Annotated in this window: 176 protein-coding genes (1 of these 176 cut by a window edge); 89 read left to right on the top strand and 87 right to left on the bottom strand. The window is 61.1% G+C overall.

The genetic code is table 11. From position 1 onward, the window contains the following. The 15 genes from rsmH to lpxC form a co-directional block, all read left to right on the top strand. Positions 1-892, top strand: the 3' portion of a protein-coding gene (gene rsmH, locus LOY70_RS24505) for a 16S rRNA (cytosine(1402)-N(4))-methyltransferase RsmH (protein ID WP_404942605.1). 56 nt of this gene lie to the left of the window's left edge; the window shows 892 of its 948 coding nt (coding positions 57-948); its start codon lies off the left edge, out of view; the stop codon is at positions 890-892. Next, on the top strand, positions 889-1,182 hold the full coding sequence (gene ftsL / locus LOY70_RS24500; protein ID WP_025215403.1) for a cell division protein FtsL: 294 nt from the start codon (positions 889-891) through the stop codon (positions 1,180-1,182). The genes rsmH and ftsL overlap by 4 nt, the downstream gene beginning before the upstream one ends. After that, positions 1,182-2,921, top strand: a complete 1,740-nt coding sequence (locus tag LOY70_RS24495) for a peptidoglycan D,D-transpeptidase FtsI family protein (protein ID WP_185045939.1) — start codon at positions 1,182-1,184, stop codon at positions 2,919-2,921. Before ftsL ends, LOY70_RS24495 begins: the two co-directional genes overlap by 1 nt. Continuing rightward, positions 2,921-4,384 carry a UDP-N-acetylmuramoyl-L-alanyl-D-glutamate--2,6-diaminopimelate ligase gene (locus LOY70_RS24490; protein WP_265029617.1) on the top strand — a complete coding sequence of 488 codons (1,464 nt, stop codon included), beginning with the start codon at positions 2,921-2,923 and terminating at the stop codon, positions 4,382-4,384. Before LOY70_RS24495 ends, LOY70_RS24490 begins: the two co-directional genes overlap by 1 nt. Continuing rightward, positions 4,377-5,744, top strand: coding sequence for a UDP-N-acetylmuramoyl-tripeptide--D-alanyl-D-alanine ligase (locus LOY70_RS24485; RefSeq protein WP_265029616.1), 1,368 nt, complete (start codon positions 4,377-4,379; stop codon positions 5,742-5,744). The genes LOY70_RS24490 and LOY70_RS24485 overlap by 8 nt, the downstream gene beginning before the upstream one ends. Beyond that, a complete protein-coding gene (gene mraY / locus LOY70_RS24480; protein WP_003205349.1) occupies positions 5,744-6,826 on the top strand; it encodes a phospho-N-acetylmuramoyl-pentapeptide-transferase in 1,083 nt (360 codons plus the stop codon). Before LOY70_RS24485 ends, mraY begins: the two co-directional genes overlap by 1 nt. A gap of 5 nt (positions 6,827-6,831) precedes the next feature. Beyond that, positions 6,832-8,178, top strand: a complete 1,347-nt coding sequence (gene murD, locus LOY70_RS24475) for a UDP-N-acetylmuramoyl-L-alanine--D-glutamate ligase (protein WP_265029615.1) — start codon at positions 6,832-6,834, stop codon at positions 8,176-8,178. Further along, positions 8,175-9,392, top strand: a complete 1,218-nt coding sequence (gene ftsW, locus LOY70_RS24470; RefSeq protein WP_025215398.1) for a putative lipid II flippase FtsW — start codon at positions 8,175-8,177, stop codon at positions 9,390-9,392. The genes murD and ftsW overlap by 4 nt, the downstream gene beginning before the upstream one ends. Continuing rightward, positions 9,382-10,452 (top strand): undecaprenyldiphospho-muramoylpentapeptide beta-N-acetylglucosaminyltransferase, encoded by a 1,071-nt coding sequence (gene murG / locus LOY70_RS24465; RefSeq protein WP_265029614.1) that lies wholly within the window; start codon positions 9,382-9,384, stop codon positions 10,450-10,452. The genes ftsW and murG overlap by 11 nt, the downstream gene beginning before the upstream one ends. Further along, complete coding sequence (gene murC, locus LOY70_RS24460; RefSeq protein WP_265029613.1) at positions 10,445-11,905, top strand: UDP-N-acetylmuramate--L-alanine ligase; 1,461 nt, start codon at positions 10,445-10,447, stop codon at positions 11,903-11,905. The genes murG and murC overlap by 8 nt, the downstream gene beginning before the upstream one ends. Continuing rightward, positions 11,902-12,867 (top strand): D-alanine--D-alanine ligase, encoded by a 966-nt coding sequence (locus LOY70_RS24455; RefSeq protein ID WP_265029612.1) that lies wholly within the window; start codon positions 11,902-11,904, stop codon positions 12,865-12,867. The genes murC and LOY70_RS24455 overlap by 4 nt, the downstream gene beginning before the upstream one ends. A gap of 3 nt (positions 12,868-12,870) precedes the next feature. Next, positions 12,871-13,737, top strand: coding sequence for a cell division protein FtsQ/DivIB (locus tag LOY70_RS24450; RefSeq protein ID WP_025215394.1), 867 nt, complete (start codon positions 12,871-12,873; stop codon positions 13,735-13,737). 15 nt (positions 13,738-13,752) lie between these two features. Then, a complete protein-coding gene (gene ftsA, locus LOY70_RS24445) occupies positions 13,753-15,012 on the top strand; it encodes a cell division protein FtsA (protein ID WP_003178237.1) in 1,260 nt (419 codons plus the stop codon). A 101-nt stretch (positions 15,013-15,113) separates the two neighbouring features. Then, the gene (gene ftsZ, locus LOY70_RS24440; RefSeq protein WP_265029611.1) at positions 15,114-16,307 is read left to right on the top strand and encodes a cell division protein FtsZ; all 1,194 of its coding nucleotides are present in this window, start codon (positions 15,114-15,116) and stop codon (positions 16,305-16,307) included. A gap of 112 nt (positions 16,308-16,419) precedes the next feature. After that, entirely contained in the window at positions 16,420-17,331 is a 912-nt protein-coding gene (gene lpxC / locus LOY70_RS24435) for a UDP-3-O-acyl-N-acetylglucosamine deacetylase (RefSeq protein ID WP_025215392.1), read from the top strand. Positions 17,332-17,580: 249 nt separating this feature from the next. Here lpxC and LOY70_RS24430 read toward each other — a convergent pair whose 3' ends face one another. From LOY70_RS24430 to LOY70_RS24410, 5 genes are all read right to left on the bottom strand, one after another. After that, positions 17,581-19,077, bottom strand: coding sequence for a sensor domain-containing diguanylate cyclase (locus LOY70_RS24430; protein WP_265029610.1), 1,497 nt, complete (start codon positions 19,075-19,077; stop codon positions 17,581-17,583). Positions 19,078-19,338: 261 nt separating this feature from the next. Continuing rightward, a complete protein-coding gene (locus LOY70_RS24425) occupies positions 19,339-20,706 on the bottom strand; it encodes a heavy metal sensor histidine kinase (RefSeq protein ID WP_265029609.1) in 1,368 nt (455 codons plus the stop codon). Beyond that, complete coding sequence (locus tag LOY70_RS24420) at positions 20,693-21,376, bottom strand: heavy metal response regulator transcription factor (protein WP_025215389.1); 684 nt, start codon at positions 21,374-21,376, stop codon at positions 20,693-20,695. Before LOY70_RS24420 ends, LOY70_RS24425 begins: the two co-directional genes overlap by 14 nt. 9 nt (positions 21,377-21,385) lie before the next feature. Further along, entirely contained in the window at positions 21,386-24,499 is a 3,114-nt protein-coding gene (locus LOY70_RS24415) for a multidrug efflux RND transporter permease subunit (RefSeq protein ID WP_265029608.1), read from the bottom strand. After that, positions 24,496-25,653: an efflux RND transporter periplasmic adaptor subunit gene (locus LOY70_RS24410; protein WP_265029607.1), complete on the bottom strand. Its 1,158-nt coding sequence runs from the start codon at positions 25,651-25,653 to the stop codon at positions 24,496-24,498. The genes LOY70_RS24415 and LOY70_RS24410 overlap by 4 nt, the downstream gene beginning before the upstream one ends. A 237-nt stretch (positions 25,654-25,890) precedes the next feature. Between LOY70_RS24410 and LOY70_RS24405 the strand changes: the two genes are divergently transcribed. Beyond that, positions 25,891-26,148 (top strand): hypothetical protein, encoded by a 258-nt coding sequence (locus LOY70_RS24405; protein ID WP_265029606.1) that lies wholly within the window; start codon positions 25,891-25,893, stop codon positions 26,146-26,148. 28 nt (positions 26,149-26,176) lie between these two features. Here LOY70_RS24405 and LOY70_RS24400 read toward each other — a convergent pair whose 3' ends face one another. Further along, entirely contained in the window at positions 26,177-27,145 is a 969-nt protein-coding gene (locus LOY70_RS24400) for a LysR family transcriptional regulator (RefSeq protein WP_123344339.1), read from the bottom strand. Positions 27,146-27,469: 324 nt separating this feature from the next. On the opposite strand from LOY70_RS24400, the gene LOY70_RS24395 reads away from it, so the two are divergent. From LOY70_RS24395 to LOY70_RS24380, 4 genes are read left to right on the top strand one after another with little or no spacing between them, the layout of a single operon-like run. Next, entirely contained in the window at positions 27,470-28,945 is a 1,476-nt protein-coding gene (locus LOY70_RS24395) for an efflux transporter outer membrane subunit (protein ID WP_265029605.1), read from the top strand. Positions 28,946-28,952: 7 nt separating this feature from the next. Then, positions 28,953-31,157, top strand: coding sequence for an FUSC family protein (locus LOY70_RS24390; RefSeq protein ID WP_265029604.1), 2,205 nt, complete (start codon positions 28,953-28,955; stop codon positions 31,155-31,157). Then, positions 31,147-31,347, top strand: coding sequence for a DUF1656 domain-containing protein (locus LOY70_RS24385; RefSeq protein WP_025215382.1), 201 nt, complete (start codon positions 31,147-31,149; stop codon positions 31,345-31,347). The genes LOY70_RS24390 and LOY70_RS24385 overlap by 11 nt, the downstream gene beginning before the upstream one ends. Before the next feature lie 10 nt (positions 31,348-31,357). Then, positions 31,358-32,215: an HlyD family secretion protein gene (locus LOY70_RS24380; protein ID WP_265029603.1), complete on the top strand. Its 858-nt coding sequence runs from the start codon at positions 31,358-31,360 to the stop codon at positions 32,213-32,215. A 160-nt stretch (positions 32,216-32,375) separates the two neighbouring features. Here the strand turns inward: LOY70_RS24380 and LOY70_RS24375 are convergent, their stop codons facing one another. After that, positions 32,376-33,200, bottom strand: coding sequence for an SDR family oxidoreductase (locus LOY70_RS24375; RefSeq protein WP_265029602.1), 825 nt, complete (start codon positions 33,198-33,200; stop codon positions 32,376-32,378). 32 nt (positions 33,201-33,232) lie between these two features. Next, positions 33,233-33,697 (bottom strand): multidrug transporter, encoded by a 465-nt coding sequence (locus LOY70_RS24370; protein ID WP_265029601.1) that lies wholly within the window; start codon positions 33,695-33,697, stop codon positions 33,233-33,235. Between the two features lie 171 nt (positions 33,698-33,868). Here LOY70_RS24370 and LOY70_RS24365 point away from each other — a divergent pair, with 171 nt between their 5' ends. Beyond that, positions 33,869-36,700 carry an RHS repeat-associated core domain-containing protein gene (locus tag LOY70_RS24365; RefSeq protein WP_265029600.1) on the top strand — a complete coding sequence of 944 codons (2,832 nt, stop codon included), beginning with the start codon at positions 33,869-33,871 and terminating at the stop codon, positions 36,698-36,700. An 82-nt stretch (positions 36,701-36,782) separates the two neighbouring features. On the opposite strand, the gene LOY70_RS24360 is transcribed toward LOY70_RS24365, so the two are convergent. The 13 genes from LOY70_RS24360 to yaaA form a co-directional block, all read right to left on the bottom strand. Further along, a complete protein-coding gene (locus tag LOY70_RS24360) occupies positions 36,783-38,234 on the bottom strand; it encodes a mannose-1-phosphate guanylyltransferase/mannose-6-phosphate isomerase (RefSeq protein WP_123417084.1) in 1,452 nt (483 codons plus the stop codon). 216 nt (positions 38,235-38,450) lie between these two features. Continuing rightward, entirely contained in the window at positions 38,451-39,116 is a 666-nt protein-coding gene (locus tag LOY70_RS24355) for an alginate O-acetyltransferase AlgF (protein ID WP_265029599.1), read from the bottom strand. Between the two features lie 14 nt (positions 39,117-39,130). After that, complete coding sequence (locus tag LOY70_RS24350) at positions 39,131-40,306, bottom strand: alginate O-acetyltransferase (protein WP_265029598.1); 1,176 nt, start codon at positions 40,304-40,306, stop codon at positions 39,131-39,133. An 11-nt stretch (positions 40,307-40,317) separates the two neighbouring features. Continuing rightward, complete coding sequence (locus LOY70_RS24345) at positions 40,318-41,883, bottom strand: MBOAT family O-acyltransferase (protein WP_265029597.1); 1,566 nt, start codon at positions 41,881-41,883, stop codon at positions 40,318-40,320. Positions 41,884-42,105: 222 nt separating this feature from the next. Further along, entirely contained in the window at positions 42,106-43,242 is a 1,137-nt protein-coding gene (locus tag LOY70_RS24340) for a mannuronate-specific alginate lyase (protein ID WP_123344366.1), read from the bottom strand. 11 nt (positions 43,243-43,253) lie between these two features. Continuing rightward, a complete protein-coding gene (locus LOY70_RS24335; RefSeq protein WP_123417088.1) occupies positions 43,254-44,702 on the bottom strand; it encodes an alginate O-acetyltransferase in 1,449 nt (482 codons plus the stop codon). Positions 44,703-44,713: 11 nt separating this feature from the next. After that, positions 44,714-46,303, bottom strand: coding sequence for a mannuronan 5-epimerase AlgG (gene algG, locus LOY70_RS24330; RefSeq protein WP_265029596.1), 1,590 nt, complete (start codon positions 46,301-46,303; stop codon positions 44,714-44,716). 26 nt (positions 46,304-46,329) lie between these two features. After that, on the bottom strand, positions 46,330-47,814 hold the full coding sequence (locus LOY70_RS24325) for an alginate export family protein (RefSeq protein ID WP_320110206.1): 1,485 nt from the start codon (positions 47,812-47,814) through the stop codon (positions 46,330-46,332). A gap of 5 nt (positions 47,815-47,819) precedes the next feature. Next, the gene (algK, locus tag LOY70_RS24320; RefSeq protein ID WP_123344369.1) at positions 47,820-49,277 is read right to left on the bottom strand and encodes an alginate biosynthesis TPR repeat lipoprotein AlgK; all 1,458 of its coding nucleotides are present in this window, start codon (positions 49,275-49,277) and stop codon (positions 47,820-47,822) included. Between the two features lie 9 nt (positions 49,278-49,286). Beyond that, complete coding sequence (locus LOY70_RS24315) at positions 49,287-50,456, bottom strand: alginate biosynthesis protein Alg44 (RefSeq protein WP_123344370.1); 1,170 nt, start codon at positions 50,454-50,456, stop codon at positions 49,287-49,289. A gap of 35 nt (positions 50,457-50,491) precedes the next feature. After that, positions 50,492-51,973 carry a mannuronan synthase gene (gene alg8 / locus LOY70_RS24310; protein WP_413776616.1) on the bottom strand — a complete coding sequence of 494 codons (1,482 nt, stop codon included), beginning with the start codon at positions 51,971-51,973 and terminating at the stop codon, positions 50,492-50,494. Positions 51,974-52,073: 100 nt separating this feature from the next. Continuing rightward, positions 52,074-53,390, bottom strand: a complete 1,317-nt coding sequence (locus LOY70_RS24305; protein WP_265029594.1) for a nucleotide sugar dehydrogenase — start codon at positions 53,388-53,390, stop codon at positions 52,074-52,076. Between the two features lie 809 nt (positions 53,391-54,199). Next, positions 54,200-54,979, bottom strand: coding sequence for a peroxide stress protein YaaA (gene yaaA / locus LOY70_RS24300; protein WP_265029593.1), 780 nt, complete (start codon positions 54,977-54,979; stop codon positions 54,200-54,202). A 286-nt stretch (positions 54,980-55,265) separates the two neighbouring features. Here yaaA and LOY70_RS24295 point away from each other — a divergent pair, with 286 nt between their 5' ends. From LOY70_RS24295 to LOY70_RS24270, 6 genes are all read left to right on the top strand, one after another. Further along, a complete protein-coding gene (locus LOY70_RS24295; RefSeq protein WP_265029592.1) occupies positions 55,266-56,390 on the top strand; it encodes a polysaccharide deacetylase family protein in 1,125 nt (374 codons plus the stop codon). A gap of 335 nt (positions 56,391-56,725) precedes the next feature. Then, the gene (locus LOY70_RS24290) at positions 56,726-58,120 is read left to right on the top strand and encodes a PhoH family protein (RefSeq protein WP_025215363.1); all 1,395 of its coding nucleotides are present in this window, start codon (positions 56,726-56,728) and stop codon (positions 58,118-58,120) included. Positions 58,121-58,378: 258 nt separating this feature from the next. Beyond that, entirely contained in the window at positions 58,379-58,852 is a 474-nt protein-coding gene (moaC, locus tag LOY70_RS24285) for a cyclic pyranopterin monophosphate synthase MoaC (protein WP_265029591.1), read from the top strand. Next, positions 58,849-59,091, top strand: a complete 243-nt coding sequence (locus LOY70_RS24280) for a MoaD/ThiS family protein (protein ID WP_265029590.1) — start codon at positions 58,849-58,851, stop codon at positions 59,089-59,091. Before moaC ends, LOY70_RS24280 begins: the two co-directional genes overlap by 4 nt. A gap of 2 nt (positions 59,092-59,093) precedes the next feature. Then, on the top strand, positions 59,094-59,546 hold the full coding sequence (gene moaE / locus LOY70_RS24275) for a molybdopterin synthase catalytic subunit MoaE (protein WP_265029589.1): 453 nt from the start codon (positions 59,094-59,096) through the stop codon (positions 59,544-59,546). 254 nt (positions 59,547-59,800) lie between these two features. Next, entirely contained in the window at positions 59,801-60,577 is a 777-nt protein-coding gene (locus LOY70_RS24270) for an ABC transporter substrate-binding protein (RefSeq protein ID WP_265029588.1), read from the top strand. A gap of 114 nt (positions 60,578-60,691) precedes the next feature. On the opposite strand, the gene LOY70_RS24265 is transcribed toward LOY70_RS24270, so the two are convergent. The 5 genes from LOY70_RS24265 to LOY70_RS24245 all read right to left on the bottom strand — a co-directional run bounded on the left by LOY70_RS24265 (position 60,692) and on the right by LOY70_RS24245 (position 65,977). Further along, positions 60,692-61,318, bottom strand: a complete 627-nt coding sequence (locus LOY70_RS24265; RefSeq protein WP_265029587.1) for a transcriptional regulator — start codon at positions 61,316-61,318, stop codon at positions 60,692-60,694. 88 nt (positions 61,319-61,406) lie between these two features. Then, complete coding sequence (locus LOY70_RS24260) at positions 61,407-62,534, bottom strand: NAD(P)/FAD-dependent oxidoreductase (protein WP_265029586.1); 1,128 nt, start codon at positions 62,532-62,534, stop codon at positions 61,407-61,409. Positions 62,535-62,683: 149 nt separating this feature from the next. After that, positions 62,684-63,631, bottom strand: coding sequence for an ornithine cyclodeaminase family protein (locus tag LOY70_RS24255; protein ID WP_265029585.1), 948 nt, complete (start codon positions 63,629-63,631; stop codon positions 62,684-62,686). A 126-nt stretch (positions 63,632-63,757) separates the two neighbouring features. After that, the gene (rhlB, locus tag LOY70_RS24250; protein WP_025215356.1) at positions 63,758-65,221 is read right to left on the bottom strand and encodes an ATP-dependent RNA helicase RhlB; all 1,464 of its coding nucleotides are present in this window, start codon (positions 65,219-65,221) and stop codon (positions 63,758-63,760) included. 99 nt (positions 65,222-65,320) lie between these two features. After that, positions 65,321-65,977: an alpha/beta hydrolase gene (locus tag LOY70_RS24245; protein WP_265029584.1), complete on the bottom strand. Its 657-nt coding sequence runs from the start codon at positions 65,975-65,977 to the stop codon at positions 65,321-65,323. A gap of 472 nt (positions 65,978-66,449) precedes the next feature. On the opposite strand from LOY70_RS24245, the gene LOY70_RS24240 reads away from it, so the two are divergent. The 4 genes from LOY70_RS24240 to LOY70_RS24225 all read left to right on the top strand — a co-directional run bounded on the left by LOY70_RS24240 (position 66,450) and on the right by LOY70_RS24225 (position 70,612). Beyond that, positions 66,450-67,481 carry an amino acid ABC transporter substrate-binding protein gene (locus LOY70_RS24240; protein ID WP_265029583.1) on the top strand — a complete coding sequence of 344 codons (1,032 nt, stop codon included), beginning with the start codon at positions 66,450-66,452 and terminating at the stop codon, positions 67,479-67,481. A 65-nt stretch (positions 67,482-67,546) separates the two neighbouring features. Continuing rightward, positions 67,547-68,728, top strand: coding sequence for an amino acid ABC transporter permease (locus LOY70_RS24235; protein WP_265029582.1), 1,182 nt, complete (start codon positions 67,547-67,549; stop codon positions 68,726-68,728). Positions 68,729-68,738: 10 nt separating this feature from the next. Beyond that, positions 68,739-69,836, top strand: coding sequence for an amino acid ABC transporter permease (locus LOY70_RS24230; protein ID WP_230148600.1), 1,098 nt, complete (start codon positions 68,739-68,741; stop codon positions 69,834-69,836). A gap of 11 nt (positions 69,837-69,847) precedes the next feature. Beyond that, positions 69,848-70,612: an amino acid ABC transporter ATP-binding protein gene (locus LOY70_RS24225; protein ID WP_003178331.1), complete on the top strand. Its 765-nt coding sequence runs from the start codon at positions 69,848-69,850 to the stop codon at positions 70,610-70,612. 62 nt (positions 70,613-70,674) lie between these two features. Here the strand turns inward: LOY70_RS24225 and LOY70_RS24220 are convergent, their stop codons facing one another. Next, complete coding sequence (locus LOY70_RS24220) at positions 70,675-71,157, bottom strand: type II toxin-antitoxin system MqsA family antitoxin (protein ID WP_265029581.1); 483 nt, start codon at positions 71,155-71,157, stop codon at positions 70,675-70,677. After that, positions 71,154-71,465 carry a type II toxin-antitoxin system MqsR family toxin gene (locus LOY70_RS24215; RefSeq protein ID WP_265029580.1) on the bottom strand — a complete coding sequence of 104 codons (312 nt, stop codon included), beginning with the start codon at positions 71,463-71,465 and terminating at the stop codon, positions 71,154-71,156. Before LOY70_RS24215 ends, LOY70_RS24220 begins: the two co-directional genes overlap by 4 nt. Before the next feature lie 164 nt (positions 71,466-71,629). Between LOY70_RS24215 and LOY70_RS24210 the strand changes: the two genes are divergently transcribed. The 7 genes from LOY70_RS24210 (at position 71,630) to LOY70_RS24185 (ending at position 77,268) form a co-directional block, all read left to right on the top strand. Next, complete coding sequence (locus LOY70_RS24210) at positions 71,630-72,289, top strand: FadR/GntR family transcriptional regulator (protein WP_003178336.1); 660 nt, start codon at positions 71,630-71,632, stop codon at positions 72,287-72,289. Beyond that, the gene (locus tag LOY70_RS24205; protein WP_413776615.1) at positions 72,279-73,607 is read left to right on the top strand and encodes a CynX/NimT family MFS transporter; all 1,329 of its coding nucleotides are present in this window, start codon (positions 72,279-72,281) and stop codon (positions 73,605-73,607) included. The genes LOY70_RS24210 and LOY70_RS24205 overlap by 11 nt, the downstream gene beginning before the upstream one ends. Before the next feature lie 88 nt (positions 73,608-73,695). Further along, positions 73,696-74,166 (top strand): nuclear transport factor 2 family protein, encoded by a 471-nt coding sequence (locus tag LOY70_RS24200; protein WP_123344389.1) that lies wholly within the window; start codon positions 73,696-73,698, stop codon positions 74,164-74,166. A 39-nt stretch (positions 74,167-74,205) separates the two neighbouring features. Next, positions 74,206-74,529, top strand: a complete 324-nt coding sequence (locus LOY70_RS24195; RefSeq protein ID WP_123417106.1) for a GIY-YIG nuclease family protein — start codon at positions 74,206-74,208, stop codon at positions 74,527-74,529. A 79-nt stretch (positions 74,530-74,608) separates the two neighbouring features. Beyond that, positions 74,609-75,541: a glutathione S-transferase family protein gene (locus LOY70_RS24190; protein ID WP_265029578.1), complete on the top strand. Its 933-nt coding sequence runs from the start codon at positions 74,609-74,611 to the stop codon at positions 75,539-75,541. Positions 75,542-75,800: 259 nt separating this feature from the next. Further along, positions 75,801-75,968, top strand: a complete 168-nt coding sequence (locus tag LOY70_RS30260; RefSeq protein ID WP_413776614.1) for a DUF2599 domain-containing protein — start codon at positions 75,801-75,803, stop codon at positions 75,966-75,968. An 88-nt stretch (positions 75,969-76,056) separates the two neighbouring features. Continuing rightward, the gene (locus LOY70_RS24185; protein WP_265029577.1) at positions 76,057-77,268 is read left to right on the top strand and encodes a DUF2599 domain-containing protein; all 1,212 of its coding nucleotides are present in this window, start codon (positions 76,057-76,059) and stop codon (positions 77,266-77,268) included. 585 nt (positions 77,269-77,853) lie between these two features. Here the strand turns inward: LOY70_RS24185 and yejK are convergent. Continuing rightward, positions 77,854-78,858 carry a nucleoid-associated protein YejK gene (yejK, locus tag LOY70_RS24180; protein WP_025215345.1) on the bottom strand — a complete coding sequence of 335 codons (1,005 nt, stop codon included), beginning with the start codon at positions 78,856-78,858 and terminating at the stop codon, positions 77,854-77,856. A 396-nt stretch (positions 78,859-79,254) separates the two neighbouring features. Between yejK and LOY70_RS24175 the strand changes: the two genes are divergently transcribed. Beyond that, entirely contained in the window at positions 79,255-79,536 is a 282-nt protein-coding gene (locus tag LOY70_RS24175) for an HU family DNA-binding protein (protein ID WP_053149369.1), read from the top strand. A gap of 105 nt (positions 79,537-79,641) precedes the next feature. Here LOY70_RS24175 and rlmF read toward each other — a convergent pair whose 3' ends face one another. The 5 genes from rlmF to LOY70_RS24150 form a co-directional block, all read right to left on the bottom strand. After that, the gene (rlmF, locus tag LOY70_RS24170) at positions 79,642-80,667 is read right to left on the bottom strand and encodes a 23S rRNA (adenine(1618)-N(6))-methyltransferase RlmF (RefSeq protein ID WP_265029576.1); all 1,026 of its coding nucleotides are present in this window, start codon (positions 80,665-80,667) and stop codon (positions 79,642-79,644) included. 254 nt (positions 80,668-80,921) lie between these two features. Beyond that, positions 80,922-83,768: a valine--tRNA ligase gene (locus LOY70_RS24165; RefSeq protein WP_265029575.1), complete on the bottom strand. Its 2,847-nt coding sequence runs from the start codon at positions 83,766-83,768 to the stop codon at positions 80,922-80,924. A 242-nt stretch (positions 83,769-84,010) separates the two neighbouring features. Continuing rightward, positions 84,011-84,376 carry a DNA polymerase III subunit chi gene (locus tag LOY70_RS24160; RefSeq protein ID WP_265029574.1) on the bottom strand — a complete coding sequence of 122 codons (366 nt, stop codon included), beginning with the start codon at positions 84,374-84,376 and terminating at the stop codon, positions 84,011-84,013. A 7-nt stretch (positions 84,377-84,383) separates the two neighbouring features. Next, positions 84,384-84,812, bottom strand: coding sequence for a DNA polymerase III subunit chi (locus tag LOY70_RS24155; protein WP_265029573.1), 429 nt, complete (start codon positions 84,810-84,812; stop codon positions 84,384-84,386). A 60-nt stretch (positions 84,813-84,872) separates the two neighbouring features. Further along, a complete protein-coding gene (locus LOY70_RS24150) occupies positions 84,873-86,363 on the bottom strand; it encodes a leucyl aminopeptidase (protein WP_265029572.1) in 1,491 nt (496 codons plus the stop codon). A 311-nt stretch (positions 86,364-86,674) separates the two neighbouring features. Here LOY70_RS24150 and lptF point away from each other — a divergent pair, with 311 nt between their 5' ends. The 8 genes from lptF (at position 86,675) to pdxJ (ending at position 95,176) form a co-directional block, all read left to right on the top strand. After that, positions 86,675-87,796 (top strand): LPS export ABC transporter permease LptF, encoded by a 1,122-nt coding sequence (gene lptF, locus LOY70_RS24145; protein WP_123417113.1) that lies wholly within the window; start codon positions 86,675-86,677, stop codon positions 87,794-87,796. Next, a complete protein-coding gene (lptG, locus tag LOY70_RS24140; protein ID WP_123344398.1) occupies positions 87,789-88,850 on the top strand; it encodes an LPS export ABC transporter permease LptG in 1,062 nt (353 codons plus the stop codon). Before lptF ends, lptG begins: the two co-directional genes overlap by 8 nt. A 244-nt stretch (positions 88,851-89,094) precedes the next feature. After that, a complete protein-coding gene (gene lepA / locus LOY70_RS24135) occupies positions 89,095-90,894 on the top strand; it encodes a translation elongation factor 4 (RefSeq protein ID WP_025215337.1) in 1,800 nt (599 codons plus the stop codon). Positions 90,895-90,899: 5 nt separating this feature from the next. Continuing rightward, positions 90,900-91,754, top strand: a complete 855-nt coding sequence (gene lepB, locus LOY70_RS24130) for a signal peptidase I (protein WP_265029571.1) — start codon at positions 90,900-90,902, stop codon at positions 91,752-91,754. Positions 91,755-91,937: 183 nt separating this feature from the next. After that, on the top strand, positions 91,938-92,627 hold the full coding sequence (rnc, locus tag LOY70_RS24125; protein WP_123344400.1) for a ribonuclease III: 690 nt from the start codon (positions 91,938-91,940) through the stop codon (positions 92,625-92,627). Then, on the top strand, positions 92,620-93,522 hold the full coding sequence (era, locus tag LOY70_RS24120; RefSeq protein ID WP_025215334.1) for a GTPase Era: 903 nt from the start codon (positions 92,620-92,622) through the stop codon (positions 93,520-93,522). The genes rnc and era overlap by 8 nt, the downstream gene beginning before the upstream one ends. Positions 93,523-93,693: 171 nt before the next feature. Continuing rightward, the gene (recO, locus tag LOY70_RS24115) at positions 93,694-94,383 is read left to right on the top strand and encodes a DNA repair protein RecO (RefSeq protein ID WP_123417117.1); all 690 of its coding nucleotides are present in this window, start codon (positions 93,694-93,696) and stop codon (positions 94,381-94,383) included. A gap of 49 nt (positions 94,384-94,432) precedes the next feature. After that, positions 94,433-95,176: a pyridoxine 5'-phosphate synthase gene (gene pdxJ, locus LOY70_RS24110; RefSeq protein WP_265029570.1), complete on the top strand. Its 744-nt coding sequence runs from the start codon at positions 94,433-94,435 to the stop codon at positions 95,174-95,176. A gap of 218 nt (positions 95,177-95,394) precedes the next feature. On the opposite strand, the gene mltF is transcribed toward pdxJ, so the two are convergent. Further along, positions 95,395-96,855, bottom strand: a complete 1,461-nt coding sequence (gene mltF, locus LOY70_RS24105; RefSeq protein ID WP_265029569.1) for a membrane-bound lytic murein transglycosylase MltF — start codon at positions 96,853-96,855, stop codon at positions 95,395-95,397. Between the two features lie 288 nt (positions 96,856-97,143). On the opposite strand from mltF, the gene purL reads away from it, so the two are divergent. Then, entirely contained in the window at positions 97,144-101,040 is a 3,897-nt protein-coding gene (purL, locus tag LOY70_RS24100; protein WP_265029568.1) for a phosphoribosylformylglycinamidine synthase, read from the top strand. A gap of 4 nt (positions 101,041-101,044) precedes the next feature. Beyond that, a complete protein-coding gene (locus tag LOY70_RS24095; protein WP_265029567.1) occupies positions 101,045-101,356 on the top strand; it encodes a YqfO family protein in 312 nt (103 codons plus the stop codon). Positions 101,357-101,588: 232 nt separating this feature from the next. On the opposite strand, the gene nagE is transcribed toward LOY70_RS24095, so the two are convergent. Genes nagE through LOY70_RS24070 form a run of 5 tightly spaced genes read right to left on the bottom strand, consistent with a single transcriptional unit; the run spans position 101,589 to position 108,752 of the window. Beyond that, positions 101,589-103,304 (bottom strand): N-acetylglucosamine-specific PTS transporter subunit IIBC, encoded by a 1,716-nt coding sequence (gene nagE, locus LOY70_RS24090; RefSeq protein ID WP_265029566.1) that lies wholly within the window; start codon positions 103,302-103,304, stop codon positions 101,589-101,591. Between the two features lie 33 nt (positions 103,305-103,337). Next, complete coding sequence (gene ptsP, locus LOY70_RS24085) at positions 103,338-105,851, bottom strand: phosphoenolpyruvate--protein phosphotransferase (protein ID WP_265029565.1); 2,514 nt, start codon at positions 105,849-105,851, stop codon at positions 103,338-103,340. Between the two features lie 42 nt (positions 105,852-105,893). Continuing rightward, a complete protein-coding gene (locus tag LOY70_RS24080) occupies positions 105,894-106,916 on the bottom strand; it encodes an SIS domain-containing protein (protein ID WP_265029564.1) in 1,023 nt (340 codons plus the stop codon). Continuing rightward, the gene (gene nagA, locus LOY70_RS24075) at positions 106,897-108,003 is read right to left on the bottom strand and encodes an N-acetylglucosamine-6-phosphate deacetylase (RefSeq protein WP_265029563.1); all 1,107 of its coding nucleotides are present in this window, start codon (positions 108,001-108,003) and stop codon (positions 106,897-106,899) included. Before nagA ends, LOY70_RS24080 begins: the two co-directional genes overlap by 20 nt. A gap of 17 nt (positions 108,004-108,020) precedes the next feature. Beyond that, positions 108,021-108,752, bottom strand: coding sequence for a GntR family transcriptional regulator (locus LOY70_RS24070; protein ID WP_092393602.1), 732 nt, complete (start codon positions 108,750-108,752; stop codon positions 108,021-108,023). Between the two features lie 642 nt (positions 108,753-109,394). Here LOY70_RS24070 and LOY70_RS24065 point away from each other — a divergent pair. The 3 genes from LOY70_RS24065 to LOY70_RS24055 all read left to right on the top strand — a co-directional run bounded on the left by LOY70_RS24065 (position 109,395) and on the right by LOY70_RS24055 (position 111,070). Next, positions 109,395-110,033, top strand: coding sequence for a DUF6036 family nucleotidyltransferase (locus tag LOY70_RS24065; RefSeq protein ID WP_265029562.1), 639 nt, complete (start codon positions 109,395-109,397; stop codon positions 110,031-110,033). Beyond that, on the top strand, positions 110,017-110,469 hold the full coding sequence (locus tag LOY70_RS24060) for a hypothetical protein (RefSeq protein ID WP_265029561.1): 453 nt from the start codon (positions 110,017-110,019) through the stop codon (positions 110,467-110,469). The genes LOY70_RS24065 and LOY70_RS24060 overlap by 17 nt, the downstream gene beginning before the upstream one ends. 247 nt (positions 110,470-110,716) lie before the next feature. Continuing rightward, positions 110,717-111,070, top strand: coding sequence for a DUF6124 family protein (locus tag LOY70_RS24055; RefSeq protein ID WP_092146900.1), 354 nt, complete (start codon positions 110,717-110,719; stop codon positions 111,068-111,070). A gap of 261 nt (positions 111,071-111,331) precedes the next feature. On the opposite strand, the gene LOY70_RS24050 is transcribed toward LOY70_RS24055, so the two are convergent. The 3 genes from LOY70_RS24050 to LOY70_RS24040 form a co-directional block, all read right to left on the bottom strand. After that, positions 111,332-112,417, bottom strand: coding sequence for a hypothetical protein (locus LOY70_RS24050; protein WP_265029560.1), 1,086 nt, complete (start codon positions 112,415-112,417; stop codon positions 111,332-111,334). 349 nt (positions 112,418-112,766) lie between these two features. After that, on the bottom strand, positions 112,767-113,273 hold the full coding sequence (locus LOY70_RS24045; protein WP_265029559.1) for a L,D-transpeptidase family protein: 507 nt from the start codon (positions 113,271-113,273) through the stop codon (positions 112,767-112,769). Positions 113,274-113,313: 40 nt separating this feature from the next. Beyond that, positions 113,314-113,865, bottom strand: coding sequence for an NUDIX hydrolase (locus tag LOY70_RS24040; protein WP_123344413.1), 552 nt, complete (start codon positions 113,863-113,865; stop codon positions 113,314-113,316). A 145-nt stretch (positions 113,866-114,010) separates the two neighbouring features. On the opposite strand from LOY70_RS24040, the gene LOY70_RS24035 reads away from it, so the two are divergent. Genes LOY70_RS24035 through LOY70_RS24025 form a run of 3 tightly spaced genes read left to right on the top strand, consistent with a single transcriptional unit; the run spans position 114,011 to position 115,357 of the window. Beyond that, complete coding sequence (locus tag LOY70_RS24035; RefSeq protein WP_123417128.1) at positions 114,011-114,610, top strand: CoA pyrophosphatase; 600 nt, start codon at positions 114,011-114,013, stop codon at positions 114,608-114,610. A 16-nt stretch (positions 114,611-114,626) separates the two neighbouring features. Further along, positions 114,627-115,151, top strand: a complete 525-nt coding sequence (locus tag LOY70_RS24030; protein WP_265029558.1) for a gamma carbonic anhydrase family protein — start codon at positions 114,627-114,629, stop codon at positions 115,149-115,151. Continuing rightward, on the top strand, positions 115,148-115,357 hold the full coding sequence (locus LOY70_RS24025) for a DUF1289 domain-containing protein (RefSeq protein WP_265029557.1): 210 nt from the start codon (positions 115,148-115,150) through the stop codon (positions 115,355-115,357). The genes LOY70_RS24030 and LOY70_RS24025 overlap by 4 nt, the downstream gene beginning before the upstream one ends. A gap of 176 nt (positions 115,358-115,533) precedes the next feature. On the opposite strand, the gene LOY70_RS24020 is transcribed toward LOY70_RS24025, so the two are convergent. Further along, on the bottom strand, positions 115,534-116,193 hold the full coding sequence (locus LOY70_RS24020; protein ID WP_265029556.1) for a Pr6Pr family membrane protein: 660 nt from the start codon (positions 116,191-116,193) through the stop codon (positions 115,534-115,536). A gap of 6 nt (positions 116,194-116,199) precedes the next feature. Further along, positions 116,200-116,430, bottom strand: coding sequence for a VF530 family protein (locus LOY70_RS24015; protein WP_265029555.1), 231 nt, complete (start codon positions 116,428-116,430; stop codon positions 116,200-116,202). A gap of 532 nt (positions 116,431-116,962) precedes the next feature. Between LOY70_RS24015 and LOY70_RS24010 the strand changes: the two genes are divergently transcribed. Beyond that, a complete protein-coding gene (locus tag LOY70_RS24010; protein WP_265029554.1) occupies positions 116,963-119,377 on the top strand; it encodes a glucose/quinate/shikimate family membrane-bound PQQ-dependent dehydrogenase in 2,415 nt (804 codons plus the stop codon). Positions 119,378-119,644: 267 nt separating this feature from the next. Here the strand turns inward: LOY70_RS24010 and purT are convergent, their stop codons facing one another. From purT to LOY70_RS23990, 4 genes are all read right to left on the bottom strand, one after another. Beyond that, positions 119,645-120,826: a formate-dependent phosphoribosylglycinamide formyltransferase gene (gene purT, locus LOY70_RS24005; protein ID WP_265029553.1), complete on the bottom strand. Its 1,182-nt coding sequence runs from the start codon at positions 120,824-120,826 to the stop codon at positions 119,645-119,647. A gap of 102 nt (positions 120,827-120,928) precedes the next feature. Then, on the bottom strand, positions 120,929-121,396 hold the full coding sequence (locus LOY70_RS24000; protein ID WP_123344420.1) for a preQ0 transporter: 468 nt from the start codon (positions 121,394-121,396) through the stop codon (positions 120,929-120,931). A gap of 256 nt (positions 121,397-121,652) precedes the next feature. Then, positions 121,653-122,438 carry a siderophore-interacting protein gene (locus LOY70_RS23995; RefSeq protein ID WP_265029552.1) on the bottom strand — a complete coding sequence of 262 codons (786 nt, stop codon included), beginning with the start codon at positions 122,436-122,438 and terminating at the stop codon, positions 121,653-121,655. After that, on the bottom strand, positions 122,435-122,998 hold the full coding sequence (locus LOY70_RS23990; protein WP_265029551.1) for a PadR family transcriptional regulator: 564 nt from the start codon (positions 122,996-122,998) through the stop codon (positions 122,435-122,437). The genes LOY70_RS23995 and LOY70_RS23990 overlap by 4 nt, the downstream gene beginning before the upstream one ends. A gap of 428 nt (positions 122,999-123,426) precedes the next feature. Between LOY70_RS23990 and LOY70_RS23985 the strand changes: the two genes are divergently transcribed. The 6 genes from LOY70_RS23985 to LOY70_RS23960 all read left to right on the top strand — a co-directional run bounded on the left by LOY70_RS23985 (position 123,427) and on the right by LOY70_RS23960 (position 130,677). Continuing rightward, on the top strand, positions 123,427-123,921 hold the full coding sequence (locus LOY70_RS23985) for a fimbrial protein (RefSeq protein WP_265029550.1): 495 nt from the start codon (positions 123,427-123,429) through the stop codon (positions 123,919-123,921). A 128-nt stretch (positions 123,922-124,049) separates the two neighbouring features. After that, positions 124,050-126,572, top strand: a complete 2,523-nt coding sequence (locus LOY70_RS23980; RefSeq protein ID WP_265029549.1) for a TcfC E-set like domain-containing protein — start codon at positions 124,050-124,052, stop codon at positions 126,570-126,572. A gap of 73 nt (positions 126,573-126,645) precedes the next feature. Continuing rightward, positions 126,646-127,389: a molecular chaperone gene (locus tag LOY70_RS23975; RefSeq protein WP_265029548.1), complete on the top strand. Its 744-nt coding sequence runs from the start codon at positions 126,646-126,648 to the stop codon at positions 127,387-127,389. A gap of 45 nt (positions 127,390-127,434) precedes the next feature. Beyond that, the gene (locus tag LOY70_RS23970) at positions 127,435-127,917 is read left to right on the top strand and encodes a CS1 type fimbrial major subunit (protein ID WP_265029547.1); all 483 of its coding nucleotides are present in this window, start codon (positions 127,435-127,437) and stop codon (positions 127,915-127,917) included. Between the two features lie 19 nt (positions 127,918-127,936). After that, complete coding sequence (locus LOY70_RS23965; protein WP_413776613.1) at positions 127,937-129,211, top strand: hypothetical protein; 1,275 nt, start codon at positions 127,937-127,939, stop codon at positions 129,209-129,211. Between the two features lie 269 nt (positions 129,212-129,480). Beyond that, positions 129,481-130,677 carry a hypothetical protein gene (locus tag LOY70_RS23960; RefSeq protein ID WP_265038175.1) on the top strand — a complete coding sequence of 399 codons (1,197 nt, stop codon included), beginning with the start codon at positions 129,481-129,483 and terminating at the stop codon, positions 130,675-130,677. Between the two features lie 32 nt (positions 130,678-130,709). On the opposite strand, the gene LOY70_RS23955 is transcribed toward LOY70_RS23960, so the two are convergent. Next, complete coding sequence (locus LOY70_RS23955; protein ID WP_265029546.1) at positions 130,710-133,817, bottom strand: transglycosylase domain-containing protein; 3,108 nt, start codon at positions 133,815-133,817, stop codon at positions 130,710-130,712. A 400-nt stretch (positions 133,818-134,217) separates the two neighbouring features. On the opposite strand from LOY70_RS23955, the gene LOY70_RS23950 reads away from it, so the two are divergent. The 3 genes from LOY70_RS23950 to LOY70_RS23940 all read left to right on the top strand — a co-directional run bounded on the left by LOY70_RS23950 (position 134,218) and on the right by LOY70_RS23940 (position 137,709). Next, positions 134,218-134,676 (top strand): REP-associated tyrosine transposase, encoded by a 459-nt coding sequence (locus tag LOY70_RS23950; protein WP_265029545.1) that lies wholly within the window; start codon positions 134,218-134,220, stop codon positions 134,674-134,676. A gap of 478 nt (positions 134,677-135,154) precedes the next feature. Continuing rightward, positions 135,155-136,576: an amino acid permease gene (locus tag LOY70_RS23945; protein ID WP_265029544.1), complete on the top strand. Its 1,422-nt coding sequence runs from the start codon at positions 135,155-135,157 to the stop codon at positions 136,574-136,576. Between the two features lie 113 nt (positions 136,577-136,689). Then, on the top strand, positions 136,690-137,709 hold the full coding sequence (locus LOY70_RS23940; protein ID WP_265029543.1) for a hypothetical protein: 1,020 nt from the start codon (positions 136,690-136,692) through the stop codon (positions 137,707-137,709). 4 nt (positions 137,710-137,713) lie between these two features. Here the strand turns inward: LOY70_RS23940 and LOY70_RS23935 are convergent, their stop codons facing one another. The 8 genes from LOY70_RS23935 to LOY70_RS23900 form a co-directional block, all read right to left on the bottom strand. After that, a complete protein-coding gene (locus LOY70_RS23935; RefSeq protein ID WP_265029542.1) occupies positions 137,714-140,023 on the bottom strand; it encodes a glycoside hydrolase family 3 N-terminal domain-containing protein in 2,310 nt (769 codons plus the stop codon). Between the two features lie 55 nt (positions 140,024-140,078). Then, on the bottom strand, positions 140,079-141,671 hold the full coding sequence (locus tag LOY70_RS23930; RefSeq protein WP_265029541.1) for a glucan biosynthesis protein: 1,593 nt from the start codon (positions 141,669-141,671) through the stop codon (positions 140,079-140,081). A 130-nt stretch (positions 141,672-141,801) separates the two neighbouring features. Next, positions 141,802-143,421 carry an FMN-binding glutamate synthase family protein gene (locus LOY70_RS23925; RefSeq protein ID WP_265029540.1) on the bottom strand — a complete coding sequence of 540 codons (1,620 nt, stop codon included), beginning with the start codon at positions 143,419-143,421 and terminating at the stop codon, positions 141,802-141,804. Between the two features lie 302 nt (positions 143,422-143,723). Beyond that, positions 143,724-145,130 carry an ATP-binding protein gene (locus tag LOY70_RS23920; protein WP_265029539.1) on the bottom strand — a complete coding sequence of 469 codons (1,407 nt, stop codon included), beginning with the start codon at positions 145,128-145,130 and terminating at the stop codon, positions 143,724-143,726. Then, entirely contained in the window at positions 145,127-146,929 is a 1,803-nt protein-coding gene (locus LOY70_RS23915; protein WP_265029538.1) for a DAHL domain-containing protein, read from the bottom strand. Before LOY70_RS23915 ends, LOY70_RS23920 begins: the two co-directional genes overlap by 4 nt. Next, a complete protein-coding gene (locus LOY70_RS23910) occupies positions 146,926-147,885 on the bottom strand; it encodes a cytochrome-c peroxidase (RefSeq protein ID WP_265029537.1) in 960 nt (319 codons plus the stop codon). The genes LOY70_RS23915 and LOY70_RS23910 overlap by 4 nt, the downstream gene beginning before the upstream one ends. 40 nt (positions 147,886-147,925) lie before the next feature. After that, positions 147,926-149,800, bottom strand: coding sequence for a putative bifunctional diguanylate cyclase/phosphodiesterase (locus LOY70_RS23905; protein WP_265029536.1), 1,875 nt, complete (start codon positions 149,798-149,800; stop codon positions 147,926-147,928). Further along, positions 149,797-152,088: an EAL domain-containing protein gene (locus LOY70_RS23900; RefSeq protein WP_265029535.1), complete on the bottom strand. Its 2,292-nt coding sequence runs from the start codon at positions 152,086-152,088 to the stop codon at positions 149,797-149,799. Before LOY70_RS23900 ends, LOY70_RS23905 begins: the two co-directional genes overlap by 4 nt. Before the next feature lie 228 nt (positions 152,089-152,316). Here LOY70_RS23900 and LOY70_RS23895 point away from each other — a divergent pair, with 228 nt between their 5' ends. The 4 genes from LOY70_RS23895 (at position 152,317) to LOY70_RS23880 (ending at position 155,467) form a co-directional block, all read left to right on the top strand. Further along, positions 152,317-153,684, top strand: coding sequence for an HD domain-containing phosphohydrolase (locus LOY70_RS23895; protein WP_265029534.1), 1,368 nt, complete (start codon positions 152,317-152,319; stop codon positions 153,682-153,684). Positions 153,685-153,900: 216 nt separating this feature from the next. Continuing rightward, positions 153,901-154,317, top strand: a complete 417-nt coding sequence (locus LOY70_RS23890) for an NUDIX hydrolase (protein ID WP_265029533.1) — start codon at positions 153,901-153,903, stop codon at positions 154,315-154,317. 17 nt (positions 154,318-154,334) lie between these two features. Then, complete coding sequence (locus tag LOY70_RS23885) at positions 154,335-154,973, top strand: LysE family translocator (protein WP_123417158.1); 639 nt, start codon at positions 154,335-154,337, stop codon at positions 154,971-154,973. Then, a complete protein-coding gene (locus LOY70_RS23880; RefSeq protein ID WP_265029532.1) occupies positions 154,970-155,467 on the top strand; it encodes a GNAT family N-acetyltransferase in 498 nt (165 codons plus the stop codon). Before LOY70_RS23885 ends, LOY70_RS23880 begins: the two co-directional genes overlap by 4 nt. Positions 155,468-155,641: 174 nt before the next feature. On the opposite strand, the gene metR is transcribed toward LOY70_RS23880, so the two are convergent. Continuing rightward, positions 155,642-156,559, bottom strand: a complete 918-nt coding sequence (gene metR / locus LOY70_RS23875; protein WP_123344446.1) for a transcriptional regulator MetR — start codon at positions 156,557-156,559, stop codon at positions 155,642-155,644. Positions 156,560-156,776: 217 nt separating this feature from the next. On the opposite strand from metR, the gene LOY70_RS23870 reads away from it, so the two are divergent. Further along, positions 156,777-157,796, top strand: coding sequence for an alpha/beta fold hydrolase (locus tag LOY70_RS23870; RefSeq protein WP_123417160.1), 1,020 nt, complete (start codon positions 156,777-156,779; stop codon positions 157,794-157,796). Here LOY70_RS23870 and LOY70_RS23865 read toward each other — a convergent pair. Next, entirely contained in the window at positions 157,783-158,670 is an 888-nt protein-coding gene (locus LOY70_RS23865) for a LysR substrate-binding domain-containing protein (protein ID WP_265029531.1), read from the bottom strand. The two genes, LOY70_RS23870 and LOY70_RS23865, sit on opposite strands and share 14 nt — an antisense overlap. Before the next feature lie 159 nt (positions 158,671-158,829). Here LOY70_RS23865 and LOY70_RS23860 point away from each other — a divergent pair, with 159 nt between their 5' ends. Further along, positions 158,830-160,461 carry a 5-guanidino-2-oxopentanoate decarboxylase gene (locus LOY70_RS23860; RefSeq protein WP_265029530.1) on the top strand — a complete coding sequence of 544 codons (1,632 nt, stop codon included), beginning with the start codon at positions 158,830-158,832 and terminating at the stop codon, positions 160,459-160,461. A 141-nt stretch (positions 160,462-160,602) separates the two neighbouring features. Here the strand turns inward: LOY70_RS23860 and LOY70_RS23855 are convergent, their stop codons facing one another. After that, positions 160,603-161,532: an AraC family transcriptional regulator gene (locus LOY70_RS23855; RefSeq protein ID WP_123344450.1), complete on the bottom strand. Its 930-nt coding sequence runs from the start codon at positions 161,530-161,532 to the stop codon at positions 160,603-160,605. A gap of 328 nt (positions 161,533-161,860) precedes the next feature. On the opposite strand from LOY70_RS23855, the gene LOY70_RS23850 reads away from it, so the two are divergent. Then, entirely contained in the window at positions 161,861-162,214 is a 354-nt protein-coding gene (locus tag LOY70_RS23850) for a putative quinol monooxygenase (protein WP_265029529.1), read from the top strand. 42 nt (positions 162,215-162,256) lie between these two features. Continuing rightward, positions 162,257-162,490 carry a hypothetical protein gene (locus LOY70_RS23845; protein ID WP_265029528.1) on the top strand — a complete coding sequence of 78 codons (234 nt, stop codon included), beginning with the start codon at positions 162,257-162,259 and terminating at the stop codon, positions 162,488-162,490. Positions 162,491-162,577: 87 nt separating this feature from the next. Here the strand turns inward: LOY70_RS23845 and LOY70_RS23840 are convergent, their stop codons facing one another. The 7 genes from LOY70_RS23840 to LOY70_RS23810 all read right to left on the bottom strand — a co-directional run bounded on the left by LOY70_RS23840 (position 162,578) and on the right by LOY70_RS23810 (position 171,095). Further along, positions 162,578-163,198: a flavin reductase family protein gene (locus tag LOY70_RS23840; protein WP_265029527.1), complete on the bottom strand. Its 621-nt coding sequence runs from the start codon at positions 163,196-163,198 to the stop codon at positions 162,578-162,580. Positions 163,199-163,512: 314 nt separating this feature from the next. Next, on the bottom strand, positions 163,513-163,923 hold the full coding sequence (locus tag LOY70_RS23835) for a heme utilization protein (protein ID WP_265029526.1): 411 nt from the start codon (positions 163,921-163,923) through the stop codon (positions 163,513-163,515). 301 nt (positions 163,924-164,224) lie between these two features. Beyond that, positions 164,225-165,544, bottom strand: a complete 1,320-nt coding sequence (locus LOY70_RS23830) for an MFS transporter (RefSeq protein WP_060740863.1) — start codon at positions 165,542-165,544, stop codon at positions 164,225-164,227. Between the two features lie 346 nt (positions 165,545-165,890). Next, a complete protein-coding gene (locus tag LOY70_RS23825; protein WP_265029525.1) occupies positions 165,891-167,039 on the bottom strand; it encodes a CfaE/CblD family pilus tip adhesin in 1,149 nt (382 codons plus the stop codon). Further along, a complete protein-coding gene (locus LOY70_RS23820) occupies positions 167,036-169,723 on the bottom strand; it encodes a TcfC E-set like domain-containing protein (RefSeq protein ID WP_265029524.1) in 2,688 nt (895 codons plus the stop codon). Before LOY70_RS23820 ends, LOY70_RS23825 begins: the two co-directional genes overlap by 4 nt. 72 nt (positions 169,724-169,795) lie before the next feature. Beyond that, on the bottom strand, positions 169,796-170,293 hold the full coding sequence (locus tag LOY70_RS23815; protein ID WP_025215276.1) for a CS1 type fimbrial major subunit: 498 nt from the start codon (positions 170,291-170,293) through the stop codon (positions 169,796-169,798). A gap of 91 nt (positions 170,294-170,384) precedes the next feature. Next, entirely contained in the window at positions 170,385-171,095 is a 711-nt protein-coding gene (locus LOY70_RS23810; RefSeq protein ID WP_265029523.1) for a hypothetical protein, read from the bottom strand. 368 nt (positions 171,096-171,463) lie between these two features. Here LOY70_RS23810 and LOY70_RS23805 point away from each other — a divergent pair, with 368 nt between their 5' ends. After that, positions 171,464-171,793: a hypothetical protein gene (locus LOY70_RS23805; RefSeq protein WP_265029522.1), complete on the top strand. Its 330-nt coding sequence runs from the start codon at positions 171,464-171,466 to the stop codon at positions 171,791-171,793. 110 nt (positions 171,794-171,903) lie between these two features. On the opposite strand, the gene LOY70_RS23800 is transcribed toward LOY70_RS23805, so the two are convergent. Both LOY70_RS23800 and LOY70_RS23795 read right to left on the bottom strand, forming a co-directional pair. After that, a complete protein-coding gene (locus tag LOY70_RS23800; protein ID WP_265029521.1) occupies positions 171,904-173,253 on the bottom strand; it encodes a sigma-54-dependent transcriptional regulator in 1,350 nt (449 codons plus the stop codon). Then, positions 173,246-175,012 (bottom strand): sensor histidine kinase, encoded by a 1,767-nt coding sequence (locus tag LOY70_RS23795; protein ID WP_265029520.1) that lies wholly within the window; start codon positions 175,010-175,012, stop codon positions 173,246-173,248. The genes LOY70_RS23800 and LOY70_RS23795 overlap by 8 nt, the downstream gene beginning before the upstream one ends. Positions 175,013-175,245: 233 nt before the next feature. On the opposite strand from LOY70_RS23795, the gene LOY70_RS23790 reads away from it, so the two are divergent. Further along, positions 175,246-179,817 carry an NEL-type E3 ubiquitin ligase domain-containing protein gene (locus LOY70_RS23790; RefSeq protein ID WP_265029519.1) on the top strand — a complete coding sequence of 1,524 codons (4,572 nt, stop codon included), beginning with the start codon at positions 175,246-175,248 and terminating at the stop codon, positions 179,815-179,817. A 59-nt stretch (positions 179,818-179,876) separates the two neighbouring features. Here LOY70_RS23790 and LOY70_RS23785 read toward each other — a convergent pair whose 3' ends face one another. From LOY70_RS23785 to LOY70_RS23775, 3 genes are all read right to left on the bottom strand, one after another. After that, positions 179,877-182,675 carry an RHS repeat domain-containing protein gene (locus tag LOY70_RS23785; RefSeq protein WP_265029518.1) on the bottom strand — a complete coding sequence of 933 codons (2,799 nt, stop codon included), beginning with the start codon at positions 182,673-182,675 and terminating at the stop codon, positions 179,877-179,879. Next, positions 182,672-187,132 carry a SpvB/TcaC N-terminal domain-containing protein gene (locus LOY70_RS23780; protein ID WP_265029517.1) on the bottom strand — a complete coding sequence of 1,487 codons (4,461 nt, stop codon included), beginning with the start codon at positions 187,130-187,132 and terminating at the stop codon, positions 182,672-182,674. The genes LOY70_RS23785 and LOY70_RS23780 overlap by 4 nt, the downstream gene beginning before the upstream one ends. Positions 187,133-187,369: 237 nt before the next feature. Beyond that, the gene (locus tag LOY70_RS23775) at positions 187,370-188,893 is read right to left on the bottom strand and encodes a fumarate hydratase (protein ID WP_265029516.1); all 1,524 of its coding nucleotides are present in this window, start codon (positions 188,891-188,893) and stop codon (positions 187,370-187,372) included. Between the two features lie 527 nt (positions 188,894-189,420). Between LOY70_RS23775 and LOY70_RS23770 the strand changes: the two genes are divergently transcribed. After that, complete coding sequence (locus tag LOY70_RS23770; protein ID WP_123344491.1) at positions 189,421-190,527, top strand: sensor domain-containing diguanylate cyclase; 1,107 nt, start codon at positions 189,421-189,423, stop codon at positions 190,525-190,527. After that, positions 190,520-191,467: an iron-sulfur-binding ferredoxin reductase gene (locus LOY70_RS23765; protein WP_265029515.1), complete on the top strand. Its 948-nt coding sequence runs from the start codon at positions 190,520-190,522 to the stop codon at positions 191,465-191,467. Before LOY70_RS23770 ends, LOY70_RS23765 begins: the two co-directional genes overlap by 8 nt. A gap of 330 nt (positions 191,468-191,797) precedes the next feature. Here LOY70_RS23765 and pyk read toward each other — a convergent pair whose 3' ends face one another. Then, positions 191,798-193,249 carry a pyruvate kinase gene (gene pyk, locus LOY70_RS23760; protein ID WP_092393429.1) on the bottom strand — a complete coding sequence of 484 codons (1,452 nt, stop codon included), beginning with the start codon at positions 193,247-193,249 and terminating at the stop codon, positions 191,798-191,800. Between the two features lie 372 nt (positions 193,250-193,621). Between pyk and LOY70_RS23755 the strand changes: the two genes are divergently transcribed. Further along, the gene (locus LOY70_RS23755) at positions 193,622-193,996 is read left to right on the top strand and encodes a tetratricopeptide repeat protein (RefSeq protein WP_025215263.1); all 375 of its coding nucleotides are present in this window, start codon (positions 193,622-193,624) and stop codon (positions 193,994-193,996) included. Positions 193,997-194,289: 293 nt separating this feature from the next. Then, a complete protein-coding gene (locus LOY70_RS23750) occupies positions 194,290-194,649 on the top strand; it encodes a PilZ domain-containing protein (protein WP_265029514.1) in 360 nt (119 codons plus the stop codon). 193 nt (positions 194,650-194,842) lie between these two features. Here the strand turns inward: LOY70_RS23750 and LOY70_RS23745 are convergent, their stop codons facing one another. Further along, entirely contained in the window at positions 194,843-195,211 is a 369-nt protein-coding gene (locus LOY70_RS23745) for a DUF6124 family protein (protein ID WP_265029513.1), read from the bottom strand. Between the two features lie 498 nt (positions 195,212-195,709). On the opposite strand from LOY70_RS23745, the gene LOY70_RS23740 reads away from it, so the two are divergent. The 5 genes from LOY70_RS23740 (at position 195,710) to LOY70_RS23720 (ending at position 211,855) form a co-directional block, all read left to right on the top strand. Next, complete coding sequence (locus LOY70_RS23740; RefSeq protein WP_265029512.1) at positions 195,710-196,192, top strand: hypothetical protein; 483 nt, start codon at positions 195,710-195,712, stop codon at positions 196,190-196,192. 349 nt (positions 196,193-196,541) lie between these two features. Then, positions 196,542-199,313: a hypothetical protein gene (locus tag LOY70_RS23735; RefSeq protein WP_265029511.1), complete on the top strand. Its 2,772-nt coding sequence runs from the start codon at positions 196,542-196,544 to the stop codon at positions 199,311-199,313. Between the two features lie 131 nt (positions 199,314-199,444). Next, entirely contained in the window at positions 199,445-203,056 is a 3,612-nt protein-coding gene (locus LOY70_RS23730; protein ID WP_265029510.1) for a Tc toxin subunit A, read from the top strand. After that, complete coding sequence (locus LOY70_RS23725) at positions 203,053-207,165, top strand: neuraminidase-like domain-containing protein (protein ID WP_265029509.1); 4,113 nt, start codon at positions 203,053-203,055, stop codon at positions 207,163-207,165. The genes LOY70_RS23730 and LOY70_RS23725 overlap by 4 nt, the downstream gene beginning before the upstream one ends. Next, positions 207,158-211,855, top strand: a complete 4,698-nt coding sequence (locus LOY70_RS23720) for an Ig-like domain-containing protein (protein ID WP_265029508.1) — start codon at positions 207,158-207,160, stop codon at positions 211,853-211,855. Before LOY70_RS23725 ends, LOY70_RS23720 begins: the two co-directional genes overlap by 8 nt. A 53-nt stretch (positions 211,856-211,908) precedes the next feature. Here LOY70_RS23720 and LOY70_RS23715 read toward each other — a convergent pair whose 3' ends face one another. From LOY70_RS23715 to LOY70_RS23685, 7 genes are all read right to left on the bottom strand, one after another. Then, positions 211,909-213,240 carry a DUF58 domain-containing protein gene (locus LOY70_RS23715; RefSeq protein WP_265029507.1) on the bottom strand — a complete coding sequence of 444 codons (1,332 nt, stop codon included), beginning with the start codon at positions 213,238-213,240 and terminating at the stop codon, positions 211,909-211,911. Between the two features lie 175 nt (positions 213,241-213,415). Next, positions 213,416-214,420: an AAA family ATPase gene (locus tag LOY70_RS23710; RefSeq protein ID WP_265029506.1), complete on the bottom strand. Its 1,005-nt coding sequence runs from the start codon at positions 214,418-214,420 to the stop codon at positions 213,416-213,418. Positions 214,421-214,534: 114 nt separating this feature from the next. Further along, positions 214,535-215,722, bottom strand: a complete 1,188-nt coding sequence (locus tag LOY70_RS23705) for a Fic family protein (protein ID WP_265029505.1) — start codon at positions 215,720-215,722, stop codon at positions 214,535-214,537. Between the two features lie 158 nt (positions 215,723-215,880). Further along, positions 215,881-217,044: a DUF4350 domain-containing protein gene (locus LOY70_RS23700; RefSeq protein WP_265029504.1), complete on the bottom strand. Its 1,164-nt coding sequence runs from the start codon at positions 217,042-217,044 to the stop codon at positions 215,881-215,883. Next, positions 217,041-218,579, bottom strand: a complete 1,539-nt coding sequence (locus tag LOY70_RS23695; protein ID WP_265029503.1) for a DUF4129 domain-containing protein — start codon at positions 218,577-218,579, stop codon at positions 217,041-217,043. The genes LOY70_RS23700 and LOY70_RS23695 overlap by 4 nt, the downstream gene beginning before the upstream one ends. Beyond that, the gene (locus LOY70_RS23690) at positions 218,566-219,540 is read right to left on the bottom strand and encodes a stage II sporulation protein M (RefSeq protein ID WP_265029502.1); all 975 of its coding nucleotides are present in this window, start codon (positions 219,538-219,540) and stop codon (positions 218,566-218,568) included. Before LOY70_RS23690 ends, LOY70_RS23695 begins: the two co-directional genes overlap by 14 nt. Then, on the bottom strand, positions 219,537-220,262 hold the full coding sequence (locus LOY70_RS23685) for an RDD family protein (protein ID WP_265029501.1): 726 nt from the start codon (positions 220,260-220,262) through the stop codon (positions 219,537-219,539). The genes LOY70_RS23690 and LOY70_RS23685 overlap by 4 nt, the downstream gene beginning before the upstream one ends. 332 nt (positions 220,263-220,594) lie before the next feature. On the opposite strand from LOY70_RS23685, the gene sbcB reads away from it, so the two are divergent. Further along, entirely contained in the window at positions 220,595-222,022 is a 1,428-nt protein-coding gene (gene sbcB / locus LOY70_RS23680) for an exodeoxyribonuclease I (protein ID WP_265029500.1), read from the top strand. Positions 222,023-222,118: 96 nt separating this feature from the next. Here sbcB and mvaT read toward each other — a convergent pair whose 3' ends face one another. Continuing rightward, entirely contained in the window at positions 222,119-222,496 is a 378-nt protein-coding gene (gene mvaT / locus LOY70_RS23675) for a histone-like nucleoid-structuring protein MvaT (RefSeq protein WP_003205091.1), read from the bottom strand. A 304-nt stretch (positions 222,497-222,800) separates the two neighbouring features. Here mvaT and purU point away from each other — a divergent pair, with 304 nt between their 5' ends. Further along, positions 222,801-223,649 (top strand): formyltetrahydrofolate deformylase, encoded by an 849-nt coding sequence (purU, locus tag LOY70_RS23670; RefSeq protein ID WP_025215251.1) that lies wholly within the window; start codon positions 222,801-222,803, stop codon positions 223,647-223,649. Positions 223,650-223,706: 57 nt separating this feature from the next. Beyond that, positions 223,707-223,880 carry a hypothetical protein gene (locus tag LOY70_RS23665; protein WP_185045949.1) on the top strand — a complete coding sequence of 58 codons (174 nt, stop codon included), beginning with the start codon at positions 223,707-223,709 and terminating at the stop codon, positions 223,878-223,880. A 4-nt stretch (positions 223,881-223,884) separates the two neighbouring features. Here LOY70_RS23665 and LOY70_RS23660 read toward each other — a convergent pair whose 3' ends face one another. The 3 genes from LOY70_RS23660 to LOY70_RS23650 are packed head-to-tail and all read right to left on the bottom strand — an operon-like array spanning position 223,885 to position 226,782. Then, positions 223,885-224,880: a lysylphosphatidylglycerol synthase transmembrane domain-containing protein gene (locus tag LOY70_RS23660; protein ID WP_265029499.1), complete on the bottom strand. Its 996-nt coding sequence runs from the start codon at positions 224,878-224,880 to the stop codon at positions 223,885-223,887. Beyond that, complete coding sequence (locus LOY70_RS23655) at positions 224,877-225,644, bottom strand: DUF2334 domain-containing protein (RefSeq protein WP_123344483.1); 768 nt, start codon at positions 225,642-225,644, stop codon at positions 224,877-224,879. The genes LOY70_RS23660 and LOY70_RS23655 overlap by 4 nt, the downstream gene beginning before the upstream one ends. 16 nt (positions 225,645-225,660) lie before the next feature. Next, complete coding sequence (locus LOY70_RS23650) at positions 225,661-226,782, bottom strand: glycosyltransferase family 4 protein (protein WP_265029498.1); 1,122 nt, start codon at positions 226,780-226,782, stop codon at positions 225,661-225,663. 298 nt (positions 226,783-227,080) lie between these two features. On the opposite strand from LOY70_RS23650, the gene LOY70_RS23645 reads away from it, so the two are divergent. Both LOY70_RS23645 and LOY70_RS23640 read left to right on the top strand, forming a co-directional pair. Then, on the top strand, positions 227,081-228,568 hold the full coding sequence (locus LOY70_RS23645) for a DUF853 domain-containing protein (RefSeq protein WP_265029497.1): 1,488 nt from the start codon (positions 227,081-227,083) through the stop codon (positions 228,566-228,568). Between the two features lie 195 nt (positions 228,569-228,763). Further along, positions 228,764-228,919 carry a hypothetical protein gene (locus LOY70_RS23640; protein WP_265038259.1) on the top strand — a complete coding sequence of 52 codons (156 nt, stop codon included), beginning with the start codon at positions 228,764-228,766 and terminating at the stop codon, positions 228,917-228,919. Between the two features lie 480 nt (positions 228,920-229,399). On the opposite strand, the gene LOY70_RS23635 is transcribed toward LOY70_RS23640, so the two are convergent. Further along, a complete protein-coding gene (locus tag LOY70_RS23635; RefSeq protein WP_265028313.1) occupies positions 229,400-230,575 on the bottom strand; it encodes an integrase core domain-containing protein in 1,176 nt (391 codons plus the stop codon). Positions 230,576-230,686 lie beyond the last annotated feature (111 nt).

Raw genomic sequence — 230,686 nt, 5'->3', positions numbered from 1 at the left:
GGCCCTCGCCGTACGTCCTGATGGCTGCTATCTGGACGGCACGTTCGGGCGCGGCGGGCACAGCCGGTTGATCCTCAGCCAGCTCGGTCCGGACGGCCGGTTGCTGGGGTTCGACAAGGATCCTCAAGCGATTGCCACCGGGCAAGCGCTGGCGGCCGAAGACGGCCGCTTTGTCATTGTGCAGCGCAGCTTCGCCGAGCTGGGCTCGGAAGTCGCCGGGCGCGGCCTGGCCGGCAAGGTCAGTGGCGTGCTGCTCGACCTGGGCGTGTCTTCGCCACAGCTGGATGACCCGGAGCGCGGTTTCAGTTTTCTCAATGACGGCCCGTTGGACATGCGCATGGATCCGTCCCGTGGGATTAGCGCCGCCGAATTCGTCAACACTGCCCCGGTGGAAGAAATCGCCCGTGTCTTCAAGGAATACGGCGAAGAGCGTTTCTCCGGCCGCATGGCCCGCGCCGTGGTCGAGCGTCGTGACATCAAGCCTTTCGAGCGCACCGGCGACCTGGCCGAAGTGCTGAAAGTCGCCAACCCGGCCTGGGAGAAGGGCAAGAACCCAGCGACCCGTGCTTTCCAGGGCTTGCGCATCCACGTCAATAACGAGCTGGGTGACCTCGAGGCCGGCCTTGAAGCGGCCCTTGAAGCGCTTGAGATCGGCGGTCGGCTGGTGGTGATCAGCTTCCATTCCCTGGAAGATCGTATCGTCAAGCTGTTCATGCGCAAGCTCACCAAGGGCGAAGCCGATAACCTGCCGCGCAACCTGCCGGTGCGTTTTGAAGCCTTCGTGCCAAAAATCAAGATCCATGGCAAGGCGCAGTTCGCCTCCGAGGCTGAACTCAAGGCCAATCCGCGCGCCCGTAGCGCGGTCATGCGTGTTGCGGAGAAATTGCGGTGAGCAAGCTCTTCGCCAAGCCACTGCCTGGCGGCAGCTTTTTCATGCTGCTGCTGTTTATCGGCGTGCTCGTGTCGGCCATTGCCGTGTCCTATAGCGCGCACTGGAACCGGCAGTTGCTCAATTCCCTCTACAACGAGCTGAGTGTGCGCGACAAGGCGCAGGCCGAGTGGGGCCGGCTGATCCTGGAGCAGAGCACCTGGACTGCCCATAGCCGTATCGAAGTATTGGCCACCGAGCAATTGAAAATGCGCATCCCCGGCGCTGCCGAAGTGCAGATGGTGACGCCATGATGAAACTCGAAGGGGCGCTGTTCCCGTGGCGGTTCCGCCTGGTCATGGGGTTGCTCGGGATCATGGTGGCGGCGATTTCGTGGCGCATCATCGACCTGCAAGTCGTCGACCGTGACTTCCTCAAGGGGCAGGGCGATGCCCGTAGCGTGCGTCATATTCCGATTCCGGCCCACCGTGGCCTGATCACTGACCGCAATGGCGAGCCATTGGCCGTGAGTACCCCGGTCACCACCTTGTGGGCGAACGCCAAGGAAATGCAGCAAGCCAAGGAAAAGTGGCCCGCATTGGCTGCCGCCCTCGGCCAGGATCCCAAGGCCCTGGCCGAGCGTCTCGAAGCCCAGGCCAATAAAGAATTCATCTATCTGGTGCGCGGCTTGACGCCTGAGCAAGGCCAGAGCGTGCTCGACCTCAAGGTGCCGGGCGTCTATGGCATCGAAGAGTTCCGGCGTTTCTATCCGGCCGGTGAAGTCACGGCCCATATGGTCGGGTTTACCGACATCGATGACCGGGGGCGAGAGGGCGTCGAACTGGCCTATGACGAATGGCTCGCCGGGGTTGCCGGCAAGCGACAAGTCATCAAGGATCGGCGCGGCAGGCTGATCAAGGATGTCCAAGTCACCAAAAACGCCAAGGCCGGCAAGCCCTTGGCGTTGTCCATTGATCTGCGCCTGCAATACCTGGCCAACCGTGAGCTGCGCAATGCCATCGTCGAGAACGGTGCCAAGGCCGGCAGCCTGGTGATCATGGACGTGAAGACCGGCGAGATCCTGGCCATGGTCAACCAGCCGACCTACAACCCGAACAACCGTCGCAACCTGCAACCGGCGATGATGCGCAACCGCGCAATGATCGATGTGTTCGAACCGGGTTCGACCATGAAGGCCGTGTCCATGGCCGCCGCCCTGGAAACCGGGCGCTGGAAGCCGAGCGACACCGTCGAGGTGTATCCGGGTACCTTGCAGATCGGCAAGTACACCATTCGCGATGTGTCCAAGACCGAAGGCCCGGTGCTCGACCTGACCGGCATCCTGATCAACTCCAGTAACGTGGGCATGAGCAAGATTGCCTTCGATATCGGCGGCGAGACGATTTATCGCCTGGCCCAGAAAATCGGTCTCGGTCAGGACACTGGCCTGGGCTTCCCGGGCGAACGTGTCGGCAACCTGCCGAACTACCGCGACTGGCGCAAGGCTGAAACGGCCACCTTGTCCTACGGCTACGGGGTTTCGGTGACGGCGATCCAGTTGGTCCACGCGTTTTCCGCGCTGGCGAACAACGGGCGCATCGCCCCCCTGACCCTGATCAAGACCGACAAGGCACCGCAGACCACCCAAGTGATCCCGGAAAACGTCGCCAAGACCATGCAGGGCATGTTGCAACAGGTGATCGAGGCGCCCCGTGGTGTCTATCGCGCCCAGGTGCCGGCCTATCACGTTGCAGGCAAATCGGGTACGGCCCGTAAGACCTCCGTGGGCACCAAAGGCTATGCCGAGAACTCCTACCGCTCGCTGTTCGCCGGTTTTGGTCCGATGAGCGACCCGCGCTACGCCATCGTGGTGGTCATCGACGAACCGAGCAAGGCCGGTTACTTCGGTGGCTTGGTCTCGGCGCCGGTGTTCAGCAAAGTGATGTCCGGCACCCTGCGCCTGATGAACATTACCCCGGACAACCTGCCGCCGACCCAGCAAGCGAACACCGCACCGGTCGTGCCCTTGAAAGCCGAAGGAGGGCGTGGCTGATGTCCCTGAGCCTGAACAAGATTTTTGCCCACGCCGGTCACGACCTGCTGATTCGCGAGCTGGCCCTGGATAGCCGCAATGTCCGCGCCGGGGATCTGTTCCTGGCCGTGCCGGGCGCCCGGTTCGATGGCCGTGCCCACATCGCCGATGCCTTGAAGCGCGGCGCGGCGGCCGTGGCGTATGAAGTGGCGGGCGCGACCGTGTTGCCGATCACCGACGTTCCCCTGATCCCGGTCAAGGGGTTGGCGGCGCAGTTGTCGGATATCGCCGGGCGTTTCTATGGCGACCCAAGCCGTCACTTGAACCTGATCGGTGTGACCGGCACCAACGGCAAGACCAGCGTGACCCAACTGGTGGCCCAGGCTCTGGACCTGCTCGGCCAGCATTGCGGCATCGTCGGGACCCTGGGCAACGGCTTTCACGGCGCACTGGAAAGTGGCCTGCACACCACGCCGAACCCGATCGCCGTGCAAGCGACCCTGGCGGACCTGAAGAAGGCCGGGGCCAAGGCCGTTGCCATGGAAGTGTCTTCCCACGGCTTGGACCAGGGACGCGTGACCGCGCTGGCCTTTGACGTCGCCGTGCTGACCAACCTGTCTCGGGATCACCTGGATTACCACGGCACCATGCAGGCCTACGGCGAAGCCAAGGCCAAGCTGTTTGCCTGGAACGACTTGAAATGCCGGGTCATCAACCTCGATGACGACTTCGGCCGGCAATTGGCCGCCGAAAAAGGCGAGTCCCGGTTGATCACCTACAGCCTGGAAGATGCCAGCGCCTACCTTTATATACGTCAGGCGCAGTTCACCGACGAAGGCGTGCGCGCCACGTTGGTCACGCCCCAGGGCGAGCACCACCTGCGCAGCACTTTGCTGGGTCGTTTCAACCTGAGCAACGTATTGGCCGCCATCGGCGCCTTGCTTGGCCTGGACTATGCGCTGGACGAAATCCTCAAGGTCCTGCCGAAGCTCGAAGGCCCGGCTGGGCGCATGCAGCGCTTGGGCGGTGGGGCGCAGCCGCTGGTGGTGGTCGATTACGCCCATACCCCCGACGCGTTGGAAAAAGTCCTCACGGCCCTGCGTCCTCATGCCAAGGGCAAGTTACTGTGCCTGTTCGGCTGCGGTGGCGATCGTGATCGCGGCAAGCGTCCGCTGATGGCCGAAGTGGTCGAGCGCCTGGCAGACGGTGTGCTGGTCACTGACGATAACCCGCGTACCGAAGACCCATTGCAGATCTTCGACGACATCCGCGCTGGCTTCTCGGTGGTGGACAACGTCACGTTCGTGGCCGGTCGCGGCCAGGCGATTGCCCAGCTGATCGCGAGCGCTTCGGCGGACGATGTGATTGTCCTGGCCGGCAAGGGGCACGAGGACTATCAGGAAATCAATGGCGAACGCCATGCTTTCTCCGACCTGGTGGAAGCCGATCACGCCCTGACTGCGTGGGAGGTGGCCCATGCTTAAGCCCCTGAAACTCAGCGAACTGACCAACGCCCTGAATGCGCGCCTCATCGCCGCGGACGCCAGCTTCGACGGCGTCAGCATCGACAGCCGGGCCATTGCTCCGGGGCAGCTGTTCGTCGCCCTGGCCGGACCGCGTTTCGATGGCCACGATTACTTGAACGAAGTCGCCGCCAAAGGGGCGGTCGCGGCATTGGTCGAGCGGGAAGTGACCAACAGTACACTGCCGCAGTTGCTGGTCGCTGACACCCGTCAGGCCTTGGGCCAACTGGGTGCGTTGAACCGCGCCGGGTTTGACAAGCCGGTGGCGGCCATCACCGGTTCCAGCGGCAAGACCACCGTCAAGGAAATGCTTGCAAGCATCCTGCGCACGCGCGGTCTGGTGCTGGCGACCCGTGGCAACCTGAACAATGACCTCGGCGTCCCGCTGACCTTGTTGGAACTGGCGCCGGAACACAGCGCTGCAGTCATTGAACTGGGCGCTTCGCGGCTTGGCGAAATTGCCTACACCGTGGCCATGACCAAACCCCACGTGGCGGTGCTCAACAACGCCGGGACCGCCCACGTCGGCGAGTTCGGCGGCCCGGAAAAAATCGTCGAGGCCAAGGGCGAGATCATCGAAGGGCTGGATGCCGATGGTGTCGCCGTGCTGAATCTCGACGACAAGGCGTTCGAAATCTGGAAAGCCCGGGCGGGCGAGCGCAAGGTGCTGACCTTTGCCCTGAGTAATCTTGCCGCGAATTTCTACGCCAGCGACCTGGACCGCGATGCCCGTGGTTGCCCGGCCTTCAACCTACACAGCCCCGACGGTGCCGAGCGGATCCAGTTGAACCTGCTCGGCACCCATAACGTCGCCAACGCCCTGGCCGCAGCGGCTGCCGCCCATGCGCTGGGCGTGTCGCTGCCGGGCATCGTCGCCGGGCTGAACGCGGTGCAGCCGGTCAAGGGGCGCTCCGTCGCGCAACTGGCCAGCAATGGCATGCGCGTGATCGACGACACCTACAACGCCAACCCGACGTCCATGTGCGCGGCGGTGGATATCCTTGCCGGTTTCTCCGGCCGTACCGTGCTGGTGCTGGGGGATATCGGCGAGCTGGGCGAGTGGGCGCAGCAGGGCCATCACGATGTCGGGGCCTATGCCCGCGGCAAAGTTGACGCGCTGTATGCCGTCGGCCCGATGATGGCCCATGCGGTCGCCGCGTTTGGCGAACACGCACAGCATTTCACCACTCAGGCCGAGCTGATCCAGGCCTTGGGCGCCGAGCAAGACCCGAACACCACCTTATTGATCAAGGGCTCACGCAGCGCAGCGATGGAAAACATCGTTGCGGCGCTGTGCGGCACCCGTATGGAGAAACATTAATGCTGCTGCTGCTAGCGGAGTACCTGCAACAGTTCCACAAAGGCTTCGCGGTCTTCCAGTACCTGACCCTGCGCGGGATCCTGGGTGTGCTGACCGCGCTGTCGTTGTCGCTGTTCCTGGGCCCGTGGATGATCCGCACGTTGCAGAACCTGCAAATCGGCCAGTCGGTGCGTAACGACGGCCCGCAGTCGCACCTGTCCAAGTCCGGCACCCCGACCATGGGCGGCGCGCTGATCCTGTCGTCCATTGGTATCAGCACCTTGCTCTGGGCCGACCTGGCGAACCGTTACGTCTGGGTCGTGCTGTTGGTGACCTTGCTCTTCGGTGCCATCGGCTGGGTCGACGACTACCGCAAGGTGATCGAGAAGAACTCCCGTGGGCTGCCGAGCCGCTGGAAATATTTCTGGCAGTCAGTGTTCGGCCTTGGTGCGGCGATCTTCCTTTATATGACCGCCGCCTCGCCGGTGGAAACCACCCTGATCCTGCCGATGCTCAAGGACTACAGTATTCCGCTGGGCGCAGGTTTCATTGTGCTGACCTACCTGGTTATCGTCGGTTCGAGCAATGCGGTCAACCTCACCGACGGCCTCGACGGCCTGGCGATCATGCCGACGGTCATGGTCGGTGGCGCGCTGGGGATCTTCTGCTATCTGTCGGGTAACGTGAAATTCGCTGAATACCTGCTGATCCCTTATGTGCCGGGGGCGGGCGAGCTGATCGTGTTCTGCGGTGCGCTGATCGGTGCCGGCCTGGGCTTCTTGTGGTTCAACACCTACCCGGCGCAAGTCTTCATGGGCGATGTCGGCGCGCTGGCGCTGGGCGCGGCCCTGGGCACCATCGCCGTCATCGTCCGCCAGGAAATCGTCCTGTTCATCATGGGCGGTGTGTTCGTGATGGAGACCCTGTCAGTCGTCATTCAGGTTGCTTCCTTTAAATTGACCGGCCGCCGCGTATTCCGCATGGCGCCGATTCACCACCACTTTGAACTCAAGGGCTGGCCCGAGCCGCGTGTGATCGTCCGTTTCTGGATCATCACTGTGATCCTGGTGCTGATCGGCCTTGCCACCCTGAAGCTGAGGTAGAACGAGTGTCCCTGATCGCTTCTGACCACTTCCGCATCGTTGTCGGCCTCGGCAAGAGCGGCATGTCCCTGGTTCGCTTCCTGGCGAACCGGGGCGTGTCGTTTGCCGTGGCCGATACGCGGGAAAGTCCGCCTGAGCTGGCCACGCTGCGCCGTGACTATCCCCAGGTGGACGTGCGTTGTGGCGAGCTGGACGTCGAGTTCCTGTGTCGCGCCGATGAGCTCTACGTGAGCCCCGGCCTGGCCCTGGCGACGCCGGCCCTGCAGGCGGCGGCTGCCCGTGGCGTAAAACTGTCCGGCGACATCGAGCTGTTTGCGCGTAATGCCAAGGCACCGATCATCGCCATCAGCGGCTCCAACGCCAAGAGCACCGTCACCACCCTGGTGGGCGAAATGGCTGCTGCGGCCGGCAAGCGCGTCGCCGTGGGGGGCAACCTCGGTACCCCGGCACTGGACCTGCTCAGTGACGACGTCGAGCTGTACGTGATGGAGTTGTCGAGCTTCCAGCTCGAAACCACTGATCACCTGGGCGCCGAAGTGGCCACCGTGCTCAACATCAGTGAAGACCACATGGACCGCTACAGCGGCCTGCCGGCTTATCACCTGGCCAAGCACCGGATCTTCCGTGGCGCCCGGCAAGTGGTGTTCAACCGCCAGGACGCCCTGACCCGTCCGCTGCTGGGCGAAGGCCTGCCGTGCTGGTCCTTCGGCCTGGGCGTTCCGGATTTCAAAGGCTTCGGTTTGCGCGAAGAGAATGGCGAGAAATACCTGGCCTTCGAATTCCAGAACCTGATGCCGGTGCGCGAACTGAAGATTCGTGGCGCCCATAACCAGGCCAATGCCCTGGCGGCCCTGGCCCTGGGACACGCGGTCGGCCTGCCATTCGACGCCATGCTTTCGGCGCTGCGTACCTTTGCCGGTCTCGAACACCGCTGCCAGTGGGTGCGCGACCTCGATGGCGTGGCCTGGTACAACGATTCCAAGGCCACCAACGTCGGTGCCGCACTGGCCGCTATCGAAGGGCTGGGTGCAGACATTGAAGGCAAACTCGTGCTGATCGCGGGTGGCGACGGCAAGGGCGCCGATTTCAAGGACCTGCGCGATCCGGTGGCGGCCAACTGCCGCGCCGTGGTGTTGATGGGGCGCGACCGCGAGTTGATCGCCCAGGCACTCGGCGATGCCGTGCCGCTGGTGCGCGTCGGTTCGCTGGACGAAGCGGTGCAGCAATGCCGTGCCCTGGCGCAACCGGGCGACGCGGTGCTGCTGTCACCGGCCTGCGCCAGTTTTGACATGTTCAAGAACTACGAAGAACGCGGGCAGCTGTTCGCCCGGGCTGCGGAGGACTTGGCATGAGCCTGATGAATATCATCAAGCCGTACCCGTCGCCGTTGATCACCGGGCGCGGCATCGACCTGGATTTCCCGATGCTCGCCGGTTGCCTGGCATTGCTGGGCCTGGGCCTGGTGATGATCACCTCTGCGTCGTCGGAAGTGGCGGCCGTGCAGTCGGGCAACACGCTTTATCACATGATCCGCCACCTCATTTACCTGGTGATCGGCCTGGGCGCGTGCATCGTCACCATGATGGTGCCGATCGCCACCTGGCAGCGTTTGGGCTGGATGATGCTGCTCGGTGCCTTTGGCCTGTTGGTGATGGTGCTGTTGCCGGGTATTGGCCGCGAGGTCAACGGTTCGATGCGCTGGATCGGCTTCAGCTTCTTCAACGTACAGCCGTCGGAAATCGCCAAGGTCTTCGTGGTGATCTACCTCGCCGGTTACCTGGTGCGTCGCCAGAAAGAAGTACGCGAAAGTTGGATGGGGTTCTTCAAGCCGTTCATCGTGTTGCTGCCGATGGCGGGCCTGCTGCTGATGGAGCCGGACTTCGGTGCTACGGTGGTGATGATGGGCGCGGCGGCGGCGATGCTGTTCCTGGGCGGCGTCGGGCTGTTCCGTTTCACCTTGATGGTGGCACTGGCGGTGGGCGCGGTGACCGTGCTGGTCCAGGCGCAACCCTATCGGATGGCGCGTCTGATTACCTTCACCGACCCGTGGGCCGACCAGTTCGGTTCCGGCTATCAATTGACCCAGGCACTGATCGCCTTCGGTCGCGGTGAATGGCTGGGCGTGGGCCTGGGCAACAGCGTGCAGAAGCAGTTCTACCTGCCCGAAGCCCACACCGACTTCGTGTTCTCGGTCCTGGCCGAAGAGCTGGGCGTGGTGGGCTCGTTGTGCACGGTTGCCTTGTTCGTGTTCGTTTGCGTGCGCGGCATGTACATCGGTTTGTGGGCCGAGAAGGCCAAGCAATTCTTTGCCGCTTACGTGGCCTATGGCTTGTCGTTCCTGTGGATCGGCCAGTTCCTGATCAACATCGGCGTGAACGTCGGCCTGTTGCCGACCAAAGGCCTGACGTTGCCGTTCCTCAGTTATGGCGGCAGCTCCCTGGTGATCTGCTGTGCCTGTCTCGGCTTGTTGCTGCGCATCGAATGGGAGAGTCGAACCCATCTGGGCAGCGAAGAGATGGAATTCCAGGAGAGCGACTTCGCCGAGGAGCCGACCCATGGGCGCTAACGTGCTGATCATGGCGGGCGGTACCGGCGGGCATGTATTCCCGGCGCTGGCCTGTGCCCGCGAGTTCCAGGCGCGCGGCTACACCGTGCACTGGCTGGGTACGCCACGGGGCATCGAGAATGAACTGGTGCCCGGCGCCGGACTGGAGTTGCACCGGATCGACGCGAGCGGCCTGCGGGGCAAGGGCAAGCTGTCGTTGCTCAAGGCGCCGCTGATGCTGCTCAAGTCGATCTGGCAGGCCCGGGCGATCATCCGCCGGCTGCGGCCGGTCTGCGTGGTGGGGTTTGGTGGTTATGTGACCGGTCCTGGCGGGGTTGCGGCAAAACTGGCCGGTGTGCCGGTGATCGTTCACGAGCAGAACGCCGTGGCCGGTACCGCCAATCGGTTACTGGTGCCGTTGGCCGCCCGGGTCTGTGAAGCCTTTCCCGACACCTTTACCCTGTCGGGCAGCCGCCGTACCACCGGTAATCCGGTGCGTACCGAGCTGTTCCTCGATACACCGCGCCCAGCCCTGGCTGGGCGCAAGGCGCGTTTGCTGATCCTGGGCGGAAGCCTGGGGGCAGAACCGTTGAACAAATTGCTGCCCGAAGCCTTGTCCCAGGTCGCCCCCGAACTGCGGCCGGAAGTGTTTCACCAGGCGGGCAAAAACCACGATGAAGTGACCGCCGAGCGCTACCACGCCGCCGGCGTCGAGGCGCAAGTGCAGCCTTTCATCAAAGACATGGCCCAAGCCTATGGCTGGGCCGACCTGGTGGTCTGCCGCGCAGGCGCGCTGACCATCAGCGAACTGGCTGCCGCCGGTCTGCCCTCGATGCTGGTGCCTTTGCCCCACGCCATCGACGATCACCAGACCCGCAATGCCGATTATTTGGCCCGTGAAGGCGCAGCCTTCCTGATGCCGCAAAGAACGACTGGCGCCGCGGATCTTGCCGCCCGCCTGACAGAGGTTTTGATGCAGCCGCAACGACTTGAAGACATGGCCCGCGCCGCCCGCCGCCTGGCCAAACCCGATGCCACGGCCCAAGTGGTCGATACCTGCCTGGAGGTGGCCCATGGTTGAGAATCGCAAAGCCATGCCGCAACCGGAAATGCGCCGTATCCGCCGCATCCACTTCGTCGGTATCGGCGGCGTGGGCATGTGCGGGATCGCCGAAGTGCTGCTGAACCTGGGCTATGAAGTCTCCGGCTCGGACCTCAAGGCGTCCCCGGTGACCGAGCGCCTGGAGTCCTTTGGCGCCCAGATTTTCATCGGCCACCGTGCCGAGAACGCCGCCAATGCCGACGTGCTGGTGGTGTCCAGCGCCGTGAACACGTCCAACCCGGAAGTCGCCACCGCCCTGGAACGCCGCATTCCCGTGGTGCCTCGGGCCGAGATGCTGGCCGAGTTGATGCGCTACCGCCACGGCATCGCCGTCGCCGGTACCCACGGCAAGACCACCACCACCAGCCTGATCGCTTCGGTGTTCGCCGCCGGTGGCCTGGACCCGACCTTCGTGATCGGTGGCCGTCTGAATGCCGCGGGCACCAATGCCCAACTGGGCACCAGCCGCTACCTGATCGCCGAGGCCGACGAGAGCGATGCGAGCTTCCTGCACCTGCAACCGCTGGTGGCGGTGGTGACCAACATCGACGCCGACCACATGGCGACCTACGACGGTGATTTCAACAAACTGAAGAAAACCTTCGTCGAGTTCCTGCACAACCTGCCGTTCTACGGCCTGGCGGTGGTGTGCCTGGACGATCCGGTGGTGCGCGAGATTTTGCCGCTGATCAAGCGTCCGACCGTGACCTACGGTTTCGGCGAAGACGTCGACGTGCGCGCCATCAACGTGCGCCAGCAGGGCATGCAGACGTTCTTTACCGTGCTGCGCCCTGACCGCGAGCCGCTGGATGTGTCGGTGAACATGCCCGGCAACCACAACGTGCTCAACGCATTGGCGACCATTTGTATTGCCACCGATGAAGGCGTCAGCGATGAAGCCATCGTCCAGGGCCTGTCCGGGTTCCAGGGCGTGGGCCGACGCTTCCAGGTCTACGGCGAACTGCCGGTGGAAGGCGGCAACGTAATGCTGGTGGACGACTACGGCCACCACCCGACCGAAGTCGCGGCGGTGATCAAGGCCGTGCGCGGTGGCTGGCCGGAGCGGCGCCTGGTGATGGTCTACCAACCGCATCGCTACAGCCGCACCCGCGATCTGTATGACGATTTTGTCCAGGTGCTGGCCGACGCCAACGTGCTGCTGTTGATGGAAGTCTATCCGGCCGGTGAAGAGCCGATCCCGGGGGCCGACAGCCGTCAGCTGTGCCACAGCATTCGCCAGCGCGGTCAGTTGGACCCGATCTACATCGAGCGCGGCGTGGAGTTGGCGCCGCTGGTCAAGCCGCTGTTGCGCGCTGGCGACATCCTGTTGTGCCAGGGTGCCGGTGACATCGGTGGCCTAGCCCCGAAACTGTTGAAAAGTCCGTTATTCGCCGGGGCAATCGTGGCACCCAGCGAGGGGAAACTGAAATGACTGCTGCCTACGCCAATTTGGTCTCGACCCTTGACCCGAAAGCCTTCGGCCGCGTTGCCGTGCTGTTCGGCGGCAAGAGCGCCGAGCGCGAGGTGTCCCTCAAATCCGGCAACGCCGTGCTGCAAGCCCTGCAAAGTGCCGGTGTCGACGCCTTCGGTATCGACGTGGGCGATGACTTCCTGCAGCGCCTGCTGAACGAGAAGATCGACCGCGCGTTCATCATTCTGCATGGCCGCGGCGGTGAAGACGGCAGCATGCAAGGCTTGCTCGAGTGCCTGGGCATTCCCTACACCGGCAGCGGCATCCTGGCGTCTGCCCTGGCGATGGACAAACTGCGCACCAAGCAGGTCTGGCACAGCCTTGGCATTCCGACGCCCCGTCACGCCGTGCTGGCGTCCGAGGCCGATTGTATTTCGGCGGCCACGGAACTGGGCTTCCCTTTGATCGTCAAACCGGCCCATGAAGGTTCAAGTATCGGCATGGCGAAAGTGAATTCGCTGCCTGAGTTGACCGCGGCATGGAAAGACGCCAGTTCCTACGATTCGCAAGTGTTGGTCGAGCAATGGATCACTGGTCCGGAGTTCACCATCGCCACCCTGCGTGACCAGGTGTTGCCCCCGATTGCGCTGGGCACACCGCACACGTTCTACGACTACGACGCCAAGTACGTCGCCAACGATACCCAGTACCGCATTCCTTGCGGGCTGGACGCTGCCAAGGAAAAAGAACTGATGGACCTCACGGCCAAGGCCTGTGAGGCGCTGGGTATTGCCGGTTGGGGCCGGGCGGACGTGATGCAGGACGCCGATGGGCAGTTCTGGTTCCTGGAAGTCAACACCGCGCCCGGCATGACCGATCACAGCCTGGTACCGATGGCGGCCCGTGCCGCCGGTCTGGATTTCCAGCAACTGGTGCTGTCGATCCTGGCGGCCAGTGTCGGCACTCAAGAGCCAAGAGGTTAAGCCATGCAAGGCGCATCGCTTCGTCATCAGCCCTCCGCACCCGGTCGCAAGCCGGTGCCGCGGGGTGCCAGCCGAATGGTGGCTAAAGAGCCGATGTCGGCGCGCTTGCCGAAAGCCAATTTTGGTTTTCTCAAGAGCCTGTTCTGGCCGGTGCTGCTGGTGGCGTTGGGGTTCGGTACCTATGAAGGCGCGCAACGGTTGTTGCCTTATGCCGACCGGCCGATTGCCCGGATCAACGTCCAGGGCGACCTGAGCTACATCAGCCAGCAAGCGGTGCAGCAGCGGATCGCGCCGTTCGTGGCGTCGAGCTTCTTCACCATCGACCTGGCGGGCATGCGCACGGAACTGGAGCAGATGCCCTGGATCGCCCATGCCGAAGTGCGCCGGGTTTGGCCTGACCAGGTGTCTATTCGCCTGGAAGAACAATTGCCGGTGGCCCGTTGGGGCGACGAGTCGTTGCTGAACAACCAGGGCCAGGCGTTCACGCCGCGGGAACTGGCGAACTACGAACATTTGCCACAACTGTTCGGTCCTCAACGGGCCCAGCAGCAAGTGATGCAGCAATACCAGGTGTTGAGTCAGATGTTGCGGCCCCTGGGCTTCTCCATCGCGCGCCTGGAATTGCGTGAGCGCGGCAGCTGGTTCCTGACCACTGGCGCGGGCAGCTCGGGACCGGGCATCGAGCTGCTGCTCGGGCGCGGCAACCTGGTGGAAAAGATGCGCCGTTTCATTGCCATCTATGACAAGACGCTTAAAGAACAGATTACGAACATCGCGCGCATCGATCTGCGCTACGCCAACGGCCTGGCTGTTGGCTGGCGGGAACCTGTAGCGCCCACGACGGCCGCCCCCGCCGTCGCGAAGAATTAAGAAGAGGCAGGACCCATGGCAAACGTGCAAAGCGGAAAAATGATCGTCGGTCTGGATATCGGCACTTCCAAGGTGGTAGCGCTGGTAGGCGAGGTCGCGGACGACGGCACGCTGGTCATCGTCGGGATCGGTACCCATCCGTCCCGCGGCTTGAAAAAAGGCGTGGTGGTGAACATCGAGTCCACCGTGCAATCGATCCAGCGCGCCATCGAAGAAGCGCAGCTGATGGCCGGTTGCCGGATCCACTCGGCGTTCGTCGGCGTGGCGGGCAATCACATCCGCAGCCTGAACTCCCACGGCATCGTGGCGATCCGTGATCGCGAAGTCAGCTCCGCGGACCTTGAACGCGTGCTCGACGCGGCCCAGGCCGTGGCGATCCCGGCCGACCAGCGTGTGCTGCACACCCTGCCGCAGGATTACGTGATCGATAACCAGGAAGGCGTGCGTGAGCCCCTGGGCATGTCCGGCGTGCGTCTGGAAGCCAAGGTCCACGTGGTCACCTGCGCCGTGAACGCAGCGCAGAACATTGAAAAATGCGTGCGCCGCTGCGGCCTGGAAATCGACGACATCATCCTCGAGCAACTGGCCTCGGCCTACTCGGTGCTGACCGACGACGAGAAGGAGCTGGGCGTGTGCCTGGTGGACATCGGCGGCGGCACCACCGACATCGCGATCTTCACCGAAGGCGCCATCCGCCACACCGCGGTGATCCCGATTGCCGGCGACCAGGTGACCAACGACATCGCCATGGCGCTGCGTACCCCGACCCAGTACGCCGAGGAAATCAAGATCCGCTACGCCTGCGCCCTGGCGAAACTGGCCGGTGCCGGTGAAACCATCAAGGTGCCGAGCGTCGGCGACCGTCCACCACGCGAGCTGTCCCGCCAGGCCCTGGCCGAAGTGGTCGAGCCGCGTTACGACGAACTGTTCACGCTGATCCAGGCCGAACTGCGTCGCAGCGGCTACGAAGACCTGATTCCGGCCGGCATCGTGCTGACCGGCGGAACGTCGAAGATGGAAGGCGCGGTCGAGCTGGCCGAAGAGATTTTCCACATGCCGGTGCGCCTGGGCGTGCCACATGGCGTCAAGGGCCTGGATGACGTGGTCCGCAACCCGATCTATTCCACCGGCGTGGGCCTGTTGATGTACGGCCTGCAGAAACAGTCCGACGGGATTTCGTTCTCAGGGATAGGCAGCCGCGACAGCTACAGCAACGACGAGCCGAAGGCGCCGCTGTTCGAGCGGCTCCAGGCTTGGGTGAAAGGCAATTTTTAAAACAGGTTCAAAGCTTCACGCGGCAAGTTTCAGGCTTGGCGCTGGAAGGCGGTAAAAAACGCAGTAGGCGAAAAAAACTAGAGAATGTAAGGAGAGGGAAAATGTTTGAACTCGTAGACAACATCCCCGCTAGCCCGGTTATCAAGGTAATCGGAGTCGGCGGTGGCGGCGGCAACGCTGTCAACCACATGGTCAAGAGCAACATTGAAGGCGTTGAATTCATCTGCGCCAACACTGATGCCCAGGCGCTGAAATCCATCGGCGCGCGGACCATCCTGCAACTGGGCACTGGCGTAACCAAAGGCCTGGGCGCCGGCGCCAACCCTGAAGTCGGTCGTCAGGCCGCTCTCGAAGACCGTGAGCGTATTGCCGAAGTCCTGCAGGGCACCAACATGGTGTTCATTACCACGGGCATGGGCGGCGGTACCGGTACCGGTGCGGCGCCGATCATTGCCGAAGTGGCCAAGGAAATGGGGATTCTCACCGTTGCGGTGGTGACTCGTCCGTTCCCGTTCGAAGGTCGCAAGCGCATGCAGATCGCCGACGAAGGTATCCGTCTGCTGTCTGAAAGCGTCGACTCGTTGATCACCATTCCCAACGAGAAGCTGCTGACCATCCTCGGTAAAGACGCAAGCCTGCTGTCGGCTTTCGCCAAGGCTGACGATGTACTGGCCGGTGCCGTTCGCGGTATCTCCGACATCATCAAGCGTCCGGGCATGATCAACGTCGACTTTGCCGACGTACGGACTGTCATGAGCGAAATGGGCATGGCGATGATGGGCACTGGCTGCGCCAGCGGTCCGAACCGTGCACGCGAGGCCACCGAAGCGGCCATTCGCAACCCGTTGCTCGAAGACGTGAACCTGCAAGGTGCACGCGGCATCCTGGTGAACATCACCGCCGGTCCTGACCTGTCCCTGGGTGAGTACTCCGACGTGGGTAGCATCATCGAAGCCTTCGCTTCTGAGCACGCGATGGTCAAGGTCGGTACCGTTATCGATCCGGACATGCGCGACGAACTGCACGTGACCGTGGTTGCCACTGGTCTGGGCGCGAAAATCGAGAAGCCTGTGAAGGTCATCGACAATACCGTTCACACCTCCATGGCTGCGCAACCGCAACAACAAGCGTCTGCCCGTCAGGAAGCGCCTGCGGTGAATTACCGTGACCTGGACCGTCCGACCGTCATGCGCAACCAGGCTCAGGCCGGTGCTGCGACTGCCGCGAAGATGAATCCGCAAGACGATCTGGATTACCTGGACATCCCGGCATTCCTGCGTCGTCAGGCCGATTGATGAAATGTATCAGGGGGATACGGGTGATTGGTGTTCAGCAAAGGTCTGGTCTGCTATCATCGCCAGCCTTTGTTGATACCAGTTCGCAATTTGCGCTGAAGCGGCCCATGCCATGATTAAACAACGCACCCTGAAGAATATTATCCGTGCCACAGGTGTCGGCTTGCACTCCGGCGAGAAGGTCTACTTGACCCTCAAGCCCGCGCCTATCGATACCGGCATTGTGTTTTGTCGTGCCGACCTCGACCCTGTGGTGCAGATTCCTGCTCGCGCGGAAAACGTTGGTGAAACCACTATGTCGACCACGTTGGTCAACGGTGACACCAGAGTGGACACGGTGGAGCATTTGCTCTCGGCCATGGCTGGCCTGGGCATCGATAACGCCTACGTCGAGCTCTCCGCGTCCGAAGTCCCGATCATGGATGGCAGTGCCGGACCCTTCGTATTCCTGATTCAATCGGCTGGCCTGGAAGAGCAGGACGCCGCCAAGAAGTTCATCCGTATCTTGCGGGAAGTGACCGTGGAAGATGGCGACAAGCGCGCCACTTTTGTCCCTTTCGAAGGTTTCAAGGTGAGCTTCGAGATCGATTTCGATCACCCGGTTTTCCGTGACCGCACCCAGAGTGCAAGCGTGGATTTTTCCAGTACTTCGTTCGTAAAAGAAGTCAGCCGCGCCCGTACCTTTGGTTTCATGAGTGATATCGAGTACCTGCGCAAGCACAACCTCGCACTCGGCGGCAGTGTTGAAAACGCGATCGTGGTCGATTCCGATGGTGTGTTGAACGAAGACGGTCTTCGTTATGAAGACGAATTCGTCAAGCACAAGATCCTCGATGCAATCGGCGACCTCTACCTGCTGGGCAATAGCCTGATTGGTGAGTTCAAGGGCTTCAAGTCCGGTCATGCACTGAACAACCAGCTGCTGCGCAAGTTGATTGAGCAGAAAGACGCTTGGGAAGTCGTGACGTTCGAAGACGCCAGCACCGCACCCATCTCTTACATGCGCCCTGTTGCGGCCGTGTAAGCAAAAAACCTCTCTAGTTTTTTAAGGGCTGCCTTCGGGTGGCCTTTTTTTATGGCTGTTTCCTGAGGATCAGATGGGCCCTGTGGCGAGGGGATTTATCCCCGCTGGACTGCGAAGCAGCCCCAATGCAGACGACTCAATCAGCCTGGCGCACCGAGTTGCAGTGGGTAGGACTGCTTCGCAGCCCAGCGGGGATAAATCCCCTCGCCACAGAGAGCACAGTGTCCATAGCCTTTGGGTGTTGCGATGTCACATCGCGCAGACCACACGATTACGCCCGGTGGCCTTGGCCTGGTACAGCGCCTTGTCGGCAGCGAACAGGAGTTGTTCGAGTTCGCCATACGGCCCTTGTGCCCAAGTGGCGATGCCGATACTGACCGTCATGGGCGCTCCTCCCTCGGACACAGGTGGCAGTTGTTCAACCGCGTCGCGAATATTCTGGGCCATGGTGAAGGCGCCAGCGGTGGTGGTCTCCGGTAGCACCACCGAGAACTCCTCACCGCCATAGCGCGCCGCCAGGTCGGCGGGACGGCGGACATGCTGGCCGATCAATTGCGCCAAGGTGCGCAGGGCCTCGTCACCCTGTTGATGACCATGACGATCGTTGAACGCCTTGAAATGATCGGCATCGATCATCAGCACAGACAACGGTTGGCCTGAACGTTGGGCGCGCAGCCATTCCTGTTGCAACGTCTCGTCCAGTGTTCGTCGGTTGGCCAGGCCCGTGAGGGCGTCGACGGACGCCAGTTGGGCCAACTCCCGTTCAGCCCTGTAACGGCGGCGCAATTCGCGGCGCAGCAACCAGGTGAGCCAGAGCAAACCGATGCACAGCGCGCCGGTGGCGCCGCTGACCAACAATGCCGTGCGTCGCCATGAGGCGAAGACCTCTTGGGAGGAGAGCGCGACCACGACGATCAACGGCAAGTCGCCCACCTGGGAGAAGGTGTACAGGCGCGGCTTCTGGTCCTGACCGGACACGCTGGTGAAGCTGCCGTTGCCTTCGCGCAGGATGCGCACGAAGTTCGGCCGCTTACTGAAGTCCTTGCCCGTCAGGTCTTCGGCCAAGGGTGGCTCTTGCGCCAATAGAATGCCGTCTCGGCTGACCAGGTTGACTGTGCCGCCATGACCGATGTTCAGGCTCTTGAACAATTGGTTGAAATAGTTCAAACGCATCGCGGCCTCGGCCACGCCCATGAACTCACCCCGGTCATCGCTCAGTCGATAGCTGAAACTGATGCGCCAATCGTTGGCGGCACTCCTGGAGCGGAACGGGCGACTGATCATCATGCCCAGGCTCGGGTCCTGGACATGGGACTGGAAATATTCCCGGTCGGCGTAATTGCCTTTGCGCGGTTCGACCGAGGCGGAGTCGGCGATTACCTCGCCATGCTTGTCGAGCAGCAGGATGTCGCCTTTGTAGGGGGCGGCGGTGGCGCGGTCGAACAGCGCCAGATGGCGAATCGTCGGTGAAACGTCTTTCAGGTCGTCGCGTTTGGCGGCGGCGACCAAACCTTGCAGCGACAGATCGTAGAGCTCCACGTTGCGCAGCACATCGGCGTCAATCAATTGCACGATATTGGTCGCCGCACGTGTCGCAGCCTGTTGTGCGGCGGCATGTTCGCGGATCAACAGAAACGTCACGATGCTCAGGATGGCAATGACAACCAGCGAGCTGGCCAGTACGAGTACCCGTTCCGAACGTCTCGAAAGCGGGGTGTTGCCGGGTTTCGCACTGCGCGCGCTCATGGTTCCGATGTCTGCATTGTCATGTGGTTGGGATCCGTCCCAAAGGATTGCAAACCGGCAATGAACCAGATGCTGGCCTTTTGCTGATTGTGCTTGGATCAATGGGAGCGGGCAATCAGTGTTTGCGCAATTACCCGGTAATTTATGAAAGCAGGGCGCGCGTTCGGACGGTATTCCGATTTTGCTACAGTTGGCTTTCGCCCAGCATTCATTGGCCTGGAAAGGCCTGATGACTCATACGAACTTATGGGGGGAGGGGCGTCAGGCTGGCAAGCGGATCCCGAACGTGTTGGCACCCTGGTCGCTGTGCACAAACACATCGCCACCATGCATCAGTGCAATGGCCTTGACGATGGCCAGCCCCAGCCCGTGGTTGGCGCCACTGTTGCTGCGCGAGGCGTCGACGCGATAGAAACGTTCGAACAGGCGTGGCAGATGCTCGCCGGCAATCGGTTCGCCGGGGTTGGTGACGGCGAGGGAGATCTGGTCGCCAAGGGCTTCGATGCGCACATCGATCACTTGCCCGGGCGCGGTGTGCTGCACGGCGTTGCTCAGCAGGTTGATCAGCGCCCGCCGCAGGTGGGCGATCTCGATGTTGGCCTGGGCATCGCCGCTGACCCGGACCTGGACCTGGGCATCTTCCAGTATGAAGTCCAGGTAATCGAGAGTGGTCGCCACTTCGCTGGCCAGGGACGCGCTGGTCAACTTGGTGGCCTTGCTGCCCTGATCGGCGCTGGCCAGGAACAGCATGTCGTTGATGATCGAGCGCAGCCGCTCCAGCTCCTCGAGGTTTGACTGCAACACTTCGAAGTAATGCTCGGCCGAACGTCCGCGAGTCAGCGCCACCTGGGTCTGGCCGATCAGGTTGGTCAGGGGCGAGCGTAATTCATGGGCGACGTCGGCGTTGAACGACTCCAGCCGTGAGTACGCTTGTTCGACCCGGTCGAGGGTGGCATTGAAGGAGCTGACGAACTGACTGAGCTCCGGTGGCAGCGGTGACAGCCGCAGGCGTCCGGACAGACGGGGCGGGGTCAGGCGCCGGGCTTCATCGGACAGTTTGATCAGAGGCTTGAGGCCGATGCGCGCCACCCAATAGCCCAGCAAAGAAGCCAGCAGCACACCGACAATCGCCAGGCTCACCAGCGCCACCAGCAGATGATGCTGGGTCTGGTAGAACGTCTCGGTGTCGATGCCGATCATGAAGCGTAGCGGCGGGCGTTGGTCCTTGGCGGGGAACTGGCTTACCAGCACTTTCATCGGGTAATGCCGCTGGGGCAACTTCAGGTCGCGCTTGCCCAGCGGACCTTCGGCAAAGGCGCGGATCTGCGGGTCGGGATCGCCATATTCAAAGCGCGGATCGCCGCTGACGATCCAGAAGTGGATGCGCTTGTCTTCTTCGCCCAGCAATCGCAGTTTGTTGTGAATCTTCACCCAGTGCTCTGGCGTGCCATAACGACCGACCGTCGACTCCAGGACGCTGTAGCGGGCGTCGAGCTCTGCTTCGGGCAACAGGCCAAGGCCTTTGTCGACCTGCTGATACAACGCCCCGCCGATCAACAAAAACACCAGCGCCGCCACCAGCGTGAACAGGCCGCTCAGGCGCAGGGCGATGCTATTAGGGTAGGTCATCGCTGCGACTCTCCAACACATAGCCCATCCCGCGGATGGTGTGCAGCAACTTTTGCTCGAACGGCCCATCGAGCTTGGCTCGCAGGCGTTTGATCGCCACTTCCACCACATTGGCGTCGCTGTCGAAGTTGATGTCCCAGACCATTTCGGCGATGGCGGTCTTCGAAAGAATTTCGCCTTGGCGGCGGGCCAGGACGCTGAGCAAGGAAAACTCCTTGGCGGTCAGGTCCAGGCGCTGGCCCGCGCGAGTGGCCTTGCGGCTGATCAGGTCGATCCACAGGTCGGCGATGCTCACTTGCACCGGTTCATGGCCGCCGCTGCGGCGGGTCAGGGCTTGCAGGCGGGCCACCAGCTCCAGGAAGGAGAAGGGCTTGCCCAGGTAGTCGTCGGCGCCGTCGCGCAGGCCCTTGATGCGGTCTTCGACCCGTTCACGGGCCGTGAGCATGATCACCGGTGTCTGCTTGCGGGCACGCAGGGCCCGCAGCACACCAAAACCATCCAGGCCCGGCAGCATCACATCGAGCACGATCACGGCGTAGTCGGTTTCCAGGGCCAGGTGCAGCCCCTCGATGCCGTCCGGCGCGACGTCCACGGTGTAGCCTTGTTCGGTCAGGCCGCGATGCAGGTAGTCCGCGGTTTTCTCTTCGTCTTCGATGATCAGAACGCGCATGGCCCCGCCTCAGTCTGTGGTCGTCTGTGCCATCGTCGGCGCAGATTCTGGCGAATGGGCGGGCCGATGGAACAGTCGCTCGAGCCACAAGTATATGATCGGTGTGGTGAACAGCGTCAGCGCCTGGCTCACCAGCAGGCCGCCTACCACCGCGATACCCAGGGGCTGGCGCAACTCCGCGCCGGGTCCGTAGCCGAGCATCAGCGGCAGGGCGCCGAGCAGGGCGGCCAGAGTCGTCATCATGATGGGCCGGAACCTTGTCAGGCACGCCTGGAAAATCGCTTCCTGGGGTGCCAACCCGCCATTGCGCTGGGCGTCGAGGGCGAAGTCGATCATCAGGATGCCGTTTTTCTTGACGATCCCGATCAGCAGCACCAACCCGATCAACGCCATGATCGAAAAGTCCTGGCCCAACAGCCAGAGCATGACCAGCGCGCCGAGGCCGGCCGAGGGCAGGGTGGAGATGATCGTCAACGGGTGCACGAAGCTCTCGTAGAGCACGCCGAGGATGATGTACACCGCCACCAGGGCCGCGAGGATCAGCCATGGCTGGCTGGCCAGGGAACTCTGGAACGCCTGGGCGGCGCCCTGGAAATTACCGGTGATGGCCGCCGGCATGCCGATCTCGTTCTTGGCCTGGTCGAGCATGCGCACCGCATCCCCCAGCGCCACGCCCGGCGCCAGGTTGAACGACAGGTTGGCGGCCGGGAACATCCCGTCGTGGGCAATCGACAGCGGACCGTTGCTCGGTGCATCGAAGCGGGCCAGGGCCGAGAGCGGCACCATTTCTCCGCTCAGGGGCGAACGCAGGTAGAAATACGCCAGGCTTTCGGCCTTGCCCCGTTGCGCGGTGTCGAGCTCCAGGATCACGTTGTACTGGTTGGTCTCGGTCTGGAATTCGTTGATCTGCCGCTGACCGAAGGCGTCGTACAGGGCCTGGTCGACATCGGTGGCGGTGAGGCCGAAGCGCGCCGCCGCGCTGCGGTCGATGTTGATGTGGGTGATGCTGCCGCCCAGTTGCAGGTCATTGGAGATATCGCGGAACGCCGGGTTGCCGCGCAGCTTGTCGGTGAGCTTTTGCGTCCAGGCGTTGAGGCTCGGCCCGTCGTTGCTCTTGAGCACGTATTGATACTGGGCGCGGCTGGGGCCGGAGCTGAGGTTGATGTCCTGCCCGGCCCTGAGGTAGAGCACCACGCCGGGGATTTTCTGCAGTTTGGGGCGGATCCGGTCGATGAACCCACTGGCCGACACGTCACGCTCGCCCCGCGGCTTGAGGGCGATCCAGAAGCGGCCGTTGGCGATGGTCTGGTTATTACCCGAGACGCCGACGGAGTGAGAGAAGGTCTGCACCGCCGGGTCGGCGGCAACGATTTCGGCCAGGGCCTTGTGCTTGGCCACCATGTCCGGGAAGGACACATCGGCGGCGGCTTCGCTGGTGCCCAGCACCAGGCCGGTGTCCTGCACCGGGAAGAATCCCTTGGGGATGAACACGTAGCCCACCACGGCCAGCGCCAGGGTCAGGCCGAACACGCCGATCATCAGCTTCTGATGAGCCAGGGCCCGACGCAGGCCCCGTTCATACCCACCCAGCAGGCGCTCACCAAACCCCGCCGTGTTGTGGACATGGTGCACTGGGGCACGCATGAACAGAGCGGCCAATGTCGGCGCCAGGGTCAGGGACACCACCACCGAAATCAGGATGGTCGAGGTGGCGGTCAGGGCAAACTCCTTGAACAGGCGCCCGACCACGCCGCCCATGAACAGCAAGGGAATGAACGCGGCGATCAGCGAGAAGCTGATGGACATCACGGTGAACCCGATTTCGCCGGCGCCCTTGATGGCCGCCTCACGCATGCCGTCGCCGGCCTCCAGGTGCCGGTGGATGTTCTCCACCACCACAATCGCATCGTCCACCACGAACCCCACCGAGATGACGATCGCCACCAGGGTCAGGTTGTTCAGGCTGAAGCCCATCACGTACATCAGGGCGAAACTGGCGGTCAGCGACACCCCCAGTACCGCCGAGACAATCAGGGTCGCCGACAACTGGCGCAGGAACAGCGCCATTACCGCCACCACCAGCAGCACGGCGATCAGCAAGGTGATTTCCACCTCATGCAGCGAGGCGCGGATGGTCTGGGTACGGTCGATCAGCACCTTGACCTGCACGGCGGCGGGCAGCATCGCTTGCAGGGTCGGCAGGGCCGCCTGGATGCGGTCGACGGTCTCGACGATGTTCGCGCCCGGTTGCCTGAAGATCACCAGGTTGACCCCCGGCTCGTCGTCGGACCAGGCCTGGACGTAGGCGTTTTCCGAACCGTTGACGACCTTGGCGATGTCCCTGAGATGAACCGGTGCGCCGTCCTTGTAGGACACGATCAAATCACCGTATTCCTCAGGCTGGAACAGCTGGTCGTTGGTCGACAGGGTGGAAACACTCGATTCGCCGTACAGGGCGCCCTTGGCCAGGTTGAGGCTGGCCTGCTGAAGTGCCACGCGGATGTCGGCCAGGGTCAGGCCGATGGCGGCGAGCCGGTCGGCCGAAGCCTGGACGCGGATCGCCGGGCGTTGCTGGCCGGTAATGTAGATTTGCCCGACGCCATCGATCTGGCTGATCTGGCGTGAGAGCAGGGTTTCGACGTAGTCGCTCAGTTCGGTGCCGGGCATCAGCGTGGAGCTGATGCTGAGGATCAACACGGGGCTGTCGGCCGGGTTGACCTTGCGCCAGGTGGGCAGGTTCGGCATGTCATTGGGCAGTTTGCCGGCGGCGGTGTTGATGGCCGCCTGGACTTCCTGGGCCGCGGTGTCGATGCTTTTATCGAGGCTGAACTGCAGGATCAGGTTGGTCGAGCCCAAGGCGCTGCTGGAGGTCATCTGGGTGACGCCGGGGATGGCGCTGAATTGCACCTCCAACGGCGTCGCCACCGACGAAGCCATGGTTTCGGGGCTGGCGCCGGGCAACTGGGCGTTGACCTGGATCGTCGGGAACTCCGCCTCCGGCAATGGCGCGACCGGCAGTTTCGGAAAGGCGATAAACCCCAGCAGTACCAAGGCAAACGTCAGCAGTACCGTGGCGATGGGATGGTCGATGCACCACGCTGACACCGAACCGCGGCCCTTCATGGCTGCGGCTCCGAGGACTTGGCCAGGGCCGGTGGGTCACTGAGCACCTGGATATGGGTGCCCGGCTTGAGCCGTGATTGGCCGTCGCTCACCAGTAGATCACCGGCGTTCACGCCTTTGATGATGTGCATGCCGCTGTCCTGGTAAACCATCACCACCGGCACGCTCTCGACCTTGTCGCCCTTGACCCGGTAGACGAAGTGTTGCTCCAGGCCCCGTTGGACCACGGTGGGTGGCACCACCAGGGCGTCTTTTTCGAGGGCGGTCTGGATCTTCAGGGTCACCAGCTGTCCTGGCCAGAGCCGTTGCGCGGTATTGGTGAATTCAGCCTTGGCCCGCAGGGTCCCGGTGTTGGTGTTGATCTGGTTATCGATGAGGCTCAACCGACCCTCGCCGAGCAATTCCCCGGTGGTGCCATCGGCGCCGATATAAGCCTTGACCAAGGCTTGCTCGGGCGCGGCGATCAACCGTTGCAAGGTGGGCAGCATTTGCTGGGGCAGGGAGAACTCCACCGCGATCGGGTCGATCTGAGTTACGGTGAACAGGCCTTCAGTGTCGCTGGTGCGCAGGAAGTTGCCTTCGTCGACGTTGCGAATGCCAACGCGACCGCTCACCGGGGAGCGGATCTGGGTGTAGGACAACTGCACCTGGGCCGAGTCGATGGCCGCTTGATTGCCCTGGGCGGTGGCCTTGAGCTGATTGACCAGCGCCTGTTGCTGGTCGTAGGTCTGCTTCGATACGCCGTCGTCGACACTGAGCAGTTTGTAGCGCTTGAGATTGACCTGGGCCACTGCCAGTTGTGCCTGGCTCTCGCCGAGCTGGGCCCGGGCCTGGTCGAGGCTGGCGCGGATGGAACGGTCGTCGATGGTCGCCAGCAGGTCACCCTTCTTGACCCGTTGTCCTTCCTTGACCAGCAGCTTGGTGAGGATGCCGTCGATCTGCGGGCGGATGACCACACTGTGCAGCGACAGGACCGTGCCAATGCCACTGGCGAAACGCGGCACGTCCTTCTGCTCCACGCTGACGACCCGTACCGGAACAGCGGCGGGGGCAGCGGATTTAGCGGTGACGGGCTTCATGACATACCAGAGGGCAAGAGCCGCCAGGGCGACCAGGAGCGCGACGAGCAGGACGGTTTTTTTCTGGATGTGCATGGATGTAAGAGGCCGGTTCAGGACGGAGAGATTTCTATTCTTCTTATATAGCGTTGCGAGGCGGTCAGGAAGGTGACGCCGAACTGACAGGCGTGTCAGTTTTGTCCCGGATTGCTGTCGGACGAGTGACGGCGCCAATCGAATCTGCTCAGCGCACGCCGGTAGCGGGCAGGTATACTGCCGCCTTTCGCGGCTCGCTCTCCGGGCCCGACTTGCCCGCATTACCCGGAGCTTTACATGACTTCCCCAACACCCTCGCCCGCGGACGCCCGCCCGAACGGCGAACAGGCCGACCTGCCCGACAGCGATGTTTCCAGTACCGAGAGCGTCAAAGCGGCGATCCCGGCCTTCAAATTCCCGTTCAAACCCGGTGAATTGGCCGCGGCCAAAGAGGCCGGCCAGCAGCCGTGGTACAAGAACGGCGCGAAGAACGGTCATACCAAGACCCCGGGGGCCGCGCCTCCCGGCACGCGTCGCTCGATGGGCAAGCGCTGAACCTCATCCTTGGCGCACGGCGGCGACCTCAGTTCGCTGCCCGTGCCCCCGCCAGGCTTCCACTCAATTCATAAGCCGTCAGCTCGGACTGGTGCGCCGCCAGGATTTCCGGCAGCGAGCCGCGCAGGTACTCGACCCAGGTCTTGATTTTCGCATCCAGGTATTGGCGCGAAGGGTAGATGGCGTAGAGGTTCAGTTCCTGGGAGCGGTAGTTGGGCATGACCCGCACCAGCGTGCCGTTGCGCAGGCCTTCGATGGCGGCGTACACCGGCAACACGCCCACGCCCATGCCGCTGGTGATCGCGGTTTTCATGGCATCGGCGGAATTCACCAAAAACGGTGAGCTGTTGATGGTGACCATTTCCTGGCCTTCCGGGCCGTCGAACACCCACTTTTCCAGCGGAATGACCGGGCTGACCAGGCGCAGGCAGGCGTGGTTGAGCAGGTCGCTGGGTTTTTGCGGGCAGCCGCTGGCTTTCACGTAGGCCGGCGACGCGCAGACGATGCTGTAGGTGATGCCCAGGCGCTGGGAAACGAAGCCCGAATCCGGTAACTCGCTGGCGAGCACGATGGAGACGTCGTAGCCCTCGTCCAGGATATCTGGCACCCGGTTGGCCAGGGTCAGGTCGAACGTCACATCCGGATGGGTCTTGCGATAACGGGCAATGGCGTCGATCACGAAATGCTGGCCGATGCCGGTCATGGTGTGGACCTTCAACTGCCCGGCGGGGCGTGCATGGGCATCGCTGGCCTCGGCTTCGGCTTCCTCGACATACGCCAGGATCTGCTCGCAGCGCAGCAAGTAGCGTTTTCCGGCCTCGGTCAGGGCAATGCGGCGGGTGGTGCGGTTGAGCAGGCGCGTTTGCAGATGGGCTTCCAGATTGGAAACCGCGCGCGAGACGTTGGCTGTCGTGGTATCGAGCTGCTGGGCCGCGGCGGTGAAGCTGCCGGCTTCGGCGACACAGCTGAACGCGCGCATGTTTTGCAAAGTGTCCATGAAGGGCTCTCTTGGGAGGTGGCAAATTGTGACATGAAGTTACGGCGCTACGGGACCCCGACTAATGGATTATCGCGCTAACGGTAACAAAGATTCGCAGAAAGGTCGGCTTATCGCCGTTCGGCAGGGTGCCTAGAATTGCCGCCATTGTGGCGCTGGTTTGGCCCTGCTGTCTGGCGCAGTACCTGTGGGAGCGGGCTTGCCCGCGAAAGCGGTGGGTCAGTTGGCGATGATGTTGCCTGAGCAATCGCCTTCGCGGGCAAGCCCGCTCCCACAGGGTGCTCCTACAGGTTCTCGACTCTCTCTCCTAGGAATTTTGCGCAAGTGCCGCGTTGCATCAGCAGAGAGCTGAAGACTCTCAGTGTTTGGGTTCTGACGTTAACCATCAGCGGTTGCATCGGCACAGGGGGTATTGCGCCGCAAGGCCAGGTGTTGTCGGCCAATCAATTGGCCACCGATGCCGCGATCCGCGAGGCCGCCCGCGACGCCCACTGGCCCACCCGCCAGTGGTGGCAAGCCTATGGCGATCGGCAACTGGATCGCTGGATCGACCTCGCCGTGCAAGGCAGCCCGAGCCTGGCCATGGCCGCCGCCCGGGTGCGGCAAGCCAGGGCGATGGCCGGTGTCGTCGAGGCCGCCGAGTCGCTGCAGGTCAACGGTGAAGCGACCCTCAAGCGGCACAACTGGCCCACCGATCAGTTCTACGGCCCCGGCGAGCTGGCCGACACCACCACTTGGGACAACAACGCGGGTCTGGGCTTGAGCTATGCCTTGGATCTGTGGGGCCGCGAGCGCAACGCCAGCGAACGGGCTGTCGACCTGGCCCATGCCAGCGTGGCTGAAGCACGGCAGGCGCAACTGGAGTTGCAGAACAACATCGTGCGCGCCTACATCCAGTTTTCCTTGCACTACGCCCAGCGCGATATCGTCGCCGCAACGCTCCATCAACAGGAGCAGATTCTCGAGCTGGCGCAAAAGCGTCTGGACGGCGGCATCGGCACCCATTTCGAAGTCAGCCAGGCCCAGGCGCCGTTGCCCGAGACTCACCGTCAACTCGACGCCCTTGATGAAGCCATTGCCTTGAGCCGCAATCAGTTGGCGGCGCTGGCGGGCAAGGGGCCAGGAGAGGGCGCGCGGTTGCGGCGCCCGACCCTGGCCCTCGGCGCGCCTTTGAAGCTGCCGTCGGCATTGCCCGCCGAACTGCTCGGCCAGCGTCCGGATGTGGTGGCCGGGCGTTGGCAAGTGGCGGCCCAGGCCCGGGGCATCGATGTGGCCCGGGCCGGCTTCTATCCCAACGTCGACCTGGTGGGGAGCCTCGGCTATATGGCCACCGGTGGCGGGGCGCTGGAGTTCCTGACCGGCAAGAAACTCACCTACAGCGTCGGGCCGGCCATCACGCTGCCGATTTTCGACGGTGGGCGCCTGCGCTCACAGTTGGGGGAGGCAGCAGCCGGTTATGACATGGCCGTGGCCCATTACAACCAGACACTGGTAAACGCGCTCAAGAGCATTTCCGATCAGTTGATCCGTCGCGAGTCCATGGACAAGCAACAAGCCTTCGCCGCTGAATCAGTGGCCGCGGCGCAGCGCACCTACGACATTGCGCTGGTGGCGTTCCAGCGCGGGCTGACCGACTACCTCAATGTGCTCAATGCCCAAAGCCTGTTGTTCAAGCAGCAACAGGTGCAACAGCGGGTGGAGGCCGCCCGGTTGAGTGCCCATGCCGATCTGGTGACGGCGTTGGGCGGTGGGCTGGAGGCCGGCAGCGACAGCCCTGAGCTGAGCCACAATGCTGAGTAGGCCTGTCGTGATGTCTTTACTTGCCCCCGCACGCTGGCTGTATCGCCTCGAATGGCGCCGTGGCTTCTTCGATTGGGCCCGCAGCGACGGGGTTACCTGGGTCTATATCTTCAAGGTCCTGTTGGCCGCGTTCCTGACGTTGTGGCTGGCGATGCGCCTGGAGCTGCCGCAACCGCGCACGGCCATGATCACCGTGTTCATCGTCATGCAGCCCCAGAGCGGCCAGGTGTTCGCCAAGAGTTTCTATCGCTTGCTCGGTACCCTGGCCGGCTCGGCGGTGATGGTGGCGCTGATCGCTATGTTCGCCCAGAACACCGAGCTGTTTCTCGGTTGCCTGGCGATCTGGGTCGGCCTCTGTTCGGCTGGGGCGGCGCGTTATCGCAACTTCCGGGCCTATGGTTTCGTGCTGGCCGGCTACACCGCGGCGATGATCGGCCTGCCGGCCCTGGCCCATCCGGAAGGAGCATTCATGGCGGCGGTCTGGCGGGTGCTGGAAATTGCCCTGGGGATTCTCTGCTCAACCCTGGTCAGTGCCGCGATCCTGCCGCAAACCGCCAGCGCTGCGATGCGCAATGCCTTGTATCAGCGCTTCGGGGTGTTTGCCTTGTTCGTCACCGACGGTTTGCGTGGACGCAGCAAACAGGAGGCGTTCGAGGCGCGCAATGTGGGCTTCATCGCTGAAGCCGTAGGCCTGGAGAGCCTGCGCAGCGTGACCGTGTTCGAAGACCCGCACATGCGTCGGCGCAACGGGCGACTCAGTCGCTTGAACAGTGAGTTCATGGGTGTCACCACTCGCTTCAACGCCCTGCACCAGTTGCTCGAGCGCTTGCGCAGCAGCGCGGCGAATCACGTGGTGGACGCCATCAAACCCGGTTTGCACAACCTTGCCGAACTGCTGGACGGCTTCAGCGCACGAGCCCTGACCGATGCCGATGCGGCGCGTCTGGCGACGGCACTGGCCGACTACAAGGCCGACTTGCCGGCCCAGGTGCGACGATTGCGCGCGTTGTTCCAGGAAACGGCGCCGAGCGATGGCGAGCAGTTGGACTTCCACACCGCCTATGAGCTGCTCTATCGCTTCGTCGACGACCTGCACGGCTACGCCCTGACCCATGCCTCCCTGGCCGACCATCGGCACGAGCGCGAGCGCTGGGACGAACCGTTCGTGCCGCAGACCAATGGGTTGGCGGCTGCGGCTTCGGGGTTTCGCGCCGCCTTCATCCTGCTGGTGCTGGGCAGTTATTGGGTCGCCACAGCCTGGCCGAGCGGCGCGACCATGACAATGATCGCCGCCGCCACGGTGGGCTTGTCGGCCGCGACGCCGAACCCCAAGCGCATGGCGTTCCAGATGGCCTGCGGCACGTTGTTCGGTGCGCTGATCGGCTTCGTCGAGATGTTTTTCATCTTCCCGCTGATCGACGGTTTCCCCCTGCTTTGCGTGATGCTGGCGCCGGTGATCATGCTCGGCTCGTTCCTCAGTTCCCGGCCGCAATACGCCGGGGTCGGACTGGGACTGCTGATTTTTTTCAGCACCGGTTCGGTGCCGGACAACCTGACGGTCTACAACCCCTACACCTTCATCAACGATTACCTCGCGATGATCCTCGGCATGCTGGTGTGCGCCGCCGCCGGGGCGATCATCCTGCCGCCCAACAGCCGCTGGTTGTGGCGCCGACTGGAACAGGACCTGCGCGAACAAGTGGTGTTCACCATCAGCGGCAGGCTCAAGGGCTTGGCGTCGAGCTTTGAAAGTCGCACCCGCGACCTGTTGCATCAGGCCTACGGGCTGGCGACTGGGCAACCCCGGGTGCAACGGGATCTGCTGCGCTGGATGTTCGTGGTGCTGGAAGTCGGGCACGCGATCATTGAGTTGCGCAAGGAACAGGCGATTTTGCCGGTGCATCCGGCTTATGCCGAAAGCCAGCCGTGGCGCCAGGCGATCCGTGTGATGGGCCGGGCGCTGGTGCGTCTGTTCCGCCAGCCAGGCCAGAACAATCTGGAGCGTGCCCTGGTGGTGGTGGACCACGCCATCAGTCGCGTACAGGCCACCGATGAACCCTTCGCCCCGCATTTCGACACCTCGGCCCTGCGCCGGGTGAAAAGCTACCTGCATTTCATCCGCACTTCGCTGCTCGACCCGCAATCGCCCTTGGCCGGCTATGCCATGCCGCATGCCACACCGTTGTCCCAGGAATTCGCACATGCCCCGTGAGATCGCCTTCCATGGCGTGTACATGCCCACCATGACCCTGATGTTTTTCATCGCCGCCGCCCTGGCCTGGGTGCTGGACCGTTTCCTGTCGGGGTTGGACCTGTACCGCTTCTTCTGGCACCCGGCGCTGCTGCGCCTGAGTCTGTTTACCTGTCTGTTCGGCGCGCTGGCGCTGACGGTCTACCGTTGAGATCGATGCGATGAAAAAGTTTTTCAGTCTGCTGGCGACGCTGTTGGTATTGGCCTTGGCACTGTGGATCGGCCGTACGCTGTGGGTGCATTACATGAATACCCCCTGGACCCGCGATGGCCGGGTGCGGGCCGACATCATCAACGTCGCCGCCGATGTCAGTGGCGAGGTGGTGGAAGTGCCGGTGCGTGACAACCAACGGGTGAGCAAGGGCGACCTGCTGATGCGCATCGACCCCGAGCACTACCGCATCGCGGTCAAGCAGGCGCGCTCCCTGGTGGCATCGCGCAAGGCCACCTGGGAAATGCGCAAGGTCAACGCCCATCGCCGCGCCGACCTGGACAGCCTGGTGATCTCCCGGGAAAACCGCGACGACGCCAGCAACCTCGCCGACTCGGCCCTGGCCGATTACCAACATGCCCAGGCGCAACTGGAGGCGGCCGAGCTGAACCTGGCGCGCACCGAGGTTCGCGCGGCGGTGGACGGCTACGTCACCAACCTCAACGTCCATCGCGGCGACTATGCGCGCATCGGTGAGGCGAAAATGGCCGTGGTGGACATGCATTCGTTCTGGGTCTACGGCTACTTCGAAGAGACCAAATTGCCCAAGGTGCGGGTCGGCGATTCGGCGCAGCTACAGCTGATGAGCGGTGAAGTGCTCAAGGGTCATGTGGAAAGCATTTCCCGGGGCATCTACGACCGCGACAACCCGGCTAGCCGCGAACTGATCGCCGACGTCAACCCGACCTTCAACTGGGTGCGCCTGGCCCAGCGGGTGCCGGTGCGGATTCATCTTGATGAAGTGCCCGATGGCGTGCTGCTGGCGGCGGGGATGACGTGTACGGTGGTGGTCGAGCCGCAGGGTTAGCCCATTATTCACCACTAAGCCCCTGTGGGGTTGCCCGCGAAAGCGACGGGATATTGAACAATGCTGTGGGCTGTGGGCAAGGGCTCGTATTTGATCGTCTTTTATGGGCGGGATTTTAGTTCGTGTGTATATCCCGCCCATAGCCTGCTATACCCCTCAGTTACAACGACCCACCCAACCCAAACCGCTTCATCAACACCTTCTCCAGCAACCCCTTGGGCAGTAAGCCAGCCATCAACGGCAACGCCCGGCTGCCATTGCCCAGGCGCAGCAAGCGGGGAGGCCTGGGTTGTTGCACGGCCTTGAGCAGTCCGGCGGCGAATTCGCTGGCGGGGGTCGGTTTGTCCTGGGAGGCCTTGGCCCGGGCGCGGATGCCCTCGCGCAGGGGCCACCAGGGCGATTGTTCATTGATCAATTGTTCGGCTTCATGGCCGGCATTCTTGGCGAAACTGGAGACAATGGCGCCGGGCTGGACTTCCATGACGCGGATGCCGAACGGTGCCAGTTCCATGCGCAGCGCATCGCTCAGGGCATGCACCGCCGCCTTCGAGGCGCAATAGGCGCCGGCGAACGGCGTGACCAATACACCGGAAACACTGCCGATGTTCACCACCAGCCCCTTGGCCCGACGCAGCACTGGGAACAGCGCGCGGGTCACCCCGACGAGCGCGAACACGTTGGTTTCGAATTGACGCTGCATGGCCGGTACACCGCCGTCCAGCAGCGGTCCCATGGCGCCATAACCGGCATTGTTGATCAACACATCGAGGCCTCCGTGCTGCTGGTTGATCCGCTCGCTCAACTGTTCCAGGGCCTGTTCGTCGTTCACGTCCAGTTGCACGGCGGTGAACCCGGCAGCGCTGAGGATTGCCACGTCCTCGACTTTACGCGCGCTGGCCCAGACCTGGTAACCGGCGGCCTTGAAGGCGTCGGCGAGGGCGCGGCCAATGCCGCTGGAACATCCGGTAATCAACGCAACGGGCATGGCCATTCCTTATGTAAACAATGAAGAGGTGATCAGTTGGAGAAACTGCCTTGCAATCGCTCGGCGCGAAATTCCAGGCTCTGTGGGCGATAGCCGGGACGCAGGGCGGGCAGGGGCAGGCAGTCCTGCCAGCTGGCGCCGGCTTGCAGTTCGCCCGGACCACGGTAGCGGGGCGCGGTGTAGGGAGTGTCGGCCAGGTTGATGGTGTCGCCCGGCGCATAGGCCGCGATGCGCCAATGCAGTTCGGTCAGCGGCACGTCGTTGCCGTTGTTCAGGGTCAGCGACAGTGGCCGGTCGGCCGGGCAGTGTTCGGGGGCGTAGGTGATGCGCAGCTCCAGGCGCGCCAATTGCCGGGTGTCGCGGTTTTCCTGCCAGAGCACCCAGGCGGCCACCAGCCCCAGCCCGACGAAGGCTGCCAGGGACACCGGTAACGCTTTGGCCGGGTAGCGCAGCAGCAGGATGAGCCAGGTGATGACCAGCAAGACGCCGATAAGCATGTTTGAAGCCTCCGTTACCGTAGGCACATCCTACCGAAGGGGAAAGGCCATTGATATTCGTCCATCGTGTTCCATCGGTCGTCACTGTCATATCTGACAGTAGGCAACGGTGTTTCCTCTTGTTAGATATCAAGTGAATAGACACAGCGCCAGGAACAAGAGGCTTGATCGATGGGCATGGATCACAGAACCCCGCGGCTCGTGGCTTTCGACTCGCGCAGCTTGGCGGTCCGCTCAGTCGACTATTACCGCAGCATCGAGCGTGGACCTGCGCAACGGCGCGTCAACCGCAGCCTCTTTGACGCGGCGGGACGGGGAATAAAGCAATGGGATCCGCGGTTGTGGGTCTTGCAACAAGACGACGCGTCGGCTCCCGCCAGCCTTTCGACGATTTATTCGCTGTCCGATGCCGCGCTGCATGCGGTCAGTGTCGACGCAGGCATTCAGATCGGTTTACCAGGTCTGGCCAACGAAGGCTTGCGGGGCTGGGATGGCCGGGGGATGCAACGCGAGGTGGCCTACGACAACTCGCTGCGTCCCGTGGCGGTGTTCGAGCAGGGCGCCGGACAACCGCGTCGGTGCGTCGAGCGTATGAAGTATGGTTACCCGGGCCAGGGTGATCGGGATCACAACCAGCATGGCCAACTGATCCGCCATGATGATCCGGCGGGGACCGTGCTGTCGGAGTCATTTTCCCTCACTGGTCAAAGCCTTGCCCAGCAGCGTCGTTTCACCCTCGATGCGGCCAACCCGGACTGGCCGGAACTGGAAGCCGACCGTGAGCCGCTGCTCGAACCTGGCGATGGGTTCCTGTCGACGTGGCGCCTTGGTCCGCAGAGCGATGCGCTGGAACAGATCGATGCCAGGGGCAATCGACAGCAGCAGACGCTGACCCTGGATGGCAGAGTTTTCGGCAGCCAGTTACTGCTGCGGGGCCAGAGTCAATGGCAGCCCCTGGTAAGCGATATTCGCTACAACGCTGAGGGACAGGTCGAAGAGGAAACGGCCGGTAACGGTGTGCGGACCCGGCTCACTTATAGTCCCCAGGACGGTCGCTTGATGAGCCGAAGTGCCCGACACGGCGACCAGGTGTTGCAAGACCTGGTCTATGCCTACGACCTCATGGGCAATGTCCTGAGCATTGAAGACAAGGCCTTGCCGGTGCGCTATTTCGCCAACCAGCGGATCGAGCCCATCAGTCGTTTTATCTACGACACGCTCTATCAACTGACCCAGGCCACCGGATGGGAAGCGGGCGCCCTGAACCAGGGGCCCGAGTCCGTTGATCGTAGCGACCCGGCGGCGGTCAGCAATTACCGGCAGACCTATCGCTACGATGAAAGCGGCAACCTGCTGGAGCTGACCCACGTCGGTGCGCAGAATCATGGACACCAGATGAAGGTGGCCCGCTATAGCAATCGTTGCCTGCCGTACCGTAATGGTGTGCCGCCGACGGAGGAGGAGATCGACGCGGCATTCGATGCACGAGGCAATTGGCTGGAGCTGGAACCGGGACGTTCCCTGGCCTGGGACCTGCGTAACCAGCTGGGTTCGGTCACCCCCATAGCCCGGGCGTCGGGTCTCGATGATAGCGAGCGGTATGTCTACGCAGGCGACGGCCAACGGGTACGCAAGCTTCGTACCCTGCAAACCTCAAGTCGCACGCTGGCCGCCGAAGTGCGTTATCTGCCGGGGCTAGAACTGCGTGCCGACAGTAGCAACGGCGAGTCATTGCAGGTCGTCACCGTCCAGGGTGGACTCGACAGCGTTCGGATACTGCATTGGGAGAGCGCGCCGCCTTCCGGAGAGAACGACCACTATCGCTACAGTTGTTCCGATCACTTGGGGTCGATCAGCCTGGAGCTCGACCACGACGCCCGGATCATCAGCCGGGAGCATTTCTACCCGTTTGGCGAGACCGCGTACCTGGCTGGTGATAATGAGGTCGAAGTCAGTTACAAGACGCTTCGTTATTCAGGCAAGGAGCGGGATGCGACGGGGCTTTATTACTATGGGTTCAGGTATTACGCGCCGTGGCTGCCGCGTTGGGTCAATCCGGATCCGGCCGGGGAAGTGGACGGTTTAAACCTTTATCGGATGGTGAGAAATAATCCGGTGACGCTCTTCGATACCGATGGCAGGGCCCCGACAGGACAGAAACCTCCACCCCCGCCCCTACCCGCGCCTCCTATGCCTCCCTCCCTTAAACCGGGGGGGCTTTCCGCAGGACCACCGCCCCCGCCTCCTCCAGGTGGGCTATTACCGTCAAGCGGAACGACTTCTCACCAGCCTGCCGGGAAAGCATTCGAGCCCACTGTATTGGCCATCCCCAGCATCCCCAAAAATAGACCCTCTGCTCGATGGGAGTCGAAGAACTATGTGAATATTGAAAAACTGTCCAGCACGATTGGTGAACTGTTCGGTACTAAAAAAACCGTCAAGATAACGGATGTTTCGCAACAAGAGCTTTTTGAAAAAATAAAGGGCATCTCTGGTAATCAGACCATGGAATTTGATGCTGACTATCTAAATGTGAACCCTGCCGCATGGACCTCTCCAGAAGGGATGGTTTACATGGGGGTGGACTCACCGGATTACTCTGTCGATGGCAAGCTTGATAAAGACAAGATCCGCTCCACTATCATCCATGAAAGCCTGCACTTCTCCTCGAAAAACTACACGGGTTTTCAAGTCATGACGGATATGAGCGTGAGTAATACCAACTACGACGAATATGTGACTGATTATTTTGCCTATCAGGTTTTCAATAAAATGTTTCCTGGGGCGACCTACAAAACCGGCTATTTTACGAAAGACATAGGTGACAAGTTCATGCATTGGGGAGGGAACCTGGCGAAGCTCATGATTGACTCGGGGCACGTGACCTCTGAGGAATTGGTGAAGCGATATTTCCATACAGGAGAGTTGAAAGAGCTGCCTGAACCGTTGGTATCGAAATGGCAGGCGTTCGCCAAGCAGAATACAAGACGATTACTGATGTGACCGGCAAGAAAAAGCCCCCACCCAACCCACTGCGGATAGGGGACGCAGTGGGCTGGACGGGGGCTTCTTGTTTGGCTGATCTTTACTGCGCGATGGTTTTCACCGACACGCCGCGTTCGATCGGGGTGGAGCGACCGTAGATGTCTTCGAAGCGTTCGATGTCGTCTTCGCCCAGGTAGCTACCGGACTGCACTTCGATGATTTCCAACGGGATCTTGCCTGGGTTGCGCAGGCGGTGGACCGATGCGATCGGGATGTAGGTCGATTGGTTTTCGCAGAGCAGGAACACGTTCTCGTCGCAGGTCACTTCAGCGGTGCCGCTGACCACGATCCAGTGTTCGGCGCGGTGGTGGTGCATTTGCAGCGACAGGCACGCGCCCGGCTTGACCGAGATGTGCTTGACCTGGAAGCGGCCGCCCATGTCCACCGAGTCATAGGAGCCCCACGGACGGTAGACCTCGCAATGGTTCTGGGTTTCGGTACGGCCCTGTGCATTGAGGGTGTTGACCATCTGCTTGACGCCTTGGACCTTGTCCTTGTGGGCGATCATCATGGCGTCCTTGGTTTCGACCACCACGATGTTGTCCAGGCCGATCACCGACACCAGTTTGCCGTTGCCATGGATCATGCAGTTGCGGCTGTCCTGGAGCACCACGTCGCCTTTGGTGACGTTGCCGTTGGTGTCTTTTTCGTTGACTTCCCACAGCGACGCCCAGCAACCGACATCGCTCCAGCCCGCCGACAGCGGTACGACGCAGGCGCGCTGGGTCTTTTCCATCACCGCGTAGTCGATGGAGTTGTCCGGGCAGCAGGCGAAGGTCGCTTCGTCGAGGGTGATGGTGTCGGCCGTCTGTTCACTGCGCTCCAGGGTCAGCAGGCAAGTGTCGTAGATGTCCGGATCGTGCTTTTTCAGCTCTTCGAGGAAACGGCTGGCGCGGAACAGGAACATGCCGCTGTTCCAGAAATAACCGCCGGCGTTAACGAACTCGGTAGCGCGCTTGACGTCGGGTTTTTCGACGAAGTGCGAGACACGGCTCACGCCTTCGGGCAGCAGCGCATCGTTGGTCGACTTGATGTAGCCATAGCCGGTTTCCGGCTTGGTGGCCGGCACGCCGAACAGCACCATTTCGCCACGCTCGGCGGCCACGGTGGCCAGGGCCAGGGCGCGTTGCAGGGCTTTCTGGTCTTCGATCACGTGGTCGGCCGGCAGCACCAGCATCAGCTCGTCGCGACCTTCATTGACCAGCATCATCGCGGTCAGCGCCACGGCCGGCGCAGTGTTGCGTCCGAACGGTTCCATCAGGATGCGCTGGGCTTCCAGTTTGCGGTTGCTCAACTGTTCGTTGACGATGAAACGGTGGTCTTTGTTGCAGACCACGATCGGCGTGTCCATGCCCTCGAACACCAGGCGCTCGATGGTCTGCTGGAACAAGGTGTGTTCGCCGGTCAAGGCCAGGAACTGTTTAGGGAATTGCTTGCGCGAAAGCGGCCAAAGACGTGAGCCGCTACCACCTGACAAGATCACCGGAATCATGTTTGTTACTCCTACAAATCGAAATGGTTTTAGAGCTACTGCGTTCTGTCGTTTCACTCTCTTGTTGTTGTTCCGTACCCGAATGACCCCTGGGTCCAGTGTGGGAGCGAGCTTGCTCGCGATGGCGGTGTATCAATCGACATCCATGTTGAATGTCAGATAGCTATCGCGAGCAAGCTCGCTCCCACAGGGCACAGCGTCAGTCAGGAAAATTCATCAGCGGGTCGACGCCGGGCGCTTCACCCACACTGGCGACAGGCTGCTGCCCGAACCGGTGACGTACAGCACGGCGGCTTCGCCGCGTTCCAGGGCCACGGGCTTGAGGTCGCCGACTTTCTTGTCGCCTTCGAACAGGGCCAGGGTCACTTTCACCGGGTTGATTTCACGTTCGCCACGGCCTTTGGCGGCCACGTTCGGCACCACTTCGGTCTTGCCGTCGGCGGTCTTGAGGGTCAGCGCCTTGTCGGTGAGGTTCTGCACGCGGACCAGGGATTTCTGCTTGTTCTTGAACGGCGGTTCTTCGATCAGTTGAGGCTGGCCTGTGGCGTTGTTGACCAGGGTGTAATAGTGATCCGGGGCCAGTTTAACCGGAACGGTCTGGCTGCCGACCTTGGCGCTGTAGTCGCCGCCAGGCATGAAGCTGAAGTCGCTGCTGGCCAGGGGAGCCACGTCGCTGAGGTTGGTGCTGCCGACAGTGGCGCTGACTTCGGCGTTGCTGGCGTTGTAGATGCGTACGAAGCTCGAGCCTTTTGGCGCGACCGGGCCGTACAGGGCCGAGTCACCGGCAAAGGCGGACAGTGAGAGGGCGCTCATGCTGGCGACGAGGGCAACAGCCTTGAAGGAGCGAGCAGCGAGACGGCGAGGAGTAGTGTTGAAAGTCATGGTGGACCTCTCTTTCAGTTTTGCGCCCGTTCGGGCGTCTCGGATGGGGTGTTGGCGGCTACGTTCTGTTGGCGAGCGCCGGCTTGCTTGAGCTCTGCGACCCACTGTGGGTCGGCGTCGCCGATTTCGTTGTTTACAGGCAGATAACGTTCAGGGAACTCCCAGATCAGCACCTGTGGCGGGCTGTTCTTGAAGGCGTCGCTCTTGAGGTAGCTGAGCATCGGCAGAATCGGGCCGTGGCCGTCTTCGGCGTAGTTCACGACGTCGCTGTGCAGGGCTTGCTTGAGTGCACCGACGAAGTTCCAGTTGGGGTTGGCGCTGTAGCTGGTGCCGATCAGGGCCACGGGCACCTGGGCATCGGCGAACAGCGCATCGTCGCCGGCCGGCTGGTCGTCGGCTTCGCGGGTGTTGCGCTTGACCAGCGGCTCCTGGGCTGGCATCAGGTTTTCGAACAGGGGGTCCAGGGGCAGGAACTGCCGCAGGTCGCCCTTGTGGGTGATTTTTTCCGCAGGCTCAGTGACGAAGCGTTGTGGCTCGCCGTTGAGCGGCGCCTTCTCTGCAATGGCCTTGGCCAGGTTCTCGGCGGCCACTTGCGCGCCTTCCGGGGTCCAGTGGGTGTCGGTGCGCAGGAACACTTGCTGGCCGCTCTGCTTGGCCTGTTGCAGCGGGCCAAGCAAGTCTGGTGCGAGGATCTTGTCTGCCGCCACGCGAGCGTGGAAATCCTGATACAGGTTGGCGTGGATGCTCGACGGTTTCACGTCACCCAGGTGCTCCGGGTACAGGCGCGCCTTGGCTGGCAAGATCGCCATGACCAGGGTGATGCCTTGTTCCTTGAGCTTCTGGCGCACGCCTTCGACCAGCGCGTAGTTGCCTTGCAGGTTCAGCTCTTCGTTGACGATCGGATTGAACTCTTCGTCGCTGTACAGCCATTGGTCGCGGCCCAGTACCACGCCTTTGCGGCCTTCGTTGAACAGCTTGTAGTCCAGCGCGGCCCAGATGTTGGTGCCCAGGCGCTTGATCGGGAACTGGTCGTCGTAGTGCGTCTCGACGGCCTTGGCCCAACGTCCGTTGAGCACGGTCGCATCGGGATTGGTACTGAAGCCGAAGAAGCTGCGCGTCGACCACAGGCCCAGCGCTGTCAGCAGCAGCAGGAACAGCGCGATGTAAAAGATGCGTAATGAGCGGGTCATGTTCAGATCCCTCAGAACTGGAAGTAAAGGAACGGCGAGAAGCTTTGCGCCGAGAGTTTGAGAATCGAGGCGATGAACAGCAGGAGCACCAGGGCGCGCATCGCGTAGCGTGACCAGTCCGCAGTCCAGTAGGCCGGTTGCACCTGGGCTTCGACACCCACGGTGTAGCCCGGTTCATGGATATTCGACGGGTTGTCACCCGGCACGGCTTTGATCAGCCCCGGTTGTGCAGTCGCCGGGCCGTCGGCCTCGGTGTTGACCTCAGGCTTGGCCTTGACCGGCGGACGGTTGGTGTAGAAATCCCGCAGACCGAAGAAGGCGAGGGTGATGTAGGCCACCACCAGCGTGGCGATCTGCAGGCCGGTGAGGTTGGCGCGGGTCAGTTCCGACAGCGACCAGTCGCCGAAGCTGAACATGGCGCCGTACATGCGACCGGCCACGTGCAGGTTTTCGGAGCGGAAAATCACCCAGCCCATGACCACCAGCAGGAAGGTCAGCGCCCAGCGGATCGGGTTGATACTGCGTGGCGTGGTGTTGATGCCCACGGCCTTTTCGATGGCCAGCCAGATACCGTGCCAGGCACCCCAAATCACATAGGTGATGTTCGCGCCGTGCCACAGGCCACCGAGCAGCATGGTCAGGAACAGGTTGCGATAAGTCATCAGCGTCCCTTTGCGGTTACCGCCCAGGGTGATGTACAGATAATCGCGCAGCCAGGTGGACAGGCTGATGTGCCAGCGCCGCCAGAACTCGGTGATCGACTGGCTGATGTAGGGCTGCTTGAAGTTTTCCATGAAGCGGAAACCCATCATCAGACCCAGGCCGATGGCCATGTCGCTGTAGCCGGAGAAGTCGAAGTACAGCTGCGCGGTGTAGGCCAGGGCGCCGAGCCAGGCATCGCCCGTGGTTGGGTTCTGCAAGGCAAAGCAATGGTCGGCCACCACCGCCAGGGTGTCGGCGATGAACACCTTCTTGATGAAACCCTGCATGAAGCGCGTGCAGCCTTCGGAGAACTTGTCCAGCGTGTGGGTGCGGTTGTTGAACTGATCGGCCAGGTCGCGGAAACGCAACACGGGGCCGGCGATCAGGTGCGGGAAGATCGCCACGAACGCTGCGAAGTCGATCAGGTTGTGGGTCGCCGGGGTGTCACCACGATAGACGTCGATGATGTAGCTGATGGACTCGAAGATGTAGAACGAGATACCGATCGGCAACAGTACGTGAGTCAGGATGAACGGATTCAGACCGAAGCCGGTGATGATCGCGTTGAGGCTGTCCACGCCAAAGTTGGCGTACTTGAAGTAGCCCAGGATGCACAGGTCAACACCCACGCCAAGCAACAGCCAGCGCTGGGCCGGTTTGGTGCGCACGCCGGCGGCGCCGACTTTCAGGCCGATCCAGTAGTTCCACAGGGTCACGCCGGCGAACAGCGCCAGGAAGTCAACCCGCCACCAGGCATAGAACACATAGCTGGCCAGCAGCAGCAGCAGGTTGCGGTAGCGTTGCCCGCTCAAGTAGTACAAGCCGAGAAAGATCGGCAAGAACAGAAACAGGAACACATTGGATGAAAATACCATCCCGATCTCTCCATGTTGAATCAACAGTCAAGGGCCAGAGCCCCCCCAAACCCCCCCATGAAAATTGGGGGGGTTGATACATTCGAAACAGACCACATTCCTTGTGGGAGCGAGCTTGCTCGCGATGACGGTGTTTCAGTCGACATCCATGGCGAATGTCAGACCGCTATCGCGAGCAAGCTCGCTCCCACAGGGTTTCCCTGCCAGGCAGGGAGAAGGGTGTCAGCTTCCTTTCTCACCTTTTTCCCGCGAAGGGTCGTACACCTTGGTCAAGTCCCCGCCGAGGCGGAACGTCTTGAACGGTTGCATTTCATGCTTGCGCTCCAGTACATCCTCGGAACAGGTGTAGAGGCTGCAGAACGGTTCGAGCCAAGCGAATTTCGAATCGATCTTCAGGTCCTTCATGTCCTGTTCGTCGCCGTTCTTCTCTTCGAAGATGTCCGGGTCTTTCACCCCGGCCAGTACCCGGTCACCCAATCGCTTGAGGGCACCGTTGTTTTCCTGACGCAGGTCCACACCGTTGACCTGGGCGAAACTGGCGATCATCGCCAGTGGCGGCAGGGCATAGTTGTGGTAGGACAGGGCCCGTTGCTTGCGCTTGAGTTCGTTGGGCAAATAGCCCTCGGAATCGACCTGGTTGACACCGACCTTGTATTCCTTGACGGCCCAGTCGAACAGGTCGCGGCGGTTGGTTGCCACGGAGGTGGCCATCACCGACCAGGCGGCCCAGTAAGAGTGGTTGTTGGTCTTGTCCAGCGGCAGGTTGTCCCAGTCGCTGACGACCTGATCGGCCATCCGGCTGAACCAGCCTTCGATCAGTTTCGCTTGCTCCGGATGGTTGGCCAGTGGCTGGGACTCGGAGAACTTCAGGCGCACATAGGCCGAAGCCATGCTGCCCAAGGCCCATTTGCGCATGGACTTGCCGGTATGGTTGAAGTCCTTGGACATCAACGCGTCGGCCTTGGCCCAGGCGGTCAGCCAGTTCAGGGTGCATTCCAGTTGCTCGGGGCGACCGTCACGCATGAACTGCATCACTTGCTTGCTGACGCCACGCTCGATCTTGGTGATGTCGGCGGTGCTGTCACGGAAAGCTTTTTCCGATTGCACGTTCAGGGTTGCACGGGCCTTGTCGGAGCCCTCGTATTTGCTGCGAAACTGCAGGGAGCCGGTGTAAGGCGTCGGTGTCGCATCGCAGCCTTGGGCCGGTTCGCCCACCTTGACCTTTTCGATCGGTGCGAAGTAACCCTGTGGCGGGCGCAACGGCGCCGCCGCCTGCGTGGCCCCGGCGAACATCGCCAGGGTCAGCAGGGACGGTGCCAGCAGCGTTTTCAACGTTCGGGTGCGCATGGTTCTGGTCATGAGACGAGACCTCATTGTCCGATTTGAGCCGTTTGTTCGGCTTGCGGAGATGCATTGCGTTTGCAGACTTTCGCCTCCACTTGCTGTGGCGCTGCACCGGCTTCGGGGCCCTGGACTTCGATAGCCAACAGGTTCTGCGAAGCCCAGTCCTCATCGGTGCGCAATTGGAAGGCGAAACGTCCGTCGGTGTCGGAGGTATCCGGTTTCTCGATCTTGATATCCTCGTGGCGCCCATTCATGTACCAGAGGGTGGCTTGCAAGGTTTTCACCGACGTGTCGGCGAAGCGGATGTCGATCTGGTGACTGCCGTTACGCAGGTCCATATTCTTGCTATTGACCATCAATTCGTTCTTGCCCGGCTTGAGGGCAGTCTTGCTGCTCATCTGTGCCGGCTTGCCTTCGCAACCGTTGTTATCCAGCAGCGCCATCATCTGGCGGTAGATGGTTTCCTGGTCCAGGCGATACAGCGGCGAGAATTCCCAGATCAGAATCTTCGGTGGGTTCTTCTGGAATTCTTCGCTGCCCAGGTACTGGATCATCGCGCCTTCGAAACCGCCGCCGGGGAAGGCCACGTTGAGGATGTCGGCGCCGATGGCCTCTTCCAGGAAGCCGGCGAAGTTGTAGTTCTTGCCGCTGTGACTGGTACCCACGAGCGTGATCTGTGGGTTGCCGGAATCGCCGAACAGGTCGCCGTCGCCCGCCTCGCCTTTCGGCTCGGTGGTGAATTGGTCCATGTACTGGATGGCGTAGCTGGTGCCGCACAGCTGTCCGGCCATGTTGTGCAGGGTACCGGTCTTGCCCATGCGGCCGGACTTCTTGGTCTCGAACTCACGCTTGGGAATGTCGGCGAAGGCCGGGAGTTGCTTGACCTTCTCGGCGACGATCTTGGCGGTGCGCTGGGCGCCGTAGGGCGTCCAGTGTTGGTCACCGCGGAAGTAGAAGTCGTGGGCCGGCAGGGTTTCCGGCAGGTTTTCGTTGGTCAGCGGCGACAGGTCCGGCACCACGTAACCCATCTGGGCGAAGCGGCCGAGCATGGTCTTGTAGTTGGCCAAGGCTTTTTCATAGTCGAAGCTGGCCTTTTCCTGCGGGTTGAGTTTGTTGCGGTTCACCAGGCCTCGGGTAGGCTGGTAGACGAGCACCAACTCGACGCCCTTGCTCTTGAACGCGTCATGCAACTGTTGCAGACGCTTATAACCGGCCGGGGTGGTATTGAACTCGGTACGCAGGTCTTCCTGGGTACGGAACAGCCAGTCGCCCTGGGCCTGCACCAACGTGGTGAAGTTCTGCTGGTAGCGCGTGGTGTAGTTCTTTGCATCATGGGCGGCAGGGCACAGGTTGCAGCAGGGCTCGGCGGTGAAGCTTGGGGCCTTGATTTCGTCGGCGCGCGCGCCGCTGGTGGCGGCGAGAATGCCGGCCGTCAGGGCGGACAGGCCCAGAAGTTTGATCATCTGTGGGTTCATAAAGGTCATCCTCAGTCCCGCAATTCGGTCTGGCTTTCGACAGGGTCGATCAGCACGGCTTTCTGCTGGCGCACCAGCAGGTCGAGAATTTCATCCTGGCGCTCGCCGAGAATTCCCGAGAAGCTGATGCCGCTGGATTTGGTCGGCGCGAGCATGGACACGCGGTACAGCTCAACGCTCAGGGGCGAGTCGATGGACAGCGGACCACTGCCGTTGGCGGCCAGTTCACCACCGACCACGATCAGCGACACCTGGGCGTCGAACGGGTCGAGCTTGATGTCTCGGTCGGTGTCGGACAGGTCCTTGATGTGGCCGTAGATACCTGTCAAGCCGTTGGCCATGGACACGTTTTCGTAGAGGCGGATGTTCACGCTGTTACGGATCCGGATGCCGTGGCGCTGGTTGCTGATCACCTTGTTGTCCCACAACAGGTTGTCGCCGCTCTCATAGAGCGTGATGCCGTCGGTGTGGTTCTTGTAGATCTCGTTGTAGGCGATGATGTTGTTCACGCTGTTCCGGTCGATCACCAGGCCCGAGAGTTTGTTGTCGTAGCTTCGGTTGTTGAAAATGAAGCTGTCGTTGACCTCACGGGAAATAATGATCCCGTGCTTCTTCTTGGTCCCGTAGACGGTGTTGTCGGCGATGATCAGCCGATGGGAACGGTCGTGGGGGTCGATGCCGTAGACGATGTTGTCTTTGTAGGTGTTGCCCTTGATGACAAAGTCGCGGGTCTCGTAGCAGTAGAAGCCGTACCACATGTCCGTGAACTCGGAACCGATGATCCAGCCGGTCGGTTCCGGGCGCTTGAGGACCTTGGCCATGTTTGGCGTGTACTGGGAAATACTCACCCCGTACGACTTACTGTTGGCGTAGCCGAAGCTGGCCATCTTGGTGTTGACGATGTAGGTCTCGGTGCCGCCCCACGACAGCAGGAACGGACGGAATTCCTTGGGCGAGCGGAACGTGGCAGGGCCATTGTCCTTTTCGCGCCAGCCGGTGACCTTGGTGTCGCGGATGAACATCTGGCCATCGTTGACCAGGAACGAACCGCCTTCCTGGGACAGGCGCAGTTCCTGGGTCTGTTTGTCGATTTCCAGGATGCCTTTCTGCCCGACCACGATCGGGATCTTCGCCAGGTAGACACCTGGCGAAGTCTCGATGATGTACTTGGGCACCTTCTTGGCCAGGTCCTTGAGGTTCATGTAGCCATCGTCGAGGAAGATGGCCTGTGGGATGCCGTGCTGACGCACCACCCACTCGGCCATCTTGTTATCGCCGCCGATGAAGTCCTTCAAGGCGTTTTCCTGCATCATCCGGCGCACACTGATCTTGCCGGGCTTGGTCCGCACGATTTTCTTCGCGACCGCTTCGGCGGTGAAGCCGGAGAGGTCGGGCAGGGTCGGCTTGGCCAGTTCCAGCGGTGCGGTCGGTGCACTACTGACGGTGTAGGTCTTGGCTTGTTGCAGTCCCTTGACCACGTTGCCCGGCTTGACCACCGGTTCAACGTTGGCGAACGCCGGCGTGCCAGCCAGCAGCATCGCTGCGACCAACAGGCTGATCGAACCTTTCATCGCCTGGCTGTTCCTGAGGTAGCGGTTCATATCGGGCACTCCCATGGTCATTCGCATCAGAAGCGCCAGATCACGTCGACGAAGGCGCGATGCATGTACGAATCGACCTCTTTGCCGTAGGCGTCGCCTGGCTTGAACACACCGCCACGAAAGCGCACCAGCGCCGACGGCTCATCGATGGACTGGCTCAGTGCGGCTGGCAGCAGGCCTTGCTTGAAGTACTTGGTGACTACCAGGTCGACTTCCTGGCCCAGGTCCTTGTTGCCGTCATTGAGCGGCAGGGCCGATGTGGACAGGATTGCGCCCGTCACGTCGTCGGTGTCGTTTTCCACGGCGTTGATGCCGTTGCTGCCCACCGGCTTGTTGCCGTCCACGCGCCAGAACTTGTGGTACACCAGGCTGGCGTCGTATTCGTCACGCAGCTGCCAGGAACCGAACAGGCTGGCACTCTGGGTGTTGGCCATTTCGCCGCGGAAGGCTTCGCCGAAACGGTGCACGCGCGATCGGGTACCAGTGAAGTTTGAGCGGTTGCTTTGCAGGCCGTTCTGTTGGTACTCGTCGCTGGCGCGGGAATAGGCGGCACCGACTTGCCATTGCGGGTCGAGACGCAGGCGGATACCCAGGTCAGTGGCCCAGCCGTCCACGTCATCGCTGTGCTTGGCTTGCGCTGGACGCGTGCCGTCGGCGTTGAGCGGGTTGACGGTGTCGCGCTCGCCGCTCATGCCGGTGATGCTGGCCCAGTAGTTGACGGTGTTGGTGTTGCGCCAGTTGTAGGCGTCGCTGTTGGCTTCCAGGCCCAGCCAGGAGATGTCGCCGTTCTGGGTCTTGTCCAGGGTGTCGGTGGCTTCGCCCGGGGTCGGGTAATCGAGGCTGCCATTGTCATGGGAGTGGTGGGCGCGGATACCGGCCCATTGGCCTGGCATCCACTGGTAACCCACGTCGCCGTAGACGTGCATACGATCCTTGTCCTTGGGGGACAATTCCTTGAGGTCGGTGCGGTACTCGCTGAAACGTTCGGCAACGCCGAGGTTGGCGCGCAGCAACGTGGTATCGAAGGTCCAGTTCAGGGCCTCGATGTTGGTGTCGCGCCATTGGCCGTCGTCGTTGCGCAGGCGCTGGCGACCGAACTTCAACATTTCGCCCGGGTAAGGGGTCAGCCCACGGTAGCCAATCCAGAATTCGCGCATCGCCAGGTAGCTTTTCTTGACTTCGCGGTCGCCGCTGTCGGTTTGCTGGGTGCTGCCATCGGACTGTTGCAGGGTGTCGGTCTCGATGATGTCGGTCGAGGTGACAGCCTGGCCCATGGCATACGCGCTCCAGGCACCGCTTTCGCCATAGATCCAAGGGCGCAGGTCCAGGCCCACACCGTTGACGTCGCCACCGCCCTGGGTGCCGAGGTCGCGGTCGTCTTCGGACTGGCCGGTGATTTTCACTTCCAGGCCGAAGTTCTTGTCATCGGTCAGGGCCGCCAGGGTCGGGCAGGACCACAGCAGGGCAAACGACAGGCCAATACCGGCCTGCACAAAAGGATTGAGCTTCAAAGGCTTCATAGAGGTTCCTCGCCGTCATCTTCTTTTAGGGCTTGCAGTTCCAGCGTATCGGGGCTCATGGCACCACGAATGGCCTGCTCCTGTTGTAGCAGACGCTGGGCTTGTGCAAGCTGTTCCGGCGGTAATTGTGCTTCGAGGGTCTGGGCAAGCTCAGTGGCCTGCGGGGTGTTCTGGGCCTTGGCCAACTGGCTGAACACATAGGCGTTGACCGGGTTTGGCTTGGTGCCCTTGCCCTGGGAAAACAGCTGGGCGATGGCAAAGTCGGCACTGTTCTGGCCGTTGCGGGCGGCCTTGAGCAGGTGGTCCAGGGCTTTTTGCGAGTACACCTGGCCCAGGTAACCGCGGCGATAGATCTGGCCGAGGTAGTAGTCGGCGGCGATTTCGCGGCCCACGGCTTTCTGGAAATGCGCCTCGGCGACCTTGGCGTCAGCCGGTACCCACTTACCTTCGTAATAGAGCTTGCCCAGCAGCAGTTCAGCACGAGGCTGGTCCGCGGCGCGGCCGTTTTCCAGGTACTGCATCATCTTGTCGACGTCGCCCAGTTCGGGGAAATCGTAGAGCAGCTGTGCCAGGCTGACCCAGGCAGCGGGGTAGGCGGGGGCGATCCCTTCGAGCAACGACTGGGCGGTCTTTTCGTCTGTCTTGCCCAGGCTGGCATCGGCCAGCACCCGAGCGACGCTGTCTACGCGTCGAGCGGAAACCACGCCAGTGCTGTGACCGGCCTGCATCTGCTTGATCAGCTCGGCCTGTTGGTCGGCCTGACCACGTTTCTGATAGACCGTAGCCAGTTCGACGTAGCAGATGTCGGTGGTGGCCAAGGCTGCCTTGCAGACCTTCTCCACTTCGTCCAGGTGCTGGTCGTAGGTGCCTTGGGTGCGATAGAGCAGAATCTGTGCCAGGCCCGCTTCCGGATAACCGGCGCTGCGCCATTGACTGATCTGCTGCTGGGCATTGACGTTCGGGAAGCTGTGGGGATATTGCAGGTACAGCATCGCCAATGGGATGAGGGTACCGCCTTCACCGTTGGCGAACGCTTTTTTCAACAGGCCTTCGGCTTCGTGTTTTTCAGCTTCGGTGGAACCGGGCTTGGCCACCAGCAGGCGACCCAGGCGAGCCTGGGCGCGTGGCGAGATATCGGCCGCGGCGCGGTAAGTCGCCTCGGCTTTTTTCATCTGCTCGGGATCGCGGCTGTCCACCTGAATATCGGCCAGGCCGACCTGGGCTTCGCTATAGCCCAGGTCTGCCAGTTGCTGATAGTTCTGCTGCGCCATGGCTGTATCGCCGCGCTTGAGCGCTTCGTTGGCCAGGCGCTGGTCGGGCAAGCCGGCGCAGCCGCTAAGGCTGACTGCCAGTGCCAGTGCGCACATCGCAAACCCGGTGTGGGCATTGCGCGAGCAAGCTCGCCCCCACAGGGTCTGCGGCGTGGTCAGGATTTTTGTAATGGTCACGGGCATATCCTCGACTTAACGACCGACGGCCATGGCTTTGTCCATCAGCCAGCCCAGGTTCGGGCCACGGTCGCTGTTGACTTCTACGGGACGGCCGGACAGCGAGCTGTCCAGCGGTTCGTCGGGCTTGATCAGCACGCGGATATCGGAAGACAGGTCTGCGCTTTTCAGGCTGGTGCTGCTGACGATTTTGCCGGTGCGAATGTTGTCTTCGCCGGCAACCTGGAAGCTGACCGGGGTGCCTGGACGCACGTCGCCGAACTGGCGATAGGAGAAGCGCGCCTCGACGTTGGCTTCAGCGCCACGGGGAACCAGTTCGAAGATCACGTCACCCTTGCTGGCGTACTGACCGTTGGACACCAGCTGCTGGGCCACGATGCAGTCGCACGGAGAGGTCAGGGTGCCGGTCATTTGCTTGCCGAACAGTTCCTCGACCTTGGCCGGTTGCAGCTGGTTGTCGTCCAGGTGACCCTTGAGCACGTCGAGCATGCTGGTGCTGAACGTGGCCAGCGGGGCGCCCTTGGCGGCCACGCCGTCAGCCTTGACCAGGCTCTGCACGGTGCCGTCGCGCGGCATGGTGATGGCCATGCCCGGTACGTTCACCAGGCCCGCCTGGGCGTGGCTGACGAAGTACATGCCGTACACCGATTTGAAGATGAAGCCGAATGCCGCCAGGCCGACGAGGAAAATCGCCAGGCTGAAGGTCACGGCCCGCAGGCGGCCCAGGGCGCTCATGCCGCCGGTTTGGTCCTTCTGCTTGCGCGCCTTGGTGAAGTTGTCGCGCTGCAGGGTCGCGAGTACGTCGCCGACGCCGACGATGTCGCCGGCCAGGTGCGAAGTGATGATGTGGCGCAGTGTCGAGATGTCCCGAGGCTCCAGGTTCTGGAACTGGCAACCGGTGCGACCGGTCTCGCGGTCGTAGGAGCGGATCTGCAGTTCCACGTCCATGGCCAGGCCAAGGTTGTCGATCACGAACTGCAGGCGACCCTTATAGGACTCGCCGACCTTGAGTGGCATCTGACCGGCGTTGAAGCACAGGCCACCAGCCGACAGGTCCAGGACCTTGACTTCCATGGGCGTACGGTCGGGGCCGAAGAAGCGCAACTTGGCCGGGATTTTCACTCGGGCGTGTTGGCGCTGGGCTTCGGATTCATGCACTACGTTGACATTCACGGCGGTGTTCATAGGGGCGATTTCCTAGTTAATTCATTCAAGTCCGGTCAGACCATCGTCAGCAGCACGGCGACAAAAATGCTACCGGCGGAGAAGGTCATGGTCCGAGACGACCAAGTGTTGAACCAACGTTGAAAGCTGGCGAGATCACGGGTCAGTGAGGTGGGCTGGCGGGTCCAGGACTGCTGGTCAAGGCGGAAGAACACGTAGATCTTCACCAACGCGCCGACGATCTGGTTGTAATAGAGAATCGCCGGGTAGGCAGGCCCGATCTTGTGTCCGGAGCACGACAGCAGCAAAGTCAGCAGCAACCGGGTGATGCCGATCCACAGCAGGTACACCAGGATGAACGCGGTGCCGTACTTGAAGCTGGCGATCAGTGCCACGGTCAGGCCCAGCAGCGAGGTCCACATCGACACGCGCTGGTCGAACAGCACCACCGAGGTAAACAGGCCCAAACGCCTCATGCCCAGGCCAAGTGCCCGGGAGTTTTGCCGCAGGTTGTTGCCGTACCATCGGAACATCAGCTTGCGACTGGCCTTGATGAAGCTCTTTTCCGGCGGGTGCTCAACGGTGTTGATCGCCGCGTCAGGCACATAGAACGTGTCGTAGCCCAGGCGCATCAGGCTGAACCAGCTGGACTTGTCGTCACCGGTGAGAAACTTGAAGCGACCCAGGCGCCAGTGTTGCAGCGAGTCGCTTTCCACATCGGCGATGAAGTCCGGGTTGGTCACCACGGTGGCGCGGAACACCGACATCCGTCCGGTCATGGTCAGCACGCGCTTGGACAGGGCCATGGAGCACATGTTGATGTGACGCTGGGCAAAACGCAGTTTGTGCCATTCGCTCATGATGTAGCCGCCGCGAACTTCGCAGAACTCGTTGGTGGTCAGGCCGCCGACATTGCCGAACAGCTGGAACCACGGCACGGTCTTGCGCACCACGCCTTCGGCGAGCACGGTGTCGCCGTCGATCACGGCCACCACTGCACGGTCGTCCGGCAAGTGGCGGGAGATCGCGCGGAAACCGTAGGCCAGGCCGTCACGCTTGCCGGTCCCCGGGATGCGTACGAAGTCCAGCTTGACCCGCTCTGGCGGGTTCATGCGGGCCCAGAGGCTCTTGACCAACAGTTCGTCGGACATTTCCACGATGGAGCAGACCATGGTGGTGGGCAGCCCGCAGTCGATGGCCTCGCGAATCACCGAGCTGTAGACCTGGGCGGTGGTCAGTGCGTCGATCCGGAAGCTGGTGACCATCAGGTACACGTGGGACGGATCCGCCGCCTTGCCCAGCTTGCGTACCTTGCGGCGCAGGTGCGGGTAGACGATGTACAGGAAGATCATGCCGCGCACGAAATGCGTCGCTCCCATGGAGTAACGCCAGATGCCCACGGCGCCGATCAGGAAGATAAAGTCCTTGGATTCGGCGTCGAACGTGGACGCAGGCAACGCCATGGCGATGCCCATCAATAAACTCAAGTAAAACAGCCAACCGGCGGCCTGAAGCAGGCCGTGCTTTAGCCTGTGCATAATCTGCATCCGTCTCTATCTCGGGCGGGCCTTGTGGGCGGCCCGATGGGTTAAGGCAGGCGAAAGGCCGGCCGAGGCATGCCCCGGCCGGCAAACAGACTTACCAGCAGATGCCTTCGGTCCGGCCACTCGGGTTGGTGGCCTTGGACATGAAGCCGACCAGGTCGATGACCTGCTTGCCTTCCGGTACGTTTTCGGTCAGCGCGCGGAACTTCTCGTCGCGGTTACCCAGGATGATGATGTCGGAGCTGTCGATCACCGAGTCGAAGTCGGCGTTGAGCAAGGACGAGACGTGAGGGATCTTCGACTCGATGTAATCCTTGTTCGCACCGTGGACGCGGGCGTACTCGACGTTGCTGTCGTAGATCTTCAGGTCGAAACCCTTGCCGATCAGCATTTCCGCCAGTTCTACCAGTGGGCTTTCGCGCAGGTCATCGGTACCGGCCTTGAAGCTCAGGCCCAGCAGGGCAACCTTGCGCTTGTCATGGCTGGACACGATGTCGAACGCGTTCTGCACCTGGGATTCGTTGCTGCGCATCAGCGAGTTGAGCAAAGGCGCTTCCACGTCCAGGGAGCTGGCGCGGTAGGTCAGGGCGCGGACATCCTTGGGCAGGCACGAGCCGCCGAAGGCGAAGCCTGGGCGCATGTAGTACTGGGACAGGTTCAGGGCCTTGTCCTGGCAGACCACGTCCATCACGACGCGACCATCGACGCCGACGGCCTTGGCGATGTTGCCGATCTCGTTGGCGAAGGTCACCTTGGTGGCGTGCCACACGTTGCAGGTGTACTTGATCATCTCTGCGACGGCGATGTCCTTGCGGATGATCGGTGCATCGAGTTCTTCGTACAGCGATTGCAGAACGTCGCCAGAGGCTTTGTCGAACTCGCCGATAACGGTCATCGGAGGTTGGTCGTAGTCTTTGATCGCGGTGCTTTCGCGCAGGAACTCAGGGTTGACCGCGACGCCGAAATCAACGCCGGCCTTCTTGCCGGAGCAGTCTTCGAGGATCGGGATGACCACGTTCGCCACAGTGCCCGGTAGAACGGTGCTGCGAACCACGATGGTGTGGCGAGTGGTCTTGTCGCGCAGGACAAAACCGATTTCGCGGCACACGGCTTCGATGTAGTTCAGTTCCAGGTCGCCGTTCTTTTTGCTCGGAGTACCGACGCAAATCATCGACAGGTCAGTATCGCGAATGGCTTCGGCGAAGTTGGTGGTGCCGCGCAGACGACCTGTTTCAATGCCTTGTGCCAACAGCTCGCCAAGACCCGGTTCAACGATCGGCGATTTACCCGCGTTGATCATGTCGATTTTGTCTTTGGCGACATCCACGCCAACTACATCATGGCCCCGTGCAGACAGGCAACCGGCACATACTGCACCGACGTAACCCAAACCAAATATGCTAATGCGCATCGCATTTACCTCTGTTTTCACGCCATTAAATGGCCGGAGTTAATAGTGTTCAGCGGTCATCGAGCACTCGGAAGTGTGGAATGCAGGCGCCACAGTGCCGTGTGCAGGCATACTAAGTTCCGAGTGTCTAAATAAGTGCACTCAAGTTGTGCGCAAAGCGGCCTAGTTGTTATGACCTGCCCTGTTATGCAGCCAGTCCTCGTTATCAAGAACGCTCGTGCAAATATTCTTCACCTCTGATCCCTGGCAAAAAGCCCACAAAATCAGAAGCTTGTGTGCTCGGGTGAGCACGTTATAGGGGCGCAGCCTTGGCCTTGTAGGGGATAGTTATGGTGCGTTATCTCCTGTCCTTTATAAGATGGATCCAAATAGGCGACCGTTTCGCTAAATTGCCATGACAACTCGGTTACTTGGATCGGTGGCCTATGTAAGTCATCTCTTACGCGCTCGGCGAGAATCGTTACGGGTGGTATGAGCCGTGCATTTCGACATAGTTCCGATCCGCTCATCGCCATTTTCGAAATTTTTCGAAATATTTTCCGAGATGGCACTAATCTCAGGGTGATGGCACTTACCATTTCATCCTTTATAAATGGGGAGTTAGGGGGCGTAGATGTTTATGTGCCACTACTGATAAAAAATTTTTGTGCCACTACGCAAAAAACTGACGAGTGTCGAGTGAAAGAAAAGTTAGCGAATGAGGTGGTCGATTTATTGGCGTCATGGAACTGACGAAGTGCGAGGGAAGTTGGATGACGAATACTAGTTTAATCGAGGCCCCCAATTAGGGGGCGTTATAAGATTATGCTTTATTCAGGAGCATGGTCTCGCAGGAAAACCAGTTTGTCCGGGGTCGACTGTTCTGGGTTGAAGCGGTAGCCCTGCACATCGAACTGTCTGAGCGCGACGGGATCATTGAGGCGTTCTTGAATGACAAACCGGCTCATCAAGCCTCGGGCTTTTTTGGCGTAGAAGCTGATGATCTTGTACTGGCCGTTCTTCAGGTCCTTGAATTCGGTATCGATGACGCGCGCTTTCAGTGCGCTGCGCTTGACCGCCGAAAAGTACTCGTTGGACGCCAGGTTCAACAACACGTCATCCCCTTGCTCCGCCAGGGCTTCATTCAGCCATTCGCTGATGCGCGTGCCCCAGAAGGCATACAGGTCCTTGCCCCGGGCATTGGCCAGCTTCGTGCCCATTTCCAAGCGATAGGGTTGCATCAGGTCCAGCGGGCGCAGTAGGCCGTAAAGGCCGGAGAGCATGCGCAGGTGCTGTTGGGCGTAATCGAAATCGGCTTCGCCAAAGCTTTGTGCATCAAGGCCGGTGTACACATCACCCTTGAAGGCCAGCAGTGCCTGTTTGGCATTGGCCGGGGTGAACGCTGGAGTCCAACTGCCGAACCGCGCGGCATTAAGGCCGCCGATCTTGTCGGAGACGTGCATCAGTTCGCTGATCTGCGCCGGCGAGAACTCACGCAGCTGCTCGATCAGCTCCTGGGAGTGGTCCAGGTATTGCGGCAGGGTAAAACGTTCGGTGGCCGGCGGTGTTTCGTAATCAAGGGTCTTGGCGGGGGAAATCACCATCAGCATGTAATCGTCTCCTTCAAAGGTGCCGCGATTCTAGGGGGTTGTCTGGGTGGACTCCAGCTATTGGGGCGATAGGTGATCGGTGGTGAGGTGCCGAACTTTGTGGCGTACTCATTGGGGCGAGGGGATTTATCCCCGCTGGGCTGCGCAGCAGCCCCAACAAAAGTGGAATCAATCTGATCGATGAGGCCGCAGATGTTTAGGGCTGCTTCGCAGCCCAGCGGGGATAAATCCCCTCGCCACAGATCGGCTATGATGCCGCGCGGCTTTCGTTATGGAGACATCCCTTTTGCGTATCGCTCTTCTGTTATCGGCCTGGCTGTTGAGCCTCGGCGTTTATGCCGCGCCCAACGACGTCGCCACCCTGGACCGCAGCACCTGGCCGGAGCAACTCACCAGCCCGACCTTGTTCGACGTGGCGTCGCGGGCCGAGATCCTGATGTTCGCCCGTGTCCTGCTGGACACCGACGCCATGGACGAAATCGCGCTCAAGCAGTACCTGGGACTGCGCACGGTCAATATGGCGGCGATCGGCACCCTTCGTGCCCGGTTGTGGCAGCGGTTGCTGACCAGCTACAACTTTGCCCAACAGAGCTGCGATCAGGATGCTTCCTTCTGCTACCTGGTCGAGGACATGGCTTCCCTGCGCGAAGAAGCGGGCAGATTCCAGCTCGATGAAAACTCCTATTACATCAAGTGGGCCGAGCCAAGCCGGATCTTCCATACCCAGTACCGCGATGAATTGCTGCGCAAGGCTGCGCTGTTTCCCCAGAGCAGCAGCGAAATCGAGCGTTTCGGCGATTACGAGCGCAACGGTGACGACATGAACGACCGGCTGTTCCTGCTGACCTTCGACAGCGGTGCCAACGTCGCGCCGGACAATACGCCGTGGTTGACCGAATACCTGCGCAAATCGAACATGAGCGGCACTTTCTTTGTGCTGGGCAAAGACATCCAGGCGCGGCTGGCGGACAGCTCGGTCAACAGCCTCCAGGTTTTATATTCGGGTCAATGCGTGGGCGTGCAGGGTTGGGAGTTCCGCTCCCACAGCTATTGGCAGGACTGGCAGGACTCGGTACGGCGCAGCGTCGACTTGGTCAAGGGCAGGCTGCCGGAGAATTATGTGCCGCTGTTCCGCCCGCCCCAGGGCCAGCGCCGTGGCGATGCCGGATCTTTTTTCCGCAGCCAGGGCCTGCAAGTGGCGCTGTGGGATATCGACCCCCAGGACAGCAGCAATCGGCTCAAGCCCGAGCAAAGCGCCCAGCGCGCGTTGACATTGATGCTGTTGTGGCGCCACGGAGTGATCAACTTCAACGCCAAGCAGGATGCGGTGAAGACAGCGATGCCCTGGCTCATTACGCAAACGGCGCAAAGCGGGATCGGTTGGCAGGATTGTCAGGAGGCGTTTCGCTGATGCCTTGAAAGGCCCGGAAACACTGGGGGAGGCGAAAAAACGGCGCAGATTCATGGCGACCGGACTTCCGACTTTAACGGTGCAATGGCGCAACGCCAAGGGTTATTCGTCACTCTGAAAAATAAACTTCAAAAAAACGTCAAAGTACTTTTTCCTGTCATCGTTTTTGGAGTATCAAGAAGACAGACCGCCGAAACCTGCAACACAGGTGGCGTCTTCCAAGACCCAGATTGTGTGCAGTTCACCTGAATCGTCGCGGGTGAATTCGGTGGCTACTTCGAGGCGCAGCACTGTCACGGTATTGCGTCGAATGGCCCCCACAAAGGTGACCGAGTATGGATGACCACGGACGTAGCCCTTCCTCCAACCAGCCAATCCTCTATGTACTCGATACCAACGTATTGATCCACGATCCAAACGCGCTCCTGAACTTCGAAGAACACCACGTCGCCATCCCGATGACCGTGCTTGAGGAACTCGACAAACTCAAGAGCGGGCACCACAGTGTTGCGGCCGAATGCCGGCAGGCAATCCGCCTGATCGACAAGACCCTGGGCGATGCCTCCCCTGAAGATGTTGAACTCGGGGTGTCGATCCAGCGCGGCAAAAGCGGCCCCAAGGGCCTGCTGTCGATCCTGATGAGCAAGCGCACCGAACCCAACCTGGTGCTGCCTGAACACCTGAACGACAACATCATCATCAACCAATTGATCGACCTGCACGCGCGCAACAAGGACCAAGCCGTGGTGCTGGTGACCAAAGACATCAACATGCGCCTCAAGGCCCGCGCCTGCGGGATCGCGGCGGAGGACTACAGCACCGACCAACTGGTCGACGACGTCTCGTTGTTGCCCAATGGCTACCACAACATGACCGGTTCCTTCTGGGACCGTGTGAGCAAAGTCGAAACCCGCCAGGACCATGGTCGCACCTGGCACCAGGTGCAACTGATCGACAACCTGCCGGCGGTGCACATCAATGAATTCATCATCGACGAACAAGGATTCGTCGGCTGGATCAAGGAAATCCACGTCGACAAGCTGCTGATTCTCGACCTGCACCAGGAGCCCTTGCTGCATCAGGAGGCCTGGGGCCTCAAGCCTCGGGACATCTACCAGAGCCTGGCGCTATTCGCCTTGCTCGACCCGGATATCCACCTGGTCAACCTGTCCGGCGCCGCCGGTTCCGGCAAGACCATCCTGGCCCTGGCCGCCGCCATCGAGCAGACCATGGTCAGCAAGCGCTACCGGCGCATCATCGCCACCCGCAGTGTGCAAGGCCTGGACCAGGAAATCGGCTTCCTGCCCGGCACAGAAGCGGAAAAAATGGAGCCCTGGCTGGGCGCCATCACCGACAACCTCGAAGCCTTGCACATGGATGATGAAAGCACCCATGGCAGCGTCGACTACATCCTCAGCAAAGTGCCGTTGCAGTTCAAATCCCTCAATTACATTCGAGGCCGCAGCTTTCAGCAGAGCCTGATCCTGATCGACGAATGCCAGAACCTCACCCCGCACCAGATGAAAACCATCATCACCCGTGCCGGCGCCGGTTCCAAAGTGGTGTGCCTGGGTAACCTGGCGCAGATCGACACCCCTTACCTGTCCGCGACCAGTTCCGGGCTGACCTACCTGACCGAACGCTTCAAAGACTTCCCCAACGGGGTCCACATCACCCTGCAGGGCGTGCCACGCTCGATCCTGGCCGAATACGCCGAATCGCACCTGTAACCTCAGCCAAACCGGGCGATCTCAACATCGCCCGGTTTTTTGTGTCCGGCCAATAACCCTGTGGGAGCGGGCTTGCTCGCGAAGGCGGTGTAACAGTTACAGATAGGCTGTCTGACACTCCGCTTTCGCGAGCAAGCCCGCTCCCACAAAGGATTTGCAGGGTCTGAAAAATTGCAGTTTTCCATCGGTGCGACAATCAGTCGTGCCGGAATCTGACCTGCGGGTTTACAATCGATGCTCCTGATCAGGAGTAACCCTGTGCTGACTCATCTCGATTCCCAAGGTCGCGCCAACATGGTCGACGTGACCGACAAGGCCGTGACGTTCCGTGAAGCCACCGCCGAAGCCTTTGTGCGCATGTTGCCCGAAACGCTGCAGATGATTGTCAGCGGCGGCCACCCCAAGGGCGATGTATTCGCTGTTGCGCGTATTGCCGGCATTCAAGCAGCGAAAAAAACCAGCGATCTGATTCCGCTCTGTCATCCGTTGATGCTCACCAGCGTCAAGGTTGAACTCAGTGCCGAAGGCGAGGACCAGGTGCGCATCGTTGCCCGGTGCAAACTGTCGGGGCAGACCGGGGTGGAGATGGAAGCCCTCACGGCGGCCAGCGTTGCCGCGCTGACCATCTACGACATGTGCAAGGCCGTGGATCGGGGCATGATCATCGAAGGCGTGCGGGTGCTGGAAAAACTGGGCGGTAAAAGTGGTCATTTCCAGGCGGATGTACGATGAACATCACCGTGAAGTTCTTTGCTCGTTATCGCGAGGCCTTGGGCGTGGATTCGCAGAAGGTCGAAGGGGATTTCGCCACGGTGGACGACGTTCGCGCGCTGCTGGCCGCACGCGAGGGGTTTGACGTGTTGCGCGAGCAAAATCTGATGTGCGCTCGTAATGAAGACCTTTGCCAGCTCGACGAGCCGTTGGTCGATGGCGACGAAGTGGCATTCTTCCCCACCGTGACCGGAGGCTAGTCATGGCCATTCGTGTGCAGGTCGAACCGTTCGACCCGGGTGTCGAAGTCAACGCGATGCACGCGGCCAATGTCGGCGTGGGGGCGGTGGTGAGCTTCGTCGGCTACGTGCGCGACTTCAATGACGGCCTCGACGTATCCGGGATGTTCCTGGAGCACTACCCGGGCATGACTGAAAAGGCCCTGGGCAAGATCGCCACCGAGGCCGAGCAGCGCTGGCCGTTGCTCAAGCTGGAGGTGCTGCACCGTATCGGTGCCCTGGAACCGGGCGAGCCGATAGTCTTCGTCGCGGCCGCCAGTGCTCATCGCCAGGCGGCGTTCGACGCCTGTGCCTTTGTCATGGACTACCTCAAGACCCGCGCGCCGTTCTGGAAAAAAGAGAACACCGCCGACGGCCCGCGCTGGGTTGAAGGGCGCGACAGTGATCATGCGGCGGCGGATCGCTGGAAGCAGTAAGCCCCCCTGTAGTTTTTTCGCAAGCCATGAGTCCGTCATCGCGAGCAAGCTCGCTCCCACAGGGGATCCTTGATGCATAAAGATCCAGTGTGGGAGCGAGCTTGCTCGCGATGAGGCCATCAGCCACCCATCACATCCCCCTGCCTACCGATTGACGATGTGTACATTAAAGTCCAGTATGGATTTATAAGTACACAAAAGTCATTGCCCCACCTTTCTCTGCCAAACCAACAACAACCCGCGAGAGATCGATCATGAAAAAACTCCCCCTCATCACCGGCCTGGCCTTGAGTCTGTTGGCCTCCAGTAGCTTGTTCGCCGCCGAGAAAACCTTGCGCATCGGCATCGAAGCGGCCTATCCGCCGTTTGCTTCCAAAACCTCGGAAGGCAAGATCGAGGGGTTCGACTACGACATCGGCAATGCCCTGTGCGCGCAGATGCAGGTCAAGTGCGAATGGATCGAGGGTGAGTTCGACGGGCTGATTCCGTCGTTGAAGGTGAAGAAAATCGACCTGGCGCTGTCGTCCATGACCATCACCGAAGAGCGCAAGAAGTCGGTGGATTTCACCCACAAGTACTACTTCACCTCATCGCGCCTGGTCATGAAGGAAGGTGCGGTGGTCGATGACCAGTACGCCAGCCTCAAGGGCAAGACCGTGGGTGTGCAGCGGGCGACCACCACCGATCGTTACGCCACTGAAGTCCTCGAACCCAAGGGGGTGACGGTCAAGCGCTACAGCAATAACGAAGAGATCTACATGGACCTGGCGTCCGGTCGCCTGGACGCGATTTTCGCCGATACCATCCCGCTGGAGGACTTCCTGTCGATGCCCCGTGGCAAGGGCTATGGGTTTGTCGGACCGGAGCTCAAGGACCCAAAGTACGTGGGTGAAGGCGCCGGTATCGCGGTGCGCAAGGGCAATGCCGAGCTGGTGGCGGACTTGAACAAGGCCATTGATGGGATCCGGGCCAATGGGGAGTATCAGAAGATCCAGAGCAAGTACTTCAAGTCGGATATCTATGGCGACTGATTAATCGCTATCGCGAGCAAGCTCGCTCCCACAGGGGATTTTTGTCGTACAGGATATCTGTGTGCAATGAGATCAAATGTGGGAGCGAGCTTGCTCGCGAAGGCAATACAAATCTCAGCCCTTCAATTCCTTCAAATGCTTGTACACCGTCGCCCGCCCCATGTTCAGCACATTGGCCACATAGTTGGAGGCGCTTTTGCCCTTGAAGGCGCCTTCAGCGTGCAGCGCCAGCACCAGCTCGCGTTTGTGGTCACGGGTCAGCAGGTTCAGGCTCAGCTGGCGTTCGCGCATCCAGGCATGCAGAAAGGTATTGATCCGTTCCTGCCAGTCATCGCGAAACAGTGAGTCTGGCTGGGGGATCAATTTGCCCGGCGACAGGAACAGGTCCAGCGCCGCCTTGGCGTTTTCGAACAGCGAAATATTCAGGTTGATGCACAGCACCGCCAGTGGGCGACCCTGGGCGTCGCGCAGTACGCTGCTGAGGCTGCGAATTTTCTGTCCGTCCCAATTCAGCTTTTCGTACGGCCCGATATTACGTTCGCTGACGTCGTCGCTGAGCATATCCTCCAAGGACGAATCATCACCGATCTCGCGCTTGGACAGGTTGTTGGCGATGTAGTCGACTTTCTGCGTGCGCAGGTCGTGTAGCACCACTTCGGCGTGGGGATAGAACAGCGTGGCGATGGCGTCGGCGATGGCACGGAAATTATCCAGTGCCGGATCGGGTTGTGCGGCGTTCATGACAGGGCTCCAGGCAGCGTCAGCGCCCCGTGAAGCAGGGGCGCGGGGGAGTGTGCCGCAATCGTGGCGATGCGTCACGTGGGTGGATTCAACCCAGGCGCGTGGGTGACAGCATGGCGCTGCTCAGGCCGAAACGGGCCAGGGCCTCCGGCAACGGCTCGCCCCGCACCAGCGCCGCGCTGGCCTGGCCCATGGCCGGGGAGGTCTGGATGCCATAGCCGCCCTGGGCCGCGACCCAGAACAGCCCGGGTACGAGCGGATCGAAACCGGACAGCAGGTCGCCGTCGTGGACGAAACTGCGCAAGCCGGCCCAGGTGCGGGTCGGCCGGCGGATGGTCAGGGTGGTGGCCTCTTCGATCTGGTAGATGCCCATGGCGATGTCCAGCTCTTCGGGCTGCACATCGTGCGGTTCCACCGGGTCGGCGTTGGCCGGCGAGCCGAGGAACATGCCGGCGTCGGGCTTCATGTAGAAGGATTCGTCCAAGCTCACCAGCATCGGCCAGTCATGAATATCCACGCCCTCAGGCCCGGCGAAGATAAAGGCTGCGCGCCGCTTGGGTTGCAGCCCCAGTTTTCGGGCGCCGGCCATGTCGGCGACCTGGTCGGCCCAGGCGCCGGCGGCGTTGATCAGCACTGGCGCGCTGAAGGTCTGGCTGGCGGTTTTCACCTGCCACAGCCCTTGTTCGTCGCGACTCAGGCCGAGCACTTCACTGTCGGTGTGCACTTCACCACCATTGCGGCGAATACCGCGCAGGTAGCCTTGGTGGAGTGCGTCGGTATCGATGTCACAAGCCGTGGGGTCATAGATCGCGCCGTGGACCTTATCCCGTCGCAGGATCGGCAGTCGCACACAGGCTTCTTCGGCGCTGAGCAGTTGCATCTGCGGCACGGTGGCCTTGGCGCTGAGGTATTGGTTGTTCAACTCGACCGGGTCGCCGGTGAAATCCACGGTCATTTCGCCCCGCGGGGTGAGCAAGGGGTGTTCGCAAAATCCGCTCGGCGGGGCGTCGAAAAAGTCACGGCTGGCCTGGGTCAGCGCCCGCACCTGTGGCGTGCCATAGGCGGCGGTGTACAGCGCCGCCGAACGTCCCGTGGAGTGGTAGGCCGGATGGGCTTCACGCTCGAGCACAATGACCCGACCGTGGGGGGCCAGCCAGTAACCGGTGGAAGCCCCGGCAATGCCACCGCCGATGATGATGAAGTCTGCTGAGGTCATGGAGCTCTCCTGTGGAGCACGGTGCCGGGAGTTTAGAAAAAACTGTGGGAGCGAGCTTGCTCGCGATGGCGGCCTGACGGTCGACATTCCTGGTGACTGACCCACCGCTATCGCGAGCAAGCTCGCTCCCACAAGGGAAATGTGGTGTGTCAGTTGTAAAGTCGGTAAAGCGCATTCGCCAACGCAATATCTTCCAACCCCAGGCCGATGGAGCGGAAGAACACATGGCGTTGATAGTCTGGGCGTGCGACCTGTCCACTGAGCAGCCCGGGCAAGTCGCCGACGATGCTCGACGCCTGCCAGCCGTGCTGTTCGCCAGCGATCAACATTTCACCCGCCGAGCCCGGCGTGGTCTGACGATAATCGCAGAACACGTCCATGTCGTTGAGGCTCTGCGGCGGCACTTCGTGTGCACGAGGGGCGTTGGTGCTGATGGAAGTGATCAGTGCCGGTTTGCCGAGTACCTGAGGGTCGAGCACCGCTTTGGCGGACGAGGTACAGAGCATCACTACATCGGCCTCGTACAGCGCCGTTTCAAGACTGTCGACGATGTGCAGGCGTGGGTCCAGGTCGGTGATCGAGGCAAGTGCCTGCGCCGGTTTGTTCTTCAGGCCCGGCGAGTAGAGGCTGATGCCTTGCCAGTCCCGCAGGCCCTTGACGTACTGCACGTGGGCTCGCGCCACCGCGCCGCTGCCGATGACCGCGAGGCGCCGGGCCTGGAGCGGGGCGAGGGCATCGACAGCGACGGCCGTGGTAGCGGCGGTGCGGGCGGTCGTCAGCTCGGCGGCATCACACAGCAACAGGGGCTGGCCGGTCTGCATCGACATCAGCAGGGTCCAGGCGGTCACCAACGGACCTTGTTCGCGCACGATATAAGGCGAGGTCTTGACCCCGTAGACCTGGTCTTGCGCCAGCACGCCCAGGTAGTTGATGAAATCCCCGGCGCCTTGGGGAAATTCCACACGTTGCTGGGCGGGTTGCACCGCTTGCCCGGCGGCGAGATCGCGGAACAGCTTGCGCAGGATCTGCGGCACGTCGATTTGTCCGAGCCGTTCTCGGGCCTGGGCTTGGTTCATCACATAAGGTGTGCTGGTCATCGGGGCTCCGAGAATCCGTTGTAAACTAATTTGTCTATTATGGACTTTTAGTTTATTCAAGCAATATTCCAGGCGAAAAAAAAAGCGCAGCTTTTTGGGCTGCGCTTTCTGGTCCTGTAGAGACGGTTACGGGCGTTTTCGCTCAACCGGTCTTAACAGATGCGTCGGCGGCGTCTCGCAATTGATCTTTTTCCCCAGCAGCGCCTCGATGGACGGCAACTGATAGGAGTCATCCTCACCGGCGAAGCTGATGGATACACCCGCGGCGCCTGCACGACCGGTCCGGCCGATCCGGTGTACGTAGTCATCCGGTACTTCCGGCAACGTGAAGTTGATCACGTGGCTGATCCCGTCGATATGAATCCCGCGACCGGCCACGTCGGTGGCGACCAGCACGCGGATCTTGCCTTCGCGGAAACCTTCCAGTGTCTTGATGCGCTTGTGCTGTGGCACATCGCCCGACAGTTGGGCGGCGTTGACGCCATCGCGCACCAGGCGTTCTTCGATGCGTCGCACTTCATCCTTGCGGTTGGCGAACACCATCACCCGCTCCCAGCCGTTGTCGTTGACCAGGTTGTAGAGCAGCTTGTACTTGTCGGCACCGGCCACCGCATAGATGTGCTGCTCGACGTTTTCGCTGGCGACGTTCAGCGCCTCGATCTCGACGATGGACGGATCGGTGGTCCATTGCTTGGCCAGGTTCATCACGTCTTCGGTGAAGGTGGCGGAGAACAGCAGGGTCTGGCGTTCGCTTTTCGGTGGCGTCTGGCGAATGATCTGGCGGACCTGGGGAATGAAGCCCATGTCGAGCATGCGGTCGGCTTCGTCCAGCACCATCACTTCGACCATGTCCAGGTGCACGTCGCCGCGCTGGTTGAAATCCAGCAGGCGGCCTGGCGTTGCCACCAGAATGTCGCAATGGCGGGCTTCGAGGTGCTTGAGCTGCTTGTCGAAGTCCATGCCGCCCACGAACGTCATGACGTTCAGGCCGGTGTACTTGGTCAGGTCGGCGGCGTCCTTGGCGATCTGCACCACCAGTTCGCGGGTCGGGGCGATGATCAGTGCCCGCGGTTCGCCCATGTAGCGCTCTTTGGGTGGTGGGGTCTGGAGCAATTGGGTGATGATGGAAATCAGGAACGCGGCGGTCTTGCCGGTGCCGGTCTGGGCGCGGCCGATGGCGTCTTTGCCGGCGAGGGTGAAGCCCAGTACTTGCGCCTGGATCGGCGTGCAATACGGGAAGCCCAGGTCCTGGATGGCGTGCATCAGTTCAGGGGCGAGCTTGAAATCGTGGAAGCGGGTCTTGCCTTCCTGGGGTTCTACCACGAAGTCCTCGAGCTTCCAGGCGACGACCGGCGGTTTTGGTGCGCGCTCGCGGCGTGGCTTGGGGGCTTCGTTGCGTGGTTTTTCGGGTTCAGGGGCAATAAGAGGCTGGGCGGCGGGCTCTTTTTTGGCCTGTGCAACAGGGGCAGCCCGGCGCGGTTGTTGCGCATCGGTACGGCTCTGGCTGTGGACAGGGGCGCTTGCGCCAGGCGCGAGCTGCTCGGCCTCGCTTTTACCGAACATCTTCTTGAGTGCTTTGAGCACGGTCATCTCATCGATTGGTTAAGGAATGTACGCCGGCCAGTGTAATGCAAGAAACGGGCGCGGCGTAGTGTGATGAACAATGCGTTGACGTGGCAATCGGACGCTTTAGCGCAACCGCTCGGTCAGCCAGGTGCCGATGTCACGAATCTCTTCGGGTAACACTTCGTGGCCCATTGGGTATTCCTGCCATGTCACGGTGACACCATGCTGCTTTAAATACTCCTTGGCGGTCCGTCCCATTGGGTTGAGTACCACTTCATCGTATTGCCCGTGCAATGCCAATACCGGAATACGCTGTTGGCTGGCCGACAATTGCAGTTCGTCGCTGAATGTCGGTGCATAAGTAGACAGCGCGATGACGCCGCCCAGCGGGCCCTGCCATTTCACGAATGCCGTGTGATAAACCACTGCGCCACCCTGGGAGAAACCCGCCAGGAAAATCCGCGAGGCGTCTATTCCGCTGGCTCGCTGGGTTTCGAGCAAGTCGATGACCCGTTGCGCCGACACTTCGAGTTGTTGTTCGTCGATGGCCCGTGCCGGGCTCAAGGCACGAATATCGTACCAACTGGGCATGGCGTAGCCGCCGTTGATCGTCACTGGCTGGGTCGGTGCCTGGGGCAGAACGAAGCGCGTGGTGAGCAGGCTTTGCTGCAGAATTTCCGCCACTGGCAAAAAATCATAACGATCGGCGCCCAGGCCGTGGAGCCAGATAACACACGCATCGGCAGTGCCGCTGGGCTCGAGAATCAAGGGGTCGGTCATGGTGTGCTCCAAAATTGTGCGGTCGCGCTCAATCAGTGCGTGATTACAGTGCGCGCTTGGTGTCTCAGTTAATTAGATGTCGCAAACTTACAACTTTTTGTCTTGACGTGTTTCACAAGGCCTAAGCGTAGCGGTGTGGTACGGGCTTTGCTATGAGGATGCCTGAGTGATGATTCTTACGCTGCGCGGTAACACTATCAGCTCGACGCGACGCATGGGATATCAGAAATCCGGTGATGGATGTTCGCCAATAGCCGCTACGGGCTTCGCGAACGTGAAGGGCTACAGCCCGTTCGGCCGATTGGTGAGAAGTGGGCATGACCCTGTTTATGGGCGTTCTCATTAATAGACTCATAGCGAAGGTCCAAAGCGTCGGTTGACCCGAAAAAAAGCCAACAAGGGTCGGCAATGCCTCAAAAGGGTGCGACAGGACTCGAGCTCCGACACAACAAGAGCAAAACTGGAGGTTTGAATGAAGTTACTGAAATCCACCCTGGCTGTCGTGACTGCTGCAGCAGTACTCGGTGTCAGCGGGTTCGCTCAGGCGGGTGCAACCCTGGATGCCGTACAGAAGAAAGGCTTTGTGCAATGTGGCGTGAGTGATGGCCTGCCGGGTTTCTCGGTGCCTGATTCAAGCGGCAAGATCGTCGGTATCGACGCTGACTTCTGCCGTGCCGTGGCCGCTGCGGTATTCGGCGACGCGACCAAAGTCAAATTCAGCCAGTTGAACGCCAAGGAGCGCTTCACCGCGCTGCAATCGGGCGAAATCGACATGCTCTCGCGCAACTCCACCATGACCAGCTCCCGTGATGCGGGCATGGGCCTGAAGTTTCCAGGTTTCATTACCTACTACGACGGCATTGGTTTCCTGGCGAACAACAAGCTGGGCGTCAAGAGCGCCAAGGAACTGGACGGTGCAACCATCTGCATCCAGGCCGGTACCACCACTGAGCTGAACGTTTCCGACTACTTCCGCGCCAACGGCTTGAAGTACACCCCGATCACTTTCGACACCTCCGATGAAAGCGCCAAGTCGCTGGAATCCGGTCGTTGCGACGTGCTGACCTCGGACAAATCCCAGCTGTTCGCCCAGCGCAGCAAGCTGGCTGCGCCGAAGGACTACGTGGTTCTGCCGGAAACCATTTCCAAAGAGCCTCTGGGCCCGGTCGTGCGTAACGGCGACGACGAGTGGCTGGCCATTGTCCGTTGGACTGGCTACGCCTTGCTCAACGCTGAAGAAGCCGGTGTGACCTCGAAGAACGTCGAGGCCGAAGCCAAGTCCACCAAGAACCCTGACGTCGCTCGTATGTTGGGCGCTGACGGTGAATACGGCAAAGACCTGAAACTGCCGAAAGACTGGGTCGTACAAATCGTCAAGCAAGTCGGTAACTACGGCGAGATGTTCGAGCGCAACCTCGGCAAGAGCACTCCGCTGGAAATCGATCGCGGCTTGAACGCTCTGTGGAACGCTGGCGGCATTCAATACGCACCACCAGTGCGCTGATGGTTCTATCACCCGGTGGGCCAACCACCGGGTGATGTTCTGTTCCATTCTTTGCGGGGCACTTCATGCAAAATTCAATCGGCGCACCTAAGCAGAGGCTCAGCCTCAGCGATCCACGAGTGCGTGCGTGGGTATTTCAAATCGTCACTGTCGTGGCGGTTATTGCGCTGGGCTGGTTTCTGTTCGATAACACACAGACCAACCTCCAGCACCGCGGCATCACCTCCGGTTTCGGCTTCCTGGAGCGCAGTGCCGGTTTCGGCATCGCCCAGCACCTGATCGACTACACCGAAGCGGACAGCTATGCCCGGGTATTTGTCATCGGGTTGCTCAACACGCTGCTGGTCACGTTCATCGGCGTGATCCTGGCCACCATCCTGGGGTTCATTATCGGCGTGGCACGGCTGTCGCAGAACTGGATCATCTCCAAGCTGGCGACCGTTTATGTCGAGGTCTTCCGTAACATTCCGCCACTGCTGCAAATCCTGTTCTGGTACTTCGCGGTGTTCCTGAGCATGCCGGGACCGCGCGCCGCCCATAACTTCGGCGACACCTTCTTTGTCAGCAGCCGGGGCCTGAACATGCCTGCCGCGCTCGTGGCCGAGGGGTTCTGGCCGTTCGTGATCAGCGTTGTGCTGGCGATCGTCGCCATCGTGCTGATGACGCGTTGGGCCAACAAGCGTTTCGAAGCGACTGGCGAGCCGTTTCATAAATTCTGGGTCGGCCTGGCGTTGTTCCTGGTGATCCCGGCCTTGAGCGCGCTGCTTTTTGGTGCGCCGGTGCACTGGGAAATGCCGGAGCTCAAGGGTTTCAACTTCGTCGGTGGTTGGGTACTGATTCCCGAGCTGCTGGCCTTGACCCTGGCCTTGACCGTGTACACCGCGGCGTTCATCGCCGAGATCGTGCGTTCGGGCATCAAGTCGGTCAGCCACGGCCAGACCGAAGCCGCCCGTTCCCTGGGGCTGCGCAACGGTCCGACCCTGCGCAAAGTGATCATCCCGCAGGCCCTGCGCGTGATCATTCCACCGTTGACCAGCCAATACCTGAACCTGGCGAAAAACTCTTCCCTGGCGGCCGGTATCGGTTACCCGGAAATGGTTTCGCTGTTTGCCGGCACGGTGTTGAACCAGACGGGCCAGGCCATCGAGGTGATTGCGATCACCATGAGCGTGTACCTGGCGATCAGTATCAGCATTTCCTTGCTGATGAACTGGTACAACAAGCGCATTGCGCTGATCGAGCGGTGAGGAAACGCGCATGACGACTCATACTTTCAAACCTGACATGCCCCCGCCGGGCAGCAGCATCGGCGTGGTGGCGTGGATGCGCGCCAACATGTTCTCCAGCTGGATCAACACGCTGCTGACGCTGTTCGCGTTTTACCTGATCTACCTGATCGTGCCTCCACTGCTGCAGTGGGCGATCCTCGATGCCAACTGGGTCGGCACCACCCGCGCCGACTGCACCAAGGAAGGCGCCTGCTGGGTGTTCATCCAGCAGCGTTTCGGTCAGTTCATGTACGGTTACTATCCGACCGACCTGCGCTGGCGCGTCGACCTGACCGTGTGGCTGGCAGTGATCGGTGTGGCGCCGCTGTTCATCTCGCGCTTCCCGCGCAAGGCGATCTACGGCCTGAGCTTCCTGGTGCTGTATCCGATCATTGCCTGGTGCCTGCTGCACGGTGGTGTGTTCGGCCTGGACGCCGTGGCGACCAGCCAATGGGGCGGCTTGATGCTGACCCTGGTGATCGCTACCGTGGGTATTGTCGGCGCCTTGCCGCTGGGTATCGTCCTGGCGTTGGGCCGACGTTCGAACATGCCGGCGATCCGCGTGGTCTGCGTAACCTTCATCGAGTTCTGGCGCGGTGTGCCGTTGATCACGGTGTTGTTCATGTCGTCGGTGATGCTGCCGCTGTTCCTGCCCGAAGGCATGAACTTCGACAAGCTGCTGCGGGCGCTGATCGGGGTCATCCTGTTCCAGTCGGCCTACATTGCCGAAGTGGTGCGTGGTGGCCTGCAAGCCATTCCCAAGGGCCAGTACGAAGCAGCCGCAGCGATGGGCCTGGGCTACTGGCGCAGCATGGGCCTGGTGATTCTGCCGCAAGCCCTGAAGATGGTGATCCCGGGCATCGTCAACACCTTTATTGCGTTGTTCAAGGACACGAGCCTGGTGATCATCATCGGCCTGTTCGACTTGCTCAACAGCGTAAAACAAGCTGCCGCCGACCCGAAATGGCTGGGCATGGCCACCGAAGGCTATGTGTTCGCCGCCCTGGTGTTCTGGATTTTCTGTTTTGGTATGTCCCGCTATTCCATGCATTTGGAACGCAAGCTGGACACTGGCCACAAGCGTTAGGAGCGTAGTTTATGAGTGAAGCGATCAAACAGCCTGTGAGCCCTGAAGGCATTATTCAGATGCAGGGCGTGAACAAATGGTACGGCCAGTTCCATGTGTTGAAAGACATCAACCTGAACGTCAAGCAGGGCGAGCGTATCGTGCTGTGCGGCCCGTCGGGCTCCGGCAAGTCCACCACCATCCGCTGCCTCAACCGTCTGGAAGAACACCAGCAGGGCCGCATCGTGGTTGACGGCGTGGAACTGACCAACGACCTCAAGCAGATCGAAGCGATCCGCCGTGAAGTCGGCATGGTGTTCCAGCACTTCAACCTGTTCCCGCACCTGACCATCCTGCAGAACTGCACCCTGGCGCCGATGTGGGTACGCAAGATGCCCAAGCGCAAGGCCGAGGAAATCGCCATGCACTACCTGGAGCGCGTGCGCATTCCAGAGCAGGCGCACAAGTACCCGGGCCAGCTCTCCGGCGGTCAGCAGCAACGTGTGGCCATCGCCCGTGCCCTGTGCATGAAGCCGAAAATCATGCTGTTCGACGAGCCAACCTCGGCCCTCGACCCGGAAATGGTGAAGGAAGTACTCGACACCATGATCGGCCTGGCTGAAGACGGCATGACCATGCTCTGCGTGACCCACGAAATGGGCTTTGCCCGCACCGTGGCCAACCGTGTGATCTTCATGGACAAGGGTGAAATCGTCGAACAGGCCGCGCCGAACGACTTCTTCGACAACCCACAGAACGACCGCACCAAGCTGTTCCTGAGCCAGATTCTGCATTGATCCAGTCTTAGGCAGTGAAATAAACCCGGACGTGTTCCGGGTTTATTTTTGTGCATCGGTGCTCAGGAAGCCGTGAGGGTCTCGTGTTCCTTGTGCACCGTCGTTTTGAATTGCCGCAAGTCTGCGTCTTCAGCGAAGGCATGGACATCGGCAAGCAAATGCGGATAGCGATCAAGCAGGCGCATCAGCAAGATCAACGCCTTGGGTGGCACTACCTCGCCGCGCTCGTAGCGGGAAAACGCATTGTGTCCACCGCCCGATAGCAGCAGTACCGCTTCCTTTTGCGATAGATGCAGTTTGCGCCGGACACGTTTGATCTCCTCGCCGATCATTCGCCTGGCCGCGTTGACCAGCTCATCACCTGCGTGGTCGTAGCGATCCGAGCAGCTTGAATCGAGCTCGACTTCGCCGCACATCTGACATTCCCAGCCAGACAAGTCATCGACCCGGCGTTCCAGTCCCTTGACGCTCATGGTTTCGCCGCGACCTTCGAAATGCAACATGCCTTCCGGGGCACCACAGCTGAAGCATTGCTGGTGTTTCATGAGTTTTTCTCCTTGAAGGAAATTACCGGTGGGCCTCCGCTGGGGCGGTACGTCACCTTCAGGTAAATCTGCAGACCGTGTGAATTGGCGTGGTAGACGTCATGCCAGACTCGATGATCGTCATAGGTGGCCATCGATTTGTAGAACTGTTTTCGCTCAAGCCCATGGATGAGCTGCTGCATGTCCGAGACGTTTAAACCGAGCGTCCGAGCAGTGTTCTTCGCAGTGCTGGTGAAAGCTTTCCCTTTAAGCCGCCTGACATCTGCCTGTATCGCCGCCAAGGCGTAGTGGGGTGTGTTCTTTTCCATAGAACGGCGTGCCCTGTCCTTAAAATTACCCTCAAAGGGTAATTTTGACTAATCGAAAATCTCGTTTCTTTACCTCCCGTTGACCCTAGGCGGTTGCCGTCCTACGCGAAGCTGACTAACATGTCAGAAAATTCATCCTATGATTGGATGAAAGGGTGGGTTCCATGTCAGACATTTCTCCATTAATTAAGCGATCCCTGGTCGATCAAGCCCTGGACCAACTGCGCCAGCGCATCAGCGATGGCGTGTGGGTCGTGGGGCAACGGTTGCCCACCGAGCCCGAGTTGGTGGCCGAGCTGGGGATCAGCCGCAATACCGTGCGCGAAGCCATGCGCGTGCTGGCATTTTCCGGGTTGATCGAGATCCGCCAGGGTGACGGCAGTTACGTGCGAGCGACGGTGGACCCGCTGGACACCCTCAAGGTGCTGTCTCGCTGTTCATTGGATCAGGCCCGTGAAACCCGGCATATCCTCGAAGTCGAGGCCATCGGCTTGGCTGCGTTGCGGCGCACCGATGATGATTTGCGTGCCTTGCGCCAGGCGCTGAGAACCAGTGGCGAGCATTATCACGGCGATCTGGAGCACTACATCGCCTGCGACCTGGTGTTCCACCGTCTCCTTGTGGACGCCGCACACAACCCGGCCCTCAGCGAGTTGTATCGCTATTTTTCCAGTGTGATCGGCGCGCAATTGCGCCAGAGCCTCAACATCGTTCCCCGTCATCAACATGTGTTCGACCTGCACGGCGAAATTCTCGACGCCGTCGAACGACAGGATCCGCAACGGGCCAAGGCCCTGTGCCGACAGTTGATCAATGAACCCTGAACCCGAGCTTTCCATGTCCCGCGATTTGCTTGACCGTACCCCCTCGACGACGCCCAAGCGTGCCGCCGAACTCGAAGAATTGTTGATCGACGCCGAAGCCGACGACGAGCAGGCCCAGCAGCGCCCTGCGTTGGTGTGTCGGCCCTGGTTGTTGCTGCTCGGGTTGATCCTGGTGGCGCTGAACCTGCGTCCAGCGCTGTCGAGCATGGCGCCGCTGCTCAGTGAAGTCTCGAAAAGCCTTGGCCTGTCGGCTGCTCAGGCCGGTTTGCTGACCACCCTGCCTGTGCTCTGCCTGGGCCTGTTCGCGCCGCTGGCGCCGGTGCTGGCGCGGCGTTTCGGTGCCGAACGCGTGGTGCTGGGGATCTTGCTGACGCTGGCCGCGGGGATCATTTTGCGCAGCTCTTTCGGCCAGGTCGGCCTGTTCGCCGGCAGTATCCTGGCTGGGGCGAGCATTGGTGTGATCGGCGTGTTGTTGCCGGGCATCGTCAAGCGCGACTTCGCCAAGCAGGCCGGTACCATGACCGGTGTCTACACCATGGCGCTGTGCCTGGGGGCGGCGATGGCGGCCGGGGCGACGGTGCCGTTGAGCGAACACTTGGACCAACGCTGGGCCCTGGGCCTGGGTTTCTGGGCGATTCCGGCATTGCTGGCGGCGGTGTTCTGGTTGCCGCAAGTGGGCCAGAAACACGGTGCTCATCAGGTGGCGTATCGGGTTCGCGGTTTGTTGCGTGATCCTCTGGCCTGGCAGGTGACGTTGTACATGGGGCTGCAATCCTCCCTGGCCTATATCGTGTTCGGCTGGCTGCCTTCGATCCTGATCGGACGTGGCCTCACCCCGACCCAAGCCGGGCTCGTACTGTCCGTCTCGGTCATCGTGCAGTTGATCAGTTCCCTCGCGGCGCCCTGGCTGGCAACCCGCGGCAAGGACCAGCGCCTGGCCATCGTGATCGTCATGCTCATGACCCTTGGTGGGTTGTTCGGTTGCCTCTATGCACCCATCGAGGGCCTGTGGGGTTGGGCCATGCTGCTGGGCCTGGGGCAGGGCGCAACGTTCAGCCTGGCACTGACGCTGATCGTGCTGCGCTCGCGGGACGCCCATGTGGCCGCCAACCTCTCCAGCATGGCCCAGGGCTTCGGCTACACACTGGCGTCGCTGGGGCCGTTCGCGGTGGGCGTGGTCCACGACTTGACCGGCGGCTGGAACGCCTTGGGCTGGATCTTCGGCCTGGTAGGCCTGGGAGCGATCATCGCGGGCATCGGGGCCGGCCGCGCGCTGTACGTTGGGGTCAGCAGCGAAAGAGTTCCCCCTCTTAGCTGATGTCATTTTCATGGCGAATGACAGTAGTGTTCCCCGCGACGGCAGATTATCGTGCAGGTCTATTGAAGCGAATTTTCGGAGACTGCCCATGAGTGATGCCCACAACGCCGTGATCACCCGGTTCTACCAGGCCTTCCAGCGCCTGGATGCCGAAGCGATGAGCGCCTGCTACACCGACGACGTGGTGTTCAGCGACCCGGCGTTCGGCGAGCTGCGCGGGCGCGATGCCGGCGACATGTGGCGCATGCTCACCACCCGGGCCAAGGATTTTTCCCTGACCTTCGATAACGTGCGCAGCGATGAGCGCACCGGTGGTGCTCATTGGGTGGCGACTTATCTGTTCAGCCAGACCGGCAATATCGTGATCAATGACATTCAGGCGCGTTTCGTTTTTCGCGACGACAAGATCTGCGAGCACCATGACAGCTTTGACCTGTGGCGCTGGTCCCGCCAGGCGTTGGGTACCAAAGGGTTGCTGCTGGGCTGGACGCCGCTGGTGCGCAACGCCGTCAGGGCCCAGGCCCTCAAGGGGCTGCGGGCATTCCAGGCCAGTCGCTGATAAGATCGCGGCTTGTTTCCTTCGCCCGTTGAACATGCCGTGACCACCGCCAACCTATCAGCCGATCCGCCTGTGCACGCCGCGAGCGAACCGGCCAAGCCCTGGTTCGTCTACTTGGTGCGGGCCGCCAACGGCTCGCTGTACTGCGGCATCAGCGATGACCCGGTGCGGCGTTTCGCCAAGCACCAAAGTGGCAAGGGCGCGCGCTTCTTTCTCTCCAGCCCGGCGGTGGCATTGGTGTACACAGAAGCTTGCCGCGACAAGGGCGAAGCCTTGCGCCAGGAGCGTCTGATCAAAAAGCTCAGGAAAAGCGCCAAGGAATGCCTGGTGGCGAGTGCCGCGCGGCCTCATCAACCAGACTGATAGGCCCCCATCAGAAGGGTAGGCCGTCTGTTCGCGGCGCGCTAAGCTGCGGGACTTACTTCCTGCAGTGGCGAATCTCATGTCAGAGCTGATTCTTCATCATTACCCGACATCTCCCTTTGCGGAGAAGGCCCGTCTGTTGCTGGGTTTCAAGGGCTTGTCCTGGCGTTCGGTGCACATCCCGCCAATGATGCCCAAGCCCGACCTGACGGCCCTGACGGGCGGCTATCGCAAGACCCCGGTATTGCAGGTCGGCGCGGATATCTATTGCGACACGTCCTTGATCGCTCGGCGACTGGAGCAGGAAAAGGCCTCGCCGGCGCTGTTCCCCGAAGGCCGGGAAATGCTCGCGGCGTCTTTTGCGGCGTGGGCCGACTCGGTGGTGTTCCAGCACGCGGTGAGCCTGGTGTTCCAGCCGGAATCGGTGGCGGTGCGTTTCGCCAAGCTACCGCCCGAAGCGATCAAGGCGTTCATCGCCGACCGCGCCGGGCTGTTCAGTGGCGGCACCACTACACGCTTGGCTGCCGAGCAAGCCAAGCACCAGTGGCCGACGATCATGGCGCGCCTCGAGCAACAGTTGCAGCGCGAGGAAGGCGACTTCCTGTTGGGTGACCCTTCGATTGCCGATTTCGCCATGGCCCACCCGCTGTGGTTCCTCAAGGGCACGCCGGTGACTTCGCCGCTGGTGGACGCGTATCCGGCTGTTTCTGCATGGTTGGCACGGGTGCTGGGTTTCGGCCATGGTGCGTCGAGCGCGATGAGCTCCGAAGAAGCCTTGGAGATTGCCCGCAATGCCACACCGGCAGCGCTGCCGGATGAGTCGTTCGAAGAGCCGAACGGGTTTACGCCGGGCCAACAAGTGAGCATCGCTGCGACTGACTACGGCGTCGATCCCGTGGTCGGGGAATTGCTGTTTGCCGGTCGCGAGGAGCTGATCCTGCGCCGCGAAGATGCGCGTGGCGGGGTGATGCATGTGCACTTCCCGCGATGGGGATTTGCACTATCGGTTTGACGCGTCTGTTGTTCTTTTATGCTCTTTTTCTTAGCCTCCATTGACGGCTTTCTCCGCTGACCGATAAGTGACTGTTAAAGAACAGTCACTTATCGTTCGGCAATTCCTCCTGTTCAATCATTTTAGGCGTCAGGCTCCCGAGTGCCCGCATGGATAAGTTTTTGTCTTTTTCATGTGTTGGTTATAGCTGAAAAATCTTTAGGACTGTCATTCCTGACAGTAGGCGATGATCAAGACACGCGCTTAACTGAAAGTGTAAGTGCGCCTCAGAAAAACTCAATGGAAGGAGCGAGACAGCGGCGGTATGCGTAGACAGTTGGTGTGTTTAATTACAACGTTTCGTACAAAAGATGCCTGGAGCCGCGAAGCATTTCGGCCTGGCACCACACACGAAAAAGCGGTCGCAGCGGGTTGTAATTATATCTGACTGATTGCCTGAATTAGACCGGTTGCGAATCGACAAATTTTCCGTGTCGAGGCGTCGGTAATCTATTGGCACGCGATTGGAGATAGAGATGAAATCTTTAACTTTAATAGTGAACGTGATGTTGGTTCATTGTGGTTTTCTGCTCTTGTACGCCCCAGCGACGCAAGCACTGGAGACGTCTGGTGCACAGGTCGCCTTTGAGTTGCAAGCCCTCTACAATGATACCCCTGTCAATTGTGGCAGCCCTTCCATGCCTGGATTCCTGTGCAGTGGTTTGATTTTTCGAGCGACCATTCCTTCCCCGGCCTACAAGTCCTGGGCGCCAAGCGGCCCGGCTATTGCGAGCGGTGGTTTTTCTTTTTCTTACCTGCGTGTCGATTCTGAATTCAAGAGATTGGTACGTGACGAGAATAACGGTTTTATCATATTTCCACCGCTCTATGCGCCCGTCGGAAAGCAAAAAGTGAGCGTGCTGTGTATGTTTCCTGTTGATGGCGCAACTAATATTCGCAATGAAAATGGTTGTGGCGTGGCTCAAGGTGCAACGTCAAATAGCGATTTGTGTCACCGCCAAGGCATTTACACGGCGCAGCAGTGGTATGACAAACGGGTCGCTGATAATTTCAGTAATGTGAACCAGTGTGGATTCAATGTAAGGGATGAAGCTGATGAAAAAGCGACCAGTTCCTTCAATGAGTCTATCAAGGCGATGAGTCTTGATGCGACGAGGTCCCTTAATCAGCAGAATGAAATGAGACTGGCAACGGCCTCGTGGGATGCAAGCAAGCCGGCGACGCTGCCTATAAGGGCTTTCTTTTATTTGCCCGGAGGGTTGGCAGATGCTCAATATGATCAGAAAGATTACTTTGCGGCGGCCAATGTTCTCGTACCGGTGATTGCTATGACATTGCCTGGCTCGCGCGCTGAGGATGCCACTTTTACTTTCAGTGCGGACGATCAGGCTATCAAGATGGCCGATCCCCTGGACGGGTATATCAAGTACGCAAGGTGGATTAAACGTTATGATCCAGGGTCGAAGAAAGAGGAATGGAGTTTGTCCGTTGTCCCGACGGATAAAGGGCGGGAGGCAAGAGCGGAGAGTACGGAAGCTGTGTATGCAGAGTTGCTCAAGCGGTACGGGGATGATCCTCGTTGGGTGAACAATGATGGTGGTGGCATGCGACGTCAACTAGTGTGTCATCTTGTTATTTCTCGTTACAAGCCGGAATGGAATATGGAACCGTTCAGACCCAATGTTTCCCATGATAGTGCTGTGGCGGCTGGGTGTAATCCGATTTGAGTTCGCCGTGATAGGTCTTTGTACTGGAATGAAATCGACCACATCGCCCAGGATCATAATCGCGGGCGATGTGGTCAGGGGTGTTCCTCATTAAAGTTTGCAAAAAATCCAATTAAAGTTGGCATTGTAAAACGTTTCCCCTTGAAAGCTGGCTTTCGCTTGTTGCAGCGCGTCTGATGTGTCAGTCGCATTGATAGGGATGGTTTTTACGGGGGTGTAGCCTGGCATGGAGTAGTATGTACAAGTGTACGCTGCGGCCGCGGCTGAGTCAGCGTAGGCATAGATAAGAAAATACACTAGGCTTAGGCGGGTTGTTTTGATAAGCCGGTTTTGCACGCAGTACCGTTGGCTTGAATTCATTTTTATAGGCTCCGTCTGTTAAGTCCCTTGTCAGGGACTCATCTCGGCCACTGATTGGTTGAAACAGTGGTGTCTATAAAATTAATAATTTATTGAAGCGCGGATACTGTCAGGGTTGACAGTTCTGATCAGTGGTTATCTGCTGTCCCTGCCAACGACGGTGCACTCTACAGCTCTAATTCGGGTTACTCATAGAGCCGTAGAGGGTGGGTGCTGCACTGAATATCAATTACGTCGCTTGAGCTGGTCGGTCAGCGACGTGGGCAACCCCTTGATAATCAGCGTGCCGGCTTCTTCGTCATATTCGATCTTGGAGCCCAGCAGGTGCGCTTCGAAGCTGATGGACAACCCTTCGGCTCGTCCGGTGAAGCGGCGGAACTGGTTGAGGGTGCGTTTATCCGCCGGGATTTCCGGCGACAAGCCGTAGTCCTTGTTGCGGATGTGATCGTAGAAGGCTTTCGGGCGATCTTCGTCGATCAGCTCGGACAGTTCTGCCAGGCCCATCGGCTCGCCAAGTTTGGCCTGGCTGCTGGCGTAATCCACCAGGGTCTTGGTTTTTTCCCGGGCATCGTCTTCAGGCAGGTCTTCGCTTTCGACGAAGTCACTGAAGGCCTTGAGCAGGGTGCGGGTCTCGCCAGGGCCATCGACGCCTTCCTGGCAGCCGATGAAGTCGCGGAAGTACTCCGAGACCTTCTTGCCGTTCTTGCCCTTGATGAAAGAGATGTACTGCTTGGATTGCTTGTTGTTCTGCCATTCCGATACGTTGATCCGCGCCGCCAGGTGCAATTGGCCCAGGTCCAGGTGACGGGACGGGGTCACGTCCAGCTCGTCGGTGACGGCCACGCCTTCGCTGTGGTGCAGCAGGGCAATCGCCAGGTAGTCGGTCATGCCTTGTTGATAGTGGGCGAACAGCACATGGCCACCCACCGACAGGTTGGACTCTTCCATCAGCTTTTGCAGGTGTTCCACCGCCACGCGACTGAAGGCGGTGAAATCCTTGCCGCCGTCGAGGTATTCCTTCAACCAGCCGCTGAACGGGTGCGCGCCGGACTCGGCATGGAAAAAGCCCCAGGCCTTGCCTTGTTTGGCGTTGTAGCTCTCGTTGAGGTCGGCGAGCATGTTCTCGATGGCTGTGGACTCGCTCAGTTCGGAGTCGCGGGCATGGAGCACTGCGGGTGTGCCGTCGGGTTTTTTGTCGATCAGGTGGACGATGCAATGACGGATCGGCATGGGTTTCTCGGCTGGTGAAAGAGAGGAGGGCGGGCTCCCCGAAAAAGGGCCCAGTGTACCGCAATCACTGGTTTTGAAACTCTGCAAAGCCTCTTTCAGACCCTTGCGACACCCCATATGCAATTTTTTACCGTTTTAGCGCAAGAAAGCTGACCAAATGGGTAGCTAGAGGCGGATATTTCCCCTGCTCTGTGCTAGTTTTGCCCGGTCTTACGCGAAGTCACTGCGTTAAGCGTGCATTCAGCATCTGTCAGGTCGAACCAAACCCGGTTTTCGGCATCTATTACCCCGATCCGTCGTGGTGATTGCCGAGGGTGCCTGATCAATAGAGATCGGGCTCGATGGCTGACACTGCACTCTGCAATCCATATGAATTTGATAGGGAAGGAACACTACATGGCTCTTACTAAAGACCAATTGATCGCTGATTTGGCTGAAGCTGTAGACGCGCCGAAAACCACCGTGCGTGCACTGCTGGACCAACTGGGCCAAATCGTTGCCGATCAGCTGGAAAACGGCGGCGAAATCACCTTGCCAGGTGTTGGCAAGCTGAAAGTCACCGAGCGTCCTGCCCGTACCGGCCGTAACCCTTCGACTGGCGCTGCCATCGAAATCGCTGCCAAGAAAGTGATCAAGCTGGTTGTGGCCAAAGGCCTGACCGACGCGGTCAACAAGTAAGATCGTTGCAAAAAAAACCGTGCCGCGGAGTGATCCGGGCACGGTTTTTTGTTGCCTGGGATAAAGTGGACTGTGGTGAGGGGATAAATCCCCTCGCCACAGGTTTCAGTCGTTGCGGACCCAGCGCGCCTGACGCCAGGCCTGTTGCTGCGCCTCGGTCTGAAAGGTCCAGGCCACGAAGCGGCTCTGCTTCTGGCCCTGGGACATTTCCACCACCTGACTCTGCAGCGCACCGGCTTTTTTCAATGCGGCCTGAATGGCCGGCAGGTTCGAAGCCTTCGACACCAGCGTACTGAACCACAGCACTTGCCGGGCCAGCTGTGCGCTTTCGCTGATCAGCTGTGTGACGAACCGAGCTTCCCCACCCTCGCACCATAGTTCGGCTGCCTGGCCACCAAAGTTCAGCACCGGCAGTTTGCGTTTCGGATCGGCCTTGCCCAGCGCCCGCCATTTGCGCTGGCTGCCCTTGGTGGCTTCCTCCAGGGACGCGTGGAACGGTGGATTGCACATCGTCAGGTCGAACCGTTCGCCATCCTCCAGCAGGCCCAGGAGGATCTGCTTGCGGTTGGCTTGCTGGCGCAACTGGATGGCCTTGCTCAAGCCGTTGGATTGGACGATGGCCTTGGCCGAGGCAATGGCGGTCGGGTCGATCTCCGAGCCGAGGAAGTGCCAGCGGTAGTCGCTGTAGCCGATCAGCGGATAGACGCAGTTGGCGCCCGTGCCGATGTCCAGCACCTTCACGGCCGCACCCCGAGGGATCTCGCCTTCGTTATGACTGGCGAGCAAATCAGCGAGGAAGTGCACATAGTCCGCGCGACCAGGCACTGGGGGGCACAGGTAGTCGGCTGGAATGTCCCAATGGGCGATGCCATAGAAGGCTTTGAGCAGCGCCCGGTTGAACACCCGCACCGCGTCCGGGCTGGCGAAGTCGATGCTTTCCTTGCCGTACGGATTGAGGATCACGAACTTGGCCAATTCAGGCGTGGACTTGATCAACGCCGGGAAGTCGTAGCGGCCCTGGTGACGGTTGCGTGGATGCAGGCTGGCCTTCTCCCGCGGCGCCACGGCTTTGGCCTCGGTGGCGGGTTTGGGCTTCTGGCGTGCAGGTCTGGGTGTGCGGGGGGCGGTCATGGGCGGGTCGATTCGGGGATGGCTCAAAAAGTGGCGGGTATTGTCCCACATCCAGCCTGGTCGTGATGACTGCACGATTCAAATGTGGGAGCGAGCTTGCTCGCGATGGCGGCGACCCATCCAGCATTGATGCAAGCTGACCCTCCGCTATCGCGAGCAAGCTCGCTCCCACAGGGGGCTCAGCTTGAGTAAGTAAAGTGCCAGGCAGAAAAAAAGGAGGCCACCAGGGCCTCCTTCTTCAGTGGCGAATCACCCTACAAACTGGCAATCCGCGCATGCTGCTCGGCCAGCTTGCCCAAGGCCTGTTCGGCCTCGGCCAGTTTGGCCCGTTCCTTTTCGATGACTTCGGCCGGGGCCTTGTCGACGAAACCGGCGTTGGACAGCTTGCCGCCGACCCGCTGCACTTCACCCTTCAGACGCAGGATTTCCTTGTCCAGGCGCGCCAGTTCGGCGGCCTTGTCGATCAGGCCGGCCATCGGCACCAGCACTTCCATCTCGCCGACCAGGGCGGTGGCCGACAGTGGTGCTTCTTCGCCGGCGGCCAGCACCGTCACCGATTCGAGCTTCGCCAGCTTCTTGAGCAGCGCCTCGTTTTCGTTGAGGCGACGCAGGTCTTCGGCGCTGGCATTCTTCAGGAACAGGGTCAGCGGCTTGCCCGGGCCGATGTTCATTTCGGCGCGGATGTTACGCAGGCCCAGCATGAAGGTCTTGAGCCATTCGATGTCGTCTTCGGCCGCCGGATCGATGCGGGTCTCGTTGGCCACCGGCCACGGTTGCAGCATGATCGTCTTGCCCTGGATGCCCGCCAGCGGTGCGATGCGCTGCCAGATTTCCTCGGTGATGAACGGCATGAACGGATGCGCCAGGCGCAGGGCCACTTCCAACACGCGCACCAGGGTACGGCGGGTGCCGCGCTGGCGTTCGACCGGTGCGTTTTCGTCCCACAGCACCGGCTTGGACAGTTCCAGGTACCAGTCGCAATACTGGTTCCAGATGAACTCGTACAAGGCTTGTGCAGCCAGGTCGAAACGGAACTGATCCAACTGGCGAGTCACCTCGGCCTCGGTGCGTTGCAGCTGGGAGATGATCCAGCGATCCGCCAGGGTCAGCTCGTAGGCTTCGCCGTTCTGGCCGCAGTCTTCGCCTTTATCCAGCACGTATCGCGCGGCGTTCCAGATCTTGTTGCAGAAGTTGCGATAGCCTTCGACGCGACCCATGTCGAACTTGATGTCGCGACCGGTGGACGCCAGCGAGCAGAAAGTGAAACGCAGGGCATCGGTGCCGTAGCTGGCGATGCCCTCGGCGAATTCTTCGCGGGTGGCTTTCTCGATCTTCTTCGCCAGTTTCGGCTGCATCAGGCCGGAGGTGCGTTTCTGCACCAGGGTTTCCAGGTCGATGCCGTCGATGATGTCCAGCGGGTCCAGGACGTTGCCCTTGGACTTGGACATCTTCTGGCCCTGGCCGTCGCGCACCAGGCCATGAACGTAGACCGTCTTGAACGGTACTTGCGGGGTACCGTCTTCGTTCTTCATCAGGTGCATGGTCATCATGATCATCCGGGCGACCCAGAAGAAAATGATGTCGAAACCGGTGACCAGCACGTCGGTGGAGTGGAATTTCTTCAGGAACTCGGTCTGCTGCGGCCAGCCCAGGGTGGAGAAGGTCCACAGGCCCGAGCTGAACCAGGTGTCGAGGACGTCGTTGTCCTGCGTCAGGGCGACGTCCGGACCGAGGTTGTGCTTGGCGCGGACTTCGGCTTCATCGCGGCCGACATAGACCTTGCCCGATTCGTCGTACCAGGCCGGGATGCGATGGCCCCACCACAGCTGACGGCTGATGCACCAATCCTGGATGTCGCGCATCCACGAGAAGTACATGTTTTCGTATTGCTTGGGCACGAACTGGATGCGGCCGTCTTCCACGGCGGCAATCGCCGGCTCGGCCAGCGGTTTGGTGGACACGTACCACTGGTCGGTCAGCCACGGCTCGATGATGGTGCCGGAGCGGTCGCCTTTCGGGACTTTCAGGGCGTGATCGTCGACGCTGACCAGCAGGCCGGCGGCCTCGAATGCCGCGACGATCTGCTTGCGCGCTTCGAAACGGTCGAGGCCGGCGTATTCGGCCGGCAGCGTGCCGTCGACGCTTTCGTTCAGCGTGCCGTCGAGGTTGAACACCTGGGCCGCCGGCAACACGTTGGCGTTTTTGTCGAAGATGTTCAGCAGCGGCAGGTTGTGGCGCTTGCCGACTTCGTAGTCGTTGAAGTCGTGGGCCGGGGTGATCTTCACGCAGCCGGTGCCGAATTCAGGGTCGCAATAATCGTCGCCGATGATCGGGATGCGCCGGCCAACCAAAGGCAGTTCCACGAACTTGCCAATCAGGGCCTTGTAGCGCTCATCGTTAGGGTTCACCGCCACGGCGGCGTCACCGAGCATGGTTTCCGGACGCGTGGTGGCGACGATCAGGTAGTCCTTGCCTTCGGCGGTCTTGGCGCCATCGGCCAACGGGTACTTGAGGTTCCACAGGAAACCCTTCTCGTCATGGTTCTCCACTTCGAGGTCGGAAATCGCCGTGTGCAACTTGGTGTCCCAGTTGACCAGGCGCTTGCCGCGATAAATCAGCCCGTCTTCATGCAGGCGCACGAAGGCTTCTTTCACTGCATCCGAGAGGCCATCGTCCATGGTGAAGCGCTCGCGGCTCCAGTCAACGGACGAGCCGAGGCGACGGATCTGGCGGCTGATGTTGCCACCGGACTCGTCTTTCCATTCCCAGACTTTCTCCAGGAATTTTTCGCGACCCAGGTCATGGCGATTCTGGCCCTGGGCTTCGAGGCGGCGCTCCACCAGCATCTGCGTGGCAATACCGGCGTGGTCGGTACCCGGTTGCCACAGGGTGTTACGGCCTTGCATGCGGCGGAAACGGATCAGGGCGTCCATGATCGCGTTGTTGAAACCGTGGCCCATGTGCAGGCTGCCGGTGACGTTCGGCGGCGGGATCATGATGGTGTAGGAATCGCCCGCGCCTTGCGGAGCGAAATAATTCTCGGACTCCCAGGTGTTGTACCAGGAAGTTTCAATGGCGTGCGGCTGGTAGGTCTTATCCATGCGCGGCGGGACCCTATTGGCATTTATTCAGGAAAAGCCGGGAAGTATAGCGGGCGGGGCAGATGCAAGCCACAAGCGGCGAGCGGCTTGTCGGGCTGAGGGCTTGTGGGCGCAACCGAACACTGCGGGAGCGAGCTTGCCCGCGATAGCGGTGGATTAGCACACAGCTATCGCGAGCAAGCTCGCTCCCCACAAGGTGTTCAGCGATCAGGAAACGTGTGAACTGATCCTGCAGGGCTCGATTACTCGTACTGACTGAGCAACCGCTCCATCCGTGCATCCAGCCGACGCTTGATCTCGGTCTCGATGTGCGGGGCGAAGTCGTCGATGACGTCCTGCATGATCAGCTGCGCGGCGGCGCGCAATTCGCGGTCCAGGTGCAGCAGGGCGTCGGGCCCCTTGGTCTCGGGCTTGGCGGCGGGCTTGGGTTCTGGCTGGCCGTTGATCGGCTCGAACAACAGGGGGATCTGTTCGTCGTGGACGGGGTCGTGCTCCACCGTATCGGTCAACAGCGGTGGTTGCAGGTTGTCGTCGCCGAGCAACTGGCGGATCGATTCGAGGTCATCCAGCAGGTGCGTGGGCTTTTGCGGCGGTTTTGGAGTGTCCATCGTAGGCTCAGAGTCGCTGTAAACGGTGGTCTTGCAGAGGATAGCCCTGTTCGCGGTAGAAACGAAAACTCTCCCGCGCGGCTTGTCGGATGGCCGGGTCTTCCACCACCACTTCCGCCACGCGGGCGAAGCGCTGGGCGAAGGCCGGCACTTTCAGATCAAGGTTGACCAGCAGGTCCTGGTGTTGACCGCAGTCATCCCCCAGCCCAAGCACGATCAGCCCTTCGGGTTCGCTTTCGGCCGGACCATGGGGCACGAAGCTTTCGCCCTTGAAGGCCCACAGGCGTGCATCGAGGTCATCGCGCTGGGCGGCATCGCTGCAATGCAGGTAGATGCGATGGCCCATGCGCCAGGCCTTTTCGGTGAGCTTGCAGGCAAAATTCAACCGCGCCGACGGATCGGCGCTGGGCAGGATGTAGAAATCGACTTTGGTCATTGCAGTTCCTGAGCCGCCGATGACGCTCCCCGAAGGTGGCGCCAACGACGGTCATCGGTGTCAGGCCTTGGCGCGGTCCAGCAGGTACTGGGTCAGCAGGGGAACCGGACGGCCGGTGGCGCCCTTGTCCTTGCCGCCGCTGGTCCAGGCCGTGCCGGCGATGTCCAGGTGCGCCCAGTTAAGGTTCTTGGTGAAGCGCGACAGGAAGCACGCCGCCGTGATGGTCCCGGCTTTCGGGCCGCCGATGTTGGCGATGTCGGCGAACGGGCTGTCCAGCTGTTCCTGGTATTCATCGAACAGCGGCAATTGCCAGGCGCGGTCGTCGGCTTGCTGGCCGGCGCTGAGCAATTGGCCGATCAGTTCGTCGTTGTTGCCCAGCAGGCCCGAGGTGTGGGCACCGAGGGCGACGACGCAGGCGCCGGTCAGGGTGGCGATGTCGATCACCGCTTGTGGCTTGAAACGCTCGGAGTAGGTGAGGGCGTCGCACAGCACCAGGCGGCCTTCGGCGTCGGTGTTGAGGATTTCCACGGTCTGTCCGCTCATGGTGGTGACGATGTCACCCGGACGCGAGGCGGTACCGCTGGGCATGTTCTCGGCGCAAGCCAGGATGCACACCAGGTTGATCGGCAGTTGCAGTTCGAGCACGGCGCGCAGGGTGCCGAACACGCTCGCGGCGCCGCCCATGTCGTACTTCATTTCATCCATGCCGGCGCCCGGCTTGAGGCTGATGCCGCCGGTGTCGAAGGTAATGCCTTTGCCCACCAGTGCGTAAGGCTTCTCGGATTTCTTGCCGCCGTTGTATTGCATGACGATCAGGCGTGGCGGCTGGGCGCTGCCCTGGCCGACGGCATAGAACGAACCCATGCCCAGGTCTTTGATTTTCTTCTCGTCGAAGACCTCGACTTTCAGGCCCTTGAATTCTTTGCCCAAGGCCTTGGCCTGTTCACCCATGAACGTCGGGTGGCAGATGTTCGGCGGCAGGTTGCCCAAGTCGCGGGTGAAGGCCATGCCGTTGGCAATCGCGGTGGCGTGGGTCACGGCGCGCTGCACTTCAGCCTGGGCGGCCTTGATGGTCAGCAGGGTGATTTTTTTCAAGGCGCGGCGTTCGGCCTTCTGGCTCTTGAAGCGGTCGAACTGGTATTCGCCGTCTACCAGGGTCTCGGCCAGCAGGCGGTTCTTGCCATAGCTGTCGCGGCCCTTGATGACCAATTCGTCCAGTGCCAGGGCGGCATCGGCGCCGCCCAGGCTTTTAAGGGTGCCGAGCACGCCCGCGATGATTTTACGGAACGGACGGTCGCCGAGTTCGGCGTCCTTGCCCACGCCCACCAGCAGCACGCGGTCGGCCTTGAGGTTGGGCAGGTTGTGCAGCAACAGGCTCTGGCCAACCTTGCCGGCCAGGTCGCCACGCTTGAGCACGGCGCTGATGGCGCCGTCGCACAGGGCATCGAGTTGGGTGGCGACGACGCCGAGCTTGCGGTCTTCACCGACGGCAACCACCAGCGTGGCGGTTTTCAACGTTTCTGGGCTGACGCTTTTTACAACCAGTTCCATGTGCGGATCCCTGAATGAATGGTCAAGATGCCAGGCGCCGACACAATGGCGCGCTGAGCGAGCTTCTTCTATATAAAGAAGCGCCGGTGTTGCCGGCGACAAAGGCCGCAGTTTGAACCCCGGCGCCCGAGCCTGACAACCCTCGACGGCGCTAACTTTTGGCTTTAAGCACCGGTTTAAAGCGTGCGAAGTGACAGGCGCCTCCAATCACAGGATAATGCGGCTCTTTTTTCGGCGGTTCGCCTTGGTGGGCCGGCTCGATACGTTTGCTTGTTTGGCCGCCTTAGCCTGACAACCTTGGAGTGTCTGGTTTGATCGTCTTTCGTTATCTCTCCCGCGAAGTCCTGTTGACCCTAAGCGCCGTCAGCGCCGTACTGCTGGTCATCATCATGAGCGGGCGCTTCATCAAATACCTCGCCCAGGCGGCCTCCGGCGCCCTGGACCCGGGCTCCCTGTTCCTGATCATGGGGTTCCGCCTGCCGGGCTTCCTGCAACTGATCCTGCCACTGGGGTTGTTCCTGGGTATTTTGCTGGCCTACGGCCGCTTGTACCTCGACAGTGAAATGACCGTGCTGTCGGCCACCGGCATGAGCCAGCAGCGACTGTTTCGCATCACGCTGTTCCCGGCCGCGTTGGTGGCGTTGGTGGTGGCCTGGCTGAGTCTGAGCCTGGCGCCCCAGGGCGCCAACCAGTTCCAGCTGCTGATCAACCAGCAGGACGCCATGACCGAATTCGATACCCTGGTGCCGGGACGTTTCCAGGCGCTACGTGACGGTACGCGCGTCACCTATACCGAACAGCTCTCGGACGACCGGGTCGACCTGGGTGGCGTCTTCATCACCCAAAAGAACCTGTCTTCCGATACTAAAAAGGATCGCGGCATTTCCGTGCTGGTGGCCGAGAAGGGCCGGCAGGAAATCAACCCCGACGGCAACCGCTACCTGATCCTGGAAAACGGCTATCGCTATGACGGCAAGCCGGGGCAGGCCGATTACCGGGCCATCAAGTACGACACCTATGGCGTGTTGCTGCCCAAGCCCGAGGTCAGCGACGAAGTCACCGACCGCGACGCCATGCCCACGGCCAGCCTGCTGGGTAACGACGACATCCGAGCCCGCACCGAGCTGCAATGGCGCCTGTCGCTGCCGCTGTTGGTGTTCATCGTGACCCTCATGGCGGTCCCGCTGTCGCGGGTCAATCCGCGCCAGGGCCGTTTCCTCAAGCTGCTGCCGGCGATTCTTCTGTATATGGCTTACCTGACCATCCTGATTTCCGCCCGTAGTGCGCTGGAGAAAGGCAAGATCCCGCCGGCCCTGGGCTTATGGTGGGTGCACTCGATCTTCCTGGCCATCGGCCTGGGGTTGCTCTACTGGGAGCCGCTACGCCTGAAGCTGGCCAGTCGTCGCAGCGCGCTGGAGGTGGCCCGTGGTTAAACTCGATCGCTACATCGGCAGCAGCGTGTTCATGGCGATCCTTGCGGTGCTGGGGATCATTCTTGGCCTGGCGACCCTGTTTGCCTTCATTGATGAAATGAGTGACGTCAGCGATACCTATACCCTGGCGGACGTCCTGAGCTACGTGCTGCTGACAGCGCCGCGGCGTTTGTACGACATGCTGCCGATGGCCGCGCTGATCGGGTGCCTGATCGGCCTGGGCAGCCTGGCCAGCAACAGCGAGCTGACCATCATGCGCGCCGCTGGCGTGTCCATTGGCCGGATCGTCTGGGCGGTGATGAAGCCGATGCTGGTGCTGATGCTGGTGGGTGTGCTGATCGGCGAATACATCGCCCCGGCCACTGAAAATACCGCCCAGGCCAACCGTTCCCTGGCCCAGGGCGGCGGTGATGCACAAAGCGCCAAGCACGGCTTGTGGCACCGCCAGGGCGATGAGTTCATCCACATCAACTCGGTCCAGCCCAACGGCATTCTGTACGGCGTGACCCGTTATCGCTTCGACGATCAGCGGCACATGCTGTCCTCTAGCTTCGCCAAGCGCGCCAAATTCGCCGACGATCACTGGCAACTGAGCGATGTCACCACCACCCTGTTCCATGACAAGCGCACCGAGGTGGTCGCCGCTCCGGAAGAACGCTGGGAAGTGTCGATCAGCCCGCAACTGCTCAGCACCGTAGTGATGGCGCCGGAGTCCCTGTCGATTACCGGTTTGTGGGGCTACATCCACTACCTGGCGGACCAGGGGCTGAACAACGGCCGCTACTGGTTGGCTTTTTGGGTCAAGGTGTTGCAACCGCTGGTCACTGCCGCCCTGGTGCTGATGGCGATTTCCTTCATCTTCGGCCCGCTGCGTTCGGTGACCCTTGGCCAGCGGGTGTTTACCGGCGTGCTGGTGGGCTTCACATTCCGCATTGCCCAGGATTTGCTGGGGCCATCGAGCCTGGTGTTCGGTTTCTCGCCGCTGTTTGCAGTGCTGGTCCCCGCAGCTGTCTGCGCGTTGGCCGGGCTCTGGTTGTTACGCCGGGCGGGTTGACCCCAATCTTGTGGCGAGCAGGCTCTGTGGCGAGGGAGCTTGCTGTGGCGAGGGGATTTATCCCCGCCGGCTTGCGCAGCAACCCCCCGCGTCCTACCTGACACATCGAGATGGCTGATGGATCGTGGGACTGCTTCGCAGCCCAACGGGGATAAATCCCCTCGCCACAATGGCGTCTGTATCAGGTACAATTCCCGGCTATTTTTCGGCGGGCCATGCCTGCAGCCTTTTTGAGTGTTGATCCGTGAGTGATTTGAGTCATATCCGCAATTTCTCCATCATCGCCCACATTGACCATGGCAAGTCGACGCTGGCCGATCGCTTCATCCAGATGTGCGGCGGCCTGGCCGAGCGTGAAATGGAAGCCCAGGTCCTGGACTCCATGGACCTGGAGCGTGAACGCGGGATCACCATCAAGGCCCACAGCGTTACCCTCTATTACAAGGCTCGCGACGGCGTTACCTATCAGCTGAACTTCATCGATACCCCAGGCCACGTCGACTTCACCTATGAAGTCAGCCGGTCGCTGGCGGCCTGTGAGGGTGCGTTGCTGGTGGTCGATGCCGGCCAGGGTGTCGAGGCCCAGTCGGTTGCCAACTGCTACACGGCCATCGAGCAGGGCCTGGAAGTCATGCCGGTGTTGAACAAGATCGACCTGCCCCAGGCCGATCCGGACCGCGTGAAGGAAGAAATCGAGAAGATCATCGGCATCGACGCCACCGACGCGGTCACCTGCAGCGCCAAGACCGGCCTGGGCGTGGACGAAGTGCTCGAGCGCCTGGTGCAGACCATTCCCGCGCCGACCGGCAACATCGAAGATCCGCTGCAAGCGTTGATCATCGATTCCTGGTTCGACAACTACCTGGGCGTGGTTTCTCTGGTTCGCGTGCGCCATGGCCGCGTGAAGAAGGGCGACAAGATCCTGGTCAAGTCCACCGGCAAGATCCACCTGGTGGACAGCGTCGGTGTATTCAATCCGAAACACTCCGCCACCGTTGACCTGAAGGCCGGTGAAGTGGGCTTCATCATTGCCGGCATCAAGGACATCCACGGGGCGCCGGTCGGTGACACCCTGACCTTGAGCTCCACCCCCGACGTCGATGTGTTGCCCGGCTTCAAGCGTATCCAGCCGCAGGTCTACGCCGGCCTGTTCCCGGTCAGCTCCGACGACTTCGAAGACTTCCGCGAAGCCCTGCAAAAGCTGACGCTGAACGACTCGTCCCTGCAATACACTCCGGAAAGCTCCGACGCCCTGGGCTTCGGTTTCCGTTGCGGGTTCCTGGGCATGCTGCACATGGAAATCATCCAGGAGCGCCTGGAGCGCGAGTACGACCTGGACCTGATCACCACGGCGCCGACCGTAATTTTCGAGCTGCTGCTCAAGAACGGTGAAACCATCTACGTCGACAACCCGTCCAAGCTACCGGACCTGTCGGCCATCGAGGACATGCGCGAGCCGATCGTGCGGGCCAACATCCTTGTGCCGCAGGAACACCTGGGCAACGTCATTACCCTGTGCATCGAGAAGCGTGGCGTGCAGCACGACATGCTGTTCCTCGGCACGCAGGTCCAAGTGACCTACGACCTGCCGATGAACGAAGTGGTATTGGATTTCTTTGATCGCCTGAAATCCACCAGTCGCGGCTATGCTTCGCTGGACTATCATTTCGATCGTTACCAATCGGCTAATCTGGTGAAGCTGGATGTGCTGATCAACGGTGAGAAGGTCGATGCCTTGGCATTGATCGTGCACCGTGACAACGCGCACTACAAAGGTCGTGCATTGACCGAGAAGATGAAGGAACTGATTCCGCGGCAGATGTTCGACGTGGCAATCCAGGCCGCCATTGGCGGGCAGATTGTGGCGCGTACAACCGTCAAGGCGCTCAGAAAGAACGTATTGGCCAAATGCTACGGCGGCGACGTCAGCCGTAAGCGCAAGCTGTTGGAAAAGCAAAAGGCCGGTAAAAAACGCATGAAGCAGGTCGGTAACGTGGAAATTCCACAGGAAGCCTTCCTTGCGGTGCTCAGGTTGGATAGTTAGGTCCTATGTCGCTAAATTTCCCGCTGTTGCTGGTTATCGCCGTGTTTGTCTGCGGTCTGTTGGCGTTGCTTGATCTGTTGTTCCTGGCGCCTCGGCGCCGGGCGGCCGTCGCCTCTTATCAGGGCAGCGTCAGCCAGCCTGATGGTGTGGTGGTCGAAAAGCTCAACAAGGAACCGCTGCTGGTCGAGTACGGCAAGTCGTTCTTCCCGGTGCTGTTCATCGTGCTGGTGCTGCGCTCGTTCCTGGTGGAACCCTTCCAGATCCCGTCCGGCTCGATGAAGCCGACCCTGGACGTGGGCGATTTCATCCTGGTGAACAAGTTCTCCTACGGGATCCGCCTGCCGGTGATCGACAAAAAGGTCATCGAGGTCGGTGACCCGCAACGCGGCGATGTCATGGTGTTCCGCTTCCCGAGCGACCCGAACGTCAACTACATCAAGCGTGTGGTCGGCCTGCCGGGCGACAAGGTCCGCTACACTGCCGACAAGCGCCTGTTCGTCAATGGCGAATCGGTGGCCGAGCAGCTGATCGGCTCCGAGCCGGGCACGCTGGGCAGCGCTGAGCTCTACCAGGAAAAACTCGGCGAAGCCGAGCACTTGATCCGCAAGGAAATGAGCCGCTACCGTGCTACGCCGGACCGTTCGTGGACCGTGCCGGCCGGGCACTATTTCATGATGGGCGACAACCGCGACAACTCCAACGACAGCCGTTACTGGGATGATCCAAACATTCCCAAGGACATGCTGGGCATGGTCCCCGACCGGAATATCGTCGGCAAGGCCTTCGCCGTCTGGATGAGCTGGCCGGAACCCAAACTCAGCCACCTGCCGAATTTCTCGCGGGTTGGCCTGATCAAGTAATCACACACGGCGCTGTTGAACACAGCGCCGAATGCATTTCTGGAGCCTGCACAAGGCGCCCGAAGGCATGAAGCCAACGATAGTCAGGACGTCATTTTTGAACACAGCGTTAATTGTCCCAAGCCAACGGCGCCTTGCCGCCGTGGCGGTGGAAACCAGCCACGAACTCAGCGTGGGTAAACCGTGAGCGCTTCTCTCAGCCGTCTCGAGCGTCAGCTCGGTTACACCTTCAAGGACCAGGAACTGATGGTCCTGGCCCTCACTCACCGCAGTTTTGCCGGGCGCAATAACGAACGCCTGGAATTCCTCGGCGATGCCATCCTCAACTTCGTGGCTGGCGAGGCGCTGTTCGAGCGTTTCCCGCTGGCCCGCGAAGGCCAGTTGTCGCGTCTGCGCGCGCGTTTGGTAAAAGGTGAGACCCTGGCCGTGTTGGCCCGTGGTTTCGACTTGGGCGACTACCTGCGCCTGGGCTCCGGTGAATTGAAGAGCGGCGGTTTCCGGCGCGAGTCGATTCTGGCCGATGCCCTGGAAGCGTTGATCGGCGCGATCTACCTGGACGCCGGCATGGAAATGGCGCGCGAGCGCGTGCTGGCCTGGTTGACGTCGGAGATCGACAGCCTGACGCTGGTGGACACCAACAAGGATCCGAAAACCCGGTTGCAGGAATTCCTGCAATCACGCAGTTGCGAGCTGCCACGCTACGAAGTCGTGGATATCCAGGGTGAGCCGCATTGCCGAACCTTCTTCGTGGAATGCGAAGTGGTCTTATTGAATGAGAAAAGCCGGGGCCAGGGTGTGAGTCGTCGTATTGCCGAACAGGTAGCGGCCGCCGCAGCACTGATTGCCTTGGGCGTGGAGAATGGCAATGACTGATACAACCGTCACCCGCTGCGGCTATGTCGCCATTGTCGGCCGGCCGAACGTGGGCAAGTCCACGCTGCTGAATCACATCCTGGGCCAGAAGCTGGCGATCACCTCGCGCAAGCCCCAGACCACTCGCCATAACATGTTGGGCATCAAGACCGAAGGCGCCGTCCAGGCGATCTACGTCGACACCCCGGGCATGCACAAGGGCGGCGAAAAGGCCCTGAACCGCTACATGAACAAGACCGCTTCGGCGGCGTTGAAAGACGTCGACGTGGTGATCTTCGTGGTCGATCGCACCAAGTGGACCGACGAAGACCAGATGGTCCTCGAGCGTGTCCAGTACGTCACCGGCCCGCTGATCGTGGCACTGAACAAGACCGACCGCATCGAAGACAAGGCTGAGCTGATGCCGCACCTGTCCTGGTTGCAGGAACAGTTGCCGAACGCCCAGATCATGCCGATCTCCGCCCAGCACGGTCACAACCTCGACGCGCTGGAGCGAGTGATTGCCGAGCACCTGCCGGAAAACGATCACTTTTTCCCCGAAGACCAGATCACCGACCGCAGCAGCCGTTTTCTCGCCGCGGAACTGGTGCGCGAGAAAATCATGCGCCAGATGGGCGCCGAACTGCCGTACCAGATCACCGTGGAAATCGAAGAGTTCAAGCAGCAGGGCAAGACCCTGCATATCCATGCCTTGATCCTCGTCGAACGTGACGGCCAGAAGAAAATCATCATTGGCGACAAGGGCGAGCGCATCAAGCGCATCGGCACCGAGGCGCGCAAGGACATGGAGCTGTTGTTCGACTCCAAGATCATGCTCAACCTGTGGGTCAAGGTGAAGGGCGGCTGGTCCGATGACGAGCGCGCGCTGCGGTCGTTGGGTTACGGCGACCTCTGATCGCATAACCGGATCTACCGAGAACCATTGTGGGAGCGAGCTTGCTCGCGATGAGGGCCTGATATTCAACATAGATGTTGACTGACAGTCCGCCATCGCGAGCAAGCTCGCTCCCACATTGGTTTGGGGCTGTTCATAAACTGTGCTCGCTCATTGAGAACTGCGATTTCCATGTCCCCAACCCAACCCATCGCCCAACCCGCCTACGTCCTCCACAGCCGCGCCTACCGCGAAAGCAGCGCCCTGGTGGACTTCCTCACGCCGCAAGGGCGGTTGCGGGCGGTGTTGCGCGGGGCCCGGGGCAAGGCGGGGACGCTGGCGCGGCCGTTCGTGCCGCTGGAAATCGAATTCCGCGGGCGAGGCGAGTTGAAGAATGTCGGGCGCATGGAAAGCAATGGCGTGGCGGCATGGCTCAACGGCGAGGCGTTGTTCAGCGGTTTGTACCTCAATGAATTGCTGATCCGCCTGCTGCCCGCCGAAGATCCCCATCCCGCCGTCTTCGACCACTACGCCGCCACGCTGTCGGCCCTGGCCGAAGGCCGTCCGCTGGAGCCGCTGCTGCGTTCGTTCGAATGGCGGCTGCTGGATGACCTCGGCTATGGTTTCGCCTTGAACACTGACTTGCACGGCGAGCCCATCGCGGCAGACGGTCTGTACCGCTTGCAGGTGGATGCCGGCCTGGAGCAGGTCTACCTGCTGCAACCCGGGCTGTTCAACGGCGCCGAGCTGCTGGCCATGGCCGAGGCCGACTGGAGTGCGCCGGGCGCGTTGTCGGCAGCCAAGCGCCTGATGCGCCAGGCCCTGGCGGTCCATCTGGGTGGTCGACCGCTGGTCAGCCGCGAGCTGTTTCGCAAGCCCTGATCAACCCGTATGCTGTGGGCCGACTATTTGTCCATTCAGGAGCCTTTTCGTGAGCACCAGCAATCGCATTCTTCTCGGCGTGAACATCGACCATGTTGCCACCCTGCGCCAGGCCCGCGGTACACGTTACCCGGATCCGGTCAAGGCCGCACTGGACGCCGAAGAGGCGGGCGCCGACGGCATCACCGTGCATTTGCGTGAAGACCGTCGCCACATCCAGGAGCGCGACGTGCTGTTGCTCAAGGACGTGCTGCAAACCCGCATGAACTTCGAAATGGGCGTGACCGAAGAAATGATGGCGTTCGCCGAGCACATTCGCCCGGCGCATATTTGCCTGGTGCCCGAGACGCGTCAGGAATTGACCACCGAAGGCGGCCTGGACGTGGCCGGGCAGGAAGCGCGGATCAGCTTGGCGGTAGAAAGGCTGTCAAAAACCGGCGCTGAAGTGTCGCTGTTCATTGACGCCGACGAGCGGCAGATCGCAGCCGCCAAGCGTGTCGGCGCCCCGGCCATCGAACTGCACACCGGTCGTTATGCCGATGCCGAAACGCCCACGGACGTTGCCGATGAGTTGCAACGAGTGGCCGACGGCGTCAGCTTCGGCCTGGCCCAGGGCCTGATCGTCAACGCCGGCCATGGCCTGCACTACCACAACGTCGAAGCCGTGGCGGCGATCAAGGGCATCAACGAGCTGAACATCGGCCACGCGCTGGTGGCCCATGCGTTGTTCGTCGGGTTCAAGTCGGCTGTATCGGAAATGAAAGCGCTGATCCTGGCTGCCGCCAAAGCCTGATGCCACCACATAACTCAATGTGCCCGCTCATTTAAGGCCTGCTTGATTCATTGTGGCGAGGGGATTTATCCCCGTTGGGCTGCGAAGCAGCCCTAAAAAATCTGGCGCCTCGGTGTGTCAGGCAGATTGAGTTGACTGCTTTGGGGCTGCTTCGCAGCCCAACGGGGATAAATCCCCTCGCCACAGATTCATCACTGCATCAGGTTTGTGCGCAGCTGTCAGAGCGGCGGGGTTTCCTGGTTTGGCTTGCTCTTGTCGACACCCGGCACGTGCAGGTTGCCCTCGGCCACCTGGTTGCCTTCGAGCTGCGGCTGCGTGACCCAGGTCAGGATGTCGTAGTAGCGACGGATGTTCGCCACGAAATGCACCGGCTCGCCGCCCCGGGCGTAGCCGTAGCGGGTCTTGCTGTACCACTGTTTCTGGGACAGGCGCGGCAGGATCTTCTTCACATCCAGCCACTTGTTCGGGTTCAACCCTTCCTTGGCCGCCAGTTTGCGGGCGTCGTCCAGGTGGCCGCTGCCCACGTTATAGGCGGCGAGGGCGAACCAGGTACGGTCCGGCTCCTCAATGCTCTCGTCCAGTTGGTCCTTCATGTAGGCCAGGTACTTGGCACCGCCCATGATGCTCTGCTTCGGATCCAGGCGGTTGGATACGCCCATGGCCTGGGCGGTGTTCTGGGTCAGCATCATCAGCCCGCGCACGCCGGTCTTGGACGTCACCGCCGGTTGCCACAGCGATTCCTGATAGCCGATCGCGGCCAGCAGGCGCCAGTCGACTTTCTCTTTCTTGGCGTAGGCCTTGAAGTGTTGTTCGTATTTGGGCAGCCGTTGCTGCAAATGCTGGGCGAAGGTGGTGGCGCCCATGTAGCCGAGGACATCGACGTGTCCGTAATAACGGTCCTTGAGGCGTTGCAGCGTGCCGTTTTTCTGTACCTTGTCGAGGTAGCTGTTGATTTCGTTGAGCAGGCTGTTGTCTTCGCCGGGGCCCACGGCCCAGCTCTGGTTGCGGGCGTCACCCAGGTCGAAGGCGACGCGTACGTTGGGGAAGTACACCTGGTTCATCGCCACTTCGTTGGAATCCACCAGGGTCAGGTCGATCTGGCCCTCGTCGACCATGCGCAGCAGGTCGACCACTTCAACCGCGTCGGATTCTTCGTATTCAATGCCTGGATATTGCTGTTTCAGCTGCGCCAGCTGTTCGGCGTGGCTGCTGCCCTTGAGCACCATGATCTTCTTGCCGGCCAGGGCGGCCGCGTCGGTGGGGCGGGACTGGCCGTTGCGGTAGATGATTTGCGGGGTGACTTCCAGGTAGGGATGGGAGAACCGCACCTGTTTTTTGCGCTGTTCGCTGCTGACCAGGCCGGCCGCCGCCAACACCGGGCCGTTGGGCTTGCCGATCTGGCTGAACAGGTCGTCGAGGTTGTCGGCGGTCTCGATTTTCAGCTCTACCCCCAAATCGTCGGCGAAGCGCTTCACCAGCTCGTATTCGAAGCCGGTTTCACCGTTGCGATCCTCAAAGTAGGTGGCGGGGCTGTTCCGGGTGATCACCCGCAGCACGCCATCCTCCTTTACGCGCTCCAGTGTGTTGGGTTTCTCAACACAACCACTGAGCACCAGGAAGAGTCCGGTTGCGATCAGCCATTTGGCATACCGCGGACGCAAAGCCGTTGGGGAAAACATCTGCGCAGTATACGCAAACGGCCCCTGCCGCCATATCTCGACAGCAAAAGGCCAGTCTGCTAGCCATTGCAAAACATGTCCGCAACACAGGCGGGCCGGCGCGCGGCGGGTTTTGTACCGATGAAAAATATCTCACCGCGATCCCGGGAATGAGCGCCCGACTGGGCCGTTGGTGCAAAGACCGACATTCGGCCAGCATCGCGCGTGCCGTTTCGGGTGCCGTTGCCAGCGGTTTAGGCTAGAATGCACGGCCTCAAAGCACACCCCCTTCCCGAGGCTGTCCCGAAGATGTTGATCCTGCGCGGCGCTCCTGCCCTTTCTGCCTTTCGCCACAGCAAACTCCTTGAGCAACTGAGCCAGAAGGTTCCGGCTGTCAGTGGCTTGTATGCTGAATTCGCTCACTTCGCCGAAGTCACCGGCGGTTTGACCGGCGACGAACAGCAGGTGCTCGCGCGCCTTCTGAAGTACGGTCCCAGTGTTCCCGTCCAGGAGCCGACCGGTCGTCTGTTCCTGGTGCTGCCGCGTTTCGGCACCATTTCGCCGTGGTCGAGCAAGGCCAGCGATATCGCCCGCAACTGCGGCCTGTCGAAAATCCAGCGCCTGGAGCGCGGCATAGCCTTTTATGTCGCCGGTGAGTTCAGCGAGGCCGAGGCCCAACTGATCGCCGACGGCCTGCACGACCGCATGACCCAGGTCGTGCTGGGCAACCTGGAGCAGGCCGCCGGCCTGTTCAGCCATGCCGAACCCAAGCCCTTGACCGCCATCGACGTGCTGGGCGGCGGCCGTGCCGCGCTGGAAACAGCCAACGCCGAACTGGGCCTGGCCCTGGCCGAAGACGAGATCGATTACCTGGTCACCGCCTTTCAGGGCTTGAAGCGCAACCCTCACGACATCGAATTGATGATGTTCGCCCAGGCCAACTCCGAGCACTGTCGCCACAAGATCTTCAACGCCAGTTGGGACATTGACGGCCAGAGCCAGGAAAAAAGCCTGTTCGGCATGATCAAGAACACCTACCAGATGCACAACGAAGGTGTGCTCTCGGCCTACAAGGACAACGCCGCGGTGATCGTCGGCAGCGTTGCCGGTCGCTTCTACCCGAACCCTGAGACCCGCCAGTACGGTGCGGTCCAGGAGCCGGTGCACATCCTCATGAAGGTCGAGACCCACAACCACCCGACCGCGATCGCCCCGTTCCCGGGCGCATCCACCGGTTCCGGTGGCGAGATCCGCGACGAAGGCGCCACTGGGCGCGGTGCCAAGCCCAAGGCCGGCCTGACCGGTTTCACCGTGTCGAACCTGCAGATCCCGGGCTTCGAACAGCCATGGGAAAAGCCGTACGGCAAGCCTGAGCGCATCGTCAACGCCCTCGACATCATGATCGAAGGTCCCCTGGGGGGCGCGGCGTTCAACAACGAATTCGGCCGTCCGGCCCTGACCGGTTACTTCCGTACCTTCGAGCAATCCATCACCACCCCCCGTGGTGAAGAAGTGCGCGGCTACCACAAGCCGATCATGCTTGCGGGCGGCATGGGCAACATCCGCGCCGAACACGTGCAGAAAGGCGAGATCCTGGTCGGCTCCAAGCTGATCGTCCTCGGTGGCCCGGCCATGCTGATCGGCCTGGGCGGTGGCGCTGCTTCCTCCATGGCCACCGGCACCAGTTCGGCGGACCTGGACTTCGCTTCGGTCCAGCGGGAAAACCCGGAAATGGAACGCCGTTGCCAGGAAGTCATCGACCGTTGCTGGCAGTTGGGTGAACACAACCCCATCAGCTTCATCCACGACGTCGGCGCGGGCGGCCTGTCCAACGCCTTCCCGGAACTGGTCAACGACGGTGGCCGCGGTGGCCGCTTCGAGCTGCGCAACATTCCGAACGACGAGCCGGGCATGGCCCCGCACGAAATCTGGAGCAACGAATCCCAGGAGCGTTACGTCCTGGCGGTCGGCCCGGCCGACTTCGAGCGTTTCCAGGCCATTTGCGAGCGCGAGCGCTGCCCGTTCGCCGTGGTCGGCGAAGCCACCGCCGAGCCGCAACTGACCGTCACCGACAGCCATTTCGGCAACAGCCCGGTGGACATGCCGTTGGAAGTGCTGCTGGGCAAGGCCCCGCGCATGCACCGTTCGGCTGTTCGTGAAGCCGAGTTGGGCGACGACTTCGATCCGTCGACCCTCGACATCGCCGATTCCATCGAACGCGTCCTGCATCATCCGGCCGTGGCCAGCAAAAGTTTCCTGATCACCATCGGCGACCGCACCATCACCGGCCTCGTGGCCCGTGACCAGATGGTCGGCCCATGGCAAGTGCCGGTGGCCGACGTGGCCGTGACCGCCACCAGCTTCGACGTCTACACCGGCGAAGCCATGGCCATGGGCGAGCGCACGCCGCTGGCGTTGCTGGATGCCCCGGCCTCGGGCCGCATGGCGATCGGCGAGACCCTGACCAACATCGCGGCTTCGCGCATCGGCAAGATTTCCGACATCAAGCTGTCGGCCAACTGGATGTCCGCCGCCGGTCACCCGGGTGAAGACGCCCGCCTGTACGACACCGTCAAGGCTGTCGGCATGGAGCTGTGCCCGGAGCTGGGCATCACCATTCCGGTGGGCAAGGACTCCATGTCCATGGCCACGCGCTGGAACGACGACGGCGTGGACAAGAGCGTGACCTCGCCGCTGTCGCTGATCGTGACCGGTTTTGCTCCAGTCACCGACATCCGCCAGACCCTGACCCCGCAACTGCGCATGGACAAGGGCACCACCGACCTGATCCTGATCGACCTGGGCCGTGGCCAGAACCGCATGGGCGCCTCGATCCTGGCCCAGGTGCACGGCAAGCTCGGCTCGCAAGCGCCGGACGTCGATGATGCCGAAGACCTGAAAGCGTTCTTCGCCGTCATCCAGGGCCTCAACGCCGACGGTCATCTGCTGGCCTACCACGACCGTTCCGACGGTGGTTTGCTGACCACCGTGGTGGAAATGGCCTTTGCCGGTCACTGCGGCCTGAGCCTGACCCTCGACAGCGTGGCCGAGTCCACGGCTGAAATCCCGGCCATCCTGTTCAACGAAGAACTGGGTGCGGTGATCCAGGTGCGCCAGGACGCTACCCCGGACATCCTCGCCCAGTTCAGCGCAGCCGGCCTGGCCGATTGCGTCTCGGTGATCGGCCAGCCGATCAACAACGCCCACATCAACATCACCTTCAACGGCGACACCGTCTTCGAAGGCCAGCGCCGCCTGTTGCAGCGCCAGTGGGCTGAAACCAGCTACCAGATCCAACGCCTGCGGGACAACGCCGACTGCGCCGAACAGGAATTCGACGCGCTGCTGGAAGAAGACAACCCGGGCCTGAGCGCCAAGCTGAGCTACGACGTCAACCACGACGTGGCCGCGCCCTACATCAAGAAAGGCATTCGCCCACAAGTGGCGGTCCTGCGCGAGCAGGGCGTCAACGGCCAGGTGGAAATGGCGGCGGCGTTCGACCGCGCCGGTTTCAACGCGATCGACGTGCACATGAGCGACATCCTGGCCGGTCGGGTCGACCTGAACGACTTCAAGGGCATGGTGGCGTGTGGCGGTTTCTCCTACGGCGACGTGCTGGGTGCCGGTGAAGGCTGGGCCAAGTCGGCGCTGTTCAACAGCCGCGCCCGCGATGCGTTCCAAGGCTTCTTCGAACGTACCGACAGCTTCACCCTCGGCGTGTGCAACGGTTGCCAGATGATGTCCAACCTGCACGAGCTGATCCCGGGCAGCGAGTTCTGGCCGCACTTCGTGCGTAACCGTTCCGAGCAGTTCGAAGCGCGCGTGGCGATGGTCCAGGTGCAGGAATCGAACTCGATCTTCCTGCAGGGCATGGCCGGTTCGCGCATGCCGATCGCCATCGCCCACGGCGAAGGCCATGCGGAATTCGAAAGCGAAGAAGCGCTGCTTGAAGCGGATCTGTCCGGTTGTGTGTCGCTGCGGTTTGTCGACAACCACGGCAAAGTCACCGAAACCTACCCGGCCAACCCGAACGGCTCGCCGCGTGGGATCACCGGCCTGACCAGCCGCGACGGCCGCGTCACGATCATGATGCCGCACCCGGAGCGGGTGTTCCGCGCGGTGCAGAACTCGTGGCGTTCGGACGACTGGAACGAAGACGCGCCATGGATGCGCATGTTCCGCAACGCGCGCGTCTGGGTGAACTAAGGCGGTGTACAAGCTCTGCTTCTTCGTCCCGGCCAGCCATGTGGACGTGGTCAAGAGCGCCGTATTCGCTGCCGGTGGCGGGCGAATCGGCGACTACGACCACTGCGCCTGGCAAGTCCTGGGTCTGGGCCAGTTTCGCCCGTTGGACGGCAGCCAACCGTTCATCGGCGAGGCGGGGCAGGTCGAGCAGGTCGAGGAATGGAAAGTGGAGCTTGTCGTTGCCGATGAGCTGATTCGTGGAGTGGTGGACGCGTTGAAACAGAGTCATCCCTACGAAACGCCGGCGTATGAAGTGTGGCGGTTGGAGGATTTCTGATCCCGGGCCGTTGAAATGAAAAACCCGCTGATTGAATCAGCGGGTTTTTTATTGAGCGCGATAAAGCCAGTCCCCTATATACACAAACCTGTGGCGAGGGGATTTATCCCCGTTGGGCTGCGCAGCAGCCCCTAAGCAGACAAACTCAATTTACCTGACACACCGAAGCGCCGGGTTTAGGGCTGCTGCGCAGCCCAGCGGGGATAAATCCCCTCGCCACAGAGATTGGGGGCTAGGCTTTTACCTCTGCCTGACGGCTCAGCACCACCCCCTCCAACACCTGCCACAACCCCGGCGCTTTCTCCCCCAGCAACAAGTGCCAGACACCGCCTTCCAACGGACTGACCCCCTGGCATCCCAGCGCCTTGAGGCCGCTTTCCGACAGTCTTTTGCCATCGGCCAGGCGCACCCGCAACCGGCTCATCGCCACGCAATCGAGCTGCAACACGTTGCCACCGCCACCCAACGCATCCAGCCATTGTTGCGCTTCGGCCCCGGAGACGCTGGTCGCTGTGACCGGTTCAACCACCGCGGCCACCGGCGCAGGGACTGGGCGGTCGGAGGCGGGTAGGGCCAGGCGGATTTCATCGGCGATGCTGTCGGCCATCGGCCCCACCACCACTTGCAAACTCCCGCCATTGCCGGGACGTACCACGGCCATGGCGCCCAGGGCCTTGAGCTGCGCATCGGAGGCTTTGTTGCGGTCCACCATGTCCAACCGCAGCCGCGTGGTGCAGGCGCCGACGGTGATCAGGTTGCCGGCGCCGCCGAGTGCTTCGATGTAGGCCGCGGCCCGTTGATTCTGGGCGATGACCGGTTTGTCACCGGCGGGCACTTCTTCACGCCCTGGGGTTTTCAGGTCGAAGCGGCGGATGCAGAAGTCGAACACCGTGTAATAGATCACGGCATAGACCAGTCCCACCGGCACCACCAGCCAGCCGTTGTTCGACTTGCCCCAGCCGAGCACCATGTCGATGAAGCCGCCGGAGAAGGTAAAGCCCAAGCGGATGTTCAGCCAATCGGTGATCGCCATCGACAGCCCGGTGAGCAAAGCATGCAATAGGAACAGCAGTGGCGCGAGGAACATGAAGGCGAACTCAATCGGTTCGGTGACACCCGTGAGAAACGAAGTCAGCGCCATGGACAGCAGGATCCCGCCCATGACTTTGCGCCGATGGGGCAGGGCATTGCGGTACATCGCCAGGCACGCAGCGGGCAGGCCGAAGAGCATCACCGGGAACATGCCGGTCATGAACTGGCCGCCATTCGGATCGCCGGCAAAGTAGCGGGTCAGGTCGCCGGTGACCACCGCACCGGTTTGCGGATCGGTGAAGCTGCCGAAGATGAACCAGGCCATATTATTGAGGATGTGGTGCAGGCCGGTGACGATCAACAGCCGGTTGAACACGCCGAACACGAAGGCACCGAAACTGCCGCTTTCCATCAGCAAGGCGCCGAAACTGTTGATGCCCTGCTGGATCGGCGGCCAGATCAGGCCGAACACCACCCCCAGGCCCACGGCGCTGAAGCCGGTGACAATCGGCACGAAGCGCCGCCCACCGAAGAACGCCAGGTACTCCGGCAGCTTGATGTCCTTGAAACGGTTGTACAGCGCACCGGCCAACAGGCCACTGATGATCCCGGCAAGCATGCCCATGTTGATGCTGGCATCGAGCACCTTCAGGGTGGCGATCATCACCAGATAACCGATAGCCCCGGCCAGTCCCGCCGTACCGTTGTTGTCCCGGGCGAAGCCCACGGCGATGCCGATGGCGAAGATCATCGCCAGGTTGGCAAAGATCGCCTGGCCGGCATCGTGGATGATGGCGATGTTCAACAGGTCGGTGTCGCCCAGGCGCAGCAACAGGCCGGCGATGGGCAGGATCGCGATGGGCAGCATCAGTGCCCGGCCGAGGCGTTGCAGTCCTTCGATGAAATGCTGGTACATGGCGTCTCTCCCTTTATTGTTCTTCGACGTGGCTCAGCCCAGGGGCCAGTGTTGATGGCAGGCCTGGCGCACGGCGGCGGCACTGCCCAGGTTCAGCAGCTCGCCGCTGAGGCGGGCGCACTGGGCGGCGTCGAGGTGCCGCACGCGGTCCTTGATTGCGCCGATCTGCGACGGGCTGACCGACAGTTCGCGGACCCCCAGCCCGATCAGCACCGGCGTCGCCAGCGGATCGGAGGCCAGGGCGCCGCACACGCCAACCCAACGGTCATGTTTCGCTGCGCCGATGCAGGTCTGGGCGATCAACCGCAGCAGCGCCGGGTGCAGGGCATCGACCCGGGCGGCAAGGCCGGCGTGGTCGCGGTCCATGGCCAGGGTGTATTGCGACAGGTCGTTGGTGCCGATGGACAGGAAGTCCGCATGCTCGGCCAATTGTTCGGCCAGCAACGCGGCGGCCGGCACTTCGATCATCACTCCCAATTGCGGGCGTTCGCCCAGGCCCAGTTCGGCGCCGAGGGCATCGAGGCGTTGGCGGATGTGCAGCAGCTCATCGACCTCGGTGACCATGGGCAACAGGATCCGGCAGCGCTGCAGCGGACGGGCTTGCAGCAAGGCCCGCAGTTGCTGGTCCAGCAACTGCGGTCGCACCTGGGCCAGGCGAATGCCGCGCAGGCCCAGTACCGGGTTGGCTTCGGTCGGCAGCGGCAGGTAGTCCAGTTGTTTGTCGCCGCCCACGTCCATGGTACGGATGATCACCGGCTTGTCGCCCATGGCCTCGAGCACGGCTTGATAGGCCTGGCGTTGTTCCTCTTCGTCGGGCGCGGTGTGACGGTCGACGAACAGAAATTCCGTACGCAGCAAGCCAACGCCGTCGGCACCGTTTGCCAAGGCTTGGGTGGCATCGGCGCTGGAGGCGACGTTGGCCGCCACTTCCACGCTTACGCCGTCAAGGGTGTGCGCCGGGGTGTGGGCGAGGTTTTGTTGTTGGGCGCGGCGGGTGGTTTGTCGGGCCTGTTCCTGATGCACCTGGGCCAGGCGCTCGGCCGTTGGCGCGAGTTCGAGGCGGCCGTCGTCGGCGTCCAGCACCACCACTTGTCCCGGCGCCTGGCCAAGCAGCGCGTCACCCAGCGCCACCAGGCACGGCAGGCCTTTGCCTCGGGCGAGGATGGCCACGTGGGAGGTTGCGCCGCCCTCGACCATGCACACGCCGGCCACGCCTTGGGCGCTGAGTTGCAGCAGGTCCGACGGGGTCAGTTCCTGGGCGGCGACGATGGCGCCCGCCGCGACGTCGAATTGCCAGGCCTCACCCAACAACACCCGCAGGACCCGTTGGCGCAGGTCGCGCAAATCGTTGGCGCGCTCGGCCAGCAGCGTGCTGCCCAGCTGTTGCAGCACCTGGCACTGGGCGTCGATGGAGCGGCTCCAGGCGTGGGGCGCGGCACTGCCTTGTTCGATAAAGAGGTGGGCGGCTTCCAGCAACACCGGGTCTTCCAGTAGTGCCAGATGAGCGCTGAAGATCGCTTCTTCGTCGCGATGGCGTCGGGCCTTGGCGTTTTCCAGGGTGAGGCGGATTTCGCCACTGACCTGGGCCAAGGCATTGTCCAAGCGTTGTCGCTGCTCTTCGACGTCATGGCCGCCAGCGTCCGGGGGCAATTGAATGCCATTCAGTCGAACCAGCGGCCCGGTCACCAGGCCGGGGGCGGCACACACGCCGTGCAGCACACCGTCTTCGGCGCTACGGCGTTGCGGTTTGAGCATCGGCGCCACGGCATGGGCTTCTTCCGCCAGGGCTGTGGATAAAATCGCCAGCAAGGCTTGCAGTGCCGCCTCGGCATCGCTGCCCTGGCAACTGACGTGCACTTGCGCTTGTTCGGTAATGGCCAGGCCCATCATCCCCATCACGCTGTCGCAGGACGCCGACTTGCCTTGGAAATGCAGCTGCGAGCGGCTCTTGAAACCCTGGGCGGTCTGGCGAATCAGCGCCGCCGGCCGGGCATGCAGACCGCCGCGATGGGCGATGCGGACCTGGCCGAACACTTCAATGCCGATGTCCTGCTCAACGTGTCGAGTGTCGCCAGGGACCTTGGCGAGGATATGCAGCAGCGGTTCGCCGACCTTCACCCCTTTGAGGGTGATGGGCCGCGCCTGGAAGTGTTCGCCATTGGTGATGACCAACAGGCTCACCAGGCTCTTGCAGCGCAGTGCCACTTTGTCCACGTCGTAACGCAGCAGCGGCTGGCCATTGCTGACCCGCGCGCCTTCCTTGACCAGCATGGAAAAGCCGTCGCCCTGCAGCTCGACCGTGTCCAGGCCCAGGTGCAGCAACAGTTCGGCGCCGTTGTCGGCCCGTAGGGTCACGGCGTGGCCGGTGCGGGCGACGTGAATCACTTCACCGTCGCAAGGCGCGTAGAGGGTGTCGTTCAGCGGGTCGATGGCGATCCCGTCGCCCATGGCGCCGCTGGCGAACACCGCGTCCGGGACATTGGCGAGGGTGAGCACCGGGCCGCTGAGCGGGGCGCTGAGGGTCAGCTCTTTATTATTGTTGGGCATGGGGCGCTCTCATCAGACTCTCTATAAAAGAAAACCGTCGGTTCAGTGCGTACGGGTGACCTTGCTCAGATGCCGTGGCTGGTCCGGGTCCAGGCCTCGGGCCACGGCCAGGCTCGCGGCCATCCCATAAAAGCTCTGGATCGCCAGGATCGGGCCCAGGGACGGGTGTTCGGCGCGGGTCAGCGTCAGGTCGCGCTCGGCGATGTCATCCGGCGCCGCCAGCAACACCCGGGCGCCGCGCTGGCGCATGTCGGCGGCCAGGCTCAACACGCCGGCCTGCTCGGCACCGCGAGGGGCGAACACCAGCAGCGGGTAGTTTTCATCGATCAGCGCCATCGGCCCATGACGAACCTCGGCGCTGCTGAAGGCTTCGGCCTGGATCGCCGAGGTTTCCTTGAACTTGAGCGCCGCTTCCTGGGCGATGGCGAACCCGGCGCCACGGCCGATCACCATCAACCGCTGGCAGTCGCGCAGGGCCTCGACGGCAACGCGCCAATCCTGGCGGGCGGCCTCGCGCAGACCTTCGGACAGGGCGCTGCCGGCTTCCAGCAACTCGACGTCGTTCTTCCAGTGCGCCACCAGCCGCGCACTGGCGCTGAGGGTAGCGATGAAACTCTTGGTCGCGGCGACACTGCTTTCGATACCGGCACACAGCGGCACGCTGAATTCACACGCCGCTTCCAGAGGGGAGTCGGTGGCGTTGACCAGGGCCACGCTCAAGGCGCCGCGCTTGCGCAACAGGCGCAGGCTGTTCACCAGGTCCGGGCTTTGGCCCGATTGGGAAAAACCGAACGCCACCTGGCCGCTGACCTTCAGCGGCGCCTGTTGCATGGTCACCACCGACATCGGCAACGAGGCCACCGGGATGCCCAATTGCTGCATGGTCAGGTAGGCGAAGTAGCTGGCGGCGTGGTCGGAACTGCCACGGGCGACGGTCATCGCCACTTGCGGCGGCTGACGGCGCAGGCGTCCGGCGATTTCCTCGAGGGCCGGGTCCAGTTGCTGCAACTGGCGCTCGACGGCTTCCCACGAGGCCAGGGCCTCTTCAAGCATTTTGGAAGTCAATGGCTTCTCCTTCGACCATCACGTCGGTCAGGGTCAGGGAACGGTCAAGGCGCACGCAGTCGGCCCAGGCGCCGGGTTGCAGGCGGCCGCGCTCGGGCAGGCCGAGGTAATCGGCGGGAAATTGCGACAGGCGCTGGGAGGCTTCGGCGAGGGGCAAGCCGATTTTCACCAGGTTGCGTAGGGCCTGGTCCATGGTCAGGGTGCTGCCGGCCAAAGTGCCATCGGCCAGGCGCACGCCGCCCAGGCACTTGGTCACGGTGTGGCTGCCCAGCTTGTATTCGCCATCGGGCATGCCGGCGGCGGCGGTGGAGTCGGTGACGCAGTACAGGCACGGGATCGCCCGCAGGGCCACACGCATGGCGCCGGGGTGCACGTGAAGCAAGTCCGGGATCAACTCGGCATAACGGGCATGGGCCAGGGCCGCGCCGACGATGCCCGGCTCGCGGTGATGCAACGGGCTCATGGCGTTATACAAATGGGTGAAACTGCTGGCCCCGGCGGCCAACGCCGCGACGCCTTCTTCGTAGCTGCCCAGGGTATGGCCGATCTGCATGCGCACGCCCCGGGCGCTGAGGGCGCGGATCAAGGCATCGTGACCGGCGATTTCCGGGGCGATGGTAATCACTCGGATCGGCGCCAGGGCCAGGTAACTCTCCACCTCGGCCATTAGCGCGGTGTGGGCGAAATTCGGTTGCGCGCCGAGTTTTCCGGGGTTGATGTAAGGGCCTTCCAAATGCACGCCCAGGACTCGGGCGCTGCCGTTCGGGCGTTGCTCACAGAACTCGCCGAGGGCCTGCAGCACGCTGGCGATTTCTTCGCTGGGCGCGGTCATGGTGGTGGCCAGCAGCGCGGTGGTGCCGAAACGCACATGGGTGCGGGCGATGGTTTCGAACGCCGAGGCGCCTTGCATGATGTCCTTGCCGCCACCGCCATGGACGTGCAGGTCGATGAAACCGGGCAGCAGGTAGGGCAGGTCGTTGCTGGCCGGATCGCAAGGCTGGCCTTCGATGGACACGACCTTGCCGTGTGCATGGATCAGGCGGCCGCGAACCCAGCCATTGGCGGTGAGGATATTGTCTTCGGACATGGGGACTCTCTAGTCGTCTAGCGCCGCAGCTCTGCGACAAAGTCGTAGTAGTCGTTGCGGCAATAGGTGTCGGTGACTTCGATGGGGGTGTTGTCTTCCAGGTAGCCGACCCGGGTCATCAGCAACATCGCGGTACCGGGGGCGATGCCCACCAGGGCGGCGAATTCGTCCGAGGCGTTGATGGCCTGGATGTGTTGCAGGGCGCGCACCACCGGCTTGCCGATGCTGTCGAGAAACGCGTAGAGCGAATCGCCCACTGCCTGTGGCTTGGGAATGATCGAGGCGGGCAGGGTGCTCATCTCGATGGCCATGACCGTGTCGTCGGCCTTGCGCAGCCGCTTGAGCCGCGCGACTTTGTCGGTGGGCGACAGGCCCAGGCGGATCAATTCTTCGTGGGTCGGCGGGGTGATGTCCCGTTCCAGCCATTGGGACCCGGGCACAAACCCCTTGAGCCGCAGCATCTCGCTGAAGCCGCTCAGGCGTGACAGCGGTTGTTCCAGGCGCGGGGTGATGAACGTCCCCGAACCCTGGTTACGGCGGATCAATCCTTGTTCGAACAACACTTCCAACGCCTTGCGCGCGGTCACCCGGGAAATGCCCAGTTGCTCGCTCAAGCTGCGCTCGGACGGCATCGCCTGCTCGGCTTTCCACTGGCCGGCATGAATCGCCGTCTCCAGGTTACGCGCCAATTGCAGGTACAGCGGTGTGGGTTGGGTGTCGTCAGGGCGCAGGGCCAGGATGTCGTTCATATGGGTGTTCGATGCGGTTATTGAGTTGTTTGTCGCTCGGTAAGTGAGATGGAAACTAATACCACTTGAATACCATGTCAACGCCACTTTCCCGGGGTTTAGAGAGGTTGTTGGAGGGTTTTGGTGGGGTGGGATTGAAGTGGTATTAGAGGGTGGGGGTTCGAACGTAAATATCTTCAACTGCGACAACGCCTACTGAGTGAACTGGTATTCATCTGTAGGCAATTTCTGACGTTGCGATTTTTTGATTTTATTTTTCGATGCTGACCGGCGGTCGTTCGAGCCACCAAGGCTAACGAGCTGTTGTGGCGAGGGGATTTATCCCCGCTGGGGCGCGAAGCGGCCCCAAAACCTGACAACGCGGTGTATCAGGCAAATTGAGTTAACTACCTTGGGTCTGCTGCGCAGCCCAGCGGGGATAAATCCCCTCGCCACAGAAATTGCGGTCTGTCAGACGCACCGAAGTTTCCGACAGGTTTTTAAGGTTGTCCCTCGGAAGTGGGGGCTCTAGCTTTCTGAACTCGCGGTCCCTCGGGCATGAGCCCCCAACATCTCCAGGCGTAAGCAGCCACTCACTGGCCGGTGGCAAGGCAGGGTGGCAGCTCTGCGCTCCAAGGAGCAACATCAGTATCTGAGGTCAATATGGAACTGCCGGACATGATTATCCCCCGTCTTAATACGGAAACCGCTTTGGGGCAGGCTTTGGTTTCAATGTTCAAGTCCGTCGAAGCGGAGCTGACGGTAGAAAATGCAAAACCAGGGGCGGTTAAAGTCATCGTGTTCGGTGGGTGCGCAGTGCACCTCTATACAAATCATCGTGTTTCCACGGATGTTGACGCCGAAATTTATGAGGCCAGCCTCCCGGAAGACTTCCATCTTCGAACGTTACTCGCAGAGGTACCCGAGCGATTTGTCGATGAGAGGTCTGGCCGGTTGATGGAGCTAAACTACGACCTGCAATACAACACAAGCTTTGGTCCGATTCACGAGGACTATTGGGCTCGAAGTCTCCCCCTTGAAGAGTTTCCGCTAGAGTCCCCTCTCCACGTTCACATTGCTGCACCTGTGGATATTGCAATTTCAAAACTGGGTAGGGCAACGGATCAGGACATTGGCGATATCATGTCCCTCTTGAGAGCAGGCTTCATACTGACCGCCGAGCTGCGCCGACTGGCATTGCAGGCGATTGATGTATATGTTGGCAACAAAGAGCCCCCAACCTCGGTCCTTACCTATATTTTGCAAAGTTATTTGGAGAATACAGATGACGAAGCCTGCTAACGGCCACGTCCTCTCATCCGCTCTGGACACACTGGTCAAAAGCCCATTAAAGCAGGCAGATGACGCCGCGCTTGTGAGTGCAGCCAAGGCTATCTGGTATTCAAATTCGGACCTGATGAGTGTCGCTCAGACTTTTCTAAGTCGGCACACTGATGAGGTCGAGGTTCGTCGCGCAGGGTATTTGCTCGAGCGATTCACCCGTTTTTCATGTGTAACCGATAGCCGGGTGTCGGAAGTCTTCAAGGCGCTTGAGCTATTCTGGCGTTCGGCACCTAAGCACGAAGTGACTTCACAAGCCGCTGTTACGCTTCGCAGTCGTCGTGATGAACTCGCCCTCTCGTGGGGGGTGAGTGAAGGTCTTGGTTTGAAGGTACAGGTTCTTATGCCTTTTCAGACTCGGCATTATGAGGCTGAGCAGCGCGCAGCATTTGTTTGAATCCAAATGTTGTGATCGAAACCCGGCTTAGGCCGGGTTTTTGTTGTGTGAATGATCCTCATACGGCGGCTGGTCTGTCAGACGCACCGAAGTTTCCGACATGTTTTTAGGGTTGTCCCTCGGAAGCGCGGGCTTTAGCCTTTGGGTGTCGCTGCCAATTCAGCGACCGGGTTTGACCGTCCGAAAAATCACAGGGCAACAGGCCCGGACGTTTTGTCCTGGGCTCCATTAGATAAAGGAGCTTCCATTGAAAAACTCTGACATTCCCAAACCCGCCTCCACCTTTCCCTACGGCGATTACGCTCCCGAAAGACTGAAAGAAGCGGCCGACCGCGCGATGGACCATTACCTCAAGCCTGAGGACAGCGCATCAGAAGCCAAACCCCCGGCGCAATTGTTCACCGTAGTGGACAGTGTCGATACCGAAGCCCTGTTAGCCAACCTCAGCGAAACCCTGGCGTCAGCCAACGCAATGCTCAGCGACCTTGCCTTCGACCTGGAAGGCTCGCGGCGGCATGTGGCGTTGGGGGTGGCGCAGATGATTGAGTTGGGGGCTTTGTTGGCGAACAAGTGCCTGGACCGGGCAGAGCTTCGGACTTGATGCAATAAGGGCCGGCCTCATCGCGAGCAGGCTCGCTCCCACAGTGGATTTGAGTCGTTCACAAATATACCCATCGACACCAAACCCCTGTGGCGAGGGGATTTATCCCCGCTGGGCTGCGAAGCGGCCCCAAAACCTGACGGCGCGGTGTGTCAGGCCAAATTGAGTTAACTTCTTGGGGCTGCTGCGCAGCCCAGTGGGGATAAATCCCCTCGCCACAGGGGAATGGTGTTTTGTGGCGAGGGATTCATTCCTTGAGAACTATTGGTGGAGGTTCTCGAGCCGGCACGCTTCTTTTTCGATGCCAATGCACTCGACCGGTTGGCTCACACCTTTCTCGAAACGGCGGGCGTTCATCAATAGGCCGCCTTTGATGCCGCCGATGAAGGCGAAGGTGCCTTCAGGTGCGCCCGTGGTAGATACAGACAAATCCACCGCCACGCTGCCTGGCCTGACCTCGTATACCCAGCCACCGTTTGCCGCTTCCTGGGTTGCCCAGAGCTTGGCGTTGCTATAGTCGCGAAATGCCACAACGACCGAGTCAACCCGGGAGGATTCCGGCCGGGTCGCCAGTCTCAAATCAGGTGGCAGAGCGTTGCGCGCCTGTAATCCCTGGGCTAGAGCATCCGCTCCCTGCACTGGGTTGATTATTGTAGAGCCGACGGCCCAGAGGGGTTGCTTGGCCGTGACCCATGGCAGCACCTCTGGAGGTCCCACCCGGCTCCAATCGATGGAAATTGCAGCAACCTCCTGCATCGTCTCGTGGCCGGTGGGTTCACGATAGTTTGGATTCATCACGCACTTGGCAGGATCGACAGCCTGGCAGGCCCTCATGATAAAGATTCCCTTCACCCCGCCGGGGTAGCTGATTTCCTCCTCTCGTGGAAAGGGGCCTCCCGATTGCACCTGATCGATTCCGTGAGGGGCTTTGAACTCATACACCCACTCTTTGGCGTAGTGTTGGGCCCAGATCAGGCTGCGCGTTGTGCTGCTGAATACCGTTCCCGCGCTTCCGGCTGCATGGGTGATCCAGTTGTATATCCATTCGTTCTCAGGAACATCTACGGCTTTGGGCAACAGCCCATCCTGAAAGGCACGGAGGCCCTGACCCGTCGTATCTCCCCGATAGAGCGTGTCCATGTCGGTACGCCATTGCAACAATGGTATGGTTTTGTGGATGTCCACATCCGGATTCGCCGTGACCTGGCGCCAGGCTTGATACCACGGCTCCTCGTTACCACCCGCAGGCGCCCCGGCCCCCCACGCATCGGCCCCCGACTGCCAAACACCCGCCAACGCCACCACCGCAACCGCGGTCGTCCGTATAAAACTGTTATGAGTTGTCATGATTTGATGTCCATCTGGAACGGTGAAGCCCTGTCGAATCACATACGTCATGACTGCCTATGCTTCGACGTGACACGTCTCACTATGAGTTCTGCGGGGCGTCGCGCCACCGCATCAGTTTTGAGGGTAGATCAAGGTTGATGAGGCGGTTGCGCTCCGCTTCCGGGACTTGTAGCAAGATGTGAGATCGACACCGTCCCCTGTGGTGAGGGGATTTATCCCCGTTGGGGCGCGAAGCGGCCCTAAAACCTGACAGCGCGGTGTGTCAGGCAAATTTGAGTTGACTGCCTTGGGGCTGCTGCGCAGCCCAGCGGGGATAAATCCCCTCGCCACAGGCGCTGCTTCGGGGCTATGGACGAATCTCGATCATCGTCCCATCCGGCACCAGGTTCCAAACTTCGCGCATGTCCACATTGCGCATGGCAATACAGCCATCGGTCCAGTCCAGCGTATGGAACAGCTGTTCAGGGTTTTCTTCCGAATCAGGCGTGCCGTGGATCATGATCATGCCCCCCGGTTCCACGCCTTCGCGGCGGGCGCGGGCGGCGTCGGTGATGTTGGGGTAGGAAATGTGCATCGACAGGTAGAAGCGGTCGCTGGTCTTGCGCCAGTCGATCCAGTAGAAGCCCTCGGGGGTGCGCTTGTCGCCTTCGATCAGCTTGGGGCCTTTCTTGGCACCCTTGCCCAAGGAGATGCGATAGGTCTTGAGTGGCTTGCCGTCGTTGATCAATTGCAATTGATGGGCGGACTTGAGCACCAACACCTTTTCGATGGTCTTGCCGTTGTAGGTTCCCGGCGTAGAAGCCTGGGACACAGCGGTGAACGACAAGCAGAACAGGACAAGCAACCAGCGCATTGAAACGATATCCCTAGAGGTGTCGCGGCTATATTGGTTTTTATGTATTGGCAGGCTGGGCCAGTGGCGGAATCGATTCGGATCGCACCGGGTAATCTTCGGCTTGGCGGTCCGCATAGAAATATTCCAGGGTGCGGCCCACCGTGCGGAACGCCAGTTCATCCCAGGGAATGTCCGCTTCTTCGAACAGTTTCACTTCCAGGCTCTCGGGCCCGGCGGCGAAATCTTCGTCCACCAGCTCGGCGCGGAAGAATACATGCACTTGGCTGATGTGCGGTACGTCGATCAGCGTATAGATGCTTAAGTTTCGCACCCGGGCGCAGGCCTCTTCGGCGGTTTCGCGTACGGCGGCCTGTTCGACCGTCTCGCCGTTCTCCATGAAACCCGCCGGCAGCGTCCAATAGCCACGCCGCGGTTCGATGGCGCGCCGGCACAGCAGCACCTTGCTGCCCCAGGTGGGCACGCAACCGGCGACGATGTTGGGGTTCTGGTAATGGATGGTGTGGCAGGTGTCGCACACAAAGCGCAGGCGCGAGTCGCCTTCGGGTATGCGCTGGGTCACCGGGTTACCGCACTGGCTGCAGAATTTCATGCTTGGATTCCTGAATGCTGCGCCTATCTTGGCGTGCATGGGCGGGGTCGGCAAGTTGTCGTTTCGCGACACGACGCGGTCCGGGGGTTGGGCCGCCTGCATGATTGGTGCATGATGCAAGGTAGCGAATAAATCGAGAAGTCTCATGCTGGACGAGCTACTGCATCGAGTAAGCAACCATACCCCGCGTACCCTGGAGACTGACCGACGTTTTCCTGAAGCGGCGGTGCTGGTGCCGATTACCCGCAGTGACGAACCGGAACTGGTCCTGACCCTGCGCGCCAGCGGGCTCTCGACCCATGGCGGGGAAGTGGCGTTCCCCGGCGGGCGCCGCGATCCGGAAGACCCGGACCTGATCTTCACTGCCCTGCGCGAAGCCGAGGAAGAAATCGGCCTGCCTCCCGGCCTGGTGGAAGTGATTGGCCCCCTCAGCCCGCTGATCTCCCTGCATGGCATCAAGGTCACGCCGTATGTCGGGGTGATTCCGGATTACGTCGAGTACCAGGCCAACGATGCCGAGATCGCCGCGGTGTTCAGCGTGCCGCTGGAGTTCTTCCGCAAGGACCCGCGCGAACACACGCACCGCATCGATTACCAGGGCCACAGTTGGTACGTGCCCAGTTATCGCTTTGGCGAATACAAGATCTGGGGGCTGACGGCGATCATGATCGTCGAATTGGTCAACCTGATGTTCGACGCCGGCATCGACCTGCACAAACCGCCCAAGAGCTTCATCAATACCTGACGCCCCGAGGATCCTCATGAAATACCGCCTGGGCGATGCCCGTGTCGAAACCCACCCACAAAGCTGGGTCGCGCCCAATGCCACGCTGGTGGGCAAGGTCCGCCTCGAAGAGGGCGCCAACGTCTGGTTCAACGCCGTGCTGCGCGGCGACAACGAATTGATCCTGATCGGCAAGAACAGCAATGTGCAGGACGGCACGGTGATGCACACCGACATGGGCTATCCGTTGACCATCGGCACCGGTGTGACCATCGGCCATAACGCCATGCTCCACGGCTGCACGGTGGACGACTACAGCCTCATCGGCATCAATGCGGTGATCCTCAACGGCGCGAAGATCGGCAAGCATTGCATCATCGGCGCGAACTCGCTGATCGGCGAAAACAAAGAGATTCCCGACGGCTCCCTGGTGATGGGTTCGCCTGGCAAGGTGGTGCGGGAATTGACCGAAGCCCAGAAGAACATGCTCGAGGCCAGCGCGGCGCACTATGTGCACAATTCCCAGCGCTATGCCCGCGACCTGGCGGAGCAAGAACCATGACCACGCCCGAACGTCCGGTTCGCTCGCCCTGCGTAAACGTCTGCGCGCTGGACGATGACGACATCTGCACCGGCTGCCAGCGCACCGTGGCGGAGATCACTCGGTGGAGCCGGATGGACAACGACGAACGCCGCGGGGTGTTGGCGTTGTGCCATGAACGGGCCAAGGCCAGTGGGTTGGTGTGGATGTTGCCGGCCAGGTCTTGAATCCCCCATTTATGACACAGCCCCTGTGGCGAGGGGATTTATCCCCGCTGGGCTGCGAAGCAGCCCCAAATCAGGCTTCCAGGTCTGTCAGGGGAAACACTTAGGCTGTCAAGAGGGGCTGCTGCGCAGCCCAACGGGGATAAATCCCCTCGCCACAAGTGATTCTCCAGCGATGCCTAATGCGATCGCCGCTCTACCCACCGACCCAACCCCACCACCCCCAACGCAATCCCGACAAATCCCGCCAGTATTCCCCCGGCATTGATGAACACCTGTGGATAACCCAGGCTCGCCACGTCGATGAAAGGGTAGGGGTAGGCCGCCAGTAAATCCCCCCGCAGCAGGACATAGGCGAAATAGACCAAGGGATAGATCATCCACAGCCCGATGTGGCCCAGGCGCAAGCGGCCTTTGGGCACCCACCGCCACCAATAGGCGATGTAGAGCATAGGCACCACGTCATGCAGTAATTCGTCGGCCACGAACTGCCAGTCTTCGGGTTGCCAGAGGTGGCGCAGCAGCAGGTTGTAGGCCAGGCTGACCAGGGCGATGCTCACGGCGACGCCACTGCGTACGCTGGGCTGCAGGAACCAGCGGCGGGCCGGGGTTGGGCGAGGGGTCAGCTCCCAGGTCAGGACCACCGCCACCCACAGGTTGGTCAGCACCGTGAAGAAACTGAAGAAACTCACCAAACCGCCCAGCAGGCTCGCCCCCAGTTCCCAGCGACCCAGCAGGATCAGATACAGCTGGATGCTCAACCCCGCCCAGGCCAGCAGCGCCGTTACCGACACGAAGCGCTGGCGCAGGGTGAGGCGAGGACCTCTATCAATCCCCACGACGGCTCAGTCCGGCCGCTTGGTGCGCATCAACTTGATGTACAGGCGCTCGACTTTCTCCCGCGCCCATGGCGTCTTGCGCAAGAAGGTCAGGCTCGACTTGATGCTCGGGTCGCTCTTGAAGCAACGGATATCGATGCGCTCGGCCAGCCCCGACCATTCGTAGTGCTGCACCAGGGCGTTGAGGATCTGCTCCAGCGTCACGCCGTGCAGCGGGTTGTTGTTGGATTCGTTCATGGGAGGCCTTTGCGCGAAAAGGGTGTAAAGCCGCGCACCTTAGCCGAGGTGCCCCTGCGGTGGAAGCATAGCCTTCATCGCGGCATTCAAAGCCAGGCTCGCGCTGGGCACACTGTTACCAAAACCGAAATGATCCATGTCAACAAAAGCGCTTTCTCTATGAGTAACAGGACATTATCCTTGCGCCGCCTGCTGAAACGCTTCTTCTGGCGTGCCAGAGCCGTTGCGTTCAGCTCACCCCCATTAAAAGATCAAAGAAAGCCATCTCCATGCTCGATACCCAGACTCTGAAAGACAGCGCTGTCCGAGCATGTATGACGAACGAGTTCCTGTGGGAGCGGGCTTGCTCGCGAAAGCGATTTCACCTTCAGCCCTGTATTGACTGATCCACCGCATTCGCGAGCAAGCCCGCTCCCACAAGGGACCCGCGTCAACCGAATTTGCCTTTACAACTGAACCATGCCCCCTCAAGACCGTCATCTAAAGTGACTACTTGCGCGGGACTCCTTAAAACATCACGGAGAATCACACTATGAGCACTGAGGGTGCTTTGAGTCGAAGCCGTCTGCTACCGAGCCTGCTCGGCATTCTGCTTCTATTGATGGGCCTGGCCCTGTTGGCCGGGGGAGTCAAGCTGAGCACGCTTGGCGGCTCGTGGTATTACCTGCTGGCCGGTATCGGCCTGGCGCTGACTGGCGTGCTGCTGATCATGGCCCGTCGTGCGGCCCTCGGCCTGTATGCGCTGGTGCTGTTCGCCAGCACCGTGTGGGCGTTGTGGGAAGTAGGCCTGGATTGGTGGCAGTTGGTGCCGCGCCTGGCGCTGTTCTTCGCCCTGGGCATCGTCCTGTTGCTGCCGTGGTTCCGCCATCCGTTGCTGAGTGCCGAAGCCTCGCCCACGGGGACCCGCGCGCTGGGCGCCGCCGTGGTCATCGCCGGCGTCGCCGCACTCGCCAGCCAGTTCACCAACCCGGGTGAAATCAAGGGGCAACTAGACCGCGACGCCGTGCCGGGCATGACCAACACTGCGCCGGCCATGCCGGAGGGTGACTGGAATTCTTACGGCCGCAGTGCCCATGGCGACCGTTATTCGCCGCTGGCGCAGATCACCCCCGAGAACGTCAGCAAACTGGTGCCGGCCTGGACCTATCGCACGGGCGACCTGCCCGGGCCTAACGATCCCGGCGAGACTACCGCTGAAAACACCCCGCTGAAGGTCAACGGCATGCTCTACGTGTGCACGCCCCACAGCCAGGTGATTGCCCTGGAACCGGAGACCGGCAAGGAAATCTGGCGTTTCGATCCGAAGCTTTCCACGCAAAAAGCGGAGAACTTCAAGGGGTGGGCGCACATGACCTGCCGTGGCGTGACCTACCACGATGACGCGGTGTACGCCTCGGCCGAGCAGAGCCCGACCGACGCGGCCAGCAGCACCCCGGCCAGCACCGTCTGCCCGCGTCGGATCTTCCTGCCAACCGCCGACACCCGCCTGATCGCCCTCAACGCCGACACCGGCAAGATGTGCGAGGACTTCGGCGACAAAGGCCAGGTCGACCTGACCGCCAACATCGGCGGCTTCACGGCCGGCGGTTACTACTCAACCTCGCCACCCGCCGTCACCCAGAACCTGGTAGTGATCGGCGGCCACGTCACCGATAACGTTTCCACCGACGAGCCGAGCGGTGTGATCCGCGCCTACGACGTACACACCGGCCAGCTGGTGTGGAACTGGGACAGCGGCAACCCGGACGACACCACGCCGATTGCCGAAGGCCAGGTCTACACCCGCAACTCGCCGAACATGTGGTCCATGTTCAGCGTCGATGAAAAACTCGGCATGCTCTACCTGCCGATGGGCAACCAGACCCCTGACCAGTTCGGTGGCATGCGCACCCCGGAATCGGAAAAATATTCAGCTGGCCTGACCGCCCTGGACATCGCCACCGGCAAGGTGCGCTGGTACTTCCAGTTCACTCACCACGATCTGTGGGACATGGACGTCGGCGGTCAACCGACCCTGATGGACATGAAGACCGCCGACGGCGTGAAACCGGCGGTGTTGGCTTCCACCAAACAAGGCAGCATCTACGTACTCGACCGCAGCAACGGCCAACCGATTATCCCGATCAAGGAGATCCCGGTGCCGCAAGGCGCGGTGGAAGGCGATCACACCTCGCCAACCCAGCCGATGTCTGACCTGAACCTCGTGCCGCCGGTCCTCAAGGAACGCGACATGTGGGGCGTGACCCCGTTCGACCAGATGCTCTGCCGGATCGACTTCAAGTCGCTGCGCTATGAGGGCATGTTCACGCCGCCGTCGCTACAAGGCTCGATCGTGTACCCGGGTAACTTCGGCGTGTTCGACTGGGGCGGCATTTCGGTGGATCCGATGCGCCAGATCGCCTTCGTCAACCCGAGCTACATGGCGTTCAAGTCGAAACTGGTGCCGGCGGCGGAAGTGGCCGGCGGCCCGGGGCGCAAGAGCGAAACCGAAGGCGTGCAGCCGAACAAAGGCGCGCCCTATGGCGTGATCCTCGAAGCGTTGCTCTCGCCCATGGGCTTGCCCTGCCAGGCACCGGCCTGGGGTTATGTCGCCGCCGTGGACCTGACCAACAACCAGATCCTGTGGAAGCACAAGAACGGCACCGTGCGTGACAGCTCGCCAGTACCGATCCCGCTGAGCATGGGCGTACCGAGCCTGGGCGGCACGTTCACCACCGCCAGCGGCCTGGCGTTCCTCAGCGGTACGCTGGATCAGTACCTGCGCGCCTACGACGTGAAAAACGGCAAGCAGCTGTGGGAAGGCCGCCTGCCCGCCGGCGCCCAGACCACGCCGATGACCTACACCGGCAAGGACGGCAAGCAATACGTGCTGGTCGTTGCCGGTGGTCATGGCTCCCTGGGCACCAAGCAGGGTGACTATGTGATTGCCTACAAGCTGCCAGATTAAGCCCGACCGGCGGGAATGAAAAAGGCGACACCTTTGCGGGTGTCGCCTTTTTTTTGCGCCAATTTCACTCAGGTTGAGGCTGCCCCCGGCTTTTGTGGCGAGGGGATTTATCCCCGCTGGGCTGCGAAGCGGCCCCCCAAAGCAGTCGCCTCAATCTTTCTGATCCACCGAGTTGTCAGGTTTTAGGGCTGCTGCGCAGCCCAGCGGGGATAAATCCCCTCGCCACAGATAAATCCCTCACTACAGGGGACTGTACCCCGCCCAGTTTTACAACTCGATCTTCACCGCCTGTGAAGCCCGGGTCGCCTTGGCACGGGCCGCTTCGATGGATTCATCGCGGGCCAGGGCCACGCCCAGGCGGCGTTGGCCGTTGACTTCCGGTTTGCCGAACAAGCGCAGCGCGGTATCCGGTTCGCTCAGGGCGGCGCCGAGGTTGGCGAAAGCGGTCTGGGTCGACTGGCCTTCCACCAGGATCACCGCCGAAGCCGATGGGCCGAACTGGCGGATCGCCGGGATCGGCAGGCCAAGGATGGCGCGGGCGTGCAGGGCGAATTGCGACAGGTCCTGGGAAATCAGCGTCACCAGGCCGGTGTCGTGGGGGCGTGGCGAGACTTCGCTGAACCACACCTGGTCACCTTTGATGAACAACTCTACGCCAAACAGGCCACGGCCACCCAGGGCCTCGGTCACTGCCTTGGCCACGCGCTCGGATTCAGCCAGGGCCGCCGGGCTCATGGCTTGCGGCTGCCAGGATTCCTGGTAGTCGCCCTTTTCCTGACGGTGGCCGACCGGCGCGCAGAACGTCGTGCCGCCGACATGGCGCACGGTGAGCAGGGTGATTTCATAATCGAAATCGATAAAGCCTTCGATGATCACCCGGCCCTTGCCGGCACGGCCGCCTTCCTGGGCGTAATCCCAGGCTTTCTGCACGTCATCAACACTGCGCAGCAGGCTCTGGCCCTTGCCCGAGGAGCTCATCACCGGCTTGACCACGCACGGGAAGCCCAGGGTTTCCACGGCCTTGCGGTAGTCTTCGACGGTGTCGGCGAAGAAGTACGGCGAAGTCGGCAGGCCCAGCTCTTCAGCGGCCAGGCGACGGATGCCTTCACGGTTCATGGTCAGCTGCGCGGCGCGAGCGGTGGGGATCACGGTGAAGCCTTCGGCTTCCAGTTCCACCAGGGTCGCAGTGGCGATGGCTTCGATTTCCGGCACGATGAAGTGCGGCTTCTCGGCCTCGATCACCGCACGCAGGGCGGCGCCGTCGAGCATGTTGATCACATGGCTGCGGTGGGCCACTTGCATGGCCGGCGCATTGGCGTAGCGATCCACGGCAATCACCTCAACGCCCAGGCGCTGCAGTTCGATTACCACTTCCTTGCCCAGCTCACCGCTGCCACACAACAAAACGCGGGTCGCGGTAGGCGACAATGGAGTTCCGATACGGGTCATCTGAAGGTCCTCAAGCAGGAGCGGATCATCGCGGGTCGCGCGCCGGGCGAGCTTCCCATAGGGAGAAAGCGCGGCATTTTACATGAACCGCGGGGTTTGGCTTCAGGTGGCGACGGTTTGCTTGCGTAAACGCCAGGCCATGATCAGCCAGACGGCCGTGACCCCGGCGAATTTCGAGGCCAGGGCGGTGATCACCACCGCCGGCGTCAGGGCGTCGATCAGGCCGAAGAAAATGAACGTGTCGAGGGGAATGCTCAGGGCCGAACTGATCCACAACCGGTCATGGAGAGGGCGCTTGGTGATCGTGAACACCAGCCAGTCGATGCACTCGGACACGGCGAATGCCGTGGCGCTGGCCAGGGCGATGGTCGGGTCCGAGGTGACGTAGGACAACACCAGCGCCGCCAGCATCGCCACGATGGCGCCATGGCCGAAGCGGGTTTGCACCATGTCCCGCAGGATAAACACCAGGCCGCCCCAGGCCGACCAGATGATGTCCAGGTGCGGCGCGGCGGAAAACGCGAAGTTGATCAGCACGACGCTGGCGATGTAGGCGATCAGGAAGAGCATGGAGGTACCTGGTTAAATGTCGTGCTAATCATTAAGAACGGCGATATCCCCTATGGTGAGGGGATTTATCTGTGGCGAGGGGATTCATCCCCGTTGGGCTGCGAAGCAGCCCCCCAAAAAACAAGCACCTCAATCTATCTGATCCACCGAGTTGTCTGGTTTTGGGGCTGCTTCGCAGCCCAGCGGGGATGAATCCCCTCGCCACAGGTTTGAGTTCGGTCAGTGGATGAAGGGTAGTTCAGCCGCCGCCAATATCTCAATCCTCCTCACTCCCCTCCGCCTTCCAATACCCCACAGCCTTCACGAAATCCTGTTCTAACCCTTTCTCCTCCAGCAACACCTTGCGAATCTGCCGCGACAGCTTGCTTTCGGTGGCGACCCAGGCGTACAGCTTGCCAGTCGGGACTTCCAGCTGTTGCACGGTGGTCAACAGGTTGTCCTGGCGACCTTCGCGCAGCACCCAGATCACGTGGACCTGCGCCGGGCTCTGGAGCATCTGCTGTTCGGCGCCGTTTTCCACTTCTACCACCACCAGGGCGCGCCGGTTCGGCGCCAGGCCTTCGAGGCGACGGGCGATGGCGGGGAGGGCGGTTTCGTCGCCGATCAGCAGGTAGCTGTCGAAGATGTCCGGCACGATCATCGAGCCCCGCGGCCCACCGATGTCGAGGTATTGCCCGGGGGCTGCCTGGGACGCCCAGGTCGAGGCAGGGCCGTCGCCGTGGAGCACGAAGTCGATGTCCATCTCCAGGGTGTCCAGGTCATAGCGGCGCGGGGTGTAGTCGCGCATTTGCGGTAAGGCGCCCTGGGCCTTGCCGGCAGCGAGATTGATGCTTTCCAGCGCTGCCCGTTCCTCAGCGTTCTGCGGAAAAAACAGCTTCACGTGATCATCCGTACCCAGGCTGACGAACCCGGCCAGTTCCGGCCCGCCGACGGTGATGCGGCGCATCCGCGGGGTCAGGTCCTGCACCCGCAAGACTTCCAGGCGACGGCGTTTGACCTCGTGATTGACACGGTGAATGGTGTTGGGATCGACTTCAGTCATGGCGTTGACTCCGAAACGGGTGGACGGTCGGGGCCGTCGATGATGGCTTTGGCGGTGTCGTTGAGCAAGTCGCATACCCGCATGATTTCTTCCGGGCTCCAGTGGCCAGGATGCTTTTGCAGCGCATGTCGCAGGTTATACACCGCTTCATGGATTTCCGGAGGCCGATCCTGTCCGCGCAGCGTGCGCTTGCTGGCTTCAATACGCTTGCGCATCTGCTCCAGCGCCACGGCCTGGTCTTCAAGGGATAGACGTCCGGCGTCGGTCACTCTGTAGCATTTTTTCCCGTTCTCGATGCCGCAAGTGATCAACGTGCTCATTTCCAGGAAGGCCAGGGTCGGGTAGATCACACCGGGGCTGGGGCTATAGGCACCGTCGAACATGTGCCCGATCCGGCGGATCAGGTCATAGCCATGGCAAGGCTGTTCGGCAATCAGCGCCAGCAACAGCAGTCTCAGATCGCCGGAGGCGAAGACCCGTGGCCCACGGCTGCCACGCTCACGGGCTGCCGCGGCTTGTTCGAAACCGTCATTTTTGGGAAGGGAATAAGTGACTGTCATATGCGCGCGCTCCATTCTGCATAAGATAGAAGTTAGATATATCTTTATCCGAAGATATATCTTTGATAATTTCCAAGGCTAAGATGTATCTTTATTCGCAAGCTCTTACTCGGGTTCGGAAAAAAACCTTACATGAATGCTGTGTATCCAGGGATGGCAAAGATACAGGCTGCATACATTTGTAATGACTGAATAGCGTGTAGGCCTGCTATGTGGGTTGTTTCTGACAGTCAAACTTCAAATTTATAAAAAACTGCATCTTTTTCTCTGTTCTGTATGCGCGAGGTACTACGCCCTTATGGGAAAGTACCTGCTTATTTTTAATTAAAGAGAGTCGATCATGCCCCGGCGTTGAAGGGGCAGGCCACGTGGTTGTTGGCCTGCAACTTTCAACCCTTCTCTTTATGCTAAGAACAGGTGTTAACAACATGCTCAAACAATTCGTATCCGGTACTGCCCTGGTCGCTGCTGCCCTGGGGTCTTCGGCGGCGTTCGCTATCGATGATGCTCGTTCCTCAATTCATATCACTGCGACTATCCCAACCAAGCAGTTCCATGTACTGCCGCGCAATCCGGACTTCGGTAAGGATGAGGTCATGAACTACAACCCTGTGACCAACACCCTGAGCTCTTTGCGCCAGACCTATGACGTGAAGAACACCGACGGTTCGGTTCACGCTTACATCCTGGGCGGCCAGCCTTCGCTGACCAACGGTTCGGACGCTATTCCCCTGACCACCATGTTCAACAGCATCACCTTGACTGAGTATCCTCAGGAAGTAGTGTCCGACGCAGCATCCACCCCAGGCACCCAGGCCGACATGCTTATCCTGGCCTCCACCGTGCCTACCGAAAACCAAGTGGGCGTGTACAACGCTGACTTCACCGTGATCTTCGACGCGGTGCCGCGCGCCACCCCGTGATCGCCCTCGATGCCCGATGAGTTTCACCTCATTGCACGGGGCATTGCCGCAGGCCGTCCGGCGCTCCCCTCGCCGGGCGGCCCGCACCTGAGACGCCCTGATCGTTCGTTGATTATGAGAATCCGTTGATGTTTCCGATGACACCCATCGCGGGTGCCCTCGCGCTATTGCTGTGCGCGAGTGCATTGGCTGCGCCGACTGCCCCCGGTACAACGCCCAGAAGTCTGTTGTCTCAGGCCAAGGGGTTGCCGGAAGAGTTTGAAGCCCACTTTTTCGATGTGCCTCTGGCGGTTCGTGTAGAACTCGATCAACAGTACCTCGGCGAAGCCATGGTGGTGTTGACGCGGGACGATCGCATTACCTTGCTTGAATTCACCGACACCCAGGACAGCCCGATCTCGGCCGTCGATCGCGGGCAATGGGAGCAGCTGCTCAAGGAAGGGCGGCCCTTGGGGGCCTGTGAAAGCCGATGCACATCAGGACTCCTGGCGGTGCATTACAGCCTTGAACATTCACTGGTGTCGATCCTCACCCAAAATGTGGAACGCGGTGGCGCGGAGAAGCGTTTTTACGACCTGCCGGAAGAGGGCAGCCTCGGTCTGATCTTCAATAACCAACTCAATCTCAACGGTGGCCAGGAGCAGGACACCGGCGGGCGTTATGGCCTCAACGCCAGTTCCAGCCTGGGCAACTGGACTCAGTCGTTCGACTTGCAGCTTTCACGCTTGGGCGGCCCGGACGACAAGCTCTATCACGCTGTCCATGAACTCTTCACCCAGCGTGAAATGGAAGACAGCTTTTTTCGCCTGGGTTATTTCATGCCGGGTTCCGATGGCCTGAACCGGCAGATCCGTTCGTTCGGCGCCAACCCGGACACCGCAGTGGGTGTGATGTACGGCAGTTCCGACAGCCTGGTCATCAACAACCCCAAGCCCAGCGTCTACCCGATTTATGTCACCGCCAGCCGTCAGGCAGCGGTGGAGATTTACCGCAATGGCCTGTTGATCAACACCCAGGCAGTCAGCGCCGGGTTGCAGAGCCTGGACACCCGGCCGCTGCCCGGCGGCATCTATGAAGTGGAGGTGCGGCTGATCGAGGACGGACAGACCACCGCCACCACTCAGGAATTGGTCTACAAACCCAACAACTGGCGCAGCGCCGATGATCGCTGGCGCTACAACCTGTTCGCCGGACGGGAAAGCAAGTTGTTGAGTAACTGGGACGATCAACCGTCGGGCTTCATGACCGCCGGGGTGGGCCTCAATTACCTGCTGCATCCACGGGTGGTACTGGGACTTTCCACGCGCCAGGTGCAGGACAAACTGCAATACGGTACCTCGGTGGACTGGACCCTGGCCAACAACACCAGCCTCTTTGCTAACGTCTACCAGACCGAGCAATACGGCACCGGCATGGACTTGCAAGCGCTGTACAGCTATGGGCTGGGCAGTGTGGTAGCCAGCCATAACCGCAGTTGGCTGGACACCCGCAACACCTACGAAGTCCTGCCGGACGGCACCCGAGTTCGTCAGCGCAACGTGTTCGTCGGTCAGACCAGCAACTCGTCGTTGGCGGTCAATCACCGGATCAGCAACAAGTCGTCGGTCAATGGGCGGCTGTTCTACAGCGAAGGCAATGTCGAGGGCGCCGGCCTGGACCTGGGATGGACCCAGCGCGGCAAGCTGGGCAGCAGCGATGCCAACTGGCGGCTGTCGGTGTTCGATCGCCCGGGCACCTCGAGTACTGCCGAGCGGCGTAATCGCGGCTTGGACCTGAGCGTCAGCGTCGCCCTGGGCGGGCCGGGGGAATACTGGTCGGGCAGCATTGGCACCCGCACCTCGCGGGACGGCGACCGGGACAACAATGCATCGTTGACCTATCGCCGGGACCTGCAGGACCACGTGCTGCAAAGCGTGTCCGCCACGGCCCTGGCCGACACCTACGGCATGGGTTTGTCGGGCCTTGCCAGTTTCGAAACCGATTCGTTGTATGGCGACGGTTTCGTCCAGCGTTCTTCCTACAACGGCAACCTCACCGGGGGCTTGAACCTGAGCAGCACGGTGGCGGTCGGCGGCCGGAAAGTCGCCTTCACCGGCCTGCCGCAGAGTGGCGGTGCGGGGATGATCGTCGACGTGGAAACCGACCTGGACGATATCGTCCTGCTCGCCGACGACCTCACGGGCGGCACCACCACGTTGCGCCCGGGCCGCAACTTTGTGCCCATCACCGCCTACCAGAACAGTCTGGTCACCTTCGACTTCGACGGTCTTCATCCGCCAGCGGCCAACATCCAGCCTGCGCGCACCCGCTATCACCTGAACAAGGGCGGCGTGGACTACCGCAAGGTCAGCGTAATGCGCAGCGTGACTGTGCTCGGTCGCCTGCTGGATGGGCAGGGCCAGCCGCTCAAGGGCCATCACGTGATCAACCACGCCAGCCGTGGGGTCAGCGAGGTGGACGGGTTCTTCTCCATGGAAATGAACGCCAGCTCGCCGACGCTGGAGGTGCGCTACGGCAACGACTTGCTCTGCCAGTTCCGCCTCGACCCGGACAACGCCAACAGCGAGGGCGATGTGTTGATGATCGGTGATTTGCGCTGCACGCCGGACACCCTGGCCGGCAACGACCATCAGCTCGAAGCGGCGGGTTGAGCCTGACGGTTTTAACAACAGTGTTGCGTGAAGCGGTCGCCATCGGCCGCCTTCAATAGATGAGGTTTTGGTTATGAAACGTTTATTGGCTCTGTGTGGTTTGGCGCTGGTTTCCACGATGGCCCAGGCCGGGCCGCAGATTAATGTCGGGGTGGTCTACGACTACCTCGACGGCGACAAGAGCACCTACATGAAGCGGGTGTTCAATGGCGGGACGTCCACCGCGTTCGTCAAGGTCGACATCCTGGAGATCCTCTACAACGAGGACGGCAGCTATCACGAGGTGGCGCTGCAAGACCAGGAAGGCGCGCTCGCCAAGAACGGCCTGATGGCGAGCCCGGCGCGGATGATCGTGCCGGCCAACGGCATGCAGGGTACGCGCCTGCTGTTCATGGGCGAGCGCAGCAAGGAGCGTTACTTCCGGGTTCGCTTCGTACCGGTAGTACCGGAGGCCGAGGACGAATTCGCGGTCAGCGCCGAGGAGCGCGAGGAATACAAGAAGGAGCGCATCGCGGCCGGGGTCAAGGTGCTGGCTGGCTTTGGCACGGTGTTTTTCGTGCGGCCCAAGGAAACCCGCTTCGACACGGCCATCGATAACAGCGCCAGTCGTTATGTGCTGCGCAATAACGGCAACAGCGTGGTGGTGATCGACGAGTTCAAGGACTGTGCGGCGAAAAAAGACAACGATTGCCGGCCGACCATGAAGCACCACGTCATGGCCGGACGCACCTTCTCGTTCGACAAGGAGCCCGGCCGTGAGTATCGCTTCAACCTGGTCGAAGGCCGCGACGAGAAAGCCATCGAGATCAAAGGCTGACGGCACGCCGTCGCTGAATCGTCGTTGACGCCACAGGTAATCATCATGTTCAAGACATTGCTGCACCCCCTGATCTTCACCACCCTGGCGCTGCCGAGTCATGCGGCGTGGGGAGCGGTGGAGCGGGAAACGTTCGAACTCTTCGTCACCATCCCGACCACCGAATTCCACGTGTTGCCGGTCGACCCGCAACTGGTCGAGCGCGAACAGCCGATGCTGTTCAGCACCTTGACCTCGGGGCTGCTTCCGCTGCGGGCGAATTACGAAGTGAAGAACATCAACGGGGCCATTGGTGCCCGCTTGGGCGAAGAGGCGTTCCTGTCCAACGGCCGTGAGCGCATCGATCTGCAGGTGAGGTTCAACAACGTCCAGCTGACGTTGGATTCGGCCCAGGTGGTCTCGGCCGCCGAGGCCCGGCCGGGGCGGCGCGTGGGATTGGAAATCATCGCCGTCAAGACGGCTGAGGAATATGCGCCTGGGGATTACTTCGGCACCGTGCACATGGTGTTTGATGCCATTGCGCCGTAAACCACGGGAGCGGGTTTATATGAGTCATCCAGCAATCTTCGAACGGGGCGCTTCGCTGTACCGCGTGATCATGGTGCTTGCCTTGCTGCTTGCAGGCATGCCGACGGCAAGTGCCCTGACCCAGGAGATCAGTGCGCGTTTTCGGCCTGATCCCGCGAAGCCTACAGAGAATAAGTTCACCAATACCACACCGGTGAGTGGGTATTGCGCTCGATACCCAAGGGAATGCGAAATCGCCGGCATGTTCAGTATTCGAATGCCCATCCTTTTTAATTCGTCCAGGGCGATTGAGGCCAATCACGCAGATAGTCGCCAAGGCGCCATGTTCAAAGTGCCCGCCAATTGGCGTTCAGCCACGGTGGTCAATTCGAGCACTGGCGAGAGTGAAATAGTTGAAGTGCGTGTGTCGGGTATCGGTTCTCAATATCGCCTCAGTGTCAGCCCTGTCGAACTCGTAGGGGGAGGAGACATCAGTCTCGTTACGGCCCATGGCAGGCTATGGGGCAGCAGTTGGGTAAACGCTCCTTCACCGTGCCGTTATAGCGGTGTGGGGATCATTGCCATGTACCAGTACGCATTTTTCTGGAAGACGCCGCAAGAAAGCGCTTGTAATAAACAGGCCAAATATCGAGTGCCGGATTTGAGGTACAACTACCTGGATTTTGCCTACGAACTGCGCACACCCAACCCGTTGAAAATGTCGGCTGGTCACTACACGGGATCACTGACCTACACCGTCGGGCCGGGCCAGGACTTCGACATGGGCGATGTCATGCTCCCGAACGATTCGATGATCACACTGAATTTCAATCTCGAAGTCCAACACACGCTTAAAGTCGAAGTGCCTCCTGGCGGCAACAAGGTCGTGCTCGAACCCCAAGGCGGCTGGCAGGCCTGGTTGAACCAGGGGCAAAAACCGACGCGGTTGTTTCGTGACCAGACCTTCCATATCTCGGCCTCATCGCGTTTCAAGATGCGCATGGAATGCCAGTTCGCCGATGCCGGCGACAACACCTGTCTGCTGTGGGCGCCCAGCTCCGGTTATTTGATACCGGTGGACATCAGCGTGACCCTCCCCAACGGCCTGACGGACGCCGCCGGCCAACCCGTCAATCGCCGCCGGCTCTATCTCGATGGCAGTGGTACCGAACTGTTCCAGCCGGGGCACTACGTCGACCGTAAGCCGGGCACTCTGCATTTCGAGGTTGGCCGTAGCCAGGTGGAGGAAATGCTGGCGGGGGAGGCCAAGCATTACAGCGGCAACGTCACGGTGATCTGGGACTCGGAGGTCTAGCGACTTACCCCCCATACCCTGTGGGAGCGAGCTTGCTCGCGATTACGGTGGGCCAGTCAACACTTTATCAACTGACCCTCCGCTATCGCGAGCAAGCTCGCTCCCACAGGGGAATGTGGTGATTTGCTGGATCAGCACCCACGGCCGGCCTTCGATACCATCGCGCCGCCCGCAGCTTATTTGGAGTCAATATGAGTCGTTCAAACATTATCGAACGCGGAGTTTTGTTGTGCCGGGCAACGACGGTTTTTACCTTGTTGTTTGCAGGCATGCCGACGGCCAATGCTCTGACCCAGGAAATCAGCGCGCGTTTTCGGCCTGATCCCGCGAAGCCTACAGAGAACAAGTTCACCAATACCACACCGGTGAGTGGGTATTGCGCTCGATACCCAAGGGAATGCGAAATCGCCGGCATGTTCAGTATTCGAATGCCCATCGTTTTTAATTCGTCCAGGGCGATTGAGGCCAATCACGCAGATAGTCGCCAAGGCGCCATGTTCAAAGTGCCCGCCAATTGGCGTGCAGCCACGGTGGTCAATTCGAGCACTGGCGAGAGTGAAATAGTTGAAGTGCGTGTGTCGGGTATCGGTTCTCAATATCGCCTCAGTGTCAGCCCTGTCGAACTCGTAGGGGGAGGAGACATCAGTCTCGTTACGGCCCATGGCAGGCTATGGGGCAGCAGTTGGGTAAACGTTCCTTCACCGTGCCGTTATAGCGGTGTGGGGATCATTGCCATGTACCAGTACGCATTTTTCTGGAAGACGCCGCAAGAAAGCGCTTGTAATAAACAGGCCAAATACCGAGTGCCGGATTTGAGGTACAACTACCTGGATTTTGCCTACGAACTGCGCACGCCCAACCCGCTGAAGATGTCGGCTGGTCACTACACGGGCTCGTTGAATTATACCGTCGGGCCGGGCCAGGACTTCGACATGGGCGATGTCATGATGCCGAACGATTCGATGATCACACTGAATTTCAATCTCGACGTCCAACACACCCTCAAAGTCGAAGTGCCTCCTGGCGGCAACAAGGTCGTGCTCGAGCCCCAAGGCGGCTGGCAGGCCTGGTTGAACCAGGGGCAAAAACCGACGCGGTTGTTTCGTGACCAGACCTTCCATATCTCGGCCTCATCGCGTTTCAAGATGAACATGCAATGCCAGTTCGCCGATGCGGCCAACAACACCTGTCTGCTCTGGGCGCCCAGTTCCGGCCAACTGGTGCCGGTGAACGTCAGCGTGAGCCTGCCCAATGGCTTGACGGACGCCGCCGGCCAACCGGTCAACCGCCGACGGCTGTATCGGGACGGCAGCGGGACGGAGTTGTTCCTGCCGGGGCACTACGTCGACCGCAAGCCCGGCACCCTGCATTTCGAAGTGGGCCGTAGCCAGGTGGAGGAAATGCTGGCGGGGGAGGCCAAGCACTACAGCGGTAATGTGACGGTGATCTGGGACTCGGAGGTTTAGCGGCCCACCCACAATCCCCTTGTGCACGGTGTTTACTGACCCGCCACCAGCGGCTTGCATTGGGTGTGGGTGCCTGGCTGCAAGTAGGGCGACAGAAACGGCGCCATGCCCTTGAGCACTTGCACCGGCAGGGCCGAGGTGAATTTGAAGTTCTGCGCCGATACCCCCGGGACATAGGCGGTGAGGGTGCCGAAATGGCTGTCGCCGATGTAGAACACGAAGGTGGCGGTGCGGTTGATCGATTTGGAGCTGATCACCCGCCCGCCCGAGCCGATGGCTTCGATGCGGTTGTCGCCGGTGCCGGTCTTGCCGCCCATGGCCAGCGGTGTACCGTCGGCCAGTTTGAAACTGCCGGCCACCCGTTTCGCGGTGCCGGCATCCACCACTTGGGACAGTGCGCCGCGCAAGGCCTGGGCCACTTCCACCGGCATCACACGCTTGCCGTTATCCGGGTTGCTCACCAGCCGCGTCTCGTAGGGCGTGTTGACGGCGAAATCCAGGCTGTCGACGCGCAACGCCGGTTGGCGGATGCCGTCGTTGAGAATGGTGCCCACCAGTTCCGCAAGCGCGGCAGGGCGATCACCGGAGCTGCCGATGGCGGTGGCCAGCGACGGCACCAGGTGATCGAACGGGTAACCGACTTTCTGCCAGCGTTGGTGGATGTCGAGGAAGGCTTCGATTTCCAGCATGGTGCGGATGCGGCTGTCGCGGGCGCTCTTGTGCCGGCTCTTGAACAGCCAGCTGTAGACCTCCTGACGCTCGAACTCACTGGCCTTGACGATCTGGCTGAACTTGGCGTCGGGGTGGTTCAGCAGATAACCCATCAGCCACAGGTCCAGCGGGTGGACCTTGGCGATGAAGCCTTGGTCCGGCAGGTCATAGGCGCCGGGGCCGTAGCTTTGGTAGAGCCGTTCCAGGCGTTCATCGGTGAGTTTTTCGGCGCTCTTGGCCGACTTGAGGTGTGAGCGCACGAAGAGATTGAAACTCTCCTGGCTATCGCCGGGAAAGAAGTAACGGTGCACGGCGGCCAGGCGGATCGCCGTGGGGTGCATGCTGTCGAGGAAGGTTTCGAGGCGCTGGCCCGTGTCTTTCTTCTGGTACTTCTTCCAGAACTTGAGCAGGAACGAGGTGCCTTCGCGGTCGGCGAACTGGGCCAGGTATTCCTGGCGGCGCGGGTCCTTGTCGTCCTTGAGCAATTCGGCGCTGTTATTGGGACCGGCGTAGGTGGCGTAGCGCACCAGGTCGCGCATCAGGCGGATGAACGGCAGGTTGATCGACTCACGCAGGGAGTCGCGCAAGGTCGGGATGCGGCCGTTGTCCTCGTTGCGGAAGTTGTGGAAGGTGTGCAGCCCGCCACCGGTGAAGAACGCCTCGCCGGGGCTGGCGGAATAGGTACGGTCCAGCGCGGCTTCGAGCATTTTCGGCAGGCTACGGTCGGTATTCTGGATCAGGTAGTCGACGGCCCAGCGCGAGAGGCGGTCCGGCTCGGCGATTTCGGTTTTCTTCAGTGCTGCCGGGGTCTGCTGGGCATAGCGATCATGCAGTTCGGCAATGATCTGCAGGTACGTGGTGAGGACTCGCAGTTTGGCGGTGGAGCCCAGTTCCAGTTTGCTGCCTTCGTTGATGTCGAAAGGCTGGTCGGTGCTGTCGGTTTGCACCCGTACCCGCGAGCCGTCGGGGGTCAGTTCCAGCAGGGTGAAGCTGTAGCGCACCTGGGTGGTGCTGGTGGGGGTTAGCAAGCGTTCGCCCATCAGGCCGATCTCGGCAGCGAAGGCCGGGTCGGCCAAACGCTTGAGGTACTCGGTGGCTTGGGCCTGCAAGTCACTTTGCAGGGTGCTGGTGGCGGAGAGGTCCAGGCGATCGAGGTCGTACAGCGGGCGATTGAGCAGCGTGGCGAGGCGGCTGCGGGCGGCGCTGATGCCTTTGTTGGTTTCGTTGGGCTGCACGGTCGGGTCCTGGACCCAGTCGCGATAACTGACCTTGCTGGCCAGGGTGGCCTCGGCCAGGGGCGCATCGATGACGCCGTTTTGCGCCAACAGGCGGACGTGGCTGTCGGTCAGGCGCGCCAGTTCGTCGCGGCCCTTGGACAGGTAATGGGATGGGCGACGCTGGGCGATCATCAACGACAGCATTTCCCGCAGGGCCAGGCCTTTGGCCGCCAGGCTCTGGGGATCGGTCGCGGTGCTGGCCAGGCGTTCGTTGGCCCGGTTGAAATCGGCGCCGTACCAGACCCGCAAGCCTTCAGCCATGCCATGCACTTCACCATGCCCCGGCACGGCGGAGAGCGGTACGCTGTTGAGGTAGTCGCGCACGACCCGCTGGCGTGCCTCGAGGGTTTGCGGGCCGGCCTGGTAGGCGCGCACGCTGGCGGAGATCATCTGGCGGATTTTCTCCGCGCCCGACACGGTGAGGCCCTCGGGGGAGTGGCGGTATTTTTCCAATTGTGTCGCCAGCGTGCTGCCGCCGGCGGACTGCCCCGGCAAGCTCAACAGCTTGGCCACCTGCGACCACGCCGCCATGCCGAAACGCGGCCAGTCCACCGCCGGATTGGCCTCGGGGTGCTTGGGGTCGAGCAGAAAGCGGTTTTCGATAAACAGCAGGCTTTGCACCACCACCGGCGGGATCGCGTCAAAGCTCGAATACAGCTGCTGCGGGTACTTGAACTGATACACCGGTGCGGCGCGGCAGTCGGTGATGGTCAACCCGGCCTGGATTTTTTCTGCGTAGGGGACGAACAGGCCTCTTTCGACGTAATCCATCAAGGCCGGCGAGAAACGCGCCTGGGCCTGGATCACGTAGTCACGCTTGAGCAGGCGCGGCAGGAATTCCCCCAGGGCGCTGTAGCCCAACCGCCGGTCGAACGGACCTGCACCGGGGTAGACGATGGCATCGCTGGGCCCCGGTTGCACTGAATAATCCAGGGACGCGGCGTACTTGCTGATCTCCCGGGCCTGAAACCGCGACGTGCGCATTTCCTTGGCCACCGCCAGGCCGACCACTACGACGATAATCAGCAGCAACAACCAGAACGCCCGCCAGCCATGCCGTGCGCGGCGAGTTTTTTTGGGTAAAGGCGCTTCTTCCATACGTTCAGTCGGGACCACAGGTTTATTCGAATCGGTTTGCCATAAAGCGCCCATAGTCGACTGATCCATTCACGCAGATTGATCGGACTTGCTTGAAGCTTAGACGGTGGTTGGCGTGGGGGGAGGGGAAATTGTGGGCATCGGTCTGGCATGACCAGTGGCATCCCTTTGTGGCTAGGACTTTGTGGCGAGGAGAGATCTATCTGTGGTGAGGAGGGATTTATCTGTGGCGAGGGGATTTATCCCCGCTGGGCTGCGAAGCAGCCCCAATGCAGGCCACTCGATTATCCAGGCATGCCGGGGTTACTGTAGGGGGCTGCTGCGCAGCCCAGCGGGGATAAATCCCCTCGCCACAGTACTACGAATACTTCGGAATATTCGCTCAACCTTCTCAGCATCAATCAAGCAACAGCATGGCTACGCTGCATCCAAACCCTCTCAAAGGAAGCAAGGAATGCATCCACGCCCCAATTCACATCGCTTACGTCGAGGACGTTACTCCGAGCAAGGGCGCGCCTATCTGGTGACCGCCGTTACTCATCAGCGACGTCCTGTTTTTGCCAACTGGAAGGTTGGACGATTGTTGGTTACAGAATTCAAGTGCGCCCATGATTCGGGCCTGGTGAACTCTTTAGCCTGGGTGGTGATGCCAGATCATTTTCACTGGTTGCTGCAAATCCAAGACGGTCATCTGAGCCGTGTCATCGGAGCCACCAAAGCTCGATGCACCCATTGCGTCAACAACATGATTGGAACCTCTGGCCCGCTTTGGCAAAGCGGCTTTCATGATCGCACGATTCGTGACAATGAAGAGCTGCGACCCTCCGCCGACTACATCATTGACAATCCGCTTCGGGCTGGGCTGGTGGAATGTATTGGCCATTACCCTCTTTGGGATACTGCTTGGCACTGAAGCACCTCATGCTCCCTGTTTGGGCCGGGAACATGGTTTCCCTGTGGCAAAAGAATTAGCTGTAGCAAGGGATTTACCTGTGGTAAAGCCCTTGCAACAGATGTACTTCTTGCCACAGCTAAATCCTCATCACAAAGGGCCGTCGATGTCTGAAAGCCTTGTGCTAGAGCTGTCGACGTGTGACCTGGCACCCTCCCTGTGCAATACTCGGCGGCGCTTTCGGAAAGGTCTGTCATCCAGATAATGCATCTCCGAAAACACGGTTTCTACTGAGCTTTCTCCCTGAATTTTCCTGGTTTTACAGTGAATCTCTCTATCCCTGGCTTTTTATACTGCACGGCCCGCTGATCCTGAGGGCGCTGTTCTACAGGACGGTCTGTCCACGAAACAGACCGGTTTCGGCAAGGTGGCAGGCTTATCGACCTGCGGCTTTGGAGACTCGGTGGTTAATCCAATAACAAGACGAGGTTGTATCCCTATGGCTGTCGGCAATCATCTGCCCCATGGCGAGACCGCTCAGGGTGGTCCGCTCAAACGTGAGCTCGGTGAGCGGCACATCCGCCTGATGGCGCTTGGCGCCTGCATCGGTGTCGGGCTGTTCCTCGGCTCGGCCAAGGCCATTGAAATGGCCGGCCCGGCGATCATGCTGTCCTACATCATCGGCGGCCTGGCGATCCTGGTGATCATGCGCGCCCTCGGCGAGATGGCCGTGCACAACCCGGTGGCCGGCTCGTTCAGCCGTTATGCCCAGGACTACCTCGGCCCGCTGGCCGGCTTCCTGACCGGTTGGAACTACTGGTTCCTGTGGCTGGTGACCTGCGTGGCGGAGATCACCGCGGTGGCGGTGTACATGGGCATCTGGTTCCCCGACGTACCCCGCTGGATCTGGGCCCTGGCCGCCTTGGTCAGCATGGGCTCGATCAACCTGATCGCGGTCAAGGCCTTCGGTGAGTTCGAATTCTGGTTCGCCCTGATCAAGATCGTCACCATCATCGCCATGGTCATCGGCGGCGTCGGCATCATCGCCTTCGGGTTCGGCAACGACGGTGTGGCCCTGGGTATTTCCAACCTCTGGGCCCACGGCGGCTTCATGCCCAACGGTGTGTCCGGCGTGTTGATGTCCCTGCAAATGGTGATGTTCGCCTACCTGGGCGTGGAGATGATCGGCCTGACCGCCGGTGAGGCGAAGAATCCACAGAAAACCATCCCCAACGCCATCGGCTCGGTGTTCTGGCGGATCCTGCTGTTCTACGTCGGCGCGCTGTTCGTGATCCTGTCGATCTACCCGTGGAACGAGATCGGCACCCAGGGCAGTCCGTTCGTGATGACCTTCGAGCGCCTGGGCATCAAGACCGCCGCCGGCATCATCAACTTCGTGGTGATCACCGCCGCACTGTCGTCCTGCAACGGCGGCATCTTCAGCACCGGGCGGATGCTCTACAGCCTGGCGCAGAACGGCCAGGCCCCGGCCGGTTTTGCCACCACTTCGGCCAACGGCGTGCCGCGCCGTGCGCTGCTGCTGTCCATCGCCGCGCTGCTGCTGGGCGTGCTGCTCAACTATCTGGTGCCAGAGAAAGTCTTCGTCTGGGTGACTTCCATCGCCACCTTTGGCGCGATCTGGACCTGGGTGATGATCCTGCTGGCCCAGCTCAGATTCCGCCGAGGCCTGAGCGCTTCCGAGCGAGCGGCATTGAAATATCGCATGTGGCTCTACCCAGTCAGCTCGTACCTGGCCCTGGCGTTCCTGGTGTTGGTGGTGGGGCTGATGGCGTACTTCCCGGACACTCGCGTGGCGCTTTATGTAGGCCCGGCGTTCCTGGTACTGCTGACGGTGTTGTTCTACACCTTCAAGTTGCAACCGACGGGGGAGGCGCAGGGCTCGGTGGGTTCGGTTTCATAGCTCCGGTCCGTCAGGCCCTGTAGCGGCAACGCTACTGTCAGGTTTGACAGTAGCGTCGTTCAAATCATGCGGGTTATGGTCGGGGGATACTTCCGAAATCACGGTAACTCCCGATGTATTTCTCATTAGGCCAGCCGTTTTGCGCTTTAACCCGTGTACCGGAAAAGCCCCTGAAGCGGATAGCATGGGGGATTGTCTTCGCTGCGCTGTTGATCGGATGTGCGACGATACGCAGCGGCGATGATTGGGTAACAGTCATCAACGCTACGTATCCGACGGGTTGTGCCGAGGAGGACAACGTTTATGTGAAACTGGTCGGAAACGCCATCCAGACATTCCGAATCGAAGCGTTGCATCCGGCCTACATCGACTCGCTGGGATCAGATCGGTCGGCTCCGGATTTTTCCGGTTGCTCTTTCGATGGAAGCGCCAATGCACAGGACCCGGTATTTACTTTCACCCCCTGGCGCAGGGTGCTTTGGGAATCGGATGAGCTCCTGGTCAACGGGATTACGCTGGAGCGTTTCTGGCGTGCTCAATCCGTCGATGTCAATGTCCTGGGCGAGCAACAAGGCACCGTGCATCTGGTTCAGGTGTTCCTTAAAGACAAGCACCGGCCGAAACAAGCTCCCGAGGAATTCCTGGTGTTTTACCCCACGGATGGGTATTGGCGTCTCAAGCCGCTTGCTGCACCTCATCTCAAAACGGGCGCATATGGCACGTCTTTTCTCGTTGGCCCGATCGAAGAGGCTCTTCGACCTGTAGTCGATTTGGCAAAGGTTGAGTTCATACCGGCAACCCGGACGTTTGAACTCGACTATCGAGACGGCTCCCACGGCAGCATGAAAATAGTCGAGATCAATCAAAAACATGCCGTGCTGAATTATTCCCACAACCGGCCATCGACTCTGGACGGGCCTTTCGCCGCTGTCCGTTCCATGTACGTTGCCGCCGATAATGCCGATGTCTCGCAAGTAACTTTTCGTCGTCCAGGTGCGAGGGATGAAATCAATGAACCCCTGGCTGAATTCAGGCGTGCGGATGTGCAGACTGTCCGGTTGGGGCGCACGACGCTCTCAAGGCACAACGCTTCGGCACCTGATATGTGGTTTGGTCGTTTCGAGCGGCAGTGAAGTCTCAACGCATGGGCGTGTCGTCGCGTAACCACCGCGGAATGGCCGAGCCGCGCCCCATCAGTTGGGCGCCTTTGGTCACCTCGAAACTGGCCTGATTGTCCGTGGTGGAGCTACCCCCGACGAAAACAGTGAATGTCCCGGATTCGACAAGTCGCAGATAATCGGTGCCCAGCAACGCGAAGTCGTCCTGATCGAGTAAAAACTCGACGGTCTTCGATTCGCCGGGCGCCAGTCGAACCTTGGAAAAACCACGCAATGTCCGCACCGGGCGCGTCACGCTTGCGGTGTTCTGGCGCAAATACAACTGAACTGTTTCGTCACCTGCTCGTTGACCGCTGTTGCGGACCGTCACCTGTACCGTCAGCGTTTCGTCGAAGGCCAGGCGCTGCCTACTGAGGGTTGGCGTTCCATAGGTGAAGGTGGTGTAGCTCAAGCCATGACCAAACGGGTAGAGCGGCGTCCAGGGTTCGTCCATGTACTTGGAAGAAAAGACACTGGTTTTGCTCGGTGGTCGACCGGTGTTCTTGTGACCCTGGTAAAGAGGGATCTGTCCGACCGAGCGTGGAAAGGTGATGGGAAGTTTGCCGCTGGGATTGAAATCGCCAAATAGCACATCGGCTACCGCATGGCCCATTTCTGAACCCAGAAACCAGGTTTCGAGGATTGCCGGTACCTGTTCGTCGAGGGAGGGTATGGCCAGTGGACGGCCATTCATCAGAATGACCACCAACGGTTTGCCGGTTTCGAGCAGCTGCGCGAGCAGTGCGTTCTGCGCACCAGGCAAGCCAAGGGAGGCGCGGCTGCGGGCTTCGCCACTCATCTGAGCTGTTTCGCCGAGTACGGCAACTACCGCATCGGTATCGCTGGCGGCGCGTTGGATCTGGTCGATATGCGCGAGGTTGGTATCGTCGGGCGAGGCTCCAGGTAGATAGACGATCTCCGTTCCGGGCGATACGGCGCGTTTTATGCCTTGCAGCACGGTGATCGACTCTTCGGCCCGCCCCACGCCTGACCAGGGGCCCAATGTGGATGGCGCATCGTTCGCCAAGGCTCCGACTACGACAAGCTTGCGCAGTTGCTTGGACAGCGGCAGCAGCGAGTGGTCGTTTTTCAATAGAACGATGGATTTTTGCGCGGCTTCCCGGGCCAGCGCACGGGTGGGGAGGGTCAGCAGCAACGCCCGTTCACGCGCCTGATCGCTGTAGCGATAGGGATCCTCGAACAACCCCAGCCGCTGCTTGACCAGGAGGATTCGTCGTACTGCATCGTTCAGTTGGCGTTCTGAAAGTTGACCGTTGCGCACCAATGTCGGTAGCTCGCTAGCGTAGTCGCCGCCCACCATATCGATATCGACCGTCGCGTCGAATGCCTGCAACGTGGCGGTTCGGGACGTCGATGCGATCCCGTGCAGAATCAGTTCGTGAATGCCGCTGAAATCACTGACGATAACTCCCTGAAACCCCCAGTCGTTGCGTAACTTGTCTTTAAGCAACGATTGATTAGCATGCATCGGTACACCATTTACTTCGTTGAATCCGGGCATGATCGCATCGACGCCGGCCTGCACGGCTGCACGAAATGGCGTGAGATAAACTTCCTCCAGCGTGCGTTCGGACATATCAGAGGTGTTGTAGTCGCGCCCCCCTTCGGCCGCACCGTAACCGACGAAATGTTTCGCGGTAGAGAGCATCTTCGAGGTGTCGGGAGCTCCGTCGCCGCGAAAACCGCGGACGCGCGAAGTGGCCAGCGCCGCACCCAGAAACGGGTCTTCCCCGGCGCCTTCTACCACCCGGCCCCAGCGGGGGTCTCGCGCAATGTCCACCATAGGCGCGTAGGTCCAGTGTACGCCTGCTGCCGTTGCTTCGGCGGCGGCGGCCCTTGCGGTGCGTCGTGATAAGTCAGGGTCCCAGGCCGATGCCTCGGCCAGCGGCACGGGGAAAAGGGTTCGGAAGCCGTGGATCACATCGAAGGAGAACAGCAGTGGGATATGCAAGCGCGAGCCTTCGACGGCTTCGCGTTGCAGTTTTCGGGTGTCCTCGGCGCCATACACGCCCAGCACAGAACCGACATCAGTGAGGGCAAGGGGTCGCGAACTTTTGTTATCCACCACCGGGCCGGTGGGGGTGGGTTGCATACCCATTTGAGTCAGCTGACCGGCTTTCTCTTCGAGGGTCATCCGCCCGATCAACTGTTCTATAAAGGCGTTTTTATGCCTGACCAAGCCGCCATCGGTGTCGGTCGTAGACTCGAGCCAGAGCAACGCAGCCAGCGTACCGAGCAGGACGGCTGTGGCAAGGCGCGTAAGATTCATGGTGTCAGACCCTTCGTATGCACGTCAGGTTGAGCACTGGCTGCGTCAGCGCAGCTTACGACGGCTCGAATGGGTGATATTGGTAAAGCCAAGTCTCTGAGAGCGTTCCTCCCTGCAGACCCAAATACAGCCGCATCTCCACAGGGTCGCCACCTTCGACATTCAGATCGAACTGAGCACGCCAATGGCCCGCCTCATCATCCGGCACGGGTTCGGTGAATACGTTTGAAAACGTTCCCCTGGAAGTCCAGAGCACGGCATCGGGTTTCACGCCGAAGGGCAGCTTTTTCAGCGGGGCGCCGGCGAACTCCACGACAAATTTACGCACACCCTTGGGACGTGGCAGGCCAGGTTGGCCTCCGTTCCCTAGCCGTGTCGCAACACAGCGTGCCAGATCGGAGGGATAGGGTTCGTCGGCCAGCCAGTGCAGGCGATATTTCAACCGGTATTGATGACCTGCCTCGGCGGGTTCCTTGGGTACCCACATCGCGACGATGTTGTCGTGGATTTCATCGTCAGTGGGAATTTCCACCAGTTGGACGCTGCCTTCCCCCCAGTCTCCGAGCGGCTCGACCCACAAACTGGGGCGACGCTGATAATTCACGCCGTCCAGGTAGTGATCGAAATTGCGGTCGCGCTGCAGGAGCCCGAAACCTCGCGGTTGCTTGTCCGAAAACGCCGACGCCATGGTGCGCGGAGGATTGTTGAGCGGGCGCCAGATATGCTCACCCGTCCCGGTCCATAACGCCAGGCCATCGGAGTCGTGGATTTCTGGGCGCCAGTCGACCGCGGTACGCTTGGCCGCTTCGCTAAACCAGTACATGGAGGTCAGCGGGGCGATGCCAAAGCGATCGACGTTCTGACGCAGGAACAGGGCCGTTTCGATGTCCATGATCACCCCTTTGGTGCGGTTGATCACGAAGCGATAGGCACCACACAGGCTGGGACCGTCGAGCAGTGCGTACAGGGTCATGCTCGGCTGGCGATTGTCGGCGGGTGTCTCGATCCAGAAATCGGTGAAGGCGGGAAACTCTTCGGGCATGCCCGCTTGTGCGACGTTCAATGCGATCCCGCGCGCAGAAAGGCCGTATTGGTACTGTTCTCCTATGGCTCGAAAATAAGAGGCGCCGAGAAATGCCACCCAATCGTTCTGCTTCCAGTCGAGATCCTTCTGCTTGCCCAGCCGGCTTTCCTGGAGACGCAAACCGGCAAAGCCGCTATTGGGCGCGAGCGCCTGGGCCGGGCTGTCGGCGGGCATATCGAAGAGCGTTTTGTCATAAGGGATGTCATGGGCGACGCCGTCGGTGACGACATGCATTTTGACCGGGGTGCGAAAGAATTTTCCCAGATGGAAGAAGGTGACGGGGTACTGGCCGGGCCCGTTGGCAAAAAGTGCGCGTGCGCTGTCGAATCGAACCTTGCCCAGCGCCTCGTAATCGATGTTCGCCAGCAGGTGCTCAGGGACGGCGGTCGACTTGACGTAGGGCTTGAGCGCCGTTGCGTCGGCGAGCTGGATCAATGTGTCAAAGCTGAAGGGGAGCGGGGTGTCGGGCTTCACGTCGCTGGCCAATACAGGAATAGGCAGGGGCAACGAGGCCAATGCTGCACAGAGTGATGTGAAACTCACCAGATCGCGGCGCGTCAACATAGTATCGTCCCTGTCATTGAACTCTGGGGGGATGTTCAATCGAAGGGACATAGCCGTCTACTGTCAGAGTTGACAGGTGGGGAGCGTCGACATTTCGGTCATTCGAGGCTTTCGGGCCCTCCGCTCACGGTTACGCAGCCCCCACTTCCAAAGGCTCAAAACTGTCCGCCCGCGCCATCTGCCACATCCGCGAATAAAACGCCCCATTCACCTCACCCGTGAGCAATTCCCCCGGTTTTAAAAACACATGCAACTGAGAAAACAACTTGACCTCGGTAGCCGACATCCGCCGAACCAAATGCTTGGGCTGCAATTGCGAAGGATGTTCAAGCCCGGCGGCGGCGAGCATTTCGGCCAGGGCCTTGAGGGTGTTGCGGTGGAAGTTGTAGACCCGCTGGGCCTTGTCCGGGACGACCAGGGCGCGCTGGCGCAAGGTGTCCTGGGTGGCGACGCCGGTGGGGCATTTGTTGGTGTGGCAGCTTTGGGACTGGATGCAGCCGATGGCGAACATGAAGCCACGGGCGGCGTTGGCCCAGTCGGCGCCGATGGCCAGGACGCTGGCGATGTCGAAGGCGCTGACGATTTTGCCGCTGGCGCCGAGTTTGATTTTTTCCCGCAGGTTCAGGCCCACCAGGGTGTTGTGCACAAACAGCAGGCCTTCGCGCAGCGGCACGCCGATGTGGTCGGTGAACTCCACGGGGGCGGCGCCCGTGCCGCCTTCCTTGCCGTCCACCACGATGAAGTCGGGCAGGATTCCGGTTTCCAGCATGGCCTTGGCGATGCCCATGAATTCCCAGGGATGGCCCAGGCAGAATTTGAAGCCCACCGGTTTGCCTCCGGACAGCTCACGCAGTTGCTGGACGAACTGCATCAGTTCGATCGGTGTGGAAAACGCGCTGTGGCATGACGGTGAAACACAGTCCTCGCCCATGAGAATGCCGCGGGTCTCGGCGATTTCCCGGGTGACCTTGTGCTTGGGCAGGATCCCGCCGTGGCCGGGTTTGGCGCCCTGGCTCATCTTGATTTCAATCATCCGCACTTGCGGGTTCTGCGCCTGGGCGGCGAAGCGTTCCGGGTCGAAGCGCCCGTCGCTGGTGCGACAGCCGAAATAGCCGCTGCCCAGCTCCCAGGTCAGGTCGCCGCCGTGTTCGCGGTGGTAGGGGCTGATGCTGCCTTCACCGGTGTCGTGGGCGAAATTGCCCAGCTTCGCGCCTTGGTTCAACGCGCGGATGGCGTTGGCGCTCAGGGAGCCGAAGCTCATGGCCGAGATGTTGAACACCGAGGCTGAGTACGGCTGGGTGCACTGCGGGCCGCCCACCGTCACGCGAAAACCGCTGGGGTCGCTCAACGGGGCTGGGCGCATGGAGTGGCCGATGAATTCGAAGCCAGTCTGGTAGACATCGATCAAGGTGCCGAACGGTTTGTCGGCGCTTTCGTTCTTGGCCCGGGAATACACCAACGAACGTTGGGCCCGGGAAAAGGGCAGGGCGTCGCTGTCGGATTCGAGCAGGTACTGGCGGATCTCCGGGCGGATGCCTTCGACCAGGTAGCGGATATTGCCCAGGATCGGATAGTTGCGGCGCACCGCATGGCGGCTTTGCAGCAGGTCGAACAGCCCCAGCAGGCTTAACAGCCCTGTCACCAGTGCCATCGGCCAGAGCCAGTCGTGTTGCAGGAACGGCAGGCTGGCAAGGGTAAAGATCACGCAGCCAGCAAAGAAGGCGTAGCGGCTCAGCAGCGACAGGCTCATGCGGTTTCCTTGGGGTTGAGCGTTTGATGGGGGGATATGGTACTCAGGAATACGAGTCCTGTGGGGAGGGCACTTATCTGTGGCGAGGGGATTTATCCCCGCTGGGCTGCGAAGCAGCCCTAAAGCAGCGAGCTCAATCTACAGACGCACCGAGTTGCCTGGTTTGGGGGCTGCTTCGCAGCCCAGCGGGGATAAATCCCCTCGCCACAGGAAACTCTCTGCCACAGGAAACTCTCTGCCACAGGAAAACTCCCCTCCCACTGATGAATCTCCTCCCACAGGAAGTTGTTGCACCGCGCCCGTCAGACCGCCTGTTTCAGCTGCCGCATCGGCAATTCAATGCGGAATGTGGTGCCAACGCCGACTTCGCTACTCACCGTGATCTCGCCGTGGTGTTTTTTCACGATGCCGTAGGACAGTGACAGCCCCAGCCCCGTGCCCTGGCCGACGGGTTTGGTGGTGAAGAAGGGATCGAAGATTTTTTGCAGTGTTTCGGGCGGCATGCCCGAACCGTTGTCGGCCACTTCGATCCACACGTTGTCACCTTCTACACCGTTGCGCAGGGTGATGGTGCCGCGTTCGGGGCCGATGGCCTGGGCGGCGTTGACGATCAGGTTCATGATCACCTGGTTGATCTGCGACGGCAGGCATTCCACTTCCGGCAACGGCGTGTACTGCTTGACCACGTCGGCCTTGTACTTGATTTCGTTGGCGACGATGTTCAGCGTCGAATCCATGCCTTGCTGCAAATTGGCCAACTGCCACTCCTGATTGGAGTCGACGCGAGAGAAATCCTTCAGGTCCTTGACGATCTGCCCGACCCGGGCGATGCCATCCTTGGATTCCTTGATCAGCATCGGGATGTCCTCGATGAGGAAGTCCAGCTCCACTTGGTCGCGCAGGCTCTTCAACTGCACCACCAGTTCCTGCGAGGCGATGGATTGCTCGGCGCCGCTATAGGCTTCGAGCATTTCCTGGAGTTTGCCAAAGTAGCCGTCCAGGGCGCCCAGGTTGGAGGAGATGAAGCCGATCGGGTTGTTGATTTCGTGGGCCACCCCGGCCGCCAACTGACCCAACGAGGCGAGTTTTTCCGACTGCACCAACTGGCTTTCGAGCAGCTTGCGTTCGTCGATTTCCATTTGCAGCAGCTCGCTGGCCTGTTTGAACGCCAAGGTGCGTTGTTCCACCAGGATTTCGAGCTTGTTCATTTTCAGCTGCGCGCGGGAGGTCATTTCCCATTTGGTGGTCAGGGTGTTAGCCATCTGCTGGACTTCGATATTGTCGAAGGGCTTTTTCAGGATCAGCAACCGGTCGTGGCCGTTCAGGCGGTCCAGCAGTTCATCCCAGGAATAATCCGAATACGCGGTGCAGACCACCACCTGTAGCTGCGGGTCGCGCTTCCAGAGTTCTTCGATGGTCTTGGCGCCATCCCAACCCTCGGGCATGCGCATGTCGACAAAGGCCAGGGCATACGGCCGCCCCTTGGCAGCGGCCTCCAGCAATTTGTTCAGGCCTTCCTGACCGCCATAGGCCGAGTCGAGCTCGAATACGGTGGCGACAGGTTTCGGCGCGTCGCCGAATAGCGCGCTTTCCATGTCCTGCAAATCGGCGCTGCTCTCATCCTGCGGGGTGAGGATCTTGCGAAAATCGTCATGAATGGCGGGTGTATCGTCGATCAGCAGGATGCGGCGGTTACTCAAGCTGTTCATGGCTCTCCTTCGGCGAGTTTGAGGGGGACTTGCAATCGGAATGTCGCCCCTGTGCCAGGCCCCTCGCTGTGGGCGGTGAGTTGGCCGTTCATTTCAATGGCCGCCAGTGCGCAGCTGTGCAGGCCAAAGCCGTGGCCTTCCTTACGGGTGGTAAAACCGTGGGCGAAGATGCGCGTCATGTTTTCCTCCGGGATGCCTTCGCCTTCGTCCTTGACGCTGATTTGCAGGGTCTCGCCGTCTACGACCGCGGCCTTGAGGGTCATGTTCCGCGCATGGTTGGAAACCCCCGCCATGGCGTATTTGGCATTGCTGATCAGGTTGATCAGAATCAGCAGCAAGCGGTGCTTGTCGCCCATGATGCGTGGCACGTCGCCGTATTCCTTGATGACCGTTACGTGGTGGCGGGTGAGGGCGCCGGAGTTCATGCGCAGGGCATCCTCGAGCAATTCGCTGACGATCAGCGGCTCCAGCAGGCTGCTGGCGCCGGCATAGGATTGCTGGGTGGAGACGATGTCCTTGATGTGGTCCACGCTCTTGCTCAACTGGGCCAATTCGTCGGTCAGGCTTTGCTGCTCGAGCGCGATGGCGTCCACCAGTTGGTTGAGGTAGCCGGGCAGGAGCTTGCCTTTTTCGTCCTCGGAGAGGAAGTGCCCCAGGTCGTGGGAATGCTCGTTGATCAGTTGCATCGCCTTGCCCAGCCCCAGGGCCTTGCTGCTGCGCAGTTTGCGTGTGACCAGGTCGGCGGAGATGTTCACGCTGTTGAGCACGTTCCCCACGTTATGCAGCACGTTGGTGGCGATTTCCGCCATGCCGGCCTGGCGGGCGGTGTCCATCAATTCGCTTTGTGTGTCCTTGAGCTGGCGGGTGCGCTCTTCGACCCGTTGTTCCAGGACGTCGTTGGCGGTTTGCAGGGCGTTGTTGACCCGCTTGATCTCGGCGAAGCTGCGTATCAGCCGGATCGCCAGCCAGATCAGAATCAGCACCAGCAGCGTGGCGAACACCAGCAGGTAAATGTGGTTGCGCTGATACTTGGCAGCGGCCTTCTCCTGATCTTTCTCCAGCAGGTTGGTGATGGTGTCAAGGCGAGTCGCCACGGGTACTTCTTCGATCCCCTGCAACAACGCATTGACCCGCGGTTGTTCCCGCAGGATCAACGCGATGTGCCTGCTCAGGATGTCGACGGGGTTCTGGAGTCCCTCCGGCATACGTTCTTTGTTGATGTCCAGCCGGTTCAGGCCCAGCAACACTTCGGCAGCGATCTCCTGGGTACTGACCTGGGCGAATTCCATGGCGCTGAGCAACAGGTCATAGGTGTCGATGGCCACGTTTTGCAATTGCAACCGGTCGGCGTCCGGTAGCCGGGCAAATTGCGCCTGGATATCGTCCTCGGCGGCGGGCAGGAAGGCCATGGAGTTGCGCAGCACCGCGTTGTGGGATTTGAACTGCTCCACCAGCCGGGTTTTTTCTTTGATCGCCTTGAGGTATTCGTCCCGCTGGTTTTCCCAGAGGGATGGCCCGTGGCGACCCGGTTCCGATTCGATCGCGTCGAGGCGCTGCCAGAGACGCGACATTTCGTGCAGGGGGGAAACCAGGGGATCGTAGTTGTGGGTCAGGGCGACCCTGGACTTGAGCACTTCGTTGTCCCAGATGGCATCCTGCTGCTTGAGCAGGCGAACCAGGTCCCGGGATTCAATGTAGGAGGCGGCCTGTTGAGCGCCCGACTGGATGTACATGAACAGCAGGACGGAAGCCAACAACAGGCCGAGAAATGCCAGGCCAAGGCGCCGGAGAATCGTCATAGTGGCTTGCCCTCCCATTCACCGGTGAGGGTCTTGAGGAATTCGACGATCAGTGCCGTATCGTTCTTGAGCGGCTCACGCCCCAACTGGTACTTGAACATGACCTCCACCGCACGCTCCAGGGTCGGCGCGGACGCATCATGGAAATACGGCGCGGTGACGGCCACGTTGCGTAGGCTGGGCACCTTGAACACTTGATGGTCCGCTTCATCGCCGGTGATGTTGAAGCGACCTTCATCGGCGCGGGTAAGGTTGCCCCGGTCCTGGAAATAGTCGCCCATGACGCCAAACTTCTGGAACATATTGCCGCCGATGTTCACACCCTGATGGCAAGCGATGCAGCCGTATTCCTTGAAGCGCTGGTAACCGAATTTTTCCCGGGGTGTCAGGATGTCGGTATTGCCCAGCAGGTATTGGTCGAAGCGCGAGTTGGGGGTCAGCAAGGTGCGTTCGTAATCGGCCAGGGCCCCTTGGACATTGGGCTTGGTCACGCCGTCGGGGTAGGCGTCCTTGAAATCCTTGGCATAGCCGGGGTCGTCGGCGATGCGCTTGACCACGGCTTCCCAGGTGCTACCCATTTCCGCGGGGCTGGTCACGACGGCGTGCACCTGTTCTTCCAGGGTGTCGACGCGACCGTCCCAGAACTGATGGAAGTTCAGGCTGGCGTTGAGCACGGTCGGTGTATTGACCTCCACCGGTTTGCCATCAAAGCCCAGGGAAAACGGCTTGTCGTCGGCACCGCCCTTGTCCAGGCGGTGACAACTGGCGCAGGACAGGGTGTTGTTGACCGACAGGCGTGGGTCATTGAATAACCGCAGGCCCAGTTGGACACGCTTGGGGTCCAGTGCTGGAACCGAAGGCAGCGGTTTGAGAGGTTCGTCCAATGGCTCAGCATGAGCGGCCGTGCTTAATCCCACGAACAGGCCGAAAGCCAGAATCAGTCCATGTGATGCCATGGGGTGGTTTCCTTGAAACGCTTGGTTTATGGGCTCTGATTCACGAAAACGGGTTCTGGCGGGTTTCCCATTCAGTCATCCATTCAACGAAGGCCTGTGGTTCCACTGCCTTGCTGAAGTAATACCCTTGGGCCTCCTCGCATTGGTGACGCTTGAGAAATTCCAGTTGTTCACGGGTTTCCACGCCTTCGGCAATGATGTGCAGGTTCAGGCTCTTGCCCAGGCTGATGATGGTGCTCACCAGTTTGGCGTCGTTACTGTCAATGCTCAGGTCGCCAACGAACGAACGGTCGATCTTCAACACGTCCACTGGAAATTTCTGCAGGTAGCTCAGGCTCGAGTAACCGGTGCCGAAATCGTCGATGGCCAGTCGTATCCCCAGTTGCTTGATAGCCTTGAGGGTGGCGACGGTGGTGTCGATGTTCTGCATCAGCACGCTTTCGGTGATCTCCAGTTCTAACTGTGTCGGGGAGAATCCGGTTTCCTTGAGCGTGCGGGCGATGCCTTCGACGAAGCCGCGCTGACGAAAATCGATGGCCGAGATGTTGACCGACAGAATCAGCGGACGCATGCCCTGCGCCTGCCAGCGGCAGGCCTGCTGGCAAGCCTCCTGGAGCACCCATTGGCTCAGCGGTACGATCAGCCCGCTGTCCTCGGCCACGGGGATGAAGTCCGACGGGAAGACCATGCCTTGATCCGGCCGGTTCCAGCGCACCAGCGCTTCGACGCCGACCACCTTGCCGTTGGTCAGGTCGAGCTTGGGTTGGTAGTGCAGCACGAACTCCTTGCGTTGCAGTGCCAGGCGCAGGCCGGATTCGATGGTCTGCTGCTGCCGCGCCCGACGGTTCATGTCTTCGGTGAAAAAGCGATAATCGTTGGGGCCGGTTTCCTTGACGTTGCGCATCGCCGTCTCGGCTTTCTTGATCAGCGCCACCGCATCGAAACCGTCGGCCGGGTACAGGCTGATGCCCAGGCTCGCGGTGACGGTCAGGTCGTGGCCGTCGATGGGCTGCGGAGTGCTGATGGCGTTCAGCAGTTTTTCGGCCACGCCTTTGGTCTGCTGCGGGTCGCTGACGTCCCCCACCAGCACCACGAACTCATCGGAACCGTAGCGAAACACCGAATCGGATTCACGCACCACGGTGGCCAGCGCCCGGGCCACCCGCTTGAGCATTTCATCGCCCACCGGGTGCCCCAGCGCGTTATTGATGCGCTTGAAGCGGTCCAGGCCGATGAACATCACCGCCAGTTGCCGATCATGCCGACGGCATTGGGCCATGGCCTGGGTCAGGCGATCGCCCAGCAGCATGCTGTTGGGCAGTTCGGTGAGTACGTCGTATTGCAGCAGGTGGGAGACTTTGAGCAGCTCCTGGACCCGCTCTTCGATCGTGCGCTCCAGGCTGCGCATTTTCCGCGCGGCATCCTGGGCCAGTTGCCATTTCCAGGTCATGGCGCTGGCCATCTGGCGGATTTCCAGGGTGTCGAACGGTTTCTTGAGGATCAGCAACTGATCGTCGAACTCGATCCGTTCAGACATGGTTTCCCAGGAGTAATCCGAGAACGCCGTGCACAGGGCAATTTGCAGGCGCGGGTCGGCTTCCCACAACCGCTCGATGGTTTGCAGCCCGTCCCAGCCCGGTGGCATGCGCATGTCGGCGAACACCAGGGCATAGGGCTGGCCTTCGGCCTGGGCGCGCTTGACCAGTTCCAGGGCCTCTTCGCCCTGATAGGCCGAGTCGATCTGAAATTGCAGCTGGCTGACATGGGACGTGCCGAACAGCAGGCTCTCCGTGTCGTCCAGTGAATCATTACCATTGGTGCCGGGGCTGAGGATCTTGCGAAAGTCCTGGTGAATTGCCGGTGTATCGTCCACCACCAGAATCCGCCGATTGGCAGGTACTGACATGGGGTTCATGGGGTGCTCTCCGATAGCTCGCTCGGCGGCCGGGTCCAGTGGTCGGTGACGGGAACGATGGTTCCGACCTTGAGCAGTTCGGCGGCCTGGCCGCTGTCGACCACGGTACTGAAGTAATGCCCCTGGGCCTGCATCGCTCCGCCGCTGGACATCAGGGTCGAGCGTTGCTCCTGGGTCTCGACACCTTCGGCAATGATGCCGATGCCGACATCCCGGGCGAAGTTGATGATGGCCCGCAGGGTCGTGGCGTTCTCCGGGTCGTCGTTGGCGCTGTCGAGAAACCGCTGGGCGAGCTTGAGGTGATTGACCCGGTAGGTCTTGAGGTAATCGAACGAGGAGTACTCGGTGCCGAAATCATCGATTGCAATCTGCACACCCAATTCGCAGAGGCGCGGCAGCACATCGTTGTGGGTCCACTTGGTCTGGGCGAGGGTGGCTTCGGTGACGTCGAAACGCAGGTCCCAGGGTGCCAGTTCCCAGCGCGCGGTGGTGCGCAGCACGTCGTAGATCAGCTCCGGGCCGGTCTTGAGCTGGGTCAGGGACAGGTCGATGGCGATCACCGGGGGCGCCATGCCCTGGTCGCGCCATTGGCGCATCTGTTGGCAGGCCTGGTCCAGCACCCAATGGCCCAGGCTAATGATGATCCCGGTCTTCTCGGCCGCCGGCATGAAGGCCGCCGGCTCCAACCAGCCACGATGGGGGTGTTTCCAGCGCACCTGCACGCCCATGCCGAGGATTTTGCCGGTGCCGAGATCGACTTCCGGCAGGTAGTGCAGTTGCAGTTCGTTATGTTCGATGGCCAGGCGCAGGTCGTTGGCCAGGGCGACCCGATCCGTCACTTCCTGGTTAATTTCCTCGTTATGGAAATGGTACTGGTTGCGGCCCTTTTCCTTGGAGCGGTAGAGGGCCATGTCGGACTGCGCCATCAGGCTGTCGGCGCTGAGGCTTTGCGGGGTGTACAGGGCGATGCCGATACTCACGGAGATCCGCACGTCGTTGCCGTCCAGGGCGTAGGGCGCCACCAGCGCATCGCGGATCTTGCCCGCCAGGGCGGCGCAATGGGTCGCTTCGTGGACATCCAGCTGCAAGATGGCAAATTCATCGCCGCCCAGGCGCGCCACCACGTCGTTTTCCCGGGTGCAGGCCTTGATGCGTGCGGCGACTTCCTGCAACAACAGGTCGCCGATGGGGTGGCCCAGGGTGTCGTTGATCCGCTTGAAGTGGTCCAGGTCCAGGTAAAACATCGCAAACGGCGCTGCCCCCCGGCGAGCCGCGGCGAAGGCTTGGTGCAGGCGCTCGATCATCGTGGCGCGGTTGGCCAGCCCGGTCAGGCCGTCGGTGCGGGCCAGCAGGGCGATTTTCTCCTCGGCCAGTTTGCGTTCGGTGATGTCGAGGATGATGCCTTCGATTTCCAGCAGCAGGCCTTGCTCGTTGCGCACCGGAATGTAGCGGTTTTCCACCCAGCGGAATGTGTCGTCGCCGGTGCGCATGCGAAACTCGATCGAAGCGCCCGCCGTGTCGCGGTCAAGGACGCGCACCATGGCGGTGTCGACCTTGCTCCGGTCGTCGGGGTGGATCAGGACTTGCGCCCAGTCGGGCGAGTTGATCAGTTGTGCCGCCACATGGCCGAACTTGGTGATGTTGTGGGAGATGTACATCAATGGGAACGGCGGCTCGCCGCGCAGGCGATAGAGAATGGTCGGGCTGTTCTGCACGATGATGTTGGCGTCGGCCAGCTCCCGGGTGCGTTCTTCCACCGCCCGTTCGAGCATGTCCATTTTCAGCGCCGCGTCTTCGGTCATTTGCCATTTGACGGTCAAGGCGCTGGCCATCTGGCGGATCTCGATGGCGTCGAAGGGTTTTTTCAGGATGAGCAGCCGGTCGCCCAGGTCCAGGCGCTCGGAGATGTCTTCCCAGGAATAGTCCGAGTAAGCGGTGCACAGGGCCACTTGCAGCTTGGGATCGACCCGCCACAGCCGCTCGATGGTTTCCAGGCCGTCCCAGCCCGGGGGCATGCGCATGTCGATGAAGGCCATGGCAAAAGGCTGCCCCTCGGCCAGCGCCGATTCCACCTTGTTCAGGGCTTCCATGCCCTGGAAGGCCGAGTCGAGCTCGAAACGCTGCTGGGCGACCGCCACCGGCGCGCCGAACAGGGCTTCTTCGGCGCTGCTCAGACTGTCTTCGGGGGCCGTCTGGGGGCTGAGGATCTTGCGAAAATCCTCATGGATGGTCGGGGTGTCGTCGACGATCAGGATCCGCCGATTGCCTTTCTCCGTCGGCAGGCTCATGGCCGTGCACCGCGGCGATGCTGACGATAGAACCGTGGGAACATCTGATATCCCTTTCTCTGGCATGAGTCTTCTGGCCTGTACATGGCCCTTCATGAGGTACAGCATAGTCGGCTCATGGGGATGCGCTCGGCCAGCAATGGCGAATTGTGACTAAATGAACGCAATCTACTAGCCTGTCCTTCAGGGGTGCGGTAGAACGGTTGTCGTTAACAGGAGGGGGTGGAAATGGAAGATCAAGCGCCGGACGTTCCGGTCAGAAAACCTACGGTACTACTGGTCGATGACGAAGAATCGATTCTCAGCAGCCTGCGTCGGTTACTGCGCAGTCAGCCGTATGAGATTCTGTTGGCCGACAGCGGTGCCAAAGCCCTGGAAATCCTCAAGGAGCGGCCGGTCGACCTGGTCATGACCGACGCGCGCATGCCGAACATGGATGGCGCCACGCTGCTGGCACAGATTCGCAAGCTCTATCCGTCGACCTTGCGCATCCTGCTCACCGGTTATGCCGATGTCGACATGATGACCAAGGCCATCAACGAGGGGCAGCTCTATCGTTACCTCAGCAAGCCCTGGAATGACGAGGAATTGGTGCAGGCGCTGCGTCAGGCCCTGGCCCACCAGCATTCTGAAAGCGAACGCCAGCGCCTCGAAGCGCTGAACCGCGAGCAGAACCAGCAACTCAAGACGCTGAACGCCACCCTGGAAAAACGCGTGGCCTCGCGCACTTCCGAGCTGCAACAGACCGCCGACATGCTCGACCTGGCCTACGACGAGCTCAAGCGCAGTTACGTAACCAGCACCGAAGTGTTTTCGTTGATCGCCAACTTGCGCCTGCCCAAGGCCAAGCAGACCAACCGGCAGATCATCGAGCTGATCAGGGTCTACAGCCGGCTGCATTTCCTGGACGAGTCCACCGACCGCGACCTGACCATGGCCGCGGCGCTCTACAACATCGGCAAGCTGAGCTGGACCGATAACATGATGACCACGCCCGCCGACCTGTTGCACCACAGCGAGCTTGAACTGTACCGGGCCTATCCGAAGCAGAGCGAATCGCTGCTGATGACCCTGGACCCGATGAAAGACGCGGCACGGATCATTCGCCATCACCAGGAACGCTGGGACGGGAGCGGTTTCCCCGAACATCTCAAGGGCGAGGCCATTCCGTTCGGTTCGCGGCTGTTGAAACTGGCGGTGGACTTCATCGAGTTGCAGCGCGGGTTGATTCTCGAGCGGCAGATGAACAGCGACGAAGCGTTGGTCTACATCCGCAAATACGCCGGCAAGTTGTACGATCCGGACATGATCGAGGACTTCATCAAGGCCTGCGGCGAATACCTGGAGGACGTGACCCTCTCCGACCCGACGGTGGAGGTCAAGACCACCCGCGAACTGGCCTCCGGCATGATCCTGGCCCGCAACCTCAACGCCGACAACGGCATGCTGCTGCTCAACGCCGGCAAGATCCTGAGCGGCCCGCTGGTGGAAAAACTCATCGCCTTCGAAGCGATGGAAGGGGCCCGGTACAGCGTGTTCGTCAAAATTCCCGAGGAGGCAGCAGACCCTTCGGCGCCGAAGCCGATGTTGGGGTAATGCGGTTCTGGAGATGTCACCGTTCGAACTGTGGGAGCGAGCTTGCTCGCGATAGCGGAATGTCAGTGACTGCATTGTTGATTGGCCGGACACTATCGCGAGCAAGCTCGCTCCCACAGGGGATGTGTGGGGGGCTGAAACGGGGCGAGGCTTTGCTCCTGCGGGCTCTGGTCTGTAATCTCCCCGGCATTTTCCCGCCCAAGGCTTCGCTCACTCATGACCACTTCCCTCATCCGTATCGCCGCCGCCCTGTTGATCGGGCCGGACGGTCGAACCTTGTTGGTGCGCAAGCGCGGCACCCTGTCCTTCATGCAGCCGGGCGGCAAAATCGAGGCCCATGAACAGCCGGTCCAGGCCCTGGCCCGGGAACTGGATGAAGAACTTGGGCTGATCATCGACCCGGCACAGGCCCGCTACCTGGGCGCGTTCAGTGCGCCGGCCGCCAATGAGCCGGGCTTTGTCGTGCAGGCCGAAGTGTTTTTGCTGACCATCGACGCCCCGGTGTCTCCCGCCGCTGAAATTGAGGAAGTCCGCTGGATCGATCCGGCCGGTGACGGCGATCTTGTGTTGGCGCCGTTGACAGGCGAGGTGATCCTGCCGTTTTATCGAGCCACCCCTCTTGTGACCTGCTGACTCAAGGATCGATGCCCATGATTCCACTGCCGGACCTGCTGATTTTCGCCGCCGCCGCGTTGTTGATGGTGCTCACGCCCGGCCCGAACATGATCTACCTGATCTCCCGCTCGATCTGCCAGGGTCGCAAGGCCGGTGTCACGTCCTTGCTGGGGGTGGTGGCGGGATTTTTCGTGCACATGTTCGCGGCGGCAGCGGGGCTGACGGCGGTGTTCCTGGCGGTGCCCATGGCCTATGAAGTATTGAAATGGGCCGGTGCGCTGTACTTGCTCTGGTTGGCTTGGCAGGCCGTGAAGCCGGGCGCGCGCTCGCCCTTCGAAGCTCAGCAGCTGCCAGCGGACTCGACGCGCAAGTTGATCACCATGGGATTTCTCACCAGCGCCCTGAACCCGAAGATCGCGGTGTTTTACCTCTCGGTGTTCCCGCAGTTCATCAGCCCGGAACACGGTTCGCTGTTCACCCAGAGCATCATCCTGGGGCTGACCCAGATCAGCGTCAGCTTCAGCGTCAACCTGCTGATTGCCCTGTTCGCGGCGGGCATTGCCTCGTGGTTCGTCCACAATCCCACCTGGCTGGCGGCCCAGCGTTATTTCATGGGGTTTGTGCTGGGTGCGTTGGCCCTGCGCCTGATGCTTGAGCAAAGGCGTTCGGCGTGAGCATTCGACGGCTGAGGGCGGGCGATGTCGAGGCGTATCGCCACTTGATGCTCCAGGCGTACGCGCTGCATCCGCAGGCCTTCACCTCCAGCGTCAATGAGCGGGCGACGCTGCCCATCAACTGGTGGGAGTCACGCCTGACCAGCCGGCTCGATGTGTTGCTGGGGGCGTTTGTGGAGGATGAGCTGGTGGGTATTGTCGGGCTGTCCCTGGAACCCCGGGAAAAGGCCCGGCACAAGGTGACGCTGTTCGGCATGTATGTCACCGATGCCCATTGCCATCGAGGGCTCGGCTACCAATTGGTGCAAGCGGCCCTCGACGAAGCCCGCCGCCATCGCTTCCTGCGCCTGGTGCAGTTGACCGTCACTGCGGGCAACGAACCGGCTATCAAGCTCTACCAGCGTTGCGGCTTCGTGCTGTACGGCCTCGAGCCGATGGCGATACGGGTGGGCGAGGAATACCTCGACAAAATCCACATGTGGCTCGAACTCTAAGCCCACCCGACCATGACTGTTGAGCTTTTTTGTGGCGAGGGGATTTATCCCCGTTGGGCTGCGAAGCGGCCCTAAAGCAGCGAACTCAATCTTCCTGACACACCGAGTTGGCTGGTTTGAGGGCTGCTGCGCAGCCCAGCGGGGATAAATCCCCTCACCACAGAAGACCGCGCTTCAGCGCACCGCACTGACCCCATCCAATGTGGAAAACGAAGTGTCCTTGGCCGTCAGCAAAAAGTCGCGCATGTACGGCGCGTCGAGCATGTCGGTGCGCACCGCCGCGTACAGCGTGGCAAACAGGCCTTTCTCCCCCAGCCGCTTGGCCTTCACATAACCCCGCGAGCTGTATTCATGCAGCGCCCAGTGCGGCATGCCGCACACACCTCGGCCGCTGGCCACCAATTGCATCATCATCACCGTCAGTTCAGAGGTGCGTACCTGGGCCGGTTCGATGTCGGCTGGCTCCAGGAATCGCGTGAAGATGTCCAGCCGGTCCCGCTCCACCGGATAGGTGATCAGGGTTTCGCTGACCAGGTCTTCGGGCACGATGTAGGGTTTGCCCGCCAGTCGATGCTGGTTGGCCACGGCGAGCATCGCTTCGTAAGTGAACAGCGGCACGTAAGTGATGCCGGCCAGTTCCAGCGGGTCGGAGGTCACCACCAGGTCCAGGTCGCCCCGGGCCAGGGCCGGTAGCGGGGCGAAAGCGAAGCCCGAGGCCAGGTCCAGTTCGACTTCCGGCCAGGCGTCACGGAACTGGTCGATGGTCGGCATCAACCATTGAAAGCAACTGTGGCATTCGATCGCCATGTGCAGACGCCCGGCGGTGCCGCCCGCCAAGCGAGCGATGTCCCGTTCGGCGCCGCGCAACAGGGGCAGGGTGGCGTCGGCCAATTGCAGCAAACGCAGGCCGGCACTGGTGAAGCGCACCGGTTTGGTCTTGCGCACGAACAACTGCATCCCCAGGCGTTCCTCCAGTTCCTTGAACTGATGGGAGAGGGCGGACTGGGTCAGGTGAAGGCGTTCAGCGGCTTCGACCAGGCTGTCGGCCTCGCGCAGTGCGTGCAGGGTCTTGAGGTGACGGATTTCAAGCACCGTAGGCTCCATGAGGAAAACTTGTGGTAATTACGAATGGGTTGAGTTTGTCTCATGTGGCGCGGGCTGTCGATAACAGTGCCCTCTTTTAGGTTTCAGCTCGGTATGGCAACCACTCGGCAAACTTCATCAAACTGTCACGCAACTGTGGCAGCGCGCTTGAACAAATTTCATCAGACTCGCGCTCTACTGGGGTTCTGCGTTTCGGTGTTTCTTCATGCGTGTATTCATTTTCCTGGCCGCGTTGTTTTGCGGCCTGCCGTCGTTGGCGGCCTCTCGTTGTGATGTCAACGTTGCGACCCAACGGGTCGATCTGGATCAGGTGAGCCTGGCGTACCAGAGCATTGGTCGTGCCTCGGATCCGGCGTTGCTGTTGGTGATGGGGCTGGGCGGGCAGTTGATCCATTGGCCGGACGAAGTGGTGGTTGCCCTGTGCGAGCAGGGTTTCCGGGTGATCCGCTACGACAACCGCGACGTGGGGTTGTCCACCTGGCGACAGGCCCCCGGCAGCGCCAACCTGACCTTTGAAGCCTTGCGCTACAAGCTCGGCTTGCCCGTCTCCGCGCCGTATACCCTGACCGACATGGCTGACGACGGGCTGGGGTTGATGGATGCGCTGCATGTGCAAAGCTTCCATGTACTGGGCGCGAGCATGGGTGGGATGATCGCCCAGCACATGGCGGCCATGGCGCCGCAGCGGGTCGAAAGCCTGACCCTGATCATGACCAGTTCCAGCGCCCAAGGCCTGCCCGCCCCCAGCGAACGACTGGTGCAACTGTTGTCCCGGCGCGGTGCGCCGAATCGCGAAATGGCCCTGGAACAGCAGGCCGATCTGTTGGCCGCCCTGGGCAGTCCGATGGTGGTCGACGACCGCGAGGCTCTGTTGCATCAGGCCGCGCTGGCCTATGACCGGGCCTTCAACCCCGAGGGGGTGAAGCGTCAGATCATGGCGATCATGGCCGAGCCGAGCCGGGTGGCGCTGCTCAACCAACTGCGGGTGCCGACCCTGGTCGTCCACGGCACCGCTGACCCGTTGCTGCCGGTCATGCATGGCGTGCACCTGGCAGCGCATATCCAGGGCAGCCAGCTGAAACTGATCCCAGGCCTGGCCCATCGCTTTCAGGATGCGTTCAAGGCGCCGTTGCTGGGGGCGGTGTTGCCCTACCTGCAACAGCATCGCGAAGACACCTCGCACTGGGCGCAGATCGAGCCGGTGCAGGCGCCTAATCTGCTCTAGCCTGCGCCTGCTGAACCAACCACCCCATCAATTCCTGCAACGGCTCCGATGCCCCGGGTTTGCGCGGGTGCACCAAGTGATAACCCAACCCGGTCTTGACCTTCAGTTCGAACGGCATCACCAGCCTGCCGGCGTTCAGGTCGTCGCCGATCAGCGACCAGTCGCCAATCGCCACGCCCGTGCCTTGGGAGGCCATGGACATCGCCAGGTCCAAGGTTTCGAAATGCTGGCCTTTGCTGAGGTTGTTCAAGTGCACGTCGGCCGCATTGAGCCAGGCGTTCCAGTCGCGTTCGTCACGGGTGGGGTGCAGCAGCAAGTGTTGTTGCAGGTCGACCGGCGAGCGCAGCGGCGTCGGACCTTGCAGGAGCGGCGGGGAACAGACCGGCGTCAGCTGTTCATCGAACAGGTGCAGGCACGCCAATGAGGCGTCGGGTGGCGGGCCATAGATCACTGCGGCATCGAAGGCTTCGCGCTGGAAATCCACGCCGTGCCTGGCGGTGGCGGTCAGTTCCACCGGCACGTCCGGCCGTTCCTTCTGCCATTGCAGCAGGCGCGGCAGCAACCAGCGCATCACACAGGTCGGGGCCTTGAGTTGCAGGGTCTGGCGCTTTTCGCCGACCTGCTCCACCGCCTCGCCGATCAGGCTGAACACCTGCTGCACCCGAGGCAGCCAAGCCTGGCCCTCGGCGGTGAGGCTCAGTCCCCGTGCCTGGCGCTGGAACAGCGCATAGCCCAAATGATCTTCCAGCCCGGCAATCTGTCGGCTGACCGCGCCTTGGGTGATGTGCAGCTGTTCGGCGGCGCGGGTGAAGTTGCAGCATTGGGCCGTGATCAGAAACGTGTGCAGCGCTGGAAGCGGAGGAAGTCGTTTCATGTGGAGCTCAGCCATGACGTAAGGACATGGCTAGTATGACTTTTTATCCATTGTTGCCGCTATGGCCCGACCGTTCCAATAACGCCATTCCCAAACACAAAAGGACCCTGCGGCGTGTTGCGCGGGGTCGCGTCCTGGACAAGAAAAAGGGCAGTGGCAATGGCAACGTGCGGCGAAGTATTGGTCAAGTTACTCGAAGGCTATGGCGTAGAGCAGGTGTTCGGCATTCCCGGCGTGCACACCGTGGAGTTGTACCGCGGGTTGGCCCGTTCCAGCATCCGCCATGTGACCCCGCGTCATGAACAGGGCGCCGGCTTCATGGCCGACGGCTATGCCCGCGTCAGCGGCAAGCCCGGCGTGTGCTTCATCATTACCGGCCCCGGCATGACCAATATCACCACCGCCATGGGCCAGGCCTATGCCGACTCGATCCCGATGCTGGTGATTTCCAGCGTGCAGTCGCGCAGCCAATTGGGCGGCGGCCGCGGCAAGTTGCATGAACTGCCGAACCAGAGCGCGCTGGTGGGCGGGGTCGCGGCGTTTTCCCACACACTGATGTCTGCCGCTGAACTGCCCGGCGTATTGGCCCGGGCGTTCGCCTTGTTCCAGGCCGGGCGTCCACGGCCGGTGCACATCGAGATTCCATTGGACGTGCTGGTTGAAGACGCCGATGCCTTGCTCGCCAGCGCGCCGGTCGACATCTGCCGCGCCGGTGCCGCGCCACGTGCCGTGGGGCGGATGGCCGAAAAGCTGGCATCGGCCAAGCGCCCCTTGATCCTGGCCGGTGGGGGCGCCATCGAGGCCGCGGCTGAATTGACCGAGCTGGCCGAACGCCTCGGCGCGCCGGTGGCGTTGACCATCAACGCCAAGGGCCTGTTGCCGTCCCGGCATCCGTTATTGATCGGCTCCACCCAGAGCCTGGTCGCCACCCGCGCGTTGGTGGCCGAAGCGGATGTGGTGCTGGCCATCGGCACTGAACTGGCCGAGACCGATTACGACATCACCTTCGCCGGCGGCTTCGAGATCCCCGGGGCGCTGCTGCGCATTGACATCGATCCGGACCAGACCGTGCGCAACTACCTGCCGCAACTGGCATTGGTGGCCGACGCTCGCAGCGCCGCCCGGGCCCTGCTCGATGCATTGAACTCGCAAACCTTGGCCGCGCGCCGCGCTGATTGGGGCTCGGCTCGCGCGGCACGGTTGCGCGCCGATCTTGACGGCGGCTGGGATGCGCCGACCCGCGCCCAGACGGTCTTTTTGAACAGTGTCTTGCAGGCGTTGCCCGACGCGGTTTTCGTCGGCGACTCCACCCAACCGGTGTACGCCGGCAACCTGACCTTCAACCTGGAGCAGCCGCGTCGCTGGTTCAATTCGTCCACCGGCTACGGCACCCTCGGCTATGCATTGCCGGCGGCCATCGGCGCCTGGCTCGGCGGCAATGACCGAGGCCACGGTCGCCCTCCCGTGGTGTGCCTGATCGGCGATGGCGGGTTGCAATTCACCCTGCCGGAACTGGCCAGCGCCGTCGAGGCGCGCACGCCCGTGATCGTGCTGCTGTGGAATAACCAGGGCTATGAGGAGATCAAGAAATACATGCTCAACCGCGCCATCGAGCCGGTGGGCGTGGACATCTACACCCCGGATTTCATCGCGGTCGCCAAGGCCCTGGGCTGCGCCGCCGAAGCCATCGACGATGTGCCGTCGCTGCGTGCCGCATTGCTGGCGGCCCGTGAGCGGCAGGGGCCGACGTTGATTGAGATTGACCAGGGTGTTTGGACATCGAAGTGTTGAGGTGTTTTTACTGGCCTTATCGCGAGCAAGCTCGCTCCCACATGGGGCCTGTTGTGAACAGAGAATCTGTGTTCAATGAAGATCCCCTGTGGGAGCGAGCTTGCTCGCGATGAGGCCGGCGCAGCCCACACAAACCTTGGATCAGACGATCATCCGCAACCGCGCCAGGTCCCGCAACGGCGGCGCGCCGAACAAGCGGCTGTACTCGCGACTGAACTGCGATGGGCTTTCATAACCGACCCGATACCCCGCCGCCGAGGCTTCCAGTCCTTCGGCCAGCATCAGCCGCCGGGCCTCCTGCAGGCGCAGTTGCTTCTGGTATTGCAACGGGCTCATGGCGGTCATGGCCTTGAAGCGATGATGCAGGGTCGAGACGCTGAGATTCACCTCCCGGGCCAGGTCATCGATGCGCAACGGTTGTTCGAAATGGCCATTGAGCCATTTGATCGCCTGGCTGATGCGATGGCTCTGACTGTTGGCGATGGCGATTTCGTACAGCCGATAGCCCTGTGGGCTGCGCAGCAGGCGATACAGAATCTCCCGGCGCACCAGCGGCGCGAGCATGGCGATGTCTTTCGGGCTGTCCAGCAACCGCGCCAGGCGCAGCACGGCGTCGAGCATCGGCGTGTCCAGGCGTTCGACATACAGGCCACGTCCGGCGGGGCGGGTCGGCACACCCAGCGGGCCGGCATCGGCGATCAACGCGGTGATTTCCGCCGGGTCGATGTCCAGGCGCAGGGCCAGGATCGGCCGTTCGGGCGTAACGTTGGCCATGCAGCCGCTCAACGGCATCGACACCGAGACCACCAGGTAATGCAACGGATCGTAATCGAACAATTCGTCGGCCAGGCGCACCTGTTTGCTGCCCTGGGCCATGATGCACAGTGCCGGTTGCGCCAGCACCGGGGCGAATGTCTGGGGCTTGCTGTGGCGCGACAGGTTCAGTGAGCCGATGGCCGTGGCGTAGCTGCCGTCTTCGCTGGTATTGCGGTCGATGATTGACGCCAACTCGGCTCGCTGTTGTTCCAAGTGCGTGTCCAGCGGGACGTGGGCGTGGTCGAGTGGCGACATGCCGGGATCCTCGGGAAATAGAGAGCAGATGGACTGAGCTTATGTTTGTGCAAGGCCCATGGGTAGCCACATCCTGTCGAAAGCTTGCCTGATCCTGCACGGCGTAGGCCATCAGGACTGCGCGGTACCGGGTAAACTTGCTTGAAATCTTTTGTTTCAACCTCCGGGGTTTCCAGCCGGGTGATGGCTGATTCGGTTACGTCGCCGCGCAGGATTGTGCAATGGGTCGGCAGGAATCGACTAACGAAGCTGGCAGTGCGGCGCTTAACCTTTGATCCTGTCGCGGCCTGTCCCCGGCTGCACAACGGATGACCTGGGAGGGTTGAACATGTCTACACAGATCCCCGTCAGTCACATGGCTTTTGTCCGTGCTCGTGCCGGTTGCTCGAAGCAATTGGGTGCTCGCCTGAGTACGCTGATCGCGCCTTCGCGCCAGGCGCCCGGGTGCCTGCACTTCGCCTTGCAGCATTCGCAATGCGACGCCGATTTGTGGCTGGTGTCCGGGCTTTGGGTCAATCAGGCGGCCATGGATGCCTACTTCAATTCCCCTGCGATGGCGATATTTGCCGAGCTGGTGCAAGACCTGGTGGTGAGCAGCCTGGACTTCCACACCTTCAGGGACGTGTCCGCCGCCCAAGCGACCGAAGCGTGCCTGGCGAAGGTACACAAACTGGCCGGTTGAAGGTTTAATGGCGGTCATTTCCCACCGCCAGGATGCACAAACATGGCACGTAAAGCCTTTGAAACCTTTGAAGCTGTTTCCGCTGTGATCCCCAAGGAAGGCGGCGGCTACCATGCCGCCATTGCCACGAAAGCCATCGGCGGTTCCGGAGCGCCGCGCTTTAACAAGGTGCTTGAAGACCAGTCCTTCAAGACCGCGACCGAAGCCGATGACGCCGCTGCCGTGGAACTGACCCATCTCAAGGGTGTCGACGATGAGGGCGGGTTGGTCTGGTAAGTCCGCATTCCCAGAAGCGGAACGCGGAGCGTCCCTGGCGGTATTCCCACGCGGGAGCGTGGGAACGATCCGGGCAGGAGTGATCGCTTACTTCGGGCGATGCATCTTGAACAACGCCTCAGGCCCCAGCTGAAAATAATCCGCCGGCCCGCCGCCGCGCAGAATCGGCTCGGCGGCGGCGGTGTCGTACACCCCATCCTTCAACAGCCACTTGGCGATATGCACGGCGACCACTTCGCCGAGGATCAGCCAGCTCGGCACAAGCCCTTTGTCCGCCCGTTGCAACTGAATGATCTGCGTGACCTTGCATTCGAAGGACACCGGGCTTTGGGCCACGCGCGGTACCTGGATCACCCGTGACGCCACCGGCGTCAGACCCGCCAGTTCGAACTCATTGACCTCTGGCGCGACCATCGCGCAACTCTGGTTCATCTGCTCGGCCAGTGGGCGTGTGGCCAGGTTCCAGGCGAATTCGCCGGTCTGTTCGATGTTGTTCAGGCTGTCTTTGCGCCCGACGCTTGAGAAACCAATGATCGGTGGAATGTAGTTGAAGGCGTTGAAGAAACTGTAGGGCGCCAGGTTCAGGCGGCCTTCGGCGTCCTGGGAGGAAATCCAGCCGATGGGACGCGGGCCGACGATGGCATTGAACGGATCGTGGGGCAGGCCGTGGCCGTTGGCGGGTTCGTAGTAGTGGATATCGTCGGGCATGGGGCTGAGGGTCCGGTCGAATTCAAGGAGATGTCGGCGATAGTGCAGCGGGGCAACGACTTTGTCAGCACTGGCCGCGCCGAACGCGGTTTTTTGGTTGCCGGTGATCCAGTGTGGGAGCGAGCTTGCTCGCGATAGCGGTCTGGCATTCACCCATTGATGCAAGCTGATCCGACGCTATCGCGAGCAAGCTCGCTCCCACATTGATCTCTTGAATCAGAGAATTGCATCCGCTTCTTGAGGCTGCGCAGTTTCCATACCCAAAAAACAACTAAGCCCGGCCGAGGCCGGGCTGTAAGGGGGACTTTGTGGGATTAGCTGATGGCAGCAGTGTTAGTGCGGTCGAAACCATCTTCAGCGACGGCGGCGCCATTGGTGCGGTCGAAACCATCTTCAGCGACGGTGGCGCCGTTGGTGCGGTCGAAACCATCTTCAGCGACGGTGGCGCCATTGGTGCGGTCGAAACCATCTTCAGCGACGGCGGCGCCGTTGGTGCGGTCGAAACCATCTTCAGCGACGGCAGCGCCGTTGGTGCGATCGAAACCATCTTCAGCGACGGCAGCGCCGTTAGTGCGGTCGTAACCATCAGCAGCAACAGTGGCAGTGCCAGTGCGGTCGTAGCCATCAGCGGCGATAGCGGAACCGGTGCGGTCGAAGCCATCGGCGGCGAAGGTGTTGGCAGCCAGTACAGACAGGGTCAGGGCGAGGATCAGTTTGGTTTTCATGGTCGTGCTCCAGAGTGGTTGGCGTTAAGTGCCTTGGGTGTGGAGTTCATACTACGCTCGATAATTTGATTAAAAAGCGCAAAAAAACGCTTAAACAAATCGATTAAATCGATGTGTTTGTGGTCATTTCAGGTCGGGCGAAAATCTCATCACCGAAGTACAGGATTGCGTTTTGTTGAGAATGAGAATGGAGGGCAGGCATTAACCAGAGATTAATGTCAGATAAATCTTTCTACATGCGCAACGAAAGAAGGGGCGGACCTGTTCAGGTCCGCCCCTTCTATTTGCTGCAATCAGGATGTCAGTCGGTCACGATCCGCGAATGCTTGCGGGTGTCTTTCATGGTGATATAGACCAGCAGCGACACGGCGATGCACGCCGTGACGTACCAGTAGTAGCCGGTTTCCATGCCGATGCTCTTGAACCACAGGGCGATGTATTCAGCGGTGCCGCCGAAGATCGACACGGTCAAGGCGTACGGCAGGCCGACGCCCAGGGCGCGGATTTCGGTGGGGAACAGCTCGGCTTTCACCACAGCGTTGATCGAGGTGTAGCCGCTGACGATGATCAGCGCGGCCATGATCAGGAAGAACGCGCCCCACCAGGTCTGGATGGTGTGCAGGGTGGTGAGGATCGGCACGGTGAACAGCGTGCCCAGGATGCCGAAGGCGATCAGGATCGGCCGGCGTCCGATCTTGTCCGACAGCCCGCCGATCACCGGTTGCAGGCACATGAACAGGAACAGTGTGGCGGCGGAAATGGTGGTGGAATCGGAGATGCTCATGCCGACGGTGTTCACCAGGTATTTCTGCATGTAGGTGGTGTAGGTGTAGAACGCCAGGGTGCCGCCCATGGTCAGGCCGACCACGGTCATCAGTTCCTTGGGGTGGCGCAGCAAGGTGCGCATGGCGCTTTCCTTGGATTTTTCTTTCTTGGTGAACGACTCGGTTTCTTCCATGCCGCGCCGCAGGTACAGCGCCACGACCGCGCACAGGGCGCCGATGGCGAACGGAATGCGCCAGCCCCAGGCATACAGCTGCTCGGTGGTGAGGAACTGTTGCAACACGATCAGCACGCCGAGGGCGATGAGCTGGCCGGAAATCAGCGTCACGTACTGGAAGCTGGAGAAAAAGCCGCGACGTTCCTTGGTCGCCATTTCGCTCAGGTAGGTCGCCGAGGTACCGTACTCGCCACCCACCGACAGACCTTGGAGCAAACGGGCAAACACCAGCAGGATCGGCGCGCCGACGCCGATGGTTTCGTAGCTGGGGCTCAGGGCGATGATCAGCGAGCCGAAGCACATCAGGTACACCGAGGCCATCAACGCCCGTTTACGCCCGGCGCGGTCGGCGTACAGGCCCATCAACCACCCGCCGATCGGGCGCATCAGGAAGCCCACGGCGAAAATCGCGGCGGTGTTGAGCAACTGGGCGGTGGTGTCGCCCTTGGGGAAGAAGACTTTGGCGAAGTACAACGAGAAAGCGGCGTAGACATACCAGTCATACCACTCGACCATGTTGCCGACCGAACCGCTGAAAATCGATTTGATCCGGCTGGCGGTGGTTCTTTCACGGGCGGGCACGGCAGCCGACCCAATGGGCAGGGCGTTGGAGTTGTCCATTGAAGGATCCTTCGTTTAATTGTTTTTGTGGAGCGCGTGGGAACGCAGCCTGCCAGGGCTATAGCAGGAGCCGTGCCACAGGATGGAGGGCCGGTCTAGAGGGGTTAGCAGCATTGAATGAGCGGAAATCCGCTTGTTTTTGTCTGAGCGTGAGCGGGAATCCGCTTACTTGGAGGGGCTGTGTTGTTGTGACCGGCCTCATCGCGAGCAAGCTCGCTCCCACAGGGTGATATGTACACCGGACAAAATGTGGGAGCGAGCTTGCTCGCGAAGAGGCCAGGCCAGTCACTGCAAGAAGAACGACTTAACAGAGGCTCCTTGGCGCAGCTTCTGTCCAGTGCCAGCCTCAGGGCGAACTCGTCGACGGCGTGAACTCCAGCTTCAACTCGCCCCGATACTGCCCGGTGTTCTTGTCGATCTGGTTGAAAGCCGGTGTGTCCAGGGTGATGGGCCATGGCGTGCAAACGACCGGGAAGGGCACGTTGGGCAGGCGCACGGAGCGGATATCGGCATTGTCGATACCGGTATGGGTCACCGTTTGTCCCGACACATGCTGGGTTTCGCCCAGGTTGGCGGTGCGGGTGCGAACCCGGTATTCGATCCGGTTTCGCTCACCCGTGCCACCGGAGGCATGGTGCACGAAGAAGCGGCCCTCCATGCCAGGCACGGGGTTGGTGCCGGTGACGCGCACCTCGTAGCGCTGGCTGTTGGCGTTATAGCCGTCGTAGAGGCAGGCATCGACCACCGCTTGGCCGGATACGACGCCGCCCGGCCCGCTGCTCAATGGCCGGGTGCGCAGGTTCAGGTCCACTTGCGGGGTGCTGATGCCGTAGGCGGGCAGGTAGATCTGCACGTTATTGTGATCGGTGACGTCCAGCTTGAAATCCACGGTGTAGATATGGGCGTCTCCGATCGGCTGCGAATAGAACCTCCTGAGCTTCATGACCAATTGTGCCGTCCAGATGCCACCGGCGGGCAATTTGGCGAGTTCCGAGCGAGGAATCCAGAGGGTGGAGGCCGTGCCCGTCACCGAGACGTCGTCCACGCAAATATCAGATGATGTCGAGGTCAGCATCCAGGTGGCGTCCGCCCACGTTCCACAGGGACTGTTGAGCGGGTGTCTGCGCGTGATGTTGCCTTTGACAGTCAAGACCACGGAGAGTCGGCTGCGTTTTTCCGTGAAACGCAGCCGTATATCGGTGGTGCCATACCTTCCTCCGGCGGTGGTCAGGCACTGGCCTGTCGCGGGATCGGTGTTGGACAGACAGACAAAGTGCATTGTCCTATAGCTTGAATGTTCCACAGGCTGCTCGTGCCAGCCATGGGTCATCCGCGTCCAAACGTAATGGTCGGCGGGCGGAGCCGAGCGGTCGAACTGCAGCATCTCGGATTGATAGTGGTTGCCGGGATGGATGTCCCCGAACACCGGTAGCGCAGCGAACGCGCCAATCAGTGCGCCCAGGCGACGAGCCCAACGGTGGAAGATCGAAGTCATGGCTGGTTTCTCTTGTCTGGCGATAACGCGGCGCTGCGGTGCGCCGTCCAGCGCTCCAGTCGGTCGGGGTTGCGCAGGTCCTTGGGCAGGGCGTCCAGGGTGGTGCTCTGGCAGGTGAGCGTGCCGACCCGGCGCAAGCTGCTGTGGGCGGTCGCGGACTGCACGGCGCAGGCATGCACCCCGTTCAGGTCCAGGGCGAACAACGGTTGTGGGTGCTTGTTGAGATCGACGACGAAGCTGCCGTCCTCGGCGGTTTCCATCATGGCCGCGTTGAGGATGGCGGCCTGCGCCAGCGGTTTTCCCTGGGCGTCCACCAGGCGTCCGACGTAGGTGTAGCTGAGGCTGGACTCGATGTGCTGCACCGCCAGCTTGCCGGGGGGCAGGAACCAGTCGCGGCTGCCGTTGCCGACGTTCACCGAGCTCAGGTTCTGGCGCGAGGCATCGGCATCGCTGATGCGGGTCTGGGAGACCTGGAAGCCGTTGACCGGAATCAGCCGTTTTTCGCCGAAGCCGATGCTGGTCTGGGAACCGTAGCCGCCACTGACCTTGGCCGCGGCACCGCTTGCGTTTTCCACCGGCGCCGCGACGATGCCGACGGCGGCTCCGGGGCCTGTGCCGCCTTGGCCGTTGCCCCAGAAGAAGCCTTCGCGCCCCAGTGCCAGGGAAGAGGCGTGGTTGCCGCTGAGCCCAAGGCGTGAATCATGCCGGTCGCCGCCGCGCTGCGACAGCGCCAGGCTCGTTTCGCCCCAGCTGCGTTCGAGACGCCCGGCCAGTTCGGCGTCCCAGCGGCCGAGGTCGTCGTAACCGAGTCCGGTATTGATCTCGTTCCGACCTTGCTCGCCGTCCCAGACTCGGGTGTGGGCCAGGTTGGTCCGCACGCTGTCGCTGGCCGCCTGTTCGCGGCGCGCGTCCAGGCCAACGCTGGTGTGTTGGAATCCGCCGGAGGTCGAGCGCTCGTTGTGAGACAGGCTGAGGGCCAAGTACAGACCGTGGTCGGTCGGCCGGTTGCCGCTCTGATTGCGAAACGCGCCCACGCGGTGGGTGAGGTGGAATGGGCCCAGGCGATGCCCGCGGGAAAAACCCAACTGCAGGGTGCGGGCCCAGGTGGCGGTCGTCAGTCCGTCGGTCAGGTCCGGTTCGCCGGGCAACGTATTCCAGTAATAGGACGGGTTCACCTGGGCATAACGGTTGTAGCTGTAGCCGGCGCTGAGGGCACCGCCGGCCAGTGGCAGCGATGCGCTGGCCGTCAGCGATTCGTTGCAGCCACTCTGCTGGTAGGTGCGGCGGCTGTGCTCGCAGGACGGGCTGCGCAGCGAGTAGCGATAGAGGTTCCAGGACAGGCCATGGTTGAACGTGAACTGTTGGCTGTTGCCGCTCGCCCCGTCATTGCCCTCCAGGATGGCGGCCGACAGCGACCAACTGCTGGCGCCCAGCGTGCCGGCCCAGTCCAGGCGGCTTTCGTTGTAGAACGCGGTGTCCAGCCATGTGATCCCGCTGGTGAGTGCCAGGTTATCGAGCAGTGGCACCCGCAGGCCGGTCTGGGCCACGGCGGCGGGGTCCTGCTCGTACAGGGAGTGCTCGGCCGTGCGCCCGCCCTGCAAGAACCATTGCACGGTGTCATCCCCCAGGCCGTTGCCGTCAGTGCGGCTGAAGGGCACGGTTTCGGTACGGGTCACCTGGCCGTTTTCGATCACGCGCAGGGTCACCGGATAGCTGCCGTTGGGGAACGTCCGGGTGTCGACGTTCTGCACGCCGGCATCCAGGTAAGAAGTGGAGAGCAATTCTTCGCCGCGAAAGGCATCGACGCGGGCGCGTTGGGTCAGGATCAGGGAGACGGGCGTGCCCTGTCCGACGACGTCGCGATTGAGGTAGGCCAGGGTGGTGCCGACGCGTGCGCCGTCGATCCGGCCCAGGGGCAGCAGGCTGAAGTTGAAGTTACCGCCTTCGGCGCTGGACAGGTTGCTCATGTCCATGCGTCCCGCCTGCGCATAGTGTTCGCGATCGAAGTCGTGCCGGTAGTAGGCGTTGTTGAATTCCAGGTTGCTGTCGCTGCCGCGCTTGTTCTGGTTGGCCTGGTAGATCCAGGTGAAGCCCAGGTGGCTGTTTTCACCCAGGCCCAGTGCGCCGAGGCCGCTGGCGCCCAGGGCGCGGTAACTGTCGGACTGGGCAATATTGATGTTCTGCCGGTGGACGAGGGCGTTCTGCGCTTCGCTCGGTGTGTGCAGCCGCAGGGCCGAGGCCTCGTTGGTCGGCAGCCAGTCCTTGCGCAGGAGCACCTGCAGGCGGGCGCCGGCCTCGTCGAGAATCACGGCCACGGCCTCGGTTTCGAGATAGCCACAACTCGCCTCGCTGGCCAAACCGTAGGAGCAGGCCAGTTGGCTGTTGCTGGGCAAGGGCTGTGACAGCAGTGGCAACAGTTCCTGAGGCGTGGCCAGCGCGCCGGCCTCCACCAGCAGGGCCGCGATGCGCTCGGGTTGCTGGAATTCGATCCGACCGGGGCGTACCAGCACCGGGTGCAGGCCGAGGTTGCGGTTGAACAGTTGTAGCTCGAGTTGTTCCACCTGCCCCTCGACCAGGGCTTCGAAGCCGGCCGGTACCCGAGTCAGGTCGGCGGGCGTGGCCGCTACGGCATCGGCCAGCGCCCATGAAAGGGAAATGGAGAGTGCGGTGAAATGGAGTTTCATACGGGGCCTTGACGAAGAAAAAGGGGAGGTACGACGGTGCCGTACCCCCCCTCCGGGGAGGACCGGTGGTCGTTACGGCTGCTGTGTCAGGACCAGGCTGACGATGCCTTCGTAGCGGCCGGCGTTCGCGATGGCGCCGACGGTGGTCTGGCGGATATCCAGCAACTGCTCGATCGAGCCGCTGCTCGGGTCGCCACCGGGGAACAGGTCGGCGGCCGACAGGGAGACACCGGTGGTGTTCAGCGCCCGTCCGCCGAAACTGACAGACAGGGGCACGCCGGTGGCCGCGGGATTGGTCATGTTGGCCAGCACCGGGTTGGTGATCAGCCGCAGGGTCATGTCCTTATCGGTGTCATTGCTGAAGATCCGCGTGCCCAGACGGGTAGGTTGCAGACCGGCGCCCGGCAGGTAGGCCATCTCCATGGATGCCGGCAGGGGGCTGCCATCGGACTGGAGCAGTTCGATCGTCGGATCGACATCGGCGTAGACCAGGATGCTTTTTTCCACCGCCAGGGCGGGCAGTGAAACCAGGGCGGCCAGTGCCAATGGAGCGATTTGGAGCAGTTTCATGGGGTGTTGCCTCTTTGCTATGGATGAACAGGGCCGGACCACGTGCAAGGCACGTAGCTCAGGGTTAAAAAAGGGTTTGGAGGTTGGGGCTTTAAGGCAGCACGGCCAGGGTGCGGGGCTGCTTGTCGTCACTGGTCACGAAGCGCATCAGCACGTTGCCGTTTACGCCGGGTGGCGAGACGGGAAGTGTGCTGCCGGGATACAGGCTGCGATTGACGTCGTTCCAGATGCAGTCCTTCTCGCCCTTGGTGTCGGCGCAGCGGCCGACTTGCAAGACGCCGACGCGCAGGGTGCCGTCGTTGCGCAAGGCGCCGCCGTTCTGTTGCAGGCTGATGCTGGTACGGCGTTCGTCGGGCAGCAGGCGCACCAGCGCGCCCCAGATCAGGTTGACCCCGATCCTGGGCTGCACGCCTTGGTCGGAAAAGGTTTCTTCCAGGTCCGGCGCCGCCACCGGCTCGAAATAAACGCGGTAGACGGTTTCCTCGGTGGGGATCGCTTGCGCGATAATACGCACCGTACGACTGGCGCCGGGGGCGAGTACGGTGCGTTGCGGCGATACGACGATGCCCTGGCTATCGGCGGGAGACAGCGGGCTTTCATGCTCGTCCGGCGTGCCGGGGCGCTGGATCCGGGTCACGCTGACCTTGATGTACTGCACCTTGTCGGATTTGGAGTGCAGTTGGATCTGGCCGATACCATCCTGCTCGGCACCGATGGTGCTGGTCATCGGGTAAACCACCATGTTTGCGGCCGCCGGCATCGACAAGCCGAGCACCAGCGTCAGGAATGCCAGCTTGCTCAAGACAGCCCATCGAATGGTAAATGTTTGATACAAATGCATGTCTGACCTCAAGTAAGTGAGAAAACATCAAGGTTTTCAGTACGCTTGATGAAGGATCTCGCCCTCGACCCCGGACCCGTGACGGAGAAGAGAAATCTCTCGTCCTGGGGGCGAGCTATATTTGTGTTACTTCCTTTTGTGCTACAGATGCATCCCTATTTCATGTAGGAAATTTCCAAAGTAGATTCAGACCCAACGCACCTGAACGCGCTGGCTGCCGTCAATGAGGTGACTTCTCGGGCGCACGGCACCGGCACGGGCATGGTGGATTCCTGTGAGGCAAAGATGAGTGTTGTTTGTCCGAATTATTTTGGTGGGATATTTACACCATGTCAATAGATTTGGTGGGTTATATCCACGTTCGCCTGCGCGAAGAGATTGATCGTTGCGGTTTGTCATTGGCCGCAGCATCTCGGGCCGCTGGGGAGTCCAGCCCGCAACGCTTGAAGGAAGTGGTGTCCGGGCGGCAGAAATGCCCGGCCGATCTGGTGGCGAAACTGGCGGTGATCGGCGTGGATGCGCAATACGTCCTGATCGGCGAACGCGTTCAAACCGCGAAACCGTTATTGGCGCCTGATGAGGAAATGCTATTGGAGGGATACCGCGCCCTGGACGTGGCCGGTAAGAAACGACTGCTCGCCGGGTTGATGTCGGGCTAGCCAGGTGACTGGCCTCATCGCCAGCAGGCTCGCACATCCAGACCTGTGTACACATGGCCCCCTGTGGGCGCGAGCTTGCTCGCGAAGAGGCCGGAACAGGCGCAGAACATTCAGCCCCCCGACAAAAACATCTCCCGACTCAACCCATGCCGCTGCATCTTTTCATTGAAGGTGCGGCGCGGCAGTTGCAGTTCTTCGAGCACCGCTTTCACATCGCCTTTGTGCCGCGTCAGGGCGGCGCGCAGGCATTGGGCTTCGAAGGCTTCCTGCTGAGCGGCGAGGGACTGGCCGGGCTCGCTCTCCAGGGCCTGTGGTTGATCGAGCCCCAGCACCTGGCGCTCGGCGACATTGGCCAGTTCACGGACGTTACCCGGCCAGTCGTGGCTGAGCAGATGGCTCAATTGCGGGCCGCTCAGGGGCGCGGCGGCGCGGCCCAGGCGTTCGGCGGCGCTGTGGGTGAAATGCTCGAATAGCAGGGGAATGTCTTCGCGCCGTTCACGCAGTGGCGGCAGGCGCAGCTCGGCGACGTTCAGGCGATAAGCCAGGTCTTCGCGAAAACGCCCGGCCCGGGCTTCATCCAGCAGATCGGGCTTGGTCGCGGCGATGATGCGCAGGTCCACGTCGATGCTCTGGTTGGAGCCCAGGCGTTCGAGCTTCTGTTCCTGCAAAACCCGCAGCAACTTGACCTGCTGGGCCAGGGGCATGCTCTCGATTTCATCGAGGAACAGCGTGCCGCCGTTGGCGTATTCGAGCTTGCCGATGCGCTTGCCCTGGGCGCCGGTGAAGGCACCGCTTTCATGGCCGAACAGTTCAGCCTCGAACAGCGATTCGGGGATGGCCGCGCAGTTCAACGCGACGAAGGGTTTGTTCGCCCTCGGGCCGAAGTCGTGCAGGCAACGGGCGACCAACTCCTTGCCGCTGCCGGTTTCGCCACGGATCAACACATTGACCGGCAGGGTCGCCAGATCCAGCACCTGACGCCGCAGGTTTTGCAGCGCCCGCGAAACCCCCAGCAACGTCCCGTCGAGCCGGGCCCTGGCGTCGGCCTGCTCATGCAAACGACGGTTCTCCAGCACCAGCGTGCGCTTGTCCAGGGCCCGACGCAGGCTGCCCAGCAGGGCTTCGGGGCTGAAGGGTTTCTCCAGGAAGTCGTAGGCGCCATCGCGCATGGCTTCCACAGCCATCGGCACGTCGCCATGGCCGGTCAATAGAATCACCGGCAGGTCCGGGTCGCGGCGGCGCACTTCGGCCAACAGCTCCAGGCCACTGAGCCCGGGCATGCGCACATCGCTGAGGATGACTCCGGGAAAATGCCCCGGCAATTGCGCCAGGCATTCTTCGGCGCGGCTGAATAACTGCACGTCGAACCCTGACAGGCTCAACCATTGCTCGACGGCACTGCGGATGCTGACTTCGTCGTCGACGAGGATGACCTTTTTTAGTGTGGAGTGGCTAAGCATGCAGGTGCGCCTCCTGGTCGATGGGCAAGGTCACGCAGAACACCGCGCCATTCTCATGGTTGTCCGCTGTCAGTCGCCCGCCGGATTCATGAATGATCGCAAACGAAACCGCCAGTCCCAAGCCCAGGCCGTCGCCCACGGCCTTGGTGGTGAAGAACGGGTCGAAGACCTGGGCCAGGTGTTCTTCGGCGATCCCGGTGCCGCTGTCACTGACGGTCAGGCGCCACAATTGGTCATCCGCCTCCAGGCGTACTTCCAGGCGCTTGAGGGGCTGGTCGAGCATGGCGTCGAGGGCGTTGCGCAGCAGGTTGATCAACACCTGTTCGAGGCGGATCGCATCGCCGCGCACCCACGCCGGGCGAGTCAGGTGCAGCACGGTGCTGACCTGTTCGTCCCGCAGGCGCGTGTCCAGCAGTTGCAGCGCCTGGTCCACCACCGTCGCCAGGTCCAGGCGTTCGCGCAGGCCGCTGGGGCTTTTGCGAGCGAAGGTTTTCAGGTGGCCGGTGAGGGCGGCCATGCGGGTCAGCATCTCGTCCACCGGTTTGAGCGCCTTGTAGGCATCGTCGACCCGACCGTGATCCAACAGCAGACGCAACGTTGCCAATTGCATGCGTTGGGCGGTCAGCGGCTGATTGATTTCATGGGCCAGGGCCGCCGACATCTGCCCCAACGCCGCCAGCTTGGCCGATTGCACCAGGCCGTCCTGGGCCGTGTGCAGGTCGCGGGTGCGTTCTTCCACCAGGCGTTCAAGCTCTTCGCGGCTGCGCTGGCGCAGTTTCGCCAGGCGCCAGCGCTGGTTGAGAAACAGCAGCAGAAACACCAGCGCCAGCCAGGATCCGGCGGCGGCGAGCCCGGCATTACGACGGTCTTCGAAGGCGATCTGCGGGCGGCGCAACAAATGCAGCGTCCAGCCTTCGGCGGTCAATGGCAGGGATTCCCACAGGTAATCCGCCGGGCCATCGGGGGTTTCGACCCGGGCCAGGCGACTGTTGTCGTCAAAGTGCCGCAGGGGCTCAAAGGCTAGGGGTTGCAGCGGTTGCTTGTCGTATTGGCGGGTCGCCTTGAGTTCGGCGCGGTCGCTGTCGGCCAGGGGGCGCAGGTGCCGATAACGCCAGCCGGGTCGGTTGGCGATGAAGATAATCCCTTTGGCATCGCTGACCAACAGGGTGTCGCTGCCCTGGCGCCATTCGCGTTCAAGCTCGGGAAACTCCAGCTTCACCACCATCGCGCCAAGGAACTCACCGTTGTCGCCGGTCACCGCGCTGGAGAGGAAGTAACCCGGGATGCCGCTGGTCACGCCCACCGCATAGAAACGCCCGGTGCCCTGGGTGCGGGTCTGGAGGAAATAGGGCCGAAAGCCGTAGTTGTGTCCAACGTAACTGCTGGGCAGCCGCCAATTACTGGCCGCGACGGCCAGGCCGGTGTGGTCGAGCAGCTCCAAGGTGGACGATTGCGCGGCACCGTTGATCTGTTCCAGTTTGCGATTCAACGCATCCTGTTGCGCCGCAGTGACCGGCCCCTTGAGCGCCGAGCGCAATTCCGGATCCAGCGCCAGCACGGCGGGCAGGGCGCGGTAGCGTTCGATCAGGGTATGCAGCGAGTTGGCGTACAACGCCAGCTGCTGGTTGGCACGGTCGGCGTCTTCCACCAGGGCCTGGCGTTCGGCGTGACGCACGGCCAGGGTGGCGGCAACGATGGCGCCGCTGAGGATCAACACAATGGCAAGGAACAGACGCAAGGGGCGAGGCATTGCGGGCATGTGAGTTCAAGAGCAGGACTGGGACAGGCACGATAGCACGCCGTCTGCCTGCGGTGATGCGCCTCGGTCCCGGGGATTTTCGCGCTCTGACAGGCTCGGGTGAGGTGGCCAGTGATACCGGCGGGCCTGAAATTTCCAAGGGTGAGGTTTTGTTTGGACACAGGTTTCGACTGGCTCTGATGGCCATGTCCATTTAGCGTAGCGGCTTCACTTGTCATGGATGACTTGAATACATGCCCAATACACGAACGTTGGTGCCGACGGCACCGATGCACGCATTACTTTCCAATCCCAATGAATGGCTCGCCGACTCGATGCCCGACTGGGTGCCGGGTCTTTCATCGAAGCAACGTACTGCGCTGATACAGGCGGCCGGGCCGATAGTCCCCGGGCTCGCCCAGGCCCACGCCGAGGATCGGCGTGCCTTGAAAGAGGCCCTGAGTGCGAGCTGGAAATCCCACAACAAACTGGAAGAAATGCTCGACCGGCTGCAGCCGATCGAAACCTTTGCCGAACCGTTGTTGGTTGCCGCGTTGAAAAAACGCTGCAACATCACATGGGATGTCAGGGAAACCTTTCTGAGGCTCTACATTCCCGAAGGCGTGTCGGTGGCGTACAGAATCAGGACGATTTCCCTGCTGGATGCCGCCCTGCAAAATTTCGAGGCGAAAGAGGCTCGTCCCGGGTTCTTCGACGAGGCCTCCCGCTTCATTACCCGACCCTCGTCGAACGGGCAATTCGATATCCTGCCCCTTGGCAAGACGCTCACCGTGCCGGTTTTCGTGGCGCTTTGTCGGGAGCTGGACATCGGCGGACAGTATCAAACCTATCTGAAGAAGTTTCTGCTGCCCAACGACCCCGTCGCCGATTCGGCGCTGCAGGACCGCGTGCAAAACAGCGACAAGGATGCATTGCGCGCGGCAGCGGCGTTAGCGCGGGTCAAGGGCGATATCGGTCCGGAGGCCTATCGAGTGCTACTCGATCTGGCCGGTGGCAAGCGCGCTGTCGATGAGCGCGGCACCCCCCAGTACTGCCATGACCTGACCCTGCTCGACACCCCGCTGACGGGCATCGTGCTGATCGGTCCCGACCTGGAACAGAGCCGGCAGGTCGCGCCAATCCTGGTGTACATCCCCCACGACCCCGAGCATCCCGTCAAGCAGTACAGCTCCACGGTTGCTTTCCTGGAGGCGTTGACCGGGCGATTGCGCTCGACTCCTTATCAGCGGTTCTTCAGTCGCTTCGTTGCCCAGTCGCGCCGGGGGCTTTTTTTTGCCGCGCTGGATGCCCGGCTGTTCACCACCCCACGCCAGCCCTCCACTGCTTTCGCTTCGCCAGCGCCCCGACGCAAGCCTGTGCCAGCCCCTAAACTGCGCATGACCTGCCGTCGGGTGGCGGGCGATATCTGGGACCATGGGTTCGAACAGTGGCGCAACCGGATCGTCCAGGACGCCCGGGTAATAGCAGTGCCAACGGGGGATGAGGATCTCAAATCCCGCTGGGCTCGCTGGGACAGTGTCATGCACGTGGCCGAGACCGTGTTGGAGATGGCCGCTTTCGTGGCGGTGTCTTTTGTGCCGGTACTCGGTGAAGCGATGATGGCCTACACCGTCTATCAATTGCTCGATGAGACATTCGAAGGGATTGCTGCGTGGTCGGTGGGGCGGCGGGCTGAGGCGGCCGCGCACTTGCTCGGGGTGGCTGAAAACATGGCGCTGCTGGGGGCCTTCGCGGTGGGCGGGAAGGTGGTAGGGGCTGTGCGGTCTGCCCGGCCTTCCGCCTTTGTCGAGCAGATGAGGGTGGTCGAAACCCGCCCCGGGCAGTCGCGTTTATGGCACCCGGACCTCGCACCGTACGAACGAACGTTGGCGCTCGACACGCAGGCACGGACACAGGCCAATGGTCTTTACGTTCATCAGGGGCGTGAGGTCCTGGTGCTCGACGGCCGGCAATTCGTGGTCGAGCAAATGCCCAGCCCGGGGCCGTATCGTATCCAGCACCCCACGCGTGCCGATGCCTATGCCCCAAGGCTCGCCCACAACGATGCTGGCGCCTGGGTCCATGAGGCCGAACGTCCACAAACCTGGCAAGGCACAAAACTGATGCGGCGCCTGGGGCACCACGTCGAGTCGTTCTCGGACGAGACCCTGGAACAGATCCGTATCGTCAGCGGGGTCGAAGAGGATGTCCTGCGCAAACTGCATGTCGAGCATGAGCGGCCCGGGGCATTGCTGAGCGAAACGATCAAGCGTTTCAAGAGCGCGCAGGACATTCGACAGGGCGTCGAACCGGTCGATAGCGATGCGGCAGGTGCTGGAATGGTTGCCGACGCTCAGTTGCTGCACGGCGAATTTCCACAACTGCCTGGCGCTGTGGTGGACGAACTGCTGGTTGACGCAACGAGCCTGGAACGTCGGCAGATGAGCGAGCAACGGCACCTGCCCTTGCGCCTGCGCCAGGCGGCCCTCGCGGCCCTGCAGGAATGGCGCATTGTCCAGGCCTACGAAGGGTTGTACCTGCCCACGAAGGGCAACCCCGATACCTGGCGGCTGGCGCTGCATAGCCTGGCACAGTTGCCGGGATGGCCGGCCCAGGTGCGTATCGAGATCCGCGACGGGGCGCTTGAGGGACCGTTACTCGACAGCATCGGGCCGACTTCCGCATCGCCCCGTAAAGTCCTGGCATTCAAGGAGGTGGCGACCGCCCAGCCTTTTGGCGAGCAGGGTAACTCGGTGCACGGTGTCGATGATTTCTATACCGACATCCTGCAGGCCTTGTCTGAGGCAGAGCGCCGTGAGCTGGGCTACCTCGTCAGCCAAGGCCCATTGTTGAGCCAGGCCATCAAGCAAACGCCGCTGGATCGCCCCGCGTTTCGCGACATCCTGCGCGACGCGGCGGTTGTGCCGGCGATGGAGCCACCGATCGTCACGCGTTTGACGGGTGGGCGGCAAGGGTATGAACGGGTCGATGAGCGCCTGCTCGGCACGGGGGGCGCGTTGAACCTGGAGGCGCGGTTCAAGGCGCTGTATCCCGCTGCATCGGCCCAGACATACGCCGGGTTTGTTGGCTCGTTCAGCTCCGAACAAATGGCCCTGGCCAGCCTCAGGGGGCGTGAGTTGGAGTTCGAGGGGCTGAGCAGGGCGCTGGAGAGATGGGTGGCGATCGAGCGAGGCGATAGCCTTCCTATCGACCAGCGCTACCACAAGGGAAAACTGGCCTCGACCCTCAAGCAATGTTGGCGGGCTGCCGTGGATGCGTTGCCCGAGGGTTATACGCTGGATTTGAATCACCACTGGACAAGTGACTTTCTTGACGACTTTCCCAGCCTGGACGTGAGTTTTCCCCATGTGAACGCCGTGCAATGGCGCAACGGCGCATTGCGCACCGATATCACCGGGTTTCTCGGTTATTTTCCCCATCTCAAGCGTCTGGACTTGAGTCATAACGAGCTGGTGACGCTCCCTCGGCTACAGGAAAATCTTGCCGGGCTACAGGCGTTGGACCTTGCGCATAACCAATTGAGCCTCACGCCCCAAAGCATCGCTGACCTGGGCGGCCTGAGCCGTCTTGAAGTGTTGAAACTGAGTCATAACCCGGCCTTGACCCTGCTACCTGACATCAGCCGCATGCCGGAGCTTAACGTGCTGGATCTGCACAACACCGGGGCCACTGACTGGCCGCCGGGCTTGTTGACGATCGGCCGTCCACGCTCATTCGAACTGGATCTGCAAGGCAACCCCATCGCTCGCATGCCGGATGTGACGCCAGGTTCCGAGCAGGCCCGGTTGATCGCCCGTACCCGTTTGAGTCGTGACGAGTTGCCGGACGAGTGCCTTCGGCAATTTCAGGATTACCTGCGTTCGGTTGGCTATGACCCGATGCGTAGCTATCCGCCCAAGGGCGAGGAAACCAGTCAGTACTGGCTGGAGGGCCAAGGGACCGAGTTGCGAGCGGCCAGGCAACGTACCTGGGATGAGCTTGAGCGCGAACCCGGTGCCCAGGGTTTCTTCGAAGTGCTGGAACAGTTGACGCAAAGCGCCGATTACGTCGACGAGGCGTTTCGTTCGTCATTGACGGCGCGTGTCTGGCGGATGCTGGACGCAATGGCGCAGGACACGCCCTTGCGCGAGGAGCTCTTTCGCAGGGTGATCAATCCGGATTCCTGTGCGGATGCCGGTACACAGCTATTCAACGAGATGGGTGTGCAGGTCATGGTCCATGAGGCCTATCGAGCGGGTGATCCGGTCCAGGTCCAGGCCAGTCTGTTGGCTTTGGCCAAGGGTAAGTCCCGACTGGACCGGACCAATGAGATCGCCCGTGACCTGGTCCTGAAGCGGTTGCAGGCAGGGGAAACCTTTACCGCTCTGGATGAAGACGGTGAGATCACCGGGACTATCGATGAGGTGGAGGTCTACCTGGCGTTCCAAACGGGGTTGGCGCATAAGCTTGGACTGCCGTGGCAATCCAATGACATGTTGTTCAGGGGGCTATCGGGGGTGGACGATGCGGCGATCACGCAAGCTTATGCGTCGATCCTGGAGCAGGAGTCCGGCGACGGGCTGATCAATCAGATCATCGAGCAGCGGTTCTGGCGCCGATATTTGAAGACGCGTCATGCCTCGGCATTCGAAGAAAATTCCGCCACCTATCGCCAGAGGGGTGAAGCATTGCTCGACGAGCAACTGGCAGGAACCCTTTCGCAGCAGGAATACGAACAGAAAATGAACGCGTTGGCTTTTGCACGCAAGGAGCTGCTCAGGAGCCTGACCCGGCAGGCCCTTCATGAAATGAACCCTGACGGATGATTGGAGGCTGCCTGTCGACACGTGTTGTCGTGCCGACAGGCAGGCCCAGGCAAGGATGGTCAACTCGGGTAGGCTTCATCCAGCATTTTTCTCCAGGCTTCATGGGAGACATTCGTTCGTCCCGTGATGATGTTGAAGCCAGCGCCGCCGTTGTAGTTTTCTACCAGGATGTTGGCGCAGTTGTAGCAGGCGGGAAAGGCTTCGGCCCGGTCTACGCTCTGGAGCTTCTGGGTGGCAATCCTTACATGTTCAAGATTGTCTCTCACGTTCGGGAACAGCTGTATCAGGTTTCCTTGAATAACTTCCGCATGATAGCCCGGCGCCCCGGCCCCCTGGGGAGTCATGTTGTCGCTTTGCTCTATATGAGGCTTGACCAGATCTCTGACCAGATGGGGCAACGACGTTTCATACTCCACCCCGCTCAGGCCGGTAAAATCCATGCTCTCGCCTTTGAAAACTCTTATATCGGCTGTCCTGACGAGCGTTATGTACTCCTCGGCTAAATGACCCAGAAATTTATCTGGATCGATTTCGAGTACACCAAGATCGGCGAGATTCTCCCTCGGCAGATCTTTATTTCGCGGCTTGTAGATACTAATGCCTGGAACGGACTCCACCCCGCCGGCTGGCAGGGGCATGTTGAATACATTCATGATCATGATGGTGTCGGCGGCGTCATTGGTGGAAAACATGACGCCGGCATGGGCCGCCATTTTTTTCTTCTTGGCATTGGTGAATATGGCATCCGGATATTGTTTAAGATGTTCTTCTTCCAGTCGCGTATACACGTCCGTTTTGCCACTTCTGGCAGGCAAAGGGTGTTCCGCTGCGCCGCGCAGTATCTGTTCTGTTCTTCTGCTCAAGTTTGCATAAAAAACATTTTCTTTGGTTAACCCGGAAAGGTCCACGAACGACATCGGGTTATTCCCCACCATCGCATACAGATTCAACCCATCCACCGGCCCAGCCGGGTCCGGGTTGAGCCAGCGCATCATCCAGGGGGCGTAGTAACGAAACCCGTAGTAATAAAGTCCGCTGGCGTCGCGCTCTTTGCCGGAGTAACGAAGGGTTTTATAGCTGGCCTGCACGTGTGAATCCGCGGCCCACCACGCGGTGCCGCCGAAAGGGTAATAACCTTCGTGGCTGATGAGCCTGGCGTCCTGATCCAGTTCCTTCAGCAGGGAACCCAGATGGTCGTCAAGGCTGTAGCGCAGTTGGCCTTGCTCGATGTCATCCGGTCGGCCTTTTGCCCAATAAAGTCCCCGCACGTTAAAAGCCATGCCTTGCAACGCGCAGACGTGCAGTTCTTCGCTGTCGTCCAGGGTGTGGATTTCCAGGCCGGGTAAGTAGCGCACCTCGCGTACGTGGGTAACGGATGCCGCCTGGGTGCTTTGCCGTTTGCGCACGCGGCGGCCCTGGGCGTCATAGGCATAACGCTCGGCATCGTCGGCGGCGTCCTGGCGGTGCACCTGGGTCACGCTTTGCAATTGATTACGCGCGTTCCAGGCCAGGGATTGCCCGGCGGCCGGCAGGGACAATTGATTGCCCGATTCATCGAAATCGAGATCATCGCCGGGAGACGTTTCCCCCTTGCGCCAGCTGACGCAGCGATTGCTGTACGGAGCCAGGGTCAGCCACAACGTGTGCGCCCGTCCCGGGGTCGCGCTGCTGTGGATCAGTTTCTCCAGGTTGCCGCCAACGTCATAGTGGTAATGCTGGGTGTAGGGCGTGCGCAGCGAAAGGTCCGCCGGAGGGATCAGCCCCGGCAACTCAGGTTGAATGCCTGCTCCCGATGCTTCCAGGCCCGTGGCGCTTTCCAGGCGATACAGGCTGTCATAAGCGAAGGTGCGAATGCCGTCGATGCGCTGATTGGCGTGGTAGCGAGTGACGTGGGTGTGATCGGTGATGGACCTCACGTTGCCCACGGGGTCGTACAGGTAACTGAAATGCTGATGAACGTCGTTGCCCTTCACGGCTTTGAGTTCACTCAGGCGCCCGTCAGCGGGGTCATGGCTATAAGAGGTGGTGACGCCGTTACCGGTGGTATGCCTTTGGAGTTTGCCGTCTGCGCTGTACTGCAGGGCGTCAACGATCATTTGTGAAGTCGAGTCGCCCGCCCATTGCAGGTGGCAGCGCTTGAGCTGACCGGCGATGTCGAGAAGCATGTGTTGCGTATGGCCCTTGGCATCCGTGCGGTCCAGGGTTTCAATCATCGCGCTGTAGCGCCAGTGTGTGTCGTAGTGGGTGGGCTCAAGCATGGATTCGCGCTCGGCCTCGTCTTGGGGCCAGTGCGGCGAATCCAGCGTGGCGAGAAAGCGCTGACACTGGTGCAAGGGCGCGCCCGCCATTGAATAATCGACAATCGATACACGTCCCGCCGTATCGTAGTGTTCCACCAGGCGCGAGCATTGATTGTGCAACGCGCCGCTGGCCGAGTTTTCGCCGTAGCGCAGGTATTCGACGCTGGCCCACGCCTGGCCCTGCTTTCGCTCCCGGATGAGCGTAGGGCGCAGCTGTGTGTCGTAGTCGGTTTGCTGTTCGCTGCCGCGTTCGTCCCAGCGCCGCAGGTTTTGCCCGGCCACGCCGAAGAGTTCGCGACGCAGTCCACCGTCGACATTGTCAGTGCACAGCGGTGTGCCCGACAGGCTGTAGACGCTGCGCAGGTTGGCCGTTGGCGTGCCATGCAGTCGAGGGTCCCATTGGGCGATGATGCGCCCGGCAACGTCATAGGCCTGGGCCGTGACCAGCCTTTGGGGCTGATCGTGGGTCGCGCCGCGCAAGTAGTCCACTCGCCGCACGGGCCCGGCTCGTCCGTCGAACACCGCCAGCACGGGGGTATTTCGATGGGCCTGGCTCATTCGTCCGGCCCCGGTTCGGTGTCGTTGTAATCGTGGTCGCATTGGTACCACGGATGATAGACATGCCAGGCCTCATGCCCCTTGGCATTGATGACCTTGATCAGGCGTCCTGGCGGGTCGTAGAACTGCTGGTCGTGATAGCCGTTCACGCGCAGCGAGGCGTCGTTGATATAGCGCCAGGTATCGGCGAAATAGGGCCGATAGACCCGCGTGACCAACCCCTTGTTGTTGTACTCGACCCGTTCGCTCACCCGCCAGCGCCCTTGCGCCAGATGCTGGAGCGGCTTGCCGCCCTGCAGCATCAGTGAGCCGTCCTCGGCCACGGCAAAGGCTTGGCCGGCTTCGACCCGCTGCTTGGTTTGCAGGGCCCGACCGAAACCATCGACAGCGCTGACGGCGATGCGGATCTGCCGCAACGGATCGTCCGGGTAGCGATCGGCGCTCAGCACTACGCTGTGGGCGGGTTCACGGGCCGCGGCATTGATCAGCACCCAAAGCAGTTCCTCGGCGGCTGTGCGTTGCTTGAGTTGCGCCAGGCGGGCTCGGGCTGAAGCACGGATATGGCCGTCGGGTAGCAGGTAACGCGCGCGGATCCACTCGTCGCGCTGCGTCCAGAGCACCAGCGTGACGTCGAGCGAGCCCATCCAACTGAGCGCATCGGTGCGTACCGCGCTGGCGATGTCGCCCAGGGTTTCTTCCGGATACGCGATGGCGTGACCTGGCGTCAGGTCTTCGGGCGGACGGTACGTAGCGATGTCATCGAAGCCGGCCGGAACGCCGTTTTCGGTGCCATGGAACGTGACGCCCAATGGGAGCCCGCCAGGGCCGTACAGGGCTTGTTGGACATTGTCGTTGGCATCGACGATCCGCTGCGGCAACAGCGAGTGGTAATCGTATTGCACCCGGGTCGTGCAGCCGTCCGGCAAGGTGATGGCGGTGCGCATCAGATGATAAGGGTCATATTCGACCGTCGTGACACCGTGACTCTGGGTTTCCTGCAAGGCACTGACCTGGAAGAACCCTTCCAGAGACCGGTAGGTGGCAAAACCGATCTTTTTCGACCAGAGATTTTCAGCCACGTCCTGGTCGGGATCTTCCGGCAGGAACAGTTTCATGGGCTCATAGCCGACGCTCTGCAGTTGCTCGCGAATGTCGAAAGGTGGCGGCACCGCGTCATAGGCGTCCAGTGCCTGTTTGTCGAATTCGGCCACTTCCAGCGGGCCGCGCAAGGCCTGGAAGGCAATATCGTCGTGCTCGTCCACCCGATAGTTCTGTTCCTGGAGTGCGATCAGTCGCCGAGCGGCGAGCCATTGCGCGCAGCCCTGGTGTTCGAGGAAGGTTTCGTAGTTGATCTGCCTGGGGTTGAGTCCCTGCGGCAGTTCACCTTTCGGACGCTGCAGCCCATTGATCCTGGAGCGCCATGGCAGGCCCAGACGCTGGCGCAAGCCGGTGTCGTCGATCAGGTGCAGGTATTGGGCCCGTTTCTCGATGACATGAAACAGCTGCTGCTGTTCGTCATGTGCATCGCACCACCAGGTGTTTTCCAGTTCATCTTCGAAAGGCGGAGCGTCGAGGGCGGTGAGACGACGGGCGTAGTGGACGGCGAACCCGTGGATGAGCTGGCCGAAGAGGTTCCATTTCAGGTTGATGTCGTGCCGGCCTTGTGGGTCGTTGGAGAAACCGTCGTATTGATGGGTGAGGGTCTCCAGCTCCAGCACCAGCAGGCTTTTATGACGGGGATGAGGATGACGCAGCAGGTAACGCTGTTGCGTCACCGTATAGGGCCTGGGGAGACCGTCCGGATCGGCGGGATGGGTCTCACTGCGCAATACGTGACCGCCCAGGGCATAAGCCATTTCTCGAGCAGTGTCGGGGTCGGGGGTGATGATCTCGTCGGCCTCGTCGCCTTCATGGAAGCGGGTCAGCAGTGTCGGCCCCAACGGCACCGCGTCGGTGTCGCCTGCAAAACAGTCTTTGAGGGGCTGGTCGACGGTGCGACCGGTATGGAACCAGGTCTTGACCAGGACCGGTGCGGTGAAGCCCTCTTGCGTCTCGTCTTCGGGGATTTCGCTGTCGACCTGGTACAGCCGGCCGAAACCACGGAACTCACGCAGGCGACCATCGTAGTCGCCTTCGAAATAAGTGAAGCGTTGGGTCAGGCAATTACCGGTGATCTCGTCCCGCTGTTGTTGACGCGCCACCAGCGGCAGGGCCAGCGGCAGATAGCACGCCGGGCGTTTGTCCTGGGCCACGAGCTGCTGTTTCTCATCCAGCCAGTATTGAGCGCTGCTGCGATAAGCGAGGAAGGTGCCGCAGCCCATGTTGTTGTTCGTATCGTTGAGAAGATAGGGGCGGGCCGCGACGAAATCATAGCGCCAGTGCCTGGGCTTGTTGATATCGGTCATGTGGGGCGTGCTCAGGATCAGGCTGGCGCAACCCAGTCCTTGCAGATCGGCCAGGGTGACCTGGCACACATTGTCGTACCGCACGCCGGTGGGCCAGGGCACCCGGACCGGTGTCTGTTCGAGGCCATTGCCGCCGTGGTTGAGGTAGATGTCGAAACCATCGCTGTCGAGGTAGATCAGCGCCGGGGCGCCGGACCCGTCCAGGTCGGCGATCCGTACCCGGTCGGCGTCGAACTCACCGTAACGAAAGGGCAGGGCGCTCATGACAAATCCTTCGCCGAAACGCCCATGCCCCAGGTTCGGCCAGCATTTGATCTCATCGAAGCGGATGCGACACAGCTCGGTGCTGTCGCTGCCCAGCAGGTTGCCGAACATCACCAGCTCGCTGCGCACGTCGCTGAACAGAGGCAAGTCGCTGTCCGGTTCGTGGGGCACATTCACGCCAGGACCGAACCCCTGCTCGCGGAGGTTGGCGTACAGCCGCACGCTTTTGGGCCCGATCATGGCCAGGGAACGCAAGCCGTCGCCAGCCAGGTCACCCAGTTGCGCGGCCGGGTGCAGGAACTCCGTCGGGAAGCGCTGGAAGCTTTGGAAACCTGACCAGCTGCGGTCCGGGTTGAGGGTGTAGAAGCCGTTCATGCCGGGCTGGGCGATGATCCAGTTGAGCCGCCCGCTGCCGGTCAGGTCGGTCAACACTTGCAGCACCGCCGGATTGTCGCTGGCGACCGGGATATTCTCCAGGCGCGACCACGGGCCGTAGGCGATCTTGTCGCCACCGGCCTCGGCGCGCTCGGGTTCGCGGTAATACCAGCCATCGGTGTACCGGCAGAGAAAGCCCGGAACGCCCTCGCCGTAGAGGTCGACGCATTGATAGCGCCGACCGTCCTCGATGGCCGGCATCGTCTCGAGCTCAAAGAAGGTTTCAGGAGTGAGGTTGAGCTCGAAACCGCTGTACTGCAGTTCCATGGGGGGCCGGCATTCGACCCGACCCTCGACGTCCCAGGCCTGGTAATGGACGGCGGTCAGCAGGCTGTAGCCCAGTGCCGTCGGGGTGTATTCCAGCAGCAGTCGTTGTACCAGGGCGGGCTCGGTACCGGCGTCGATGGGAAAGTGATGGAACATCAGGACCTGATGACACAAGCGCCGCGTGCCGACTTCGAACCCATACCGGTAAGCGTGGATCGGGTCGCCGCGCAGAGGCCATGGCGCCTCATCGTCGGCCAGCCAGGAAGGTCTTTGCTCAAGATCGAGGGTGCGCTGGCCATAGTCGAACAGCAGGTGAAAATGCCAGTCCCGGTTTGCCGGGTCTACGTCTTCGAAACAGTAAAAGGTTTCGCTGGCCGTGGCGTTGCCGTAGCACACCCGGCGCAGGTAGCGCTGGGCGCGATAGTCGTGAGGGCCGTCGAACGGGCCGGGATCGGCTGCGTATTCGTAATAGATGTGCTCGCCGCAGGGACTGACTTCTTCCAGCAGCAGCCATTCGGCGATGCGTATCGGGGGGAGAGGATCAGCTTCGGGGTCGATGGGTTCGGCGATGCGCGAGGCTTCGCTGTTGCCATAGCAATACAGATGGCCGTTGCTGCCCTGGACCCGCCAGAACGGCGCGCGGCCGTCCGTGGGCGTCCAGAGTTCGTAGACATCGAAGGCGCTTTCGATCCTGGGGTAATAACGCACCACCGAACAGGTGGCGCCGCCTGGGCCTGCCTGGGGACGAATGATCGGCGGGTCCACGAGTTCGGGCCAACGCTCGACGCCGTCGGCATCGATCATCACATCGTCGTCGGCGTAGTGGGGTACGCCTTCGCTGCTTCGGCGAGCGATGCTGGCGACGGACAGCCGCATGCCGATACCGAAGGTGCCGTTGCCACTCTGGCTGTTATAGAACAGCGCCAGCGCGGGTGTCAGGTGGCGGGCACCGGACAAGGGCAATGGCAACTCGAAAGAAGCGGCCCCTCGCGTGCCGACAGGACCGATCCGGTTGCCGATCGTGGCAATGGATGCACTGTTGGTGATGGTGGGGGGCACAATCTGGAGGGGCGTCTGCTCTGCCATCGGGATCATCTCGTTCGGCAACGCCAGGGCCAAGACCCGGCAAAACATGAGGATGCCAAGAGATCGCCGATGGGTAACCTGTCAGGTCCGACAGGTGCGCAGGCAGGCCGATAAGTGGTAGATGCCCGGTCAGGGAGGACGTTGCCCGGATGGCACTCGCTGCACGGCAATCCGCCGGACATGAAAAAAGGCCGACGGGTGAGTCACCCGCCGGCCTTCTGAGGGGCGATGTACGTGTTACTGCACTTCGACCGCCAGGCTTTCACTGATCTTCTTCTGCCAGATGGCAGGACCGGTGATGTGCACCGACTCGCCCTGGCTATCGACCGCCACGGTCACCGGCATGTCCTTGACCTCGAACTCGTAGATCGCTTCCATCCCCAGCTCGGCGAAGGCCAAGACCTTGGATTTCTTGATCGCCTGGGCCACCAGGTAAGCGGCGCCGCCGACGGCCATCAGGTAGACCGCCTTGTTGTCCTTGATCGCTTCGATGGCGGTCGGGCCGCGCTCGGATTTGCCGATCATGCCCAACAGGCCGGTCTGCTCGAGGATCTGGCGGGTGAACTTGTCCATCCGCGTGGCCGTGGTCGGGCCTGCCGGGCCGACGACTTCGTCACCCACCGGGTCGACCGGGCCGACGTAATAGATGAAGCGACCCTTGAGGTCCACCGGCAAGGTTTCACCTTTGTTCAGCATCTCGACCATGCGCTTGTGCGCCGCGTCGCGACCGGTGAGCATCTTGCCGTTGAGCAGCACGGTTTCGCCCGGTTTCCAGCTCTGTACTTCTTCCGGGGTCAGGGTGTCGAGGTTCACGCGGCGAGCCGACGGACCGGCTTCCCAGACGATTTCCGGGTAGGCGTCCAGCGGTGGCGCTTCCAGCGACGCCGGGCCGCTGCCGTCGAGCACGAAGTGGGCGTGACGGGTGGCGGCGCAGTTGGGGATCATGCACACCGGCAGGGAGGCGGCGTGGGTCGGGTAGTCCATGATCTTCACGTCGAGCACGGTGGTCAGGCCACCCAGGCCCTGGGCGCCGATGCCCAGTTGGTTGACCTTCTCGAACAGCTCCAGGCGCATCTCTTCGATACGGTTCTGCGGGCCGCGGGCCTTGAGCTCGTGGATGTCGATGGATTCCATCAACACTTCCTTGGCCATGACCGCGGCTTTTTCGGCGGTGCCGCCGATGCCGATGCCGAGCATGCCCGGTGGGCACCAGCCGGCGCCCATGGTCGGAACGGTCTTGAGCACCCAGTCGACGATGGAATCGGACGGGTTGAGCATGGCCATCTTCGACTTGTTCTCGGAACCGCCGCCCTTGGCCGCCACGTCCACTTCCACGGTGTTACCCGGGACGATGGAGTAGTGGATGACCGCCGGAGTGTTGTCCTTGGTGTTTTTACGCGCGCCTGCCGGGTCGGCGAGGATGGATGCGCGCAGGACGTTTTCCGGCAGGTTGTAGGCGCGACGCACGCCCTCGTTGATCATGTCGTCCAGGCCCATGGTCGCGCCATCCCAACGCACGTCCATGCCCACGCGCACGAACACGGTCACGATGCCGGTGTCCTGGCAGATCGGCCGATGGCCGGTGGCGCACATGCGCGAGTTGATCAGGATCTGCGCCATGGAGTCACGGGCCGCCGGCGATTCTTCGCGCAGGTAGGCCTCGTGCATCGCCTGGATGAAGTCCACGGGGTGGTAATAGGAAATGAACTGCAGGGCGTCGGCAACGCTCTGAATCAGGTCGTCTTGCTTGATCACGGTCATGAGTCGCGCTCCTCTCTAAGACGGGAACATTCAATAAGGTGCCAGCCGTTTGGGTGCATCGGTCGACGGACGGCACCTCTTAAGGCACGCCGGTCATGCTGGCGCGACGCTAAAAAGGCGCGGCAGTATATCGCAGGCAGGCACCCTGTGGGAGCGAGCTGCCTTTGTGGCGAGGGGATTTATCTGTGGCGAGGGGATTTATCCCCGCTGGGCTGCGAAGCAGCCCCAGAAAGCTCGAACGAGATCAGCCTGACACACCGAGTTGTCTGGTTATGGGGCTGCTGCGCAGCCCAACGGGGATAAATCCCCTCGCCACAGGTAAATCCCCTCGCCACAGGGAACCATGCCCTAGTCCAAACTGGGGACCCGCCAGCCTCAAACAAATGCGTCAATTTGGGCCATTGCTTTGACGCCATTTTTCTGCTCCAGAATTGAATGGTCATTTGCCCTACACGCCACTAAAGTGGCGTCTGGCCTGTAGCGTAGGACGCCTCCTGTCAGTTTCCTTTCCCATGGTGAGTCAACGATTGACCCATAACGCCATCCAACGTCTTTTGCTGAAACGCTTCGCCTTGGCAGCCGCGACTTACGCGCTGGCACTGGTGTTGTTGTGGCTGGCATTTTTCAGTGGTCATTACCTCGATTCGTTGCGCGATGTGATCATCGGCAGCGTGTTGGTGGTGCTGTGCCAGGCCGGGCTGTTCGCGCTGTTCATCACCGACCGCAACCTGCGGTTCGCCGACCCCAGCCTCACGGAAATACAAGTGTTGATCGGTCTTGGCTGGCAGACCTGGATGATGGCGCACCTGGACCAGGCCCGGGGCGTGTTCCTGGTGTTCTATGTGTTGATCCTGCTGTTCGGGCTGTTTCACCTGTCCCGCCGGGCCTTTTTGCGCTGTGCGACGCTGGTGTTCATCAGCTTCACTGGCATTACCCTATGGGACGGTTACTTCTTTCGACTGCCCGACCCTACGCTGGCCGGCTTGCAAGTGTGCGTGCTGTTCATGGTGTTGGTGTGGCTGGTGTTTTATGCCCGCTACGTCCAGACCTCCCGTCAACGCATGCGCCAGCGACGGTTTGCCCTGCAGGCGCACCAGGACACCTTGCGCGGCATGATGCGCCAGCTCGAAGACCTGGTGGCCACTGATGAATTGACCGGCCTGTTCAACCGCCGGCATTTCCTGCGCCTGGCGTCCCGTGAACTCAACACCCTCAGGCCGGGCGTCGCCCATGGCCTGGCCTTGATCGACCTCGACCATTTCAAGCGCATCAACGACCTGCACGGCCACGCGGCTGGTGATCAGGTGCTCCAGGCGTTTGCCGCCGTTGCCACGGCCTGCCTGCGCGAAGGCGACGTGTTGGCCCGTTACGGGGGCGAAGAATTCGTCATGCTGTTGCCCGCTTGCGACCCTTCGCGCCTGACGGCCTGCTGCGAGCGCTTGCGGTTGGCGTTTACCGAAGTCGAGCTGATCGGCCTGCAGGTCGGGCCCCTCAGTCTGTCGGCCGGTTTGACCTTGCTGGAGATCGGGGACGACCTGGACAACGCCTTGCAGCGTGCCGACCAGGCGTTGTACCGGGCCAAGCGAGACGGGCGCAATCGTTGCGCCGCCGCCTGGGAGAACGTCGATGCCTGAGCTGACAGTCGCCGGCCGGCACTGGACGGTGGCGGCCGGCAGTAACCTGCTGGACGCGTTGAATCAGTCTGGTGTGCCGGTGCCCTACAGTTGTCGCGCCGGCAGTTGCCATGCATGCCTGGTGCAATGCGTGGGCGGCGATGTGCGTGACGGCCGGCCCGACGCCCTGAGCCCGGCGCAACGCGCCCAAGGCTGGCGACTGGCATGCCAGTGCCAGGTGGTCGAGGACGTGCAGATCCACACCTTCGACCCGCAGCGAGACGGCCAGGCCGCCCAGGTGGCCGCGGTGGATTGGCTGGGCCCTGATGTCCTGCGCTTGCGCGTCATCCCTGAGCGGGCGTTGCGTTACCAGGCCGGGCAGCATCTGGTGCTGTGGGCCGGCGACGTGGCGCGGCCGTATTCCCTGGCGAGCCTGCCCGAGGAAGACCGCTTTCTGGAGTTTCACCTCGATTGCCGCGAGCCCGGCCAGTTCATCACTGCCGCCAGGCGCATGAAGGTCGGCGACCCGATCCGTCTGGGCGAACTGCGCGGCGGAGCGCTGCATTACAACCCGGACTGGCACGACAAGCCGCTGTGGTTGCTGGCCGCCGGCACCGGCCTGGCGCCGCTGTTCGGTCTCCTGCGCGAAGCCCTGCGCCAGCAACACCAAGGCGCGATTCGGCTCATTCACGTGGCCCACAATGAGGCCGGGCATTACCTGGCCAAGCCGTTGGCGGCGCTGGCCGCCAAGCATCAACACCTCACCGTTGAGCTGCTGACCACGGCCGAGGCGCCCCAAATGCTGGCGCAGCTACGGCTGGTTTCGCGACAAACCCAAGCGCTGGCCTGCGGCCATCCCGACCGGGTCGAGGCCTTTGCCAAGCGCCTGTACCTGGCCGGACTGCCACGTAATCAACTGCTGGCTGATGTTTTCCTCACCCGCGAGAGCAGCGCAAGCTGACCCACCGCTATCGCGAGCAAGCTCGCTCCCACAGGGGGATTTGGGTTGGCTGATGAGTTTCAGGTCAGCACCGACTCAGTGTGGGAGCGGGCTTGCTCGCGAAGACGGCGGCACATTCAACATCATTGCCAGCTGACCCCCGCTTTCGCGAGCAAGCCCGCTCCCACATTGGATGGGGTGCTGTTCTCCGACTTTGTGACCACCGCCAAACCCTGTGGGAGCGAGCTTGCTCGCGATGGCGTCAGTCCAGGCCCGGCATATCCTCAGGCAGAAACCAAAAAGCCCCGCCATTCACATGGCAGGGCTTTTTGTTTTTCAGCGGCCGGTCACTCAGACCATCGGGTCGCCTACGTGCAGGATTTTCATCCCGTTGGTGCCGCCGATGGTGTGATAGCTGTCGCCTTTGGTCAGGATCACCCAGTCACCGGTCTGCACTACGCCGCGCTTGACCAGTTCATCCACCGCCGCCTGGCTGACTTCGCCCGGTTGCAGGGCGGCCGGGTCGAACGGCACGGTGTAGACGCCACGGAACATCGCGGCGCGGGCCTGGGTTTCGCGGTGCGGGGAGAACGCGTAGATCGGCACCGAGGAGCGAATGCGCGACATGATCAGCGGCGTGTAGCCACTTTCGGTCAGGGCGATGATCGCCTTCACGCCCGGGAAGTGGTTGGCGGTGTACATCGTCGCCAGGGCGATGCTTTCGTCGCAGCGCTCGAAGGTCTTGCCGATGCGGTGGCTGGAGGTCTTGCTGGTCGGATGCTTTTCCGCGCCGATGCAAATACGCGCCATGGCCTGCACCGCTTCGAGGGGGTAGAGGCCGGCGGCGCTCTCGGCCGAGAGCATCACGGCGTCGGTGTAGTCGAGCACGGCGTTGGCTACGTCGGACACTTCGGCGCGGGTCGGCATCGGGTTCTGGATCATCGACTCCATCATCTGGGTCGCGACGATCACCGCTTTGTTGTGGCGGCGTGCGTGCAGGATGATCTTCTTCTGGATACCCACCAGCTCGGCGTCACCGATTTCCACGCCTAGGTCGCCACGGGCCACCATCACGGCGTCGGAGGCCTTGATCAGGCCATCGAGGGTTTCGTCGTCGGCCACGGCTTCGGCGCGTTCGATCTTGGCCACCAGCCAGGCAGTACCGCCGGCTTCGTCGCGCAGTTGGCGGGCGTATTCCATGTCGGCGGCGTCACGGGGGAAGGACACGGCGAGGTAGTCGACTTCCATTTCCGCGGCCAGCTTGATGTCGGCCTTGTCTTTTTCAGTCAGGGCCGGCGCCGTCAGGCCACCGCCGCGACGGTTGATGCCTTTGTGGTCCGACAGCGGGCCGCCGATGGTCACGGTGCAGTTCAGTTCGGTGGCGGTGGCGGTGTCGACGCGCATCACCACGCGGCCGTCGTCGAGCAGCAGCTCATCGCCCACGCCGCAGTCCTTGACCAGGTCCGGATAGTCGATGCCGACCACTTGCTGGTTGCCTTCGGTCAGCGGATGGCTGGTGGAGAAGGTGAATGTGTCACCGATCTTCAGCTCGATGCGCTTGTTGGCGAATTTGGCGATACGGATCTTCGGGCCTTGCAGGTCACCCAGCAGGGCAACGAAACGGCCGTGCTTGGCCGCGAGGTCGCGTACCAGCTTGGCACGCGCCTTGTGCTCTTCGGGGGTGCCGTGGGAAAAGTTCAGGCGGGCAACGTCCAGGCCAGCCAGAATCAGCTGTTCGAGAACTTCCGGCGAATTACTGGCCGGGCCAAGGGTAGCGACGATTTTGGTGCGACGGACGGACATGCAAGACTCCTCAAGTTCAAGCGCCAGCGAAGGCTACTATGCTCTTTGGGTGTAGTCATTGTTCATATGCACTACTTTTTCGTTTGTTTTTCGAAATGAACATTCTTGAAAATTTTTGCGCCTCCTTGGCCTGCACACCGACTTATGGCTAGAGGATTATCTGTGGCGAGGGGATTTATCCCCGCTGGGCTGCGAAGCAGACCCAAAACATCCCGCTCGATAAGCCTGACACACCGAGTCGTCTGATTTCAGGGCCGCTTCGCAGCCCAACGGGGATAAATCCCCTCGCCACAAGAGCAAGCCCGGCACCATTTTCAGGCTGAAGATTTTTCCAGCCAGGTCGATACAGAGCTCAAGACAGGAGAACCTCCCATGCGATTCGTGCTTTTTGTTGCCCTGGCCCTGAGCGTCACGGGCTGCACCCGTTGGTCGATGAACCACCACATGAACCTGGCCTACAAGGCCTATGACCGCGGCAATTGCGAGCAAGTGATGCTCGAGTTGTCGCAGGTCGACCGCGCCAGCCGTGCCCGCCGCTATATGCAACCGGAAGTCTCGATGTTGCGTGGCCAGTGCCTGGAACGGCAGAAGCTGTTCATCGATGCGGCGCAAACCTACCAGTTCATCATCACCCAATACCCTAACAGCGAATACGCGTTCCGTGCCCGCGCCCGCCTCGAAACCTTGCAGAGCCTGGGTCATTACCCCACCCGCAGCGCCTCGGCAGTGCGCCCTACAGCGTCCTGATACCGCTGGTCAGATCCCCGGCCAGGGGCAACCCCTGGCCGCCTCCTTCTTGTACCGTTGGGGTAGATGAAAGGTGTGCGACCGGACTGGCTGTTGCCAAACCTTCGGCTATATTTGTACAAGTCGTATTAGAGTTAGATCTCTAATGTTGAGAAGCACCTGTGACCGGCAGAAAGTCTTAGCCAAGCACTTCACGTGTCAGGCACCGGGATCGGGGAGAGCGGCCTGGCTTGGGTTCGTTCCGAAGTATTCGTTTACCCCTGTTCGGGGTCGTTGAAAAAGCGATACAAGACATGTACAAAAAAAGGCGAATCGAGCGGCACCAGCTGCCGTGTTTTCTGCGTGTGTTCAACGGCGTCAATGACCGGCCCATCGGTTTTTTGGGTAACGTCTCTGAAAGTGGCCTGATGCTGATCAGCCATTTGCCCTTGATGGTGGGGGCGGACTTTGAACTGCATTTGAAAATCCCTTCCGATGAGGGACCGCAACAAAACATCAAGCTGACAGCCAATTGTCTATGGTGCCGTGAAGACGTGACGCCGATGCATTTCGATGCCGGCTTCAGCCTGAAACAGGCGCCGCCGGAATACGGGCAACTGATCAGTGCGTTGCAGCAATATTTCAGTTTTTATCCGTTGCCGGAATCGGCTTGAGGCCATCTCTCTGTGGGGGCCAGGGCGCAACGCCTGGCTCTTGCGGATGTACCTCAATCAACTGTGGGAGCGAGCTTGCTCGCGAAGGCGTCGGCACATTCAGCATTGATGCCAGCTGACCCACCGTCATCGCGAGCAAGCTCGCTCCCACAGGGTCCTCATACATTCTGTACTTCTAGAGGTCCTTCGACCTTCAGCGCTGGACCTTCGCCTCGTTATCCAGCAACCGCTCCAGCAACAACACCCCCATCTCGCCCATCTGGTGAATCGCCAGGGCCAGGTTGCGCGGGGCGCCTTCCAGGTCTTCGGACAAATCCAGGATCAGCGTGCTCACCGAGCAGAAGGTTTCGTAAGTGTGTGCGAGCATGCCTTCGGGATTGGCTTCGGGGGCGACGATGAAGTAGTCCAGTTGCTTCGCAGTCTTCTGGTCGGGCTGGCCGTTGTTGGGCTTGAGGTAGTAGTCCAGGGCTCGTTGGGCGGCTTGGTCGAGCTTTTCGGGGTCGAGGGTTTCGTGGGGGGAGAGCGGGTCGGTGTGGGGTGGATTGGGGGTTGGTTTGATCATGGTGATTTCCCTTAAATGATGCCTTGACCACTTCGCGACTAAACGAAGGGGGGCGGCTGTACGCAGGTTAGTCGACCGGGGAAATGTCACCAAAACCGGCGCGCCGAAGCGCCCTGCGCACAGCCACCATCAAGAGCAGGGATAGGGAGACCCGACTGATGGAACGCGATGCATCTTGGTGATATGCCCCCGGGCGACTAAACCCGATCGCTGGATATCAGCGACGCGAATCAAGTTACGGGGCAAGGCCAAGGCGCACAAGCCGGCGGATTCTGGCGGATCTGTAGGCAATGGCGCAAGACGGCGTAGTCATCCTCCGAGCCCCGAAAAACCGGGGAGGCCTTCATGGGACGGAGACTACCATCCATCAGAACTGTCAGATCTTACAGGTTGGCAGGATGTGGTAAGGCTTGTTAACTGTATCCAGTCCTTCGGATGAATGTCTGAAAAACACTAAGCCTGAAGGTTAAGCCATCGCTCATATCAAGGTGAATGACCATGGATAATGAAGATGCTAAATCGGAAATCGGCAATAAACTTTCTCCACATAGTGTGGAGGGTCAAGATGTTACTTATGAAGATTATAAAAAAGCTAAATCGTCAGGTCTTTCATTTATTAAAACGTTAACGGTTACTTACGACCACTTTAAAGCGGAGCTGTCGGTTGAATATTGGTGGTCCAATGATGGAGATGTACTTCATGGTTACGCAAGGCAGTACAGAGTAACGTCCAACGGAAATAACAGCGGCAACATAACATTTGGTGTCCACGGAAGAAGTCCAGACCAGATTTGGGAGAGAGAGTTGACTGGCAGCGCAGTGCAAGACGGTGAGTGGCATGAACTTACGGGAGGAGGTAAGGGGGGATGGGTAGGCGTTGTCTCAAAGAGAGGAAAACTCTATTTTCATTATACGTTTGACAGGTCAACTGGAGGGGACCCCTCGGCAGATACGGAACTTACTGTTGTGTTTCCTAATTAACGAGTATGGGAAGACGTCGACTGTTGGACGTAGCTTCAGCCCAGCAACAAAACATGCATCGATGCCATAAAAGGTGAATAAGATCATGTCTGCAGAGAGTGAGGAAGAACGCGCGGCTCCGATTATTGACGCGCCTGCCAACAATTCCGAGGTCAGAAACGGCGAAATAGACGTATCCGTAACCTCATCCTCCACGGGGACGATGATAGCGCGTCTTTATACATTTTCAGGGAACACGGCAATATCCGAGGGCCGGGCAACACAGGCAGGTAATCGATGGTCCGCCCGGCTACCCGGTATATTTGCCCCCGGACCATACAGGGTCGAAGTCGCCCAAGGAGGGACGGCAATGCACTATGTCACCCTGCGTGTCACACCCGTCACCATCGCCGCTCCCCCCTCTGGAGATGTACCTAACAGGCAGTTTACCGTCAGCGGTAATGGCGGTGAGCACGGTGTGGGGACGGTTACCGTGCATAATGCATCCGGTAATGGACTTTTAGGCACAGCAACAATCAGTGCCACGGGCGGTAGCTGGACGGCCAATGTGACCTTGCCCAGCGAGACGCAGGCCCTGACGTTCTACGCCAAGCAAACAATCGGATCCTACCCCTCCCCGAATTCAAGCTCTAGAACGGTAATGCTGGCGGTCCCGCCCGTGGTGATTACCTCGCCTTCTACCGGCGATGTGAAGGACAACCCGTTCGTTGTCACCGGAGGCGGTGGCAAACCCGACGGCCGGGTCACGATTCATAACAATGCCAACAATGCACAATTAAGCCCTGCCACAATGGGCCAGAATGGCAATTGGACGGCATCAGTGTCTCTGCCCAGTGAGACGGCACCCTTGGCGTTCTATGCCAAGCAGTGGTTTGGAGATCGCGACTCGGTGAAGTCAAATGTAGTCACCGTGACGTTGTTCCCCGCCCCCCCCATCACCGGCCCCGCTGCCGAATCGATTCAAGACCTGTCATTTACAGTGACGGGTAATAAGGGACGTTCGGGCGCCATCGTGCAGGTATGGCGAGGTCTGACCGACAACAAAGTGGGGGAAACAGGCACGTTGACTGGGGCCAGTTGGAGCTGTCCCGTTACGGTGTCCGCAGGCAACATATCCCTGACGGCACACCAAATAATCGGTGGGAATCCATCGAATCGTAGCGTGGCTCGGGCGTTTAGAGTCCGGCCTCCCAAGTTGACCGATATCATCATCACCCAACCGACCCCAACCTCGGTGAAATTCGAGGGCGCCGGTTATGTCAACGCAACCGTACAGATATCTGTGGTCAACGGGCCTGGTGGAGGGACACCGCCCGCTGCGCCCGTGAACGGTGGCAGGTGGGAAACCACGGTGACGAATTGGCCGTTTGGCCTATACAACCTGAGTGCAATACAGAAAGTCTCCGACGATGCCGGTGGCTGGATCGAATCGCAGCCCTACACCTTTAATGTCGACCTCAAGCTCCCAGGCCCGAGCGATGTCACCTATACAGACGTTTACCAACCCACCTTCTCGGGCAAAGGTTTGAACGGCGCCACGGTGAGGCTCTTTGACGCTGTCGACGATTCGAAGATTGCCCCCGACGCCCCTGTGGATAATCGTGGAGAGTGGAGTACCAGGGCCCTGGCGGAGTGGGGACCGACATTCAAGCGCAAGGTCAAAGTGCTGCAATTCTGGGGCGAGCAGGCCTCGCCGGACGCGATTGAAATCGAGGTCACCATCCCACCCCTGGCGCCGGTCATGAACCCGCCGGTCGAGAACGGTCTTTCGCCAAACCTCAGCGGAACGTGCTGGCCGGAGGCCGAGTTGAAGCTTACGTTCAGTGACAGTGCCATCGAACACATTGTCGATAACCACAACGGCTCCTGGAGCTTCCGCCGCGACGAGCCGTTTGCGCCTGAAATCACCCACACTGCAAGCCTTACCCAGTTCGCCGCGCAGCAAACGTCACTCCCTGCGATCAAAACGTTCGTGGTCGCCTTACCTATGCGTAAACCGGTCCTCACCTATCCAGAGCCGAATGGTGAGGTCGGCCGCAACGTGACCATCCGCGGACGGGACGGCATGGCCGGGGCCACGATGCAATTGCGCGATGCTCAATTCGAAAGGCCGTTAGGCCAGGCCAAGTTGCTGACCGCCGACGGCGAGTGGTTCATCGAACTCGCCGATCTGGCGTTTCGTCGGTACACCATCGACGCGCAACAGACCCTCGAAGGGCGACCCTCCGAATACAGTGAACATCTGGCTTTTGACGTGGTGCTGCTGCCCCCCGAATTCGACGAGCCGCAGCCCGGCGGCAACCTGCCGCGTACTTCGGAGTTGTCCGGCAGGGGCATGCGGGGCGGGTTGGTTGATGTCTGGCTTCAGGGTGCAAGCGAACCGTTGCTCAAGGATGTTTTTATCGACAGCGAGGGTCGTTGGAAAGCCAAGGTGACCTTGCCGGTTGGCGAAACCACGATTCGCGCCGTGCAACGTTTTGAGGACCAAGTCTCTAAAGAAAGCCCATGGCTGACCTACGACGTGGTCCCCGCCGCCCCGTTCATTGAAACCCCGGCCGCGGACGAACACATCGGCCGGCGCGTTGTGGTGTCCGGTTTCGGTGTACCGGGGGACCGCGTGACGGTGAAGCTGGGCGACGCCGGGCGAACGGTGCTGGGCAGCAGCCCGGTGCTGGAGGATCGAACCTGGTCGCTGACGGTCACCTTCGATCGGCCTGGCGGTGCCTTTGGCCTGATGGCGGTGGCGTCGAGCGAGGGTTTCGATTCCGCCGATTCACCGGCGCGGGCGGTGGTGTTGGGCACGTACCAACCGTCCATCGAGGTGCCAGCGGCGGGGCGTTGGGTCGGTAACCCGGTGAGGTTCGAAGGGCAGGGCCGGGCGGGGATCGGTCATGTGGTGAGCTGGTTCAACCCGGATCGGGTGTGGGCGCCGGACCTGAGCGTCGCAAGCGGCGGCTGGCAGGGCGCAGCGCCGCAAGCGCTGCCCGATGGCGGCAACTGGTGCCGGTTCAGGCAAAGCATCACGGATGCTGTGGACGGTGCAACGACTTCCGATTGGGTCGAGAGCGAGCGCTTCGAAATTCTGTCACCGCCTGCACGGCTCACTGTCGACGCCCGATGAATGGTCATGAGCACTGTCAGTTCTGACAGTAGACGGCCTGCGCCTGCCGGCGCCAAATCTCTTTGACCAATGGCAAGGCCCGGGCGCTTGCTCAGGCATCGAAGGCCGTTATCGAATTCGAGGACTCGTCCATGGCTGATTCCCGCCCTGCCGTACAGCTACTGATCCAGGTATTCAGTGCCAATCAACTCAACCAATACGCGGCGCTTCAGACGTACCTCGAACAAGGCGGTTCGATCTTTCCGCTGGTGGAAAAGGGTGAGCGGGGGCTGATGAAGGATTATGGCTTGAGCCAGGCAGATGCCCGTCGGTTCCTGCGGCGGGCCAATAGCATGGCCATTTACCTACGGCGCCAATTCATCGAACACATCCTGCACGGTTCAGAAAAAAAACAAGCGTGGCAGCGTACGGGGTTGTTGTCGATGGTACAGGGGCCCAATTTCGAGCGCCTATTCGACCCCGAGTTCGAGCGTTCTTGCCCGCCCCAGGCGCTGGAATCGCTTGCCTCGCCGGTGGCGTACCTGATCGAGCTGATGAGGTGGATCGCTCAGCGTATCGAACCGGCCTCAAACGATGTGCTCAAGCTGCCCTTGCATGATCGGCGCAAGGACCTGAAACCGTTGGTCATCGATTTCAATGCGGTGCATCGGGCAGTGTCCTCGGTGGACATCATCGTCCCGGTGCTGGAAACCTTCATCAACGAGCACGAGGGGCCAGCGGATATCGAACAGGCGATGATCGATGCGCGCTATCCCAATGGCCTTCCCTACTATCAACATTGGGTCACCCTGGACACCGTTGCCCACCGCCATGGCCTGTCGGTGGGCAGTTTCGCCCAGCAGGTGGACCTCGCTTTTCCCTACTTCCTGCAAGCCCAGGCCTGGGACGCCAGCGCCGATCGCGCCCTGGCCCATGCATCGCGGCTGGGGCCTTACCAGCGTCGGTTACTCACGGAACCAGCGATCAAACTCGAGGATAAGGACAGCTTTTACCGGCAAAACTTCGGTGCCGAAGGGCTGAGTTGGCAGAACCTCAATCAGGTACCGTTCTTTGGTGAACGAACCAAACTCGACACGCCAGGACTCGAGGCCTTGTTGTCAGTACGCGGCTTCGCGCCGGTGCGCTCCACCAACGTGACCTACCCGGTTGCGACGCCTGGAGACGGCCCGGAAAGTGGGCGTTCCGGTTCGGTCTATATCAATGCCAATAGCCATCCGGGTGTCAGCATCATCAGTCAGGAGGGCGACTCCTCGAGCTTTCACTGGCTTTCCGCGAACCCTGATAATGCTGCCGGGCTTCAGTGTTACGACCGGATGAACCGCAAAGTGCGTCTGGACCAATGGCTGGCGTTGCCGAGCGAGCAAGTGGATACAGTGCTGGTGGCTGCCATGAGGGCTGAAGTGCGCGGCGGTGCACCGGCCGGTTCCTGGTGGATAACGGACAACGTCGTGCACGCACTCGGGCTGTTCCAGTCGCTGCGTGAGCGCTATGGATGCCCGGTCAGCGACTTTGCCGCGTTTATCGACCAGTTGTCGGTCTACGGTCGCGCCGAGGTGCCGTCACAATTCGATCAGGTCTTCAACGACGAGGGTGATTATCGGGAGCCCTTGAAACTCGACAACGGGACGTTCCCCCTGTTGCCGGAACCCGGAGCGCCCGATCTGACGGTCACCCAGTTGTGCAGTGCCTTGGGCATCGATCTGCAGACTTATCAGTATCTGGCCCTGATGGTCGCCGGAGCGCACGACATCACGGACGAGAGTCTGCCGCGCAACCTGGCGATTTTTTCCAGCTTTTACCGGCTGGTGAAGCTGCCGCGATTGTTGGGCATCACCCCGGTCGAGGGCGTGCTGATGCTGACGCTGCTGGGCGGGGAAACCTGGATCAAGGCGCTGGCGGGCGTTCCTCGGATCGACGCGACCCGAGGCGAGGCCCCGGACGTGCTGAACCTCATCCAGGTCATGCAATTGTGTGTGCAATGGTGCACTGATCGCGATCTACCGGTGCTTTGGATGCTGCAACACATCTCGGCGCCACAAGTGCTGGCCGCTACAGACGTCGAACACCAGTTGTTCAATCAGATATTCAACCTGTTGCCCGGCGCGCTGTTCACCGATGCGGCTGTGTTGATGGCCGGTGTGCCGCCGTTGACGGGCGCTAGCTGGCTGACTTTGTTGTGGAGCCTGGTCGATATTGACGGGTTGGTGGTGGCTCGTTCAGGAACGGAAGCCGAGTACCTGGCCTTTGCCCGGGAGGAGCTCGATAAAGCGGTGATCGACGGCCTCGGGGAAAAATATGACGAGGAACGCCCGGCCTTTGTCGAGAAAATGCTCACCGTGTTGCTACAGGCCAGGGACGCTCAGGTGGCGGTGGCCAAGGAGTCTCTGGCAGGTTACATGGGGGTCAGCGCCGATCAGGCGATCGAGGTCCTTGCCTGGGCCAATGCGACGGTGTACAGGCTGTTGCATCTGGTGCTCGAACGTGATCGTTCAAACCTCGAAGATTCTGTGAAGGAGCGTGACGAACCGCTTGATCCCTGGCTCGTGCTGCTGGCCGATGTGCGTCGTCTCGCAGCCGTGGTGGCCAAGCTTGAGCTCAGCGCGCAACTGCTGCGCGACTACCTGGCCTACGGGTACAAAGCCTGGCTGGGCCAGGACGACAGTCATGAGTTCACGGTGCGCACGCTTTACTACCTGACTACGCTCACCCGTGCGTTTGAGTTGAGCGAACAACCCGCGCAGACGCTGCTCGATTATCTACGCGAGGTCAATGCCCTGCCTTCGCCGTTGACGGGCGATGCATTGCGCCTGGCCCAACAAGCGGCGTCGATCCGTCTGGCGGGCTTTTTCGACTGGAGCGTGCAAGAGGTGCGCGAATGCATCAGCCGCATCGACCCAGCGTTCATGATCCTGAAAAACCTGACCCAACTGGATCTGCTGATGCGGGTTCGGGTATTGGCGGCTCAGACCGGCATGGATGCCTTGACGATCTTCCTGATGGGTACTTTGCCGGAAGACGTTGACAAACCAGCCTACAAAGACGCCGCCGAACATGCCTTGCTAAGCCTGTCGGAATCCGGTGTGCCGTCGATGGCCTTCACCGGGGATCTCAAGCAACTCGTCACGATGACCTGCACCGTGGACAACACCGACGTGATTGCCAAGCCGGGCGAGAAGATCACCTTCACCGTCACACTCAAGGACCGCGACGGGAAAGCGTTAAGCGGCGTGATGGTTTATTGGAGCGTCGAGCTGGGGACCATTGTAAACAAGGAAACGGACGTCGATGGCACGGTTCAGGTGGATTTCTATCCGGGCAAAGTGATAGGTACGGACACCCCGCAATACTGGCTGGACCTGTTCGAGCGCGAATATGCCCCTACCATTCGGGTCAACGTCGATGCTTCAACCCTGCAATTTCCGCCGCCGCTCATGTCGAAGGTACCGCTGGGCCCCGTGCCCTATGGTCAGGAAGTCGAGCTCTTCGCCACGCTGATGGACCGTTATCAAAACATCGCTAGACAAAGCCTCGTGCGCTGGTTGGATCGAACCTCGGCAGACAGGGAGATCTCTCCATTGAGGTTTCGACCGGATCAGTCCTACACCGATCAGGAGGGCGTGGCCCGAACCTTTGTTTCCAGTTCAGCAGGCGGTACGTTCGTCATCGGTGTCCTGACGGATGCCGGTGACAGTATCAGTAATTTCGAGCGCTTTACGTTTGCCGATGAGGAGTCAGCATCATGACCCTGCACAGCATGAGCGAACTGTTCGAAAAGCGCCGTAATGCCCTGATCGAGTACTGCCTCGGGCAAGTTGGAAAAGGGGACGGGGATTCCCAATACAACTTCCTGCGAACCCCGGCGGACCTGTTCGAACTGTTGCGCATGGATCCGCTGGACAGTTACCCGGTCCAGAGTTCCTGGGTCGCCGAAGCGACGAGCTGCGCCCAGCAGTTCATCCATGCCGCCTACCGCAAGCTGGAGCCGGGCTATGAAGCGGTCGAATTCGACAAACGCGATCTGGCCACGTGGGAGCTCTACAGCAATTATCCGGATTGGGCGGCGCTGCAACTGATCACGCTTTACCCGGAAAACTTCATCACGCCTTTTGTACGGCAGCGCAAGACCAGCCTGTTCAAAACCCTGGAAAACAACCTCAACCAGGCGCGGCTGAACATCGATTCGGTGCAAGCGGCCCTGCAGGACTACCTGCAGACGTTCGAACAGACCTGCAACCTGGACGTGCTCAGCAGCTATATGGACGGTACGCCCGAGCGGGCCGATTATTATTTTGTCGGCCGCCAACGTGTGCCACCTTTCCAATACTTCTGGCGCAAGGCTGAGGTCGAGCTGTCGCCCAGTTGCGTGGCTATCAACCCAGCGGCCTGGAGCGAATGGCTGCCGGTCGATACGCCCACGGGCGTAAGGATCCTGGATATCCGGCCGGTGTTCTGGAGTGGGCGGCTGTGCCTTGTATGGGCCGAATGGCAGGACAAGGTTGAAAGCGACGGTAGCGACATCAGCTTGCCGCACCGGCTGGAGATCAAGGTGGCTTTCATGAGCCAGAACGGCCAGTGGTCATCCCCGTTGAGCCTGCACAGTTCCGCGAGCGAGGCGGACCTCACGCCAGGAGCCAGGTTGATCGCCACCATCTGGGCCGATGATTCCCACCCCAAGGGCCGGTTGGGCGTCCTGTTGACGAACGACAAGACGAAGGACAAGGCAGAAGACGATGGTGGTGACGGTGTTCTCAAGGTGTTTGCGGTACGCGACGTGCTGTTCCGCCCCTTGGCCTGGGATGACGGCGGCTGGCTGGAGCAGGCGGCGAAGGTACGTTTTGTCGATGCCGAAACCGTTCAACATCCGCTGATGAATCAACCGAGCGTCAGTCCCTCCGTAGAAGCGGTGGGCAGGTTGACGCCTTTCCTGGATCTGCAAGCGGTGGCGTTTCGCGTCGGCAACGATGATGTTCTGTTTGTGCAGGGCTTCTTGAGGCCTTCGGGGGAAGCCGAAGGCCAAGATGAAACATTTGATTTGACGTTGGAACACGCAGAAACAGGAGATCAACGCTATGAAGGCGAGCATCCGGTTGCCGGTGGCTGGAGTACCGACTGGCTGGTCTTCAGGCGGTCGAAGGGGTCGTGGGGGGACGCTACCTTTTCTTTCGGGACGAACAAGGCCGGTTATGGACGTAAAAAATTCGTATTGGGCATTAGCAACGTCACGGCTTTCCCCCCGGTATCTCTGCTCAAGAACAGCCTCGATGCGGCGCAGTTCCTGTCGCTCAACCAACCGGAACTGACGCTTAAATACACCCGCCTGAACTCGCTCTTCGGCCCGGAGCTGGTGCAACGTTCCAATGTTTCCGTCGATGCGGTACTCGACTGGGATACTCAATTCCTGCCGGAGCCGCCTCCCACTACCGGGCCTATCAACGAGCCGAACGGCGCATTCGACGGTGCCAACGGTTTGTTTTTCTGGGAGCTGTTTTTTCATCTCCCGCATCTGGTCGCGGCGCGTCTGCGTGCCGAGGACCGTTTCCTGGAGTCGCAGAACTGGCTGCACCACCTGTTCGACCCGCAGGCGCCGGCCGACGCCACGCAACCCTTACCGCCGAATCCGAAACCCCTGTACTGGCGCTGCCGACCCTTGGCGGGCCCCGGCAACCTGGGCTGTGAAACCATGGCGCCTACTGACCCCGATGCCATCGCTTATTCGGCGCCGAAGCATTTTCAGATTCTGGTGTTCTGCGATTACGTTAAAAATCTGATTGCCTGGGGGGACTGGTATTACCGGCAACTCACCCGTGACAGCCTGGTGGCGGCCAAGTTGTGTTACGTCCAGGCCGAGTTTCTGATGGGCAAGGCGCCCTCGGTGCAGACGGTGAACCGTTGGGAAGCGGACACGGTAAACAGTCTCATGCACAAAAGTACTTCGCGACCGGCGCTCGAGCAGTTCGAGCGAAACCTGTCGTTCAGCTTGTCTGATTTCCCTGCTGCCGCCGAGGCGCCTCCGCAGCTTGGGCTGTTGGCGAACGATCCCTTCAAACCGCCGATCAATGAACAGGTGCTGGCGCTGTATGACCTGCCCGGCCAGCGCCTGCATAACTTGCGCAGCAACCTCACCCTGGACGGCAAGCCATTGGACATTCCGCTGTTCAGTCCGCCCACGGATCCCAACCAATTGTTGCGTGATCTGGCAGCTGGCGGTGCCGGCGCTCCACGACCCATGGGCGGACGGCTGGTGGTCGGTGCGTTCCGTTGGCGCACGACTTTCGAAGTGGCGCTGCGGGCCGTGCAGACCTTGCAGGAACATGGTGAGCAGGTGCTGCGTTTGCTTGAGCGGCGGGACCAGATCGAACAGGAAGACATGCAGCAGAACTACCTGTTGGAGCTCGGGGCTTATGCCCAGACCATGCAGGAGCAGAGTCTCCTGCAGTTGCAAGAGACCAAGGCCGCGCTGGAGCAGAGCCAGGCCGTGGCGCAGGAGCGGGAAGACGCTTACAAGCGACTGTATGAGGATAATGTGTCGGCGGTTGAATACCAGGTCATGGACAACCTGTACCGCTCAAAAATCCTTTCCACGACCTCGGCAAACATCAGGCCCGGGGGGGCCGCGATTGCTGCGCTTGCCAATATCTTTGGTGTGGCCAACGGTGGGTTTCGTCTCGATAAAGTCTACGACGTGGCGTCTTTTGCCCTGGATATCGCCGCGGCGGTGCTGCAGATCGACGCCGAGAAACAGGCCACTACCGAGAGTTACCGTCGTCGACGGCAAGAGTGGCAGTTGCAACGCGATCAGGCGAAGGCGGAGGTGCTGGCAATCAAGACACAAGTCACTGCGCAGAGCCATGCCGTGACGGCCGCCCAAACCAGCCTGGACCAGACTCTCATCGCCAACAGCCAGGCCCTGACGGTCTACAACTTCCTCAAGAAGCGGGCGACCAATGCCGAGCTGTACGGTTGGTTGCTGGGCCAGTTCAAGGCCTTGCACTATCAGGCCTACGATGCCGTGGTGAGTCTGTGTCTCAGCGCCCAGGCCTCGCTGAGTGCCGAAACCGGCGACTACGACACGCAGATTCCCTTGCCCCAGGTCTGGCTGGACAACCGTCACGGGCTGACGGCGGGCGAGCACCTGCGTGCGCATCTGATGCGCATGGAGCGTGAATATCTGCAACGTTTTGAGCGGCGGCTGGAACTGGTCAAGACCATTTCCTTGCGCCAGTTGTTCGACGATGAAAACGATCCGCAGACGGGCATCGAAAGTTGGGAGGTAGCGCTGCAAGCGTTGCGTACCAAAGGCACCCTGGAGTTCAAGCTCACGCAACTGTTGTTCGATCGCGATTATCCGGGGCATTACTGCCGGCAAATCAATTCGGTCGAAGTCGACCTGCCTGTACTGACCGGACCTTACGACAATGTACGGGCGACGTTACGTCAGATCAGCAGCATGACGGCCACCAAGGCGTCTGTCCGCTCGGTGGATTACCTGCACCGTCCCGAGGAGGCGGTGGCGCCCACCGAGGTGCAGATCAACCTGCGCAGCGGCCAGCAGATTGCCTTGTCGCTGGGGATTGGCAATTCAGGCATGACGGCCCTGAAGCCCGAAGAAAGCTTGCTCAACCCCTTTGAAAACACCGGCGTGGTCTCGCGCTGGATGCTGACTTTCCCGCGACCTGGCAAAAAGCCGCAGTGCGACATGCTGCGCTCGTTGACGGACATCATCGTGCGGCTCCGTTACACCGCCAAGGCCGGTGAGCCGCCGTTTGCAAGGGCCGTCGAAGATCGGGTGACCGAGCTTGACCCCGGTGCTGCAGAGTGCACACCCGTCGTAGGGGCAGGCCGTCATGAATAAGCCCATTATCCAGGCCAACGAAAGTCTGGTACTTAACGGCGAGTTCAAGCAGGCGTTCACGCACTGGAAAAAGGGGCCGATCAATCCGAACTGGTTGGGTACTGCGGATGAAGCGTATGAAGGCGTGCCGATCAGCTTTTTAAAAGCCGGCAACAGGTCCTCGGTCAGTCAACTGTTGGCAGCGCCGAAAGCCCCGGCTGCCAATGCTCGTTATGCGCTCAGCTTCCTCTGTGAAATGCGGCATTCAGAAGCAGGAAGGTTGGTTGTCAAGGTGGACGGGCAGCCCCATGAACAGGTCATTGCGCTGTTGCCCGGCGAACCTCGCGATGCGGTGCAGGATCAGGCACGGCTCAGGGAGGGGCAACCGTTGGTATTCCAGCCAATCTCATATGAAGAGGACCTGGACCTGCCGTTCGAGGCGCATGACACCCTTGAAGTCAGTGTATTCAGCCCGCCCAACGCGGCTGGGGATCTCATTTCAAGCGTCTGCATCACTCGCATCAACCTCCAGCTGCATCTTGAACCGGCGGTGATGCGGACGCTCAGGCTGGACGAGCAATCGCTGAGCGCATCAGGACCTTTGTACATCTGTCTGGGGGCTTCGGGAGACTTGGCCCATCAGCTTGAGTTCGTCCCCGATCCGGACAATGCCTGGCTGGATACCCAAGCGGCATTGACCAGCGACGACAACCCACTGGGCGCGATTGTTGCGACACCAGCCTGGGGCGTGAATCATCCCTTGGCGTCAGCCTGGACGCTGGATTGCCCGTTGATCGGCGATCAGGACCCCTATCTGTTCTCGCTGAACCTGCTCAATCAGTACACCGCCGATCCTTATCCGGTGCAGGTGTCGCTCGGTCATCATCGGCTGGCATTTCATGACGTGCTCGAGGCGGCGTATTACCCGGTACTTGAATACAACCAGTCTGTCCGCCTTGGGGTCCAGGTCACCTCCTATTACACCGGCCAGCCCCTGAGCGGGCGCACCGTGAGCTGGAGTTCCACTACTCGGCAGATAAGAGATAGCGCCGAGACCGGCACGGACGGCTGGGCTTATTTTGACTGCCTGCCGACGCAGGCGGGGGATTTCGAGATCGAAGCGTCGGTCGAGAGTCCTTACTACGCCACGGGCGTGGTGACGCAAACCCTGGCGGTCCGGGTGCTGGCGACGGATCCGTGGAAGGAGGTGCAGGCGGTCGTCGAGGGAGGGCAAGCACCTTGGGAAGACAAGATCGGCTATCCCAATCGAGGGTCGGATTACCCGGTGGATCTGAAACTGCCAGCAGACAGTCCTTTGCAGGGGACGGCGCTGTCGTTGCACTGGAGCGGTGATTCCCATGAGCAACTGGGCGTCGTGGTCAGCCCGGCGCTTGAAACACCGGTGCCGATCACGGGTGCCGAACTGGCCTGGACCCTGACGAGCGAAGATCGCCTGGACGGTCAATTCGACCTGCAGTTGTTCTGCTCGAAGCTGCTGCTGCCTTCACCGAAAAAATCCATGTCGCTGGCGCGTAATCTGGTCAAGGTTGGCGAGGTACGCGAGGCCAACAAGTTTCCCGTGGTGGACGAAAGCGAAAGCGTGCTGTTGCGGGTGCAAGTGGTGCACTTCACCGTCAGCGGCGACGGTGATCCCGTTGTTAATGCGCAGGTGCAATGGACGGTCGCCGCTGACCCGATTGCCAACGTCACCACGGGCTCCGGTGGTTGGGCCAGCGTGTGGTACACGCCGCAGAGCGCGGGGGACAAGGTGGTCGTCGCCAGCATCAAGGCCCATGGGGAGGCCGTTGCGGTGGAGCAGCCTTTCGATGTGAAAGCGATTGCGACCAGTCCCTGGAAAGATGAAGTCACGATTCGGCTGGATGACGTCGAAGTCCAACGCAATGGGCTCGGTGTGCTGTGCCGGCGTGGTCAGACACATAAGCTCAAAGTCGTGCCGAAATCTGGCAGCGCGTGGATCGGCAAAAACATCAGTTTGCACTGGCGTGGGGCCGACCCGGATATCGGATTAGTGCCCGCTGACCTTGGCACGCCCAAGCCTCTGGTGGCAGCCGGTACCGAATGGAATCTCGCCTCACAGGTGGGTACCAGTATCAGCAGTCTGTTTGAGCTGGAGCTACGTCTGGAGAGTGTTTCAGTCGTCAGGGAGCTGACCGGCCGATTGGTGGCCGAGGACCTGACCGAAGAAATCAGCCTGAGGCTCGACCAGATAGTCGCCGCGCTGGATGCGCAGACGCTCTATCCATGCCTGGGAGCGCTGCACCGCTTCAGCGTTTTGCCTAATGCGCTGAGCCCGCTGGTGGGACTGGAGTCAACCCTGGCGTGGGCGGGGACGTCCGCCGAGGATTTGGGGGCCACGGTTCGACCCGCATTGAATCTTGCGCAACCGGTCCACGACGGCGGCGCGATCTGGGTGCTGGATTTTACCGCCAGCGAGCAACCGGGCCAGTTTTCCCTGGCGTGGGCAATACCCTCGCTGGATTTTGTCGCCACCGCGAAGCCGATGACGCTGGCCCATAACAAAGTCCGGATCCATGACTGGCGCGACTCACCGGTGGACCCGGTGGTGGGGCAGGAACCGGCGTGGCTGTGGGTTCAGGTGCTCTCTCACTTTACCGGGCGTGCGGTCGCCGGTGTTCCGGTGACATGGGCTGCGGACGGTTCCAGCACCGAGCCTACGAACGCCGATGGCTGGTCCGGTTTTGCCGTGGCTCCGGCAAGCGCCGCAGAACAGACCGTGAAGGCGTCCGTGAGCAGTCCCTATGATGGCTATGAAGAGGAGCGGCTATTTGCGCTGACGGCACTGGCAGAGGATCCCTGGGCAGGGTTGATGGTTCAGTTTGATGGTGCACCGGCCGAACCTTGGGGGGGAAAGACCTATTTTCCGCGCCGTAAGGGCGAGCACGTGTTTGAGCTGACGGCCGCCGAGAACAGCCCTTTGTTTGAACGCGACTTGACACTGGGCATGACCGGGACCGGACCGACCGCGCTGGGAATCAGGTTTTTGCCAGAGGCCCTGGGCATGCCGCGCAGGTTTTCCAGAGAGGGATTGCAGTACATGTTCAAGGCCGACGATCTGAAAGATGGCAGCTTTGCCTTGCGCCTGGCATCGCAGCGTCTTGCCAGCTTGTCACCCGCCAATGCGATGTCGTTGGGGGAAGGCGAGCAAGTGCTGAAAATCAGATTTGACAGCAGTGTTTCTCAAACCCTGGATTGGGAGCAGGAGCTCGTCGAACAGGTCACCGTTGTGTCCTCCATCAGCGGCAGGCCTATCGCCGGTGTGACCGTGACGTGGCGAGGTGATGATTTGGGAAGAGTGACCTCGGTGACCGACTACTACGGGGTGGCGCGAGTTCGCTTTGTTCCCACCACGCCTGGCGCCGCCCAACTGACCGCGACGGTGGGGGAAGGGGAGCATCTGCAAACGTTGGCGTTGACCTACTTCCTGAATGAGCCACGGAAAATCCAGTCTCTGGGTAGCGATAAACCCAATGGTCATCTGGGGGAACTGGTTTCAGCGGTCGTGACCGTGGTATCGGCCATGACCGGCGAGCCTTTGCAAGACGTTGAAGTGATGTGGGAGTACCCCAACATCACGATTGCTTCAACGAGAACTGAAACCGATGGGCGAGCCCATGTGCAATTCAGATTGCCGGGGGTTCGTAAAGGTCTGTTGCAAGCCGTTGTCCCGGGTGGCTACGCGGGATGGGAGGTTGCCCTTATGGTGTTTGAACTGGTACCCAATGAAATGACCTGGCTCCAGGAGTTCAAGCCTTACGTCAATGGCGAACCGGTGAAGTGGCCTGACGTGGAATTGAATCTGGTCACAGGCGAACTTTGCACGTTGACGCTCGACTACGAATACAGCTGGTTGATTGGTGATCCGGACGCCCAGATCCTTCTGGAATACAAGCCGGGCGAGGAAGCACAAGGTCTGGTTTTTGATCCGCCGTTAGGGCAGTTGGTGGTGATGGCGCAGGGCACGACGTCGTTGAGTTGGACGATTTCTACGGGCCAGGTGCAAGGTGGCCCCTTCGTGTTGCAATTTGATATGCCTTCAATGAGTGGAATACCAAAGTCGCCGCCGTTGCCAGGAAACATGGTTTATGTAGCACCAGAGTTCGACGTTAAATTCGATGATTTTTCAGTTGATTTCGGGAGTTCCGCCTACCCTTGTCACGGTGCAATTCACACTTTTTCTGCTCGGCCCAAACCCTCCAGCCGGTTTCTGAATACCAATGTAAAACTGGTGTGGGGTGGGGAGTCCATTGAGAAGCTCGGTGTCGTGGTTACCCCTCCATTGGAGGATGCACAGTGGATGGCGCCGGAGGGCATAACCTGGGAACTGAATTGCTTGAACACTACCAGGAATGGAAAGTTTTCCTTGCACTTGGAGGTGGTGGAGTCGGGAGCTGCGACTGGGCAATTAGCGATGTCTCTGGGGCATAATCTAGTGACGGCTGAACGGTGGACATCGGGACCATTTCAACAATGGCCAGACTGGGATGACTACTATGTGTCGAATATTCTCGCCACGTCCGTTCATTTGAATGTACCTGCGGCTAGCGTTCAAGTATCCATAAACGACGTACCGTCTAATGCGCTTTTCACAAACGCAAAGGGGGAAGCTTCAGTGAGGGATTTTTATAGATTGTCGATCGTCAATCGATATGACGGAAGTATCGTCCCCTAGTGACTTTTGCATTAGGTAACCAATGCCTTTCTCAATGAACAAGGCGTAATCACCTACAAATTCCCCGCCTTCTTCCACCCCAAATACAACGTCACCAGCTCGGCCCCCAACTCCCCGGGCCGGGCTTGCAGTACCGCCACGCCATGGGCGCTCAGGCGCTCATGCAGTTCGGCCCGGGCGTTCAGATAATCCACTGTTCCACAGTAGCTCAGGGCTTCGGGCAAAGTTTGCACCGGCGTCTGGCGTAAGCGGTCGAGGGCCTCTTCCCGCAGGCTCGCCACCAACACCCGATGCTGCTGGCCGAGCCGTTTGACGGCGGTGAGCAGTTCTTCGTCGTCCTCATCCCGAAGATTGGTCACCAGCACCACCAGGGCCCGGCGTTTTTGCCGGGTCAGCAGTTGGTTGACGGCGGCCTGGTAGTCGGCGGGGCGTTGGCTGCTGTCGAGGTCGTACACGGTGTTGAGCAGCACGTTGAGCTGGTTGGTGCCTTTGACCGGGGCGAGATAGCGTGGCCGCTCGCTGGCGAAGGTGCTCAGGCCCACGGCATCGCCCTGGCGCAGGGCGGTGTAGCTGAGCAGCAGGCAGGCGTTGAGGGCGTGATCGAAATGCGACAGCTCGCCGTCCTGGCTGCGCATGCGCCGACCGCAATCGAGCATGAAGATGATCTGCTGGTCGCGCTCGTCCTCGTATTCACGGGCAATCGGCATGCGGTGGCGGGCCGTGGCCTTCCAGTCGATCTGGCGCAGGCTGTCGCCCTCGCGAAATTCGCGCAGTTGATGGAATTCCTGCCCCTGGCCGCGCCGTTGGCGCTGGCGGATGCCGAGCTGGCTGAGCCAGTTGTCCACAGCCAGCAGTTGACCTTCGTAGAGCCGGGCGAAATCCGGGTAGACGCGGATGTCTTCGAGCGCGTCCATCAGGCGTTTTTGAGCCCACAGGCCCAACGGGCTCGGCAGGTTGACTTCGCAGTGTTCGAAGGTGAAGTGGCCGCGCTTGAGCGGGCGCAGGCGGTAGCCGACCTGACTGTGTTGGCCGGGTTGAAGCTCCACCGTCAGGGGCAGGTTTTCGAAGTCCAGGCCATCGGGGACATGATCGAAGAGCCCGACCTCCAGCGGCTGCTCGAAGTCATGGCTGATCTCCAGACGGACCTCGCCCCAACGACCCAGGGCCAGGCTTGCCGGCATCTGCCGTTGCACCCGGGGCGAAGGCAAGCGGCTGAGGCGCACGGCGTCGAGCAGCGCCAGGGCCAGCAACGCCAGCAGCAAGCCCCAGTTGATGGACAACAGGGTCGATGGAACCGCCACGCCCAGCGCCCGCAATACGCCCAGGACGATGCCGAGGACCAGCAGTACCGCGAGCCAGATCAGGAGCAGGCGCGAGGGTTTCATGGCTGCATTCCCATTGGAAGAAATGCAGAGCGCACTTTTGTGGCGAGGGGATTTATCCCCGTTGGCCGCGCAGCGGCCCCTAGCGGTGTGTCAGACAGAACCAGGGGGCCGCTTCGCAGCCCAGCGGGGATAAATCCCCTCGCCACAGAAGGTATCCTCGGCATGTTGGTATTATTCACAACCGCGGCGCCGGCACTTGATCGAGCAACTGCCCCAGCACCTGATCCACCGAGAGTCCTTCGATGTCCAGCTCCGGCGCCAGCCGCACGCGATGGCGCAGCACGGCCAGGGCGCAGCCCTTGATGTCGTCCGGCACCACGAACTCGCCACCGCGCAACAACGCCCGCGCTCGGGCGCAACGCACCAGGGCAATCGAGGCGCGCGGCCCGGCGCCGAGGGTCAACCCTGGCCAACTGCGGGTGGTGCGGGCCAGGCGCACGGCGTAGTCGAGCACCTGGTCGTCCATCGGTAGATCGCTGGCGATGCGTTGCAGGGCCTGCACGTCCTTGGCCTGCAACACCGTGCGCAACGGCTGTACATCAAGCATGTCGGCCCGGGTCGAGCGGCTGACCTGACGCACCATGTTCAATTCCTGGTCGGCGTCGGGGTAGTCCATGCGCACCTTGAGCATAAAGCGGTCGAGCTCGGCTTCCGGCAGCGGGTAGGTGCCTTCCTGTTCGATGGGGTTCTGGGTGGCGAGCACCATGAACGGTTGGGCGATGGGCAGGGCGCGGCCCTCGAGGGTGACCTGGCGCTCCTGCATGGCCTCGAGCAGCGCGGCCTGGGTCTTGGCCGGTGCGCGATTGATCTCGTCGGCCAGCAGCAGGTTGGTGAACACCGGGCCCTTGCGCAGCTTGAATTGCTCGGTCTGCAGGTCGTACACCGCGTGCCCGGTGACGTCGCTGGGCATCAGGTCGGGGGTGAACTGGATGCGCGCGAACTCGCCGCCGAAACAGCGGGCCAGGGCGCGCACCAGCAAGGTCTTGCCCAACCCGGGAACCCCTTCGAGCAGGACGTGACCGCCGGCGATCAGCGCCGTGAGCACATCGTCGATCACCGCACCCTGGCCGACCACGGCTTTGCGCAGTTCGGTGCGAATGGCCTGGGCCAATTGACTGGCGCGCTGGCGCTGTTGGGCGGCGTGGGTCTGGCCGTCGGCAGGTTCGTTCTGTTCAGTCATGGGGTCTGGCGTTCTCCTAACGGTTAAATCCTATTACTGCGAGATAAATTAATACCACGGTGCATACCGACCTCTTGAATATCAAGCGGCTGACGACCGAGTCACCGGTACAACTCAGCCCATTTGAAAATGCAGGTTCGCAAAGATCAAACCGGCGAAGCGGGCGGGCAAACCCGCTTCCACCGTGCGGGACCTGGGGGTACTGCTGACCACTATCCCCGCTTCGATCAAGCGGCTCAGCTCTTCCGTTGCAAGACGATCCTTCAACCCTGTGAACACCTTGAACTCCGCACGCGGCATCGCACCTTGGGTGAGAAGCGCCAGCACGGCCGCTGCACTGGTGGGCCTGATGCCGGCACGGCGAAGGTCGGGATCCGTTGAGAACACATGGACAACCTGCTCGCGCAGCTTGGCTGGGTTTAGCGCGTTCGTCATGTACTCGATCTGGTCGTGGCAGACGTCGAGCATGAACTCGATGAAGTTGAAGTAGTGGCGCTGTGAGAGTTGGCCGCGCCCGTCATAGTCACCTTCACGAGGGCGATCAGCCAACGCCAGGAAGCGATAGTACTCATCCTGCCTGCGTGCCAGGCCACGAGACAGTGACCAGAGGAAAGGTTTTAGCCCCAGGTGAACAAGTTGCAGGTGGGTGAGCATCCGAACCACTCGACCATTGCCATCGAGGAAGGGGTGAACAAGCGCCACTCGGTGATGGCCTGCCAGGGCCGCGATCAATTGGCGCCGTGGATCCTTGATTCGTCCGTAGTGCAACTGCAGATGCTCAAGCATGGGCAAGACCGCCGCAGCCGCTGGAGCGATATGCGCGTCGACCTGGACCTGTTCATTCGCTTCGGCCCGCAGTCTGCCCGGCTCCATCATGCGACCATCGCCCAGAGTCAGCTCCTCCGTAGACGCGTCCTTGAACAGTCGACGATGGAGGGCAGCGATCAACGTGGGGTCGAACATGGCAGAGAAGCTGTCCGCTGGCCGCATGCGAAGCAGCCGCTCCATCACCTCCTGCTGGGTCATGTGTTGCACGGCGAGTTCTTTGAGTGCCTTTCTTTCCCGTTTCGGTATCGTGCGAGCAGCCTGGAGGTCAGCGATCTCGGTTCGATGCCCTTCGATCAGATTCGAGTAGTAGGTATTGGTGATGCGCAGCAGGCCCGCCAGTTGCTTCGATGTCTCATCGGCGAGCCGTCCGGCAAGAAATTCTGCCTTGCGCGGCAACTGATCCGCAGCCTGAATGATCGAGTCGGGCAGATTTTCTGGCAGTACTGGGTCAAGGTACGTTTTCGAGGTAATCATCGTTTGATTCCGGCGCACATAAACGGTTATTTATTCGGTGATTCCTGCGGAAATTTATGCGGAAAGTAAAATGGGCTATAACACCCGTTATTGCTAGGTTTGGTAGTACCTTACGATAGATGAGTTCGAGAGTTTTTGCGGATTTATCTGCGGAAAACTCATAAGGCATTCCTGAGGGTTTGCAAATGGGCGACCTGGCGGCAGAACTCAGCGCTGGACATCCGCTGTTTCGGCCGGGGGCTCAAGGCCTGGCTGATGGCCCGCGTGGGCTGGCGGGTCAGGCGGGCGAGCACCTGCCATTGTTCGGCGACGGCCAGTTGTTCGAAACCGGGATGAAGATGGCGGGCCCGGCGCAGCACGTCCTGTTGCAAGGTCTGTAACAGCTGCTGCTGGCCGGTGTGGCGCAGGTGAAAACCGGCGCTGGCCTGCAAGTGCTCCTCCAACTGACGCCGTGCCTTGGGCGCCGGTTGTTGCAGCGGGCCATGGCGTACCGCCGAGCGCCAGAGCCACAGGGCAACCAGGGCCAGCAGCGCCACCAGGGCCTGGGGGAAATAGCGCAACAGCAGGGTCAGCAGGTCGTCGTGATCGGTGTCGAACAGCAGCGTGACGTCCGTATCGGCGCTCAAATACCAGAGCAGCCAGGCGTTGTCGTACTGGTCGATGTGCTCGTTCTTCCACAGCTCGGCGTCGGTGATGACCGTGATCGTGCCCAAGCCGAGGGTCAGTTGCATCATATGGGTCGCCAGGGCGCTGTTGGCCCAGGCCTGGGCGAGGTTCTGCGGGTCTTCGAGGTGGAAGTCGGTGTCGAAGCCGATATACGCGGGCGCCTCTTCGTCTTCCAGGTACAACTTGGTCAGTTCGGGGTAAGGATCCTTGATGAGCTCGGGGGCCGGCTCCTTGAGGTCTTCGCTCATGAGTTGGCGCAGGTGTACGCGGTCCAGCAGCAAGTCGCCGCTGCTACCGGTGCTGTTGTCCCACAAGGCCTCGGCGACAAACAACAAGCGTCCACCGGCCCGGGTCCAGTTCATCAACTGGTCGACTTCCCGTGGCGTCATGTGGGTGCGTTCACCCAGCAACAGCAGGCTGCGCTGGCGAGGCTCCAAGGTGGGAAGCACGCTCAGGTTATTGGCGTGCTCGACGTTGATGCCCTGCTGGCGCAAGAAGTGTTCGGCGGCCAGGTAAGGGTTGGCCTGGGCTTCGGGGGAGGGGCCGTGATCGACGGTTTCCTGGTAGGGCACGGCCTTCACGTAGAGATAAATGCCCAACGCACCCACCAACGCGACCAGCAGTGCACCGGTCAGCAACCCGGCGTGCCGGCTCATCGAGACGCTCCCGGACCGAACAGCCCGCGCCAGCCGTCACACAGTTCCTGCTGCAGATGAGGCGGCGGTGCGCGGTGCCCATAGGCAATGTTCTGCCAGTGCCGGGTCAGGCTTTCGCTGAAGCCCAGCAGGTTGGCCTGTTGAAGTTGTTCGACGCGTTGCAACACCTGGCCTTCGGTGTCGGCCGGCTTCAACGGGACCTTGAAGTCATGGTGCAAGCGACTGAGCAGGGCCCGGTAGAGCAGCCCCAGGGCCTCGCGGGGATTGTCGGCCCATAGCTGCTCGACGCTGGCGGCGACATCGACCGGCAGGCTTTCTTGGCGGATATCCAGGCCGAACATCTGGGCCGGTGCCGGGCGTTCGACGGGCGTCCGCTTCATCGGCCGTCGATTGGCCAGGGCCTTGAGCCGTTCCCGATAGCGCCAGGCCAGCCAGACGATCGCGCCCACCAGGCAGGCCCACAGGGCGATCTGGATCAGCGCGGCGATGACGTCGAAGCGTTGGCTGCCCATCCATTTGAACATTGCCTTGAACCAGTCCGGGGCTTCGCTGTTTTCGGGGGCCTCGCTGGTTTCTTCGCCGAAACGATAGCGGGTGACCGTTTCCGGGTTCTTGAACGGCGGGGCGTCGAGGATCGCCTTGATGCTGTCCCGGGCCGCTTCGCTGGTGACGGGTTGATTGAGCAGCCGCGGGCTGTCGGGGGCGCTGCTGTCTTCGGCGGCCCAGGCCGGAGGCGCCAGGGGCAGCAGCATCAGTGCCAGCAGTATCAGCACCGGGGCTGCACTGCTCAGGCGCTGGCGCAGGCGACGGAACGCCAGTTCGATGTCCCAGCCCTCGAGGATCGTACGGCGGTTCAGGTAGAGGCTGAAGCCGCAGGCGACATAGATCGGCTCCCAGACGATCAGCACGAGAGGATACAAAAAGTTCACTAGGTGTTCGAACCACAACCAGCCGTATTCCGTAGTGTCGAGCAGTGTCTGCCAGTCCCATTCCAGTTCGACCTGTTGCGGCACAAACAGATAGAACAGGGCCATCAGGCCGAACCACAAGGCGGTTTCCAGGTGCACGCCGATGATGGTCAGCCATTGCGCCACGCCGCCGTTGCGCTGCAGCAGGACCCGCAAGCGCTGCTCCCGCGCGTCGCCGGTGAGCCCTTCAAGTTGCACCACGGGCATCAGGAAGCTGCGGTTCAGGCTCAGTCGTCGCCAGGTCAGGCTGGCGAACAATTGGGGCTTGAGCAGCGCGGGCCACTGGCGCAAGGCCTGCTTCAACGTAGGCGTTTCGCCAAACAGCGCCTTGGAAAGAATGTACAGCGGCAGCCGGTCAAAGGCCGGTTTCAACCACCAGAACACCAGCACGACCAGGGACGGCGAATCCCACAGCAACAGGGTCAGCAGCGCATACACCGGCAGCGTGACGATGGCCCAACTGGTCATCAGCAACCGTCGATGCTGCTGGCTCATCAGCACACCGAGGTCCATGGCTTCCCAGGTGGTGCGCGGGCGGATGACTACGGTGGCGTCACTCAGGCGCATGGCGGACCCGTCCGGCAAACAGCAGGTAACTGAGTACCAGCAGCCACAACAATGCGCCGACCGTGTACTTGGTGGCCGACGACACGGCACTGGACGACCAGTAAGCCTCGATGAACGCGGCGATGAGCAGGAACAGCATCACCCCGCCGATCATCAGCACGCTTTTGCCCGCGGCAAGCCGCAAGGCCTCGCCCCGGGTCAGGCGCCCCGGCGCGATCAAGGCCCAGCCCAGTTGCAGGCCAGCGGCGCCGGCCAGGGTGATGGCGGTGAGTTCGAAAGCGCCGTGGCCGATCACGAACGACCAGAACGTGCCGCCCGAACCGATCTGGGTCAGGTGGCCGGCCACCGCGCCAATGGTCAGGCCGTTGAAAAACAGGAAGAACGCGCTGCCCAGGCCAAACATCAAGCCACTGGCGAAGGTCTGAAAGGCAATGCCGATGTTGTGCATGATGTAGTAGCCGAACATCGCCCAATCCTCACTGGAAGCCCGCTCGATCGAGCGCCCCAAGTGCCCGGCGACCGGGTCGTACATGCCGCGGATCTGGCTGACTTCCTCGGCGCTCAGCAAGCTGTAGACCAACTCGGGAAACAGATAGACCAACAGCCCGATGCCCGCCAGGCTGCCCAGGAACATCACGCTGGCGACCAGCACGAAGCGCCATTGTTCGCGGACCAGCCGAGGAAACCCGGCGAGGATAAAGCTCGAGAGACTGGCCGATGGCCGGCTGCGATCCCGGTAGAGTTGCTGGTGGCCCCGCAGCGCCAATTGTTGCAGCGTGTCGATCAGCAAGCTGCTGTAGCCGCGCGCCTGGGCCAGTGCCAGATGATGACAAAGCCGCCGATAGGCCGGCGGGAAATCGCGGCTCTGGGGGGCGTTGCGGCTGCGCTCCAATTGATCGAGCAGGCCCGACAAATGTGCCCATTCTTCTTGATGGCGACTTTCGAACAGGCTTTGCTTCATGTCGGCCCCAACAGGCCGCGGGCAATGCCGTTGAGTTCGGCCACGGCGCGGGGCGCCGGCACGGTCAAGGGCGCGGCCAGGATGCTCGCCAGTTCGTTGACCCGCGCAGGCGACAGTTCGGCCTGGCGCTCGGCGAAACTCAGCACGGCGCGTTGCTCGTTCAGGCTCAGGGCAAACGGTGGGCGTAATGGTTGTACCAATGGCAGGGTGGGGCGTTTGACCGGTTGTTCGCGATACACCACCAGCGTGCCGGCCGCCAGATCGCCCAGGCGTTTGAAGGTCGGATGTTGCAGGCAACTGATTGCCCCGAAGGCATAGGCGAAGGGCAGCATGTCGACGAAGCGCAACAGGTTGCGGATGAGTGAGGCGGACCAGCCGATGGGGCGACCGTCGTCCTGCACCACGCGCAGTCCCATGATCTGCTTGCCGGGAGAGCGTCCCTGGTTCAGCACCTCGAACAGCACCATGTACCACCAGCTGATAATGAACAGCAGGATGGAACCCAGGCCGATGCCCAGTTCACCGAAAAACGCCAGGATGAGAAAGAGCAGCCCCAAGACCAGCCCGCGTATGCCCAGGTCGATGGCGAAGGCCAATGAACGGGGCACCAACCCCGCCGGACGCAATGGCAGGTCGATGCCTTCGGGTGTTTCGACCTGATAGCGCGTGTCCAGGGGCGCCGGCAGCGTCGCGTTCCTTTGCAGTGCTGGTGTGTCGAGCATGGGCAACCTGAGTGATGGGCCGGATCGATCGTTCAATGTCGGCGATGCTAGCAGCCTTCGCGCGGGCAAACGATATGTCGATGCCAGTCATTTCATTTCATGGGTCGCAACGTGACTGGGGGTGTGAACACGATCTGGGCCATCCAGCAGGTCCCCTGTGGGAGCGAGCTTGCTCGCGATGGCGGCTGCACAGCCAGCATCACCGCAGGCTGACCCACCGCTATCGCGAGCAAGCTCGCTCCCACATTGGATGTTTCAAAAGTTACAGGACCGCTGGCCTGGGGTGGGTTCGAGCGCCTAGACTTCGCCAGTCTTCAGTTCAGGAACAGCCCGTGACTTCCATCTTCTGGTACGACTACGAAACCACCGGCATCAACCCGCGTTGCGACCGGCCCTTGCAAGTGGCGGGTATCCGTACCGATTTCGAGCTCAATGAAATCGACGCGCCGGTGAACCTGTATTGCCAGCCCAGCGATGACATCCTGCCCCATCCGGCGGCCTGTGCGATCACCGGCATCACTCCGGCGTGCCTGGCCGAAAAAGGCTTGAGCGAAGCCGATTTCATGACCCGCGTTCATGGACAATTGGCCGCTCCCGGGACGTGTGGCGCCGGTTACAACACCCTGCGCTTCGACGATGAAATGACCCGCTACAGCCTTTATCGGAATTTTTTCGACCCCTATGCGCGGGAATGGCAGGGTGGTAACAGTCGCTGGGACCTGATCGACCTGGTGCGCGCCGCCTATGCGCTGCGCCCGCAAGGCATCGTCTGGCCGCAGGAGGACGGCCGCGTCACCCTCAAGCTCGAACGCCTGACCGCCGCCAATGGCATCGATCACGGCCAGGCGCACGATGCGTTGTCGGATGTTCGCGCGACCATCGCTCTGGCCCGCCTGATTCGCCAGCAGCAGCCCCGGCTCTACGACTGGCTGTTCCAGTTGCGCAGCAAACAGAAGGTGATGGACCAGATCCGCCTGTTGCAGCCGATGGTGCACATTTCCGGGCGTTTCTCGGCGGCGCGCAGTTACATCGGCGTCGTCTTGCCGCTGGCCTGGCACCCGAAAAACCGCAACGCCCTGATTGTCTGCGACCTGCACCTGGATCCCCAGGGCTTGCTGGACCACGATGCCGAGGTGTTGCGTCAGCGTTTGTACACGCGTCGCGAAGAGCTGCTCGAAGGTGAATTGCCCGTGCCGCTCAAGCTCATTCATATCAACAAGTGTCCGGTGGTTGCGCCGTTGTCGGTGCTGCGCGCCGAGGATCAACAGCGGCTGCAACTGGACATGGACGGTTATCAGCAGCGGGCATTGCGACTAACTGAAGCACAGGAAGTTTGGCAGGATAAACTTCAGGCTATTTATGGCCGCGAGGATTTCACCGCCAGTGAGGATCCCGAACAACAGTTATACGCGGGCTTCATCGGCGACCGTGATCGTCGTTTATGTGAACAAGTCCGCCTGGCGGACCCGGCTCAATTGGCGCATGAACGCTGGCCTTTTGATGATGAGCGCTTGCCGGAATTATTGTTTCGATATCGCGCACGCAACTTTCCAGACACGCTGAGTCCGGAAGAGCAAGGGCGCTGGAGAATTTTCTGTCAACAACGTCTGTCGTCCCCGGAATGGGGAGCGCCTAATACCTTGAAAAGTTTTGATGAGGCGATGGGAGAATGGATGGCCCTTTCTACGCCATTGCAGCAAGAGGTACTCATGGAATGGCAGGGCTACAGCCAGCAATTGCGTAAACGGTTAAGCCTTTGAGCGCTGCCAAGAAGTAAGAAGATGACAGGCATAAAAAAACGCCAGCAATCGCTGGCGTTATTGTGTCCGCAAAGAAACGGTGCGAACCGGTGAGGCTCAACCCAGCAGGGTTGCCCAGCCTTCAACCACGTCACCGCCCCACTTGGCTTTCCACTCTTTCAGAGTCTTGTGGTTGCCACCCTTGGTTTCGATGACTTCGCCGTTGTGCGGGTTTTTGTATTGCTTAACTTTGCGAGCGCGCTTGGTGCCGGTAGTTTTTACCGCGCCACGTGGTGCTTTGCTTGACTTGGCTTCTGGATCCAGCAGGGCAATGATGTCGCGCAGGGACTTGGAGTACTCACCCATCAGCGTACGCAGTTTGCCTTCGAATTCCAGCTCGGTTTGCAGTTTGTCGTCTTGGGACAGGTTTTTCAGACGCGCTTGCAGTTCTTTGATGGCTTCTTCAGTGGCGCGGTATTCATTGATCAAGGACATTTGGACTACCTTATGTAGGACGCGGGTGACAAGGAGACAGTGCGACAATAGTAATCAGACAGTTTCATCAAGTAAACATTTAAGCCGTGTTTTATTTAATTAATTAGTGCAGTGCCGCAAAAATGGCCATTGCAGTTAAATACTGTGAGCCGCCTCACATCTGTTTACACATATAGCCCGGCGCCATCGGCCACGCCGTTCGCGGCCCAGGGTTGTCGCGATGGGCGCGGCGCGTCATCGATACTGCAGTTTTTTTGCGCAATGGCTAGAATGGCCGCCTTTGCGAAGTTCTGGAGTTCCCCTAATGCGCACTTTTCGGCTGGTGATTGCTTGCCCGGACCGCGTCGGCATCGTTGCTAAAGTCAGTAACTTTCTGGCGTCCCATAACGGCTGGATCACTGAAGCGAGCCATCACTCGGATAATCACAGTGGCTGGTTCTTCATGCGTCACGAGATTCGTGCCGACTCGTTGCCCTTCGGCATCGAAGCCTTTCGTGAGGCGTTTGCGCCGATTGCCGAAGAGTTCTCGATGGACTGGCGCATCACCGACACCGCGCAGAAAAAACGCGTCGTGCTGATGGCCAGCCGCGAGTCTCACTGCCTGGCTGACTTGTTGCACCGCTGGCACAGCGATGAGCTCGATTGCGACATTGCCTGTGTCATCTCCAACCATGACGACTTGCGCAGCATGGTGGAATGGCACGGCATCCCGTACTACCACGTACCCGTCAACCCGCAGGACAAGCAGCCGGCGTTTGCCGAAGTCTCGCGGCTGGTCAAGCAGCATGAGGCCGAAGTGGTGGTGCTGGCGCGCTACATGCAAATCCTGCCACCAGCCTTGTGCCGCGAATACGCCCACCAGGTCATCAACATCCACCACAGTTTCCTGCCGTCGTTCGTCGGTGCCAAGCCGTACCACCAGGCGTCGATGCGCGGTGTGAAACTGATCGGCGCCACCTGCCACTATGTGACCGAAGAGCTGGATGCCGGCCCGATCATCGAGCAGGACGTGGTGCGCGTCAGCCACAGCGACAGTATCGAAGACATGGTGCGTTTCGGTCGCGACGTGGAGAAGATGGTGTTGGCCCGCGGCTTGCGCTATCACCTGGAAGACCGGGTATTGGTGCACGGCAACAAGACCGTGGTGTTCTGACTACACTCAAAGGGCCTGGACGAGCGATCGCCAGGCCCTTTTTTCATGAGGCCCGCCATGACCGATCCGTTGGACAAAGCCACTTCCCGTGCGCCGGCGACCCTGGGCGAGGGCTGCCTGAGCCGCTACGACCCTGACGCCTTGGGGCCGGAAGACGGCACTGAGTTCCCCGATGCCGCGCAACTGTGGGAGCAGTTACATCCCCAGGATGAGCCCGAGCAGAAACGCTGATCGGTCATGCCTGCCTGAGTTTTATCAGCTTCTTGATCAAGGGTCGCCCGACCATCAAAAAAAATACCGGCCCGCCCGCTACCAGATAAAAGTAATAGGTCACCGCGCGCCAGATCAGGATCGCCGCTGCCGCCGTGGATTTGCCCACCATGGGCGCCAACAGCGCCGCCGAGGTCACCTCTGCCGCCCCGGCACCGCCCGGCAACAGGCTGAATTGCCCCGCGCTCAAGGACAGCATCTGGATCAGGAAACTCCAGGCCCACTGCAAATCCGCGCCGAGCCCTTTCAACGCCAGGAACAACACGCTGTAGCGCAGCACCCAGTGGAGGCACGTCAGGCCGAAGACTTGGAACAGCGTCTGCCGTGGCAGTTTCAAGGTGTCGGTAAAGGCCGCGAGAAAGTGCAGGATCTTGCGCGCCCAGCGTCGGCGGGTGCTGCTCTTGACCCGCAAATGGCACAGTAGCCGAGCGCCCAGCAGGATCAGCCGGCGATGGAAGCGGGCCAGCAGCGCGCAGGCGACCAGTCCGCCAAACATTGAAACCGCACTCAATCCCAACATCCATTCCATGCGCTGGCTGAGGTTCTGGAACAACGCGTAAAACAGAATGCCTACCAACGCGCAGAGGAAGAACAGCAGGTCGCTCAGCTGATCCATGGCAAACACCGCGCTGCCATGGGCCGGACGTACACCGTTGCGTGCCAGCAGGGCCATCAGCGTCAGCGGCCCGCCACTGCCGCCGGGTGTGGCGCACATGGCGAACTCGGTGGACATCACCACGCCCATGCTTTTCAGCCCGCCGATGCGCCCACGGTGTTCACCCAGCAGCAACCGCAGACGCACGGAGTTCAAACCCCAGCACAGCACGATCATGCCGAGCATGGTCAGCAGCAACGACAGGGGGAAACGCTGCACCCGCGACCACATTTCTGCGCCGCCCATCAACAACGGCACCAGCAACGCCGTGAGCAGCGCGACGCCCAGCCAGATCAGCCGTTTCATGCGGCGCTGCTGACCCGCAGGCCCTGGGTGGCCAGCCAGCCGATCTTGGTCATCGGCACGCGACCGTCATTGAGCAGGCGTTCGAGGGTGCGCAGCCAGTAATCCCGGGAAAACCCGTGGCGCATGTCCACCGGGTGCAGGCCCAGGCGAATCACCGGGGCCTGGCGCCAGCGCTGTTCACGCTGGTCGCTGATGACTTTCGACAGGCCACGGCGCCAGGCACTGCGGGCGCTCCAGACCAGTCCCGGGGCGTCAATGGCAGTGAAGTCGGGCAGGCGATAAAGGTGTTGGGTATCGCTGGTGTAGCTCAGGGGCAACTGGCGCAAGGCCTGGCGTGTGCCTTCGCTCATCAGCCAGGCCGGGGCGACGAAACCTTCCAGCGGCCAGTGGTAGCGCTCAAAGGTTTCGATACCGGCGCGCAGGCGGGCGAGGGCGGCCTGTTCGGACAGATTGTAGAACTCACCTTCATGGGTATAGACCCGGCGCATGAACCAGTCCTTGGGGTGCCGGGCCGCAGGACCGTCGTCGCAATGGTAATAACCGTGCAACACCAGCTCGTCGCCGCGCTCGACCCGGCTGTCGAGCAAACGCCGAAAACCTGGGTGAGCCTCCAGGGCGTTGGCGCGGTGAAAGTCAGGTACCACCAGCCAAGTCATCGGCACTTGGCCAAGGGCGTCGACGGCTTCGACGAAGGGCTGGTAGTCGGGCCAGGTTTGCGGTGCCACGTCGTGCAGCACCAGTAGCACGCTGGGCGATTGAGTCATCGACACGGACCTCACCTCAACCATTGGCCAGCAGCGGCATCTGTTCGCCGAGCACGGCGTGATAGTGCCCCAGCAAGCTGTTGACCACCGAATCCCAGGCGTAGTGGCGCTCCACATGACGACGCGCCAACGCGCCACGGCGCTGGCAGCCTTCGGCGAAGAGTTGCCGCACGGCATTGGCCATGGCCTGAGGGTTATCGGGCGCGCACAGCAAGCCGCAGTCTTCGTGGACGATTTCGTTGAAGGCCCCGGCCGCCACCGCCACCACGGGAATCCCGCAGGCCATGGCCTCGAGGATCACCAGGCCGAAGGTCTCCTGGTCGCCGGCGTGCAGCAGGGCATCGGCACTGGCCATGAGCCGGGCGACTTGCGGCGCCGGGCAGAACTCATCAACCACCGTGACGTTGTCCGGCACTACGGCGGGCATCGAGGAACCCACCAGCAGCAGGTGGTAGCGCTCGCCCAGGCGTTTCATGCACTTGAGCAACACCGGCAGGTTTTTTTCCTTGGAGCCGCGCCCGGCGAAAATCAGCAGGCGCGCATCCTCGGCAATACCCAGCTCGGCGCGCAGCTCCGGGTCGCGAGCGGCAGGGTTGAAAGTCTGCAGGTCCACGCCCAAAGGTTGTACGTAGACGTTTTTGACGCCCAGCCCGGCCAGTTTGTCGGCCATGACCTGGCTCGGCGCCAGGACCCGGTCGAAATTGCCGTACAACTTGCTGACATAAGCTTCGATATTGGGCGTGAACCAGTTGCCCATGCGGTTGCTCACCAGCAGCGGCAGGTCGGAATGATAAAAACCGATCACGGGCACGTCGAGCTGACGCCGGGCGTCCAGGGCGGCCCACGCGGTGAGGTAGGGATCACCGACTTCAATCAGATCCGGCTGCAGATCACGCAGGACATTGCGCCAGGGCGCCAGCCGAAGGGGGAAGCGATAGCCCTTGCCGAACGGCAGGGCGGGGGCCGGCACCTTGTAGATCCCATCGTGCTCGCTCAAATGCGCGCCGGGGATCAACAGGCTGTGGCGAATACCGGGCCGATCGCCCAGGCGCCGGTGCTTGGCATCCAGATAAGTGCGCACGCCTCCGCTGGCGGGGGCGTAGAACATGGTTATGTCCGCTATATGCACGATGAACATCCCTCCGGTCAGTGTTCTCCTGTGTTGACCTTTATGAAGAATAGATGTTCGGTTGGGGTTGTGTGGCAACCGGGATGCCAGTGGGGATCGGTTTGTTTGACAGAGCCCATCGCGAGCAAGCTCGCTCCCAAATGGGATCTATGTTCCAGCCGGAATCCTGCGGGAGCGAGCTTGCTCGCGATGAGGCCGGCCCGGGCTCGCAGGCTTTTATTCCGGGTGCCCGGGTCTAAATGCTCCGGGCGTGCTTTTATATAAGCGTGCAAAATAGCGTCATATCGCAACTATCACAGGTGACCAAATGCCTGACTCATCGCAACTCGTTATCGGGGCCGACCTTGCCGGCCAGCCCATCGCCCAGGCCATGCGCCTGGCGAACCGTCACGGTCTGGTGGCGGGTGCCACCGGTACCGGCAAGACCGTCACCTTGCAGCGCCTGGCCGAGATGTTCAGCGATGCCGGCGTGGCGGTGTTCGCCGCAGACATCAAGGGCGACCTGTGCGGCCTCGGCGCCGCCGGCAATCCCCAGGGCAAGATCGCCGAGCGTATCGCCGGGATGCCTTGGCTGGGCCACAAGCCTCAGGCTTATCCCGTGACGTTGTGGGATATTCACGGTCAATCGGGTCATCCGTTGCGCACCACGTTGAGTGAAATGGGCCCCTTGCTGATCGGCAGCCTGCTTGAGCTGACAGACAGCCAGCAATCGGCGTTGTATGCCGCCTTCAAGGTCGCCGACCGCGAAGGCTTGTTGCTGCTGGATCTCAAGGACCTGAAGGCGCTGCTCAATCACCTCAAGGACAATCCCGAGTTGCTGGGGGACGATGCGGCGTTGATGACCACCGGGTCCAGTCAGGCTTTGTTGCGGCGCTTGTCGACCCTGGAGCAGCAGGGCGCGGACGCGTTGTTTGGCGAGCCGGCCTTGCAGCTCGAAGACATCCTGCAACCGGCCAGTGACGGCCGTGGTCGTATTCATTTGCTGGACGCCAGTCGCCTGGTGCATGAAGCGCCGAAGGTCTACGCGACGTTTCTGCTGTGGCTGCTGGCCGAGCTGTTCGAGCAATTGCCCGAGCGCGGCGATGCGGACAAACCGCTGCTGGCGCTGTTCTTCGATGAGGCGCACCTGCTGTTTGCCGGCACGCCCAAGGCCTTGCAGGAACGTTTGGAACAAGTGGTGCGGCTGATTCGCTCCAAGGGCGTCGGGGTGTATTTCGTGACCCAGTCGCCGGGGGATTTGCCAGACGATGTGCTGGCGCAGTTGGGGTTGCGCATCCAGCATGGCCTGCGGGCCTTTACCGCCAAGGAGCAGAAATCGTTGCGGGCGGTGGCGGATGGTTTCCGGCCGAATCCGCAATTCGATGCCCTGGCGGTGCTCACCGAACTGGGCATCGGTGAAGCCTTGGTGGGCACCTTGCAGGAAAAAGGCACGCCGGAGATGGTCCAGCGCGTGTTGGTGGCCCCACCGCAGTCGCGCATCGGGCCGCTGAGCGAGGCCGAGCGTGCGGGGCTGATCGCCAGTTCGCCGTTGCAAGGGCGTTATGACAAGCCGATCGATCGCGAGTCGGCCTATGAGGTGCTGATGGGGCGTAAGGGGTTGGAGCCCCAGGCTGAAGTGGCCCCAGGCAAACCGGTGGGCGAAGAGCCGAGTTTTACCGAAAAGGCTGGGGAGTTCCTTGGCACGGCGGCTGGCCAGGCGTTGAAATCGGCGATGCGCCAGGCGGCTAATCAGTTGGGGCGGCAATTGGTGCGGGGGTTGATGGGGTCGTTGTTGGGGGGGAGCAAGCGTCGGTAGGCAAGGCCGGGTTGGTCTCTTCGCGGGTTAGGCCGCTTCCACGGGGGGATGGGTGGGGGGTTATAGGTCGTGTGTATATCCGTTTCTGCGGTAACGGCCACTGGCGGTTCCGCCCTTACGGCGGGTCACTTTCGAAAAGCGCGAAAGTAACCAAAGCGCTTTGCCCCACCACTCGGTGCCTCGCTTAGGCTCGGCATGCCCGAACGCAGGCATTGCTCCGTGGGCCGCCGCGAAGGGCCATCCATGGCCCAGCGCGGCTACCTCGGCATCCATGCCGAGGTGCCCACTGCGCAATACCTACGTTCGGCCAGCGTGGTTTATGGGGCGCTCGAGATCAAGATCAAGATCTAAAGCAGAGCAAGAGCGGGGGGTATATCCAGCATCTATGTGACTGGACCACCGCTATCGCGAGCAAGCTCGCTCCCACATGGGATTGTGGGTGCTCATAGCATCTGCACACGACACAAAAACCTGTGGGAGCGAGCTTGCTCGCGATGAGGCCAGCCCAGTCAACATCTTACCTCAAGTGACACCCGCTATCGCGAGCAAGCTCGCTCCCACAGGAGGAACGCGTTCACCCCAAGCCAGGCCGGCTATTAGGCCGCCTCGCGTCGCTTTTGATCTTAGGCGCCCCGTTAACCACGCTGGCCGAACGCAGGCATTGCGCAGTGGGCATCCCGGCATGGATGCCGGGATAGCCGCGCTGGGCCATGGATGGCCCTTCGCGGCGGCCCACGGAGCAATGCCGGAGAGAGGGCACACCGAGCCTAGGCGAGGTGCCGAGTGGTGGGGCATGTACGGAACAACCACATGGGTTACAAAAAAGTGCATTCACATAGGTGACACTTTGATTGAAACGTAGCCGTTCTTGGCATTTCTCGCATTAACATGACCCAGGATCACCGGCCCGAAGATCACATTCCATATCCCATCACCAATCATCTCCATGCCGATGGTCTGATAACAGAGCAAATTACCTACATAAACCCTCATACCGCCTCGATTGATGATCCCATTACTATCGGCCAGGTAACTTTCGATATGGCTCGCATAAGTCATTTCAGGCAGCGTTTCGGGATACATTCGAGTTGAAGGCGTATAACAGGCAGCAGGCGTTTTCTGTCCCAGCGACTCGTGCCCACGCTCGTAATTGTAGTGCTGTCTGAAACGATCAAAATGACGTTGCTGGGCCTCCCAAGCAATAGCCGCAGGTTGAGGCAACGTACTTTTCAGCGTCCGATGCATGCGCTCGTGACGCCCATTTTGATCCGGGCGGCCCGGCTCGATCCGCTCAGGGATGATCCCGAGTCTCATCCACCAGATCGACAGCTGTGACAGCCCCGCACGACTCGTACTGGCAAACGGTACGCCATTGTCGGTACGAATCCGTTCCGGCAGCCCATACTCACGAAAAACCCGCTCGAAGGTTTCCTGGGTTTCCTTGAAGTTGGTGCTGCCCATGCTCTGGCAAGCCAGTAGAAAGCGACTGGCATGATCCATGATTGTCAGTGGATAGCACCAAACACCTGCCCCGGTCAGATACTGACCTTTGTAATCAGCGCTGAAGAGCTGGTTGGGATTCTCTGCCTTGTGCAAAGGCTTGGGATAAACAGCCACACGCCTGCGCAAAGGCCGAGGCGTGATCAAATCAGCTGCCTTGAGTACATTATAAATGGTCGTTTTCGACGGCGGATCCTGATCAGGAAAACGCTGCACGAGGCAGTTTTGAATTTTCTTCGGGCCGGGAATCGTCTCGCCAATGGAGCGAAGCTCAATGATCGCCTGTTTCACGACCAGGGGCACAACATAGGTTTGGTTGTGCCGGCGGCGGCTACGCTCATCAAGCCCACCGGGGCCCTCTGTTTCGTATCGTTTAACCCATTTGTACGCAGTCTTTCGGCTGATCTCATAGTCCCGGCACAGCTGACTTAAGCTGTGCTCTTTGGACAGATAATCCGCGATGAACATCACTTTCAGGTCCATAGGTTTCAGCTCTCTCCAGGGCATGGTCAGATCCTCGCGAAATCGACCCTGCCAGTTAAAAACTGTTACCTATGTGCGTGAACTGATTTGTAACCCATGTGGGTGAGTCATACCGGCAAGAGCGTTTTGCTTACT

The sequence above is a fragment of the Pseudomonas sp. B21-054 genome (assembly GCF_026016345.1).
In the GTDB taxonomy this organism is placed as follows: Bacteria; Pseudomonadota; Gammaproteobacteria; order Pseudomonadales; family Pseudomonadaceae; genus Aquipseudomonas.
This window is presented reverse-complemented; position numbering and strand designations above follow the sequence as displayed.

What these genes read in the sequence shown, in the direction of transcription:
- LOY70_RS24495 (WP_185045939.1), top strand. Translation starts at nt 1,182, where the DNA reads ATGAAACTCGAAGGGGCGCTGTTCCCGTGGCGGTTCCGCCTGGTCATG.
- LOY70_RS24490 (WP_265029617.1), top strand. Translation starts at nt 2,921, where the DNA reads ATGTCCCTGAGCCTGAACAAGATTTTTGCCCACGCCGGTCACGACCTG.
- LOY70_RS24485 (WP_265029616.1), top strand. Translation starts at nt 4,377, where the DNA reads ATGCTTAAGCCCCTGAAACTCAGCGAACTGACCAACGCCCTGAATGCG.
- mraY (WP_003205349.1), top strand. Translation starts at nt 5,744, where the DNA reads ATGCTGCTGCTGCTAGCGGAGTACCTGCAACAGTTCCACAAAGGCTTC.
- ftsW (WP_025215398.1), top strand. Translation starts at nt 8,175, where the DNA reads ATGAGCCTGATGAATATCATCAAGCCGTACCCGTCGCCGTTGATCACC.
- murG (WP_265029614.1), top strand. Translation starts at nt 9,382, where the DNA reads ATGGGCGCTAACGTGCTGATCATGGCGGGCGGTACCGGCGGGCATGTA.
- murC (WP_265029613.1), top strand. Translation starts at nt 10,445, where the DNA reads ATGGTTGAGAATCGCAAAGCCATGCCGCAACCGGAAATGCGCCGTATC.
- LOY70_RS24455 (WP_265029612.1), top strand. Translation starts at nt 11,902, where the DNA reads ATGACTGCTGCCTACGCCAATTTGGTCTCGACCCTTGACCCGAAAGCC.
- LOY70_RS24450 (WP_025215394.1), top strand. Translation starts at nt 12,871, where the DNA reads ATGCAAGGCGCATCGCTTCGTCATCAGCCCTCCGCACCCGGTCGCAAG.
- ftsA (WP_003178237.1), top strand. Translation starts at nt 13,753, where the DNA reads ATGGCAAACGTGCAAAGCGGAAAAATGATCGTCGGTCTGGATATCGGC.
- ftsZ (WP_265029611.1), top strand. Translation starts at nt 15,114, where the DNA reads ATGTTTGAACTCGTAGACAACATCCCCGCTAGCCCGGTTATCAAGGTA.
- lpxC (WP_025215392.1), top strand. Translation starts at nt 16,420, where the DNA reads ATGATTAAACAACGCACCCTGAAGAATATTATCCGTGCCACAGGTGTC.
- LOY70_RS24430 (WP_265029610.1), bottom strand. Translation starts at nt 19,077, where the DNA reads ATGAGCGCGCGCAGTGCGAAACCCGGCAACACCCCGCTTTCGAGACGT.
- LOY70_RS24425 (WP_265029609.1), bottom strand. Translation starts at nt 20,706, where the DNA reads ATGACCTACCCTAATAGCATCGCCCTGCGCCTGAGCGGCCTGTTCACG.
- LOY70_RS24420 (WP_025215389.1), bottom strand. Translation starts at nt 21,376, where the DNA reads ATGCGCGTTCTGATCATCGAAGACGAAGAGAAAACCGCGGACTACCTG.
- LOY70_RS24415 (WP_265029608.1), bottom strand. Translation starts at nt 24,499, where the DNA reads ATGAAGGGCCGCGGTTCGGTGTCAGCGTGGTGCATCGACCATCCCATC.
- LOY70_RS24410 (WP_265029607.1), bottom strand. Translation starts at nt 25,653, where the DNA reads ATGCACATCCAGAAAAAAACCGTCCTGCTCGTCGCGCTCCTGGTCGCC.
- LOY70_RS24405 (WP_265029606.1), top strand. Translation starts at nt 25,891, where the DNA reads ATGACTTCCCCAACACCCTCGCCCGCGGACGCCCGCCCGAACGGCGAA.
- LOY70_RS24400 (WP_123344339.1), bottom strand. Translation starts at nt 27,145, where the DNA reads ATGGACACTTTGCAAAACATGCGCGCGTTCAGCTGTGTCGCCGAAGCC.
- LOY70_RS24385 (WP_025215382.1), top strand. Translation starts at nt 31,147, where the DNA reads ATGCCCCGTGAGATCGCCTTCCATGGCGTGTACATGCCCACCATGACC.
- LOY70_RS24380 (WP_265029603.1), top strand. Translation starts at nt 31,358, where the DNA reads ATGAAAAAGTTTTTCAGTCTGCTGGCGACGCTGTTGGTATTGGCCTTG.
- LOY70_RS24375 (WP_265029602.1), bottom strand. Translation starts at nt 33,200, where the DNA reads ATGCCCGTTGCGTTGATTACCGGATGTTCCAGCGGCATTGGCCGCGCC.
- LOY70_RS24370 (WP_265029601.1), bottom strand. Translation starts at nt 33,697, where the DNA reads ATGCTTATCGGCGTCTTGCTGGTCATCACCTGGCTCATCCTGCTGCTG.
- LOY70_RS24365 (WP_265029600.1), top strand. Translation starts at nt 33,869, where the DNA reads ATGGGCATGGATCACAGAACCCCGCGGCTCGTGGCTTTCGACTCGCGC.
- LOY70_RS24360 (WP_123417084.1), bottom strand. Translation starts at nt 38,234, where the DNA reads ATGATTCCGGTGATCTTGTCAGGTGGTAGCGGCTCACGTCTTTGGCCG.
- LOY70_RS24355 (WP_265029599.1), bottom strand. Translation starts at nt 39,116, where the DNA reads ATGACTTTCAACACTACTCCTCGCCGTCTCGCTGCTCGCTCCTTCAAG.
- LOY70_RS24350 (WP_265029598.1), bottom strand. Translation starts at nt 40,306, where the DNA reads ATGACCCGCTCATTACGCATCTTTTACATCGCGCTGTTCCTGCTGCTG.
- LOY70_RS24345 (WP_265029597.1), bottom strand. Translation starts at nt 41,883, where the DNA reads ATGGTATTTTCATCCAATGTGTTCCTGTTTCTGTTCTTGCCGATCTTT.
- LOY70_RS24340 (WP_123344366.1), bottom strand. Translation starts at nt 43,242, where the DNA reads ATGACCAGAACCATGCGCACCCGAACGTTGAAAACGCTGCTGGCACCG.
- LOY70_RS24335 (WP_123417088.1), bottom strand. Translation starts at nt 44,702, where the DNA reads ATGAACCCACAGATGATCAAACTTCTGGGCCTGTCCGCCCTGACGGCC.
- algG (WP_265029596.1), bottom strand. Translation starts at nt 46,303, where the DNA reads ATGAACCGCTACCTCAGGAACAGCCAGGCGATGAAAGGTTCGATCAGC.
- algK (WP_123344369.1), bottom strand. Translation starts at nt 49,277, where the DNA reads ATGCCCGTGACCATTACAAAAATCCTGACCACGCCGCAGACCCTGTGG.
- LOY70_RS24315 (WP_123344370.1), bottom strand. Translation starts at nt 50,456, where the DNA reads ATGAACACCGCCGTGAATGTCAACGTAGTGCATGAATCCGAAGCCCAG.
- alg8 (WP_413776616.1), bottom strand. Translation starts at nt 51,973, where the DNA reads ATGCACAGGCTAAAGCACGGCCTGCTTCAGGCCGCCGGTTGGCTGTTT.
- LOY70_RS24305 (WP_265029594.1), bottom strand. Translation starts at nt 53,390, where the DNA reads ATGCGCATTAGCATATTTGGTTTGGGTTACGTCGGTGCAGTATGTGCC.
- yaaA (WP_265029593.1), bottom strand. Translation starts at nt 54,979, where the DNA reads ATGCTGATGGTGATTTCCCCCGCCAAGACCCTTGATTACGAAACACCG.
- LOY70_RS24290 (WP_025215363.1), top strand. Translation starts at nt 56,726, where the DNA reads ATGGATGACCACGGACGTAGCCCTTCCTCCAACCAGCCAATCCTCTAT.
- LOY70_RS24280 (WP_265029590.1), top strand. Translation starts at nt 58,849, where the DNA reads ATGAACATCACCGTGAAGTTCTTTGCTCGTTATCGCGAGGCCTTGGGC.
- moaE (WP_265029589.1), top strand. Translation starts at nt 59,094, where the DNA reads ATGGCCATTCGTGTGCAGGTCGAACCGTTCGACCCGGGTGTCGAAGTC.
- LOY70_RS24270 (WP_265029588.1), top strand. Translation starts at nt 59,801, where the DNA reads ATGAAAAAACTCCCCCTCATCACCGGCCTGGCCTTGAGTCTGTTGGCC.
- LOY70_RS24265 (WP_265029587.1), bottom strand. Translation starts at nt 61,318, where the DNA reads ATGAACGCCGCACAACCCGATCCGGCACTGGATAATTTCCGTGCCATC.
- LOY70_RS24260 (WP_265029586.1), bottom strand. Translation starts at nt 62,534, where the DNA reads ATGACCTCAGCAGACTTCATCATCATCGGCGGTGGCATTGCCGGGGCT.
- LOY70_RS24255 (WP_265029585.1), bottom strand. Translation starts at nt 63,631, where the DNA reads ATGACCAGCACACCTTATGTGATGAACCAAGCCCAGGCCCGAGAACGG.
- rhlB (WP_025215356.1), bottom strand. Translation starts at nt 65,221, where the DNA reads ATGACCGTGCTCAAAGCACTCAAGAAGATGTTCGGTAAAAGCGAGGCC.
- LOY70_RS24245 (WP_265029584.1), bottom strand. Translation starts at nt 65,977, where the DNA reads ATGACCGACCCCTTGATTCTCGAGCCCAGCGGCACTGCCGATGCGTGT.
- LOY70_RS24240 (WP_265029583.1), top strand. Translation starts at nt 66,450, where the DNA reads ATGAAGTTACTGAAATCCACCCTGGCTGTCGTGACTGCTGCAGCAGTA.
- LOY70_RS24235 (WP_265029582.1), top strand. Translation starts at nt 67,547, where the DNA reads ATGCAAAATTCAATCGGCGCACCTAAGCAGAGGCTCAGCCTCAGCGAT.
- LOY70_RS24230 (WP_230148600.1), top strand. Translation starts at nt 68,739, where the DNA reads ATGACGACTCATACTTTCAAACCTGACATGCCCCCGCCGGGCAGCAGC.
- LOY70_RS24225 (WP_003178331.1), top strand. Translation starts at nt 69,848, where the DNA reads ATGAGTGAAGCGATCAAACAGCCTGTGAGCCCTGAAGGCATTATTCAG.
- LOY70_RS24220 (WP_265029581.1), bottom strand. Translation starts at nt 71,157, where the DNA reads ATGAAACACCAGCAATGCTTCAGCTGTGGTGCCCCGGAAGGCATGTTG.
- LOY70_RS24215 (WP_265029580.1), bottom strand. Translation starts at nt 71,465, where the DNA reads ATGGAAAAGAACACACCCCACTACGCCTTGGCGGCGATACAGGCAGAT.
- LOY70_RS24210 (WP_003178336.1), top strand. Translation starts at nt 71,630, where the DNA reads ATGTCAGACATTTCTCCATTAATTAAGCGATCCCTGGTCGATCAAGCC.
- LOY70_RS24205 (WP_413776615.1), top strand. Translation starts at nt 72,279, where the DNA reads ATGAACCCTGAACCCGAGCTTTCCATGTCCCGCGATTTGCTTGACCGT.
- LOY70_RS24200 (WP_123344389.1), top strand. Translation starts at nt 73,696, where the DNA reads ATGAGTGATGCCCACAACGCCGTGATCACCCGGTTCTACCAGGCCTTC.
- LOY70_RS24190 (WP_265029578.1), top strand. Translation starts at nt 74,609, where the DNA reads ATGTCAGAGCTGATTCTTCATCATTACCCGACATCTCCCTTTGCGGAG.
- LOY70_RS24185 (WP_265029577.1), top strand. Translation starts at nt 76,057, where the DNA reads ATGAAATCTTTAACTTTAATAGTGAACGTGATGTTGGTTCATTGTGGT.
- yejK (WP_025215345.1), bottom strand. Translation starts at nt 78,858, where the DNA reads ATGCCGATCCGTCATTGCATCGTCCACCTGATCGACAAAAAACCCGAC.
- LOY70_RS24175 (WP_053149369.1), top strand. Translation starts at nt 79,255, where the DNA reads ATGGCTCTTACTAAAGACCAATTGATCGCTGATTTGGCTGAAGCTGTA.
- rlmF (WP_265029576.1), bottom strand. Translation starts at nt 80,667, where the DNA reads ATGACCGCCCCCCGCACACCCAGACCTGCACGCCAGAAGCCCAAACCC.
- LOY70_RS24165 (WP_265029575.1), bottom strand. Translation starts at nt 83,768, where the DNA reads ATGGATAAGACCTACCAGCCGCACGCCATTGAAACTTCCTGGTACAAC.
- LOY70_RS24160 (WP_265029574.1), bottom strand. Translation starts at nt 84,376, where the DNA reads ATGGACACTCCAAAACCGCCGCAAAAGCCCACGCACCTGCTGGATGAC.
- LOY70_RS24155 (WP_265029573.1), bottom strand. Translation starts at nt 84,812, where the DNA reads ATGACCAAAGTCGATTTCTACATCCTGCCCAGCGCCGATCCGTCGGCG.
- LOY70_RS24150 (WP_265029572.1), bottom strand. Translation starts at nt 86,363, where the DNA reads ATGGAACTGGTTGTAAAAAGCGTCAGCCCAGAAACGTTGAAAACCGCC.
- lepB (WP_265029571.1), top strand. Translation starts at nt 90,900, where the DNA reads ATGTCGCTAAATTTCCCGCTGTTGCTGGTTATCGCCGTGTTTGTCTGC.
- era (WP_025215334.1), top strand. Translation starts at nt 92,620, where the DNA reads ATGACTGATACAACCGTCACCCGCTGCGGCTATGTCGCCATTGTCGGC.
- recO (WP_123417117.1), top strand. Translation starts at nt 93,694, where the DNA reads ATGTCCCCAACCCAACCCATCGCCCAACCCGCCTACGTCCTCCACAGC.
- mltF (WP_265029569.1), bottom strand. Translation starts at nt 96,855, where the DNA reads ATGTTTTCCCCAACGGCTTTGCGTCCGCGGTATGCCAAATGGCTGATC.
- purL (WP_265029568.1), top strand. Translation starts at nt 97,144, where the DNA reads ATGTTGATCCTGCGCGGCGCTCCTGCCCTTTCTGCCTTTCGCCACAGC.
- nagE (WP_265029566.1), bottom strand. Translation starts at nt 103,304, where the DNA reads ATGTACCAGCATTTCATCGAAGGACTGCAACGCCTCGGCCGGGCACTG.
- ptsP (WP_265029565.1), bottom strand. Translation starts at nt 105,851, where the DNA reads ATGCCCAACAATAATAAAGAGCTGACCCTCAGCGCCCCGCTCAGCGGC.
- nagA (WP_265029563.1), bottom strand. Translation starts at nt 108,003, where the DNA reads ATGTCCGAAGACAATATCCTCACCGCCAATGGCTGGGTTCGCGGCCGC.
- LOY70_RS24070 (WP_092393602.1), bottom strand. Translation starts at nt 108,752, where the DNA reads ATGAACGACATCCTGGCCCTGCGCCCTGACGACACCCAACCCACACCG.
- LOY70_RS24065 (WP_265029562.1), top strand. Translation starts at nt 109,395, where the DNA reads ATGGAACTGCCGGACATGATTATCCCCCGTCTTAATACGGAAACCGCT.
- LOY70_RS24060 (WP_265029561.1), top strand. Translation starts at nt 110,017, where the DNA reads ATGACGAAGCCTGCTAACGGCCACGTCCTCTCATCCGCTCTGGACACA.
- LOY70_RS24050 (WP_265029560.1), bottom strand. Translation starts at nt 112,417, where the DNA reads ATGACAACTCATAACAGTTTTATACGGACGACCGCGGTTGCGGTGGTG.
- LOY70_RS24045 (WP_265029559.1), bottom strand. Translation starts at nt 113,273, where the DNA reads ATGCGCTGGTTGCTTGTCCTGTTCTGCTTGTCGTTCACCGCTGTGTCC.
- LOY70_RS24040 (WP_123344413.1), bottom strand. Translation starts at nt 113,865, where the DNA reads ATGAAATTCTGCAGCCAGTGCGGTAACCCGGTGACCCAGCGCATACCC.
- LOY70_RS24035 (WP_123417128.1), top strand. Translation starts at nt 114,011, where the DNA reads ATGCTGGACGAGCTACTGCATCGAGTAAGCAACCATACCCCGCGTACC.
- LOY70_RS24030 (WP_265029558.1), top strand. Translation starts at nt 114,627, where the DNA reads ATGAAATACCGCCTGGGCGATGCCCGTGTCGAAACCCACCCACAAAGC.
- LOY70_RS24025 (WP_265029557.1), top strand. Translation starts at nt 115,148, where the DNA reads ATGACCACGCCCGAACGTCCGGTTCGCTCGCCCTGCGTAAACGTCTGC.
- LOY70_RS24015 (WP_265029555.1), bottom strand. Translation starts at nt 116,430, where the DNA reads ATGAACGAATCCAACAACAACCCGCTGCACGGCGTGACGCTGGAGCAG.
- LOY70_RS24010 (WP_265029554.1), top strand. Translation starts at nt 116,963, where the DNA reads ATGAGCACTGAGGGTGCTTTGAGTCGAAGCCGTCTGCTACCGAGCCTG.
- purT (WP_265029553.1), bottom strand. Translation starts at nt 120,826, where the DNA reads ATGACCCGTATCGGAACTCCATTGTCGCCTACCGCGACCCGCGTTTTG.
- LOY70_RS24000 (WP_123344420.1), bottom strand. Translation starts at nt 121,396, where the DNA reads ATGCTCTTCCTGATCGCCTACATCGCCAGCGTCGTGCTGATCAACTTC.
- LOY70_RS23995 (WP_265029552.1), bottom strand. Translation starts at nt 122,438, where the DNA reads ATGACTGAAGTCGATCCCAACACCATTCACCGTGTCAATCACGAGGTC.
- LOY70_RS23990 (WP_265029551.1), bottom strand. Translation starts at nt 122,998, where the DNA reads ATGACAGTCACTTATTCCCTTCCCAAAAATGACGGTTTCGAACAAGCC.
- LOY70_RS23985 (WP_265029550.1), top strand. Translation starts at nt 123,427, where the DNA reads ATGCTCAAACAATTCGTATCCGGTACTGCCCTGGTCGCTGCTGCCCTG.
- LOY70_RS23980 (WP_265029549.1), top strand. Translation starts at nt 124,050, where the DNA reads ATGTTTCCGATGACACCCATCGCGGGTGCCCTCGCGCTATTGCTGTGC.
- LOY70_RS23975 (WP_265029548.1), top strand. Translation starts at nt 126,646, where the DNA reads ATGAAACGTTTATTGGCTCTGTGTGGTTTGGCGCTGGTTTCCACGATG.
- LOY70_RS23970 (WP_265029547.1), top strand. Translation starts at nt 127,435, where the DNA reads ATGTTCAAGACATTGCTGCACCCCCTGATCTTCACCACCCTGGCGCTG.
- LOY70_RS23965 (WP_413776613.1), top strand. Translation starts at nt 127,937, where the DNA reads ATGAGTCATCCAGCAATCTTCGAACGGGGCGCTTCGCTGTACCGCGTG.
- LOY70_RS23960 (WP_265038175.1), top strand. Translation starts at nt 129,481, where the DNA reads ATGCCGACGGCCAATGCTCTGACCCAGGAAATCAGCGCGCGTTTTCGG.
- LOY70_RS23955 (WP_265029546.1), bottom strand. Translation starts at nt 133,817, where the DNA reads ATGGGCGCTTTATGGCAAACCGATTCGAATAAACCTGTGGTCCCGACT.
- LOY70_RS23950 (WP_265029545.1), top strand. Translation starts at nt 134,218, where the DNA reads ATGCATCCACGCCCCAATTCACATCGCTTACGTCGAGGACGTTACTCC.
- LOY70_RS23945 (WP_265029544.1), top strand. Translation starts at nt 135,155, where the DNA reads ATGGCTGTCGGCAATCATCTGCCCCATGGCGAGACCGCTCAGGGTGGT.
- LOY70_RS23940 (WP_265029543.1), top strand. Translation starts at nt 136,690, where the DNA reads ATGTATTTCTCATTAGGCCAGCCGTTTTGCGCTTTAACCCGTGTACCG.
- LOY70_RS23935 (WP_265029542.1), bottom strand. Translation starts at nt 140,023, where the DNA reads ATGAATCTTACGCGCCTTGCCACAGCCGTCCTGCTCGGTACGCTGGCT.
- LOY70_RS23930 (WP_265029541.1), bottom strand. Translation starts at nt 141,671, where the DNA reads ATGTTGACGCGCCGCGATCTGGTGAGTTTCACATCACTCTGTGCAGCA.
- LOY70_RS23925 (WP_265029540.1), bottom strand. Translation starts at nt 143,421, where the DNA reads ATGAGCCTGTCGCTGCTGAGCCGCTACGCCTTCTTTGCTGGCTGCGTG.
- LOY70_RS23920 (WP_265029539.1), bottom strand. Translation starts at nt 145,130, where the DNA reads ATGAACAGCTTGAGTAACCGCCGCATCCTGCTGATCGACGATACACCC.
- LOY70_RS23915 (WP_265029538.1), bottom strand. Translation starts at nt 146,929, where the DNA reads ATGACGATTCTCCGGCGCCTTGGCCTGGCATTTCTCGGCCTGTTGTTG.
- LOY70_RS23910 (WP_265029537.1), bottom strand. Translation starts at nt 147,885, where the DNA reads ATGGCATCACATGGACTGATTCTGGCTTTCGGCCTGTTCGTGGGATTA.
- LOY70_RS23905 (WP_265029536.1), bottom strand. Translation starts at nt 149,800, where the DNA reads ATGAACCCCATGTCAGTACCTGCCAATCGGCGGATTCTGGTGGTGGAC.
- LOY70_RS23900 (WP_265029535.1), bottom strand. Translation starts at nt 152,088, where the DNA reads ATGAGCCTGCCGACGGAGAAAGGCAATCGGCGGATCCTGATCGTCGAC.
- LOY70_RS23895 (WP_265029534.1), top strand. Translation starts at nt 152,317, where the DNA reads ATGGAAGATCAAGCGCCGGACGTTCCGGTCAGAAAACCTACGGTACTA.
- LOY70_RS23890 (WP_265029533.1), top strand. Translation starts at nt 153,901, where the DNA reads ATGACCACTTCCCTCATCCGTATCGCCGCCGCCCTGTTGATCGGGCCG.
- LOY70_RS23885 (WP_123417158.1), top strand. Translation starts at nt 154,335, where the DNA reads ATGATTCCACTGCCGGACCTGCTGATTTTCGCCGCCGCCGCGTTGTTG.
- LOY70_RS23870 (WP_123417160.1), top strand. Translation starts at nt 156,777, where the DNA reads ATGCGTGTATTCATTTTCCTGGCCGCGTTGTTTTGCGGCCTGCCGTCG.
- LOY70_RS23865 (WP_265029531.1), bottom strand. Translation starts at nt 158,670, where the DNA reads ATGAAACGACTTCCTCCGCTTCCAGCGCTGCACACGTTTCTGATCACG.
- LOY70_RS23860 (WP_265029530.1), top strand. Translation starts at nt 158,830, where the DNA reads ATGGCAACGTGCGGCGAAGTATTGGTCAAGTTACTCGAAGGCTATGGC.
- LOY70_RS23855 (WP_123344450.1), bottom strand. Translation starts at nt 161,532, where the DNA reads ATGTCGCCACTCGACCACGCCCACGTCCCGCTGGACACGCACTTGGAA.
- LOY70_RS23850 (WP_265029529.1), top strand. Translation starts at nt 161,861, where the DNA reads ATGTCTACACAGATCCCCGTCAGTCACATGGCTTTTGTCCGTGCTCGT.
- LOY70_RS23845 (WP_265029528.1), top strand. Translation starts at nt 162,257, where the DNA reads ATGGCACGTAAAGCCTTTGAAACCTTTGAAGCTGTTTCCGCTGTGATC.
- LOY70_RS23840 (WP_265029527.1), bottom strand. Translation starts at nt 163,198, where the DNA reads ATGCCCGACGATATCCACTACTACGAACCCGCCAACGGCCACGGCCTG.
- LOY70_RS23835 (WP_265029526.1), bottom strand. Translation starts at nt 163,923, where the DNA reads ATGAAAACCAAACTGATCCTCGCCCTGACCCTGTCTGTACTGGCTGCC.
- LOY70_RS23830 (WP_060740863.1), bottom strand. Translation starts at nt 165,544, where the DNA reads ATGGACAACTCCAACGCCCTGCCCATTGGGTCGGCTGCCGTGCCCGCC.
- LOY70_RS23825 (WP_265029525.1), bottom strand. Translation starts at nt 167,039, where the DNA reads ATGACTTCGATCTTCCACCGTTGGGCTCGTCGCCTGGGCGCACTGATT.
- LOY70_RS23820 (WP_265029524.1), bottom strand. Translation starts at nt 169,723, where the DNA reads ATGAAACTCCATTTCACCGCACTCTCCATTTCCCTTTCATGGGCGCTG.
- LOY70_RS23815 (WP_025215276.1), bottom strand. Translation starts at nt 170,293, where the DNA reads ATGAAACTGCTCCAAATCGCTCCATTGGCACTGGCCGCCCTGGTTTCA.
- LOY70_RS23805 (WP_265029522.1), top strand. Translation starts at nt 171,464, where the DNA reads ATGTCAATAGATTTGGTGGGTTATATCCACGTTCGCCTGCGCGAAGAG.
- LOY70_RS23800 (WP_265029521.1), bottom strand. Translation starts at nt 173,253, where the DNA reads ATGCTTAGCCACTCCACACTAAAAAAGGTCATCCTCGTCGACGACGAA.
- LOY70_RS23795 (WP_265029520.1), bottom strand. Translation starts at nt 175,012, where the DNA reads ATGCCCGCAATGCCTCGCCCCTTGCGTCTGTTCCTTGCCATTGTGTTG.
- LOY70_RS23790 (WP_265029519.1), top strand. Translation starts at nt 175,246, where the DNA reads ATGCCCAATACACGAACGTTGGTGCCGACGGCACCGATGCACGCATTA.
- LOY70_RS23785 (WP_265029518.1), bottom strand. Translation starts at nt 182,675, where the DNA reads ATGAGCCAGGCCCATCGAAATACCCCCGTGCTGGCGGTGTTCGACGGA.
- LOY70_RS23780 (WP_265029517.1), bottom strand. Translation starts at nt 187,132, where the DNA reads ATGGCAGAGCAGACGCCCCTCCAGATTGTGCCCCCCACCATCACCAAC.
- LOY70_RS23775 (WP_265029516.1), bottom strand. Translation starts at nt 188,893, where the DNA reads ATGACCGTGATCAAGCAAGACGACCTGATTCAGAGCGTTGCCGACGCC.
- LOY70_RS23765 (WP_265029515.1), top strand. Translation starts at nt 190,520, where the DNA reads ATGCCTGAGCTGACAGTCGCCGGCCGGCACTGGACGGTGGCGGCCGGC.
- pyk (WP_092393429.1), bottom strand. Translation starts at nt 193,249, where the DNA reads ATGTCCGTCCGTCGCACCAAAATCGTCGCTACCCTTGGCCCGGCCAGT.
- LOY70_RS23755 (WP_025215263.1), top strand. Translation starts at nt 193,622, where the DNA reads ATGCGATTCGTGCTTTTTGTTGCCCTGGCCCTGAGCGTCACGGGCTGC.
- LOY70_RS23750 (WP_265029514.1), top strand. Translation starts at nt 194,290, where the DNA reads ATGTACAAAAAAAGGCGAATCGAGCGGCACCAGCTGCCGTGTTTTCTG.
- LOY70_RS23745 (WP_265029513.1), bottom strand. Translation starts at nt 195,211, where the DNA reads ATGATCAAACCAACCCCCAATCCACCCCACACCGACCCGCTCTCCCCC.
- LOY70_RS23740 (WP_265029512.1), top strand. Translation starts at nt 195,710, where the DNA reads ATGGATAATGAAGATGCTAAATCGGAAATCGGCAATAAACTTTCTCCA.
- LOY70_RS23735 (WP_265029511.1), top strand. Translation starts at nt 196,542, where the DNA reads ATGCACTATGTCACCCTGCGTGTCACACCCGTCACCATCGCCGCTCCC.
- LOY70_RS23730 (WP_265029510.1), top strand. Translation starts at nt 199,445, where the DNA reads ATGGCTGATTCCCGCCCTGCCGTACAGCTACTGATCCAGGTATTCAGT.
- LOY70_RS23725 (WP_265029509.1), top strand. Translation starts at nt 203,053, where the DNA reads ATGACCCTGCACAGCATGAGCGAACTGTTCGAAAAGCGCCGTAATGCC.
- LOY70_RS23720 (WP_265029508.1), top strand. Translation starts at nt 207,158, where the DNA reads ATGAATAAGCCCATTATCCAGGCCAACGAAAGTCTGGTACTTAACGGC.
- LOY70_RS23715 (WP_265029507.1), bottom strand. Translation starts at nt 213,240, where the DNA reads ATGAAACCCTCGCGCCTGCTCCTGATCTGGCTCGCGGTACTGCTGGTC.
- LOY70_RS23710 (WP_265029506.1), bottom strand. Translation starts at nt 214,420, where the DNA reads ATGACTGAACAGAACGAACCTGCCGACGGCCAGACCCACGCCGCCCAA.
- LOY70_RS23705 (WP_265029505.1), bottom strand. Translation starts at nt 215,722, where the DNA reads ATGATTACCTCGAAAACGTACCTTGACCCAGTACTGCCAGAAAATCTG.
- LOY70_RS23700 (WP_265029504.1), bottom strand. Translation starts at nt 217,044, where the DNA reads ATGAGCCGGCACGCCGGGTTGCTGACCGGTGCACTGCTGGTCGCGTTG.
- LOY70_RS23695 (WP_265029503.1), bottom strand. Translation starts at nt 218,579, where the DNA reads ATGCGCCTGAGTGACGCCACCGTAGTCATCCGCCCGCGCACCACCTGG.
- LOY70_RS23690 (WP_265029502.1), bottom strand. Translation starts at nt 219,540, where the DNA reads ATGAAGCAAAGCCTGTTCGAAAGTCGCCATCAAGAAGAATGGGCACAT.
- LOY70_RS23685 (WP_265029501.1), bottom strand. Translation starts at nt 220,262, where the DNA reads ATGCTCGACACACCAGCACTGCAAAGGAACGCGACGCTGCCGGCGCCC.
- mvaT (WP_003205091.1), bottom strand. Translation starts at nt 222,496, where the DNA reads ATGTCCTTGATCAATGAATACCGCGCCACTGAAGAAGCCATCAAAGAA.
- purU (WP_025215251.1), top strand. Translation starts at nt 222,801, where the DNA reads ATGCGCACTTTTCGGCTGGTGATTGCTTGCCCGGACCGCGTCGGCATC.
- LOY70_RS23665 (WP_185045949.1), top strand. Translation starts at nt 223,707, where the DNA reads ATGACCGATCCGTTGGACAAAGCCACTTCCCGTGCGCCGGCGACCCTG.
- LOY70_RS23660 (WP_265029499.1), bottom strand. Translation starts at nt 224,880, where the DNA reads ATGAAACGGCTGATCTGGCTGGGCGTCGCGCTGCTCACGGCGTTGCTG.
- LOY70_RS23655 (WP_123344483.1), bottom strand. Translation starts at nt 225,644, where the DNA reads ATGACTCAATCGCCCAGCGTGCTACTGGTGCTGCACGACGTGGCACCG.
- LOY70_RS23650 (WP_265029498.1), bottom strand. Translation starts at nt 226,782, where the DNA reads ATGTTCATCGTGCATATAGCGGACATAACCATGTTCTACGCCCCCGCC.
- LOY70_RS23645 (WP_265029497.1), top strand. Translation starts at nt 227,081, where the DNA reads ATGCCTGACTCATCGCAACTCGTTATCGGGGCCGACCTTGCCGGCCAG.
- LOY70_RS23640 (WP_265038259.1), top strand. Translation starts at nt 228,764, where the DNA reads ATGCCCGAACGCAGGCATTGCTCCGTGGGCCGCCGCGAAGGGCCATCC.
- LOY70_RS23635 (WP_265028313.1), bottom strand. Translation starts at nt 230,575, where the DNA reads ATGCCCTGGAGAGAGCTGAAACCTATGGACCTGAAAGTGATGTTCATC.